The following is a 230,686-nucleotide window of genomic DNA, read 5'->3' on the forward strand; positions in this document are numbered from 1 at the left end:
TTAAAATAATTCCGAAAGGAACCACGGCATTAATGTCTTTTGTCAAAATGCGTTTTTGTAAAATTTCAATTGGATTTCCATCATATTTTACAGCAGCAGAGATGAATTTTGTGCCATCAATCACACTTCCTCCGCCTACTGCAAGAATAAAATCGATGTTTTGTTCTTTGATAATTTGAACAGCTTTCATTAATGTTTCAAATCTCGGATTGGGCTCAATACCGCCAAATTCTACAACATCATACCCTTGTAAAGCAGTTTTAACCTGATCGTAAATACCATTTTTAAAGATACTTCCGCCGCCATAGGTTAGTAAAATTTTAGTATTTGATGGAACAAGTTCAGGAAGTTTGGAAATCTGTCCTTTGCCAAAAACATAATTTACGGGATTGTATAATTCGAAGTTTGTCATAAGTTAAAAATTTAGAGGGTTAAATTTACTGAACAATTATTGAACATGTTTTAAAAGTATGTTAAATCAAAAACTATAAGAGTTCTTATATTTGTGTAAAATTCACACTAAAATCTGTTTCTTATGCAGAATATAAAAATAGCTGTCGATGCTGTAGTTTTCGGATATCAAAACAATACACTGCATGTGTTGTTGATACGGCAGAAGTTTGGAAGCGAGAATTCCTATTGGGCCCTGCCAGGAGGTTTGGTTAAGGAAGAGGAGTCTCTTATTGATGCTGTAAAACGTGAATTGAAAGAAGAGACCAATGTTGCGGTTAATTATCTGGAACAATTATACACTTTCGGAGATGATATTGCCAGAGATTCCCGTAACAGGGTAATTTCAGTGGCCTATATGGCATTGGTTGATCCGTCCAAATTATTTCTAAAAGCTGACACTGATGCTGATGAGGTAGCTTGGGTGCCGGTTTCTAAAATTCCAAATCTCGCTTTTGACCATAACCTGATGGTCGAGAAAGGACTTGAGCGGTTAAAAGCCAAACTGACTTATCAGCCTATAGGTTTTGATTTGCTTCCTCCTGAGTTTTTATTCTCGGAACTCGAAAATCTTTATGCTACGATTCTTCAAAAGGAAATTGACCGCCGGAATTTTCGAAAAAAAATGCTGAGCTTTGGTATTTTAGAAGAGACAGAAACTATAGTAATGCAAAAAGCCGGCCGTCCCGCCAAGTTATTCCGTTTCAATACAGCTGAATACAACCAACTGGTGAAGGAAGGATTTCACTTTGAAATCAAATTTGCGTAAAAAATACACTAAAAAATTTTGTAAGTAAATTTATTGTTTTTACATTTGTGTAACAAATACGCAAAATAATACATCATGATACTTAATTTAGACCCTCAGTTCCGTCCATTCTCAAACGAATCAGAAATTGCTTTCCAAAGTTTTACTTTTTCAGGAGGCGAACCCCATATTAAAATCCAATCTGGTTTTGACGTTGCAGAAAAAGTGACCGTTACGCACCGTGTGAACTCGTTTAATGATCTGGGATTGGTGTGTGTGACCATCGATGCATTGAAAAGAATGGGGGTAAAAGTAATTGATTTGTTTATCCCTTATTTTCCCGCAGCTAGACAGGACCGTGTGATGATTCCCGGAGAACCACTATCAGTAAAAGTATATGCTGATATTATAAATGGCTTGGGATTAAACAAAGTAATGGTCTTTGATGCCCATTCAGAAGTGACTCCGGCCTTGGTTAATAATTGTGAGGTAATCCCGAATTACACATTTATTGAGAAAGTTTTAAAAGAAATCGGAAATGAAGCCAAACTGATTTCCCCTGACGGCGGTGCCTTAAAAAAAATCTACAAAGTTTCCGAATTTTTGGGTGGCGTAGAAGTAGTGGAATGCAGCAAAAGCCGTGACGTTAAAACCGGAAAATTGTCTGGATTCAAAGTCTATGCCGATGATCTGGAAGGAATGGATTGTTTGATTGTGGATGACATCTGTGATGGTGGAGGAACTTTCATTGGCTTAGCGGATGAATTAAAAAAGAAAAATGCCGGAAAATTATATTTAGCAGTCAGCCACGGTATTTTTAATAAAGGATTTGAGAGCCTGACTGTTTTTGATAAAATTTTTACAACGAATTCATTTAAGGATTTTGATAATGAGTTCGTGAAACAAATTGCATTGGAATTATGAATTATTCATTAGAAATACTAAAAGAAGAATTTAAAAAAGGCAAAAAGAATAAATTTCTGTTTTTTTGGGGTCATCAGAAATCAAAAGACGGCAGTATTACCAAGACCTGTTTCAGTCAGTGGTGGGAAAGTTCGTTTACTGTTGACGGCGTGACTTATAAAACGGCTGAGCACTGGATGATGGCTAAAAAAGCCGAATTGTTTGGTGATAAGGAAATTTTAGAAAAGATACTGATTTGCAACTCTCCCGCAGAGGTGAAAAAGCTCGGCAGAGAAGTTCGAAATTATATGGATAAACTTTGGTTGTCCAATAGATATCAAATCGTGAAAGAAGGTAACTTTCATAAGTTTAACCAAAATGATGAACTTAAAGAATTTTTATTGAACACTAATGAAAGAGTTTTGGTTGAAGCCAGTCCGGTCGACTCAATCTGGGGAATTGGTCTGACAGCAGATCATGAGGATTCTGAATTTCCTGAAAAATGGAAAGGATTAAATCTTTTGGGCTTTGCATTGATGGAGGTTAGAGATCAGTTAAGAGATGAATAAAATTGTATATTTTGAAGATTTATTTGTAATCGATAATTTTTTATCAGATTCGGAATGTGATGCTTTAGTCAATCAGAGTGAGCAAATTGGTTATGAGGAAGCAATGGTGCAAACTGGCGAAAATACTCAGTCTCTGCTTAAAAGTGTAAGAAATAATGATAGAATTTTATTCAGAAATGAAGAACTGGCAGATAAATTATTTGAGTTGGCCAAACCTTTTTTAATTCACGAAGTTGAAGAATATTGCATTTTAGGATTAAATGAAATGTTTCGGTTTTATAAATACAGTCCAAAACAAAGATTTAAAATGCATAGGGACGGCAGTTTTAAAAGAAATGAAGATGAGAAGAGTTTTTTTACTTTTCTGATATATCTGAATGATGAATTTGAAGGCGGTGAGACAGAATTTAAAGACTTAATCACTATAAAGCCCAAAAAAGGGACATTAGTAGTATTTAACCATTCATACAGACATGAGGGAAAAGTGATTTCTGAAGGGGTAAAATATGCATTAAGAAGCGATGTGATGTACCGCAGCAACAATATTGATTTTTAATTATTTTAATTATGATTTTAGAAGCGGCAATAGGAGATGCTTATGGAGCAGGTTTTGAATTTCAAAAACAAGAATATATAGAACACTATAATAACCTTACTAAGTACCACCCCCACGGATTGTATCAAGAAATATACAAACGTTATACAGATGATACCCAAATGGCAATTGCTATAACTGAATTACTGTTGGAAGATCTGAACTGGACTGAAGAAAAAGTTGCAAGTAAGTTTGTAGAAGTTTTTCACAGAGACAAAAGACGTGGATATTCGGATCGGGTTTATAATGCTCTTGACCAAAGTAAGAATGGATTAGAATTCATTGCTAATTTAACTTTTCAAAGCAATGGTAACGGTTCTGCAATGCGGGCATATCCAATAGGTTATGTAAAAGATATACCCACACTTTTGCAATTATGTGAAATTCAGGCAAAAACCTCCCACAATACAATTGAAGGAATACAATGTGCAAAACGGATTGCTTTGGCTGTTCATTTTTACAGATATGGATTAGATAAAAAATACAATTTGATCGATTTTATCAATTCTACTTTAAATGAAAATGAAATATATGAAATTGCGGCTCCTATAGATATGCATGGCTATCCTACAACAAAGGCAGTTATTAAAATTGTTTCAGAAGCAACTTCTATGAAAGACTGCCTGAAAACAGGTATAGATTATGGTGGCGATACTGATACAGTAGCGGCTTTATGCATGGCGATACTCAGTCAAAAAGAAAATTGTCAAAAAGAACTGCCTGACTTTCTTTATGAAAACTTAGAAAACGGCAGGTATGGAAAAGATTATTTAATAAATTTAGATTTTCAACTAAACGAAAAATTTGAATAACCCATGAATGATGAACTAAAACCAAGATTCATTGATGCCTTAAGGAGGAACAATGACCAAATCAGAGAAGATAGAGCAAGAACTATCGGAGAAGATTCTGAATTAATCTATAGACGCAGAGTAGAAGATATAGATTTGAAAATTAAAAGATTAGAAAGAGAACAGGAAGGTCTTATTGATATCAGTCCCTTAGATAAAAACAGTTTGACTTTTGCTGACTTTGAACCGGATGCTTTTGTTCAGAAAGACATCGAATTGTCTTTAATTATTAGAAATCTGAATATACAGTTCGAAGTGGCGAAGAAAAGATATGAATATTTATTTGGCAAAACTTTTTAATTATGGGAGGTACAAGATATGACATGGGAGCTCGGGATGATAGAGCTAAAAAAGCCGGTTATGCTTCAAAATCGGTAAGTGAAATTTTTACGCAAAATTCTAAAAGGATGGCACATCCTTCAATGAATCCTAATGGTATTGTTTTTAGGGAGGCAAGAGATTCTGATGTGCATCCTAACTCGGTTCCTATTATTTTAGGACTAGATGTTACAGGAAGTATGGGACACATTCCTCACGAGTTAATCAAAGATGGATTGCCAAAATTAATGGGCGGCATAATTCAAGGAGGAGTTCCTGATCCGGCACTTTTATTTTTAGGTATTGGTGACCACGAATGTGACGGTTATCCTTTACAGGTCGGCCAGTTTGAGTCTGGAGACGAAGAGCTGGATATGTGGCTTACCCGGACTTATATTGAATCCGGTGGTGGCGGAAACGCAGGGGAAAGCTATCTTTTAGCATGGTATTTTGCTGCTTTTCACACCAGAACAGATGCTTTTGAAAAACGTAATCAGAAAGGATTGTTATTTACGGTAGGTGATGAGCCTACTTTAAAAATCCTTCCCGCATCTTCAATCAAAGAAATTATGGGTTCAGGACAACAGACATATACTCACCTGGATCTTTTAGATGAAGTTAAAAAAAGGTATGATGTTTACCATATAAGTGTTTTGCATTCTGATCAAGCCATTAATGCCGACAGAGGTTGGAAAGAATTATTGGGACAAAACTGTCTTTCAATTACTGACCACAAAGAAATACCTAACGTTATTAAAGATATTATTTGTGAACGGTTTAAAAATTCAGACTATTCAAAGAATGACAATCCGGATCTGGGAGGATTCGAAAACATTCAAATGCTTTAAATCATGAAACAAGCAAAAATAGTTATAGGATTAGGTTTTGGTGACGAGGGCAAAGGTATTACTACTGATTTTCTGGCCAGCCAAAACCCTGAATCTATAATTATTCGGTTTTCGGGAGGACAACAAGCTGCGCATACAGTAATGATTGATGAAAAAAAACACATTCATTCGAGTTTTGCCAGTGGAGCCTTACGTGGTTTGCCTTCCTATTTTAGCGAGCACTGTACTATTCATCCTGTTTTTTTATATAATGAACAAAAAGAATTGCAGTCTAAAGGAGGAAATGTACAATTGTGCATCCATCCTTTAGCCAAAGTAACAACTCCTTTCGACGTCTGGAAGAATCGGACCAATACAAAAAACCTCGAACACGGGACATGCGGAAAAGGAATTGGAGCCACGATGAAACGAAATGAATCGCAGTATAAGCTTTTTGCTGTCGATTTAATCGCTCCTAAATCAATGCTGATAGAAAAATTAAAAGCAATAGCTTATTATTACGGATTTCCGGAGGATAATGACTTAAAAGAAGAATTGGATTTTTTCCTGGATACTATAGAAAAAATAAATTGGAATATTCAGGATTACAGTTATCTGGCTGATTACAATAATTTAATTTTTGAAGGCAGTCAGGGAATTCTGCTTGATATGGATCATGGTGTCTTTCCTAATGTGACATATGCCAACACCACTTCAAAAAACGCAATGGAAATATGTCAGAAACTGGAAGTAAAAGATATAGAAATTTATTATGTCACCAGAAGCTATGCTACTCGGCACGGCAATGGTTGGATGGGAAAAGAGGAAGAACTTCCATTAGTAAATAATCATGAGGAAACGTGTATTTATAATGAATACCAAAAAGAATTGAGAATTGGAAATTTAGATTATACACTTTTGAATTATTCGCTTAAAATAGATGCATCTTACTCGTTATTTGCTAAAAAAAATTTGGTAATAACCTGTCTGGATCAGTTGGATATAGATTTTCAACTGAATAAAATAAATACGGAATTTCAAAAAGTATATGGTTCGTATTCTCCTTTTTCGAATAATATCAAGCCTTTAACCGATAACTCAAAGCAGACCGAATTATCAATCTCATAAGCAAAATACTTTTATTAAAAACATTTAGAAAACTATGAACCCATTATTATTAACCGACGGTTATAAAGTTGATCACCGCCGTCAATACCCAGACAACACCACTTTAGTATATTCCAACTGGACACCACGTAAATCAAGAATTGAGGGTGTGAACGAAGTAGTTTTTTTCGGTCTGCAGTATTTTATCAAGAAATATATTTTGGATGAATTCCAAACGCAATTTTTCGGTCAGCCAAAAGAAAAAGTGGTGGCGCGTTACGCACGCCGAATCAATACATACTTAGGCGAAAATCAAGTTGGGACAAAACACATCGAAGATTTACATGATTTAGGGTATATTCCAATGGTCTTCAAAGCACTACCAGAAGGTTCAACCGTGCCGTTGCGCGTCCCTATGTTTACGATGTACAACACGAAACCCGAATTTTTCTGGCTGACCAATTATTTTGAAACCTTATTGTCGGCTGTGGTTTGGATGCCTTGTACTTCGGCGACGATTGCCAGACAATACCGTTTGGTGCTGGATAAATTTGCTGAAGAGACTTCATCAATGCCTGAATTTGTGGACTGGCAGGGACATGATTTCTCGATGCGCGGTATGGCGGGAATCGAAGCGGCAGTAATTTCGGGCATGGGACATTTATTGAATTTCACAGGAACTGATACTATTCCGGCAATCGATGCATTGGAAACATATTATAATGCCAATTCTGAATTGGAATTAATCGGAGGCTCAGTAGCCGCAACCGAACATTCGGTAATGTGTATGGGGACTACGGAAGGTGAATATGAAACCTTCAAACGTTTAATTTGTGAAGTGTACCCAAAAGGAATCGTTTCTATCGTATCGGATACCTGGGATTTGTGGAAAGTACTGACGGATTATATGCCAAGACTGAAAGCGGAAATTGTTAACCGTGAAGGAAAAGTTGTCGTACGTCCTGACAGCGGTGATCCGGTATTGATTATTTGTGGTAACCCTGACGGAAAAACCGAACAGGAACGTAAAGGGGTTGTCGAATTGCTTTGGGATGTGTTCGGCGGATCGGTAAACGATAAAGGATATAAGGAGTTAGTGCCGCAAATCGGGGCTATTTACGGCGACAGTATCACCGTGGACAGAGCCACCAGAATATGCCAAAAACTGAAAGAAAAAGGATTCGCTTCAACGAATGTTGTTTTAGGAATTGGTTCGTATACCTATCAGTACAACACCAGAGATACTTTTGGCTTTGCCATGAAAGCGACATACGGGGAAGTAGACGGCATCGGACGTGAAATCTTCAAAGACCCGATTACTGACGACGGAACCAAGAAATCGGCTAAAGGTTTGATGAAAATCGAATTGAATGACGGATGCTATGAATTGAAAGACCAGGCTACTTGGGAAGAAGAGCAACAAGGCGAATTACAAGAAGTATTCCGAGATGGAAAATTATTGGTTGATGATTCATTGGTTGCAATTCGTGAGCGTATGAAAGAAAAGCAACTAAGCTTTGCCGAATAATTTATAAAGCTTTTTCAGGCTATTTAATACAAGCCCGCTTTTGCGGGCTTTTCGTTTTCTATGAAATTCTTCACAAAAACCTAACATTGACCTAACGATTACTTCATAAAACAGTGGCAACTTTAACCTGGAAATAGAGCTCAGATTTCTACAATGTAAAATGATAACAATGATACTGTATGACAGAAAAACAAAGAGCATTATGGGAAACCATCCGTAGGTTTTCCTTTGATGAAACCATCGAAGAGTATGGTTTCGAAACTAGATTGGCGTATGAAAATAAATGGACCCATTACGTCACCAAACAAGCCATCGAAGAGTATAAGAAGTTCGTGTTTTTAGCTTCAATCTCTAACCAAATGGTTTCTCCTTCCGAAATAGTTGATATAGTCTGGCACCAACATCTGATTTTCAGTAAATCCTACGAAAAACTCTGCCAGATACTCGGAAAAAAAATCGGACACATTCCTTCCACACACAATCCACATAATCATTCCGTTTTTAAAGAAGCAAAAGAACACACTACTACTTTATATGAATCCTGTTTCGGAAAACAAAATCCATACTTCTGGGACAACAATTATCTCGATGAAACCCAATTAATCACAAACGATACTGTTTTCCGTAAAAGAATCATAAATACACTTATAGTTTGTCTTTTTCTTTACTTCCCGCTTTATTTTTTCCTCAAACCATACATTATAGAAATTGATAATCCCGCTTTTATAATGTTAACGCTAATAATACAGTTTTTCCTGTTTCCGTTTCTTTATTTTCAAATGGATAGAATAGTAGAAAATATGACAAAGGAACTGTATGGAACCGACTTGCATGCGCAAAATTTGAATGGAGCCGAGATTCTGTGTCTCAGAAAAGGAAATAACAGCCGGTATGTGCATGCGGCAGTGGATAACATGATTAAGAAAAGAATACTTTCGGTGGAAGGAAAAACAGCGATACGGCTTGGTTTTAATTCCAAAGTTGAAACCATTGATGAGGTTGCTGTAGGCAATGCAATGTCTGTAAACGAAACAATGACCTATCCTGATTTATTCCACAAACTGCGGGTAAAAGAATTGTTCTTGATTCCGCAGCAGGCAATGAATAATCTCAGAGAAAAAATAGTCAATGAGAAGCAATTTGTGAAGCATTTCACAGTGCTGGCCTTGCTTTTGATGCCTGTCCTTTATATCTTATTAATCCGATTGCAGTTAGGTGTTCAAAGAGGCAAACCGGTTACTTTTTTACTGATTGAAATAGGAATTTATGTTTTGGTCGGTCGCTATTTGCTTAAGAAGGCCTATAATCGTTTGTTTGTTAAAGCCATTCCAGAGCTTTACAATATAAAAATTAAGAGCGGGGAAAGAATTGATTTGAAAGATAGTTGGGAGTGGCAATATTTACTTTTTGGAACTGCTTTTTACAGTCATGAATTTTTTCCTCTGGTACATCCTGTCCAGGCAAGCGTTGATTCGGCTCAATCCTCATGGAGCAGTTGTGGCTCAGGTTGCAGTAATAGTTGCGGAAGCAGCTGTGGTTCCAGCTGTGGAGGTGGGTGCGGCGGATGCGGCGGGGATTAACCTATTGTTTTTCTGTTTTATGTTTAATTCTGTAATGATACAGAGTTAAGCATTTTTTTATTTCCTATAAAATAAATTGTGATCAATGTATTCCCAAACTTTGTTAGGCAGCATAGGGATTACATTCTTTTTGTTTTTAATGCATTCACGGATAAAAGTAGAAGACAATTCAATTACTGGAGCGCCAACCCGATTAATTTTTGGGTGGTTTGCAAATTGACTGTCTATTTCACCCGAATTCATTCTCGGATACACATAAATTGCATGATTTTGAAGAATAACCTCATAGTTTTTCCATTTGTGAAGCGAATTCAGATTGTCTTCGCCCATGATTAATGAAAATTCATGAACCGGATACTTTTCCTGTAAATGTGCGAGTGTATTTACGGTGTAATTAGGCTGCGGTAATTTGAATTCGATGTCGGAAGGTTTGATTTTTGGGAAATCTTCGGTAGCCAGATGCACCATATGCAAACGGTGATAATCATCCAACAGTGAGTTTTTCTGCTTATGCGGATTATGGGGTGTGACCACCATCCAGATCTGATCCAAATCCGAATGCTCTGCCATATGGTTGGCAATAATCAAATGTCCTATATGAATAGGGTTAAATGTCCCGAAGTAAAGTCCGATTTTCATTTTTTAGGCATTAGGCATTAGGCAATAGGCATTAGGCATTAGCTATTTACTAGTGCCTGGTGGCTGTTGCCTTATTGAACAAAATTCCTTACCAATTCATACGCTTCCTGTTTAGCTACATCCAAATCATAATTTTTGATAATGGTATCAAATTGCGGCGCAGTAGCTAACTCAACGTGGGCTTTAGCAATACGCATGTTTATTTTGTCTTCGCTTTCTGTAGAGCGTTCTTTTAAACGGCGCTTTAATTCATCAACACTTGGCGGTTTTACAAATACAGCTAAAGTTTGTTCTGGAAATTTATGTTTAATACGTAATCCGCCTGCAACATCAATATCAAAAATCACATTTTTGCCTAAAGCCCAGATGCGTTCTACTTCTGTTTTTAATGTGCCGTAAAAATTATCACGGTATACTTCTTCCCATTCTACGAAATCTTCGGCTTTAATATGCTTTTTGAATTCCTCAATAGACATGAAGTAATAGTCTTTTCCTGAAACTTCTTCTCCTCGAGGTTCACGTGTTGCTGCCGAAATTGAAAATTCTAAGTTCAATTCTTCAATTCCTAATAAATGTCTTACTATAGTGGTTTTCCCGGATCCTGACGGCGCCGAGAATACGATTAATTTTCCTCCTTTTTCACTCATGGTGATTTGTCTTTTTTCTTTGCTCTATTTTTTTCTCTTAAAGAACATTCAATACCTGTTCTTTAATTTTCTCCAATTCATCCTTCATCATCACAACCAATTTCTGCATTTCAGAATGGTTGGATTTTGATCCCATGGTGTTTATTTCGCGGCCCATTTCCTGAGTGATAAAGCCTAATTTACGGCCATTGGCTTCTTGACCTTTTAAGGTTTCCAAGAAATAATCAAGATGATTTCCCAATCGGACTTTTTCTTCAGTGATATCGTATTTTTCCAAATAGAAAATCAATTCCTGTTCAAAACGGTTTTCATCTACATTTACCTGAAGTTCATCTAAAGCTGTACGTAACCTCGTTTTTACCGTTTCAACACGTTCAGCGTCGTAAGACACAGCTTCGTTCATCAAATTGTAAATGTTGGCAATACGTGTTTTGAATTCGGTTTCCAAAGATTGTCCTTCGTCTTTGCGGAATTGGTTGATGTTGACTAATGCTTCATTAATGACTTTTTGAATTTCCTTCCATTCATTTTCATCAATTTCCTCACGCTCTGTTTTTAAAGCATCAGGCATACGGACAGCCATTTTCATCAATTCGGTAGCATCAGCTTCAGGAAGTATTTCCTTCATTTGTGCTATGTAAGCTTTGACGATTGGTGCATTTATTTTTGAAGAGGTTTCTTCTCCGGTAACTTCTATGTATAAAGAAAAGTCAACTTTCCCACGTTCCAGTTGTTGTGAAATTTGGTTGCGTAACCCTAATTCCATCTCACGATAGGTAGAAGGCATACGCACGTTTAAATCCAGACCTTTGCTGTTTAATGATTTTAGTTCAACAGTAATCTTTTTTGTAGGTAATTGCAGAGACGCTTTCCCAAAACCTGTCATTGATTGTATCATAGGCGAAAAATAAGGTGTAAAGATAGTGTTTTTAGTGATTAGTGAAGAGTGATTAGTTATTAGTCCTTTATTAAAAGCTATTCACTAATCACTTTTTACTAATTACTTTTTTCTGTGTTACCAAATAAACTCCAATAAAAATCAACAAGGCTGATCCCGCTTTTACCCAACTCAATTCGTCTTTTCCTAGTCCAATAGCAAAAATCGAAGCAAAAAGTGGCTGCAGGTAAATAAAAACCGCTACTGTTGTAGGTTTAAGCTCTTTCATCGAAAGTAAATTCAGTAAATAGGTTAAGAATGTTGAAAAAACAACCACAAATCCAATTTTAATATAGGCAGATGTTGGGACAATAGCCCAGTCAACCGACTGAAATTCCCCCCAACCAAACGGAATTACCATTAAAAATCCGAAGAAATAAATCCATTTTACAAAGGAAAAGGCATTGTATTTGTCCATAAGTTTTTTAACAATGATGAGGTAAAAACCATACGACACTGCATTTACAAAAACCAGAAAATTACCCAACATAGCATTGGGTGCATTTACTTTTGCTTTCCCATAGAGAATTAAAGTTATAGTGCCGATTAATCCTAAAAGGATTCCTGCGATTTTTCGGTTTTCCATCCTTTCTTTGATCAAAATGGCTGAAAGAACCAATACAATCATAGGGGTCGTAACCATTAAAACGGCTCCCATAATAGGGGAAGTATAACTCAATCCTTTGAAAAAAGTAAGCATATTGAAGGCAATCCCAAAAAATGATGCAGCTATGATTCTTGGGAAATCGGTTTTGTCTATTTTTTCACTGCGAGCAGGACGAAGCAATCCAATTCCAATTGAAGAAAGCCAAAACAGCAACATAGATCCACCCACACGCAGAAAGATAAAACCATAGGCGTCAATATGTTTCGGCATCACATCTTTGGCAATGGTAAAAGTCACACCATAAATGATAGATACTAAAGTAGCGGCTACAAGTGCCCAATTTCTCTTACTCATTGCTCAAAAATTGAATCGCAGCGTCAACCGTTTTTGCACTGTTGCCTACAAAGATTTTTCCGTCAGCAATAATTACCGGACGTGATAAAAAAGTGTAATGTTCTAAAATGTATCTTTTGAAGTCGGCTTCCGTTAGTTTTTCATCTTTCAATCCCATTTCTTTGTATAGGGTTGCTCTTTTGCTGAAAAGTACTTCGTAGCTTCCGGCCATTTGCTGCATTTCCTCTACTTGCTTAACCGTCATGGGTTGGATTTTAATGTCCTGTAATTCGAAAGTATCAAGATTCGGTAACGATTTTAAAATACGTTGGCAGGTACTACAGGTTTTAAGGTAATATATTTTGCGCATATTTTTTTCTGCAAAAATAAAGAATGTCAAGGAGATAAATTCTTATTTTTGATTGTCAAAATTATATGCCACGTGGAAAATTTATCTAAAATCGCCCGTTTTACATTACAATTTGTAAATCAGACCAACAAATCTGTCTTTCTTACCGGAAAAGCCGGTACAGGAAAGACGACGCTGCTAAAAGAAATTATAGCAACTTCCCATAAAAACACAGCTGTTGTGGCTCCTACCGGTATTGCGGCTTTGAATGCTGGTGGAGTAACCATTCACTCGATGTTTCAACTGCCGTTCGCAGCTTTTATTCCTGAATATATAAAAGATGAAGTAACCAATGGGAATTACCGTTTTGAGAGTAAAAGCTCTTTGGGAAGAATGTTTAAGATGGGCGCTTCAAAAAAACAGGTTTTAAAAAATCTGGAACTGCTGATTATAGATGAAGTTTCAATGCTGCGTCCTGATGTTTTAGATGCCATTGATTTTGTCCTGCAAAGCGTACGAAAATCAACGCAGCCGTTTGGAGGGGTTCAGGTTATGTTGATTGGTGATTTATGGCAGCTGCCACCCGTTATCAAACCGGAAGAATGGATGCAGCTGCAAAAGTATTATCAGGGCATGTTTTTCTTCCATGCTAGAGTCATGCAGCAAAATCCGCCATTGTATGTCGAATTGGATAAGATTTACCGTCAGGATGATGTTGCTTTTATCTCAATTCTGAACAATCTTCGGAATAATGTCATAACACCTTCCGATGTTTCTGTGCTTAATAAATATGTCAATCCGCAATTTGATATCAGGAAAAATTCGGGAACTATAGTGGTTACGACGCATAATGCTAAAGCCGATGCAATTAATAGAGAAGCGCTTGATGCTTTAACGGCCGAAAGTATTTTTTACAAACCTGAAATTGTAGCAGATTTCCCTGAAAAAATGTATCCGTTGGAACCAGCGTTGGAACTGAAAGTTGGCGCACAGGTTATGTTTGTTAAAAATGATCCTTCCATTGAAAAGAAATATTACAATGGGAAAATAGGTGTTGTCAAATCTTTGTCCGGTCAGGAGATTTTAGTTGAATTTCCCGAAGAGGACAAGACAATTGAAGTTGATAAATACATTTGGGAAAATATAGTTTATGAAGTAGATTCCAATACCAATGAAATTGAAGAAAAAGTAATTGGGACTTTTAGTCAGTATCCTTTAAAATTAGCTTGGGCTATTACCGTTCATAAAAGTCAGGGCTTGACATTTGACAAGGCAGTTCTTGATGTGGCTCAGGTTTTTGCGCCGGGTCAGGCTTATGTGGCATTGTCGCGGTTACGGAGTTTGGACGGATTGACATTGTTGCGTCCCATTCAATTGAATGGTATTGAATCGGATAGATCGGTATTGCAGTATGCAGAGAATAAGGCAGATGAAGTGCTGCTGGAAACAACTTTGACTGCTGAGACAAAACAGTATTTGTTGTCAGAGATTTTAAAAGGATTCAACATCCAGCAATTAACGCAGTCATGGCGGAATCATCTGTTTTCGTTTAAAGATGAATTACCTAATTCTCCTAAGCAAAAATTTAAACCATGGGTTGAGAAACAATTGCAATTGCTGACAGGATTAGCCGATACTTCTCAGAAATTTCTTTCGCAGCTCCATAAAATTGGAAATAGTGAAACCGTTGATCTGAATTTCTTACAGGAGAGATGCGAGGCGGGTTATCAGTATTTTTTCAAAGATTTAGACACTCTTTTTTCGGAGCTTTTACTCAAAATTGTTGAAGTGAAACAATTGAAAAAAGTAAAAACTTTTGCCGATGAATTACTGGAATTGGAAGAAGCATTGTTGAAATGTATTTTAGGACTGAAAAAAATCCGACTGTTGATTAGAAATACAAGAGAAGGAAAAGAATTGTCTAAAAAAACGATGGAAGCGGATGAAATTAAGCTTTATAAGATTAATAAAATAGCATCCTTATCGGAGCAGTTCAAGCAAATAAGCGGGTTTATTGATGATGGGAATAATACAGATTTCAGTCGTCAGACCAAGGCTAAAAGAAAAACTCAGGAAAAGAAAGAACCAAAAAAATCAACAATTGCCGAGACGTTTGATTTGTGGAAGCAAAATAAAACGATTCATCAAATTGCCGAAATTCGTAAATTAACACCGCAAACCATTTATAATCATTTTTCGAAATTGATAGGTACGGGTGAAGTCCTGCTTTCTGATCTTTTGACAAAGGATAAAATAACAGCATTGGAAGCGGCTTTTTCTGATTATAATGATGAAAGTTTAGGAGAATTAAAAGATAAATTCGGCGAACAGTTTACCTGGGATGAACTGCGTTTGTTTAAGGCAAACTTGGAAGTGAATGCTAAATAATAATTTTGTATCTGTCAGGTTTTTAAAACCTGACAGGTGCAGGAACATAAATAAATTTAAAAATGGGAATATTTACTAAAGAAATTTCAATTCGCTGGTCTGACCTTGACCCGAATTTTCATATGCGTCATAGCGCTTATTATGATTTTGGTGCACAGCACCGTGTTGAGGTTTTAGAAAATGAAGGATTAACATTGAGGGTAATGCAGGAAAACCACATAGGCCCGATTTTATTCAGAGAGGAATGTATTTTCAGAAAAGAAATCCGTTTGGGAAATAAAATTACCATAAGTACCAAAATAGGGAAAATGAAGGCTGATGCTTCAAGATGGACAATTGTTCATGAGTTGAAAAATGAAAAAGACGAATTGTGTGCTGTCATTTCAGTTGATGGAGCCTGGATGGATACTAAATTGAGAAAACTGGCAAGCCCTACACCGCAAATTGTTCAGGATGTTATGAATGCATTTCCCAAAACTGATGATTTTGTTTTACTATAATCATAAAGCTATGGAATATACTTTTAGAATAAACACTTTGTCGCGAAATGTTTTCCTTAAATATCTTGAAGGGCATTCGTTGGATGAATTAAATAAAATTCCTGAGGGATTTAGTAATAATCTAATTTGGAACATTGGGCATGTCATAGTGGTACAACAAATGTTGGTCTATAAACTGTCTGGATTGCCTATGATGATTTCAGATGATATGGTAACTAAATATATGAAGGGAACAAAACCTGACGGAAATGTTACTCAAGAAGAGGTTGAGGAGCTTAAGATTCTCCTTTTTACTACTTTAGAAAAAACGCAAAAAGATTTTCAGGATAGTATATTTAAAGAATATAAGGAGTTTACGACTTCTGCTGGATATACGGTTACAAATGCTCATGATGCTATGGAATTCAGTAATTATCATGAAGGATTGCATACTGGTGTTGTGATGCAAATCAAGAAGTTTTTGTAGAGACTTTTTCCTGATAGAATCATTCTTAAAGAATAATAGTAAATTTGTATTCTAAAAAAATAAAATAATGAAATTCAATACAAAGGCAATACATGGTGGACAACACCATGAAAAAGTAACTGGAGCAGTAATGCCTCCGGTATTTCAAACATCCACTTTTGCTCAGGTATCTCCAGGGCAGCCGGTTGGCGAATATGAATACAGCCGCGCGGCAAATCCTACGCGCCAGGCGTTGGAAGATGCTTTGGCTTCAATAGAAAACGGAGCAAGGGGATTAGCTTTTGCATCAGGTTTGGCAGCAACCGATTGTTTGCTTCGTCTTTTTAAGGCAGGTGATGAAATCATTGCTATGGATGATTTGTATGGCGGAACGTACCGTTTGTTTACCCGTTTGTATAAGGACAGCGGCATCAAATTTCACTTCGTGGATATGAACGATTTGGACGGTTTTCAAAAATTGATTAATGAAAATACAAAGTTGGTTTGGGTTGAAACGCCTACAAATCCACTGATGAAATTAGCAGATATAGCTGCTATTGCGCAAATCACTAAAAAGCATAATATTTTATTTGCGGTTGATAATACATTTGCGACACCTTATCTTCAAAAGCCATTGGATTTAGGAGCTGATATCGTAATGCACTCGGCTACTAAATATTTAGGAGGACATAGTGATGTAATTGCTGGAGCATTAGTAATTAAGGATAAAACTCTTGGTGATGATTTACACTTTAAGCAATTTGCAACAGGGGGTACATTAGGGCCAATGGACAGCTTTTTGGTGTTACGCGGAATCAAAACACTTCACTTGCGTGTACAACGTCATTGCGAAAACGGTGTAAAAGTGGCTGAGTTTCTTCAGAATCACCCAAAAGTAGAAAAAGTGTATTATCCTGGTTTGGAAAATCATCCGTTTCATGAAATTGCCAAAAAGCAAATGATTGGTGGTTTTGGGGGTATGGTAACGTTTACTTTCAAATCTGGAACAAAACAAGATGCTGTTAGCTTCCTTGAAAAATTAAAAGTATTTACTCTTGCGGAATCACTAGGTGGTGTAGAATCATTAGCTAATCATCCTGCTTTAATGACACACGCTTCAATTCCAGAAGATAAAAGAAAAGAAGTAGGAATCACAGATGATTTGGTTCGTTTAAGTGTAGGTGTGGAAGATGCTGATGATTTAATCGAAGATTTGAAACAAGCATTAGCATAAAATAAAAACCCCCGAACGATTATTCAATTCATTCGGGGGTTTTTTCTTGTATCTTTTCTTATTTGATTAATCAAGGTAATAGATATATCCAAAGTTTAACCAGACATTCCAGTCGTTGGCCTTGTTTTCTTTGTACAAATCAGGATTAGGGTTTAAACCATCTACCCAGTTGTCAAAATAATACTGCCAGCGCAAGTCCACAACTAAGTCTGAAAGCGGGCTCAGTTTATATCTTGTGCCGATACTTGAAACAATAGACCAGGTGCTTCCTCTGTCATTTGAAAAACCATGGGGTTTTCCTTCAGAAGCATCCCAATACTTATAGTAAACGCTGTCTGGATTTAAAAGAGATCCATCGTTAAATGTTGTGTAAACTTCAGGTTTGTAAAAACTGTATTGGCCACCTAAACTTACATATGGCGCCCAGCTTCCTGTAGATGCAGTGAAATTTCGGATGCTGAAAGGATAGTATTCCAGCTGCATCCCAATGTTTGTAACAGCAGTTGAACCCTGCATGCCTCTCAATTGCTGGGCCTCGGTTGAAGTTTTGTCCGGATCTACCCAATGACCAAAATGATTGAGATTTGTCTTGTTGTAAGACAGCTCTGATCTCACTTTGAAATGATCATTAAAATAAGTTTCCGGTGTGTAACAGTTACAATCAGCACGATATGAGAAATTCATATAATGAACAAGACCGATACCTAAACCGGTATTTCCTTTATTAGTGTCAAAATCGTGACGTTCACCATAGTCTGACTGAAATGCGACAGGACCGGTAATTATACCAACCTCATGTGAAAATCCTAGCTGTGCAAAAGTAGAATTAGCCTGAGTTACTAAAAAAAGTATTAAAATTCTAAATAGTTTGGGCATAAAATGTTTGTTTAAACCTTTAAACAACAAATATATAAAAACATCATTCACTTGGAAAGAAAATATAAAAAAATAAAGTTTTATTAAATAATTTACATAAAGTTTGTTTAATAAACTATATGTAAATTATTTAGATAAATGTATATTTGCTCCTCCAAACGAAAACGTTTTCACAACGTATATAAAATTTAAAATTATGTCACCAAGTATTAATGCTTTTGTCGAAGCAGTTGCAAAAAACAATCCAAATGAGCCTGAGTTTTTGCAAGCAGTTATGGAAGTTGCAGAAACTGTAATTCCTTTCATTGAAAAAACCCCAAAATATCAAGGAAAAATGTTGCTTGAACGTATGGTAGAGCCAGAAAGAGTAATGATGTTCCGTGTAGCTTGGGTTGATGATAAAGGTCAAACACAAGTAAATAAAGGATACAGAATTCAAATGAACTCTGCAATTGGTCCTTATAAAGGAGGTTTACGTTTTCACCCTTCAGTTAACTTAAGTATTTTGAAATTCCTTGCATTCGAGCAGGTATTCAAAAATTCCTTGACTACATTGCCGATGGGTGGTGGTAAAGGAGGTTCCAACTTTGATCCAAAAGGTAAATCGGATACAGAAATTATGCGTTTCTGCCAGGCATTCATGACTGAATTAGCGCGTCATATTGGTGCTGATACTGACGTTCCAGCTGGTGATATCGGAGTTGGTGGCCGTGAAGTTGGTTATATGTATGGTCAATACAAAAAATTACGTAACGAGTTTACAGGAGTGTTAACTGGTAAAGGAATTACTTTTGGTGGTTCATTAATCCGTCCTGAAGCAACTGGTTACGGGGATGTATATTTCGCACAAAATATGTTGGCTACTAAAGGACAAAGCTTCAGCGGTAAAACGGTTGTGGTTTCAGGTTCTGGTAACGTAGCGCAATATGCTATCGAAAAAGCAACACAATTAGGAGCAAAAGTAGTTACTGCTTCTGACTCTTCTGGATATATTTATGATGCAGATGGAATTGATGCAGATAAATTAGCATACATCATGGAGATTAAAAACGTACGTTACGGAAGAATCAATGAGTATGTTGCAAAATATCCAAATGCTAAATTTGTTGAAGGGAAACGTCCATGGGAAGTGAAATGTGATATTGCATTGCCATGTGCTACTCAAAACGAATTAAACGGTGAAGAAGCTCAAGTGTTAGTAAATAACGGATGTATCTGTGTTGCTGAAGGAGCTAACATGCCTTCAACTCCGGAAGCAGTTGAGGTTTTCTTAAAAAATAAAATTTTATTTGCACCTGGTAAAGCATCAAATGCAGGTGGTGTAGCAACTTCAGGTCTTGAAATGTCTCAAAATTCATTACGTTTAAGCTGGACAAGAGAAGAAGTGGATCAAAGATTACAACGTATCATGAGTGATATTCATGAAGCTTGTGTTACTTACGGTAAAGACAGCAACGGATATGTTGATTATGTAAAAGGAGCAAATATTGCCGGTTTCGTTAAGGTTGCTGATGCAATGCTGGCGCAAGGTGTAGTATAATTCCAATACCAAAATATATACTATTTAAAAGCACCCGAAACGGGTGCTTTTTTATTTATGTAACAAAAATTTTGAAAACACGTTTTTAAACTATATTTGCTGAAGAAAATATATTTGTCATGAGAAAATTATTGCTTTTTCTTATTTGTTTCTGTTTTGTTAATACCATTGCTCAAAATAATGAGCAATGGCAAGGCTACTTTTCTTATAACAATGTAAAAGATATTGTAGCAGGTGATGGAAAAATTTTTGTGGCAGCAGATAATAGTTATTTTATAAAGGATATTTTGACAAATGAAGTTAGAAAAATAACTACTGTAGAAGGTCTTTCGGGGGATAGTATTACCCGAATGCACTATAGCGCTCAATATAAAAAAATTATTATCGGACATTCTAATGGATTGATAATTGTTGTGAATGAAACTGATGGCAGTATGTTTTCATTAATGGGGATTGTAGAGAAACCAACGATTCCGATTGATAAAAAAAGAATTAATCATTTTGAAGAGTTTAACGGGAAAATCTATATTTCAACCAATTATGGAATAACCGTTTTGGATTTAAATACATCACAATTCGGTGATACTTATTTTATTGGTCCTAACGGGAGTAGTATCGAAGTTTTTCAAACAGCAGTTTTTAATGATACGATTTATGCAATTACTAACAATTACGGTCTGTTGAAAGCTAATGTCAGCAACCCTTTTTTGATTGATTATAATCAGTGGACTATGGCTGCCTCAGGCTCATGGAAATTGATAGAAACAACTCCAAATAAAATATATTTGATTAATATAGAAGGCTCAATATTTGAAATAGATGCCGCAAACAACTTAATTGCTAAGTATTCTTTGCCTCAAAGCCCAAAAGACTTTAAAATTTCAGAAAACAATTTAATTGTTACAGAAAATAATTACATTCAGATTTTTGATGAGTTTTTAAACAAGACTTTTGAAATTGATAATTCTGTTTTACCGAATTTTATTTTTTCAACAGCAATTGTTTTGAGTGATCAAATTTATATAGGAACAGAAAATGATGGATTAAAAACCTGTATGAAGTCATCAAATATTGTTTATGAAGATCTAACTCCTGATGGTCCTGTATTGAATAAAATATTTAAAATTAATAAAACAAATTCTAATTTATGGGCTGTTTATGGAGGATATACTAAGCAATATAACCCATATACATATTGTTGCGGCAGACCAAGTGAATATGGAGTAAATAAATTTGATGTAAATAAGAAGTGGAATGTGATTTCTAATCAGGAAATTATGGGAATTAAAGCTGTAAGTAGTGTGGTTGAAAACCCAATAAATGAAAATGAAGTATACTTTGGTTCCTTTTTTTCAGGGTTGTTAAAAATGGAGAATGACTTACCTCAAGTTTTATACAATCAAACAAATAGCACACTGGATGACGATCTGATTCCAAACGTAACACTTGTAAATTCGTTGAATTTTGATTACGAGGGTAATTTATGGTTAACAAATAGCAGGGTAAACAATGCTGTAAATGTTTATAAAAAAAATGGGGAATGGGCCAGTTATTCTTTACAAAATATAACGAATAGACCTTCGGACGATAGTTATTCTTCATTAGTTGTAGATAGAAATGGAACAAAATGGATTGGTTCCTACAGGAATGGAGTCATAGCATTCAATGAAAAGCTGAATAAATTTATCGTTATTAATTCTAACCTGGATGGAGGCGGCTTGCCAGACAATGATGTAAGAAGTTTAGTAATAGATAATAATAATCAACTTTGGATTGGTACTTTTTCCGGGTTAAGGGTTTTGCCCAATATTAATAGTTTTTTAAATGAAACTAAGTTAAAAACAAAACCTATAATTATACTTCAGGATAATGTTGCGCAAGAACTCTTCTATAGATTTAATGTACTTGATATAGCTTTGGATGGTTCAAATTATAAATGGGTATCCGCTGAAAACTCCGGGGTATATTTAGTGTCTCCTGACGGTCAGAAAACAATTCATCATTTTACAAAAGACAATTCTCCATTACCAAGCGATAATGTATTGGATATAGATATTGATAACAAGACTGGTGAGGTTTTCTTCGCTACTGATAAAGGATTGGTTTCATTTAAAGGGGTGAGTACAGCAGGAACTTCTGATTATTCAAATACATACGTATACCCTAATCCATATAGGCCTGAACATAATAATGGAGTTAAAATTACAGGGTTGAAAGATAAAAGTAATGTAAAAATAACCGATATAGAAGGAAATTTGGTTTTTGAAACCATTTCTGAAGGAGGCACAGTCGAATGGGATACAAGATCATTTAATAAAAAATTAGTGTCTTCCGGTGTTTATATGGTAATGATTTCGGATGAAGAAGGGTTGGATACGGGAGTAAAAAAAATTATGATTATTAGATAAGAGTTTTGGAAAATAATAATAGTTTTAATTTTTTGCGTTTTATAATGGCCAATATTATTATGTTGGCACATTTATCCGAATTATCAGAGTCTGAAGAATTGGCTTTTTTATTAAGCTTCTGCAAATCTTCTTTAGGAGTTAGTGGTTTTTTTATTATCAGTGGTTTTCTAGTTGCTAAGAGTTATTCGAAATCGAATGATTTAAAAAAATATTTCATTAAGAGGACCAAAAGAATTTTTCCGGCATACATATTTGTTTTAATGTTTTTTGTTCTGGTTCTTTCTTTTTTCTCCGTTTTAGGTTTTACGGATTTCTTCCTGAATATCGAAACATATAAATATATTTTTTGGAATCTGCTTTTTTTAAACTTCATGCAGCCATGTTTACCAGGGGTTTTTGTGGATAACTTTAATTGTGCTGTGAACGGGTCATTATGGACCATGAAAATTGAAGAAGGTTTTTATATTGTACTTCCTTTGATTTTTTATTTAATGTATAAATTAAGGAAAAAAAATGCTGTTTTGGTATTTATATACATCATGTCGGTTTTATATACTTATGTAATGCTGGATGTATATAATAAGCCTTTGCTGGCAAAACAACTTCCGGGTAAATTGGCTTATTTTGTTGTTGGTATTTTTATTTATTTGAATTTTAATAAGTTTATTATTAAAAAATGGCTCTATTTAGTTCTTGCTTTAATTGTAATGATGCTTGAAATATCTTTTGTGTCTGTAAACGTGTTTTTTCCTTTGGTTTTTGGTACAATAATACTTTTTTTAGCGTATAGTGTTCCTTTTTTGAATAACTTCAGTAAAAAATCAGATTATACATATGGTATCTATTTATTTCATTATCCAATAATTCAAATTTTTGCTTATTTGAAATTATTTGATAAAATCAACCCTTTCGTTTCATCTGTAAGTATTATAATCTTGGTTTATTTTTTTGCGTACATTTCATGGCATTTAATTGAGAAGCGTTTTTTAAACCGTACTAATTAATTACCGGATGCTGGTCAAAACCAAAGCTATTGTCCTTAGTGCTCTGAAATATCAGGAAAAATCTTTGATAGTAAAATGTTTTACCCAGTCGGAAGGTTTAAAAAGTTATTTTGTACCTAGCGCTTTTTCAACTAAAAAATCGAGTCAGCGAATTGCTTATTTTCAGCCGTTAAATATTCTTGAAATTGAAGCCAATCATAAAAATAAAGGCTCGTTAGAACATTTTAAAGAAGTAAAGATTTCTGTGCCTTATCAAACATTAAACCTTGAAATTGTTAAAAGCACCATCGTTATTTTTCTTTCAGAAGTGCTGCATCATGCTATAAAAGAAGAAGAAAAAAATGAGCCGCTTTTCACGTTTTTGGAAACGGCCTTAATTTGGCTGGATACACACGATGAAATCGCTAATTTTCACATCATTTTACTGCTTGAAATCACAAAATTTTTAGGTTTTTATCCTGACGATTCCGAAATGGATTTGCCTTTTTTTGACATAGTTGAAGGTCATTTTGCGCTTCATCAATCCATGAACTGTATTAACATGCAGGAAACGCTTTTGTTTAAAAAATTATTGGAGTTAAAATTTGACAGTTCACAAAAGTTTTTTACAGCTTCAGAACGTCAAACATTGCTTAAAATCCTTTTAGATTACTATGTAATTCACTTGGTTGGATTCAAAAGACCAAAGTCGCTTGAAGTTTTAAAAGAGGTTTTCTCATAATATTTGGTTTTCTTTTAGAATACGCCTAGAATTTTAACCATTTTTTACCTTTCTTTCTTTGGCTATTGCCTTATAAATCACTACTTTCGCGGATTGATTTTATAAAACGACTCTAATAATATGAATTTCAACGAATACAAAGGACTTGACTTGCCTACAGTAGCATCTGAAGTGCTTGATTTTTGGAAAAAAAACAATGTCTTTGAACAATCTGTAACTTCTCGTGAAGGAGCTGCGCCGTATGTATTTTTTGAAGGACCTCCTTCAGCAAATGGATTACCGGGTATTCACCACGTGATGGCGCGAGCGATTAAAGATATTTTTTGTCGTTATAAAACTCAAAAAGGTTTTCAGGTAAAGCGTAAAGCAGGTTGGGATACGCACGGATTGCCTGTGGAATTAGGTACCGAAAAAGAATTAGGCATCACCAAAGAAGATATCGGGAAAACTATTTCCGTAACCGAATACAACGAAGCATGTAAGCGTACTGTTATGCGTTATACAGACGTATGGAATGACCTTACCGAAAAAATGGGGTATTGGGTAGATATGGAGGATCCGTATGTGACGTACAAATCTAAATACATGGAATCGGTTTGGTGGTTACTAAAACAGATTTATGACAAAGATTTATTGTATAAAGGATATACGATACAGCCATATTCGCCTAAAGCAGGAACCGGTTTATCATCACATGAGGTGAATCAGCCGGGTTCATACCGTGATGTGACGGATACGACAATCGTAGCCCAGTTTAAAGCCATCGAAAGTTCATTGCCTGATTTCTTAAAAGGTTTCGGAACGATCCATTTTATGGCTTGGACAACCACACCTTGGACGTTACCAAGTAATACCGCATTAACAGTTGGTCCAAAAATCGATTACGCATTGGTGAAAACCTTCAATCAATACACGTTTGAACCAATTAATGTGATTTTGGCAGAAAACCTGATCGGAAAACAGTTTGGGAGCAAATATTTCTTAGCTGAAACCGAAGAAGATTTCACTAATTATAAATCCGAAGATAAAAAGATACCGTATAGTATAGTAAAGGTAAGTAAAGGTGCCGATTTAGTAGGTATCAAATACGAACAATTATTGCCTTGGGCATTGCCATATCAAAATCCTGAGAATGCTTTCAGAGTAATTTCTGGTGATTTTGTTACTACCGAAGACGGTACGGGTATTGTTCACACAGCACCAACTTTTGGGGCTGATGATGCGAAAGTAGCTAAAGAAGCTACTCCAGAAGTGCCACCAATGTTAGTATTGGACGAAAACGGGAACCCAGTTCCTTTGGTTGATTTACAAGGAAAATTTGTAACACAATTAGGTGATTTTGGTGGGAAGTACGTTAAAAACGAATACTATAATGATGGCGAAGCGCCTGAAAAATCAGTAGATGTTGAAATCGCTATTCAGTTAAAAGAAGAAAACAAAGCCTTCAAGGTTGAAAAATATGTTCACAGTTATCCTCATTGTTGGAGAACTGACAAACCAATTTTATACTATCCATTAGATTCTTGGTTCATCAAAGTAACTGAGGTTAAGGATAGAATGTTCGATTTAAACGAAACGATCAATTGGAAGCCAAAAGCAACTGGTGAAGGACGTTTCGGTAATTGGTTAAAAAACGCAAATGACTGGAACTTATCTCGTTCACGTTATTGGGGTATTCCATTGCCGTTATGGAGAAATGATGAAGGAACAGAAACACTTTGTGTAGGCTCAGTAGAAGAATTATACAACGAAATCGAAAAAGCTGTTACAGCTGGTTTCATGATCGAAAATCCATATAAAGGATTCGTGATTGGTAATATGGAAGAAGCTAACTATGACTTGGTTGATTTACATAAAAACATAGTAGATAACATCGTTTTAGTGTCACCTTCAGGAAAGCCAATGAAACGTGAAAGCGATTTGATTGACGTTTGGTTCGATTCAGGAGCAATGCCGTATGCACAATGGCATTACCCTTTCGAAAACAGAGAGTTAATAGATCAGAATAAAGCATTCCCTGCTGATTTCATTGCAGAAGGAGTAGATCAAACTCGCGGTTGGTTCTATACGTTGCATGCTATCGGAACTTTGGTTTTCGATAAAATAGCGTATAAAAATGTGGTGTCAAACGGATTGGTATTAGATAAAAACGGACAAAAAATGTCGAAACGTTTGGGTAATGCTGTAGATCCTTTTGAAACATTGAAAGAATACGGACCCGATGCGACGCGTTGGTACATGATTTCAAACGCAAACCCTTGGGATAATTTGAAGTTTGATATCGAAGGAGTAGCTGAGGTTCGTCGTAAATTCTTTGGAACTTTATATAATACCTATTCGTTCTTTGCGTTGTATGCAAACATTGACGGATTTAAATATGCTGAAGCAGAAGTGCCTTTAGCAGAAAGACCTGAAATCGACCGTTGGATTCTATCAGAATTACATACATTAATCCAATTGGTTGATGAAGCCTATGCAGATTACGAACCAACAAAAGCAGCTCGTGCCATTTCTGATTTCGTTCAGGAAAACTTGAGTAACTGGTACGTTCGTTTGTGTAGAAGAAGATTCTGGAAAGGTGAGTACGGAACTGATAAAATTGCAGCATATCAAACGCTTTACACGTGCTTGATGACGGTTGCAAAACTATCGGCACCAATCGCTCCGTTTTTTATGGACAGACTTTATAAGGACTTAAATGAGGCTGCAAATGCCGAAAAATATGATAGTGTGCACTTAGCTGAGTTTCCAAAATTTGTTGAAAATTTTGTTGATAAATCACTGGAAAGCAAAATGTTGAAGGCGCAAACGGTTTCGTCATTGGTGTTGTCACTTCGTAAAAAGGAAATGATAAAAGTACGTCAGCCACTGCAAAAGGTAATGATTCCGGTACTTGACGAGGTACAGCGTGCTGAAATCGAGGCGGTCTCCGACCTTATAAAAGCGGAAGTAAACGTAAAAGAAATACAGCTTTTAGACGATGCTTCGGGCATATTAGTAAAGCAGATTAAGCCTAATTTTAAAGCTTTAGGGCCAAGATTTGGGAAGGATATGGGGTTGATTTCCAAAGAAATACAGGGTTTCACGCAGGAACAGATTGCAGAAATCGAGAGAAATGGTAAGATTTCTATTGTTATTTCAGGAAATAGTGTTAATTTAACATCTCAAGATGTGGAAATTTCTTCACAGGATATTGAAGGTTGGCTGGTAGCTAATTCAAACGGTATAACAGTAGCATTGGACATAACGATTTCCGATGAATTGAGAAAAGAAGGTATCGCTAGGGAATTAGTTAATCGAATCCAAAATATTCGTAAAGATTCAGGTTTTGAAGTGACGGATAAGATTAAAGTAACCATGCAGCATGATGGGGAAATTCAATCAGCTGTTGAAGCTAATCTGGATTACATTAAATCAGAAACCTTAACGGAAGAACTGGCTTTCACAGCAAGTATCGAAAATGGTACGGAAATTGAGTTTGATGAACTAAAAACTAAAATATTAATTTCAAAATAGAAATTATGGTGGAAGAACAAATTAGATATTCTGATGCAGATTTAGCAGAATTCAAGGAATTAATTCAAAGAAAGCTTGAAAAAGCCAAAACCGATTTAGACCTTATAAAAAGTGCTTATCTAAATGATTTGAATAACGGTACTGATGATACATCGCCTACATTCAAAGCATTTGAAGAAGGAAGCGAGACTATGTCAAAAGAGGCTAACTCGCAATTAGCTATCCGTCAGGAAAAATTTATCCGTGATTTAAAAAATGCATTAATCCGTATTGAAAATAAAACGTACGGAATATGTAAAGTTACCGGTAAATTAATAGCTAAAGAGCGATTGAAATTAGTTCCTCATGCGACTATGAGTATCGAAGCGAAAAACCTGCAAAAATAATTTTAGCGAAATATACTACTGAACGCTCCTTTTTGGGGCGTTTTTTATGCAATAATGTGTATTTTTGTCTTACAAAAGTGAAAAAATGAATCTGAAAAAAGCTTACCTGGTTGTAATCCTGGTCTTATTAATAGACCAAATTTCAAAAATTTATGTAAAAACTCATTTTATGCTGCACGAAGAAGTTGTGGTCACAAACTGGTTTAAATTTTTGTTTGTTGAAAATGAAGGTATGGCTTGGGGTGTTGAATTGCCGGGGATTTATGGGAAATTAATTCTGACTTCTTTCAGAATTTTAGCTGTGGGTGGAATTGGATACTGGTTGTGGCTTTCTGTTAAAGAGGAAGCTTCCGGATTGCTTATATTTGCTATATCTTTAATTCTGGCAGGTGCCTTCGGAAATATTTTGGATTCTGTTTTTTACGGAGTAATTTTTGACCATAGTGAAGGACAGGTGGCAACTTTGTTTACTGATAAACCTTATGGAAATTGGTTTTACGGTAAAGTGGTGGATATGTTTTATTTTCCTATTTGGCAGGGTAACCTACCTAATTGGATTCCTGTCTTTGGCGGAAAATATTTCACGTTCTTTAATGCCATCTTCAATGTAGCCGATGTGGCCATTTCAACAGGTGTTGGAATATTAATTGTGTTTAATAAAAAAGTTTTTGGAAAATAAGACTTTACTTTATAAAAATTAAAAAGACCTCATTTGAGGTCTTTTTTTAATTATGTCCGGGAGCATGATTTCTTGCGCTTCTTTCACCTGTTATTTTTTTAGCTTGTCCGGGCGGAAGCCTTTTTTGCTTTACCACCACAGTCCTTCTAGGGTGATGAACACTTACGCAGTTTGAAAATGAAACTGCCAACAGTAATAAAAATGTAAAACTTAAAGTCTTACTTAAAGTTATTTTTTTCATAAGTTAGGTTTTTTGGGTTTGGCTAATATAAATTAAAATTTATAAATAGCATAAGGAGTAACACAAAAATCTAACTTAATATCATTTTCAAATATATCTTCAATATTTTCTTCGGGATCAAAGTACGAAAGGCCTATTTTAATGGTTTCAGGCTTGCATTCACTTAAAAATTTATCATAAAACCCTTTTCCGTAGCCGGTACGGTGCCCTTTTTTATCGTATGCCAGAAGCGGTACAAATACCACTTCAATTTTATTTGCCGGAACTTCAATGCCGTCAACTGGTTCCGGAATACCATAATCATTGGTTTTTATTTTGGTGTTATCAGTCAATAGATAATGTGTCATTGAAGTATCTTCAAAATTGGATTTTGAAATTATAACTTCTTTATCTCTGCCTGCTAAAATCTGAAGGATAAATTCGGTGTTGATTTCTTTTTGATTTTCTATTGGTAAAAACAAATGAAAATACGTTTTATCCCAAATAGGCAAATCAATGCAAAAATTTGCGATAGCTAAACTATCGTTCATGATTTCATCAAATGTGAGTTGGTTTCTTAAGGTTTTGTATTTTTTACGTAAATCAGATTTTAACATGTAAGGTTTCCTTTAAATCGACTATAAAAGTACTCAAATCATCGACTTCTACATGATCCATAATCACAATTTTGTACCATTCATTTGTTTCGTCGTGTTTTTGAGGTACCAGATTGTATTTCTCTTCCAGATCTTTCGGTACGTTTTTAGCCTCTATGGTGACAATATTCATGTATGGCTCACGGTAATAACCCACATTAAGTCTGCTTAACTGCTCACATAGCCAGTTGGTACGCATCTGCAGCACGCTGATTTTTTCAAACCATCCAAAAGGACCATAGGTAAACAAAATCATCCAGACTGCAACCGCATTTGACCCGCTTCGGCTGCCGCAAAGGGTCAGATCCATTCCTTCAACATATTCGGCTTCTTTGGTCAATACATTTTCAATCAATCCTTTACGGCATACAAAAACGCCTGTTCCATAAGGAGCCTGCAGCATTTTATGTGCATCTATGGTTATGGAACTGATTTTAGGATTCTCAAAATTGATGGTATTTTTTTTATTGCTGAAAGGATATACAAAGCCACCATAAGCCGCGTCGATATGCAGTTTGTAGGTTAGTCCGTGTTTTTCTAAAACGGTGATGTAATCCTCAGGGTTGTCTACGGTTCCAAACATTGTTGTACCCATATTGGCAACTGCAATACAATATTTTTTGCCGTTTGCTTTAGCTTTAGCAACAATCTCCTCCAAATGTTGAAGGTTTATTTTTCTGGATACAGTATCCACCTTTACCGGATAACGGTTCAGTAGTAATAAATTGGCTCCTTTAGGGATAGAATAGTGGGTGTCTTCGGAAGCAAAAATGGCAATTTCATCCGGACGGGCGTTATATTCGTTTATAAATAAATTACGATACATCCACATAGCCTGAATATTGGCTTCGGTACCTCCGGAGGCAATATAGCCGTCATAGGAATCCGGAACGGCTTTAAAAATATCTACCGCAAGTACTTTTAGTACCTCACGTTCTATTTCCTGAGTACCGCTAAAAGCTTTTTCTGAAGAGCCAATGGTGTGGCAGCCAATGTTGTTTGGATTGGCTACATAGGCCTTAAGCGTAGGAGCGTCTTTTAAAAAGGGAGCATCACTGTTAAAAACCCTGTTGTCCAGCTTTGAGGCAGGATAGCCTAACGAGATGTCTTTTTCGAAATTCACATTATCTGATAAGGCACTTTCAATACGTTTCTGACGTTGTTCCTGCGTAAGTTTTTTCCAAGTAATCATAGCTGATAAATTTTATTAAAACTAAAACCTTCCTGTTTATTAAAAAATGATAATTGTTAGGTTTAGTTACTTTGGATACAATTTGTAAATTTGAAAAACAATCTGACACTATTCATGACTATTCCTTCTTTAGACCTTCAAATACAAACTTTGCCTGATAAACCGGGTGTTTATCAGTACTTTGATAAAGAAGGAAAGATATTGTATGTAGGTAAAGCCAAAAATTTAAAAAAAAGAGTTTCTTCTTATTTTAATAAGATTCATGACTCAGGAAAGACAAATGTCCTGGTCAAAAAAATTGTTGAGATTAAGCATATTGTTGTGCCAACAGAAACCGACGCGCTTTTACTGGAAAACAACCTGATAAAGAAACTGCAGCCCCGATATAACATCAATTTAAAAGACGATAAAACGTACCCGTGGATTTGTATTAAGAATGAACCTTTTCCCAGAATTTTTCCAACCCGGAGAATGGTTAAAGACGGATCGGAATATTTTGGGCCTTATACCAGTTTTAAAACGGTAAATACTATTTTGGATTTAGTGAAAGAGCTTTATCCACTGCGGACCTGCAACTACGATTTAAGTCAGGCAAATATTCGTTCCGGAAAGTTTAAAGTATGTCTTGAATATCATATAGGCAACTGTAAAGGTCCTTGCGAAGGATACGAAACCCAGGAAAATTATCACAATCAGGTCAATGCAATCCGTGAAATTCTCAAAGGAAATTTCAAAGAGAGTCTGAAAAATTTTAAAAAGCTGATGAACGATTTGGCGATGGATTTAAAATTTGAAGAAGCTCAAAAAATCAAAGACAAAATTGAAGTTCTGGAGAATTATCAGTCAAAATCAACCATCCTGAACCCGAAGATTACCAACTTGGATGTTTTTTCGATTGTTTCAGATGAAGCTATGGCATATGTAAATTTTTTACAGATTTCCCACGGAGCCATAGTACGCTCGCATACAATGGAAATCAAGAAAAAACTAGATGAAACAAATGAAGAAATTCTTGAGCTGGCCATTGTAGAATTACGGGAACGTTTTCATTTGAACGCAAGAGAGATTGTGGTTCCTTTTGAATTGGATCTGGGAGAAAAAATAACGGTTACCGTTCCTAAATTAGGCGATAAGAAGCAGATATTGGATTTATCGGAACGCAATGCGAAATACTATCGTCTGGATCAGTTGAAACAGATAAAAATTGTAGACCCTGATCGACATACCAACCGAATTATGGCGCAGATGCAAAAAGATTTGCGACTTTCTGTTGAGCCTAGGCATATAGAATGTTTTGATAACTCGAATATTCAGGGAACCAATCCTGTATCGGCTTGTGTAGTATTTAAAGACGGAAAACCAAGCAAGAAAGATTATCGCCACTATAATATAAAAACAGTTGAAGGACCTAATGATTTTGCTTCGATGGAAGAGGTTGTGTATCGCCGTTACAAACGCTTGTTGGACGAAAAGCAGTCTCTGCCGGATTTAATTATTATTGATGGAGGAAAAGGCCAATTGTCATCAGCTTTAAAAAGTCTTGAAGATTTAGGACTTCGTGGAAAAATAGCTATTATAGGTATTGCAAAACGATTGGAAGAAATCTATTATCCGGGTGATTCAGTACCGTTGTATTTGGATAAGAAATCGGAAACTTTAAAAATCATCCAGCATCTTCGTAATGAGGCACACCGTTTTGGGATTACTTTTCATCGTGATAAGCGGAGCAAAAATGCTATTCAGTCTGAACTTGAATTAATTGAAGGAATTGGAGAAAAAACAATAGAAATGTTATTAAAACATTTCAAAAGTGTTAAAAGAGTTAAAGAAGCGTCAGAAAAAGAAATTTCTGAGGTGGTAGGTCTTTCAAAAGCCAAAAAAATTTCCGAATTTTATAAGAAAATTTAGACATATGTATTTTAAGGCAAAAGCCAATAGTTTTAACCCAATAGCAAAAGTTAATATATTGCAGCGCAATTTTTTTTTACTTTTTCTAACTATTGCCTGTTGTCTGTTGCCTGATGATTTGTCAGCGCAGGATTCTAAAAAAAAGCCAAAAATCGGATTAGTGTTGAGTGGCGGCGGTGCTAAAGGTCTGGCTCATATAGGTGTGTTGAAAGAGATAGAACGTGCTGGCATTAAAATAGATTACATAGGTGGTACCAGTATGGGAGCCATCATAGGAGGCTTGTATGCCTGCGGCTATTCTGCAGATGAGCTTGATTCGATATTTAACTCGGCAGATGCTGATGCCATTCTTCAGGATAATATTCCCAGAGGAAATAAAACGTTTTATGAAAAATACAATGATGAGGTATATGCTTTGACATTGCCTTTTCAAAATTTAAAGGTTTCTTTTCCCAAAGGATTTTCAAAAGGGCTTTATAATTATAACCTGCTCAGTAAATTAACGCACAAGTATAGAAATGTCAATGATTTCAGTCAGTTGAAAATTCCTTTTTTGTGTATTGCTACTGATGTGGAAACAGGCGAAGAGATTGTGTTGAAAAAAGGCAGTCTTCCTTTGAGTCTTACGGCTAGTGGAGCCTTTCCCTCGCTGTATTCTCCTGTTGAAATCGATAACCGTTTTCTGATTGATGGCGGTGTGACCAATAATTTTCCTGTAGAGGAAGTAAAAAAAATGGGTGCCGACATAATTATTGGTGTTGATGTTCAGGATGATTTAAAGGATATTAATACGATATCCGGAGGTACCGGTGTATTGGCACAGATTTCAAATTTCAGGACTGTTGAGGCTATGAACCGGAAAAAGAAATTGGCAAACATTTATATAAAGCCTGATATTAAAGGTTTTTCGGTTATTTCTTTTGATCAGGGCAAGGAAATTATCCAAAACGGAGTGGATGCTTGCAAGCCCTTTGTGGAAGCATTTGAAAAATTGGGTTCAAACTATAAACCGGAAAAAAATTCTTTCTCTGAGGAAAAAATTTTAGTAAAAGGAATCCAGATAGAAGGTTATAAAAACTATACCAGACCCTATTTTTTAGGAAAAATTAGGGTTTTCCCAGGAAAAAAAATTACGTATTCTGATCTGCAGTCAGGATTAAACAATCTAAATGCGACACAAAACTTTTCATCCATAAATTACAGGCTTGTAGGGAATGAAGAAGGAGATGATTTATTTCTTAAAGTAGTTGAAAATCCTGTTAAAACATATTTGAAATTAGGACTGCATTATGATGAATTGTTCAAATCAAGTGCTTTGCTGAATATTACCAAAAAAAACCTTCTTTTTAAAAATGATTTAGCCTCCCTTGATTTTATTCTGGGAGATAACACCCGTTACAATATTGACTATTACATTGACAATGGTTTTAAATGGAGTTTTGGACTGAAATCCAATTTTGATCAGTTTTCCAAAAACAGTAAAACAGATTTCAAGGGGGGGCAGCTTTTAAATGCATTAAACAGGAATTCAATTAATCTGGATTATTTAGTGCTTTCAAACAGAGCGTATTTGCAGACACTTTTTGTTCAGAAGTTTTTAATGGGTGGCGGTTTGGAACATAAATTTGTTGATATTACTTCTGATGCGGCCGGTTCTATAGATAAATATATTGATAGGAGCAATTATTTTTCTGCTTTCGGTTTTTTGAGATTTGATTCTTTTGATAATAAATATTTTCCAAAAAAAGGCTGGTATTTTTTTGGCGACTTCAACAGTCATTTCTATTCCACGGATTATGCAGATGATTTTCAGAAAATTTCAATGTTTATGGCTGATATGGCCTACGTTAAAACTTTTTGGAACAAAGTATCTGTCAAAGTGCAGACCGAAGGAGGATTTACCGTAGGAGAAAATCAAAATCATATAAATGATTTTGTGTTAGGAGGTTATGGCTTTCACCGTTTTGGTTTTTTCAAACATTTTTACGGTTATGATTTTCTTTCATTAAGCGGCGACAGTTATGTAAAAGGAAGTATTACCGCAGATTATATTTTTTATAGAAAACATCATTTAAACTTTACTGCAAATTATTCAAACATAGGCCAGAAAATATTCGATAATAAGGAATGGATCACAAATCCTAATTATTCAGGGTATGGTTTTGGGTATGGTTTGGAAACACTTATAGGTCCTATTGAAATCAAACATACATGGTCTCCTGAAACCAGAAAACATTTTACCTGGTTCAGTATTGGTTTTTGGTTTTAAATTTCTAAAATTGTTAAACATTTAATATTAAGTGTTTTTTTGCTCTATTTATATATAAAAAACTCTATTTTTGGCAATCTATAAACCAAACTATAATTTTTTATGTCTATTTGGAAAAGAAAATCAATAACGCAACTTCTTTCAGAGGCCGACGAATCTGAAAAAGGGCTTAAAAGAACTTTATCCTCTAAAGCACTTGTGGCTTTAGGTATTGGTGCCATAATAGGTGCCGGATTATTTTCACTTACGGGTATTGCGGCGGCAGAAAATGCCGGCCCGGCGGTAACTTTATCATTTGTATTGGCAGCTGTAGGCTGTGCTTTTGCTGGATTATGTTATGCAGAATTCGCGTCTATGATTCCGGTTGCCGGTAGTGCTTATACCTATTCTTATGCTACCATGGGTGAGTTTATGGCTTGGATCATTGGTTGGGATTTGGTTTTAGAGTATGCTTTGGGTGCCGCGACAGTTGGCGTTAGTTGGTCAAGATATTTTTTAGAGCTTTTAAATAAATTCGGAATTCATTTACCGCACAATTTAATATGTTCTCCCTGGGAATCATTGAAATTAAGTGATGGTACAGTAATAGAGGGGGGAATCATAAATTTACCTGCGGTTGTAATTGTTTCTTTACTTTCATTACTGTTAATAAGAGGAACAAAGGAATCTGCGAATATGAATAACTTCCTGGTTATTTTAAAAGTTTCGGTAGTTATTTTGTTTATCGTTTTAGGATGGGGTTATATAGATGAGGCAAATTATTCGCCTTATATTCCTGAAAACACGGGTACTTTCGGACATTTTGGTTGGTCAGGTATTGCTCAGGGTGCGGCTACAGTATTCTTTGCTTTTATTGGTTTCGACGCGGTTTCTACTGCAGCTCAGGAAGCTAAAAATCCTCAAAAAGGTATGCCTATAGGTATTTTAGGTTCACTTGTTGTTTGTACAATTTTATATGTACTTTTTGCTCACGTAATGACCGGTTTAGTACCTTATCATGAATTTGCAGGTGATGCAAAACCTGCCGCTACAGCATTTGCTAAAACACCTTATGGGTTTTTACAAACAGGTTTAATTGTAGCTATTTTAGCAGGTTATACTTCTGTAATGCTGGTAATGTTAATGGGACAAAGCCGTGTTTTCTATACCATGAGTAATGATGGTTTACTGCCAAAATTCTTCGGAGCAATTCATCCAAAATTTAGAACTCCTTGGAAAACAAATTTATTTTTCATGGGATTTGTGAGTATTTTTGCAGGCTTCGTACCTGTGTCAGATCTGGGTCATATGGTTAGTATTGGTACTTTATTGGCATTTGTTCTGGTGTGTATAGGAGTGTTGGTGATGCGTAAAAAAATGCCGGAAATACCAAGAGCATTTAAAACACCACTAGTGCCTTTTGTACCTATTGCTGGTATTGTGGTTTGTTTAGTGTTAATGTATTCATTGCCGCTTGAGAGCTGGATGCGACTTTTTGTATGGATGGGATTAGGAGTTTTAGTCTATTTCATGTACGGTAAAAAGAATAGTAAACTTAATGATGAGTAATATAAAGGAAAGCGACTTTTAAAGTCGCTTTTTTTATTCTGTTTTTTTTACGAAATTTGTAGTCATGGAACCTATTTTTAGAGGCTTATTAGCGCATTTGAAATTTCTCATCAAGAGGAATCCTGAGTGATTAATGTTTTTTTGATTTAAAAAATACAGTTTATTGTTCGTAACTTTAAACTGATAAACACATAAACTTTTTAAACAAAAAGAAATGCCTATATATCATAAACTTGGAAAAATTCCACACAAGCGTCACATACAATTCCGTAAAGAAAACGGAGATTTGTATTATGAACAGCTTTTTGGAACTATTGGATTTGATGGAATGTCAACCAATATGTACCATGAGCACAGACCTACTATGGTCAAGGAAATAAAAGGACAATATTCTGTTGCGCCAAAAATTGCTAAATCCAATAATATTCAATCCTATCGCCTGAGAGGTTTTCAGGTGGATCCGCAGGACGATTTTTTAGAAAGCAGAAAAATTGTTTTGACCAATTCAGATTGTCATATTGTACTTGCAGCACCAAGAAAATCTACTACAGATTATTTTTATAAGAACACTGATTCCGATGAAGTTGTTTTTATTCACCGGGGAACAGGAAAATTAAGAACCATGCTTGGAAATCTTGATTTTAAATACGGTGACTATCTTGTTATTCCCCGCGGAATGATTTATAAAATTGATTTTGATACAGAAGATAACCGTTTGTTTATCGTAGAGTCGCACCGCCCTATCTATACTCCTAAAAGATACAGAAACTGGTTTGGCCAATTATTGGAACATGCTCCTTTTTGTGAAAGAGACATCCGTCGTCCGGAAGAATTGGAAACATATAATGAAAAAGGTGACTTTTTGATTAAGATTAAAAAGAAAGACGAAATTTTTGATATGGTCTACGCCTCACATCCTTTTGATGTGATAGGATATGACGGTTACAATTATCCGTATGCATTTTCAATACATGATTTCGAACCAATTACAGGCCGAATTCACCAACCGCCTCCGGTGCATCAAACTTTTGAAACTGATGCTTTTGTAATCTGTTCGTTTGTGCCAAGATTGTATGACTATCATCCTGAATCAATTCCTGCGCCATATAATCACAGCAATATAGACAGTGATGAAGTGTTGTATTATGTTGATGGTGACTTTATGAGCCGTAACGATATTGAAGCAGGGCATATTTCATTGCATCCTGCCGGGATACCTCACGGACCGCATCCAGGAGCAACCGAAAGAAGTATTGGTAAAGTGGATACACAGGAATTAGCAGTTATGGTGGATACCTTTAAGCCTTTGATGGTTACTGAAGAAGCTATGAAAATAGCCGACGATAAATACTATCAGTCTTGGTTAGAGTAATAAAAATAAGCACAACTTTAGGACATTTAATTGTCTGTTAAAATATAGAATATCATGTCACAGGAAATAAAATCAGTAGAATACGGATTAGAAAAAATTTTTGAAGGCGCACAGGATTTCCTTCCATTGTTAGGAACAGATTATGTTGAGTTATACGTAGGAAATGCAAAACAGGCGGCTCATTTTTACAAAACGGCTTTTGGTTTTCAGTCATTGGCATATGCCGGATTGGAAACAGGAGTGAAAGACAGAGCATCTTATGTTTTAAAGCAGGATAAAATCCGTTTAGTGTTAACAACGGCTTTAAACAGTGATTCACCTATTGGGGAACACGTAAAAAAACACGGTGATGGTGTAAAAGTCATTGCGCTTTGGGTGGAGGATGCCCGTTCGGCTTTTGAAGAAACTACAAAACGTGGTGCAAAACCGTTTTTTGAGCCAACAGTTGAAAAAGATGAAAACGGTGAAGTAGTACGTGCGGGTATTTATGGTGCGTACGGAGAAACTGTATTCATTTTTGTTGAGCGAAAAAATTATAATGGAATCTTTTTGCCAGGATACAGCGAATGGAAGTCTGATTATAATCCTCAATCTGTTGGATTGAAATACATTGACCACATGGTTGGTAATACAGGTTGGAACAGAATGAATGAAGCAGTAAAATGGTTTGAAGATGTGATGGGATTTGTAAATTTCCTTTCATTTGATGACAAGCAGATTACTACTGAATATTCGGCATTGATGTCTAAAGTAATGTCAAATGGTAACGGACGTATCAAATTCCCAATTAATGAACCGGCTGAAGGAAAAAAACGTTCTCAAATTGAAGAATATTTGGATTTTTACGAAGGAGAGGGTGTACAGCACATTGCTGTAGCGACTGATGACATCATCAAAACTGTTGCAGATATGCGTTCCCGCGGGGTTGAATTTTTGACGACACCACCGCAGGCGTATTATGATGCAATTCCGGAAAGATTAAAAGATCACATGTCTAAATTTAAAGAGGATATTAATGAGCTTCAAAAGTTGGGGATTATGATTGATGCGGATGAAGAAGGTTATTTACTGCAGATTTTTACTAAACCGGTTGAAGACAGGCCGACTCTTTTCTTTGAAATTATCCAAAGAATGGGAGCGCGTGGATTTGGAGCTGGAAACTTCAAAGCATTATTTGAATCAATTGAAAGAGAGCAGGCTTTGAGAGGAACTCTTTAATTTTAAGAATATTTTAATAAAAAAGCAGAATAGGTGTCTTATTCTGCTTTTTTTTATTTAAATCGGCCTCTAAATCAGTGATTTGGTAATTATGGCAATTGTTTTTTGTTAAGTATTTCTTAATAAAAATGAATTTATGTTGAATTATTTCTAAACGACAACGTTTAAGTCACCTATGTTTTGATAAAAATATGTTAAAGTTGGTTTTTTGTTATAAATAATTCAATTCTTGATATATCTTTGCATTGCAATTGAGAGGGGTGGTTCCCTTTAGATTGAATAAATTTTTCATAATTTATAGTTTTTTGGTTGGTTAATAGCATAAAAACTCAGTCAGTAATGACTGGGTTTTTTTGTTTTTTATTACTTTTGGAATGGAAATTGTATTCCTTGTGTTGAAAACATAAAATCAACAAAAATGAAAAAGTCTTTACTGCTAATTTTAGCCTTGGTTTTTCCACTGCTTTCTTTTAAACAAAAGCCCGAAGCTTATGGAGTGGGTGAATGGCTCAAATTTAGAATTCATTACGGACTGGTAACTGCCGGATACGCAACTTTAGAATTGAAGGAATCTACCCGAAACAACCGTAAATGTTTTTATGCTGTTGGTCATGGATATACTGTGGGTATGTCAAAATTCTTTTTTAAGGTTGAAGATCATTATCAAAGTATTTTTGATCTGGAAACCACTAAGCCCTACCAGTATTTAAGAAAAATTGATGAAGGCGGTTATACAAAAAATCAGGAAGGTTTTTTTAATCAGGAAAAGAACACAGTTTTAGTAAAAGACTATAAACATAAAAAAGAAAAGACTATTAATGTTACTGAAAACGTTCAGGATATTGTTTCTTCTTTTTATTATTTAAGAAATCATCCTAAAATTCAGAGTTTGGATGTGGGCGAGTCGATTACAATAGATATGTTTTTTGATGATGAGATTTATAAGTTTAAAATGCGTTTTTTAGGACGTGAAACGTTGGATACAAAATTCGGAAAGGTAAAAAGTTTGATTTTCAGACCTTTAGTGCAGTCCGGCCGGGTTTTTAAAGAAAAAGAAAGTCTTACTGTCTGGGTTTCAGACGATGAAAATAAAATTCCTTTACGTATTAAAGCCAGTTTGGCAGTTGGCTCTTTAAAAGCTGATTTAGATGCCTTTAAAGGACTTAAAAATCCGTTTATGCTAACAAAAAATTAAAAAATGAGTGATTATTCAGAACTAGTAAACGAAATTGATAAAAAGTATAAATCATTAGATCAAAAAACAGAAGCCTATCTTGAAGGTTTGCTTTGGTCGAAACCGATAACCTACTGGGATTATATACAAACCGATGCATTGCTTAATCTTCAGGTGCAAAGAACAGTGTTTCCTGATGAAAATGTATTTATAATGTACCACCAGATTAATGAATTGTTATTCAAAATGATTTTGTGGGAAATCAAACAAGTTTCTTATGCTGAAAATCTGACCACAGCGTTTTTTGCGGAACGCTTGATGCGTATCAGCCGTTATTTTGATATGCTTACAACTTCTTTCACAATTATGGGAGATGGAATGGAAATAGAGCAATACACAAAATTCAGGCATACGCTTACTCCGGCAAGTGGTTTTCAAAGTGCACAGTATAGATTGATTGAATTTTGCTCAACCGATTTAATTAACTTGATTGATTACAGATTCAGGTCAATTATTGATCGAAATACACCATATGAGCATGCTTTAGAGCATTTATACTGGCAGGCAGCCGGTAAAGATTATAAAACAGGTGAGAAATCATATTTCTTAAAACAATTTGAAGAAAAGTATAAAGATTTGTTCCTTCGTACTATGGAGGAATACAATACGATAAACCTTTGGCAGAAATTTAAGGAACTCCCTGAGGCGGATCAAAAAACTCCTGAATTGATCAAAGCTATGCGTCATTATGATTATACTGTAAATATCACCTGGGTTATGGGACATTACAATGCTGCTAAAAAGTATATTGACAGTGCAACGGGTGATGGTGAGGCAACCGGAGGAAGTGACTGGAAAAAATACATGCATCCCCGTTACCAGCGCCGCATTTTCTTCCCTGAATTATGGACAGAGCAAGAATTGGCTTCCTGGGGTGAAAATGTGTAATTTTTCCTATATTAGCTAACAGTTAAACTAATTTCTGTTATTCAGAAATCTCAAAAATTATTTTTTTTGAAAAAACTCGTTTACTTGTTAGCTTTTATTTTTGCTTTTTTTTCTTGTAAAAATGATTCTGATGTGGTTGTAAAACCCGTCAGGAATGCTGAGCCTATCCGTTATGGTTATGGATTCAGACTTAATGATTTCAGGGTAATTGAAGATTCAGTGCGTAAAGACGATACTTTTGGCAGTATTATTCAAAAAGAAAACCTGAATGGTAAACAGGTTTATGACATCATTGCACAGGTAAAAGATTCTTTTAACGTACGGATTATGCATTTGTATAAGCCTTATATGATGCTGCTGTCAAAAGATAAAACAAGAAAACTTCAGTATTTTATTTATAAGCCTGACAATAGGAGTTATTATGTGTTGGATTTTAATGATTCAATTGTAAAAGCTTCGAAAAAGATACTGCCTGTAACAATAAAAAGAAGGACAATAGCAGGTGAATTAAACGGCTCTTTGTCGGAAACGCTTAAAAATGAAGGAGCAGCGGCATCTTTATCCTCAAAATTGATTAATGTTTATAAATGGTCAATTGACTTTTTCAAATCCAAACAAGGAGATAAATTCGCAGTTACTTTTACCGAAAGATATATCAACGATACTATTTATGACGGAGTAGATTCTCTGGAATGTGCTTTTTTTGAATACAAAGGCAAAAGAATTTATGCTTTTCCTTTTAAACAAAATGCGAAAGATAAAATTGAGTATTATGATGAAGAAGGGAAAGTTCTGAAGAACTTCTTTTTAAAAGCGCCACTAAAATCAATAAATATAACTTCAAGATTTTCTAAAAGACGTTTTCATCCGGTACAGAAATTTTTCAAGGCTCATAAAGGTACCGATTATGCTGCTCCTCATGGAACATCCATTATGTCAACAGCGAACGGTGTTGTGGAATTGGCCGGATATACAGCCGGAAATGGCAATCATGTCAAAGTGAAGCACGATAAAACATATGCAACCCAATATTTACACATGTCGAGGATTTTGGTCAGAAGAGGCCAGAGAGTAAGACAAGGGCAAATAATTGGAAAAGTGGGAAGTACAGGACTGGCAACCGGTCCGCATGTCTGTTACCGCTTTTGGAAAAAAGGGAAACAGGTGGATCCGTTAAAAATCAAACTTCCTAATTCAACACCCATGGATCCAAAAAACAAGCCGGAATATTTGAACTTTATCGCACCGCTAAAAAAAGAACTGGATAGTATAGCGGGAGTGAAATAGATTTTTCAAACTACAACGTTTTCGTTTATAAATCTTTGTAATTACTTGATTTTATTGGTGTTTTTTCGATTTCAAAATTGTAAATTCGCTATATAAATCAAATGTTTATTGTATGGGACTTCCATCTATCAACCCATCTGGGACACAAGCTTGGCAGAATTTAAGAGAGCATTTTTTTGATATGCAATATGTTTCCATGCAGGAAATGTTTGCCCAGGATGAGCAAAGAGCAGAAAAATTTCATATCGAATGGGATAAGTTTTTGGTTGATTATTCTAAAAACAGAATCAATGAAAAGACTCTGCGGTTACTTTTGGATTTGGCTGCTGAAGTGAATTTAAAAGAAGCTATTCAGGCTCAATTTTCCGGAGAAAAAATAAATCAAACGGAAGACAGATCAGTATTGCATGTTGCATTGCGGGCTCTGGAGAATGATGTTTTTTTGGTTGATGGAAAAAATGTTATGCCTGAGATTTATGCAGTAAAAAACAAAATAAAAAATTTCGCAGGAGATATTGTTGAGGGAAAACGAAAAGGATTTACAGGGAAAAATTTTACCGATGTGGTTAATATTGGTATTGGAGGTTCCGATTTAGGTCCGGCAATGGTTCTGGAATCATTACGTTTTTATAAAAATCATCTCAATGTACATTTTGTTTCTAATGTTGATGGTGACCATGTTTATGAAAGTATTAAAAATCTGAATCCCGAAACAACCCTCTTTGTTGTAGTTTCCAAAACATTCACAACTCAGGAAACCCTTTCTAATGCCGAAACAATCCGTAATTGGTTTTTAAGATCTGCAAAACAGGAAGATATTGCAAAACATTTTGCGGCGGTGTCGACTAATATTCAAAAAGTAACCGAATTCGGTATTGATGCTGAAAATGTATTTCCTATGTGGGATTGGGTTGGAGGCCGTTTTTCTTTGTGGGGAGCTGTTGGATTAAGCATCGCTCTTGGAGTAGGCTATGATAATTATGAAAAATTATTGGAAGGTGCCCGTAAGATGGATGTCCATTTTAAAGAAAGTCCCTTTAATGAAAATATCCCGGTTGTATTGGCTTTACTGACCGTTTGGTATAATAATTTTTTTGGCGCGGAAACTGAAGCTGTTATTCCATATACCCAGTATTTGCAAAAATTAGCACCCTATTTACAGCAGGGAATAATGGAAAGCAACGGTAAGAGTATTGGACGCGATGGTTTTCCTGTTAATTATCAGACAGGGACTATTGTTTGGGGAGAACCTGGAACAAACTCCCAGCATGCATTTTTTCAGCTGATCCATCAGGGAACAAAATTAATCCCGGCGGACTTCATCGGTTTCAAAAAATCTTTATATGGTAATAAAGAGCATCACGATAAATTAATGTCCAATTTCTTTGCACAGACAGAGGCTCTTTTAAATGGTAAAACTGCTGAACAGGTAAAAGATGAGTTTGTTAAAGCAGGGATTGAAGAGGAGAAACTAAAATTCTTGCTTCCCTTTAAAGTCTTTGAAGGCAATAAACCCACAAATACGCTGCTGATAGAATCATTAACACCGGAAACTTTAGGTTCTCTTGTTGCGCTTTATGAGCATAAAATTTTTGCACAGGGAATTTTGTGGAATATATTCAGTTATGACCAATGGGGTGTAGAACTTGGAAAACAATTGGCTGATACGATTTTAAATGAAATTGGCAAGAATAAACTTACAAAACATGATGCGTCTACAAATTTGTTATTGCATAAATATTTGAAATAGGTAATTTTTTTTTAATAAAATTTATTTTAATGCGCTTTTGATAACGTTAAGTTGTCAAAAGTGCATTTTTATTTATATGCACGCATATTTTTTGTCATAATTCTTAACATTAACTTAACATTGAAAAGAATAAATAGTGTCAAATTTGTTGTGCAAATTTTAAATTCATACACAACAAATGAAAAACATGAAAAATTGGTTTTTGGTGTCTTTGTTTTTCTTGAGCATTTCTGTTTTTGCCCAAGTAACAAAATCCTCAATTTCAGGTACAGTAAAATCAAGCAAAGGAGAAACTTTGCCTGGAGTAAATGTTGAAATTAAGCATATACCATCTGGAACTAAGTACTATGCAAATACTGATTTTAATGGGGCTTATTCTGCTCCTGCAGTCAAACCAGGCGGTCCATATACTGTTAAAGCATCTTTTATTGGGTATAAACCTTCAATTGTTGAAGAAGTTAATGCTCCTTTGGGAAGCAGTATAACAGTTAATCTCATTTTGGTAGATGAACTGACAAAATTAGACGAGGTTGTTGTTACAACTACAAGGTCAAATAGAACTTTTTCTAAAAACCGCAATGGTGCATCGCAACAGTTTTCCAATAGAGAAATTAATGCTGTTCCGGTATTGGGCTCGCGATCAATTGCTGCAGTTACAAAATATAATGCAAATGCAGGAAGTGGCGGAACTTTTGGAGGACAGGATTCACGTTTGAATAATGTAACTATCGATGGTTCGGTTTTTAATAATGGTTTTGGATTAGGTTCTGAAGCTCAGGCAGGAGGTAGAACAGGATCGACAGCTATATCTTTAGATGCAATTGAACAGATTCAGGTTAATATTGCACCTTATGATGTAAGACAGACAGGATTTACTGGTTCAGGAATAAACGCAGTAACAAGAAGCGGTTCGAATGAAATTGAAGGTTCTGTTTATCATTCTTTTAGAAGTAATGATAAAACTTTTGTGGGAACAAAAGCTGGAGATGTAGAAATTGTGCCTGCTAAATTTGAAGAGAAAATATGGGGAGCTAGAATTGGAGCTCCTATAATTAAAGATAAATTGTTCTTTTTTGGAAGTTTTGAAACAGTTGATAAGTCATCTCCGGCAACAAACTGGACATCGACTGGTTCTCCGTTAGGAGGTGCACAGGTTTCTGCTCCTACTTATACAGAAATGCAAAGTTTATCTAATTATTTAGGAACCAACTTTAATTACCAAACGGGGCCTTGGGAAAATTTCGATGCCATATCAACTTCTAAAAAATTCTTAGGACGTTTAGATTGGAATATCAATAATGACCACAAATTAACTATGCGATATGTTCATCATGATTCAGGATCAGATGAGTTAATTTCTAATTCTACTTCTTTAGGGCAAGGGAATAGAAGAACTAATGCTAATTCAATGGCATATAAAAACAGCGGATATGTTATTGAGGATAATACAAGGTCTATTGTTTTGGAATTGGATAGCAAATTATCAGAAAAATGGTCAAATAATTTCATGGCTGGTTTTGATAAGCAAATTGAAGATAGAGGTTTGCAAGGAAGTTTTTTTCCAACAGTGGATGTTAAAAATGGTGCAAATAACTACATATCGTTTGGTTTAGATCCTTTTACGCCAGGAAATAAATTAAACTATTCTACTTTACACTTTACAAATAATATAACTGGTTTATTTGGCAAACATACTTTGTTGTTTGGTGCTAATTACGAAAGATTTAAGTCTGAAAACTTGTTTTTCCCAGGTTCTAATGGTGTATATATTTTTGATTCACTTCAAGATTTTTATGATGCTGCAGACGAATCTCTTGCCTTAGGAGGTTTGCCATCAGTTAATAATTTACCTAGTAGATTCCAATTCAGATATTCGGCTTTAAATGGTGGGGCTGAGCCAATGCAAATAATGAAATCTGATAAGATAGATTTATATGCACAGGATGAATATAAAGTATATGATAATTTTAAATTGACATTTGGTTTAAGAGTATCAAGAATTTCATTTGAAGATACTGCTCTTGAGAATCCAGCGGTTACAGGTATGACTTTTATGGATGGTCAGAAGTTTAATACTGGAGAAATGTCTAAAACCCAATATTTATTTGAACCTAGAATAGGATTTAATTTAGATGTTGATGGTAAATCAAACACACAGGTACGTGGTGGAACTGGTATTTTTACAGGTAGACCTCCATTTGTTTTCTTGTCGAATGCTATTGGTAATAATGGTGTTTTAACTGGATTTGTGGATGTTAGTGGTGCAAATGTTGGAACTGGTGGTTATAATGGAACTGGATATGGTTTTACAGCAAATCCTAACCAGTATTTTATACCTAGCACACCTACTCTGCCAACTACATTTGACCTGGCTTTTACAGATAGAAATTTTAAATTTCCTCAAGTATGGAAATCAAATGTTGCTTTAGATCAAAGATTGCCATTTGGTTTCATTGGTACTGTTGAAGGAATTTTTTCAAAAAATATTAATGCTGTTCATTATTACAATGCAAATCTTGATGCGCCAGTTGGAACTTTTTCAGGAGTTGATGATAGACCAAGATATGCTAGAAATGATAATGGGGTAAGAATCAATGATAATGTTTCCAATGCAATTGTTTTAACCAATACTGATGAAGGATATTTTTATTCAACAACCTTTAAGTTGGAGTATCCTTATAAAAATGGGTTGTGGGGGTCATTTGCTTACACTCATTCAAGTGCTTACGATTTATTATCTGCAGGCTCAATTGCTTCAGGTTCTTGGACAGGTGCGAGATCAGTATTAGGTAATAATGATTTATCTGTTTCTTTATCAAATAACAATACACCACACAGATTAGTAGGGGTGTTGGGATATAAAATTGATTATGGAAAGACTTATGGAGGTTCTACATCAATTAATTTAGGTTATATTGGAGAAAAAACTTCTCCGTTTACTTATAGCTATGGAGGTGATATGAATGGTGATAGAATTAACAATAATGATTTAATATTTGTGCCTTTAAGAGGTTCTGATATCAGATTCCAGCCTTTAACTGTTGGTTCAGTAGTTTATTCTGAAGCTGATCAACAAGCGGCTTATGATAGATATATAGAGCAAGATCCTTATCTTTCAACAAGAAGAGGTCAATATGCTGAGAGAAATGCAGTAGAATTACCAATGTTGCATAGAATTGACCTTTCAGTTACTCAAGATTTTTATATAAAAATTGCCGGGAAGAAAAATGCTTTTCAATTTAGAGCTGATATCTTGAACTTTACTAATTTGTTGAATAATGATTGGGGTATTTCTAAAAGAGCAACTAATACAAACGTATTGAATTATAGAACTACTAACGCAAGTAATGTTCCTTTCTTTCAGTTAGCTACACAAACTAATCCTGATGGTTCAAGAGAGTTAATTCGTCAAACATTCCAAAAAAATGCTTCTATTAATGACGTTTGGCAGGCACAATTTACTTTAAGATATACTTTTGGTAAATAATCATATCGTATCAAATACTTTAAAAACCGCTCGTTAAACGAGTGGTTTTTTTATTATATTTGTTTTAAACTAAATCTTACAAAATGTACGAATTATTACAAAAATTTCACTCAGGATGGGCGTATTTGGCCTTGATTTTATTAGTGTTTGCAGTAGCTAACAGTGCTTTAGGCAGTTCTTCAAAGAAGGAGTTTACTGCTAAAGACAGAAAAATTGCTCTTTTTGGTTTGATAGCTACCCATATTCAGTTTTTAGTGGGACTTATTTTATACTTCATATCACCTCTTGGGCTTTCAGGATTTAATATGAAAGATGCGGCATTGCGTTTAACGTCAATGGAGCATCCTTTGATTAATTTAATAGCTATTGCATTAATCACTGTAGGGTGGTCAAAACATAAAAAAATGGACACAGGTTCAGATAAATTCAAAAAAATTGCTATTTTCTACGGAATAGGTTTAGTGCTGATTCTGTCACGTATTCCATGGAGTACATGGTTAGCATAAAGAAATAAAAGCCCTTTTCAGGGCTTTCTTTTTCAATTGGGGTATGGTATTTGATAGTTGGATGTTGAATTTTAAAAATGTAATAGTATGATTAACAAATTAATATTGGGTGTTTCTACTATGGTTGCTGCTTTTTTGGCATCTAATTTCTCATTCCAAAAATTCGAATCAAATTCGTTTAATTCGAGTATTGTTCAGGATACAATCAAAAATGATACTGTAAAAGATTCATTGTTTATAGACAGCCTTTCTATTGAAGAAGGATTATACAATTATAAATTGTATAAGAGTAAAAGCTATGCAACACATTATGCTAATAAATTTAATGGCAGAAGAACTGCAAGCGGTGAACGTTTTGATAATAATAAGTTGACAGCTGCCCATAGAAGGCTTCCGTTTGGAACAAAAGTCAGAGTGACAAATATTACAAACGGCAGAAAAATTATTGTTAAAATAAACGACCGTGGCCCTCATGTAAAAGGAAGGGAAATTGACCTGTCAAACAAAGCTTTCAGATATTTGATGGCTGGAAGGCGCGGCGGTATAATGGCTGTTAAAATTGAATTGGCTGTCAAGAAATAATTACCAGGCTGTAAACGGATTGTTGCTTAAATAGGAGTTGTAATATCTTCTGTCTTTTGTGACTTCCTCTCCAAGCCAATCCGGTTTTTCAAACCATTCGTTTTCCGATTGAAGTTCAATTTCAGCAATAATCAATCCGTAATTATTTCCTGAAAAAACATCCACTTCGTAAAAATGATTGCCTACCGGTACTTCATAACGGATTTTATCAATCACGCCTGTTTCACATAAAGCTAAAAGTTGTTCCGCTTCGTTAAGCGGAATTTCTTTTTCCCATTCCAATCGGGTTGTGCCGGTATCATTGCTTTTTCCTTTAATCGTAATAAATCCTTTTTCTCCTTTTATACGGATACGGACAGTGCGTTCTGGGTTTGAATTTAAATACCCTTGAACAATTCTGTTATGTGATGTGGCTTGAGTTAAAAAAACTTCATTATTCACTAAAAATTTGCGTTCTATTTCAATCATATTTCCTTATTGGCTATTTGCTTTATCTGATGGGATTCTATGCGGTCAAAATTAAATTTTCTTTTGGTTAGTTGAAGCATTGCTTCTGCAATTTGTTCAGGAGTTATACTCTGATATTTTTTTAAAGAACCAACCAATAAAAAATTTAGAATGCGCATGAAATATACCGCAATTCTTTCTCCCAAACGTTCATTTCTTACATAATCAATCAGTGACGGCTGCAGTATATAGGTTTGCTCAATTTTTTGAGCCAAAACATCTCTTTCCATTTCTCCTTTGGTACGGTTGTAAAAGATACTGCTGTTGACATCTGCTCCAAGAGCGGAAATTACTATAAAAATCTTGATGTTGTTTTGTCTGGCTAATTTGGCGGCATTTACAGGAATTCCATAATCGATGGCTTTGTACTGATTTTCGTCGGGAGTTTGTTTTTTAGTAGTGCCAATGCAGCAATAAACCACGTCGCCTGTAAATTCATTTTTATAATTCTCCAGTTGAAGTAAATCAACCGGATATTCTTTGATTTTAGGATGGTTGATATTAACTGGTTTCCTGCTGAATACTTTAATGGTTTCAGATGTATCATCCCGCAACAGCTTTTGCAGCAAAATGTTTCCTGTCAGTCCCGTTGCCCCTATTATAATAGCAGTCTTTACCATAGATGAAAATTTGAATGAATATACATAAATTTACAAAATGGAATTCGTGCAACGAAAAATAATTCATGTCGATATGGATGCTTTTTATGCCTCTGTTGAGCAAATGGATAATCCTGAATTGAAAGGGAAACCATTGGCTGTGGGAGGCAGTGAAATACGTGGTGTGGTATCGGCGGCGAGTTATGAGGCACGTAAATTTGGTGTACGGAGTGCTATGAGCGGCGTGCAGGCGAAACGGTTATGTCCTGAACTTATATTTGTTCGTCCCCGTTTTGACCGTTATAAGGAGATTTCTAAAAAAATAAGGACTATTTTTAAGGATTATACTGATTTGGTTGAGCCGCTTTCTTTAGATGAAGCGTATTTGGATGTTACAGTCAATAAAAAAGGTAATCCAAGCGCCACTTTAATAGCTCAGGAAATCAGGAAAAGAATTTTTGAGGAAGTAGGACTTACGGCTTCTGCCGGAATTTCAATTAATAAGTTTGTGGCCAAAATTGCTTCGGATTATAATAAGCCTAACGGTCAAAAAACCATCAATCCCGATGAAGTGGAAACTTTTTTGGAAGGCTTGGATGTGAAAAAGTTTTATGGTATTGGTAAGGTAACCACTGAAAAAATGTATCAGTTGGGAATTTATACCGGAGCCGATTTAAAATCGAAATCGTTAGAATATTTAGATGAGCATTTTGGTAAAAGCGGCAGACATTATTATTATCTGGTAAGAGGAATTTCCAATAGTCAGGTAAAACCCAACAGGACAACTAAATCGGTAGCTGCAGAGCACACTTTTTATACGAATCTGACCTCAGAGATTTTTATGGAAGAAAAGTTAAACCGAATAGCTGAGGAACTTTCAAAACGATTGCAAAAACACAAAATATCAGGTAAAACGATTACTTTAAAAATAAAATATTCAGATTTTACCCAACAAACCCGAAGTAAAACCTTGCCTTATTTTGTTTCGGATAAAGGATTGTTGTTTGAAACAGTAAAAGAATTACTGTATCAGGAAAAAATGAAAGATTCAGTACGATTGCTGGGTATTTCACTTTCCAACTTAAATACTGAAATAAAAAAAACCGTAGTCGTGCAACTACGGTTTGAATTCTAATATTTTATTTTACTATTCTATTTCAGAAATTCTCAAAGTATTTACCATTCCTTTGGCAACTACCGGCATAGCAGCTAAGTTGACAAGGATGTCCCCTTTTTCAACGAATTTACTTTCTTTGGCAATAGCATTAATATCATCAATAGTATCGTCTGTACTTACAAATTTATCATAGTAAAAAGCATGAACGCCCCATAACAGGTTTAACTGCGTTAAAATACGTCGGTTTGAGGTGAAAACCAATACATGAGCATGAGGACGCCAGGCTGAAACCTGAAAAGCCGTATAGCCACTATTTGTTAAAGTGGTAATCGCTTTTGCTTCAATATCATCAGCCAGGATAGCAGCGTGGTAACAAATATGTTTTGTAATGTATCTGTTGGTTTTAACCTGAGGTTGTTTTTGCGGTACCTGAATAAGCGGAGAATCCTCAACTGCTTCAATAATCTGTGTCATTTTTTCAATAACCTGAACCGGGTAATTACCCACTGAAGTCTCACCGGAAAGCATTACCGCATCCGCCCCGTCCATTACAGAATTGGCAACATCGTTTACTTCCGCTCGTGTAGGTGTAAGACTTGTAATCATGGTTTCCATCATTTGGGTTGCCACAATTACTGGTATACGGGCCAATTTAGCACGGTTGATTAATTTTTTTTGAATCAACGGAACTTCGTGAGCCGGCATTTCTACACCAAGATCACCGCGGGCCACCATAAAACCATCACAATGTGCTACTAACTTGTCTAAGTTTTCAATAGCCTCAGGTTTTTCAATCTTAGCTATAATTGGAATTTTATGCTCTGAATTTTTATCGATCAGATCTTTTAAATCTTTTAAATCCTCCGGAGTTCTGACAAATGAAAGCGCAATCCAGTCAACCTGATTTTCAATAGCAAAAAGCGCGTCTCTGATGTCTTTTTCAGTTAATGCAGGAAGTGAAACTTTTGTATTAGGTAAGTTAACTCCCTTTTTCGATTTCAAAGGACCTCCCTGAATTACTTTACAAACAACTTTGTTTGCTTTTTTGTCGCTTGATACGGCTTCAAAAATTAATTTTCCGTCATCTAATAAAATTCTTTCGCCTGGATTTACATCCTGAGGAAAAGATTTGTAGGTCATGTAAACGTTGTCCGGTGTTCCCGGAACATCATCAGTGGTTTGAAAGGTTACTAAATCACCTTCATTAACCACTACGTCTTCTTTCATTACACCTACACGTAGCTTAGGTCCTTGTAAATCGGCAAGGATAGCAGTTGTATATCCGCATTCATCGTTCAGTTCTCTAATAATGCGGATTCTTTCGGCTACATCCGTATAGTCAGCGTGTGAGAAGTTAATTCGGAAAACATCCACACCGGCATCCATCATTTTTTTAATTACTTCTTTCGTACTGCATGCCGGACCAAGGGTAGCAACTATTTTAGTCTTTTTTCTTGTGCGCATTTTTAAAAAATTAAGTTGTTCTTCGATTTGATTTCATTGGGGTCAACCTCATATACAGTGGTTATAAAATCAATCTTTTTAAGTTTACTAATAATATCTTTTATGTCAATTTGTTCGTCGTGTTCTATTTTCAAAACAAAATCAGCTTTTTTTAAATCCGTAACCAAATTGATTTGTTTTACAGTGCTGGTTTCTTCAAAAAGAGATGTGTTTTGAGTAATAATAGGCAGTTCTATCTCCTGTTTGTTTTGAATTAAATCCCAAGTCATCATGGCTTCTTCATCATCAAATGTAAATCTCGAAAAAAAAGCGGGTTGTTTGTTGATTTCAAAAGTGATTTCATTCTCGTTTTTAGAAAGAAGAATTCCTAAATGCTGGTTTATTTTGAAGGCAATTCTATAATCTTCAAGTGTAGTGTGAATGGCAATAAGGTCATAATCAACCTGATCAAATTCTTCTAACTGGAGTTTATGAATAGCCATATTATTCAAAATAAAATGTAAATATACTATTAATAAACTATACTTGAACAGTTTAAAATGTTAGCTTTATGCTAACTTATTAACGAAAACGATTGAGGTTTGCAATTATTTTGAGTCAATTTGTGACTGAAAAACGAAATAGGCTCTTTTTGAAGCAATTTCTTCAGCTTTTTTCTTAGAAGTTGCTCTGGCTTTTGCAACTACTTTTTTGTCAATGTGAAGTTTTACAGCAAAATGTTTTAGATTTCCGGTTCCGTTGTCATCATATATTTCGTAATGAAATGATTTTTTTTCTTTTTGGCACCATTCAATAAGTAAGCTCTTGTAGCTTATTACTTTGCCTTCAAGACGGTCGATGTCTACATAAGGTTCAATGATTTTCTTCTGAATGAATTTTTCACAATATATGAATCCTTTATCTAAGTATATGGCACCAATGAAAGCTTCGAAAATATTACCATGTACATTTTCACCAAAATGCTGGGGAGAAACTTTGCTTTCCACAAATTGGATTAAATTAAAATCTTTTCCTAACTCGTTTAAGTGTTCCCTTGAAACAATTTTAGAGCGCATTTTGGTTAAATAACCCTCATCACCATTAGGAACTTTGCTGAAAAGATGTGAGGCAATCACAGAACCAAGCATGGCATCACCTAAAAATTCTAATCTTTCATAATTTATGGGATGGCCCTTTTCATCCAGTTTGTTCATAGAACGATGGGTGAAGGCTTTTCTGTAATGCTCAATATTGTTAGGCTTGAAACCTAAAATACTGGTAAGTTTTTCAAAAAAAATCCCGTCTTCAGACGAAAGAGGACGGGAAGTTTTAAATATTTTTTTGATAATTCTCATATAATGGAATTACTCTGCTTTTTTGAATAAAACACAAGCATTATGACCGCCAAAACCAAAAGTGTTACTCATGGCTACAGTGATTTCACGTTTTTGTGCTTTGTTTAATGTTAAATTTAAAGACGGATCAATGTTTTCGTCAACTACTTTATGATTGATCGTAGGAGGGATGATTCCGTTTTTAATGGCTAATATAGAAGCAATAGCTTCAATAGCTCCGGCAGCTCCCAATAAGTGACCGGTCATAGATTTAGTTGAATTGATGTTGATGTTTTTAGCATGTTCACCAAATACGGTACTGATTGCTTTCAACTCAGCAACATCTCCTAATGGAGTCGATGTTCCGTGAGTATTGATGTGATCCACATCTTCCGGTTTCAGGCCGGCATCCTGCAGACAGTTTTTCATAACCGCAATTACACCGATTCCTTCAGGGTGTGGTGCTGTTAAATGGTAAGCGTCAGATGACATACCGCAGCCACCTACTTCGCAATAGATTTTTGCGCCTCGGGCTTTTGCATGTTCATATTCTTCCAGAACCAATGCTCCTGCACCTTCGCCTAAGACAAATCCGTCACGGGTTGCGTCAAACGGTCTTGAAGCCGTTTCAGGGCTTTCGTTTCTGGTTGATAGAGCCTGCATAGAGTTGAATCCTCCCATTCCGGCAATAGTTACAGCGGCTTCTGAACCTCCTGAAACAATTACGTCACATATTCCCAGGCGGATGTAGTTGAAAGCATCCACTAAGGCATTTGCTGATGAAGCACAAGCCGAAACCGTAGTGTAGTTAGGTCCCATGAAGCCATTTCGCATAGAAATGTGTCCTGGTGCGATATCTGCAATCATTTTAGGGATGAAAAACGGATTGAAACGTGGTGTCCCATCTCCTTTTGCGTAGTTAAGCATCTCTTCCTGGAAAGTTTCCAGACCGCCAATTCCTGCGCCCCATATTACACCAACCCGATATTTGTTGATTTCTTCAGGATTTAAACCAGAGTCTTTAATGGCCTCATCGCTGGCAACAATTGCATATTGCGCAAATTTGTCCATTCTTCTGGCTTCTTTCTTATCGATAAAATCCTCAACGTTGAAGTTTTTGACTTCACATGCGAATTTGGTTTTGTGTTTTTCAGTGTCATAATAAGTGATAGGAGCGGCACCGCTTTTTCCGTTTATAAGCCCATCCCAATATTCCTGAAGAGTATTTCCAATGGGTGTTAATGCTCCTAATCCTGTTACTACTACTCGCTTTAATTGCATAGTTCAGCTGGTTATGTTAAATATAAAAAATCCCAAAGTACTTTTAATATTAACTAAAAGAAACAATGGGTATTACATGATATTTTATGATTGTAATACAATCAATGTTTGTACAAATCTAAGAAAAGATTTTGATAAAGACCGTAAAAAATAATAACATCTGTAAGTTTTCAGGCTTACAGATGTTTGGAATTTATTATTTTTTAGCTTCTTCGATGTAAGAGATAGCTTGACCTACAGTAGCAATGTTTTCAGCTTGGTCATCTGGAATTTGGATATCAAATTCTTTTTCGAATTCCATAATTAGCTCAACAGTGTCTAATGAATCAGCTCCTAAATCGTTAGTGAAGCTTGCTTCAGAAACTACTTCGTTCTCGTCAACACCTAATTTGTCTACGATAATCGCTTTTACTCTTGATGCAATGTCTGACATAATCTTTAAATTTTAAATTTTAATTAGTTGGCAAAAATAAAAAATTTATTTAAAACCAAGTTTTTTAGTTAATAAATGTTAGTACGAAATTAAAAAATTAATTTTACAAAGAGGGTCAATTTTAATTATTTGTCATTTATTATTCTTTTTTTTGCATAATAAAAATTACAGTTGCGTCTATAACCCAATCTAGATTAGGCTCAATAGCAACACGATTAAACACATACAACAAATGAACAAAATTGTAATATTTGCTTCCGGTTCAGGATCCAATGCCGAAAAAATTATATTACATTTTAAAAACAACTCTTCAGTGAACGTAGCTGGAATCTTTTCTAACAATCTGCGTGCCAAAGTTTTAGAGAGGGCTGCAGCTCATGATGTCCCGACTTTTGTTTTTAATAAAGAGGAATTAAATACCGGTGAAGTTTTACGGCAATTGAATGAAATTCAGCCTGATTTAATTGTATTAGCTGGTTTTTTATTAAAGTTCCCTGAGGATATTATTCATGCTTATCCTAATATGGTGATTAATATACATCCTGCTTTGCTGCCTAAGTATGGAGGAAAAGGTATGTATGGTATGCATGTGCATCAAGCTGTTTTGGATAATAACGAGAAGGAAACAGGTATAACTATTCATTATGTAAATGAACATTATGATGAAGGGGCAATTATCGCACAGCATTTTGTTAACATTGAAAATTGTACTTCGGCGGAAGAAATTGCTCAAAAGGTTCATGAATTGGAACATGTGTATTTTCCAATTACTATAGAGAAACTTATAACTCATAACTTATAATTTAAATTGTCACATCAGGTACATATATATACAGACGGTGCTGCAAAAGGAAATCCCGGTCCGGGAGGCTATGGAGTAGTCATGGAATTAGTGGGAACCAATTATAAAAAGGAATTTTATGAAGGGTTTCGGTTGACGACTAATAACCGGATGGAATTATTGGCGGTAATTATTGGCTTGGAGAAGCTTAAAAACCCGAATATGAAAGTTTTGGTGGTTTCTGATTCCAAATATGTGGTTGATGCTGTTGAAAAAAGATGGGTGTTTGGTTGGGAAAAAATTGATTTCAAAGCAAAAAAAAATCCTGATTTATGGATGCGTTTTTTGAAGATTTACCGCAAACATAAAGTCGACTTTAAATGGGTAAAAGGGCATAACAATCATCCTCAAAATGAACGTTGTGATGAATTGGCGGTTATGGCTTCGCAGCAGGCAAAACTTTCTGTAGACCTATATTATGAAAATCAAGAATAATTATTGGTGTAATGTACTGATAATAAATAAATTGTTAATTGAAACTTAATCAATTTGGTATTTACAAAAACTAAATTGTACATTTGCGCTCTAATTTTCAATTCGTTTTATGAATAAATTATTAATTGTAGGAACAGTAGCTTTTGATGCTATTGAAACGCCGTTTGGAAAAACAGATAAAATTTTAGGTGGTGCTGGTACTTTTATCGGGCTTTCAGCTTCACATTTTAACTTGCAGTCAGCTATTGTATCGGTTGTAGGCGAGGACTTTCCACAAGAATATATCGATTTATTAAAATCAAGAAATATTGATGTAACCGGACTTGAAGTTGTAAAAGGAGGAAAGACTTTCTTTTGGAGCGGAAAATACCACAATGATTTGAATTCACGTGATACATTGGTTACTGAATTAAATGTATTGGCAGATTTCAAACCTGTTGTACCGGAAAATTTTAAAAATGCCGATGTGGTAATGTTAGGAAACTTACACCCGTTAGTACAAAGCAACGTTTTGGATCAATTGACAGAGAAGCCTAAATTGGTAGTTTTAGATACTATGAATTTCTGGATGGATTGTGCATTACCTGAATTAAAAGAAGTAATGAAACGTGTTGATGTTATTACAATTAATGATGAGGAGGCACGTCAGTTGTCAGGTGAATATTCATTGGTAAAAGCAGCTGCTGAAATTCATAAAATGGGACCTGAGTATGTGGTTATCAAAAAAGGGGAACATGGTGCTTTGTTATTCCACGACAACCAAGTGTTTTTTGCACCAGCTTTACCATTAGAGGAAGTTTTTGATCCTACAGGTGCAGGTGATACTTTTGCAGGTGGTTTTTCTGGATTTATCACACAAAGCGAAAACATATCTTTCGAGAATATGAAAGCAGCTATTGTGCATGGATCGAATTTAGCCTCTTTCTGTGTTGAGAAATTCGGGACAGAAAGAATGGTTGGACTTACAAAAGAAGAAGTTCAAAGCCGTTTGAAGCAATTTAAAGCGCTAACACAGTTTGAAATAGAATTAACATAAATTTACGCCTCGAATTTTCGGGGCTTTTTTTATTTTTTGAAATGGATTTTTTTAAAAAAAGTATTGAAATTCAAGCAACTATAACAATACAACAACTTTTTTCTGGATTAATTTCAGAGACAACACAATTAAGATATGAGTGACGCAATTAAACACGAATGCGGAATTGCACTTTTGCGATTAAAAAAACCTTTAGAATACTACAAAGAAAAATACGGTACAGCTTTTTATGGTGTAGAAAAAATGTACCTGCTTCTTGAAAAACAACATAACCGCGGACAGGATGGTGCAGGTTTGGCAAGTATAAAACTGGATGTTGAACCGGGAGAAAGATATATAAGCCGGATCCGTTCAAATCAGGCACAACCTATTCAGGATATTTTTGGACAAATTAATGCCAGAATAAGTCAGGAATTGGAACTTCACCCGGAATATAAAGATAATGTGGCACTTCAAAAAGAACATATTCCTTATGTAGGTGAGGTTTTCTTAGGGCACGTACGTTACGGTACTTTTGGTAAGAACAGTATTGAAAATGTTCATCCCTTTTTACGTCAGAATAACTGGATGCACCGTAATTTGATTGTAGCCGGAAACTTTAATATGACCAATGTAAAAGAGTTGTTTCAGGATTTAGTGCGATTAGGTCAGCATCCTAAACAAATGGCAGATACGGTAACTGTGATGGAGAAGATAGGTCATTTTCTTGATGATGAAGTGACAGATTTGTATCAGGAGTGTAAAGAAAACGGTTTGTCAAAACGCGAAGCTTCTCCGGTTATTGCAGAAAAACTGAATATTGGCCGTATTTTAAGAAGAGCTTCTAAAAACTGGGACGGAGGTTATGCAATGGCTGGTTTAATAGGTCATGGTGATGCATTCGTAACCCGTGATCCTGCAGGTATCCGTCCTGCATATTACTATCAGGATGACGAGATAGTTGTAGTGGCTTCAGAAAGACCTGTGATTCAAACAGTTTTTAATGTTCCTTTTGATGCTATTCAGGAAATTACTCCTGGTCATGCTTTAATTATTAAAAAAGACGGAAGAGTAATCGATGAAAAAGTCAGAGAAGCTTCGGTTAAGAAAGCATGTTCTTTTGAACGTATTTATTTTTCCCGTGGAAGCGATGCGGAGATTTATCAGGAAAGAAAAGAGCTTGGGAAACTGATCATGCCGGCTGTATTGAAAGCTGTTGGCCATGATACAGAAAATACTGTTTTTTCATATATACCTAATACTGCCGAAACTTCTTTCTTCGGGATGGTTGAGGCTGCCAATGATTATTTGAACCAGCACAAGATTAATCTGATTCTTGAAAACAAAGACAATCTTTCGGCTGATAAATTAAAAGAGATTTTAGATGTTAAACTCCGTTCTGAAAAGATTGCCATAAAAGATGTGAAGCTTCGTACATTTATAACAGAAGACAGTTCGCGTGATGATATGGTGGCGCATGTTTACGATGTAACGTACGGTGTGATAAAACCAACAGATAATCTGGTAATCATTGATGATAGTATTGTTCGTGGTACTACATTGAAGAAAAGTATCATCAAAATGATGGATCGTTTGAATCCTAAAAAGATTGTTATTGTTTCTTCAGCGCCGCAGATCCGTTATCCGGATTGTTACGGAATTGATATGGCTAAGTTGGAAACGTTGGTAGCATTTCAGGCAATGCTGGAACTTCTAAAAGAAAATAATAAATATTATCTGGTAGATGAGGTTTATGCCAAATGTAAAGCGCAGGAACACCTGAATGATTCGGAAGTGGTAAACTATGTAAACGAATTGTATGAACAGTTTACTGATGAACAGATTTCAGATAAAATTGCGGTAATGCTTACAGAACCGTCGGTAAAAGCAGAAGTAAAAATTATTTTCCAATCGGTTGCCGATTTGCATAAGGCATGTCCTAAAAATTCAGGGGATTGGTATTTTACAGGTGATTACCCTACTGATGGCGGTAACCGTGTAGTGAACAGAGCTTTTATGAATTTCTATGAAGGGAAGGACGCCAGAGCGTACTAAAAGGATTGTTAAAATGTATTTTATCGAGTATTTTTACAATTCACCGACATAATTTTGAATACAATATTAATCAGTCTAGCTTTGCTTCACCATTACATAAGTAGGTTAAGTTTATGGTAGATTTGGGGCAAAAAGGGTAGAAAGGAATTTCTACCTTTTTTATTTTATATACTTTTCTTTTTTTGCCCTTCTTTTTTATTCTTCTTTATTTTTTCTGCCGAATAAGAACTTAATGTTAAAATTACATCACCAAATTTGGTGAGTAAAAAAAGACGTTTCATCTCGTTGTCGACTTTTTTATCTGTTTACCGATTTTGTTTGTTTTATTCAAATTCCGAACATACATTTGATTCACCATTACATAAGTAGGTTAAGTTATGGTAGATTTGGGGCAAAAAAGGCAGGAGCAATCCTGCCTTTTTTATTTTATATCGGTTGCGGTTTTTCAGATTGCCGGATGCGGTTCTCGAATTGTTGGCTGAGGCTCCCGAAGCCAAAAAAAGTCCCGGCAATGCGGGACTTCAATCATATTGTTTTTTTACTGAAATTATTTTGCTTCAGCATAACGTCTGGCTACTTCAGACCAGTTAATCACATTAAAGAAAGCTTCAATATAATCAGGACGGCGGTTTTGATAGTTTAAGTAGTAAGCATGTTCCCAAACATCCATTCCTAAAATTGGAGTTCCACCACAACCTACACCCGGCATCAAAGTATTATCCTGGTTTGGTGTGCCGCAAACTTCAAGTTTTCCGTCTTTAACACATAACCAAGCCCATCCTGAACCAAATTGCGTAGCGCCTGCTTTAGAAAAAGCTTCTTTGAAAGCAGCAAAACTTCCGAAAGATGAATTAATAGCATCAGATAATTCTCCGGTTGGTTCACCACCGCCATTTGGAGACATTACTGTCCAAAATAAATTGTGGTTGTAAAAACCACCGCCATTGTTGCGCACAGCAGCTTTGGTCATGTCAAGATTTTTAAGGATTTCCTCAATTGATTTTCCTTCTAAATCAGTTCCTGCTATAGCAGCATTTAAATTTGTTGTATAAGCATTGTGATGCTTTGTATGGTGGATTTCCATAGTTCTTGCATCAATATGTGGTTCCAATGCATCGTATGCATAAGGTAATTGCGGTAACTCAAAAGCCATATTATTTGTATTTTAAAGATTAAAAATTAAATTCAATCAAAATTAATCAATTAACTTTGGAATTAAAATTTTTTGAAGCTATTTCCCGCTATTAGCACAATCTTTTTATTTTTATACAAGACAGAACGAAGTCTAAAAATAAATGGATTTCCACAGTTGCAGTAGTTAAAATTATAAAAATGAAACACTTATTTTCCATAATCATATCGTTGCTTTTTGTACACCAAAATTATTCTCAAAACTTTTTGAATTACAAAGTAAGCAAGCTTTACTGTGTTTTAAATTTCATGCAGACAGCGTCCGGAGCGCAGGCAACATCACCTTCTTTTAAGGAATTTATCAATTTGAAAACGCAGCATAATTTGGAATTCAAAAAGCTGGTCGCAGATTTTTCAAAACTGAATCTGTATCATAACATCATCAAAACTGATTTTCCAAAGAACCGGGATCAAAATAATTCAACTTATGATTTGATAGCTATGCATGCCGTTAATTCAGTGGATTTTAATGAATTTAAAATGAAATGTCTGGGGCTGATTCCTATAGAAACAAATCAAAAAATGATTGCTCTGCTGAAATCGGCTGAACAAGTATATGATAAAATAATCTGGAACGAATACAAACCGAAAATTGAAAAACAACTAGCCGAATTGTCAAAATACGAAAATGCGAACATGCAGATTTTTAATAAGATAAAGGCATTCTATGATTCAACCTGGTCTGAAGATATTCCTTTTCAGATAGCAATTTACCCAATTCCCGGGGTAAATGGATTTTCTACCGCAACGCCCCACATCAATAGTTTGTGTGTAGGGGTTTTAACCGATGAAACCGACTATAACTCAAGGAATGGAGCAGTACTTCATGAAATATGCCACATGCTTTATAAGGAACAGCCACGGGACAAACAGTTTGAAGTTGATCAGTATTTTAAAGATAATAATACCATCTATTCGAAACATGCTTATTCGTATATGGATGAATCTGTGGCAACAGCTATAGGTAACGGCTGGGCTTATAAAAAAATAAGCGGTAAAATTGATGAAAATGACTGGTATGCCAATAAAACCATAAACGATTTTGCAAAGGTGTTGTATCCAAAAGTAGAGGAATATCTGGAAAAGGGTAAGACAATAGATAAAGAATTTGTTGACAATGCAATTGCGGTTTTTTCAAAGAAATTTCCAAAATCAATTTATGATTACTCGATTTTATTAAACAGTTGTTTTGTTTATGCCGATGATATGAGCGAAATGGAAGCGGTAAACAGCCTGAGTGATTTTTTTCAGATTTACAGTCTCAATTTTTCTGCCTCAATTTTGCATTCAAACAACTTTAATCTGACTGACGATTCGAAAGACACACGGGTTTTCATAATTCATAAAAATCAGCTGCAGACACTAAGCTCCTTAAAAAAAATCTTTCCGCAGATCCAGGATTATGAATTTAAAAAACAGCCAATGACTTTGAGTTTCTTCGATAATGACGGTAGAGCTGTAATTATTCTTGTTTTAAATAATAAAACAGAATTAGGCGGTGAATTGCTGAAAATGAGGAATAAGAATTTTTTTGATATAAAGAGTCCGCTTCAACAATAATAAATAGTTATAGTAAATGCATAAAACAGCATTTTCAATATATAATGCATCGGCAGGTTCAGGAAAGACCTATACTCTTGTAAAGGAATACTTGAAAATTATTCTGTTGTCACCTAAAGAAGATGCATATAAAAACATTCTTGCCATCACTTTTACCAACAAGGCGGTGCATGAAATGAAAAGCCGTATTGTGGACAGTCTGTTTGATTTTACAAAAGATAATCCCACTGATAAATCTCTTAATTTAATGAAAGATTTATCTCTAGAAACTGGCCTAAGTCTGAATGAAATTACAGCTAAGGCAAAATTGATCATTAAGAATATCATTCACAATTATGCTGCTTTTGATATTTCTACGATTGATAAGTTTACCCATAAAGTAATCCGTTCTTTTGCAATCGATTTAAATCTGCCTGTTACTTTTGATGTTTCTTTGGATACTGAAAGTTTATTGCAGGAAGCAGTGGATGCCATAGTAGCCGAAGCTGGTGAAAATGACGAATTGACAAAATTGCTGGTCGATTTCACCATGGAAAAAACGGATGATGATAAATCGTGGGATGTTTCGGGAGAGATTTTCAATACCGGAAAACTGATTTTGAATGAAAATAATCGTGAAGAGGTTCTTTCTTTACAGGATAAGTCCATTCAGGAGTTTGTTGTTTTGAAAAATAAACTGCAGGAATTGTGTAATAACATTGAAGCCGAAACAAGTGAGCAGGCTAAACTGGCTTTGGAATTGATCGAAAATAAAGGAATCGATTTGAAGTCTTTTTCGGGAGGATATTTCCCTAAGCATCTGCAAGGTATTGCAGAAGGAAAATTCAATCCGCAAAATAAAACCTATCACGAATTTGATGATATTAAAATCAATAAATCTGCAAAAGATAAAGAAATAATCGAAGGCTGTGTTCCTGAATTGCTGTCTGTTCTGGCTGTAGTCTATCAAAAGTTTCAAAAGAAGAATTTGTATGAAGCGTTCTTAAAAAACATAACACCTCTGTCACTTTTAAATACGGTTAATAACAAATTAAAAAACATACAAGAAGAACAGAATATCTTGTCCATAACTGAGTTTAATAAACTTATCAATGAACAAATTAAGCATCAGCCGGCTCCTTTTATTTATGAACGTTTGGGTGAGCGTTACAAACATTTTTTCATTGATGAGTTTCAGGACACTTCGCAAATGCAGTGGCAAAATCTCATTCCGCTGATTGATAATGCGCTTTCAAGTGAGGATTTACAGGGAAATCAAGGTTCATTGTTAATTGTAGGTGATCCTAAACAGTCTATTTACCGTTGGCGTGGTGGTAAAGCGGAGCAGTTTATCGATTTGGCAAAAACTGAAAATCCGTTCAGTAATAAAGATAAGCAGGTAATTAATTTAGAATCTAATTATCGGAGTTATGATGAGGTAATTCACTTTAATAACGATTTTTTTAAATTCTTATCTCAAAAATTTGAAAACGAAGATTATAAGGATTTATATGAAAACAAAAGTTTCCAGAAGTCAAATTCTAAAAAAGGAGGGTCTGTAAATATTTCTTTTTTGCCAAAAGCTGATGAGATTGAGACCGAAGAAGAAATCACCCAGGATGATTTGTATCTTCAAAAAACATTACAAACTATTTATGAAATCCAGCAAAAAGGATTTTCTTTAAGCGAAATAGTTATTTTAGTACGGAATAATAGTAAAGGAGTATTACTGGCTAATTATCTTACGGAACAAAAAATCCCTGTAATCTCTTCAGAGAGTTTGTTGCTTTCGACTTCTTCCGAAGTACAATTTCTTCTCAATATGCTTCGCTATTTAAGCGATAGAAAAAACAAAGAGGCATTAGTTCAGGTATTGTATTATTTGGTCAATAATTTTGAGACTCATTTACAAATTCACGATTTTATCTGGCAAGGATTGCAATTTGCTACAGAAGCTGAATTACAGCAATGGTTAGAAGACTTTGGTGTCCAAATTAATTTTGCTTCAATTCGGCGAAAACCATTATATGAAATTGTAGAAGATTTGATTTTGGCTGGAATACCTCCATCAAAAAACAATGCATATGTGCAGTATTTTTTGGATGCAGTATTAGAAAAGGATGTCAAATACCAATATTCAATGGCTGACTTTTTGGATTTTTGGGAAAAAAGCAGTCACAAATTAAGCGTTCCTACAGCCGAAGGTGCTGAGGCAATTCGTATTATGACTATTCATAAATCAAAAGGATTGGAATTTCCGGTAGTTATTTTTCCTTTTGCCGAAGAGAGTTATAGTGTAAATAAACGTGAAAAAATGTGGCTTGATGCTCCTGAAGAAGAAGCTTCGTTTGAAAAATATCTGATAGATAAGTCGAGTAAAGTAAAAGAGTATGGTGCCGAAGCATCAAAAGTTTATGATCAAAAGAGTCAGGAAGAATTATTGGACAATGTTAATGTGTTGTATGTGGCTCTAACGCGTGCGGAAGAACAATTATACATTATTTCTTCTTGGAAGGACAGAAACAAGCAAGGTAATTTACCTAATAATCTGGCTTCATTTTTTATTGAATTTATTGAAGATAGGGTAGATTTTGATCAAAATTCTTTGAAATATGATTGGGGACTTTCGGAAAGGGTTTCAATTAGACATTATTCAGAACGTAAAATAGACATTATTCAGCCAGTTACATCTTCATTGGTGTCTGAAAATATAAAAATTGCCCAGCGGGAAGCAATGATGTGGGGTAGTAAACAACAAGAGGCAATTGAGTTTGGTAATACCATGCATGAAGTGCTTTCGTTTGTAAAGAGTAAATATGATGTTGATTTGGCAATTATAAAAGCCATTGAGAACGGATTGATTACTGAAAATCAAAAAGAAGTAGTGCTTCAAATGCTGAATGATATAGTGTTTCATTCGGAATTAGCCGATTTTTTTGATGGAAAAGGGCAAGTATTTAATGAAAGAACCATATTAAAAAAAGGAACTAAGAATCATATACCAGACCGGATTGTAGTAAAGGAGAAAGAAGCCTATTTATTGGATTACAAAACCGGAACACATAATCAGAAATATGTAGTCCAAATTTTAGAGTATGAAAATGCTTTAAAAGAAATGGGTTTTTCAGTTCAAAAAAAATCACTCGTATATATAGGAGAAAAAATTGAAATACTAAATTTGTAATCGGTTTTATAAAACCAAATTTGTGAATCACCGAATTAACATCAATAAAAAATGTACGGAAAAATCAAACAACACTTACAACAGGAATTGGATACCATTACAGCTAATGGTTTGTATAAAAAAGAAAGAATTATCACTTCGCCACAAGGAGCAGAAATCACAGTAAACGGTAAAACAGTTTTGAATTTTTGTGCCAACAATTATTTAGGACTGTCTTCACATCCTGAAGTAGTGCAGGCAGCAAAAGACGCGTTGGATACACATGGTTTTGGAATGTCTTCAGTACGGTTCATTTGTGGTACGCAGGATATTCATAAAGAGTTGGAAGAAACCATTGCTAAATTCTATGGTACAGAAGACACTATATTATATGCCGCGGCATTTGACGCCAACGGAGGAGTTTTTGAGCCTTTGTTGGGTGAAGAAGACTGTATTATTTCAGATAGTCTGAACCATGCTTCAATTATTGACGGGGTCCGTTTGTGTAAGGCGGCTCGTTATCGTTATGAAAATAACAACATGGCCGATTTAGAGGAGCAATTGAAAAAAGCGACTGAAGCTGGTCACCGTTTTAAGTTGATTGTAACAGACGGTGTTTTCTCTATGGACGGTTTAGTAGCGCCTTTGGATAAAATTTGTGATTTGGCTGATAAATATGATGCTATGGTAATGGTGGATGAGTGTCATGCGGCTGGTTTTATAGGTAAAACCGGAAAAGGAACGCTTGAAGCTAAAGGAGTAATGGGGCGTGTGGATATTATTACAGGGACATTAGGTAAAGCTTTAGGCGGTGCAATGGGTGGTTACACAACGGCTAAAAAAGAAATAATTGAGATTCTGCGTCAGCGTTCAAGACCTTATTTATTTTCAAATTCATTGTCTCCGGCAATTGTGGGAGCTTCTTTGAAAGTTTTTGAACTATTGGAAAAAGATACATCTTTAAGAGATAAATTAGAATGGAATACTAATTATTTCAAAGAAGGAATGAAGAAAGCCGGATTGGATATTATTGATGGAGATTCGGCTATTGTGCCTGTAATGCTCTATGATGCCAAGTTGTCTCAAATCATGGCAGATAAGCTTTTGGAAAAAGGGATTTATGTAATAGGATTCTTTTTTCCGGTGGTTCCAAAAGAAAAAGCAAGAATTCGGGTACAGCTTTCCGCAGCGCATACTAAGGAGCATTTAGATAAAGCTATTCAGGCATTTACGGAAGTTGGACGTGAGCTAGGTATTGTAAAATAGTAGTTTTTTTGTTAAAAACATCATTTTTTTTAACAATTCATTTTGTAATTAACTCCTTATCACTTACTTTTGTCATAATAACGTATTGTAATCAAATAAAAATTAAGTATGAAACATCTTAACAAACTTTTTGTTTCTATGTTGATGGTTGCTGGTTTAGGTGCTAATGCACAAAGCAGTGATAATCCATGGGCAATATCATTTGGAGCAAATGCAATAGATACTAAAACTAGTGCATATAGTGAGGATGGTAAATTTACAGATCATTTTACTCAACCGTTTAAAGTTAAAGATCATTGGAATATTATTCCTTCGGTATCTTACTTGTCAGTTACAAGAAATGTAGGTGGAAACTGGTCGTTTGGTGTTGTAGGATCTGTAAACAAAATTTCCAAATATGTTGTTTGGCAAGGCCCTTCTGCAAATGCTACAACTGTAGTTAATCCAGGTGATTGGATGTACTATGGTGTTGATGGTAAAATTGCTTACAGCTTTAAAAGTTTATTCGGAACTAAGTGGTTTGATCCTTCTATCCATATTGGAGGAGGTTATACTTTCTTGGATGAAAAATCTGCTGGAAATGTTAATGCTGGTGCCGGTGTTACTTTTTGGTTGACTGAACAAGTTGGTTTATCATTGAGCTCTAGCTACAAAAAAGCATTTACTGATAGAGTTGAGTCAGACGGTTCTTTGGATGTTCCTTCTTTATTCCAACACATGGCTGGTTTAACTTTCCAATTTGGAGGTAAAGATACAGACGGTGACGGTATCTATGATAAAGAAGATGCTTGTCCGGATGTTGCTGGTTTAAAAGAATACCAAGGCTGTCCTGATACAGATGCTGACGGTATCCAAGATAAAGAAGATGCTTGCCCGGATGTTGCTGGTAAAAAAGAATTAAACGGTTGTCCTGACGGAGACGGAGACGGTATCGCTGATAAAGATGATGCTTGTCCAGAAGTTGCTGGTTTAACTGCTTTACAAGGTTGTCCAGATGCTGACGGTGACGGTGTAGCTGACAACAAAGATAAATGTCCTAACCAGGCAGGTCCTAGAGAAAATGCAGGTTGTCCTTGGCCAGATACAGACGGTGACTCAGTTCTTGATAAAGACGATAAGTGTCCGGATGTTAAAGGTACTGTAGCTAACAACGGTTGTCCTGAGGTAAGCGAAGAAGTTATGAAAAAATTAAACGACTACGCTAAAACTATCTTATTCGACACTAACAAAGCTACTTTCCAACAAAGAACTTACCCGGTATTAGAAGCTATGACAGCTATCTTAAAAGAGTACCCAGGTTCTAACTTCTCTATCGAAGGTCACACAGACGCTGATGGTAAAGACACTGCTAACCAAACTTTATCTGAAAATAGAGCTGCAGCTGTTAAAGATTATTTAATCTCTCAAGGAATTGATGCTGCTAGATTGACTTCAACTGGTTTTGGTGAGTCTAAACCAATTGCTTCTAACAAAACTAAAGCTGGTAAAGCTTTAAACAGAAGAGTAGAAGTGAAATTAGTAAAATAATTTCTTTAAAATATTTCTTTGAAAAGGCCCCGAAATTTCGGGGCTTTTTTTATTTTTATCCTATGATGAACGCTACTTTTCTTGATAAACTTGTTGGACATTTATTTCAAAAATATTCTGAAAATTTATCGGAAATTGTAATTGTACTTCCTAATAAAAGGGCTAGGGTATTCTTGCTGGATAAACTTAAATCTCATTTTGAAAATTATTTCTTTGCCCCTAAAATAATAAGTATTGAAGAATTTGTTGAGGAATTATCCGGAGTTCGTAGTATAGATAATATTGAACTGCTTTTTGAATTTTATCAGGTTTATCTACAATTAAGTAGTAAAGAAACTGCTCAAAATTTTGATCAGTTTTCTAATTGGGCAAAAACACTTCTACAGGATTTTAATGAAATTGACCGCTATCTAATCGAACCAAATTATGTTTTTTCCTATTTGAAAGACATTGAAGTTTTAAAACGCTGGGATTTATCTGTAGAGCAAAAAACAGAATTAATAGAAAAACAATTAATTTTTTGGGACAAACTTCCTGAATATTATCAAGAGTTCTATAATCATTTGCTGACAAAAGGATTAGGTTACCAAGGGTTAATTTATCGAGAAGCAGTTAATCATTTGGAGTTTTTTTCTTCACAATTACAATCCGAAAAAATAATCTTTGCTGGTTTTAACGCTTTAAATCAAGCCGAAGAAAGAATCATCCAACATTTATTAGCTGTAGATAAGGCTGAAATTCTGTGGGATATCGACAAGACTTTTTTAAATGATTTTTATCATGATGTTGGTTTATTTATACGTCGTTTTAAAGAAAAATGGATTTACTTTAAAAACAATCCTTTTGAATGGATAATTGATGAGTTTTCTCAACAAAAGAATATAGAAATTATTGGTACTTCAAGATCAATCGGACAAGCTAAAATAGTTTCTAATATAATTTCTGACCTAACAGAAAATAGTACATCTTTAGATAAAGTTGCTGTTGTTCTTGGCGACGAAAACTTATTAATTCCTACATTACATTCATTGCCTTCTACTGTTGGCAGTTTGAATATCACGATGGGTTATTCAGCAAAAAATAATCCTATCCAGGTTTTTATCAATAAGCTTTTTAAGATGCATGTTAATGCTGTTAAGAGAAATCAAAATAGCTATGTGTTTTATTACCGTGATGTGCTCGATGTTTTAAATAATCCTATCATTGAGTCTTATATTAATGTAACCAATTTGGTTGATGTCATAAAAAAGAACAATTATACTTTTATTACACATCATAAATTACTCAGTCTGCAAGAACAGAAAAGTAATCTATTCGATTTAATCTTTCAAAAATGGAATGAAAAACCCGATTTTATTTTAGAGAATATCAGTAAGATTCTTCTTGTTGTCAAGCAAAATTTGGATAATGAAAATAATGACGATAAAATTCTTAAAACGTTTTTATACGCAATTTTTAAGGTCATAAACAAGTTGATTTCGTATTGTTCAAAAAACAATTATGTAGAGAATTTAGATACATTATTTTCAATTTATAAGCAAGTTATTGATGTGGCCGAGGTTTCTTTTGAAGGAGAGCCACTCTCTGGTTTGCAAATCATGGGTGTTTTAGAAAGCCGTGTACTCGATTTTGAAACTGTTATCATAACTTCCATGAATGAAGGGAAATTTCCTGCTGGTAAATCAACTAATTCTTTTATCCCTTATGATGTGAAGAGGGAAATAGGTTTACCTACTTTTAAGGAAAAGGATGCTATTTATACCTATCATTTTTATCATTTGTTGCTAAGGGCAAAAAATATTTATTTGATATACAATACTGAAAATGATGGATTGGATGGTGGAGAAAAAAGTCGATTTATTACGCAATTGGAAGTTGAAAAACAGCCAAGTCATATTATTAGACACAAAATCTTACAGCCTGAAATTCCCAACATTGCATATGAAAAGCAAATCATACCTAAATCAGATGCAGTTTTAAAAAGATTGCATGAAATTGCTTCAGATAAAGGTTTTTCACCTTCAGCTTTAACAGCTTATATCAGAAACCCTATTCAGTTTTATTTCCAAAGACTTTTATCTATTCGTGAAACTGAAGAAGTAGAAGAAAATATCGCATTAAATACACTGGGAACAATTATTCATAAAACTCTGGAAGAATTGTATAAGCCCTATTTGAACAAATTTCTATCGGTTTCAGATATCGATTTTATGATTTCAATGGCTGATAATGAAGTTCTAAGGCAATTTAAAGAAGAATATAAAGAAGGTGAAGTAACTAAAGGTAAAAATCTTTTGGCTTTCGAAGTGGCAAAACGTAACATTTTCAATTTTTTAAAAGAAGAAAAGAGAGATATAGTTTCTGGAGATGTCGTGAAAGTTATTGCTGTTGAAACTTCATTAAAAGAAGTGATTCATGATGATAGATTGCCTTTTCCTATAACAATTTCAGGAAATGTTGACCGAATTGAAATTCGAAATAATTTCATAAGAATCATTGATTATAAGACAGGGAAAGTAGAGCAAACGTCTTTGAGAATTAAAGATTGGAACGGTTTAACGTTAGATATAAAAAACGAAAAAATAATTCAGTTGCTTTGTTATGCATTAATGTATCAAAATGAATTGGGTGGTAAAGAGATGGAGGTTGGAATTATTTCTTTTAAAAATATGAAAGCTGGATTCATGCCTTTTCAGTATCAGTTTGAAAAAGAAAAGTTTTCAATAATATCAAGTGAAATTATCGAAAACTTCAAATCTGAATTAATAAATTTAATAGTTGAAATTTTAGATTCTTCAATTCCTTTTGAAGAAAAAGTCTAACACTTTTCAAAAAAATCAAGTAAAATATCACCTAAAACATTTCTGTTTTCAATATGACTCATATGTCCGTCAGGTAAAGTTACAAGTTCTACCGAAGTACCTTCAATTTGAGAAACAGCGTCATCATAATTTAATACAGGGTCTTTTTTACCTAAAATTAAAAGGATAGGGAATGTAGCCTGGTGTAAAATAAATTCCCTGTCTTTTCTCACTTTCATACCTTCTAAAGCAGAAATTACGCCTTGAACACTTGTTGTAACAGCTTCCTGTTTTATTTTGTCAATTTCATGGACTAATGTTTCGCGGTTATTCTCGCTAAATAAATTAGCAATTGACATGCCTATAAATATATCCGGGTTTTGTTTAACAGCTTTAATGGCACGCATCCTGTTTATTTTACGTTCCTGACTGTCTTCTTTTGAGGTAGAATTTAGTAATACGATTCCTTTAGCCATTTCAGGGTATAATTCGGCAAAGGCTAAAGAAACATAACCTCCCATTGAGTGTCCAATAAATATGGCTTCAGAAATATTCAAATGGTGGAGCACAGCATGAACAGTATCTGCCATATCTTCCATGGTGTGCATATAGCTCAAGTTTTCAGTTTGACCATGACCTGGTAAATCAATAGTAATGACCTGATGATTTTGGGTAAAATCGTTAATATAGAACTCCCACATAGTGGAGTTTTCTAAAAAACCATGAAGTAATACGACGGCTTTTCCTTTTCCAATAGTGGAATAAGCTATTTTGATGTTTTTATAATTAATGGTATTCAATGCTTATTTTGTTGTGAGTGCAAAAATAGCAAAAGATGCGAGCCAATGTTCACCGCCATAGCCACTATCAAATAAAACCGTTAACGATTTACTTATAAATTGCTGAGCTGTAGTTTCAAATTTTGTTTTAATTGGATTTTTTTCAGAAAGATTTCTAGCTATATTTTTCATATTCCACGCTCTGCTGAATGATAAACCGTCTAAATGTACAATTTGATAGTCATTTCTGTCGCTGACAGTTGGGGTTTGGCAAATTCTTTCAAGTCCTTTTTTAGTGTAAAAGTTTTTGAACCATTTTTCAAACTCTTTTTGAGGTAAAATCCGCGTCATTAAATCAGCCGATTGTAAACTAGGAGAGAAAAAGTCGCTTCCGTCTGGTTCCAAATGGGCTGGGATTTCTTTATTTGACAGATAGAAAGTTTTACTTTTTTGAATAATGAGGTTTAAAAAGTCAGTTTCATTTTTGGTTTTTGCCCAATCATACGCAAAACATAATCCAAAGGCAGTGTTTGGGTGTACACCAGTTCGGTTTGGGTAGGTTTGCTTAGGTAAAAATTCTTTCCATAGGGTTACTATCTTTTGAGTTAAAGGTTGAAGCGATTGATGCCATTTTTTACCTAAATCAGAATCCCAGGTATATAATTCTTCATCAAGTTTTAGTAACCATGCCCATCCATACGTTCTTTCAAATCCTTTTGATGCGGTGTATTTTCCAAAATATTCGGCTTCCAGGATCATTTTTTCTTTTTGAAAAGATTCGTTTAAGACTTTTATGATCTCTTCTTTGTTTTCGATATTCGGAAAACTCTTTAATAACTTTACCAGCATCCAGTGACCATGCACACTGCTGTGCCAGTCCAGACAGCCGTAAAATGCAGGATGTAATTCACTAGGTAACATGCGGGCATCTTTTTCAGTATCTGATAAATGTGAGGTTTTGTTTGGAAATTCGGTATTAATACAATGCAACGGCATTTTACTTAGTTTTAATGCTGTTTCTAAATTTAATTCCTGAGCATTGATTCCTGTTGAAATTAGTAGTAAGAATAAAAAAAAGACTCTCATGATTGTAGTTTAACTAAGTAAATGTATAAAAAAAGCCTCACATTTGTGAGGCTTTTAAATTGTATGAAAAATAGATTTATTCTTTAATTAATTTTCTAGTGAATAAAATATCCTGTTGTGTTTTTACTTTTAAGAAATAAACCCCCTTATCCAGATTACTGATATCGAAAGAAGAATTAAGTCCATTAAAAACCTTAACTGTTTTACCACTGATGTCGAAGATTTCAACTGCTTTTACAGATTCTGAAAAATTTATTGTTGAGAGTGCCGGATTAGGGTGTAAAACTATGTTGTCAGTATTAAATTCATTTTCCGGATTGCTCAAAGTGCCTTTTTGGGTTACTAAAATAGTTTTTGTGACTACTCCGTTTCCACTTAATGTGACATTTGCTGATCTTTCATTTGAACTGCTGTTAGTTTCTGCTGTCAATGTAATTTTAGCATCACCTGAACCAGAAATAGAAGTGCTTAACGAATTTCTGCCGGTTAAATTTAAATGAGACAAGTTTAACCACGACTGATCGCTGGTTGCTGTCCAGTTTACATTATTAATAAGATCAAATGAAAAAGTATTAGCATTGTTTTCATTGTTTGAAATTGTAATAGCACTTAATTCAGCATAATTTTTTTCCGGAGTTAAATAGGCCATATCTAAAATTCCAAATGTAGCAACATAAGCATTTGAACTTGATAAATTATTTACAGGGTAATTTAAGATGTTGTTCTCTGTGGTAAAGCTTGTAACATTAATTTTATCCTCACCAAATACATCAATTGAAGCATGTTGATTTCCATAATCAACCGATTTTACATAAGATTGATTTCCGTTAGTGTCAAATTTAATTAATGCTTTTTCTCCTTTTACAGTATTAAAATTATACTCAGTACCGTTAATTTTTAATTTATCTTTTATTCCGGAATAATAAACATAGAAATTATTGTTTTCATCAAGATCCAAATTGGTATAAGAACTAAAAGCTGTATTGTTTGTGCCTAAAGATCTTTGCCATAGAACATTTCCGGAGGTATCGATTTTTGCAAAAAATCCTTCGTATGAATTTCCAGTATAACTTCTAGGTATTGTTACTAAGTCCAGACCTACGAAGTCTGAAGTACTATTGGCTAATAATGTTCCATTAAGGATGAAGTTGGTACCGTCAAAAGCTACGTCATTAGGCCAGGAATAGAAATAATTAGATGAATTCGCATAAAAATCTTTTCCGAAAACCACATCTCCTACATTGTTGAATTTTAACATTAGATGACTTGAGCCTTGTGTGCTTCCAGGGAAGGAAATTGAGTCAAAAATATAAGAGCTGTTTGCTGACATAGGCTCTGTAAAAGCATATAAGTTATTATTGGAATCAAAAACAGGAATAAACATGTAGCATCTGTAATTATAGTTTTTACTGTAAATAATACTGCCGTCATTTGCGTTTAATTTAATAATAGATAAGGTTGGAGAAGTAGAGCCAATAATTGTATTATCTATAGTGAGTGTTGTTCCTGAGGCTCCTGGAAATGAAAGAATAAGATACACATCTCCATTACCGTCTGTTGTAATCGCTCCTTCAAATTGAACGGATGAAGCCGGAATTATTTTTTTTGACCAAAGATAATTGCCGTTTTTATCAACTTTAATGAGCGCTTTAGTTGTACCGGTGGTTTGTGGAAAATTTATTAAATTACCTGAGGCATCTGTAAACACTGAATTACTTCCTGAAACATTGCTTAAAAATAAAAAATTATCGTCTTTATCGACACAGGCAAAATCATCAGATATGTTGAGTTCATTAACTCCCTGGTCCGGATAGAATTGGGCATACCATTTTGGAAGTCCATCTTGACCCAATCGGGTTATATGTCTTGATTTAACACCACTATCGTTGTTTACCTGCGTGCCAAAGAAATTGTTTTTTCCTTCAACCAAAGAGGTAAAAAACAAATCGTTTTTTTGAGAATGTAAATGTTTGACATAGCTTTTTGATAAAGAACCAGCTATCGAATTGTTTTTTTGTTTAATCCATAAGGATGTTCCTGAAAAATCAAAAGCTTGGGTAGTAAAACGACTCTTGTTTATATTACTTGAAATATAAAAATAATTTGAGTTCGCAGTTTGTATTGTGTTTATATTGGTTGGCTGGGAGCCAGAGATAATGTTTCCTGAATTATCAAAATTTCCCAATAGATTAATAGTATCTCCATATAAAGTTGTACTTAAAGAAGCAGTAGATGCGTTCGCTTGGGTTAAAGTGTAAGACGAAGTTGCTGTGGTATTCCACTTTAATAAGATTTTAAAATCATTAGCAGTTGGATTTGGAACTATTTTTAAACCGGAACTGATACCTAAGTCAGAAAGATAAGTTCTTTGAGTTGTTATTTTTGAAGAAGTCCTGTGAAAAGAAATAGTGTTTAACGTGGGGTCAATTTTTGAAACAAAATGATAAGTTCCATCAGAGAATAATGCTGTGGGGGTATAAGTGTAATTGTAATTACTGCCGGACTCAGCAATCAAATAAGAGTCTCTAAATGTAAATCCAGAAAAAACTAAATTACCATCATTGGTAAAAGCTAAATCTACAACAGCGTTGCCGTATCCGCTATAAACTTGATTTGGGTAAACTTTTACAGAGGAATCGAAATTAGCATTTTTATCACTTTTTAAAACGAATCCTGATCCATAATATAACATGGTTTCAGTTCCTAAAGTAACATTTGCGGCTGAAGTTCCGCCTGCTAAATATATGTCAGTGTTTTTGAGTGCAATGGAATTTAAAACAACATTAGGGTATGAATTATTGTAAATTAAACTTCCGTCTGTATTGTTTAATCGAGCCAATTGATTTTTACCATAAACGATGAAAACATCACTGCTGTCAGAAGCAATTTTTGTTTTGAATGAAAAATTGGTGTCAGGGTTTGAAAAAGATGATACCCATAAAGGATTTCCGTTGGCATCAATTTTTAGCAGGAATGAGTTAACTGATGCAGATGAAGTGATACTGTTACTTTGAGTTGTTATAGTTCCGGTAAATTGGCCAAAAACAAAAACGTTTTCATTGTTGTCTATGTAAACATATTTAGGGCTGATTATTCCTGAGTTTCCGGCATGAAAAGTTTTCATCCAAATATTGTTGCCATCACTGACATTGGATTTTAAAATATACATGTCTGTAAGGCCAACATTAGTATAAGAATTATAGTTGTCAAATCCTATTTCTGAATTACTGGCAGTACCTACATGGTATACGAAATTCTCACTGGCTTCGGTAATGTCTAAAGAACTCCCTTTAGAAGTGTTTAATTGCAAGAATCTAGTGTTTTCAGGAGCAGTTTGTGCTTTTAAAGCTGAAAAGAAAAGCCAAAAACACACAATTAAAAGCAAATTATGATTTGCCTTTGTAAAAGTAGTTTTGATCATTTAGTTAAAATTTGTTTTAAAAATTAAAATGCAAATATATATTAATTGTGAATTGACACGTTGCCTTTTTATTATATAATTGTAAAAAACGCCCCACAATTGTGAGGCGTCTTTCATCTATCAGTCTTTTATCTGACTGTCTCTTTAGCTATTCATTAAGCTTTCAATTTCGTCAGCTTCAATAGGGATGTTTTTCATTAAGTTGAAAGGTTCACCGTTTGGTTGGATTACAACATCATCTTCTAAGCGAATTCCAAATCCTTCAGCAGGGATATAAATACCCGGTTCTACAGTGAATACCATATTGGCTTGCATTGGTTCGTGTAATAAACCATAATCATGTGTGTCCAAACCTAAATGGTGTGACGTACCATGCATGAAATATTTTTTATAGGCTGGCCAGTCAGGGTTTTCATTCTGTACATCAGCTTTATCAATTAAACCTAAACCTAATAATTCAGATGTCATTATTTTTCCTACTTCTACATGGTACTGTTTCCAAAGTGCTCCTGGAACTAACATTTTTGTAGCTTCATTTTTCACATTTAAAACGGCATTGTAAACTGCACGTTGTCTGTCAGTAAAACGCCCAGAAACCGGAATAGTACGAGATAAGTCACTTGAATAGTTTGCATATTCGGCTCCTACGTCTAATAATAATAGATCTCCGGCATTACAAACTTGGTTATTTTCAATATAATGCAAAACATTGGCATTATTTCCAGAAGCAATAATTGGTGTGTAAGCGAATCCTTTCGAACGGTTACGTAAAAATTCGTGAGCAAATTCTGCTTCAATTTCATATTCAGTCACTCCTGGTTTTACGAATTTCAGAATTCTGCGAATTCCTTTTTCTGTAATGTTACAAGCAGTTTGCATTAAATCGATTTCTATTTGGTCTTTTACAGAGCGTAAACGTTGTAAAATAGGATTTGATTTTTCTACTTTATGCGCAGGATAGTTTTCTTTCCACCATTTAATAAAACGATCTTCACGAGTTTCGGTTTCTACAGAAGAACGGTAATGTTCGTTTGTGTTGATATACATAGTGTCTGCATACATCATCACTTCTTTTAATACTTTGTGAAAATCTTGTAACCAATACACAGATTTGATCCCAGAAACTTCAAAAGCTCTTTCTTTAGTTAATTTTTCACCTTCCCAAACAGCGATATGCTCATTGGTTTCTCTTAAGAAAAGTATTTCTTTTAAATGTTCATAAGGTGCGTTAGGGAATAATAATAAGATACTTTCTTCTTGGTCAACTCCTGATAAATAAAAAATATCTCTGTGTTGGGCAAAAGGTAATGTACTATCAGCACTTACTGGATAAATATCGTTACTGTTAAATACCGCAACTCCGTTTGGCTTCATTTGTGCCATGAAATTCCTGCGGTTTTTTATGAATAATTCTCGGTTTATTGGTAAATATTTCATTTTAATTATTTTTTAGATAACCAAAATTACTCAAACCTTTTTATTTATATGTAGCCAAAAGGCGCGAATTTTAGATTAGATAAAAGCTAAGCAAAAAAATTACAGAGTATTATTCTTTCTAATTCTGCTCATATGTCTTGTTGAAATACCTAAAAATGAAGCTAAATAATGTAGCGGTACTTCTTGCAGTAATTTGGGTTCAGAGGCTAAAAGCTTTTTATAACGTTCTTCGGGTGTTAAAGCCAATAAGTCAATACGATAATCATCTATCAGGCAGATCTGGCTTTCGATCAAGTCGTAATAAAACTGATGAAATTCCGGATTATGATTTCTAAGGCTTGTGAAATCTTCTAATGAAATTACTAATAATTCGGTATTTACTAACGCTTTGATTTGTTTTCGGGATGGTGTTTGGGTTAAAAAACTTTTTAAGGATGAAGTGAAAGTGTTTTTTAAAGATAAGTAAGTGGTCTTTTCTTCATCATCAATTGAAATGGCATGCTGTAAAATCCCTGAAACTACGAAACAAAAGTGATTGCAGACATCGTTTTGTACAACCAAAAAATCATTTTTCTTTAGAGACAAAGGTCTGAAATGGTCTTTGAAATTTTTAATTACATCACTAAAATCGATGCTGTTTTCTAAAACCATATTTTTTATTTTAACCATAAACCTGAGAAAAGTTAAACTTACTGATGTCGTAAATTTATGAAGGAATATTGTATTATTTTTATGGCTTAATCAAAACTTTGACTTAATGAAAAGTTATTACGCAATTCTTTTTTTCTTTTCTATAATGCAGTTTTCGGCTCAGACAGCATCTTCGGAGGTTCAAAGGGCTTTAAATAAAAAACAGGAACTTGAGCAGACATCATGGTTTAATCAGTACGATTTTAAAAATATTGGACCTGTAATTATGAGTGGGCGTGTGGTTGATTTAGCTGTTAATCCTGTAAATCCAACAGAATTTTATGTGGCTTATGCATCTGGAGGTTTGTGGTATACAAATAATAATGGCAACTCATTTATTTCTGTTTCTGATACAGCACCAACACAAAATTGTGGTTCTTTAGCTGTGGACTGGAAATCAGGAACAATTTGGTTAGGTACCGGCGAAGTAAATTCTTCCCGTTCATCTTATGCTGGTGTTGGATTGTTGAAATCTACCGATAAAGGCAAGACATGGGTGAATATAGGATTGCATGATTCGCACCATATCAGCAAGATAGTGGTAAATCCAAATGACAGTAATGAAATTGTTGTTGGTGTTATTGGTCACTTGTATACCAAAAATGAAGAAAGGGGAGTTTTTAAAACCACAGATGGTGGTAAGACATGGAAAAAAACTTTGTATGTAGATGATGAATCCGGTGTCATTGACGTTGCTGTTGTTTCTGATAGTTTTAAAATTCAGTATGCTTCTGTATGGCAGCGTAACCGCAAAGCATGGCATTTTGAAGGAAGCGGAAAATCTTCAGGGATTTACAAGAGTCTTGACGGCGGGAATACATGGGTTTGTGTAACGAATGGGGATAACGGTTTTCCGCATAATGAAGGTGTTGGAAGGATAGGCATTTCGGCTTATGATGAACATACCGTTTATGCTGTTTTAGATAATCAAAATAAAAGACCTGGCACGGTTAAAGATAATGCGTCAAAAGATGCTGATAAGGCAATGGTAGAAACAGATGTTATAGGGGCTGAAGTTTATAAATCTATTGATGGCGGAATTTCATGGGTACGGACACATGATAAATTTTTGGATGACTTGTATTACAGTTATGGGTATTATTTTGGAAATATTTCTGTAGATGCTAAAAATAAAGACAGATTAATAATAGGAGGTGTGCCTTTGCTGTTGTCTGAAGACGGCGGAAAATCATTTATAAATATTGATAAAGAAAATGTTCATGCAGATCATCATGTAACTTGGATAAACCGAAATAATCCCAACCATATTATAAACGGGAATGATGGAGGTGTTAATATTTCTTTTGACTCAGGCAAATTCTGGAATAAGTGCAATAACTCTGTTGTAGGGCAGTTTTATGCCATAAATGTTGACGAACAGGAACCATATAATGTTTATGGAGGTTTGCAGGATAATGGGATTTGGGTAGGGCCTTCAAATTATGAGCCAAGCCTGGAATGGCATCAAAGCGGTAAATATCAATATGAGCAATTGGGTGGCGGCGACGGTATGCAGATTCAAATAGATAAGAGAAACCCGGCTATCGTGTATGCGGGTTCCCAGCATGGCTATTATTCCAGAATAGACCGGTTGAAAAATAAGCGGACTCAAATTACACCTAAGGCTGATAAAAACGAAAAGCCATTTCGCTTTAATTGGCAAACGCCTGTTTTGCTGTCGCATCATAATCAGGATATTGTTTATTTAGGATCTAATTTTTTACACCGTTCTATGAATCAAGGAGATTCCTGGGAAATAATATCTCCCGATTTGACAAAAGGTGCAAAAGAAGGAAATGTACCTTATGGGACATTGACAACAATAGCTGAAAGTCCATTGAAATTTGGACTAATCTATGCAGGAAGTGATGATGGATTGGTTCATGTAACCCGAGACGGAGGGGCTAACTGGATTAAGATTTCGGATAATTTGCCACAAAATTTCTGGATTTCCAGAGTAGTGGCTTCGGTATATAAAGCTGAAAGAGTCTATGTTACGCTTAACGGGTATAGGAATGATGATTTTAAAACAATGATCTATGTATCTGATGATTATGGGCAAAACTGGAAATCAATTGCATCGAATTTGCCTGACAGCCCTGTGAATGTTATTGTTGAGGATCCTAAAAATGAAAATTTATTGTTTGCAGGAACTGATAATGGTTTGTATGTTACTTTGGACAGAGGTTTAAGCTGGCAGGATTTTTCGGAAGGTATTCCAAACGTGGCTGTTCATGATTTAAAAATTCAGAAGAAAGCAAATGATATAGTGGTAGGAACACACGGACGGTCAATTTATAAAATCAATATTGAACATCTACAATTGTTGAATAGTGATATTGTAAAAAAAGACATCCATTTGTTTGCAGTTACTCCCATTCAAAAGCAAAAGTATTGGGGTAATTCCTATAATGTCTGGTCAAAAGCTTTTGAGCCTAAATTGGAAATATGTTTTTTCTCGAAAGAAAACAAAAAAATAATTTTAGAAGTTTTTAATCCTTTTAATCAAAAGATTTTGTCCAAAGAAGTGAATGCTGTGCAGGGCTTGAACAAAATTGAATATGATTTAACTGTGACGGAAGATGCTGCGAAAGAATGGAGAAAGAAGGATTCTAAAGCAGAATTAAAATCAGCAAAAAACGGTAAAACCTATCTGCCGGTTTCAAAAAATAGGATTGTAATAAATTCTTTGGGAGATAAATGTGAAACTAATCTTTTGATTACTAAGGAAGACCTTCGCTAGTCAGCTGTGGGAAATTGTTAAAATTGAGGCTTTTTAAATTCATTATAAATAACAATTGTTTAGTTGTATATGCGTCTATTTTAATTTATTTTTGCTTGATTTTTTAAAACTATACAATCAATCTAAATACTATGGCAAAATCTGCACTTCTAAAGTCATCGCTTGCAAAAAAATACTGGATGGCTCTTACAGGTTTATTTTTATGCTTGTTTTTGGTAGGCCACTTAGCTGGTAACTTACAGTTAATTTTCGGCGATGCATTACAGTTCAACAAGTATGCATTGTTCATGACTACCAATCCAGCGGTAAAATTACTTTCTTACTTAACGTACATTTCAATTATTTTCCACGCTGTTGACGGGATTATGTTGACTATCGAGAACAAAAAAGCACGTCCGATAGGTTATGCAATGAACAGTCCGCAAAACAGCAGTTCTTTAGCATCGAGAAATATGGCGGTTTTAGGAACTGTGATTTTGATATTCATCGCAACACACATGACTAACTTCTGGGCAAAAATGCACTTCGATAAAAATATGCCTTTGCAAAAAATTACTATCGAAATGCAGCCGGGTATGAAGAATGATTTTTATGTTACTACTGACGGTGGTTATGTGCCTGCTAACGATCCGTCTTACGTAATTAAAAACAAAACGGAAATCTATGATGCTAATGTAAATGTAAAGATCAAAGATGCTTACAAAGATTTACATAAAATCACTTTTGCTTTCTTTAAAGATGAAAAATTAGGATTGGCGTTCACAATATTTTACGTATTATCAATGGCTGTGCTGGCTTTCCATTTATTGCATGGTTTCCAGAGTGCATTTCAGTCATTAGGAGTTAACAATAAATTCACACCGGCAATTAAATTGTTCGGAACAGCATTCGCAATCATTGTGCCTTTATTGTTTGCAATCATTCCTCTTTTCATTCACTTTACAAAATAATCAACATCAGAATATATTATGAAGTTAGATTCTAAAATACCAGAAGGTTCTATTTCAGAGAAATGGACTAATCATAAAAATCATTTAAAACTTGTTGCGCCTAATAACCGTCCAAAAATTGATGTAATCGTTGTTGGTACCGGATTAGCCGGAGCTTCGGCTGCTGCTTCATTAGGTGAAATGGGGTATAATGTAAAAGCATTCTGTTTTCAGGATTCTCCCCGCCGTGCGCACTCAATTGCTGCACAAGGTGGTGTGAATGCTGCAAAAAATTACCAAAATGATGGTGACTCAGTTTACCGTTTATTTTACGATACAATTAAAGGTGGTGACTACCGTGCCCGTGAGGCAAACGTTCACCGTTTAGCTGAAGTTTCAGGAAACATCATCGACCAGTGTGTGGCACAAGGAGTCCCTTTTGCACGTGAATATGGTGGGATGTTGGATAACCGTTCATTTGGTGGTACACAGGTACAACGTACATTTTATGCTGCTGGTCAGACAGGGCAACAGTTGTTGTTAGGAGCTTATTCGGCTTTATCCCGTCAAATTGGTTTAGGACGTGTGAAAATGTACAACCGTCACGAGATGCTGGATATCGTTAAAGTTGATGGTAAAGCCCGTGGTATTATTGCCCGTGATTTAATCACAGGTGAAATTCAACGTCATTCTGCTCATGCGGTAATCATTGCTTCAGGTGGATACGGAAATGTTTATTTCTTATCAACAAATGCAATGGGTTCTAACGTAACAGCTGGATGGAAAATTCACAAGCAGGGAGCTTTATTCGCTAACCCTTGTTATGTACAGATTCACCCAACATGTATTCCTGTACACGGAACAAATCAGTCAAAATTAACTTTGATGTCTGAATCGTTACGTAACTCAGGACGTATTTGGGTACCAAAGAAAAAAGAAGATGCAGAAGCAATCCGTGCAGGTAAATTAAAACCGACACAAATTGCTGAAGAAGATAGAGATTATTATTTAGAAAGAAGATATCCTGCTTTTGGTAACTTAGTACCGCGTGACGTAGCGTCCCGTGCAGCAAAAGAGCGTTGTGATGCAGGTTACGGTATCGAGGCTAATGATACTAATGAAGGGGTTTATTTAGATTTCTCTTCAGAGATTATAGCTAAAGGTAAGCAAGCAGCTTACGCAAAAGGAAACCATAATCCTTCTGATGCAGAAGTTACTGCTTTAGGAAAACAATGGTTGGAAGAAAAATATGGTAACTTATTTACCATGTACCAAAAAATTACGGATGAAAATCCATACGAAACACCAATGAAAATTTACCCTGCGGTTCACTATACTATGGGTGGTGTTTGGGTTGATTATAATTTACAGTCTTCAATTCCAGGATGTTTCGTAGCTGGTGAAGCTAACTTCTCTGATCACGGTGCAAACCGTTTAGGAGCATCTGCTTTGATGCAAGGTTTAGCTGATGGATACTTCGTATTGCCTTACACAGTTTCAAATTATTTAGCTGATGAAATCCGTACAGGTAAAATCTCTACTGATTCTGCAGAATTTGCTGAAGCAGAAAAAAGAGTACAAGACCAAATCAATTTCTTCCTTAATAATAATGGAAACAAGTCAGTAGATCATTTCCACAAAGCTTTAGGAAACATTATGTGGAATAAAGTTGGTATGGGAAGGAATGCACAAGGTTTAAATGAAGCTATTGCAGAGATTGATGCTTTACGCAAAGAATTCTACAAAGATGTTTTTGTTCCTGGTTCTGCAGATGAAATGAATCCAGAATTAGAGAAAGCTATTCGTGTGGCTGACTTTATGGAATTAGGTCAATTGATGGCTATGGATGCATTACAGCGTGAGGAATCTTGTGGAGGTCACTTCCGTGAAGAACATCAGGATGCTGAAGGAGAAACGTTGCGTGATGATGAAAACTTCTCTTTTGTTGGAGCTTGGGAATACCAAGGTGAAGACATTAATAAAGAAGTGTTGCACAAAGAAGAGTTGAAATACGAGTTTATCAAAATCGCTGCTCGTAACTATAAATAATAGTTAACAGCTTAAAAAGTAAAGATTATGGCATCAAAAAAAACCATCAATATAAAATTAAAAGTTTGGCGTCAGAAAAAAGCTTCTGACAAAGGACAAATGGTAGATTATTCATTAAATGATGTTTCTACAGACAGTTCATTCTTAGAAATGATGGACCAGTTAAACGAACAATTGGTTGCTGAAAAGAAAGAACCTATCGCTTTCGACCACGATTGCCGCGAAGGTATTTGTGGTATGTGTTCAATGTTTATCAATGGTCGTGCACATGGTCCGGATACAGGTATCACTACTTGTCAATTACACATGCGTATGTTTAATGACGGTGATACTATTTATGTTGAACCATGGAGAAGTAAAGCTTTCCCTGTAATTAAAGACTTAGTTGTTGATAGAAGTTCTTTTGACAGAATTCAGCAGGCTGGTGGTTTCGTATCTGTAAACACTTCAGGTAATACTATCGATGCTAACACTATTCCTGTTCCAAAACCTGATGCTGATAAAGCTTTTGAAGCTGCAGCTTGTATTGGTTGCGGTGCTTGTGTGGCAACTTGTAAAAACGGTTCGGCAATGTTATTCGTTGGGGCAAAAGTTTCTCAATATGCGTTGTTGCCTCAAGGTAAAGTTGAAGCTACAGACCGTGTATTAAACATGGTTCGTCAAATGGATGAAGAAGGATTCGGTAACTGTACTAATACAGGAGCTTGTGAAATTGAATGTCCAAAAGGAATTTCTTTAGAGAATATCGCCCGTATGAACAGAGAGTTTCTTAAAGCAAGTCTGGTAAAATAATTCAAAAGCGTCTTCGGGAGCTTTTAACCCTGAAAGAGTTACCAACTCTTTCAGGGTTGTTTTTTTAAAATGGCCTGCTTTTTGTATATTCACAAAAAAATAGAATCATGAAGAAAATATATTTATTCTGTTTGTTGTTAGTTACAGCTTTGAGTTTCTCACAAACAGCAGAAGAAAAAGAAGAAAAGAAAAAGAAAATCGAAGCCGAAAAAGCTTCGTTGTCTAAGCCGTATCATGAAATGGAAGATGCTGATGCCAAAGTAAAAGAACTTCTTGTTCAGGCAAAAGCGGAAAATAAAAATATTATCCTTCAGGTAGGAGGTAACTGGTGTATCTGGTGTTTGCGGTTAAATGATTTTATCCAGAAATCAGATGAATTAAAAAGTGCAATAGATAAGGATTATATTTTTTACCATTTGAATTGGTCACCAAAAAATAAAAACGAAAAATTCTTTGCTCAATATGGTAACCCGGGTGAAAAACAAGGCTACCCTATTTTTATGGTCTTAAATAAAAAAGGAAAATTAATTCATGTTCAGGAAACAGGTTCTTTAGAAGAAGGAAAAGGGTACAGTGCTGAAAAAATTAAAGCATTCTTTGATACCTGGAAATCAAAAAGCTGATACTTTGTTATATAATCATATTTAAACGCATTCAAATTACTGAATGCGTTTTTTGTTTATGCCGGCTTAAAAATTATATTTGTAAGAAAATTCTAAAAATGAAGTCAATAAACAAACTATTTTCACTCTTCTTGTTTTTAATTGTTTCCCAAGCATTTTATGCGCAGTCATCAAAAGAAATTTTAGTTCTGAGTGCTGTTGTTAAAGATAAAGCGATTCCTGATGCTCAGGTGATTTTTCAAAAAAACGGAGAACAATCCATTCCATTGTACACTGATGGAAGAGGTAAAGTTCAAATCCCTAATGAATTTCAGGACGGGACAGATTTAACAATCATAATTAAAAAAGAAGGTTATTCTACTTTAGTGTCTAAATGTTCTTGCGGGGGACTGACTTACGCAATAAGCCCGGTAATGGAAGAATTAGACGGTATGCGTATTGTTTTAAGCTGGGGAAGTGCTCCAAATGATTTGGATTCACATCTTTCGTATCAGGGAGGCTATGTTTGCTATCATCAGAAAGATGCTTCTCAGGCAAACCTGGATGTTGATGATACAGATAGTTATGGCCCGGAAACAATTACGATTACCAATAAAATTCAAGGAAAAAAATACGTTTACGCCGTACATAACTTTTCAGATAAGGATAATTCAAATAATAATAGACTATCTACGATTAGCAGAGCTAAAGTGTACGTTTATATAGGTAATACGTTAATAAGAACTTATTCACCGCCTGCTAATGTAAAAGGAACGGTTTGGATACCGTTTATTATTGATGAAAATGGAAACCTGGTGGATGTAGGCGATTTCAAAAATGCGACTTCATGGGAAGGTGTGCGTTCAATATTAAGAGATTATAGATTTGATGCCGGTAATGCAGTAGTTGATGCAGATGCGGTTCAGGAATCAGCAGACTTAAACAAACAGGGAGAAAGAGCGTATCACAGTGGTAATCTGGAAGAATCTGTAAATTATTATCAGGAAGCAATAGAACTAAACCCAAGAAACGGTCAGGCATATAGTAATTTAGGTTTGTCATTCCAAAAAATGAACCGTGAGGCTGAGGCATTATGGGCAAATAGAAAAGCAATTGATTTGGCTGCGGGTAATAAAGCAAATGTTGTGAGAGCAAGTTCGTATTACAATATCGCCAAGATTTACGAGAAAAAAGGACAATGGAATAATGCATTGCAAAACTATAAACTGGCAAAACAAAATAATGCAAATCCGGTTTATGATAAAGCAATTGTAAGAGTTGCAGCAAAAGTAAGAGCATAGTCATGAAAATTAAATTTTTGGGTCTACTCTTATTTGTTTCTTTTAATTCTTTCAGTCAAAGAGATTTTGCAAAAATCGACCGTTCCGTATGGCCGTTTCCAATCAATTCAGCAACTGATTTTGATGCAGCGTCAAAAATGGAAATGCTTGTATTTTTAGAAGTATTTAATGAATACGCAGGTTTAAACCAAACTGAATTATCTCAAAAAACCGGAGTGAAAAATGTAAATATTACATCGGTTAAAAAATGGGAAAGCAAAACCAAAAACATACTGTTGGATAATTTTAAAAGCCTTTCTTCTGAATCATTGTCAACTTTTGTTTCTGTGAAAAAAAATAGTGACTGGAATACTTTGACTGCTTTTCAGTTGGGAAAAAGTATTCCGGCCAATCTAAAAAACTGGTATTATTCCTCAAAAATTTTCTATGAGGATTATTTGGCTGAATTATATCGCTTAGCAGCATTGAACCCAAGAATTACAAGTGAAATTGCTGTAATAGACAACACCGAAATTACCGGAGATAATTTTAATCAAAAACATTTTCTGCTGACTTTTGATGATGGGCCTACACCGCAAAACGGAAATACAGACAAACTTTTAAAAGTATTGGATGAATATAATTTAAAAGGGATATTTTTTGTTCTGGGTGATAATTTCAAACAAAGATCAGATGTGTCTTCGGCTAAATCGATTGAAGGATTATACGTTGAAAATGTAGTAGGTTCTCATGCAAAAATCCATAAATCCCATCAGAATTTTGCAGGCTGGCAGTCTTCTCTGGATTTCACACAAAATACAATCAAAGCAACCATAAAACAAGAAAGCCCTGTTTATTTCCGACCTCCTTACGGACAACGAAATAAGACTTTGGTGGATTACGTTAACAGTCATCAGTCAAAAGTAGTGTTGTGGAATATGGATTCACAGGACTGGAATAATAACATGACGGCAAAGCAGGTTGCAGACAGACAGATTACTTTGATGCTCCTCTGGCGGAAAGGAATACTGCTTTTCCACGATATTCACCCAAAAGCACAAAAGGCAGTTCCTGTAATTCATGACTATTTTAAAAAAGCAGCTATAAATTGGATTGATCCAAATGTAATCCAATTGTAGTTTTTCAGATATTTTAAAAAACGCATTCATTGATTTGGATGCGTTTTTTTATCTTTGGAATAATCAAAACAGACTAATGAGTACTTTTCGTTTCCAGCTTTTAATTCTATTTTTTACTAATTGTGTTTTTTCACAGGATTTTGCAAAACACGTTAATCCTTTTATAGGTACCGATGGACACGGACATACATTTCCCGGAGCGACATTGCCTTACGGAATGGTGCAGCTGTCACCGGATACCCGTGTTGACGGCAGTTGGGACGGATGTTCAGGTTATCATTATTCGGATAAGATTATTTATGGATTTTCTCACACTCACTTAAATGGAACAGGGTGTTCTGATTATGGGGATATTATGTTGATGCCATCAATGGGTGAGCCATCATTTGATAATAAAGTATACTCTTCAACTTTTTTGCATGCTAATGAAAAAGCATCCGCTGGATTTTATGGTGTAAAGTTGGATAAAAATAATATTGATGTTCGATTAACTTCTTCAACTCGTGTTGGTTTTCACGAATATACGTTCAATAAAGAAGGGCAAGCCAACATCATTTTAGATTTGAATCATCGCGATAAACTTCTGGAAGGAAGAATCAGAGTAATCGATAATAAAACCGTAGAGGTTTTAAGAAGGAGCGAAGCTTGGGCAAAAGATCAATATGTTTATGCTCGTATCGAATTTAATGTGCCTCTGAAAGTTAATCTGGTAAAAGGAGAAAATACCAAGTTGGAGGGGCTGTATAAAGGTACTCAATTGGCCATTAGTTTTTCAAAACAAGTCAAAAAAGGAGAGAAAATTTCTGTCAAAGTTGCACTTTCACCAACAGGTCATGATGGGGCAAAATTGAACATGTCTGAAATCAAGCATTGGGATTTTGAAAAAGTAAAAAAAGATGCAGAAATAGTCTGGAATAAAGAATTATCCAAAATCGAGGTAACTTCAAACGATAAAGATAAGCTGACTGTTTTTTATACAGCATTATACCATACGATGATGCAGCCTAATATCGCGGAAGACTTGGACGGCAAATACCGTGGCCGTGACAACAAAATCCATGTGGCTGATACGTTTGATTATTACTCGGTGTTTTCATTGTGGGATACATTCCGCGGTGCACATCCTTTGTATACGTTAATTGATAAAAAAAGAACATCGGATTATATCAATACTTTTATAAAACAATACGAACAGGGCGGACGATTACCGGTTTGGGAATTGGCATCTAACGAAACCGATTGTATGATTGGGTATCATTCTGTTTCCGTTATTGCCGATGCCATGGCTAAAGGAATCAAAGGATTCGATTATAAAAAAGCTTTTGAAGCCTCAAAACATTCGGCTATGCTGGATCATTTAGGTTTGGAAGCCTATAAAAAGAACGGTTTTATTTCGATGGACGATGAACATGAAAGCGTTTCCAAAACTTTAGAATATGCTTACGATGATTGGTGTATTGCTCAAATGGCAAAAATCTTGAACAAAAAAGAGGATTATGCTTACTTCATGAAGCGTTCCCAAAACTGGAAAAACGTCTTCAACTGGGAAACGGGTTTTATGCAGCCAAAGAAAAACGGTGGTTGGGACAAGCCTTTTGATCCGCGTGAAGTAAATAATAATTTTACCGAAGGCAATTCATGGCAGTATTCTTTTTTTGTGCCTCAGGATATCCAAGGCTTGATAAAAGCACATGGTGGAAAAGGAAAATTTGAAGCCAAGCTGGACGAAATGTTTAACAGTGAAAGTAAAACTACCGGCCGGGAACAGGTTGATGTTACCGGATTGATTGGTCAATATGCTCACGGGAATGAACCAAGCCATCACATGGCCTATTTATATAATTATATAGGCAAGCCAGAAAAAACGACAGCAAAAGTACATTACATCTTAAATAATTTTTACAAAAATACGCCTGACGGACTCATAGGTAATGAAGACTGCGGTCAAATGAGTGCCTGGTACGTATTGAGCAGTATGGGGATTTATAATGTTACTCCTGGAGAATACAGCTGGGATTCTGTAATCCCTTCATTCGAAAAAGTTATCATCAAAACAGAGAATGGCGTTAAAACATTAGACGCTAAAACGCCAAAAAGCTATTTCAGATATTTAGATACGGATTTTGAAAAGTATGCTAAAACAGATGATTTCAATGTTTGGCATGCTGAAATAGGAGAGAACATTATAAAAGATATTACACCTGTGCCAGTAATCAAAGCTTCAGGTAAATCTTTTAAGGATAAAATGAATATCTCGTTTGATACTTATGGTAAAGATGCAGAGTGTTTTTATAGTATTAATGATTCTGAATTTAAAAAATTTGACAGGGAATTAATTTTAAATGAATCGGCAAAAATTAAATTCTTTTCAACCGATGGTTCTAAAAAGAGAAGCGACACTATTTCTGCTGAATTCTTCAAAAAACCAAATAACTATACCATTAGCCTCAAATCAAAATACAATCCGCAATACCATGCCGGAGGCGTTGAAGGTTTGATTGACGGTATTTTTGGTTCTGAAAATTGGAGAAAAGGGGATTGGCAAGGGTATCAGAGTCAGGATTTTGAATGTGTTATCGATAGACAAACTAGTTCGCCTATCAATAGCATTAGTGCCAATTTTTTGCAGGATCAGCGTTCGTGGATTTTAATGCCAAGTCAGGTAGAATTTTATGTGTCAAATGATAATATCAATTTTGAACTTATCGAAAAAATAAATAACGACATTGATCCTAAAATGGATAAGAATATTTTAAAATCATTCGACAGTAATAAAAAAATGTCTTCAGCCAGATATGTAAAATTAATAGCTAAAAACTTTGGTAAATTGCCTGAATGGCATCAAGGCTTTGGAGGAGATGCTTTTATTTTTATTGATGAAATTACAATTAAATAATTTATATGAAATTCTTTTTTTTAATTAAGATTTTATTGCTGCTTTTCTTATTCCAAGAAGAAAACTTTGTAGGTGTTTACCATAGTGAAAACCAAGGAGATTTTATCTTTAGCGTAAAAATAAAAAATGATAAAATTTTTATTAAACAGGGGGACAAGATAGAAAATTGCAAAATTTATAAGAAAGCTAGTGAAAGTTATTTTTTTGATGATAACCGTGAGAAGATAATAATTATAAAAGAAAAAAATAATTTGGTTCTAATACCTACAAAGTCTGGAAGTGAAAAAAGTATTAGGTTGATTTATTTAATTAGTTTTGAAAAAAAATGAAAATAGCCATAATCCAATCAGATATAACTTGGGAGAACCCAAGTATCAACCGAATAAATTTCGAAGAAAAAATCAAGTCGATAGATGAAACTGTCGATTTAATTGTTTTGCCTGAAATGTTTTCAACAGGTTTTACAATGAATCCTTCTGTAGTTGCAGAAACGATGGATGGAGAAACGGTTTCATGGATGGTTTCTGTAGCGAAAAATAAAAATACAGCCATAACAGGAAGCTTAGTAATCACTGAAAACGGAAATTACTATAACCGTATGCTGTTTGTTTTTCCAAATGGTGAAATTCAAAAGTATGATAAAAGGCATTTATTTTCTTTAGCAAAAGAAGAGGCTGTTTTTACGCGTGGAAATGACAAAGTAATTGTGGAGTATAACAATTGGAAAATATGCCTGCAAATTTGCTATGATTTGCGTTTTCCTGTATTTGCACGAAATGTAGAGAATTATGATATGCTGATCTACGTAGCGAGTTGGCCAAAACCGCGTATTAATGCTTGGGATATTTTGCTACGTGCGCGAGCTGTCGAGAATCTTTCGTACGTTATAGGTGTAAATCGAGTAGGGACTGATGGGAGCCAACTCGAATATGTGGGGCATTCGCAGGCCGTTGATCATTTAGGGAATTATGTCCTAGAACCTTTTGAGAATGAAACCATCAAAATCTTTTCGTTTGATAAAAATGAAATGCTGGAAACCCGTTCAAAGTTGAATTTTTTGAATGACAGGGATGTTTTTACTATTGTAGACTAAAGAATAAAAATTAACGATTTTTGATCGCGTAAGTAGTGAAAATTCTAAAATTAAAAATCGTTAATCATCAATCAAAAACATTACTTCCCTAAATCCACATCCTGATTGACATCCCAATTCGCTCTTACATCAATTTCCGTAGGGTAATGGTATACTTCTTCGGGCTGGCGGTTTTCTAAAAAAGAGCCGGTATCCCATTGCTGGTTGTTATTGGCGTCGTAAATGATACGGACAGAATATTTTTGAGGCTCAATAAGGAAAAATTCAACTTCCGGTTCTTTGGAGACAAATCGGGTGTATAAAACTTTTCCTTTATCATCTGTTAAATCTACAATTACAGGATATGATTTTACATTTTTTAAAACTAATTTCAGATTCCCGTAATCCGTCATTGCTTTTGTTGAAAATGTAAATTTAATGCTGTCATTTTTTTGGCCCAAGTAATCCTCAACGGCATCAGGCAATAAATTGAAAGTGTATTTTTCGTTTTCTTCTTTTTTAAAAAGCACGTCCATGGTTTGATTAAAGCCGTCATAGGTTGTTTTGAAATTTACTTTTGAAGAATCTTTTTTGGTTAAACTCATTTTAGACCCGTCAAACTTTTCAAGCGGTGTTGCCGAAATAACCTTCAAATTGCCATTTAATGCAAGCACATTGTCTTTAGAGCTTAATTTTAAAGTGTCATTTTTCTGATTTTTGAATTGAACAGTAAAATCCTTGTTGAATTTTGGATGATTAACTGTCAGACTGATAGAATCGTTCTTTAAAGGATTTACCCAAACCTGTAATGAGTCTTTTTCAGGGAATTTAGTAACCCGGTTAAGTAAGGGATTTCCTTTATAAGTTGTTTTTACTGCTGCATCTTTTGGATTGCCTTCGTAACCCACAATAATCCTGTTTCCGGAAGCCTGGGCAGGTTTTTTTGCGGTAAATCCGACTTCTTCTTTGAATAATTCCAGTTCAAAAATCGATTTGTCTGGTACAGTAATGGTTTGGTTGTAAAAGCCTATTTTGTCCTTTTTAGAATCAAATTTGTAATTGCTTGAAGTTTCTTTTAAAGCAACCAATTTGTATTTTCCGGCTTTAATATTTTCCAGTTTGAAAGTAGTCAAGCTGTCAGATGTGTTGGTGATATATCTCGGTGATTCTTTGTAAATGATGGAATCTTTATAGTTTTCATCTACTTCGTACAGCATTACATTAACAAAAGGAGGCGTCTTTTTTTCGAATGCATCTTTAATAGATCCTTCAACAGTTAATGAATCCAGTTCTTTTCCTGTAGAGAAAACATATTTAAAATTTTTCAGAACATTTCCTTCATTGTTGTCGATGATACTTTCGCCAAAATTGAAACTGTAAGTAGTGTTGGGTTTTAAGGTATCTGCGATTTTAATAATCATGTGTTTGCTTACACCGCCTTGAGGTAAAACAGTTAAGGAGTGTTTTAAAAGCGGGGAAACAATCAGGTTTTTTTGAAGGTCCTTTATTTTGATATATTCGTCAAATGTTATCTTGATGGTTTTCTCATTAAAATCTGTCGATAGGTTTTTAGGATAACTGCTGATAATTTTCGGAGCAGCAACATCCTTATCTCCTCCGGTAATAGAACCACGTTTAGCGCAGCCAGCCAAAGCAATCACAAATAAAAAAATATAACCAAAGTGTTTGTTTTTCATAAGAGCATTATTCTTCTGCAAAATAACAATATTTATTTAAGATTGCGAAAACCCAATAGTCACGATGCTTATTTTTGCCCCGGAAAATTTTAAAAGTGCTTTGCCGCAGGTTTCAAGTGTGGCTCCTGTTGTGAGTACATCATCAACCAAAAGAAAATGCTTGTTGCTGTAATCTTCATTAGTATGGCAGTCAAAAGTGGTTATTGATACTTTATTTCTTTCTGTGAGTCCTTTTTTAGATTGGGTTACCGCATATTCGCTTCGGTAGAGAATATCATTCTTTAACGGAATTTTAAGTTCGTTTGACAATGCCTGACAAAAGGTGTCAATTTGATTATAGCCTCTTTCTTTGAGTCTTTTTTTGTGTAATGGTACAGGAATGATGTAATCGATGGTTTTGATTATTTCCAAAGCAGAAAAATCCTGCGAATACCAATTACCTAAAACTGTTCCGATTTCCTGTTTGTCCTTATATTTTAAATTGTGTATCAAATGCTGCCCGATTCCTTTTTTATGATAATACATCATTGCGGAGGCATGCTCAATCGGTATTTTCCCTTCAAATTTTTTATAAGCTTCGTTTCTTGAATCATTTAAATGATTGGTTAAGGGAATGTTATGACGGCATTCCAGACAGATTATATTCTCACGCTCCAAAAGTAAATTCTGACAGCCTTCGCATACTTTCGGGAAAAATAAATTTAACAGTTTTTTAAGCATTTCATCGATTTTATTTTTTAGAATAAAACTAATAAAATATTTTAGCAAAAAATAATGACCCTAAACAATGTCGGTAAAATCCTCACTAACAATATTTAAAATTGCTTCTGTTGCTTTTTTGTCAGCAACTTTTGCAATCGGGGTCAAGTATTATGACACTGTAGAAAGATACAGAAAACTTCAGGAAGAAACGAAGATTGATAAAGAAGCGTACGCTAACGATTTAAAGGAAATTCTGAACCGTTATGATGCGGAACTGCAAAAAAACAGAGAATTTCTGGCATCAAACGGGATGGCAATAAAAGAGGAAGTTGTAAGGATGAATAATCTGTACACTGTTGAAAAGAAAATAGTTCCGGTACAAAATGTCGCAAATTCCTATTTGAAAAAAATTGACTCTTTTCAAAGTCAGCTGAAAAAACAAAACGACGAAAATAGCGACTTGGTCTCGCAGGTTTCTGTGCTGAGGGAGAAAAATAAAGAGCTGAACAAAAAAAACTCTGAAAATGAGACTATCATCGCAACTTCAAAAAATCTTACCGCTACTAACGTTGCTGCAAACGGAATAAAAATTGTTGCAAACAACATTATTGAAACCAAACGTTTTAATGCAACACAGCAAATAAAAGTTTGTTTTACATTACTTGAAAACAAAGCGGCGGTAAAAGGCAACAAGGATATTTATATTCAAATAGTAAACCCTGATGGTAAAGTAGTTACCAAAAACGGAGAGGTTTTAGAAACTAAAGATAAATTATTGAGTTACAGTGCAAGGACAAACGTGTACTATGATAATGAGGAACTTGATGTGTGTGTGTTTGTTGATCCAAACAGACAGGATATTACAAAAGGAGATTATGAACTTAATATTTATTCAGGAATTAATTTAATAGGAAACACTGTTTTTACACTTAAATAACAATTTTCAACTAATAATTATGAAGGTAAACGGATTTTTTAAGTCCGTTTTTTTATTTTTGCAACACTATGGCAAAACAAGAAGATTTATTTAAAAATGTTATTTCGCATGCTAAAGAATACGGATTTATATTTCCGTCAAGCGAAATTTATGATGGTTTGAGCGCTGTATATGATTACGCTCAAAACGGGGTAGAGTTAAAAAAGAATATCAGAGACTATTGGTGGAAATCAATGGTGCAGATGCATGAGAATATTGTGGGTATTGATGCTGCGATTTTTATGCATCCAACCACGTGGAAAGCATCGGGTCACGTTGATGCATTTAATGACCCATTGATTGATAACAAAGATTCTAAAAAAAGATACCGTGCCGATGTTTTAATTGAGGATTATGCCGAAAAATTAAATCAAAAAGCACAAAAAGAAATCGAGAAAGCTAAGGGGCGTTTTGGTGATGCTTTTGATGAAGCACAATTTGTTGCAACTAATGAAAGAGTAAAAGGGTATTTAGACCAAAAGAATGCTATTCTTCAAAGAATGGCTAAAGGTTTGGATTCCGGTGATTTGGCTGATGTAAAAGCATTAATTGAAGAATTGGAAATTGCCTGCCCGGATTCAGGTTCTAAAAACTGGACAGAAGTGCGTCAATTTAATTTGATGTTTGGTACTAAGCTTGGAGCTTCTGCTGATACGGCGATGGATTTATACCTTCGTCCGGAAACTGCTCAGGGTATTTTTGTAAACTTCCTGAATGTTCAAAAAACAGGACGTATGAAAGTGCCTTTTGGTATTGCGCAGACAGGTAAAGCTTTCCGTAATGAAATTGTGGCGCGCCAGTTTATTTTCCGTATGCGTGAATTTGAACAAATGGAAATGCAGTTTTTTGTAAAACCGGGTGAAGAAATGAAGTACTACGAGTATTGGAAAAATACACGTTTGAACTGGCATTTGTCGTTAGGATTAGGACGTGAGAACTATCGTTTCCATGACCATGAAAAATTAGCACATTATGCTAATGCGGCGGCTGATATCGAATTCAACTTCCCATTCGGATTCAAAGAATTGGAAGGGATTCATTCACGTACCGATTTCGATTTAAAAGCACACGAACAATTTTCAGGTAAAAAACTGCAATATTTCGATACCGAGGAAAACAGAAACTATGTTCCATATGTAGTAGAAACTTCGGTAGGTTTAGACCGCATGTTTTTGGCAGTTTTCTCAAAAGCATTACAGGAAGAAACATTGGAAGATGGTTCTACAAGAACTGTTTTGCGTTTGCCTTCAGTATTAGCACCGACAAAAGCTGCTGTTTTGCCATTGGTGAAAAAAGATGGTTTGCCTGAATTGGCAAAAGAAATCATTGAAGACTTAAAATGGGATTTCAATGTGGCGTATGATGAAAAGGATGCGGTTGGCCGTCGTTACCGTCGTCAGGATGCACTAGGAACACCTTTCTGTATTACAGTTGACCATCAAACGCTGGAAGATAAAACAGTTACTATCCGCCACCGTGATTCAATGCAGCAGGATAGAGTTGCTATTTCTGAATTGAGAGGAATTATCAGTAATGAGGTTTCGATGCGTAACTGGTTGATGAAGATGTAAAATGTCTCACTGAGCTTGTCGAAGTGTAAATTCCAAATAACAAAAATAAAATCCCAAACGGTCACTGAGCTAGTCGAAGTGGAGTTTGGGATTTTTTTATTTCTTATCTGCAATTGGAATTTGTTGTTTATGCCTGTAGTTCATGCAATCGTTTTACATATTTCCCAATCACATCAAACTCTAAGTTTACTTTTGTTCCTATTTTAAAAGAATTAAAATTGGTGTGTTCGTAAGTATATGGGATAATCGCGACGCTAAACTCGTTGATTTTTGAATTTACTACAGTTAGGCTCGTTCCGTTTACGGTGATGGATCCTTTTTCAATGGTGATGTTGTTTAGGCTTCTGTCGTATTCGAAAGTGAAATACCAGCTTCCATCTGCTTCTTCTATATTTTTGCAGATTGCTGTTTGATCCACATGACCTTGAACGATGTGTCCGTCCAGACGGTCTCCCAGCTTCATGGCGCGTTCTAAATTAACTGCATCGCCAACCTGCCAGTCACCTAAATTGGTTTTGTCGATCGTTTCTTTAATGGCAGTAACCGTATAAATATCATCTTTAATTGAAACCACGGTCAGACAAACGCCATTATGAGCTACACTTTGGTCGATTTTTAACTCATTTGTGATGTCTGCCCGTACAGATACGTGTATGTTTTCGCCCTCTTTTTCAAGTCCCGTGATGGTACCAAGAGTTTCTATGATTCCTGTAAACATTAACTGATTAATTTTAGTAAATTTGCATTCAAAATTAGCATAAATACATTAAAGCGATGACAAAAAAAGCAGAAAATATAATCGTAGGAATCTCGATTGGTGATTTGAACGGCATAGGAAGCGAGGTAATACTGAAGTCGTTTGAAGACAACCGTATGCTGGAAATGTGTACGCCTGTAATTTTTGCTAATGTGAAAATTCTTTCATTCTTAAAAAAACAATTGAATTTAAATATCAATCTGCATGGGATTGATAAAATCGATCAGGCTGTCACAGGTAAGATAAATGTGCTTAATGTGTGGCGTGAAGGAGTGAATCTGGAATGGGGTGTGGAAGATCAGAATGTTGGGAAATACGCCGTTAAATCTTTTGTTACGGCTGTTCAGGCATTAAAAGAAGATAAAATAGATGTTTTGGTTACTGCTCCTATCAGTAAGGCTAATATACAGAGTGAAGAATTTTCATTTCCCGGTCATACTGATTATCTGAATAAGGAATTAGAAGGTGACGCATTAATGTTTATGGTTCAGGATTCACTTCGTGTAGGTTTGCTGACAGATCATGTGCCAATTAATGAAGTGGCTAAACATTTGACGGAAGATTTGATAAGAAGAAAAATCAAAACGATAAATAAGTCTTTGATTCAGGATTTCGGAATCAATAAGCCAAGAATTGCTGTTTTGGGGTTGAATCCTCATTCAGGTGATAATGGGGTGATAGGTGATGAGGAGGAAAAAATATTAAAACCTGCTTTAAAGAAAATTTTTGAGGAGGGAGTTTTGGTTTTCGGGCCGTTTTCAGCCGATGGATTTTTTGGCAGCGGACAATATGAAAAATACGATGCGGTTATTGCAGTATACCATGACCAGGGATTAATTCCGTTTAAGACTTTGTCTTTTGGGAAAGGAGTGAATTATACAGCTGGTTTGAATAAAGTGCGTACTTCTCCGGATCATGGAACCGGCTATGATATTGCCGGAAAAGGATTGGCAGATCACAGTTCGTTTACGGAAGCAATTTATACAGCGATAGATATTTTTAAATCGCGTAATGAGTATTTGGAAATGTCTGAAAATCCTTTAAAAGTTAAAGAAAAGTAGTTATAAACAAAAAAATGTTTATAACCCTTTTGATTTTATAAATAATTTATATCTTTGCACACCCTAATTAGGGAGCAAATTGTTGTTAAGATGAAAGTTACGAATGATTATTTAATTCCTTATGTGGGATTAAAGCTTGGGAAACATCAGTTTGAATACCAGATTAGTAAATCGTTCTTTGATTACTTTGAGTATGATGAGTTTGAATCGTCAGATATTAAAGTAAGCCTGGTGTTGGATAAACAAAGTAGTATGCTTGAATTAAATTTTAAGCATAAAGGTACTGTAAATGTACTTTGCGATGTTACGGGTGAGCCTTTTGATATGCCTGTTAAAGGAAAATTAAAACTTATTGTTCGTTTTGGTGATGAATACAATGACGACAATGAGGAGTTGCTGATCCTTCCTTACGGGGAACATCAAATTGATATAGCGCAATACATTTATGAAATGATTGCTTTATCTATACCATTAAAAAGAGTTGGTCCAAATGCAGAGGAATTTGAATTGGAAGAACTTAATGACATAGAAGTTAAAGAAGAACAAGAAATTAAAGAAGAAGAAATTGACCCGCGTTGGGCAGCATTAAAGAAACTATTAACGGATAAATAATTTTGTAAAATGGCACATCCTAAGAGAAGACAATCGTCGACAAGAAGAGACAAAAGAAGAACTCACTATAAAGCAACTGTTGCTCAAATCGCTACATGTCCAGTGACTGGAGAGGCGCATTTATACCACAGAGCTTACTGGCATGAAGGTAAAATGTATTACAGAGGTCAGGTAGTTATTGATAAATCAGTAGCTGTTGCTTAATACGTTTTAGTAAAAGATGAACTAACTCTCACCATGTGAGAGTTTTTTTGTTGGAGTTAATTCAACTTTTCAAAAAATTGAAAATATTTGGTTTCTAATTTGAAGAATTTTTGTAATTTCATCGTCTTTTAGACGAAAGATTAGAAAGTCATAATTTTTAGACTTTATGAATAAAATGACTGCTGCAATAACTGCTATAGGTTCCTATGTTCCTGACTTTGTTTTATCAAATGAAGTTTTGGAAACAATGATTGATACTACTGATGAATGGATTACCACCCGTACAGGTATCAAAGAAAGAAGAATCCTTAAAGAAAAAGGAGCCGGGACTTCTTATATGGCCATAAGAGCCGCGAAAAATCTATTTGAAAAACATGGTGTAAATCCTGAAGAGATTGATTTGGTAATCATGGCAACTGCTACTCCGGATATGCCGGTAGCCTCTACAGGTGTATATGTGGCTACGCAAATTGGAGCGGTAAATGCTTTTGCTTTTGATTTACAGGCTGCCTGTTCTAGCTTCCTTTATGGAATGTCGACCGCTGCAGCTTACATTCAATCAGGGCGATATAAAAAGGTACTTTTAATTGGGGCAGATAAAATGTCGTCAATTATTGATTATACAGACAGAGCAACCTGCATTATCTTTGGAGATGGTGCAGGTGCTGTTCTTTTTGAGCCTAACGAAGAAGGATTTGGTTTACAGGATGAAATTTTAAGAAGCGACGGTATAGGCCGTGAATATCTTAAAATTGATGCCGGAGGGTCAATCCTGCCAGCTTCAAAAGATACTGTAGAGAATGGACAGCATACTGTTTTTCAGGATGGTAAAACGGTTTTCAAATACGCTGTATCAGGAATGGCTGACGTGAGTGAAAAAATCATGCAGCGCAACCATTTGTCGCATGATGATGTAAACTGGTTGGTGGCGCATCAGGCGAATAAGCGTATTATTGATGCTACAGCTGAACGTATGGGATTAGACGAATCAAAAGTACTGATCAATATTCATCGTTATGGAAATACTACTTCGGCTACTTTGCCATTAGTATTATGTGACTTTGAAAAGCAATTGAAAAAAGGAGATAACATTGTTTTTGCCGCATTTGGGGGTGGCTTCACTTGGGGAGCTATTTACTTAAAATGGGCGTACGATACTAAATAATAAACCAAAATCGAAATATCATGGATATTAGAGAAATTCAAAACCTAATCAAATTTGTAGCAAAATCAGGTGCTACTGAAGTAAAATTAGAGATGGATGATTTCAAAATCACTATCAAAACTATAGCGGAAGGTGCTGAAACAACTTATGTGCAACACGTTCCTATGCAGGCTGCTATGCCGCAAATGCCGGTAGCTGCTGCTCCTGTGGTTGCTGCTCCTGCTCAGGCTGCTCCTGTTGCTGAAGTTGCTGTTGAGGAGACATCTAAATACATTACAGTGAAGTCACCTATGATTGGGACATTTTACCGTAAGCCATCTCCGGATAAACCAATGTTTGTTGAGGTAGGTTCTACAATTTCTAACGGAGATACTTTATGTGTTATCGAAGCAATGAAATTATTCAACGAAATTGAAAGTGAAGTTTCAGGAAAAATCGTTAAAATTTTAGTTGATGATGCATCTCCGGTTGAATTCGATCAACCATTATTCTTAGTAGATCCATCTTAATTTTAGACTTTTAGATTTTTTAGATTTTTAGACCTGTAAAATGTTTATCAATCTAAAAATCCAATAATCCAATTGTCTAATAATCTAATTTGAAAAAGGATGTTTAAAAAAATATTAATAGCAAACAGGGGAGAAATTGCACTTCGTGTAATTAGAACCTGTAGAGAAATGGGAATCAAAACCGTTGCGGTTTATTCTACAGCAGATGCAGACAGCTTGCATGTTAAGTTTGCTGATGAAGCAGTTTGTATTGGTCCGGCGCCTAGTAATCAATCGTATTTGAAAATGTCAAATATCATTGCGGCGGCTGAAATTACTAATGCAGATGCAATACACCCGGGTTACGGATTCTTATCAGAGAATGCTAAATTCTCTAAAATCTGTCAGGAGCACAATATTAAATTCATTGGTGCTTCTCCTGAAATGATTGAAAAAATGGGAGACAAAGCTACTGCAAAAGCTACTATGAAAGCTGCAGGAGTTCCTTGTGTTCCAGGTTCAGATGGTATTTTAGAATCATTTGAAGAAGCAAAAAGAGTAGCTAAAGAAACTGGTTATCCAGTAATGATGAAAGCTACTGCAGGTGGTGGTGGTAAAGGTATGCGTGCTATCTGGAAAGAAGAAGAGCTTGAAAAAGCTTGGGAAAGTGCGCGTATGGAAGCTGCGGCTGCTTTTGGAAATGACGGTATGTACATGGAAAAACTTATTGAAGAGCCACGTCATATTGAAATCCAGATTGTAGGTGATTCTTACGGAAAAGCTTGTCACTTATCAGAAAGAGACTGTTCGGTACAACGCCGTCACCAAAAATTAACGGAAGAAACCCCGTCACCTTTCATGACTGACGAATTACGTCACAAAATGGGTGAGGCTGCGGTAAAAGCGGCTGAATTTATCAGCTACGAAGGAGCTGGTACAGTGGAATTCTTAGTTGATAAGCACCGTAATTTCTACTTCATGGAAATGAATACCCGTATCCAGGTAGAACATCCAATTACTGAACAAGTAATTGATTACGATTTAATCCGCGAGCAAATTTTAGTTGCAGCTGGTGTGCCTATTTCAGGTAAAAACTATCTGCCGCAACTGCATTCAATTGAATGCCGTATCAATGCTGAGGATCCATACAATGATTTTCGTCCGTCGCCAGGTAAAATTACTGTTTTACATGCGCCGGGAGGTCATGGAGTGCGTTTAGATACTCACGTATATGCTGGTTATACAATTCCGCCTAATTATGACTCTATGATTGCGAAATTGATCACAACAGCTCAAACCCGTGAAGAAGCAATTTCGAAAATGAAACGTGCTTTGGATGAATTCGTGATTGAAGGTATCAAAACAACTATTCCGTTCCACAGACAGTTAATGGATGAGCCGGATTATGTTGCTGGTAATTATACGACTAAGTTTATGGAAACTTTCAAAATGAAAGAGCCTAAAAATTAATAAAAAAATAGCCCTGAAATTCAGGGCTTTTTTGTTTAATGATTTTAGATGTGAATTCCTCCAGAGGCTTCAATGCGTTGCCCATTAACCCATTTGGATTCATCAGAACATAAAAAAGCAACGACGCTCCCAATGTCATCTGGTTTTCCAACTCTTCCCAGCGGAGTCATATTACTTATCATGTCGTTCAATTCTTTATTGTCACGAACAGTTCCGCCTCCAAAATCAGTTTCTATAGCACCCGGTGCAACAGAGTTAACTCTTATTTTTCTGTTTCCAAATTCTACTGCCTGATAACGTGTTAATCCATCTATACCAGCTTTCATAATTGCATAAGCGGCATAACCTGAATAACTAAAACGTGCTAAACCTGAAGAAGTATTTACAATACTTCCGCCATCATTTAATAATGGTAATAGTTTTTGAGTTAAGAAAAAAGGGGCCTTCAAATGAATGTCTGACATAGCATCAAAACCTGCTTCCGTTGTTTCGCTAATTGTTGCATGATAACCAGATCCTGCATTATTTACTAAAGCATCAAATTTATTAGTGCCGAAATCATTTTTAAGGATGTTTTCGAGCTCTTTTGCGAAATTATCGAATGATGAAGTGTTTGATAAATCTAATTGAAGAAAAGAAGCCTTTTTTCCTTCTGCAACTATTTCATTTGCTGTTTTTTCTGCTTCTTCTTTTTGAGATTGGAAAGTGATGATAATATCAAATCCTTTTTTAGCTAATTGTAATGCTGAATTCTTGCCTAAACCACGGCTGCCTCCTGTAACTAATGCAATTTTATTTATACTGTTTGTCATTTTGATATGTTTTAAAATTATATGACAAAGTTGCGATGATTTTGAAAGTTAGAGGTTGCTTGAAACAATCTATCTTTTGTAAAAATCAAATAATCAATTGCGAAATGCTAACGGAGAGAAACCAGATTGCTTTTTGAAAAAATTAGAAAAATGAGCGACTTCTTCAAATCCTAAACTATTTGAAATTTCGGAAATATTCCATGCAGTGTTTTTTAAAAGAATTTTAGATTCTTGTAAAATTCTAGACGTAATTATTTCTGTTGTTGTTTTTCCGGTTCTTTCTTTTAATGTTTTGTTCAAATGATTTACATGCACGTTTAATGTATCGGCATAGTCTTTTGGATTACGAAGTAATAGGGTTTGAGTGCTCGATTCTATTGGGAATTGTCTTTCAAGAAGTTCAAGAAAAAGAGATGTAATTCGGGAAGAAGCATTCATAGTGTCAATAAGAGAATCCATTGGTTTTAGTTTTTGACCATAGTGGATAAGCTCAACTAGATAATTACGAAGCAAATCATATTTGAATTTATAGTCTGATTCTATTTCGTTATGCATTTTATTGAAAATAGACTGAATTTCTTCATATTGTTTCTCTGTTAATTGAAAAATAAAATCGGTATTAGGCTGATAAATTGGTAATTCATCTATGACTAATCCTGTTTTTGATTTGGTCATAAAGTCACTTGTGAAAACACAAAAGTGTCCTTTTTGATTATTGTCTAGTGGTGTATAGCGATAAGGTATTTTGGGAGTAGCAAAAAGAATGGCGAAATCTTTAATTTCTATTGTTTTATCTGTGTATTCGACTGTATTTTTTCCATTAATTAGGCTGATTTTATAATAAGCTCTTCTATTATATGGCATCGCTGGTTTTGCTTTACACACATTGTACATATCAGCAATATTAAAAACATTAAAATGACCAACATCTTTTTTGTCCATTTCCTCAATGTATTTTATTACTTCAGGACAATAGTCGCCAAACATTTCATTGTAAAACTCTTTTATGGTTGTTGTTGTCATTTTTTATTTTTTGTAAAATTCAAATTTACAAAAAAAATGAACCCTAAAGTTAGTCTTTAGGGTTTGGAGTCTTACTTGATGAGGAAATCATATTTTATTTGTGTTTGTCACTCATTGTGAATTCTAATAATCCACCTCTAACTATATCATCATAGTTAATGGAATAGTTGTCAAAGCTTTTTCCGTTTAAGGTCATTTTTTGGATGTAGATATTTTTATCGGAAGCATTATTAACTTTTATTTCAAAAGTTTTGCCGTTTTCAAGATTGATTTTTGCATTCTTGATTGTTGGACTTCCTATTGAGTATTCATTCCCACCAGGTGCAACAGGATAAAATCCTAATGAAGAAAAAATATACCAAGCACTCATTTGTCCGCAATCGTCGTTACCGCCTAAACCATCAGGAGTTGGTTTGTATTGCATTTTAAGTGTTTTTCTAATAATTTCTTGTGTTTTCCAAGGTTGGTTCGTCCAATTATATAAATAGGCAACATGATGTGCAGGCTCGTTACCATGTACGTAACCACCAATGATTCCATCGCGTGTGATGTCTTCAGTATCCGCAAAAAAAGTGTCAGGTAGATGCATAGAGAATAATTGATCTAGTTTTTTAGTAAAGGTTTTTTTGCCACCCATAGCTTCGACTAATGCATTTGGATTTTGAGGTACGAAAAATGTATAATTCCAACTATTGCCTTCTATGAATCCTTGTCCATGCGTGTTTAATGGGTCAAATTCTTTTTTGAACGTTCCATCAGTTGATTTAGGTCGCATAAAGCCACTGGTTTTGTCAAAATTGTTTTTCCAGTTTTCGGAGCGTTTTAAAAATTGTTCATATACTTCATTTCGGTTTAGTTTTTTAGCTAATTGCGCGATTGTCCAATCATCATAGGCATATTCCAATGTGTTTGAAACTGAAATGCCGCTTTTTTCGGCTGGAATAAAGCCATTGTCTATATAATGTCCAATTCCTTCGTAATCTCTTTTGTTGGCTGTAGTAATACAAGCGTCTAGCGCTTCGTTTTTGTCTCCGGTATATATGTCTTTCATAATGGCATCAGCTATAACTGATACACTGTGATAACCGCTCATACACCAATTGTCATTAGCATGATGACTCCAGATGGGTAGCATTTTATGAGGACTTTGCTCAAAATGTTTCATCATAGAATGGATCATGTCATTGTTTCTTTTGGGCTGTATGATATTGAATAAAGGGTGTAACGCACGATAGGTGTCCCATAAGGAAAAAGTAGTGTAGTTTGTAAAACCTTGGGCTTGATGAACGTTTTGATCTAAGCCTTTGTATTTGCCGTCAAGATCCATATAGGTTGTTGGTGCTAAAAAAGAATGATACATCGCGGTGTAGAAGTTAGTTTTTAAGTCTTCATCACCTTCTATTTCAATTTTTTGTAATTCCCTTTCCCAATTGTTTTGGGCTTTGTTTTTTACTTTTTCAAAATCCCAATGAGTAATCTCTGATAGGTTCAAAAGTGCTCCATCCATACTAACAGATGAAAGAGCCATTTTTACCTTTATTTTTTCATTGTCTGATGTTTTGAAATTAAAGTACATTCTAATTTGTTTGCCTGCTATTTCCGGGAGGTTTTTATCTTGATTAAATTTTCTCCAAAATCCTCTATAAACTTGCTTTTCTTCAAAGTTTTTACTGCCATATTCTATGAAAGGTTTTGAGAAACTCATTGCGAAGTATTGTGTTCGTGTTCTTGCCCATCCGTTCGTTTGGCGGTATCCTGTAATTAAGGTATCGTTTACTACACGTACATAGGTCCATACATTTTTTTCAGGATAATTATAAATGCCGCTCATTAAATCCAAAATGATATGTGCTTCCTCTGATTTTGGGAAGGTGTATTGATGAAAACCTACTCTAGTGGACGCCGAAAGTTCTGCTAAGATGTTATCATCGTCTAATTTTACTTTGTAATAGCCAGCTTCTGCAATTTCATTGGAATGAGAAAATGCGGAGCGAAACCCAGATTGTGGTTTATCAGCTGTTCCAGGATTTAATTGTAATTTACCTACGGTGGGCATTACTAAAAAATCTCCCAAATCGGAATGGCCTGTCCCACTAAAGTGGGTGTGGCTAAAGCCTACTATTGTTTTGTCGTCATATTGATATCCTCCACAATATTTGTAAACATCGGGATTGTATTTGCTATTTGTGGCATAAGGGATTGTATCTGTATCTGGACTTAGTTGTACCATCCCAAAAGGAACTGTAGCACCAGGATAGACATGTCCCATTCTTTGAGTTCCTATTATAGGTTTTACATATTTTATGTATTTGTTTTGGCTGAAACTTAGAGAAGCAATAAAAAGGAATAACAGACAGGTGGTTTTTTTATGCATAATTAGATTTTTTAGTTGTGTTGTTAGTGCAGTTTTTTTCGAAGGTATTTAAAAAAAAATCGATAACTAAAAAGTTATCGATTTTTAAAAAAAGTATGATGAAAAGTTATATTTTCAATTTAGTAGCTATAGCATTTGGTACCGCTTTTTTGTGAAGCATAATTGCGGTAGCTTTGTATTTTGCAAACTCTTTAGACATATATAAATAGCCTTTGTAGTCGTTTGTAGTTCCCCAAGAGTTTTTAACGATGTAATATTCTTTACCGTTCTGGTCTTTTGAAATTCCTACAATATGCATTCCGTGGTCATCAGTTGTAGTGTAGTTGTCAAATGCTTTTTGACGCATTTCTTCTGTTACTACAGCTTCTTTTTTAGGCCCGTTAAACATGTCTGCTTTTTCTTCGGCAGTCATGTCTTCTACTTTTTTCTCAGGAACAAAAGCTACGCCATTTTTCCAAGAGAAACTTTTCTCACTTACATCTCCAGCCCAAGCTACTGTATACCCATTTTTAAGTGCGCTGTCAATGATTTCTGTTAGTTCGTTCATTTTAACGTTGTATACTTGGTCATAGTTCCAGTTGTCCGGTACCATAAGTACAAACTTTGTGTAATATGGGTATTCCTGTAATGAGGAAATTTCTACATAATCGTCTGCATTAATACCTACGACTTCTTTGGCAAAAGTCTCCGGAGTATATTTTTTGCCGTTATAGTCGAAAGTTTTTGGGATTGTTCCTAAATAAGAATCGATGATAGCGGCGTATGCTTTTTCCCAGTTAGGGGTTAACTCTCCGTTAGGATTTGTTACAACTGCTTTTAAGAAAGCTTCTGTTAAGGCAGCCATTTCTGAAAATTTATTTTTGTCAGTTCCGTAATTCAAACCTGTATAAACAGATTGTGGTACAGCGCCATATTTACGGTACATATTGATTACATCGTGAAATGCTCCGCCGTCTCCTAATGCTACAGAGCCGTGCATGCGTACATAGTTTCTCCCTTTTTCTACATACGCATTGCGCGCAGAATAAATTTGAGATAATTCAACAGGTTTTTTGCCCATACGGATCATTTCAGACTCTAAAAATGAGTTGGCAGAATAACTCCAGCAAGTACCTGATGAACCTTGATTTTTTACAGAAGTATTTTCAATATTGATTACATCAGAAAATTTGAATGATTCTTTACTCTTTTCACTTGCGTTGATTTTCAAAGAGTTTACTAAATTGTCTTGAGCAAAGCTGGTAACGCCCACAAATAGTGAGACAGCAATAATGAAAGGTTTGGTAATTGTATACATGTGTTTTATAGTTTTTTCTAATATATGTCGGTAAAAATAAAAATAGGTTACAATTGTACCTAGTATTTAACAGTAAATTATATTATTGTTAAAGAAAATTCCCAAGCATGCTTGGGAATTGATTTATATTATAAAGTTTCTTTCAGCCATTTGAAAAACTCACGCTGCCAAACCAGAGCATTTTGTGGTTTTAACACCCAGTGGTTCTCTTCCGGGAATAATAGGAATCTGCTTTTTATTCCTTTTAACTGAGCTGCCTGGAAAGCTTCCTGTCCCTGACCAATAGGCACGCGGTAATCTTTTCCTCCCTGGATAATCATTATAGGAGTGTTCCAGTTATTAACTAAATTGATTGGATTAAACTCGTTGTATGTTTTTTGAGCTGTTTTATTATCTTTTTCCCAATAAGCACCTCCGGAGTCCCAGTTAGTAAAGAAAACTTCTTCGGTTGTCCCATACATACTTTGAGTATTGAAAATCCCGCAATGTGAAATAAATGTTTTGAAACGGTTTTTGTGAATTCCCGCCAATTGAAATACTGAATAACCTCCGTAACTGGCACCTACAGCACCCAAACGGCCTTTGTCCACATACGATTCTTTTGCTACATCATCAATTGCAGCTAAATAGTCATCCATTACTTGTCCTCCCCAGTCGCCTGAAATCTGTTCGTTCCATTTAACTCCATGACCCGGCATACCGCGGCGGTTAGGTGCTACTACGATATAACCTTGTGAAGCAATGGTTTGAAAATTCCAACGGTATGAATAGTATTGAGACAATGGGCTTTGTGGGCCACCCTGACAATATAATAGTGCCGGGTATTTTTTGTTAGCATCAAAATTTGGAGGAAGAATTACCCAAACCAGCATTTTTTTGCCATCCGTTGTGGTTACATATCTTTTTTCAGTTTTACATAAAGCTAATTTATTATAAGTTTCTGTGTTCACATTAGTGATTTGCTTCCACGATTTCTTTTTCAAATCATAAGAGAAAATTTCCGAAGCATGGTTCATGTCGTTTCTGGCAACAATTACCTTGTCCAGGTTGAAGCCAATAATTTCAGTAACATCAAATGTCCCGTTGGTAATTTGTTTTACAGTGATTGCAATTCTGGTTAAACCAGGAAAATTAACTTCGAAAAGCTGTTTTGTCCCGTCAACCGGTGCAATGAAATACACTTTTTTTCCATCAGAACTCCATTTAAAACTTTCAACGGTTCCATCCCAAGCTGATGTAAGATTCATATCCATTCCTTTAAAACGGACAATGATATCGTTTTTGTCGGCTTCATAACCATCACGCTTCATTTGTAACCATGTTAAATCGCCTTTAGGTGAAAACATTGGGTGAGTGTCATAACCTAAGTTGCTTTCGGTAAGGTTTTTGGTTTCTTTGGTTTCAATGTTATATTGATACAAATCGGTGTTTGTACTGGTTGCATACGCAGTACCTGCTTTCTTTTTGCAAACATAGATGATGTTTTTACTGTCAGGTGACCAAACGTAATCTTCATCACCACCGAAAGGTTTTTGCGGCGCGTCAAATAGCTCACCTTCCATAATATCGATAGGAGGTGCCAGGCGAACATTAGGAGCTGGAATACCACCATAAAAAACATGGTTGTAAGTTCCGTCTCTCCAAGTATCCCAATGGCGGTAATCTAATCCATCATATACTTGTGCATTAGCTTTGTCAAGTTCCGGGTAAACATCTTTACCAAGTACATTGCTGACTTTAACTTCCTGATGTGAAAGTAAGAAAGTCCCATCGGGCGAAATATTTTTGTCTTTAATTAATTCTTTGTACTCTTTAATTTCAGTTGGATTTCCTCCTGTAATTGGGATAGAGTAAAACTTAGAGTTTGACTTGTTATCCTCAATTGATGGTGTAGCAACTTTATAAACGATGTTTTTACCGTCTTTTGAAATGCCTAAAGGGGAAACACGACCGAGTTTCCAAAGCAATTCCGGAGTCATAACTTCTTGGGCAACTGCTGAATTTATTCCCATAAGCGTTAAACTTAATAATGCCAGTTTTTTCATTTTATTTGTAAAATTTATGCCTGCTAAAAGTACAATTTTATTTATAAAAAAAGCTGCCTCATTGAGACAGCTTTTAAGGTTAGGTTGGGTTAATTATCAAATTACTCTTTGATAAAGCGTTTTGTAACAGTTGTTTCATTATCAGAAACTTCTAAAATATAGTTTCCGGCTTTGAAGTTTGTTACATTGATTGTTCCGTTATTAATTTTTCCTTCAGCAACTACCTGACCTAATAAATTATAAGCTCTGTAGGTTGCTTTTTCAGAAATAGAAGTAATAGTTAAGAAATCTCTGGTTGGGTTAGGGTATAAACCAATTTCAACTCTTGAAGCATTTGAAGTTTCTTCTCCTCTTGCTGTTGATGTGATGTTGATTGTATAATCCTCAACCTGCCCGTATGAGAATGCCTCACATGATGTAGGTACAGCGTTATATTTCATAGACACTCTCATTCTTGTAGTTCCTAAAACGGCAGTTGCAGGAATTGTGAAAGTTCCGGAAACCGGAGTAGTTGTAGAAGCTGTTTTTGTCCAAACAGTTTCACCGGCATCAGTAAATACACCATTTTGGTTGTAGTCAATAAACACTGCATAGCCTTCACTGTAAACAGTGCCAGTCCATGTTGGAGTTATAGTAATAGTTTGTGATGATCCTCTGGCAGCTGAAGTTGATTGTGCAGTAAAGTTTTCATAACCAGCAGTACCAGTTGATGCATTGTTGATTGAGCCAATAGTTACACGTCCAATTCTTTCGTCAGCTGTGTTGTTGCCTTGAGATGTACAATACGTAATTGAAACTGATGAAGTAGTTACACTTACAGTATTACTTGCTGCAGAAACGTTTCCGGCAGCGTCTTTAGCTCTTACCGAGAAAGAATATGTTGTAGAAGCCGTTAAACCTGAAACTGCATATGAAGTAGAAGCTGTTGAACCTAATAAAGTTGCTCCCTGGTAAACATCATAACCGGTAACACCTACGTTATCAGTAGCAGCTGACCAAGATAAGTTAGTTGAGCTAGAAGTAGTTCCAGAAGCAGTTAAACTAGTTGGAGCAGTTGGTGCTGTCGTATCAGCTGTGCCAGCAGTAATGTTGATTGTATAATCTTCAACTTGTCCGTAAGAGAAAGCCTCACAAGAAGTTGGGATTGCATTATATTTCATAGAAACTCTCATTCTTGTTGCTCCTAATGCAGCAGTAGCAGGAATTGTGAAAGATCCAGAAACCGGAGTTGTTGTAGAAGCTGCTTTTGTCCATACTGTTTCACCAGCATCAGCAAAATCACCATCTTTGTTATAGTCAATAAATACTGCATATCCTTCAGCATAAGTGCTTGAAGTCCATGACGGCGTAATTGTAATACTCTGTGAAGCATTTTGAGCAGCAGAAGTTGATTGCGCTGTAAAATCTTCATAACCGGCAGTGCCCGTTGAAGCATTGTTGATAGAGCCAATTGCTACGCGTCCGATTTTTTCGTCAGCAGTACTGTTCCCTTGTGAAGCACAGTAAGTGATCGTTACAGCAGAAGTTGTTACGCTTACAGTGTTGCTAGCAGCAGAAATATTTCCAGCAGCGTCTTTCGCTCTAACTGTGAATGAATAGGTAGTTGATGCTGCCAAACCAGTAACAGCAAAAGATGTAGAAGCTGTAGTTCCTAATAAAGTTGCACCTTGATATACATCATAACCTGTAACACCTACGTTATCAGTTGAAGCTGTCCAAGATAAGTTAGTTGAGCTAGAAGTAGTTCCAGAAGCAGCTAAATTAGTTGGGACTGTCGGAGCTGTTGTGTCTACAATAGGTGCTGAAGTAGTTACACTTACAGTATTACTTGCAGCAGAAATGTTTCCAGCAGCATCTTTAGCTTTAACAGAGAAAGTATACGTCGTAGAAGCTGTTAATCCAGAAACTGCGTATGATGTAGAAGCTGTTGTTCCTAATAAAGTAGCTCCTTGGTAAACGTCATAACCAGTAACACCTACATTGTCAGTTGAAGCTGTCCAAGATAAGTTTGTTGTTGTTTGAGTAGTTCCAGAAGCTGCTAAACTTGTTGGAGCAGAAGGCGCTACTGTGTCGCTTGATCCTGCAGTTACAGTAATATTAGCATTGTTTACGTCAAAGAAAATATGGCTTGTACCTTTTACCATGATCCTGCCTGTTGAAGTAGAAGCATTAGGAATAGTCACATTTTCAGTACCGTCATTAGGAGTTCCTGCAACTAGAGTTGTCCAAGAAGCTCCGTTATTTGTAGTCCATAAAATATCTACGTTAGCACAGTTTACGCCGTTTGCAGTAGTACCGGCAACATTCCAGGTAACTGCCTGTGAAGTGCCTCCGGTATATGAACTTGCAGTACCTTGTGATGTGATTGCAAATGGACCGGCAGTTCCATTTACAGTTACAATCATGTCATCAGAATTGTTGGCAGAACCACCAGCTCTGTTATCACGCACTGTAAAACGGAAATTCATTGTTCTTGCAACTGAAGGTACAGCCTCAACAGCGATTTCAGTTCCTTGAGTTGTAGTTGCACCATTTAAAACAGAAGACATTTGAGGGAAATATCTTGTTGGTGTTGTTGCAGGGTTGTAGGATCTGAAAGTCGGGCCCGAAGTTTTTGTCGCACTTGCAGCAGAACTTGCGCCAGTTTGTGAGCTTGATGCATTGTCAAATTGTTCCCAGATATAAGTTAAGGCATCGCCATTAGCATCAGTTCCTGTACCTGTCAGCATGAACGGAGTGCTCTTAGGTATAGTAAAATCTGAACCTGCATTTGCAGTTGGTATCGCATTACCTGTTGCAGTGTTTACTGAACAAGTTTTAGCTTTAATGTTGTTAGTAACCTGTTGCACACTAAATGCATGGAAATACGCATCAGAATGCGGTTGTACGTCCTGAGAAGTAATACCGGCATATCCCATGATTGTTGATCCAGATCCTGGTTCCATATTTGCTCCAGTGCCTTCATTGCTCATAGAAAATGTGTGGTTTGCACCAAATTGGTGTCCTAATTCATGGGCTACATAGTCAATGTCAAAATTGTCTCCCGAAGGTATACCGTCACCAGGAGAGGTGTAGCCGGATCCTTTATTCTTGTCAGATGTACTTGAAGTGTCATCAACACAAATACAACCAATACAACCTGCATTACCACCACCGCCTGAAGCACCAAATAAGTGACCTACATCGTAAGCGGCATTACCTATTGTATTCGTTAAATTGTTTTGTAACTCAGTGTTCCATGCACCTCCTGCACCTGTAGATGCGGCAGAATAAGGGTCGGTTGATGCGTTAGTGTAAATTAGAACGTCATTGTTTGCAATTAAATTCATTTTAACACTAAAGTCTTTTTCGAAAACACCATTCACACGAGTCATAGTTGCGTTCATAGCTGCCAAAGCCTGGGCTTTAGTTCCGCCAAAATAAGCAGTATACTCACCAGTAACAGACAATGCTAAACGGAATGTTCTTAGAGTAGCATCATCAGCATTTGGACGCAGGTTAGCTCCATTTGCTAGTTTTGGTTCAATTTTGTCAATTACTTTACACTCAAAAGGAGTCAGGTTTTCTTTTTTGTCTGATTTTTTATAAACAGAATATGTTTTTAAATCTTTTGAGAATGGCTCAATGAATGAGGCTGATTTGTCTGCATTCAAAGTCATTGATTTGAATCCTAATGGAGACATACTGAAATAAGCTGTAGAAGTTGGATTGTCAACGCCAATTCCAATGTATGATCTGATTTCAGGGTATTTTGCCTGTAAAGCCGGATCCATGTTAGAGTTTTCATATACTCTGAAACGCTCGGTTTTTCCTTCAGCATTTGGCAGGGAAATGATAGTTGCTGAAGTTGTTCTGCTGAATCTGCTTGGTGATTTGGCTAATTCAGTTTTGATTAAGTTAACATCCAGATCGTAAAGATTCTTCTCTGGAAGCTGCGATTTGCTTTCCAATTGGGTTTTATTAGAAGCCCCCGTTCGCTTCCATAAACCATCTTGAGCAAATGCCAAACTGGTAGCCATGAAAGCTACTGAAAGTAATTTCAATTTCATTGTTTGGTTTTTTTAGTTGGTTAATAATGGCTGCGAATTTATTCATAATTTTTTAAACTTTTCATAACAATTTTAATAAAATCGATAAAAAACATCAACAAAATACACTGTTTAGGGGATGCTAAAATGCGATTTTATCAATAAAAACGAGGGTTTTAAGAGTTTTTTAACAAAAAAACCACTTCTTTTGAAGTGGTTCATTTTCAGTTGTTTATCGATTTATTTGATTTTTACGACAAAATAATTTTTTTTGCCTCGTTGTAAAAGTATAAATTGATTATTGATTAAATCTTTACTGGAAATTTGATATTCTTCTGTAATTTTTTCTTTGTTTACTGATATTGAATTTTCTGACAAGGCTCTTCTCGCTTCTCCGTTTGATTTTAAGAAACCTGTTTTAGAGTTTAAGACATCCACGATGTTGATTCCTTCTTCAATTTCGCTTAAAGAAATTTCAGCCTGCGGTACACCTTCAAAAATTTCAAGGAATGTTTCCCCATCCAATCCTTTTAAATCGTCAGAAGTTGAGTTTCCAAATAAAATATTAGAAGCCGAAATAGCTTTCTCCAATGCTTCTGCACTATGAACAAAAGTAGTTACCTCTTCTGCTAATTTACGTTGTAAAACTCTTAAGTGCGGAGCTTGATGGTGTTCTTCAATTAATGTATTGATAGTTTCTTCATCTAAGAAAGTAAAGATTTTGATGTATTTTTCAGCATCAGCATCAGTACTGTTTAACCAAAATTGATAAAATTTATATACAGAAGTTTTATCAGCAGTCAACCATACATTGCCGCCTTCTGATTTTCCAAATTTAGAACCATCCGCTTTTGTAATTAACGGACAGGTTAAAGCGTATGCTTTTGCGCCTTCACTGTCAGTATCTACATTCATGCGGCGGATTAATTCGGTTCCAGTGGTAATGTTGCCCCACTGGTCACTTCCCCCCATCTGCAGTTTGCAGTTGTATTCTTTGTTCAAATGGTAAAAGTCGTATCCTTGAATTAATTGGTAGGTAAACTCTGTGAATGACATTCCGTCTCCGGCTTCTCCGGATAAACGTTTTTTAACAGAATCCTTAGCCATCATGTAGTTTACAGTTAGTCGCTTTCCTACATTACGGGCAAAATCGATGAAAGTGAAATTTTTCATCCAGTCGTAGTTGTTAACTAAAACCGGTGCGTTTGCTTCTGTAGAATTAAAATCTAAAAATTTAGATAAAACCGTTTTAATTCCTTCAACGTTTTTAGTTAAAGTAGCTTCGTCCAATAAATTTCTTTCGTCAGATTTTCCAGATGGATCACCTATCATTCCGGTTGCTCCTCCAACAAGGGCAAATGGCTTGTGTCCAAAATTCTTTAAGTGAACCAATAAAATGATAGGAACTAAGCTTCCTATATGTAAAGAGTCGGAAGTTGGGTCGAATCCTATATATGTTGCAGTGCTTTCTTTTAACAATTGTTCTTCAGTTCCCGGCATCATATCGTGTACCAGTCCACGCCATTGTAATTCAGCAATTAAATTTTTCATTTTTATTAAAATTTTTGCAAAGATAAGAATTCAATGACAATGTCAATAATCAATTACAATAACAAAATGGTAAGTAAGTTGCAAAGTTTGTTTTTTTGAATCTTTAAATTTTTTAATCATTAATCATTCAATATATTTGAAACATGATTTTAGTAACAGGAGCAACAGGACTTGTGGGTTCACATTTGGTTTTGCGTTTACTTGAGCGGGGTAAGGCGGTAAAGGCAATTTATAGGTCTGAAAATAATAAAGACCGTGTTCAACGAGTTTTTGAGTATTATCAAAAAGCAGATTTGTTCGCTAAGATAAATTGGTTTAAAGCAGATATAACTGATGTTCCTGAATTGGAAACCGCGTTTCAAAACATTGAGTTTGTTTATCATTGTGCCGCTTTGGTTTCTTTTGATCCAAGTGAAGAGGAAAATCTCAGAAAGATTAATATTGAAGGAACAGCCAATGTAGTTAATCTTTGCATTGCCTACAACATAAAAAAGCTCTGCTATGTGAGTTCTATAGCGGCACTGGGTGATTTAAAAGACTTCGAGACTATGGTGACTGAAGAGACTGAATGGAATCCTGAAGCTTTGCATAGTGACTATGGAATTTCAAAGTATGGTGCCGAAATGGAAGTTTGGCGGGGCTATCAGGAAGGACTGGCTGTTGTTATTGTTAATCCTGGAGTGATTCTTGGACCATTGTTCTGGAGGGAAGGCAGCGGTGATATTTATGAAAAAGTGAAAGCAGAAGTGCCTTTCTATACTAATGGCGGTACAGGTTTCGTGTCGGTAATTGATGTTGTTGCTGTAATGTTGCTGTTAATGGATTCTGAAATTACAGGAGAAAGATTTATTCTGGTGGCAGAAACCAAAGCCTATCGTGAGATGGCTGATTTAATAGCTGAAAAAACAGGTGTCAGAAAGCCTGAATATGAGGCAAAAAAATGGATGACTTCCATAGCCTGGCGTATAGATTGGTTTTTGGGGCTTTTTGGCAAGAATCGTATTTTGTCTAAGGACATTGCCCGGACATTGCACACTACCAAATATTTTGATGTATCGAAAGTCAGGAATGCAGTTTCCTATGAGTTTGAACCAATTTCAAAATATATAGAAAAATTATCCCGTAGTTAGTGTTTTACTGTTTTTTCGGGCTTTTGAAACTGAATCTTTTATTTTTTTCAGTTTGGCGTCAGATTCTTTTTTTAATATTTTTTCTGCTTTAAGCCTGTTGTTTTTTACTCTTTCCAGAACTCTTTCATAAAGGCTTTTGTAGTTCTCAATATCAGCTGAATAGTATTTGTTGCTGTTTACAAATTGCAGACTGTCAATTTTGTACTTCTGATAGATGTATTTCTTAGGATCGATATTGTTTTTAGGAAGCAGTTTGGCATCGTTTCCTTTAATGGCTTGCAGTAAAGCAAGATCGTACAGAATATTCTCCATTTTAGCTTCATCAATCAAATTGTCCGGCTTTTCAATTGCTTTGTCAGAACAAGAGAAAAGTGTAAAAATCAAAAAGAAGCCAATTATTTTTTTCATTTTATTATCTGTTAAATTCTAAACGTTTGCCGTTACGGATGTCTTTTACCTGTTCATTTTCATAAACCAAAGCACCGTTGACAAAAGTATGGGTAATTTTTGAATTGAAGGTATAGTCTTCAAACGGAGACCAGCCGCATTTGTATAAAATGTTTTCTTTTGCAACAGTCCAGGAAGAATTTGGATTTACAATGGCTAAATCAGCATAGAATCCTTTTTTGATAAATCCGCGGCGGTCGATCTGGAATAATTTGGCAGGATTGTGCGCCATTTTTTCCACTATTTTCTCTACGGAAATTTTCCCTTGTTTGTTTGCTTCAAACATAGCCACAACAGAATGCTGTACTAATGGTCCTCCGGAAGGAGCCGATGTGTATGGGTTTTGTTTTTCTTCAATAGTATGAGGAGCATGGTCGGTAGCAATTACATCTATACGGTCGTCTAAAAGAGCTTTCCAAAGCGCATCTTTGTCTTTTTGGGTTTTTACAGCAGGATTCCATTTGATTAATGTTCCTTTTTGGTCGTAATCTTTATCTGTAAACCATAGATGGTGAACACAAACTTCTGCGGTGATTTTCTTTTCCTCTAAAGGGATGTCATTTTGAAACAAAGACATTTCTTTGGCGGTGGAAAGATGGAAAATGTGCAGTCTGGCACCTGTTTTTTTAGCTAATTCAATTGCTTTTGAAGAAGAAATATAACATGCTTCGTCGCTTCGGATTAAATGATGGCAGTTCATAGGGATGTCGTCACCATATTTTTCTTTGTAAGCAGCCAGATTGTTTTTGATGGTTGCCTCATCCTCACAATGAACGCAGATCAGCATTTTTGTATTGGAGAAGATTTTCTCCAACACTTCTTCGCGGTCAACCAGCATGTTTCCTGTTGATGAACCAAGGAAAATTTTTATTGCTGCAACATTTTTAGGGTTGGTTTTTAAAACTTCTTCTAAATTGTCATTGGTTGCACCCATCATAAACGAATAATTTGCAAATGATGTTTGTGAGGCAATAGTGTATTTTTGTTCCAGTAATTCCTGTGTTACCGTGTTAGGAACTGTGTTGGGTTGTTCCATAAAGGTAGTGACACCACCAGCAACAGCAGCTCTTGATTCTGATTCGATATTGCCTTTGTGGGTTAGCCCCGGTTCGCGGAAATGCACCTGATCATCAATAGCTCCGGGAATTAAATAGTTTTCCTGGGCATCTATGATTTGAAAGTTTTCTTCCGCTGAAATATTTTCGGCAACTTCAACTATAAATTCATTTTCAATTAAAACATCACCTTTAATGATTTTTCCTTCGTTAACAATTTGGGCGTTTTTAATTAAAATGGGTTGCATAGCTGTGTTTATAATAAGTTGAACATTTTTCTGATTCGGAGCATGACCACACCTAAGATAGCTTCTTTGATGATGGCGCCGCTCATTTTTGACTCCCCTTTAGTTCTGTCAGTAAAAATAATAGGGACTTCAATAATTTTGAAATGATTTACAAAGGTTCTGTATTTCATTTCTATCTGAAACGCATAACCTGTAAATTTTAGTTTGTCAAGATTGATTTTTTCCAGAACCTGCCTTTGATAGCAGATAAAACCTGCGGTTGCATCCTGAATTTGCATTCCGGTAATCATGCGGACATATACTGAGGCAAAATAAGAAAGCAATACTCTGTTAAGAGGCCAGTTAACCACATTTACACCTGTGATATACCTGGAGCCAATCGCCATTGCTGCTCCTTCTGCTTTACAGGCATTGTACAGTTTTTCCAGATCGTTGGGGTTGTGTGAAAAGTCGGCATCCATTTCAAAGATATATTCATAATGATGCTGAATGGCCCATTTGAATCCATGAACATAAGCTGTTCCCAAACCGGCTTTGCCTTGGCGTTTTTCAAGGTGAAGTGCTTCGGAAAATTCTTTCTGAAGTTCAATGACTTTACCGGCAGTTCCATCGGGTGAATTGTCGTCAACGATAAGAACATCAAATTTTTTAGGTAATGACATTACTGCCCGAATGATAGCTTCGATGTTTTCGATTTCGTTATACGTTGGGATAATTACTAGGGAATCCTGCATATTTTTTTAAAATTCTGGTGCAAAAATAAACTTTTTAAGTTATGTGTTTCTTAAATTATTTATAATTAAACAATCAGAATGAAAAATTTGTAATTTTGCGCAATGAACAACTACGAGCTCATACCGCGGATAGTGGAAAACAAAAACTGGATAACAATATTGTTTATTGTTACCATAGGAGTTGTAACTATAGCAAAAGCCGGATTTGAAAACAGGTTCAATGACTTTGTAAACCTGTTATTCAATAATAAATATTTAAAGATTTATAAAGATCCCAGTAATTTAATGAGCTGGTTCACAATCCTGCTTTTTTTTGTACAGCTTATTTCTTTTGCATTTTTCCTGCAGCTGGTTTTGGCAAGTTGGGGTTATACGACAAAAACGAATTGGGTTTCTTTTATACAGATTATAACTTTTTTGAGTTTCTTCGTTTTGTCAAAATACCTGATAGAAAAAATTATAGCGACTTCTTTTAATGCAGAAAGCTTTGTTGAGCAGTTTAATTTGTTTAAAGTAAGCTATAGAACCTATATTGGATTGTTTTTGCTTCCTGTGAATTTGGTACTGTATTACACAAATTTTGTAAATGATAATATTATTTTTACTGTTTTAGGTATAATTTTGATAATAAACTCAGTTACTTACCTGTTGTCATTGCGAAATTATCAAAATTTACTTTTCAATAAGTTGTTTTATTTTATTTTATATATTTGCGCTCTTGAAATTGCACCGTATTTTTTTATGTACTACTACATTTCAAACAGGTAATATGTAAATAAAATACCACAGAACATTTTTGACTATGAAAGTGAAAACGATTTTAGTTTCGCAACCTGAACCAAAAGTTGATAACTCGCCTTATTTTGATTTGCAAAATAAGCACAAGATTAAAGTTGACTTTAGGCCTTTTATCCACGTTGAAGGAGTACCGGCTAAAGAGGTTCGAGCTCAAAAAATTGATTTGAACAACTTCACCGCGATTATTCTAACGAGTAAAAACTCGGTTGATCATTTCTTTAGAGTAGCTGAAGAGATGCGCTACAAAGTTCCGGAAGATTTACGTTATTTTTGTCAGTCAGAAGCAATTGCTTACTACCTGCAGAAATATGTAGTCTATAGAAAACGTAAGATTTATGTAGGGCAAAAAGATTTTGCTGATATGGCTACGTTATTCAAAAAATACAAAGACGAGAAGTTTTTGCTTCCTGCATCAGACAAATTAAATGCCGATGTGCCTCAAACATTAAACAATCTTAAATTAGACTGGACTCCAGGTACTTTTTATCGAACGGTTATGAGTGACTTGTCTGATTTGAAAGATGTGTATTATGATGTTCTGGCATTTTTCAGTCCAACAGGAATTCAGTCGTTGTTTAAAAACTTCCCTGATTTCAAACAGAATAATACACGTATAGCTGTTTTTGGCAGTACTACACAAAAAGAAGCTTTGGAACACGGCCTGCGTGTGGATATTATGGCGCCAACGCCTGAAGCACCTTCAATGACAATGGCTCTTGAGAAGTATGTTGCTGAAGTAAACAAAGGAAAATAATTTAATTTTACTATATGAATCCCGATTGTATCGGGATTTTTTATTTTGAAACTAACAACTAAACTGCTATGAATGCAAACGGAAGCATCCAGACTGTAATAAATAATAAAATTGCTGTAATTACCTTCAGCCATCCGGCGAGTAATTCTTTTCCAAGTAATCAGTTAAAAGCCTTGACTGAAGAAATCAATTCGTTGAGTGATAATGATGAGGTAACTATTGTTGTATTGCAAAGCGAAGGTACAGGTGCTTTTTGTGCTGGAGCTTCTTTTGATGAATTATTAGCAGTTAGTGATCTGGAAACCGGTAAGCAATTTTTCAGCGGGTTTGCCAACGTTATTAATGCTATGAGAACCTGTAAAAAGATAATTGTAGGCAGAATTCATGGGAAAGCAGTTGGTGGAGGCGTAGGATTGGCTTCAGCCTGTGATTATGCTTTTGCAACTGAAACGGCTTCAATAAAATTATCTGAAATTGCTATTGGTATAGGACCCTTTGTGATTGAGCCGGCAGTTTCAAGAAAAATGGGTAAATCAGCTACAGCAGAAATGTCTCTGTTGCCTACAGAATGGAAAAGTGCACAGTGGGCGTTTGAACATAAGCTGTATGCGCAATTATTTGCCAATGATGCGGAAATGGATACTGCTTTAGATAAATTTACTGCGCAGTTGGCAGGTTATAACCCGGAAGCGTTGTATGAAATGAAAAAAGTGCTGTGGGAAGGAACTGAGAATTGGGGACAACTGTTATACGAACGCGCAGGTATTTCCGGTAAATTAGTATTGTCAGATTTTACTAGGGAAGCTTTAAATGCTTTCAAGAAAAGTTAAAACTCAGGTTTTCTTCTTGAGTTTTTTGTTTCGGAAGTTGATTTTTTCTGTTTAAGACGTTTTTCAATCGCGCTTTTGGGTGTTTTGGTGGCCTTTCTGACTTTAGGTTTTACTAAGGCTTTTTCTAAAATTTCAAAAAAACGTTTTGTTGCTATTTCCTTGTTTTTGAGTTGGCTTCGGTCTTCGTCAGAGTTTAAAATTAATGTAAATTCATTAGTGAGTTTGCTTGAGAGTTTCTTTTTAATCCGCTCTTTTTCTTCTTCGTTTAATCCTGAGGAATTTTCAATAGAAAAAGATAAAATCACTTTGCTGGAAACTTTATTTACGTTTTGCCCTCCGGGACCGCTGCTGCGCACGGCTTTAAACTGCAGTTCGTTTAAAATGATTTCTTTTTCCACAATTAATTAGGCTGATGTGCTGGTTTTAATAAATCATTGACCGTTTTTACCGGATTAAATGTTTCCAGCGGAACTTCAACAAAAAGTGTAATCCAGTTAGCCATGCTTCCGTTCCATAAACCGGGTAACTCATAGGCTTTGTAAGAAGCTCCGTTTCTGCTTTTCTCAACAATAAATCCTGCTTCGGGGTTGGTGAATTCAAGCAGGTTGAATTTTTCTCCTTTATAGTTTTTTATACCGCAGACTAAGTCAACAGGGTTGAAATGAGTAGACGTGTTAAAAATACTTTTTTGGTTTGGATTGTTTAAATCAATCTGAGCTGATTCAACTATTTGTAAAGTCACGTTGCCCTTACTGTCTTTTACCCAAAATGGTCCGCCGCCAGGTTCATTTTCGTTTTTCACCATACCGCAAACCCGGATAGGGCGATCTAAAAACTGCTGTAAAATTTTTATCTGGCTTTGTTCTTTAAATTCATCAAAATCAGAATTAATTTTAATGTTAAGTTCTGTTATGATGAATTTTTTGATTTCTTCAATTTTTTCGATACCAATGGTTTGGTTATCCAGAATATTCAAATATCCGAAAACCTTTTCCTGAATGCTCAATAAGTTGCCGGCTAAGGCTTTTTTATAAAAAGAAATGGTTTCTATATTGTTGTGGCTTACATTGTCAATGTTTTTTATAAAGATAATGTCAGCGTTTCTGTTATTTAAGTTGTAAAGCAGCGCACCGTGACCACCGGGTCTGAAAATAATCTGACCGGCATTATTTTTAAGAAGCGTTTCTTTTTTACCTATTGCAACAGAATCAGTTATGGAATCCTGAAACGAATAGGAATAGTTGATTTGTACGTTTTGCTTTTTATTTATTAAGCCAATTTCATTTTCGAAAAGCGGTAAATGTTCTTCCGAAATTGTAAAATGTATAGATGCTTCTTTTTTGTTTGCAATGTAGGTTTCGGCTTCTTTAAAATGCTCTGTAATAGGCGTTGCAATTTCGTCTTTGTAGGCATGAAACGGTAGAACTGCCTTTGGCTTGTTTAAATAATCGAAGTTGCTGTCTTCCAATATGGTTTTTATAAACCAATAGTTTTTTTTATCCCTAGAAAACTTTTTGAAATTATCAAATTTTAATTTCAAATAACGGTCTACATCGTTGAAGAATGGGAATTTATCCATTGCAATAATGAAAGTTTCCAACGAACGGTTTTTAGAGCGGTTAATGTAGGCGTTAATGGTTTCGTTTTCCAGGTCAAAATCTGTTAGAAAATCAGATAAAAACTTAAACATTCTGGTGGCTGCCCCTGATGCAGGAACGAATTTTTCAAGAGTCAGTTTGTTTAATTTGTCTTCAAATTTTGATATATAAGTTTCAAATTCTGCTGTTGAGTATTTAAGAATACCATTGTCGATTGAGGCATGCTCTTCTATATGAATCTTTTCAATTCCTTTTTTTACCGAATTAATCTGATGGATAACAGCGTCAATATCCTTGTTTTGATTGTAAAGCTCAACAAATTCCAGACTGGTCAATCCTGCTTTTAAGGCTTTTTCCAAATTGATTACAATCCTGGCTGCTTTTTCCAGACGTTGCTGTTTGCTGCCGCTGATTTGAATGAAAGGTTTGTTGTAATCAATTAAGTTTTGTTTGAAAACTTCGAAGGAAGAATCTCTGTATTCCTTACTGTCACGTAAACCGTCATCCTCCCAGGGAACGTCTTTATCTGTTAGAAAATATAAATCATAATGGTGTGATCTTGCAGCTTCTTCAAGTTCAAAAGTACAGTGATTGTAATAAATATCAGAATACACCTTGGTGACTAAAGCATTAGTGTCACAAAACAAATATTTATTGGCTTCGTTTAATGCTTCATTTTCTATGGCTGTTTGTCCAATAGCAATGGGAAGCAAATCTTTTTCTTCACAAATACGCCCTTCTTTCTCTAGTATTTCCTGAAGAAAATCACGTGCAAACTCAACAATCCAAACGGTATTGAAATAATTGGCCAGATCACGTGCTAAAGTGGTTTTTCCTGTACTTTCCGGCCCGTAAGTGGTTATTTTAAGGATGCTGGTTGGTTTTTGTCTAAGATTTTCTTCCATTCTAAATAGGCTAATATGGCTAATATTGTGAAAACAACATATTGGAGAGCAAATATATAAAGTTCTCTTGACCAAAGGATAGGAACAATTAGAAAATCACCAATTATCCAAAGCGTCCAGTTTTCAATTTTTTTCAGGGCCATGTACCACATCGCGGTAAAGAAAACGGATGTTGTGAAAATATCCAGCCAATTGCTGGGATGTATTTCCACACCAAAAAGGTTGTAAATAAAGAAACATACTATTCCGGTAAATACAAACATTCCGAAACCAATAAATTTTTCCCTTGTGCTGGTTCTTGTAATTTGTAAATCATCTTCTTTTGTATCGGTAAATTTTGTCCATTTATACCATCCAAAAATACTCATAACGGTATAATAAATATTAATACTCATATCGGCAAGATATTGTGCTTTGAACATTACATATACCGTAATAATTGTTGCTATAATCCCGGTTGGAAAAACAAGATAGCTTTCTTTTTTTGCATACCAGACACTTAAAATGCCAAAAATAAATGCGATGGATTCCAGCCAGATTTGCCAGTCTGGAACATTTTGATATTGTGAAAAAATCTGTTCAATCATTTTAATTAAAAAAATTTGGATCGTTCTCAAAAGCAGTGCCAATGACTACCAAGTCAGCCCCGGCTTTGAAAGCTTCCTCAATTCCCTGTTTTGAACGGATACCGCCGCCAACAATTAGAGGAATATTTAAGTTTTCGGATATTTTTTGAATCATTTCAGTTGGTACCGTTTTTTCGGCACCGCTTCCTGCCTCGAGATAGATTAACTTTTTACCTAAATACTCGCCGGCTTTTGCAGTTTTAAAAGCTAAGTCAATATTGTTGCTTTCTATCGGTTGGGTCTGGCTTACCCTTTGTACTGCGGTTTCTTTTCCGCCGTCAATCAAAATATAACCGGTTGGAATAATTTCAAGACTGGAGTTTTGCAGCATTTCTATTGAATTGATATGATGTTCAATTAAATACTCCGGATTTCTGCCGGAAAGTAAGCTTAAAAATAAAAGTCCGTCTGCTTTATGTGAAATTTGGGAAGGATGTCCGGGAAAAATCAATACAGGAAGTTGAATATGCTTTTTCAGTCCCATTATCAGTTCATCCATTATATCTTTCTCTACAATGCTGCCACCAACAAAAATGTGTGTGGCGGGTGATTGTTTTATTTTTTCTGATAATGATTTTATTGCAGCTAAATCAACTTTGTCCGGATCGATTAATATCGCCAGTTGCTTTTTCTTTTCTTTTTTAGCCGATACGATTTGCTGATAAAACATGTGCTCTTCTTAATGCAATGTAAAAGTAATTCTTTTAAAGAATATGCATTTGAATTTATGAATTATATAGCGAAAATAGTTTTTTAAAAATGATTTTTATCATGCAACTATCTGATTATCTGATGTAAATTTGTAGTATAAAATAATAAGAATCATGACATTATATCAAAAAACATTTCAAAACTTTGAAGAAGGATATTTAGGTTTTGTTACCCTGGCAATTATTGGGCAAAGTTGTTTGGGAGGTGCCGCAGCCATGTATATTTTAGAAAATGGTGTTTCGTTTTTGCAAATGTTTCAACTGACTTTAGTGGTGTTGATCTGCAGTTGTGTTAATGGAGCAATCCTGTCGCAGCAAAAGCATAAATTAGTTTTTAATCTGATAATTATCAGTGCAGTAGTAAGTATATTGACTATAATTATGAATACGATAATTCTATAATTTTTACTAAGATAATTTTCTTTGTTGTCTCTATGACTGAAAAGCACAAACCAACATATAATTGTTTGCTTCTTCAAAGAAAATATCGAAATTTTCTATACAGGAATTAAAATGCAATTCGGCTTTACATTTTTTATCCGATAGTGTAAAAGGTTTTTCGAAGATATGATCCGGAAAACTGATGCCAACCTCATTTTTAACTTTAAAAATAGCCTCCTTGGTTCCCCAAATCACGGTGGCTTTTTTCATTTGATCAGCTTCTGACAGATTTTCCAAATGCCACATTTCCATAAAACGGGGAGCAATGCGAAGTACTTTTTCTTTAACCTGTTCGATGTCAATACCAATATTTTGATTGCTTAAAGCTATTGCTGCAAAATCGAATGAATGAGAAATGGAGATATGTTTTTCATCCTGTTCTGAAGTATCGGGATGTTGAAAAGTATCTTTTAAATGTGGTTTGCCAAATTCGTCATAAATCAAATCAAAATCGGTGTAGCCGCAATACTGAAGTAACATTCGAACGCTTAAAAAAGCTTTTTGATGACTTTCTGATTTCATGCCTTCAAGCCGCGCAAGAGAAGAATCTTTTAGTAAAACCTGACGGAACAGTTCGTTGTAATCTTCAGTTATTTTCCAAAGAAAAACTGTTGTATCGTTATTGATAAAAATTGTTTTGAATAAAGGCATTACCAGAAAAAAATAAATGCACTGAAAATTAACAGGTTATATTTATTAAACAAATATTAAATATCGATTATTAATTGGGAAATCGAAAACTAATCTGTAATTTTGCAGTCCAAATTTTGTTAAACAAATATACTAAAATAGATGAGTACAACAACAATTCCATTTGTAGCGTATAAGGTTAAAGATATTAATCTTGCGGCTTGGGGAAGAAAAGAAATTGAATTGGCAGAAGCTGAAATGCCAGGTTTAATGGCGCTTCGTGCTGAATATGGTGCAAGTCAGCCGTTAAAAGGAGCGCGTATTGCAGGATGTTTACACATGACAATTCAAACTGCAGTTTTAATTGAAACATTAATTGCTTTAGGAGCTGAGGTTACTTGGTCTTCTTGTAATATTTTTTCTACTCAGGATCAGGCTGCCGCTGCAATTGCTGCTGCTGGAATTCAGGTGTATGCTTGGAAAGGTCTTGATGAAGAATCTTTTGACTGGTGTATCGAGCAAACGTTATTCTTTGGTGAAGACAGAAAACCATTGAACATGATCTTGGATGACGGTGGAGATTTAACGAATATGGTTTTTGACCGTTACCCGGAATTAATTCCTGGTATCAAAGGTTTATCTGAAGAGACTACAACTGGTGTTCACCGTTTGTATGAAAGAATGAAAAACGGTACATTGTTCATGCCGGCTATCAACGTAAATGATTCTGTTACTAAATCGAAATTCGATAACAAATACGGATGTAAAGAATCTGCAGTAGATGCTATCCGTCGTGCGACTGACGTTATGTTGGCAGGTAAAAGAGTTGTGGTTTGCGGATACGGTGATGTAGGTAAAGGTACTGCAGCTTCTTTCCGTGGTGCTGGTTCTATTGTTACAGTAACTGAAATCGATCCAATTTGTGCTTTACAGGCAGCTATGGACGGTTTTGAAGTTAAAAAACTGGATACTGTTGTTGGTAACGCTGATATCGTAATCACTACTACAGGTAACAAGGATATCGTTGTTGGAAGACATTTCGAAGCAATGAAAGACAAAACTATCGTTTGTAACATTGGTCACTTCGATAACGAAATCGACATGGCTTGGTTAAACAAAAACCATGGTGCTTCAAAAATCGAAATTAAACCACAGGTGGATAAGTACAATGTAAACGGAAATGATATTCTAATTTTGGCTGAAGGACGTTTAGTGAACTTAGGTTGTGCTACAGGTCATCCGTCATTTGTAATGTCAAATTCATTCACGAACCAAACATTAGCTCAGTTAGAGTTGTGGAATAATTCTGCAAACTATAAAAATGAAGTGTATATGTTACCGAAACATTTAGATGAAAAAGTAGCAGCTTTACACTTGGCTAAATTAGGTGTTGAATTAGAAACATTAAATGCTGAGCAGGCTGCCTATATTGGTGTTGAGGTTCAAGGTCCGTTCAAGCCTGAATACTACAGATATTAATCTTCATTTTGTCATTCCGACGAAGGAGGAATCTCATAAAATTAAAAACCCTTGTATTTGCAAGGGTTTTTGTTTTTTATGAGTTGTGATTAAAATGCTTTTTCAAAAAAGATAGTTGCGCTAAAAGCATAAATGATGTAATGCTAATGCTTAAAGTGCTTATTTTTGAAAAAGAAAATATTTTAGGCGTGTTGAATTTTAACAAAGTACTAAAGTCAAGCGGTACTGCAAATCGGCTTGATTGTGATTTGTCAGAAAGTAAAAGGGCAGTAACTATCAGAACTGCCAATACTAAAATTAAAAGCGCGGTTTGTTTTGAAATCAGTGGTTTGTATTCGAAAGCTTTGTTTTTTTGGCTTACAGCTACTTTATTCATGACTTTTGAGGTGAAATCAAACGAAGGAGTTTCCAAAGTCTGATTTTTCATCATTTGGTCAATCAAATTTTCGATATGTTTATCTTCTTTCATATTCATAATAATCCAACATTTCGGGTTCTAATCTTTTTTTTAAAATGGAAGCCAGTTTTTTTCTGGCCCTGAAAAGTTTTACTTTGATGTTTGCTTCACTGTTGTTCATTACTTTAGCAATTTCTTCAACAGATTGGTCATCAAAATAATATAGTGTCAGTAAAAAAGCATCTTCGCCGGGCAGTTCTTCCAAACATTCCTGTATGGCCTGATTTCTTTCTTTTTCATCTATGCTGTCTAAAATCCCTTCCAGTGCTTTTGTTTGATGTTCACTGAAATCTTCTATATAAGACACATTGTTTGCCTTCTTTTTTTTCTTTAAGGCATCCAGACAGGTGTTGTAAGTCACTTTATATACCCAGGTCGAAAATTTGGATTCTCCTTTGAACTTATTCAGTGCATTATAAATTTTAATGAATGTATCCTGGGAAATTTCTTCAGCCTCCTCTTTATTGTTGAGCATTTTGACCGAAAGCGTATATACCATATCCTTATAACGGTCTACTAAAGCGGCAAAACTGTTCGTATTGCCATTTAGGACTAAATTGATATAATGCTGATCTTCTAAATGCGTCATATATACATAAGACGATAAAAGATACAATATGGTTACAAGATTATTAAAAAAAATATTTTTCTTTTTTGTGTAACCAAAATGTAACTCTTGTCGTCATAGCTTATGAACAATCATTAATTATTAATTTTTTAAATCAATCAATCATGTTAGGAGACATTTTTATTCCGATTAGTTTTTTCTTAGCCGTTTTCGGTATTTTTTATCTTTATCTGTCAACACGTAACAGAGAACGTTTGGCTCTAATAGAAAAAGGGGTAGACGCCAGTATTTTTATGTCGGGGGCTAAATCCAAATCCCCTTTTTACAAAGTAATTTTATTAAACCTTGCTTTATTGTTAATGGGTATTGGAGTGGGAACTTTTATTGCACTTTTATTAACCACATACACTTCTTTAAATGAGGATGGTATTTACCCGGCAACTATATTTACTATGGCAGGAGTTTCTTTGTTTATTGGATTCAATATGACAAAAAAGTTAGAAGAATAATACTAAATTTTATCATCAATTAAAAAACTAAAACATCAATCAAATCATGAACAAACAAATCATTACTATGGTTTCCCTTTTGACTTTGTCATTGGGAACCACAAAAATGCAGGCTCAATCACAGCCTGCAAATCCTGCTTCAAATTACAATTATCATGACGCTTTTGGTCCCGGGTTTTATACTAAAAATGGAACAGGAACAAGATCGGTAAGCGGTCAGCCTGGTGCTGAATATTGGCAAAACAGAGCTGATTATAAATTGACAGCAGTTTTAAATGAACAGAAAAAAGAGATAACAGGTACAGAAATTCTGACATACACAAACAATAGTCCGGATAAGATTTCTTTTTTATGGATGAATGTTGACCAGAATTTATTTAAAAATGACTCAAGGGGCGAATTAATCACTCCGGTATCAGGAAGCCGTAATGGAGATAAGGGGCAGGTTTTTGATGGCGGACATAAAATAAAATCGGTAAAAATAGTTTCAAGTCTCAACGGAAAATCTATTGAAAAGGATGTTAAGTTTGAAATTATTGATACAAGAATGCAGATTTTTCTTCCGGAAGAATTGAAAGCTAAAGGTGGAAAAGTAACGCTTAAAATTGATTTCTCATTTATTTCACCTGATTATGGTTCAGACAGAATGGGGGTTTTGGAAACCAAGAACGGAAAAATTTTTTCAGTGGCACAATGGTATCCAAGAATGTGTGTCTATGATGATATTAAAGGCTGGAATTCATTACCTTATTTGGGAGCCGGTGAGTTTTATTTGGAATATGGTGATTTTGATGTAAGTATTACTGCGCCTTCAAACCATATTGTTGTTTGCTCGGGCGAATTGGTTAATCCTGGTGAAGTTTATACTGCAGAACAGCAGCAAAGATGGAAAACAGCCTCCCTGAGTGATAAAACAATTACGATTCGTTCTGCCGAAGAAGTTTTGAAAGCCAATTCAAGACCTGCCGGTAAATCAACATTGACTTGGCGTTTTAAAATGAAAAATTCACGTGATGTTTCTTGGGCTTCATCAGCTGCTTTTGTAATTGATGCTTCTAAAATTAATTTGCCAAGCGGTAAAAAATCACTGGCGATTTCTGCTTATCCTGTTGAAAGTGCAGGACAGGAAGCTTGGGGAAGAGCAACCGAATATACTAAATATTCAATAGAGAATTATTCTAAACGCTGGTTTGAATATCCTTATACCGCTGCTGTGAATGTAGCTGGTATTCCCGGCGGAATGGAGTATCCGGGGATTGTTTTTTGTGATTGGAAAGCTGGCGGTGACTCGTTATGGGAAGTGACTGATCATGAATTCGGACATACATGGTTTCCTATGATTGTGGGTTCTAATGAGCGTGTTTTTGCCTGGATGGATGAAGGTTTTAATACGTTTATCAATGGTTTGAGCTCAATTGATTTCAACAACGGGGAGTATAAGATGCGAAAAAGAGACATGCAAAGAGGTGCTGAATTTCTTACGGGTAAAGATTTAGATCCTGTTATGACTACCCCTGATGGAATGAAAGAGCAAAGTTTAGGAACCCTTGCCTATACGAAGCCTTCTTTAGGGTTAAGAATGCTGCGTGAACAAATTTTAGGTCCTGATCGGTTTGATAGAGCTTTTAGAGTTTATGTTGAGCGTTGGGCTTTTAAACATCCTGCTCCGGATGATTTTTTCAGAACAATAGAAAATGTTTCAGGAGAAGATTTAAATTGGTTCTGGAGAGGTTGGTTTGTCAATAACTGGAGATTGGATCAGGGTGTGACTAAAATTAAATACGTAAAAAACGACCCTAAAAATGGTGCTTTGGTTTCTTTGATTAATCTAGAAAAAATGGCAATGCCGGTTGTTTTGGAAGTTAAAACCAAGTCTGGCCAAACAAGCCGTGTACAGCTTCCTGTTGAAATCTGGCAGCGTAATACCGACTGGAAATTCAAACTGAATACTGCCGAAGAAATTGCTTCAATTACCATTGATCCTGATCATGCTTTTCCAGATGTGAATCCAGCCAATAATGTTTGGGAAAACGGTAAAGGGGAAATGGAACAAGAACCGTCTTTAACAGCTTATTTGGGTAAGTTTTCGAGCAAACAGGTTCCGGTAAAGATCAGTTTTACTAATGAAGACGGAGTTCTTGTGGGGACGCCTGAAGAAGGACAGGGGCCGGCATTGTCTTTTGAGTCTGTTGCAAAAGATAAATTTAAAGCTGAACAGGCAGGTGTTGAAATTCAGTTCAATGAATCAAAAAATGAATTTACTTTAAATGCAGGAGGACAGAGCTTTTTGTTTACCAGAAGTTAAACACTGTTTGCCTATTCTAAAAGAATAACATGGAATTTGTATAAACCCTTGCTCTTTTGTGAGGGTTTTGGTTTTTGAAAAACGTTAAGGCTTCCTTTTTAATTCAGGTATATTTCGATTTTTTCAGAAATGTAATGCTCCTCGAGAAAATTGGGATTTTGAATAATAGTTTTCTCTTCTTCTTTAGTTAAATATTTTTCAAAAGGCTTTTTTAATAAATAAATGGAAAAATCTAAATAGTATTTTGATTTCTCGTCCAGATAATATTCATTGTCAAAGTAAGAAATTGTCCGTAGCTTATTCCAAGTCAAATTGTGTTTCATAGTGATGACTTCGTTTGGCTGTAAAGTTGTTTTTTGAGACTGCAGGAGTTTTCTTTTGTAATTTAAATGGTATTCTGCCGGGGTTTTATATGAATTGACCAGCTGCATTACAGAATCAATCTTTTTCTTCATTTCTGCATCATACTTTTCTTTTTCAATTGGGCTAAGTTCTTTTGGTTTGTTAAAAACAGGGGCGTTAATTGTGTTTTCATCTTGATAAAGTCTGTATATAACAGCATTTGACATAGATCCGGTAGCATTACTTTCAATTTTGTTTTTATCGAGGTAAAATGATATTTCTTTTGAAGAAATGTTTTTTACAGAATAGCTTATTTCGTAGATATATTCAGTTTTGTACTTATTTTCTATTCTGTTTATTGAATTGATTTTGAATTCTAATTTATTCTGACCAAAACAAAATGTAACTAAGAAGCAAAATGTAACTACAAAAAATACTCTCATTACATTACCATTAAATTACATCCTCTTATATCAGAATTGTCAAACCTTCCAAGAACTTCAAATGAATTATTGCCTGTAATCTTGCCTAAATCCTGTGTCGCTATAAAAGAGCAGGAGTTAATGTTTGCTAAGTCGATTACATTAATTCCGCCTGTTTTACCTTCTTTTACATAGGTTAAAGCATCTTCAGGGTCACGGATTAATATTTTCATCCAGGCCGGACATTCAAAAACCCCATCGCCAAGGGAATACGCCTGGGATAGTAATTCGGTCATGCCATATTCCGAATGAATTTCAGATACACCAAATCCTTTGCATAAAATATCATGCAGTTCTTCTCGGATTATCTCTTTCCGACGGCCTTTCATGCCTCCGGTTTCCATTATGATGGTGTTTTTGAGAGTGAAGGATTGTTTTTCGATTAAATCAAGTAGAGCGTAGGTAACACCTATAAGAATTATGTTTTGACCTTCATTGTCCAATCGGATTAATTTTTCAATCAATTCGTCGTAATTGTTGAGATAAAATCCGCTTTCAGGATTGTTAGAAAGCTGAATCAGATCATCTGCCATATAAATCAATGACGAGCCATCTCTTTCCAAATAGGAGGGAAGAAGGGCCAAAACGACATAATCCTCTATATTGCCATAAAACTGCCGGAAGGCTAAGCGGTAACTTTCTTCGTAAAATTCTAAATTGGTTACATGGTGCTTGCTGGTGCTCATGCCGGTAGTGCCACTGCTTGTAAAAGTCGTCTGAATTTTTTCTTCCGAGCTTAAAACATCATGACTTTTGAAAAACTGGATTGGAAGGAAAGGTATTGCTTCAATGGTTTTTACATTGCTTTTATCCTTTTTGAGCAAGGTGCAAAAATCTCTGTAAACGGTATTGTTGTCGTATTGAAAACGAAAAACCTTTAATGTCAGTTTTTCGAATTCTTTTTTAGAGCCGATTTGAAATATGTCTGAAGTAGAAAACATTTTTCAAATGTAATTAAAAAAAAAGTCCTGCAAAAGCAGGACCAACCTAACCCAAAAAAAACCTAGTCAACTTTGTATTCAATAATTTGTATATTGTTGTTTTCAGTAACTTTTACATAGTAAATGCCTGATTCTATTTTTTCTAATTTTATAGGAGAACCTACTGTTTTAGTTGAATAGATAACTTTACCGTTTTGATTTATAAATTGTACTTTCTTTTTAGTGTAATGATCAGAAACAACATAAATATGTTTTCCTAATTTTTTTGTTTCATACGTAACAATATTAAGTCCTGAAATTCTTTTTTCCGGTTGATTATCAAATGAAACTTTTGCAAATAGACTTGTAGTGAAGAATAAAGCAATCAATAATGTTCTCATAATTATATTGTTTGTGTTTGATTATGAGCCAAAAATAGAATGCCGGCTGTTGCTGTGGTAATTTTATCGATGCAATGATTACATATTCGATATAATGTAATCAAAACAGGAATAAGGTGAAATGCGTATCACTAAATTTGGTGATTGTCTTACAGTTAAAAGCCCCGGCAATGCCGGGGCTTTTATAGTAGTATTTTTAGGTGTTGATTATTCAACAATTATTTTTCGTGTAGCTGTTTTACCTTCTTCAGTAATTTTAGCAATGTAAACACCTTTTGATAAAGAAGAAATATCAACAGCTTGATTGGAAACATTGGTTGTCAAAGCTATTTTTCCTAAAGTATCGTATAATGTTAGTTGTTTTTCAGAAAAATTGTCTGAAGTAATACTTAAATATGACTTTGCAGGAGAAGGGTAAATTTTTAAACCGGCAATTTCGTTTTGTTGATTTCCTAATGTGTTGTATGAGAAAGTTACACCGTCAATTAACCATTTTCCGTTATTCCCATTGTAACCGCCTCCCTGAATCGATTCATAAGCTGAATTTGTAGGTTGAGCAAAAATTGATACTATTCTAAATGCCAAATTTGAAACATTGTCACAAGCTGCAGGCAGATTAAATGACTTTTGTGCAAATGTTGTAGTTAAATCTCCATTGTTATTTCCTAAAATTGACCATGAAGTACCTCCGTCAATGGAATATTCATATTGCTGCCATCTTGAAGATTGATTAGTGCCTGATACATAAAATGAAACGGTGATGCTATTGTATCCTGTCGTGCTTGTGTTGAATTGATATCCAGCAGTTCCTGAAGCCGCGGTATCGCCGGGGAAGTTGCTGATACTATAGGCTAACCCTGTTTGTCCGGTAGGGTATGCAGTTGAAGCCTCGGCTGTACCGCCGATTAATGTTAAAGTACCAGTACCTGAAGATGGATTGGTAGTGTTTTCAAAAGTCCATTGCGTAAAAGCAGTTTGTGCCTGCGACGTAGTAAATGATAAAGCCATTATCATTAATGAGTAAATTTTTTTCATAGTGCTTGTGTTAAAATTGTGAAATTCAGTTTTCTTATTATAAAAATAAGTACAAATTTTCTTATAATTCAAAATGCCGGATAAAATGCATAAAAATCGGATGAAAGGTGTTTTAAGCAAAAAAGTCCTGACTATTTTAGTCAGGACTTTTTGTAAAAATTAAATTATGCGTGTGTTATTCAATAACCACTTTTCTTGTAGCAATTTTTCCTTCTTCTGTAATTTTAGCTACATAAACACCCTTAGGTAACGAAGCAACGTTTAAAGGTTGGTTAGTAACTTTTGCAGTTAAAGCAATTTTTCCTAAAACATCATATAAAACTACTTGTTTTTCAGCAAAACTAGCTGATGTGATGTTTAAGAATTGTTTTGCTGGGTTAGGGTATACTTGTAATCCAGAAATGTTGTCAAAATTGTCTTTTTTTAGGACTACATTTGTTGTTGCATCATTCCAATTATTTGCAATTCTCAATTCGTCAATTTCTAAAGATGTTGGAGTGTCACTAGCTGAACCTTGTCTGATAAGCATTCTGTCAATGCTGGTTAAGTCTGTTAAAGTATTTGTTGTTTCACTAAAACCTGAAGGTTCTGTGCCTCCTCCGATAGTCGGGTTTACCCAAATTCTTACTTTATCATTGGTTGTAGATGAAACTATCTCGTTTGCAACAACTATTAAATAGGTTTCCCCGACATTAAGAGCGGTAGGGGTCGTGTTGTCTGGGAAAAATAATGTGTTGGCAGTTGTTGTTCTCGGATTTACACCAATATAATAAGTTGTTCCTCCTCCTGTTGGAGTAGCGTTTTTGAGCCATAAAGTTGCTCCATAAGTTGTAGATGCTCCCTGTACTAAACCAGCTATGTAGCTTCCTGCAGCAAAAGTCGTACTTGTTAAATCGTTGACTTTTAGTAGAAAAGAATAGTATACAGTTCCTGAAATTTGTGATGCAAATTGTTTTGATGCGTCAATTCCAGCACCACCAAAGGTAAGTTTGTTTCCTAAAGAAGAAGGGTATCCGGATAAAGTTGCTGTTGGTGTGAGGCTTCCTGAAATTATACTTAAGTCATCTCCAGAATTGATAGAAGTCCAAGAGTTTTGTCCTTGCAAGGCACTTGGGGCGTTGTAATCGAATGGTTCGTAAAAAGGAACGGGAGCCTGTCCGAAAGATATAGAAGCTGTTAATAGTGCCCCAAATAAGTAAATCTTTTTCATTTTTTATAAGTTTTTTTTTTAAAATAAGTTGGAAAACAAATATAGAAAGTATTTTTTCTTTTTGATGAGAATACTTGTAAATTTTAGGTTAAAAAAATAAAGTTATGCAGAAAATTAAACTACTTAATTATAAATTTTCTGGTAGCTCGTTGTTCTGCTTCTTTAATTTTAATAATATAAACGCCAGGAGTAAGATTGCTTATGTTTAGCTCTTTTGAAGTTAAATTGTGTTGCATGACTCTTTTTCCTAGAACATCAAAAATTTCAATTTCTTTTGGGTTGTTTGATTTTGATGATATATATAACTTTCCTGTAGTTACAGGGTTGGGATATATGTTTAAATTGTCAAGAGGTTGTTCCTGAGTTTTTCCAATCAATGAAGAATCCTTATTCTCCTGAGCTGTTACAGCCAAAGAAAATAATAAAAAGAAAAAAGTAGTATAAATGTAATTTTTCTTCATTGTTTGAATTTGAATTGTAAATTTAATAAAAATATTTTAAAAAAAGAGATAAAAAAGCCGCTTAAATTTAAGCGGCTTATAATATTTATGAACAAAATTTATTTTATCAGGTTCATGTTGTCAACAGTACTCCATGCACCGGCTGAAAGATTTGCACCGGTTGTCTCGTTTGAAGTCTTGAAATTCTCTGCCGGGAATGAAACTACAACTGAAGCGTCTTTGTAGCCATAGTTTGTAGTACCGTCATTGATTTTAATATTTAACAATTTTATTTTACCTGTATTTACCTGGTTAGTATTTGTACCAGCGTCCTGTATACGGACAGCCACTGCATTAGGAGTTGTGTATCCTGAAATTAATACATTGTTGTAAATACCGTTTCCTTCTTTTTTGAATTGGATAGCGTCATATTCTACAGCTGATGAACCTCCTTCTGTTACTGTGCCGGGAGCTCTTTTTAAAGTGATTCTGGATACAGTAGGGTAAAAGCTGTTATTTACGTTTTTAGCTTCGATTTCCATGCCATAGTTACCGGTTCCTTCCTGATAAGCATACCAGTCAGTGTTTAAATCACCTTTCCAACCATCCTGCCAGTCAAAAGAGTCGTCAAAGTTTCCGTATGAAATCAGGTTCTTTGCGCTTACAGTCCCACCGTAGAATTCGAAACCGTCATCTGCTCCTTTGTAAGCTACCAGATTTTCAAGAATTGTTCCATTGCCTACAGAGTAGAATGAAAAGCCATTCATTTCACTTGTATTGTCTGATAATTTTTTACCTGCAAATTGTACTTGTACAAATTTCAATACACCTGCATTGTGAGAAGGGTTGGTTCCGCCGTAAGCAGTGTTTGTTCCGTCTTCAGAGTTAGCTGTTGTAATAGGATTTCCATTTGCATCTTTTCCACTTACGATAGGTGCATCACCAAATACTACAATTCCACCCCAAGAACCAGGAGTTTTGGATTTTTCTGTAAAAACAATCGGTTCTGCTGCAGTACCTGTAAAGTTTACTTTACCGCCATTTTCAACTAATAGAAGGTCTAAACCATCTGCGACATCAGCTGTTACAGTTGAACCTGCTGCAATTGTTAAAGTTGCACCGCTTTTTACTCTAACTGTTCCTTTAAGGGTATAAGTTCCTTTTTCAAAAACTTTATTTGCAGAAATATCTCCGGTAATTTCTCCTACAACAATAGGTTTTGGAGTAGTGTTAGCTTCTTCTTCTTCTTCTGAACAGGAAGCTAATAACAATGCTAATGCTGAAAAGCTAAAAATTAATTTTTTCATTGAGTTGTTTGTTATTTTTTACAAATGTAAATTCTAGTGATTTTACAGAGGTTAAGTGATTATTATTGAATTATTAGCAACTAATAAAGTTTGTGTTAATTTATTGCAAACAAAAAAGACGGTATGAAATACCGTCTTTTTATTAGAAATTATAAGTTATATTTAAATTAAACCCGGTTCCTCGTTTGTAGCTCTCCATAAGAAGTGATGATTCATTGATGGTGTTTGTGCTTTCGTTTCCTAATTCAACTTTGTACAAAGGATTTAGAATATTGTCTATTGACAGTTTTGCCTCGATGTTTTCGGTGAACTTACTTGTCCATACAAAATCTAATTTATGAAAAGGCTTTTCGAATCTGTGATCAATACCTTGTGAGCCTACAGCTTGAATTCTGTCTCCATAAACTCCATAAACTAAGGTCATAGTATTTTTCATTTCTTCATTGAATTCAAACTCATATTTGAAATCTGAATTAATTAACCATTCTGATGCTCCTTGAAGTCTTCTCGAAGATTTATTCTCTAATGGGTTTTGAGCAAAATCAACATTTACTTTGGTTTTCATTAATGAAGTGTTGAAGCCTAATGAAAAATTATCTAGATGTTTAGATATTTTGCTTAAAGGTAAAACCGTTTCAATTTCTGCACCATAAATAGTTGCGTTTTTCGAATTTTGGTAGGTGATTAATTGTCCACTTCCACCTGCACTAGGAATAAAAACGGTTTCTATAGGATTTACGATTTTCTTTCCAAAAACACCTACTGCGATCATTTGATTGTCTGCCGGGAAAATTTCATATTTAAAATCAGCATTAAAGTTTTTACTATCTTCTAAATCTTGATTTCCTTTTACCGATGTTCCGTCAGGGTTAATATAAACTATTGGTAAAACCTCCATGGTAACTGGTCTGGTAATTGTTTGAGAAGTGCTGAAACGAAGGTTGCTTTTCTCGTTCAATTCATATTTGGCATTTATTGATGGTAAAAAGTAATTTTTATTGTTTATTGATTTGGTATATGGATCATCAAAGGCACCGTTAGGCGAACGATAACTGATTGTACGTTGTGATCTTTCAAATCGAACACCACCGTTGATTTCGAATTTATCTCCAAAGTTTAAAAACATATTGGCATATCCTGAATTTACTAACTGTTTGAATTTTGATTTGTAATCAGGGTTGGATTCTTCTCTTACGGTTAAAATACCATTATTGATATCCTCTGTAATATTACTGTCAATCGTAGAAAGTACCGCAGTATAGTTTTTGTTGAATGTTCTTAAACCAGAGAAAATTCTGTATTTTGAAAATAAATTGTTGTTGTAAAAGTTGTGGCCTATAACCAATTTATTTGCTTTGCCATTGTCTTTTTCTTTGAATTTATAAGTGTATTCAAGTAGGCTTGAAGCATAGTAATTTCCTTTAATCTCTAAATCCTGTCTGTTTAGGTTGTTACCCCCGTAGGAAACATTAATTAAATCCTTGTCAATTTTTTCGCCAATAATGAATTTACGGTCAGGCTGCTGATATTGTGTTTTAACATAAGAAGTACCCCCCTTTAAAGAGTGCTTCCCATCAGCTGTAAGTTTGATATTGGTTGTTAACTGGCCGTTTAAATAATCAGATTGATCAAATTGATTGGAACGGATTAAAATGTTAGGATTAGATGATTGATTGTTGGTGTATCCTAATTGGTCTTTTATTTCACTATCGGTAGAGCGCAGGTAAAACGCAGTTCCTGAAATGTCAAAACGGTCTCTTTTGTATTTTAAACCTGCTAAAGTTGAGGTGTTTGTGCTATAGCTGAAAGTAGATTTGTTGAAATTATTATCATAATCTCCTGAACCCAGCAAGAAAGTTCTTTCCACACCTTTACGGATAGTATATTTATTATCACCATTAATTGAGATAATGTAATTTAAACTTGAGTTGTCAAAAGTTACTTTGTCAGAATGTAAAAAGCTGATGCTGTTATTTATCGGGCTTGTGGTTTCCACAACATTCCAAGAGTTGTTTTTGTATGCTTCTTTGTATTGTTCCGGAGTTAATCTTGTTGCAGACGGAACACTGCCGAAGTAACTCGATAATTGTCTGTCTTGACCGTTTAGTCCGAAAAAGCCTTCATTATTGTTCGCGTTTTCGTGTATTAAAAATGGTTGATTATTGTTCTGGGTTGTGAATCCAAAGCCCACACTTAGTTTAGTAATTTTTTTAGGCTGGGTTGTTTCAATATTCATCGTAGCTCCGGCAAAATCACCAGGGATATTTGGATTGAAAGTTTTGTAAACATTCAAAACGCCTACAATGTCTGTTGGGAAAATATCAAGAGGGATGATTTTTGTAAAAGGAGTATTTGAAGGTGCCTGCAAATCGTTAATCAATAAATTGTTGTATCTGTCTTCAAGTCCGCGAACAAATAATCCGCGTCCGTCAACTTTAGTGATTCCTGTAATTTTTGTCAGTCCTTCTTCAACATCACTTACCCCTTTACGGGCCATTTCCTGAGCACCAATACTTTGTTTGATTTCTACAGCTTTCTTTTGTTCCAATAATAATGCAGTTTCTTTTTCGCGGCTCACAGTTGCTTTTACGACAACATCTTCCATTGTAACACTTCCGGAACCTAATATTTCATTTATTTCTTTAGTTTCACCAGCATTAATCGTGAATTTTACTTCTTTAGTTTCGTAGCCAAGAAAGCTGAATACTATTGTATGGTCACCCGCAGGGACTTCAATAGTATACTTACCCTGCATGTCTGTCGTTGCACCAAAGGTTTTTCCTTTAATGTTTACATTTGCAAAAGGGAGTGGTTCATTGTTTAAGTCTTTGTCGGAAATCACTCCGGTAACTGTTGTTTTTTGGGCAAATCCAACAAGGCTTAAAAAAAGTAATAAAAATGATAACTTGAGTTTCATTATGTTGTGTGTTTAATTTTGGTGCAAAGGAATTTATCCAATGTAAAAATGGTGTTAGTTGGATATTATTAATTTGTTTACCTAATGTTAGCAAATTGTTACTATATTAAATTTCTGTTAGCCCAATGTATTTCAATCAAATAATGACTAATTTTACAGCAAACAAACGCTTAACTCTTATATGAAAAAAAAGGATATAAAAATTCTTTTAGTTGATGACGAAGTGGATATCTTAGAAATTGTAGGGTATAACTTAAGTCAGGAAGGCTATCAGATTTTTACTGCAGAAAACGGTAAAAAAGCTGTGGAAAAGGCTAAAAGACATCAGCCGCACCTAATTATTATGGATGTGATGATGCCCGAAATGGATGGAATGGAAGCTTGCGAAATAATAAGAAAAATACCTGAGTTAAGTAATACTGTAATAACCTTTCTAACGGCAAGAAATGAAGATTATTCCCAGGTAGCAGGTTTTGATGCAGGTGCAGACGATTATATTGCCAAGCCTATTAAGCCAAAAGTGCTTGTGAGTAAAGTTAAAGCTTTGCTCAGACGATTTAAAGAGGAGAACGCAACGACCGAAACGCTGAATCTGGGGGGGATTGAAATTAACAGGGAAGAGTATAAAATCCATAAAGAAGGTGAAGAAATAATTTTACCGCGTAAAGAATTTGAGTTGTTCTATTTGCTGGCTTCTAAACCCGGTAAAGTTTTTAAAAGGGAAGAAATCCTTGATAAAGTATGGGGTAATGAAGTAGTTGTCGGAGGAAGAACAATTGATGTTCATATCCGTAAACTTCGCGAAAAAATAGGTGAGGATTTATTCAAAACTATAAAAGGAGTAGGATATAAATTTGAAATATAATTAATGGGTTTGAAGATTAAAAAGACTTACAAATTTGCTGTAAAATCATCATTATATATTGCACTATTTTCAACTGGGTTAGTAGTTATACTAACCTATTTGTTTTTTAGTATTTCTTTTTGGTTTACATTGTTTTTTGCACTTTCTGTTTTAGTTTTTTCTTTTTTTGTTCTGCAATACAGAGTAGAGCGGTTTATATACAGAAGGGTAAAAAAGATATATGATGAAATTTCTTTTTTGGATGCCGCCGACTTTAAGAATCAGTCCATTACTACTGATATGGCTACTTTGACCAAACAGGTTAAGAAATTTGCTACGGATAAAAAACTGGAAATTGAAATGCTTAAAGACCGCGAAGAGTACCGACGTGAGTTTTTAGGCAATGTTTCACATGAGTTAAAAACACCTTTGTTTACAGTTCAGGGATACATTTCAACTTTGTTGGATGGTGCCCATAAAGACAAAGATCTTCGTAAAAAATATCTTGAGCGCGCTGAAAAAGGGGTTGAGCGATTAGTATATATAGTTCAGGATCTCGATATGATCTCTAAATTGGAAATGGGCAACGAAAGTGTGGAAATGACCCAGTTTGACATTGTTCAAATGGCTCAGGAAGTGATGGATCTGCTTGAAATAAAAGCCAACAAAAAAGATATATCACTAACTTTTGATGAAAAGTATTACAAACCCATAATGGTATTTGCTGATTACGAAAAGATTCAGCAGGTTATGCTTAATCTTGTTGTTAACTCTATAAAATACGGAAAGCAGGGCGGATCCACTGAAATAGGAATTGAGGATCTGGCTAAAAATAAAGTATTGGTTCGTGTTATAGATAATGGTGAAGGTATCGAAGCACATAATATACCCCGTTTGTTTGAGCGGTTTTTCAGAGTTGATAAAAGTGGAGCCCGTTCAGAAGGAGGCTCAGGATTGGGACTTTCAATTGTTAAACATATAATTGAGGCTCATGATGAGAAAATTTTTGTCAAAAGCAAGTTCAAAAAAGGTTCGGAATTCTCATTTACTCTCGAAAAAGGAAGCTGAAAACATTTTCTTAACAAAAGAAACATTAGCTTAAATTTTTCATAAGCTCACGTAAACTCTGAATTTACATATATGTGGGAAATTTGATAGTAAATATCAGATTATGAAAAATTATGTTTTTTTGGCAGTGTCTTTTTTATTCTTTAGTTGTTCTGACGATTCAAAAGATAGTCATGTCAGCAGGTTTGTTTTTGAAAACAGAACTGATCAATTGCTCGACAGTGTTTTGATAACAAATGATTTTAATGCGGAGAAAGTAGTTATAAGGAAAATTCAGCACGATAATCAGTTTGAAGGGATCCTGAAATGCGAGAATGATTTAACTAAAGATGGAAAATACACTATAAAAGTTTACAAACTTAACCAGATGGTTGCAGGTAAGGATTTTGGAACAATCAGTACAAACAGAAGTTCCGTTTCCTATTTTATTTCTCTTGATGAGGCTTTTAATCTTGAAATTGAGGAAAATTAACATTAAATGTATTCAGAATTTATAAATGCCAGTTTTGGCATTTTTTTTATTTTCAAATTCTCAATGTTATGAAATTGTTAAATAAAAGTTTTGTTATTGTAAAATAATTAATTATATTTGGTATATATATTTATGAACCTTAAATCTGTGACACCATGAAAAAAATGTTGATTTTATGTGCTTTAATTGTTGGAGGAACTACAATTGCACAAGATGTTGAGCCTAAATATGAAATTCAAGGTAATTTAGTTAAGGCTACTTACTATTATAGTAACGGTAAAATTAAACAGGAAGGATTTTATAAAGATGGAAAGGTTCATGGTAAATGGATTTCTTATTCAGAAGCCGGTGAGAAAATTTCCTTAGGGGAGTTTGATAATGGACAAAAGGCCGGAAAATGGTTTTTTTGGGATAAAGGTGCATTAAATGAAGTTGACTATGCTGATAGTAGAATTGCATCTGTAAGTAAATGGGAAAAAGAGACTATTGCTTATAGAAAGTAAGCACTACTTATTTATACTGGTTAAAGAACCGATTCTTGCGATAATTAAGAATCGGTTTTTTTATTGAATATATTGAACAGTTCTGTCCAGTCTATGTTTTGTTCAAAATTTAAGAACCCTTTATAAACATCCAACTTCAGTAATTTATTGAGCGTAAAAGTTTCTTGTTTTGATTTAGGTGCAATGCCTTCTTCTTTAAATTTTTTTGCAAGGTATTCCTGTTCGTACTGACCCGGAGTAGGAATGAAAAATGCTTTTTTTCCTAAAAAAGCCAAATCCATTACGGTTGTATATCCGGAACGGCACAAAATAGCCTTACTTTCATTAAAAGCAATTTCAAGTTCGTCGGAATTCATGAAGTTGTAAAAGGTGAATTGGTTTTGGTTTGTAATGGTTTGCTTTTCTTCTATTTTACCTTTTATAAAAATAATTTTGCCTTCATAATCAGTTAGTTCGCCAATTAATTTTTCTTCCAATAATGTTCTTTGAGGCTCGGGACCGGAAAGAATTACCATCAAATCATATTTTAAAGGAATGTCTTTTTTTCTTAACCGGCTTAAAGGCCCAATATATTTTGTGTTTTTGGGAGTTTTCTTAGGGTGTCCTAAAACTCCCGATAAATTAATCGCCCCGTCAACATCAGGTACCCAGCATTCATTAAATTTATTGATAATTTTTTCATGCATTTTTGTTGAAAGCCATGTCGTATTGCCTGTTAGTACCTTTAATTGGTGGGTTATGAAAACAGAAGGGACTTTTTTATTTTGAACACCTAAACGGTTGTCTGATATTATTCCTTCTATTTTATAATTTTTTATAATTTGTTTTGTTTTACTTTTCTCAAGTAAAATAGCTTTAATAATCTTATGTCCGTTTAAGACTAATTTAAGTTTGAAATATCTGCCTTTCTTGGGATATTCTATTTTGTAGGAAGGTAATTCTATAAAAGTCAGAGCTGGAAATTCCTTTTTTAATAATTCCAATGCTACACCATCAGATGCAATTACCGGATTAAAACCATTTTCTGACAGCGCATTGATTATTGGTATGCATCTGGCAGCATGACCTAATCCCCAATTTAAGGGAGCAACTAAAATATTTTTCTTTGTTTTCAAAAAATAATGATTATCTAAAATTAAGGTAAAGATAAAAGACTTTCTAATATGGTATATTTATTTAATTTTGCCAAAAGTTTAAGAAATTGTGGGAAGTAAAAATAAATTAAAGCGTTTTAAAGAAAACGAAACATTTGATAATGTGATTCAGCCAACGCGTGAGGAGGTTGTTAATGGTGAGTTTCCGTATAAAGGAAAGTGGAGATCTGACTTTTTTAAAAATGATAATCCTGTCATAGTTGAATTAGGTTGTGGAAAGGGAGAATATACTATTGGTCTTGCAGAGCGCAATCCAAATGTGAATTATGTGGGGATAGACGTAAAAGGTGCCCGTTTTTGGCGCGGTGCAAAAACTGCCGTTGAAGGAGGTATGAATAATGTAGGTTTTGTAAGAACTCAAATTGAACTGATTGAAGGTGTTTTTGATGCTCATGAAATTGATGAAATCTGGATTACTTTTCCAGATCCGCAAATCAAATACAAGCGTACCAAGCACCGTATGACGAATAGTGAATTCTTAAAAATGTATAAAAGAATTCTAAAACCTGAAGGTATCGTAAACTTAAAAACCGACAGCGAATTCATGCACGGATATACTCTTGGTCTTTTGCATGGCGAAGGGCATGAAGTGTTATATGCAAATCATAATGTATATAAAAATGAAGGTGCTCCAAGTGAAGTTTTAGAAATACAGACTTTCTACGAACAACAATATTTGGAAATTAATAAAGCAATTACTTATATTAGATTTAAAATAAAGTAAATGTCATTTCTTTTAGCCTTTTTACTGGCCACTTTTTTTTCCGGGATGGGCGTATTGCCTCCAGGTATGCTTAATATGCGGACTGCAACAATAAGTATAAAAAAATCTATTAAAAAGGCTAAAGAATTTGTGTATGGAGTTTCTTTGGTTGTAGGCGGACAAAGCTTTTTCGGTTTTTATTTTGCAACTTTTTTAGAAAGCCATCCGCAGATTACTCAAAATTTAAAGCTTGTAGGGTGTATTATATTTATAGCACTCACCGTTTTTTTTATAGGGAAAGGAATTCAAAACGTTATTCAGTCCGGAAATAATATAGATACAACTTCTACAGAAAGCCGGTTTTCTCCTTTTTATCAGGGAATTACACTTTCAGCCCTTAATGTATTTCCAATTCCTTATTACGCTTTTTTAAGTCTGTATTTTTCAGCATTTATACCTGATTTTTTTACTATTGAAGTTGGATTGGCTTTTATACTAGGAAGCATGCTGGGGTCAGGGATTGTCTATCTTTTGTATGCGTACCTTTTCAAAAAGTGGGAAGATAAGGTGGCATTCTTTGTTAAAAACGTTAATTTTATTATTGCCTTTATCACAGGAATGGTTGTGGTTTTTACAATATATAATTGGTAATGATGAAAAAAGATAACGATAATTTCTTTGAACGTGTTTACGATATAGCCCGGCAGATACCCTATGGCAGGGTAACATCCTATGGTGCAATTGCAAAAGCTTTAGGTACGGCGCGTTCAGCAAGAATGGTAGGTTGGGCTATGAATGCAAGTCACTTGATGGATGATCTTCCTGCACACCGTGTAGTCAACAGAAAAGGAGTCTTAACCGGGAAGCATCATTTTGACGGAACCAGTCTAATGCAACAACTTTTGGAAAGTGAAGGTATTGAAGTGATTGACAACCAAATTGTAGATTTTGAAAAACATTTTTGGGAACCTGAAATTAATTCATGATTTCTGATTGAAAATTTTTAAATTACACATAAGTATTTGAAAAACAATATTTTAAATCATTTATGTGTTGTTGGTTTGAAATTTAATTACTAACTTTGGCATCGAAGATTACTCAATTTTAATGATCTCTAACTGGTTGTTTCTATTTTCAAACAACCTAGTAATCTTGCTCTCCTTCTATTATTTTAATTTAAGATTTGTTGTTATTAATTTCAATTGCATTTAGCTGTTTGTTTTACGATTAAGAACAAACGGAGAAAGCCGAAAATCCAACTAAAGAGTAGGCAAATCAAATAAATAACAAAAAACTTTTTTATGTCTAGTAAACTTTCAGCACAGATTAGATTCTTAATGTCTATTCATGCAATAGACCCTAAGGCGTGGGATGCAATTATACCACACGGACCCAAATACTCAATAGCTATCAGAGAATACATGATTGCTGGTGTAGTAAGAGATATAGCTAAAAAAATCACAAATCATGATATTCAAAGTAAATTATTGTCAGTAGGTAAAGAAATGGTGTCCTATTCTTCTAGAGGTCTTGTCAATGGTTGGGAAGAAGGAGATGATATATGTCCTCCTATTTTTAAATGGCCACGCCCTTTGCCTGATCCGTTTCCTGATTTAACTGGTCCACAACCAGATCCTTGGAATAGTTATGTAGGATCTAATGGTGATTTTCTTGATTATTCTTCTCATCAAAAGCAACTTGTGGCTTCACTTAAAGTGCTTTCAACGTTAACTACTCAAAGAAAATTAGGTGAACACCTTGCCAAACTTGCAGATGAACTAGATGCAGATTTTAAAGAAAATGCCTTAATTAAGGCATATGTTATGTAATTTCTTGTTTTGACAATAGCATTAATAACAAATGGCTCTTGTCAAAATGTTAAACAAAATAAATTATGTACAAAATCTAATGTTATGATTATTGGAGATTGAGGAAAAGGTAAAAGCGATTAACTCTGAGATTTTTTGGTAATAACAATTACCTTTTGATTATGCCTATAAACTCTTCAGCCAGTTTATTCTCATAATCAAAAAACACCTTTTCTTCATCTTCAATTATATATCGGCCTTCTATCTTGTGGTTGTATAATTTCCAGCGTTTATTATTGTATTCAAGAGCGGTAAGGTTCTCAATCCAGTCTCCCGAATTTAAATAGGTCGTTTTGCCTTTATGGTTTACGATTTCTTCAATTTTAGGTTCGTGAATATGTCCGCAGATTACGTAATCATATTTTTTTTCAATAGCTAATTCAGTGCAGACTTCTTCATAATCATTGATGAATTTCACAGCCTTCTTGACACTGCTCTTGATCTTTTTAGATAATGAATAAGGCTCTTTTCCTATTTTAACCAATATAAAATTGATAAACCGATTGATTAAAATAAGCATATCGTAACCCCAGCCACCAAGTTTTGCCAGCCATTTTGTGTGGGTTATTGAAGCGTCAAAAACATCACCATGAAAAATCCACGCTTTTTTATCATCAATTTCTAAAACTAATTTATCGACTAATGAGAAATTGCCTATATGTATATCACTGAATTTTCGTAAAAATTCGTCATGATTCCCAGTAATGTAATGCACTCTGGTTCCTTTGGTCGAAAGAGATATGATTTTTTTCAATACCCTTAAATGGCTGTTCGGAAAATAGGATTTCCTGAACTGCCAGATATCTATTATATCTCCGTTAAGAATTAAAATTTTAGGCTTTATTGTTGATAAATATTGCAACAGCTCTTTGGCATGACAGCCAAAAGTGCCTAAATGAATGTCTGATAAAACAACAATCTCTAATTTTCTCTTTTTCAACTTCTTGTAGTTTTTTCAAATTAAAAAAATCATTGTTGAATTAAAGTTACTGGAATGTTATTTCAATATCAACTTTGCTTATAACATTATAAAAACTTTGAGACTTTCTTACTTTGTCACTTTGTAACTTCTTCACTATCTTTGCAATCTAAAATCAGTTTAAATAAATATAACTGAATAGGAAATTAGTAGAGAAATGAAATTAGATAGAAAAGAAATATTAAAAGCATTAGAAAACATTTCTATTGCGGGTGAAGGAAAAAACATGGTTGAAAGTGGCGCGGTAACAAACGTATTGACTTTTGGCGATGAGGTGGTTGTTGATTTAGTGTTGACAACGCCAGCAATGCACATTAAAAAACGTGCCGAAGATGATATCCGTAAGTTGATTCACGAAACATTTTCGCCTGAAATTAAGGTGAAAGTAAACATCAAAGTGGAAGTTCCTGAAAAAGCAAACGAGATTAAAGGAAAAGCAATTCCGGGAATTTCAAACATAATTGCGGTGGCTTCCGGAAAAGGAGGAGTAGGTAAATCTACTGTTACGGCTAATTTGGCGGTGACTCTGGGTAAAATGGGTTTCAAAGTGGGAGTGTTGGATGCTGATATCTACGGACCTTCAATGCCAATTATGTTTGATGTCGAAAATGAAAAACCTATCTCAATAGAAGTTGATGGAAAATCAAAAATGAAGCCTATCGAAAGCTATGAAATCAAGTTGCTTTCTATCGGGTTTTTTACAGCACCAAGCCAAGCCGTAATCTGGCGTGGACCAATGGCTGCAAAAGCATTAAACCAAATGATTTTTGATGCGGCATGGGGTGAACTGGATTTCTTATTAATCGATTTGCCTCCGGGAACAGGTGATATTCATTTGTCAATCATGCAGTCACTGCCAATTACAGGTGCGGTTGTGGTAAGTACACCGCAAGCAGTTGCCTTGGCTGATGCAAAAAAAGGAGTATCAATGTTCTTGTCAGACAGTATCAATGTGCCTGTTTTAGGAATTATAGAAAACATGGCGTATTTCACACCGGAAGAATTGCCGGATAATAAATATTACATTTTTGGCAAAGAAGGAGCAAAAAACCTTGCGGCAGATTTACAGGTGCCGTTTTTAGGAGAAGTGCCATTAGTGCAAAGTATCCGTGAGGCGGGTGATTACGGTCGCCCTGCAGCATTGCAGACTGCTTCGCCTTTAGAAAAAGTGTTCGAGGAAATTGCCAGAAATACTGTTCAGGAAGTAGTAAGCCGTAATGAAAGCCTTCCGCCTACAGAAGCGATAAAAATAACAACAATGGCTGGTTGCTCGGCTGTTAAAAAATAGACTGTTTAGACTGCTTGGATTATCAGACTATTTCTCTAAGAAGTCTGATAATTAAAGAAATCTAACAATCTAATAATCTAAAATGTCTAAAAAATGACAAATCAAGAATTAGAACAAAATATTTTAAAAGCTTTAGAAGAAATCCGTCCGTTTTTAAATTCTGATGGGGGAGATATTACTCTTATCAGTATTGAAGATGATAAGCATGTGAAAGTTCGTTTAGAGGGTGCCTGTACCAGTTGCAGTTTAAGTATCAGTACTCTTAAAGCTGGTGTGGAAACCACTATAAAAAAATATGCACCGCAAATTGAAACTGTGGTAAATGTAGCTTAATGTTATCCTGAGCGTGTCGAAGGATGGGCGTGACCCTTCGGGTCGGGTCTTTTGCTATATCTTTTTATTTGGTCATTTCGAGGGTCACTGAGCCTGTCGAAGTGCGAAATGACTAAATAAAAAGGATGTCGCTTCAACCCCTCACGCAGATGACTTATATCATAAAAATTAAGTTCAAAACGAATTAATTTTGGACTTATAAAAAAATTTCAAAATGATCGAAACCGATATACTTATTATAGGAGCTGGTCCTACGGGACTTTTTGCTGTTTTTGAAGCAGGTCTTTTAAAATTAAAATGCCATTTAATTGACGGATTACCGCAACCCGGCGGACAATTAACAGAGTTGTATCCTAAAAAACCAATTTTTGATATTCCTGGTTTTCCTTCTGTAAATGCCGGAGACTTAGTGGACAATTTAATGGAACAGATAAAACAGTTCCAGCCAGGGTTTACATTAAATGAAGTTGCAGAAAAAATCCAAAAACTTGAAGACGGAACTTTTATTGTTACCACTAATAAAGGAACTGAGCACCATGCAAAAGCTGTGGCAATTGCCGGAGGATTAGGAATTTTCGAGCCTCGTAAACCTCTTTTGAAAGATATTGAATTCTATGAGCAGGAAGACCGCGGTGTAGAATATTTTGTAAAAGACCCTGAAAAATTCCGTGATAAGAAAATTGTGATTTCCGGTGGTGGTGACTCAGCATTGGATTGGACCATTTTCCTTTCAAATGTTGCTTCAGAAGTAACTTTGGTTCACAGGAGAAATGAATTCCGCGGTGCTTTGGATTCTGTGGAAAAAGTGCAGGAACTTAAAAAGCAGGGTAAAATCAAATTGATTACAGAGGCTGAAGTTATTGGCTTTAATGGTTCAGAACGTATTACCGCTGTAGATATACAAGTGGGCACGGCTCGTCAAAATGTAGAGTGTGATTATTTTATTCCGTTGTTTGGTCTTACGCCTAAATTAGGTCCTATTGCCAACTGGGGATTGGAAATTGAAAAGAATGCCATCAAAGTGAATAATGCTTTGGATTACCAAACTAATGTTGAGGGTATTTATGCTATTGGTGACGTGAATACGTATCCTGGAAAATTAAAACTGATTTTATGCGGTTTCCATGAAGCGACTTTAATGTGCCAAAGTGTTTACAACCGAATTAATCCCGGAAAAAAATATGTGTTGAAATACACCACAGTTTCAGGAATAGACGGGTTTGACGGGTCGCGTAAAGAAGCTGAAAAAGCTGTTGTTAAGGCAATTGAATAAAGTTGAAATAAATTTTTAATTATAGTATAAAGCGGGAAATTCCCGCTTTTATTTTTTGCTGGCTATATAAACGCCGCTTAAAATTACTCCTGCCCCTGCGAGCTGCATAAAGTTCAGGCTTTCACCGTCTAACATTCCCCAACTCATAGCTACAATTGGGATAAAATAGGTCACAGAGGAAGCAAAAAGGGGTGAGGTAATCTGAATAAGCTGGTAGTATAGAATGTTGGCAATTCCGGTTCCAATCATACCCAGTACCATAATAAATAATGTCGAATGGATTACTTCGGGCTGTGTCATTACCTCCGCATAGCCGTTGGCAAAAAGAATAATCAATGCAGGAATTAAAAGCGTTAAAAAATTACCGGTTGTAATGGCTAACGGACTCACATCCGATAAATATTTCTTGATTAAATTTACATTCAGTGCATAACACATGGTTGCAATAACTACTAGAAAGGCACAAAAGTAGTCGGTTTCACCAGTGGCCGACTTTCCAAAGAACACTAAAAGCAAACAGCCTGTCAAACCTAAAACTACCCCGAAAACCTGATTTCTTACAAATCCTAACCCAAAAGCTAAAACACCAATCAATAATGTATACAGCGGCGTAAGTGAATTTAAAATACCGCTGACAGAGCTTTTAATACCGGTTTGTGCATAGGCAAACAAAAATACTGGCAATCCGTTTCCAAAGAGAGAAGTAATGGCCACATATTTCCATTTGTAAAGCGGTATTTTGGGAATGCTCTTAAATCCTACGATCACCATAAACAGGCAGGCAAAAATTATTCGTAAAGCACCTAATTGAAAAGGATTTAGTCCAACTAATCCTCTTTTTATAAGTATAAATGAACTACCCCAGATTAAAGAAAGTAATACCAATAATAACCATTTATTGTTTTTTGATAACATAGTATTGATTTAATGTGTCAAAATTCTGTTATTTTTTTCAAACAGAAGTGCTAATTGCATATTTTTGTTTTGCAAAACTTAAAAATATAGTTATGAGGAAATTACTATTTGTTGCTATGGCGTCTATAGCTATTGTAAGCTGTAAAAAAGAAGGAGAGACAGCTCAAGCTTCTCCGGAAGTTGCAACCCAAGTTAAGAAAGAAAATAAACCTGTTGCCGATACTAAAAAAGCAACAATGAAAATAGAGGGAATGACTTGTGCAATGGGCTGTGCAAAAACCATTGAGAATAAACTGGCAGGTCTTGACGGCGTTCAGAAAGCTACTGTTGATTTTGATGCTGAAACAGCTTCAATTGAATATGACGGTGCAGTTCAGTCAATAGAATCTTTGTCAAAAACGATAGAAGGTGTGGCTGACGGTAAAACCTACAAAGTTTCCGATGCCAAAAACATGTAAAATTTTCAAAAAAAAACAGCCGTTACTTTAAAACAACGGCTGTTTTTTTATTTCAGTAAGTGTTATTGATATTCCAATTACCATTGTAAATTTTCTCTATGTTGCCAGAGTTCGTAGATGAACAATCCCAAGAAAATCATACAAATCACAAATTTCATGAAAGTAGAAGCTATAAAGCCTAAAAATGAGCCTGTAGCTGCTTTTAATGCTTTTTGATGGTCTTGTCTGTCGTGATACAATTCGCCTATTAATGCTCCAGCAAAAGCGCCAATAACAAATCCGAAAGGAATAGGTAAAAACAAACCAACGATTAATCCAATATTAGTTCCCCATACTCCGTATTTACTGCCTCCAAAACGTTTGGTGCCTTTGGCAGGTATAATATAATCGAGGATTAAGACTATTATTGTGACCACTAATGTTATGCCTAAAACCCAATAATTGTTTGGAATGGATTTAGTAAGATAAAGAAACAGCAAGCCTACCCAGCTTAAACCCGGACCCGGTAAAGCAGGCAGGAAACTGCCAAAAATTCCTATTACTATACAAAGAAAACCCAAGATGATTAAAATAGAATCCATAAGAATATTTTTTACTATTTTTGAAAATTAAAAATAAGCAATAAAAACTATTGGTATAACTGACAAAATGAAAAAGGGAATATTTATTTTTTTGACTTCACTATTATTTTTTGGATGCCAGTATTTTGAAAAAAATGTTCCTTCAAAAGATGTATTGCTTAAAAAAGAACTTGAAAAAATCAATTGGCAGACAGTTGATGAATATCCCACTTTAGCTGATTGTGATTCTGTTACCCGGGAAGACGCAAAAAAACAATGCTTTTTTAATGCCCTGACAATTGCTTTGTATCAAAAAATAGGAACCGATTCAGTAAGAATGCTGTTGCCTAAACTTGATTCACTTCAGGTAAAAATCTCAATTTATCCGGATAAAAAAACAACGTTTGAAACTATCCTGCCGTCAAGCGCAATTAATCCTGAATTTACTGACAGTATTATTCAGTCTAAACTTATTGATTTCCCTGTAATAGAACCTGCGATTAAAAGAGGCGTGAAAGTGAAATCGGAATTTATTATTCCTTTAGTTTTAAAAGGCGAATAATTATTCTTTTTCTTTCTGTTTTTTCACCGCTACCATGGCAGTTTTTGCATTCAAATAAATAGAAGCCAGTAAAGTAATAATACTTGTTATCAGCAGTATCATTTTAGGAGTGTTGTTTTCTCTGAAAACGGTTAATCCTAATATTAATGATGCCATTCCAATGAACAATAATGCACGTCCTTTTCTTGTAGGTTGTTTTTTCATGTTTAAAATTTTTACTATTAGTAGTAAACAAGTGTAAGAAGTTACATTTTAAATGAACGTCCTTTCCATGTGTAATTGCCAAAAAAAGAATAGAACACTACTGTACAACTGAAAATGGAGTATAGTGCGCTTGAAAGCATCAAATATCGTAATGGTTTTTTAAAGAAATCAGCAGTTATTCGAAACAATACATAATCTATTAAAAACTTGAGTGCAAAAATATATAAAGCTAATTTCCAGTCAGTCGTTAACACAAGTATGAGTAATAACAGATTTAAAGTAAAAACCGACAGGCCAAGTTGCTTACTATATATGCTTTTATAATTGGCCGATTTACTTGCCCATCGTACTCTTTGAAAAAAAAGTGACTTCCATGTTTGTTCAGGTAAAGTAGTAACAACGGAAGAAGGATTTTTTAAAAACTGAACCGAAGAAGCTTCTTTAAGGATCGCTTTTTGCAATAAGAAGACATCGTCTCCGCTGGCAATATTTTCGTTTCCTTCAAAGCCGTTTAACTCTTTAAAAAAAGATTTTTTATAGCAGAAATTGGCTCCATTACACATAAAAGCCTGCTCATTTCCAAAACTACCAATTGTAGTGCCTTGTAAACTCATCAAATCCAGTTGCTGAAAGTTTCCTAAAAAGCTATTTTGAGAACTGTAAATTACTCCCGAAGCAATCATTTTAACCGAATTGTGCTGTATAAAAGCATCATAAGCCTGTAGCCAATTTTCGTTAACAATACAATCCGCATCAGTGGTGATAATCCATTCATTATTTGCTATTCCAATAGCAGTATTAATCGCATCTTTTTTAGGAGAATTTGTTTTTCGTTCATTATCAACGACCGTAATTTTGTATTTTGTATTTTGTATTTTGTATTTTTCGACTGATTCATCATCTACTAAAATAACCTCATAAAGTGCAGTCGGGTAATTCAGTTTTTCAAAAGATTGTAAAAGTTTCGGGAGATTATCAGCTTCGTTTCTAAAAGGAACAATGATGGAAAACTTCGTTTTGGGAATCCCCGAGTGATAATGGAAAGATTTTATTTTAGTGAATCCTATACAAAGCCAAAGTATATTGATGATATACCACAACAACACAATATAAGTTACTAAAATTAAAAGTTCCATCAGGTTGTAGTTTTAGTGTTATTGATTTTAAAACGTAATACATAGTAACTTCCTATCACAACGGGAATAACAGTATTTAAGAACCACATTAAGGTAGTAATAAAAAGCACAACCCATTCATTGACTTGTAATAACCCAAAGAAATATACCGCGACACTTCCTTTAACAGCAAAATCCAAAAATTGGAAAGAGGGTAAGGAGGAAGCTAAGAAATACACCGAAGTGATTGCAGAGAGTAACAACCAATATGGCAAATCAACCCCAAACATCAAGAACAAGAAATAGTATTGGTGAGAAAATGTGAGATAACGCAATAGTCCTAACGCAATATTTTTTTGATGAATGCTTCTAGGGATTTTAGTAATCTTTTTAATTATTTTTTCAATAGAATATCCTTTAATGTCTATTTTTTTTAAGAAAAGGAAAAAAAGAAAAAATAGAGAAGCACTACCAATGATGACTACTATAGTTTTTGCAGGAACAACATTAAATACTGAATTGAAATATAATAGCCCTAAAGTTCCAAAAATAATAGTCAATATCAGCTGAATACCATTACAAATCAGGTTCAAAAAAATAATTTTTTTTGCTTTTTCTTTTTCAAAAAATAATGCTTTTCCTGCGTATTCACCAATGCCATTTGGCGTAAACAATGCTAATGTCAAAGCACCTAAAACTTGTTTGCTGGCTTCACTAACAGTTATTTTTTTGATTGTTTGCACTAAATTCTGCCATTTTAGTATCTCTAAAAACCGATTCAAAAATGACAGGAATAAGATGAAAAGGATATTGTAAAAAGGTTGTTTTTCCAGTACTACCGACTTGAATTTTTCGAACTCTAAAGTCGAATCGTTAGAAAGCCTGTCGTAAATAAAATAAAAGGCTCCCGCTATAATTATTATTTTAAGCAGAAGTACTAAGAATTGCTTAGTTTTGTGTGAAAGTTTATTCATTAAGACAAAGAAACAAAACTTTGAACTTCATCCCGAAGAATTGGGGTAAAACTTGAGACAAAAAATTGGCAAACGAAAGAATCATATTAGGCATTGACCCCGGAACGACCATCATGGGTTTCGGACTGATTAAAGTGGTTAATAAAAAAATGGAGTTTATCCAGTTAAACGAATTACTGCTGGGTAAATATGACGACCATTATTTAAAACTGCAAAAAATATTCGAGCGTACTATTGAATTAATCGATACTTATCATCCTGACGAAATCGCTATTGAGGCACCGTTTTTTGGTAAGAATGTACAATCAATGTTAAAATTAGGTAGAGCACAAGGAGTTGCAATGGCAGCAGGATTGTCGCGTCAAATTCCCATCACAGAATACGAACCTAAAAAAATAAAAATGGCAATTACCGGAAACGGAAATGCCAGTAAAGAGCAAGTGGCTAAAATGCTCCAACAGTTATTAGGGTTAAAAGAATTACCCAAAAACCTTGACTCTACCGATGGATTGGCGGCAGCAGTTTGCCATTTCTTTAACTCAGGAAAAGTGTTTGTTGGTAAGAGTTATTCAGGTTGGGATGCTTTTGTGAAACAAAATGAAGATAGAGTAAAAAAATAGTGTTCAGTGTTCACCTTGATTAACCGATGTGTAAATAAACACTTTATAAGCAAGTCTTTATATTTAAGTTTTTTCCGATTAAACAAAATAGATTAATTCGTCTATTATGAATATTTACGAAATTTTTGAACACATCTATAGTATTGAGCAAGAAACTAAATCTGTTGTGCATGAAGAGGTTTCGAAAACTAATTTTGAAACCTTTTTAGTTAAAAAAAATGAAGGATTGAGTTTTCGAGTTAGTTATCCTAATTTTAATATTCTATATAAAACTAAAAAAAGGTTTGTTATAACTTGTAACTCATTAGAAATTGAAATAAATCACTTTTGTGTTAAATCTGTTAAAAATAATTTTTTAGAGAGAGAATGTGAAACATATAACTTTCAATCAATAACTTTCGATAAAGAAAAAAAGTGTTTTAATACATATTTTTCTAAAATTGAAAGTGTTTTTTACATTAAAAATATTTTATCTGAAAACAAGAATGAATTTGATTATCAATGCAATGGCGTGATATTTGAAATTTCTGTTTCTATTCTCTCTGAGAGTATTAATGATGTTTATTTGATAATAAATTCAAAAAATAAAATTTCACATAATGAATTTAAGCATAGTATAAATTCTATAATCTTAGCATTGGGATTTTTAAGCGGTTATTTGTACAAAAAAGAAGAATATTTTTTTCAATCTAATGATTTAAATTTTACCGAAACAGATTTTTTTTATAGAGCTCAAGGTAAACGCTTAGATGTTTACGAACCATTTTCAAAGTATCCTCAAAGCTATTCATTCCCTCAAAACCATAAGCAAAGAAACTTCGAGCCAAAAGTATTTTCTTCGACAATTTCAATCGAGCAAATTCAAAAGTTGGTTGATATGGTTAAAGATAACCCTAAATATTATGTTTCTCTTCGAATGTTATTTGAAGTAATGCCAAGTACTTTTATTTCGAAACATTCGATTTTGTTTATTGCTTTAGAGACAATAGTGCTAGAAATAAGAAATAAACATTACAGTAAACAGATAGAAAAAATAAAAATCAGAGACAATGCAGTTAAAGTATTGAAAAATATAAAAGGGAAGATTTCGGAAGCTGAATATGATAATTTGTTAGATGCCTTGGATAATATAAATGAGAAAAATATTGAAAATATTGTCGATTATGAGCAAGCATTTAATTCTTTGAGTATTCAAATTCGTAAAAGTGATAAAAATGTATTTAAAAGAAGGAATAATCTGTTTCACGGGAGAACAATTAAATCAGATATAGAATTAATTTTTGAAGATCAATATCATGAATTGGAAGTGGAATATAGTTACTATAGTTATAAATTGTACTTGTTAATTTGTAAGTTAATTTTGAAGCAAATTGAATTTCAAGGTTATTTGTTAAATCATTCAAAAATTATTTTACACGATTCTCCTTTAACTTTGAAAGAAAATTTTTTTGAAAAAATTTAATATGTCAGGAATCTACATACATATCCCTTTTTGCAAGCAAGCTTGTCATTATTGCGATTTTCATTTTTCAACTTCAATCAAGAAGAAAGAGGAAATGGTACAGGCATTGGCAAAGGAAATTGCTATGCGTAAAAATGAATTCCAAGATGAAATTGTAGAAACTATCTACTTTGGCGGAGGAACTCCCAGTATTTTAGAGACGTCAGATATTAGATTTTTGATTGATGAGGTTTATAAAAATTATAAAGTTGCTGATAATCCCGAAATTACACTCGAAGCGAATCCTGACGATTTATCTAAAGATCGAATTATAGAATTATCAAAAAATCGAATCAACCGTTTATCCATAGGAATCCAGTCTTTTTTCGAAGAAGATTTAAAACTCATGAACCGCGCACATAATGCTAATGAAGCATTGGAATGTCTTAAAGTTGCAACGCAATATTTTGACAATATCACAGCCGATTTAATTTATGGAATACCAGGATTGACAAACAAGAAGTGGAAACAAAACATTGAGACCTTATTAGATTTGGGTATTCCGCATATTTCGAGTTATGCACTTACTGTGGAACCTAAAACCGCGTTGGAAAAATTCATCCAAAAAGGAAGTATATCCGCGCCTGACGATTCGGTTGCTCATGAGCAATTTTTAATGTTGGTAGATATTTTAGAGCAAAATGGTTTTGTACATTATGAATTGTCTAATTTTGGAAAACCTGATTATTTTTCAAAAAACAATTCGGCGTATTGGTTAGGAAAAAAATATATTGGAATTGGTCCATCGGCACATAGTTATGATGGGATAAACCGTTCGTGGAATATTGCTAACAATACGTTGTATATAAAATCTATTCAGGAGGATAAATTGCCTCATGAGATTGAGCAACTTTCAATTACAGACCGCTATAATGAATATGTGATGACAGGTTTACGAACAGTTTGGGGTGTTTCTTTGGAACGGATTGAAAAAGAATTTGGTAAAAATTATTTGGATTATCTACTTCAAAATGCTGACAAATATCTAAAAGAAGAAAAGCTTCAATTAAAAGACAATGTTTTGAAAACTACCCGAAAAGGTAAATTCTTTTGTGATGGAATTGCGAGTGATTTATTTTTTTTAACTTAGTGTCGAGGGTTTTAACCGCAAAGTTCGCAAAGAATTACGCAAAGTCCGCAATTTGTTTTTTTGCGTTCATCGCGATAACCTAGCGCTCTTTGCGGTTAAAAAAATATAAACGCCACGAAAAATTTAGATTATGTCAGAAAACGAATTGTCAAAAATTGCTTTTGATTGTGCTTTAAAAGTACATCAAAAATTAGGTCCCGGATTATTAGAAAGTGCTTATGAAGAGTGTTTGTTTTATGAATTGAAAAAAACAAGACTTAAGGTTGAGAAACAAAAGCCTTTGCCTTTAATTTATGAAGAAGTTAAAATGGATGTTGGATATAGAGTAGATTTAATTATTGAAAACAAATTAATTTTGGAAATAAAATCGGTTGAAGCTTTAAATGATATTCATTTTGCACAACTTCTTACTTATTTAAAATTGACTGATTGTAAATTAGGAATGTTGATGAATTTCAATGTTACATTAATAAAAAACGGGATAAAACGAGTAGTTAATAATTTGTAAACTTAACCGCAAAGTTCATAAAGAATTACGCAAAGCCCGCAAGTTACTTTATTTTCGTTCATCTTTGCGTCTATTGCGATAACCTAGCGCTCTTTGCGGTTAAATAGAATATAAAATGAAAGCAACTATAAACAACCTAACCTTCGACTTATCAAAACCTATTGATATTTCCATTCCCTTAGCAAATACTGATAAAAATCCTATTGCATGGTATATTGAAAAACCGGTTATAGAGCCGGTTCGTTTTGGAGATTGGGTAGGGAAAGTTTCGGAAGGAAGTTCGACTAACTTCAATAACATTTTTTTTAATCCGCATGGACACGGTACGCATACCGAATGTCTGGGGCATATTACAAAGGACTTTTACAGTATTAATCAATGCCTGAAGCAGTTTTTCTTTATTGCCGAATTGATTTCAATTCAACCGAAAGCTATAGGAGAAGATTTAGTAATTATTAAAGAACAAGTAGAAGAAGCTTTAAAAGGGAAATCTCCGGAAGCAGTTATTTTACGTACTTTACCCAATACAGAAGAAAAAAAATCAAAAAATTACTCACATACAAATCCGCCGTATTTGAGCGAAGACACAGCTATTTTTTTACGTGAAATAGGGGTTAAGCATCTTTTAATTGATTTGCCAAGTGTAGACAGGGAAGAAGATGAAGGTAAACTGTTGGCCCATAAAGCATTTTGGAGTGTAAAAGATGTGCAGAATTTAAATGTTGATGCCAGAATGGATTGTACAATTACTGAAATGATTTTTGTTGACGATGCTGTTGCTGACGGAATTTATTTGTTAAATTTACAAATAGCTTCGTTTGAAAATGATGCAAGTCCGAGCAAACCCATTTTGTACAAAATATGATTACAGTATCAACAGATAAAAACAAATTAGATCTGCCCTTCATTCAAAATTTTTTGAAGAATACCTATTGGGCAAAAGACAGAACAATGGAAGCTCTTAAAATTTCTATTGATAATTCGCTATGCTTTGGGATTTACCTTAATGATGAACAGATAGGTTTTGCCAGGGTGATTACTGATTTGGTTTCATTTGCCTATCCTATGGATGTCTTTATTACTGAAGAACATCAAGGGAATGGATATGTAACTATTCTTTTGAACGCAGTAATGACCGAGCCGCAATTCAGCAAATTAAAATATGTGGACTGGCGACTTTAGACGCCCATCCTTTGTACAGGAAATTTGGTTTTACAGCTGTTGAAACCATGAAAAATTAATGGAAAGAATATTATGAAAGCAACAATCAAGTTAGAAGAATTAGGACTATTTGTATTTGGAATCTATTTGTTTAGTCTTCTGAATTATCAATGGTGGTGGTTTTTGATACTTATTTTAGTTCCTGATTTTTCAATGATTGGTTATGCTTTTGGAGATAAAATGGGAGCGTATGTTTACAATATTTTTCACCACAGAGGCATTGCTGTTTTATTGTATTTGATAGGGGTTTATTTTTCGGACAATATTATTCAATTAATTGGAATTATTTTATTTTCCCATGCTTCGATGGATCGTATTTTTGGATACGGATTGAAATATGAAAAAGGATTTAAGTTTACGCATTTGGGAGAAATCGGTAAAAATTAAAGTATGAACCTAGAAGATTATTATTCGTATTGTCTGTCAAAAAAAGGCGTAACGGAGCATTTTCCTTTCGATGAAGATACATTGGTATTTAAAGTCGGCGGAAAGATGTTTTGTCTGACTTCTTTAAAAGAATGGGAAAAAGGAACACCTTCACTTAATTTGAAATGCGATCCTGAAAGAGCCTTAGAACTTCGTGCAGAGTATGAAGCAGTGAGTCCTGGGTATCACATGAGCAAAGTGCATTGGAATACTGTCGATTTTCATAAAGATGTTTCTGATAAAATGATGATTGATTTGATCAATCATTCGTATGAGTTGGTGTTTAAAAGTTTAACTAAAAAAATGCAGAGCGAAGTTTTGAATGAATAATCTGAAATTAAGTAAAAAAGATCTCTTTCAAATCATTGAAAATGCTTTAGTGTGGATTGTTACTTTGGCAATGTCTATTTATGGGATAGGTAAGGTTGTGCAATTTAAAGGAGCTGCTGAAATTAACAAAACAGTGAATGAAATGACTGGAATGGAGCTTATGTGGGCTTTTTACGGTTATTCTGAAAACTATGTTTTGATTCTGGGCTTTTTAGAAGTTTTAGGAGGTCTGTTGTTGTTTTTTAGAAAGACGAGAATCATTGGTTGTGTCTTAATTTCGACAATACTCATTAATATAATACTTCAGGATATTTTCTATAAAGTAAATGCAGGAGCATTACGGGCTGCTATACTATATCAAATGTGTATTGTTGCGATTTTATGGTTTAATAAAGAAAAAGTCTTAACCATAATCAATTCTTTTTATATCAATTCCGTAGAGTTTGGCTTGAACAAGCGTACAATGTTTATATACTTTTTAACGTTTATTCTTTTTGTTATTTTGCGTTATGCTGAATGGTTGATTTGTTCGATATAATTTTTATCTTAGTCAAAATTTGGCTTCAAATTTGAGGTAATAATAAACTTTTAAAACTAATTTACTTATAAAGATGATTGATAATTTAAAGAAAATACTAAACGAAGACCAAGACCCAAAAGCTATTGAAAAAATTACGGCTAAATTGTCTAATTTGCTTATGTCTAACGAAGAAGTAGGTTACATTGCGGTTCAAAAAAAACCAGCCGTGACTATTCTGCCGGACAGCGTGGTAGTGACAAACAAACGTATCATTTTATGCAAACCAAAGAATTTAGGACTTTCAATGGAATTTGTGGATTTCAATTGGGATGAAATAGCAGGAACGTTTGTGAAAGAAGGAATTTTAGGATCTGATTTTACTTTTTCCACGAAATCTGAATTAACACATACCATTGATTATTTACCAAAAAACCAGGCAAGAAAATTATATACGTTTGCTAAAGAGCAACTGGATTTATTAAAGAATCCTGCTGTGACAACCAGTTTTACAGAAGAAGCGCCTTCAGTAGAGATGACATTGCCTGAACCGGAAATTGAAGAAATAGCAACGGAAGAAGTAACGTCTTTTGCTGAAATTTTGCCGTCTACACAATTCGTTTCTGATACAGAAATTGAAACTCCAATTCCTCATGGTGAAAAAATGCTTAAGGATTTGTCCAAAGATGAATTGTTTGACAAACTTCAGAATTACAAAAGACTTCTGGATAACGGCTTAATTCTTCAAGGTGAATACGACCGGTTGAAAGCTGAGGTTTTACAATATTTATAAAAAAAAAAGCCCTGTCAGAGTCCAAGCTCTGACAGGGTTAAAACTACATTACACTTTTTTGTTTTTCCATATAACTGTCGGCCTGCATTCTCAAAATTTCAATGGCCGATTTTTTCTTATAGTCATTTAAACCGTTATCAGCTCTGATGTCTTCATAAATTTTATTGTAAATTAAGGCGTCAGTATCCTTTTGTAACGCGCGCTGGAAATTGTTTTGCTCTATATGAACTTTCAATGCCATTTCGTTGTCTTCCAGCTTGAAGTCGTATTCTCCTTTTGGAGAAAGCATTTTTGCAATAATCGGGGATGTTTCAATTGCTAAAAACAAAAGCATGATAAATAATGATGGTAATAATGGGAGTTTTCCTAATGCGTTTATTCGGGCCATTAAACCATCAAAATTGTCTATAATAGGTTTTGAATCAGATACTTTTTTATCTAAATCAGCTTGTAGCGCTTTAGCTCTAGCTTCTTTATCAGCAATAATTTTAGTAGAAGAAGCTTTTAAGGAATCCAATTGACGTTGGGCTAAATCATGCGCCTCTCTTTTTTCTTTGTAAATAGGTCCTTTACCCATTTTTTTGGTTCCGGTGGTTCCTTCAGCTTCGGTAATATACGATTGATACAAATCGGCTACTTGTTTTTCTTTAGCTTTTATGTTCGATTTTATGCTGTCAATTTCTGCCTGATTCTTAGTGACATCTCCTTTGAAGAAATTGGTAACCTGATTTTTATTTGCAATAGCCATGGCATTCTTTTCTTTCAGCAGCACCGTGTTGATTTCTTTTTCAAATATTTTGATTTCCAAAGGTTTTGAAATTACTATAGCAATAATCATTGCCAGAATAATTCGGGGTGATGCTTGTAAAAATTCTGCTTTAAGGTTGTCTCTTTTTCTGATTGTGGAAACAATAAAACGATCCAGATTAAAAATAAGCATCGCCCAAACGGTACCAAAAGCTATGGCATAATAGGTATTGTCAAACACTGTAAATAAAGCATACGCACTGGCCAGAAAAGCCATAACAGCGGTAAAAAAAACGGTGGCGCCTATTCCCACGTACTTGGTTTGCTCACCTTCACTGCAAGAGTCGAGTAACTCCCTATCTGCACCGGAGCACAGAATAAAAAAACGTTTTAACATGATGATTGATTTTTCTCCGCAACGCTTCAAATAATTCTGCAGCGTTTTGAATTGATTGATGATGCAACAAATTTAAAGCCAAAAATTGATTTTTTTTTCTTTTTAACTTATTAATTTTCAAATAAGTAATTATTCTTATTTTTTAGTTTTAAATGAAGTGGTTTGCATGAGGTTATAATATTTATATCTTTACGTAAAGTCCATAAAAAATAATAAAAGTAGTATGAAATTTTTGTTAAACACATCAATTTGTTTCTTTTTCGCATTCAGTTATTCGCAAACGAATACAACTGTGAATGATTCATTGCTTAAAAAAGCAACTCAATTAAGAAGTCAGGAAAAATATCAGGAAAGTATGGAGGTGCTTAATAAAATAAGCAGCTATAGTCCTGAAAAAAATAAAGCAGTTCTGGAAAAATCCAGGGTTATGTATTATGACAAAAAGTATGACGATGCTATAGAATTGTTAACCAAAATTGATAAATCATCATTTGAAAAAGAAAATCTGCACGATTATTATTTGATTTTAGGGAACGTTTATGATGATGCAGGTAAAGAAGATAAGGCCCTTGAACTGTATAAAGAAGCATTGCAGCTATTTCCTGAATCCTATCTTATACATTACAATAAAGGAGTGACAAATTCAAGATTGAATCATAATGAAGAAGCTTATAAGGACTTAATCAATTCGATTACTATTTACCCTAATTTTTACCGGTCTCATTATTTATTAGGGGTATTGGCTTTTAATAACGGAAACCAGTCGGAAGGGATTTTGGCTATGACAACCAGTATTTTACTGGATTTTGGCGGACAAATAACCGAAAACGCTGTAAAAAAATTAAACTATGAACTGTCAAAAAAATATGAAGATCCCAAACAGCCTTTTCAGATTTTAGGGCATGAATTATTTGAATCTGCTGAAAATATAATCAAGAAACAATATGCGTTAAATTCTTCTTACAAGCTTAACAGTGATTTTGATATTGTTTATATCAGACAACTTCAGGCTTTATTGTCAGAACTACCGAAAATAAAAACCAAAAATGGTTTTTTTGCCGAGCGATATAATGATTTTTATGCAAAAGTATGGCAGGATAAACAGTTTGAAACATTGACTTACAGACTGTTTCTTAACTTTAATACAGAGGCGGTTCAAAAATTGGTTGCAAAAAAAGCAAATGATATTACTAAGTTTAATAGCTGGATGTTTACTAATATCACAAAAACTATCTGTTCCAGAAAAGTTGATTTTTTCGGGAAAGAAGATTTTGTGTCAGTAATTGATGAAGATGGATATATTGGTTATGGAAAATTAATCAATGATAAAAAAGACGGTCTTTGGAGGTTTAATTATTCAGACGGAAACAGATTCCTTGAAGGTAAAATGACCGAAAATAAGTTTGACGGTGAAGTAAACGCTTATTATCAGGATGGAAAGAAAAACAATACAGTCAATTATTTGTCAGGTATTGAAAACGGTAAAGCCGAATTTTATTATTTGAATGGAAATTTGATCAGCAACAGGGAATTTTTGAATGAAAAGGAAAATAACAAGCAAACTTTTTACCATCGTTTTGGAGGTTTGAAATCTTATTATAATGTCAAAAATGAAAAGGCTGAAGGAAAAGAAGAGGTTTTTTATAAAAACGGGAAATTAAAGAGTGCTGCAGATTATGTAAATGGAAACATAAATGGGGATTACAAAGAATATTTTGTAAATGGTACATTGAAGACTACAGCAAAATATGAAGCAGGGAAAATAAACGGCGATAAGATAGAATACTTTCCTAATTCTGTTGTTTTTACAAAAGAGAGTTACTTGAATGGAAATACAGTAGGTGAATATGTGAAGAATTATCCTAATGGTGATTTGTATAATTCGTTTAAATTAGAAAATGGAAAAATAGTATACTTTAAAGAAATGCTGGCTGATAAAATCTCAGAAGAACGTTTTTTTAACGGGGATAGATTGAGCAGACAAAAAATATATCTTAAAGGCAAACCAATTGTTGAGTATATCTTTGAAGGTAAAGAAGGTTATGAGCACCTTATGGCGTATAAGACTTTTGATGCTAACGGTAATCCGCAAAAAGAAGTAAAGCTTAAACTTAATACGCCGTTTATTGTTAAACTGGCAAATAATAATACTTATTTAGAAGGAGCTTATAATTCAAAGGGGCAGAAACATGGCGAATGGAAATATTACGATCCTGTTACCGGTTTGTTGGATTCCCATACATATTACGATAAAAATGTTCAGGTAAATAAATATGAAGATTTCTATCCGAATGGAAAGTTGAAAACAGTTTACGAAATTAAAGAAGGACAAAAAAACGGCTCTTATATTACTTATTATAAAAACGGGACAAAAGAAAGTGAAAGCTATTATATAAAAGATGTTCAAAACGGAGAGTCAAAAAGATATCATAAAAATGGAAAGCTGAAAAACATTTATTTCCTGAGCAATGGTATGGTTGACGGTGAATTGGAAAGATTCAATAATTTGGGAGAAATGTATGAAAGATCAATTTTTATTAAAGATGAATTAGTTAAAACCTCTTTTTATAATAAAGGAACTTTAATAAGTGCTGTTGATTATGAAAAAAACGGACCGGCTAAATCTTTCCAAAAAAATACAACTGAAATTTCAGAAGGTATTTTGAAAAATGGAGAATACAATGGTGATTATTTCATCAAAAACAATAAAAATCAAAAAATATTTGAAGCCAAGCTTGAAAACGGGGAGAAGTTTGGTACTTCAATCTCATATAACCCTAACCATACAGTTTCGGTTAAATCAAATTATACAAGTAATATATTATTTGGTGAGTATACAAAGAATAATCTTGATGGTAAATTATACTGGAAAGCAAACTATTTTAATGATGTTGAATTTGGTTTGACAGAAAAATATTTTCACGAAGGATTCAAATTTCTTGCTACAAACTATTTTAATGGTAAAAAGAATGGAGAGGAAATTTATTATGGCAATAACGGAGAGGAATTAATAACCTTGAATTACGAAAACGGTATGCTGATTTCTTATAAAAAACAAACTGAAAATGAAGTTTTAACTGATAAAGGGAATGCGGTAATTACGGCTAATTATAAAAATGGTAAACCGGCTCTCGAAATAAACTATAAAAATGGCGAATTAAACGGAACCTATAAATTTTATGCTGAAAACGGAAATCTTCTTATAAATTCTGAGTATAATGAAGGTGATTTAACGAAACGGGCAATGAATTATATGAATGGAAAGCCTTATTTTATTGAAAATTTAAAGGATAATGATTATGAAGGAGTTACTACATATTTTTATCCGAATGGGAAAGTTAAAATAGAGGCAAACTATTCAAATGATGAATTAAACGGGATGTATAAAGAATATGATGAATCCGGGAAAGTAATAGTTGAGAAAAAATACGAGGACGACATACTTGTTGAAAACAAATAATGCTGTCATAACTGTAAAAAACAAACTGAAATGAGAGCTGTAATACTGTTCGTTTTTATATTAATAAAAAGCTTCGGATGGGGACAAAATGACTTGGATTATTACAAGCAAAAATACCCCAATGCAAATGAAGTGATAGTCAGGCAAATGAATCAAATGGAGATCCGTTTGGATAAAAATAATATTAATATTATTTCCCAGCGGTTCGATGAATCTGTAGTAATCACAAATGATGTAAATAAAATTGACGCAAAAGGAAGGGTGTCTTTTTCTACTTTTTCACAAATTGAAAATTTAGAAGCTTCAACTGTTCTGAATAATAAAAAATATGATGTTAAAAATTTTAGAATAGTTCCTGATAAAAACTCCAGGAATTTTCATGATGATATAAAAATCAAAGAGTTTGATTATTCCCAGTTGACATTAGGTGCTAAAAAGATTCTAAAATACACAACACATTACCTGGATCCTAAATTACTGTCAGGAGAAATTTTTATCGAAAACTATCCGATTGAATATAAAGAGTACAAGCTTATAGTTGATAAAGACATTGAATTGGGATACAAAGTTTTTAACGACCCAAATCAATCCATTCTTTTTAACAAAGAAGAAAAAGGCGGTAAAATTATATATAAATGGACTGCAAAAAACATTCCGCAGTATAAATACGAGGAAGGGATGCCCAGTGTGCTTTATTTTGTGCCGATCGTGGAGGTTTATATAAAAAGTTATACAAACAGCAAAGGAGAAAAAGTAGCTCTATTGAGTTCCATAGGAGATCTGCATAAACTATATCAGGAATATACTAAGGACATCTACGAAACTCCCAGTGAAGAACTGGTTAAAAAAGCCCGGGAGTTAAAAGCTTTGCATGAAAATGAACTGGATCAGGTAAAGGAAATTTATTACTGGGTTAAGGATAATGTTAAATACATAGCATTTGAAGATGGATACGGAGGCTTTATTCCAAGAAAACCAAATGACGTTTTTGTCAAACGTTACGGCGATTGTAAAGATATGGCTGTTATTATTTACACAATGCTCAGATCTGTTGGAATAAATGATGTTTATCTCACCTGGATTGGCTCGAGACAAAAGCCGTTTACGTATGATGATCTGCCTACTCAAATGGTCGATGACCATATGATAGCAACGTATCAGAACAATGGAGTTGATTATTTTCTTGACGGAACCAGTAAAGAAACACCTTTTGGTTACCCTACAAGTTTTATACAGGGAAAACAGGCCTTGCTTCACAAATCAAAAGATGAATATGAGGTGGTTATGGTTCCTGTTGTTCCGTTTGAGAAAAACAGAGTTGCAGGAGATATTCTTCTTCAAATCGAAGGTGATAAACTCATAGGGAAATCCAAGGTAGCTTATTCAGGGTTTTTAAGAGAAAATTTTTTGACCAGTTTAAAAGATTTGTCAGGATTTGATAAAACCAGTTTTTTGAAAAATGAATTACAGCTTGGAAATAATAAGTTCTTTTTGGGGAAATATGATATAAAGAATCAGGAAAACAGAGATAAAGAGTTAGAGGTGGAATACGAATTCAATATTGAAAATTACATTGTCTCCGCTGATAACGAAATTTATATCAATCTTTTTTTGAACAAATTTGACGAATTAAAAACGTTAAACATAAAAAGGGAAATGGATTATCATATTGAAAACAAATCAAATTATAGTCAGACAATTATGCTTTCAGTTCCAAAAGGATATAAAGTCAGCTATCTGCCTAAAGGAGATACTTTCCAGAATGAGAATTTCAGTTTCTCCATTGCATACGATGAGAAAAAAGATGCAGTGGAATTAAAAATAGATGTTAAAATTAATTTCCTGGCGCTTAAAAAAGAAAAGGTGCAGCTGTGGAATGATTTTATCAATAGATTAAAAGAAAATACAAACGAAACAATTGCCATCATTAAAATTCATTAATAGTTCTTTATGAAGAAAATAATAGTATCAATAACGGTCATTTTTTGTAATTTTTTAACAGCACAGGAATATAAAAATTACGATTGGGGAAAAGCTGAACCTTATGCTCCTTTGAAAGCTGAAGAAGAATTAGGCGAAATAAATATTCTTAATAAAAGAATTAAAGAGTTTGTGGTCGATAAAAAAGAGAATTATGATTTTACCATAGCCCATACGAAAACATTTGTAAATTCTGATGAAGCAATAGAGCGTAATAATAAAGTCTACATTCCTTTTAAAAGTGAAGGAGAAGAAATTATAATGCAAAAAGTAAGGGTTATAAAACCTGACGGTAAAGTTATTGAACTTAATTCTTCTGATATAAAAGAGAGTGAAGACCAGGAAAGAAATGTTAAGTACAAATATTTCGCACTTACCGGATTGGAAAAAAGATGTGTTGTTGAACAATTAATAATTGGGAAATACATCCCTAAATTAAACGGCAGCAATATAGTTATGCAGGACGAATACCTGAATAAAAATATCAGTTACGAAATAATTTACCCAAATCATTTAATCTTTACGGTTAAACCGTATAATGGACTGCCGGAATTCGTTGAAAATGAAAAGATGTATACCGGTAAAATCAGTAAAAAAATTGAAGTTGAATCAATACCTTTTTTGAAAAATGAAGATTATAGTAATTATGCAGTAAATGCTAAAAGATTCACTTATAAGCTTTCAGGGAATTTGTATATTCAAAAATATGATTTATACAACTATAAAAGCTATACATCAGACGTTCTTGGATTTGTTTCCGGAGAACTTGATTCCAAAGAGAAAAGTGCATTAAATAAATTTGTGAAGCAAATCCCGGCGGGTCAAACAAATGTGGATCAGATTTTGAAAATTGAGGAATACGTTAAAAAGAATATAGGGTATTATGAAAAAAGCAACGAAGCTGTCGGTTTATTGACTACACTCAATAATAAATTTGCAAGCTCTTACGGTTTATTGAAACTGTATAAGAGCATTTTTGATTTATATAAAATTGAATCTGAAGTTGTCATTACATCAGATAGATTCAAAAATCCTATGGATCCAAAATTAGAAACATATTCCAACCTTGATGATTTTGTTCTTTACTTTCCTGAGTTAAAAGGATATTTATGCCCGACAGAAATAGAATACAGATATCCCAACATTCCTTTCAAATGGACAAATTCGTATGCGATTTTTACAAAGTATACCGAATTTGGCGGCGCAAAAATTCCGGATTATGAAATAAAAAAAATTGAAACTCCCGGAATTGATTTTACCCACGACGAAATGAATATTACAGTAGATTTTTCAGCAAGTAATACCAAGCCAGCGGTTAGCTCGGAAATTCAGTTTAATGGTTATTCGGCTTTTAGTATCCAGCCATTTTATGATTTTATTCCTGAAGACAAACACGGGGATTTTGAAAAAGAACTGGCTGAAAATTATGCTGGCAAAAAAGAAGATGTTACAATAATCACCGAAAATAAAGGAACGCAATTTCTTGGGGTTAAGCCATTTGTTTTTAAAGCAAATTATTCGGGTGAGAATCTGATTGAAAAAGTAGGAGATAAAATTTTATTTAAAGTAGGGCTTGTTATTGGAAAGCAGGCTGAGTTATATCAGAAAGATAAAAGACAAATGCCTGTAGAAATTCAATATCCCCACGGCTACCTTCGTAAGGTTAAAGTAATTTTGCCTAAAGGATATGCTTTAGTTAATCCGGAAAAAATAAATTCAAACTATATAACTAATTACAAGAATAACGAGTCGTGTAAATTTTCGACCAGTTATAAAATGACAGGGCAGGAGTTGATAATTGAAAATATTGAATTTTACAAGGATGTGGAATTGCCGTTGGATTCATATGAGAGTTATATCAAAGTGATAAATGCAGCGGCTGATTTTAATAAATTAGTATTGGTTTTGCAAAAAGTCTAACCGTTTTTAAAATATATAGCGTAAATTTTCAATTTCCGCAGATGCATTATTTTAGTTTAAAAGAGAGACGTATACTTATGGTATGCGTCTTTTTTGTGTTAATGATTGTTTTTTTTGTGATTTCTTAGCTGTAATTTTTTTTTAAATAACTGATATTGTTATGGTTGTATGTAAAATGTTGTAAATTTGTAAAAATAATCCGAGTTCTTTAAATCCACATATTTCAAATTTCAAAAACAGTTTACACCAGTTTTTTTAACTAAAACTTTTGGAATTATGAAAGCAATTCAATGCAAAACCATTTTCTTGTTTTTGAACTTAATCTGTATTGGTTACAGTGTTTTTGCACAAGAAGAAAAAACTCCAGCTTACATTACAGTAACAACTTTACATGTAAACACAGCAAACCCCGATTTAAAAAGAGATGACTGGGCTAAGATTGAAAAAGAATATTTTGAAAAAGTGGTTATGAAAAATCCATACATCATGAGATCAAATATTCTGACACATTATTTCACTGCAGATAATACCGAAATCATTTCTGTGTATGTATATGAAAATTGGGATGCAATTGATAAAGCCTGGCAAAAAAGCCAGGAACTTATAAAAGAAGCCTGGCCCGATGAAAAAGTACGTAAGGCGTTTTATGAAAAACGTTCGTCATTTTACACAGGCGAGCATTCAGATGAGATTTATGCTGTACTTCCTGATAGAAAATTGCTTGGTAAAGCTCCTGATAAACAAATGATTTATTATGTGAGAAAGAGCAAAATTGTCAATCCAAAAGATGGAAGCGCAAAAGAATTTGAAGCCCTGAACAAAGAGTATATGGACAACATCATGTATAAAAACGATGTAATTAAGGCGTATTACACCTATCAGCATGCCTGGGGTTCAAAAGCAAATGAGTTTATTGAGGTTTTTGTATATGATAATTTTGCAGATATCGAAAAGGCATGGGATAAAGAAGATGAATTAGCCAAAGCACATTGGAAAGACGATGCCAAAATGAAAGAATTTGGAAAGAAATACAGTAAATATTTTTCCACCACACACGGAGATTACATTTACAGAAATGAAGTAGGCTTGCAGAAATAAAAACAACATATAATTTTGAATATTTTATCTAAATACTCGCAAACAAGACTGTTTTTGTTGTTAACCAGATAATCTTCAGGACAGGAGTCAGCAAAGTAGCTTTATATTTTGTCTGGAAGGCTTGTGTTTTTTATATATGTAAAACTAAAAGCACGATTGTTATAATTGTGCTTTTAGTTTTTTTGTCTCTCTTTGCGGGCACAGAATGCGCACGAGGCTTTAGCCGAACTGACGAAGTAATTCTGCGCTAACGATACGGCTTAGACTTTGTTTGCGTATATCCGAGCGATCGGGTTAACGATACTGCTTAGACTTTGTTTGCACATATCCGAGTGATCGGGGTACATTACCCCATTTGATACATTACCCAGTTTTCCATAATTTACTTATAGATTTTCCCATCACATTCAAAATTAAAACTCAAAATTGTGTCTTTCTTATGAATATTAAATAATAATTCCCCTTTTTTCTTTATGATTGTATCACCAATTTCTATAAAAGTTTTATAGTTTGCCCACCACATATCACTAGTATATGAATTACAATCGCATTTCTCTTTTGTTACTGGATTAATTCCTCTATAGTCAAATCTGTCATCAGTTTTAGATGGTATTTTTTGTACAATTAACAAACATTTATCTTCTCTATAATACTCAACTGTTGAATCGCAGTCTCTAACTGGGCCGCAAGAAATCAAACTAAAAACAATACATAATAATAATCTCATATTTATCTAATCTTCTTGAAAACGTAAACCCCCCTCTGCTGGCGCGAGCTTCCAGCTTGTACACTTAATCAAAATCAATTGACATAATTTCCAGAATGATGTTGCTAACTTTTTGATTGCTATATTTCCAGTTAATTGGGTTAGTGATTAGTTATAAAATACATAACGTTTATCTCAACACAATCGGCTAGCGCGGAAATGCTTTCCGTGCCCGCTCCAATCAGCATTTAAAACAAATCTAACAAAATCACTTCAATTTCATTTTCTAACGCAGCATAATTTCTGGCGGAACTAAAATATTAATCTTCAGGTAATGAAACTATTTTGTCTTTTACTGGATTAAAATGAATATAATCTATTTTTTGCCTAATAAATTTATTGCTGAAAATATGTTCTGCGTGATATCCGTTTTGCCAGACTTTATATTGTTGTTCTTTTTTGAAATGCTCACAGGATTTTTTGAAGTAATCCAACATCCATTGGCTTCGCCGAACCACTTCGTTAGGTTTCACGTCTGCTCTCTGGTTCGTTGATAATTGTTTGGATAATTTTTTTCGAAGTATATTTTTTAAAATCACGTATTACATCGCTAAGAATAAATCCATCTGTGGCTTTGCACAACATGTGTATATGACTTGTCATGATGCAATAAGCATAAATTTCGAGTCCTTTATGTGACTGACAATATTGTATGTAGTGCGCTGATGATGTTTTGCTTTTGATTTAATCTTGTAAACACATCTATCCAGCCTACGGTTGTAATGGTAATGAAATAGCAGTCTTCAGTAGTGGTGGCTTTGTATTTTGTTGACATGGCTTGTATTTTTTATAAAAGTAAAACAAAAAGCACAATTATAACAATTGTGCTTTTTGTTTTTTGTCTCTCTTTGCGGGCACAGAATGTAATTCTGCGCTAACGATACCGCTTAGACTTTGTTTGCGCATATCCGAGCGATCGGGTTTTATTAAGAGATGCTAAAACCAGACAAGCTTACTAAAAATAATATTTTCAACTTACTTTATAAAACAACAAAACCACTTCAGTTTACGAAGTGGTTTTGCTTTTTTTACTTGTCCTCAAAGTCAGAGACGTTTGCGGAGCTTATTAATCTTAAAATTACAGCTCAAACTTAGGAGAGCTGGTCTGGCGAGACTCTCTTTGTGTCATTTCTGAGACATCGGGGTGTTGTGAACGCTGGGCGGTCAAAACATTCTACAAGTAAATCAACAATGTCTTTATCGTTTGTTGCATTCAAAGCTTTTGCATATTGGATAAGTTCAGTTGGTGAGTCGGGAAATTGCTCACCCATTACGAACCGTCTTATAAGTTCAGGTGTCTCTTTACGAAGCTTTTCTTCAAACTCTACACCAGTCCACACGGTTATTTTATTTATTCCTTTTGTAGTGGAGTAGTCCTTAATTTGTGTTCTGATTCCCGATGTGACTTTACCACCACAAGCAACTATTAAAAAATCTGGAATTGTTTTGTGCTTAACAAGTTTATTGATGTCGTCTTTGGCTTTTTTTAATGTAAGGTTTTGATAATTTGCACATAAGTAACAATACGTTTTCCCATTAACTTCTCCCCAAATGTCACGACCTCCATCTTTGCCAGTTTGACCTAGCCATTCGATTAAATCCCAATCTTTTTCTCTTATAGCGTAAGCAAAAACTAATCGTTCAAATTCAGTTCCGCTTTTGTCTTCAAAATGTATTGGTGATACTGATATTTCCATAAATAAAATATTAAACATAACAAGATAATGAATTCCCCGACATTAAAAAACGTATTTATACTGGTTTTTGATTATGGTGGGGTGGGTGTATAAAAAAAGAGATGAGCGTGTGATGCCCATCTCCTTTAGGTGCGTTTAAATGCCGAATGCCATTGCTGGAAACGGATTTATGAATTATAGTAGAAATACCAAGCTCCAACGATATACATCAAAATATTAATCAACATATATCCTGTATTTAGACTTTGACTAAACCATTTTTTATATATTATTCGAATTATTAAAAAATGTACCAATACGGTAACTACATACAACATCCATATTTCTCTTTGATGATTCTCTGAATTACTTGCATATCCTAATAAAAAGCAAGAAAAAAACCATACAATAAGTAATATGATAAGTATAACTATACTTATACCAAAAAATTTAAATTTTCCCATTATTCCTTAACTGTTACTGTTACACCATACTTTTCTTTCATCATTTTGATGAAATTATTTGTTACATCTTTACTTGTTCCGCCTTTTAAAAATGCTGAAGTAAATGCTTTTAAATCTTTACCAAAAGATGTTATTGAATGTGCACCAAAAGCCCCACTTGATTTTTCACCTGATGTAAATGCACCTTCTAATCCACCCATATCATTATCAGATAATTTATCTCTGCTATGGTCCATCGAATAACTGTCAACACCATCTGGAGCAGTTAAGAAATCTGATTGATGTGGTGCCATATTGAATACATAATCTATCACATTGTCAGCATCAGCAAATTGGCTTGAATTCTCCTTAATAAGTTTTAACAATTCTTCGGTATAACCAACCCCAAATGCAGCACCTCTACTATGAGTATAAATTTGAATTTTCTCAATAATTTTTCCAGTTTTCGGGTCTCTAGCCAACTTTGATAAAATTGTTTGCCAATCACCTCTTGCTGCTAATCTACCACCCATTGCTCTATCACTTGGGAATGATGGATTTTCTTTCGAAGCCCATGATTTTCCATTATAATGATTCCAACCTCTATTGCCATCAACATAATGCAATTCTCCGCCTGGATTAGCAATACCAGAATTTTTGATAGTATTTACAATTCCTTGAGTCCAATAGCTAACATCAGCTCGCTCTGAATCAGACATTGTTTTACCATTAATCAAAATTGGCAATTCTCCATCTTTGTCAACATATATAAGCGGACAATTTAAAGCATACATATAAGGAGAAGACATTTCTAATAACTCACCTTTAGGGTCCATGTTCATCCATCTGCCAATTGCTGGCTCATAATTTCTCATCCCAAAGTCATACATGTTAAGCCCTAACTCGTCTTGGAACTCTTTACCGTTGTACTTATACTTATAATTTGCCTGGTAATTATTTGTATTGTACCCTTCATGTTTCAGTCCAAAGGGATAGTAATTGCTTTCCTCTAAAATTTCATTGTTGCTTTTATCTACAATACCATTTTTGTTGGTGTCGCTGTAGCTTACTCGTACATTGCCTAGGTGGTCCGTATAGTTAAATACATAACTGTATACACCTGCAGTGTTTTTTACATGGCCTTCAGCCTGCGGGAAGAATTCCAATGCATTTGCCTTATACTGGTACCCTCCCAGATACTCGCTTGTGGTTACAACGGCGTTATTTGTCACTTTCTTTTGTACTTTTTGCCCTGTGGCATTATAAAGGTATTCAATTTTGTTGGTTCCAAAATCGATTTTAACAGGCAGGTTCAAATGGTTGTAGCTTATGGCGGTGATGCCTTTGTTTTTGTCCAGGGTCATGTTACCGTTGGCATCGTAGGCAAAGTCATCATCGGTGTTCGATCCGTTTTTAAATCCTGCTGTATTGCCGGTACTGTCTCCTACTTTACGCAACTCGTTCTTGTTTGTGGTACCATAGGTATACGTTAAGTTGTCAATAGTTGTGTTAAAAGGTGATGAAGATATGTAATTTTTACGGTTCAATGTCAGGATGTTTCCGTTTTTATCATACGTCAGAGTCTCATTGTAGGAATTAGTCACTACAGTGTTATTAGGATCCTGAAATATGGCATTGGTCAATCGGTTCAGGTTGTCGTACTGGTAGCCGTATTTTCTGGTTTTGTTGTCTGCAGCGGTTCTCCAGAACGTCTCGGAGATGTTTCCGTTGAACAATTGGGTTACTGCGGTTTGATTTGCCGGTAATCCCGTGGTTACGTTGTCGTTGTAATTGATCTTGAAGGCAAACAAATCCTGCGGGTTGGTGCCTATGGTCAGATTATTGACGTCATTGATTTCTTTTAACCAACCACGGATGTTGTATTTGTAATCTACTTTTTGCAGTGACGAGGTTCCTGTGACATCAGTCCCTCCCACATTTTTGCCTAATAACTGCCCTAACTCGTCATAGGTGTTTTTAACCAAAAGCTGTTTGGCGCCTCCGTTGATCTGGTGGGTGTGGGTTACCAGTCGATCCTGCGCCGAGTAGGTAAACTCCTCAAGGGTTAAAAGTTCTATATCTCCACTCAAACGCTTGTGGCGTGTTTCGGTTGCCAGTACTTTGCCTATAAAATCCAGCTGGCTGTCCACCTGGGTATACCCACCTAAATGATTAATGGTTTTGGTACGGATAGGGCGTGCTTTGTAGTCGTAATATGTGATGCTTTTCTCGGCTCTATACAGCGAAGTAGTTTCAGGGACACGTACCCATGAACCTGTAGGAAGTCCTTTTGGTTTTTGGGTATTGTTGTAGTATACGATTTGTCCCAATGCCGTTGAAGGTATTGTTTCGGCATGCGGAAAAACATAATCATCATAATAATTTACCGTTAGGACATGATACCCGCTTTCAGGCCATGCATTTGTAGTATAATTAAACCCTACACCGTTTACTGTAGAGGCGGTTGTACTTTTGGTTTCGCTTATGATGATTTTCCCGTTTACGGAATTTTGCAGTACACCACGCTGGGTTGCGTTTACTGTAAGATTATACCACGCGGTAAGTACCGGTCGGTTAAATGCATCGTATTTGGTGATTAACCATCCGTTTGCTCCGGCGGTATCTGTAAAAGGCGACAGGGCAGGGCCTGTAGCCAGCACACGGTCCAGTTTGTCGTAAATTATGTATTCCCATTGTTTGCCGGGCAGTTTCTTTTCAGCCAGACGGTTGCGGTGGTCGTATTTGTACTGGTAGCACAATCCGTCCAATGTTTGCTGGTCGAAGGCACCATTGGCCAGTGGCGGAATGACATAGGTTAGATTTCCGTAGTTGTCATAGACATAATACGTATCGTGTGCAACGGCATTATTATAGGTTCTTTTCAATACCACACGGCCTTCTTTGTCTTTGAATTCCTCAGTGGTGTTATTGTTGCCGCTGGTCCAGTTTTCATCTTTGGTGATTGTTTTGTAGAGCTCGTTGGCAGGGTAATTCCCTGTAGAATTTATGCTGATGTCATAGACCCCGTTAGTACCATTCCAGGTAGTGGTTACTTTGAAGAGTTTAACGGCATCCGAATCGCTGTTGGCTTGGTAATCCAGGCGAATGGTGTGTTTTACAGGAGCGGACAATGCCCAGGCATTTCCGGGAGCGGCCTGTTCGAAAACACGGTTGAGCGGCGAGGCTTCGAATAGTTTTTCGCTGTAGGGATTAGAAGTGTTCTCGTATTCGGGTTTATTATAAAAAGTCAACACCTCTGTAGAAGCGGTTGTTTTAATTAACATGTCTGCCGTGGCAGCAACATAAGGCAAAAACTCCTTCGGCTGACGTCCATAGGCATTGTATTCAATATGGGTCACAATATCTTTTCCGGTATTGGACTGGGCATTGTCTATTTTTTGGATGGGTCTTCCCAGTCCGTCGAAATAGGTAACTACAGCAGACGGATTAGTGGCTCCGGGGCCTTTGTAAGTTGTGGTTTTGACAAAATTCTGATCCGTACTCTGTGCTAAAGCAAGTGCAGGGAAAAATAAAGCTATAATTAGTTTTTTCATCTTGCTTAGCAGTTTATTGCGGACGGTAATTGTATTGGTTTTCATTCAGGATATTGCCGTTATGGTCTACGACTTGTTTTAATCGGTTGAATTCGTCGTATTGATACGTTACTTTTTCGCCTTTGGGATCGGTAATGGTGTTAACTCCTACAAGTGGTTTGTGTGTAAAGGTGGTTACCATGGCGTTAGGGAAATTACTACGCAGGGTATTTAGTGCCAGAAGCAGCGCATTTTCATCGGTGCCATTTGATAGCGTTTGCAGGTTGGCTTCGTATTGTTGTACGTCTGCATACTTTGCATTTTCTAACTTGGCAATGGGTTGGGTTTTATTGTAGCCCCAAAGAATGGTAACCGTTATACCGCTTTCTATAGTATATTGGGTTAGATTTCCTTTGTCATCGTAGCTGTTGTAGGTGATTTTTGTTTCCTTGTTTTGAGTTCCTTTTGCCGCTAGCACCGTTTTGGGTAGTGGTAAATTTGCTGTGGTTGCATCTTTCACAAATATTGTTTCCTGCTCTGAAAGTTTATCAGAATTTCTGAAAGTTTGGGTTACTAATGGAACCGCTTTGATATGTGCGTCGTTCAAGATTTGATTGCCCAAATCTGAAGCATAAAAGTATTTCGACTCAACTGTTTCACCAATAGAAGTGGTTGAAGTCTTTCTTGATAATTGGTAATGGTTTTGGGTGTTGTAAAAATGCTCTGTAATAGTGTTTATTCCATAGTCACTTAAATAATCCGTTTCGGTCACTGACTTAATAGGAGCAAAACCACCAGTTAAGTAATACGTTTTGTAGTAAAGATATTCTGAACAAGAATAACCAAATTGAGTCCAACAATTAGGTATATTTTGGTTAGGTGGGGACATATAAATGAACAAAGGCAACCTGAAAGAATCTTTGTCTTTTAGATAAATCTTGTGACTCTCAGCGGTATTTTCACTAATACCTTTATAGACAGGTTCTGGCTTTAGTGTAAAAACAGTTGGATCTTCATGTATAAAATTAAACATGGAATCCTGATTGTAATACTCATATTCTACTGATTTTTGTAAAACATAATCAAAGTTGTTGAACTTGTAATAGTTTGTAATGAAAGGTTTGCCTCTTAGCCATTCATTGTCTGTAGGAGGATGGACAGGAAATTGCCAATATTTACCTGTATCCTGCGTGTTTGTAAAATAATATTGTATTTTTCCGTTATTTTCATTTGTATCACCAAAAAACTCCTCTATAATAAGATATCCTGTAGCATTTGATTGATAGGTGCTTAAGGGACTGCCTGGTAAACCACCATAAGTTGACAAGATGGGAATTTGATTGTTGATTTTGAAAAGGATAGGTGCGAAATTTGGCATGCCATATAGACTTCCAGCGGAAAGATATTTATATTCTTTTGTTTTAATTAAAGAGTCGTCAAAATTGTATTGTTTGATTGATTTGATTCTTTTTCCTCCTGAATATAATACGTAAGATTCACCGGATATTTTTTCTTTCCAAGATAAGCCTAAAATAAATCCATTTTCCATATCAAACGGATCGTGTTGAAGTGGATTAGCTACTTTAACAAATAATTGATATTGACCAGGTTCAAGAGAAATATTATAGTTTCCGCAGTTTACTTTGAAAAAATTACCGGTTTTAAGATTTTTTACTCCTGCCTGATAAGGACAAGACATTTCTAGTCCAGTAATACAACCTTCACTAAATATATCAAAATGTACCGAGACTGTTTTCGCTGAATTATTATTGTCATTAATTATTTCAAAATTTTTTATGTATTGAGAACCATTAAAGCAAGTTTCGTACTCAAAAGGTGATAATATTGCTGAAACATTTTTTTCAGGAGTGGTTTCGTAAGTGACTATATCCTCAAACCGTTTGTCATAACCAGCTTGGTTGTCTTCATACTCAAAGATTGTATATCCCTTGGTAGGGAAAGTGATCTTTTTGAGTAGTCCTGCTGTAGAAGAAGTAGAGTTGACTCTTCTGTCTACAGTGTTAGTCCCGTTTGTGAAAAAAGTTAGATAATGGCCGTTATTTGCACTATTATAGTAGCCCCAACCATCTTGTGATGTAGAAAACCTATTGGGTAGGATAGCACTGTTGTATTCTAATTTGTATGAAACATAAGTAGGGTTAGTAATTGATGAAGAAAATTCTTTTACCTCATTTAAAAATAGTCTTTTTGCTGAAGTAGGATCTAGTGTAAGTAAAGAAGGTAGTATATTCCCATCACTACTGGCTGTTGAATAGTAGTGTTCTAATTTAAATCTTTTTATTAGTTCATTTTTAAAGTTGTACAACTGGACTTCATTAAGTTTTTGACTGCCGTCTAAATCGGCTCTTGGATTGGTATCTCTTACAAAAAGGATTTTTCCTTCATTATATCGTATTTCAGCCAATTGGTATTGATAACTTCTTATTTTGGTAAAATATGATGTGTACACAGGAGGGATATAATTTCCACCAGATCCTTCTGATTGTTTATGTTCGTCATACGATTTTCGGATAAAATTGGATATTTCAAGCTCATAAAAAAATTCGATTTTATTTCCCTTAGGGGTTTCAATTTCCATTAATTGCCAAGCGTTGGGTGAGCTTTGTCCGCCTAAATTGGTTTGTACAAAACTATTAAGGTTGTTAAAACTGTAGGCCACTAATGATTGATCGTAGTTTAAAGCTTTACGTGATCCATCTTTTGATTTTCCGTAATAAAATTTATTACCAAACTCGTCAGTGATTATAAAGCTTGAAGTGTCTTGTATAGATGGGGGATTATTGTTTAGTGTATAATCAATTTTTATGTCTTTAAAATCCTGTATCAGTGGTTTACCATCCATATAATCAAAAATGAATTTTCCACTTTGTGTAGGAGTGGAAAAATAAAATTGATCTGGAATAAAATCGATGTTTATATTTTCATATGAACCTTGTGTTATTCTCTCTGCGATTTGTCTTCTAACAGTTTCACTGCTTTGAAATAACTTAAAATCGGTCATGGGTACCAGTTCATCTACTTTATCTCGTATTTGTCTGGTAATGATTCCTCCATAATTTAATGACCAACCAATACCAACCCTAGAAGCTATTTCATCAACCTGTATACCCTTAGAATGATAACTTAATTGAATAGGAATTTCGATATTATCAGTCTTAATGGTGGTTAGCGGTATATTGATGTTGGCTAATCCATAAAAATGGTTAACCGGAGTTTCAATTGCCTTTGTCATTTGTGTCGCTTCAGGAGAAGGAGGGAAAATTTTAGGAACTTCTTGGGCAAATGTAGTAAAGCATATCCCTAAAAAGATTATGATGTTTTTTCTCATCTCTATTTCTTTATAATTTTAATCGATTCTTCTTTGTTGTTGGTTTTGATATTGACGATGTATACACCTTGTGGGATGTTGCCCAAAGCCACGGGAATGGTGTGTTCTCCGTTGATTTTTTCAGCCCTGATGACTCTTCCCGCTAAATCGTAAAGGGTGATGGTTCCTTCTTTGTACTCAAAATTTATAATGACATTGGTGTAGCTGCTGGCTGGGTTAGGGTAGGCTTCAAATTCCAGTTTTTCTTTTTCCGGTTTCTGGATGTCTTTGAGCTTGACTACCCAGAAATCATGTTCTCCCTGTGCGCTCGATTTGTCTCTGGAAGCACCCCCGTTTGAGGTGCCCACAAGCACATAGCCACCGTCTCTGGTTTCGAAAAGTTTGCGCAGGACTTCGTTGCCTTTACTGCCTACTGTTTTGCTCCATAATTTTTCTCCCTTGGAATTTATTTTTATTCCTATGTAATCGTTTATGCCTTCTTTGTCGGTCGCTGAGGCTCTCGAAGCGACCCTTGAAGCACCCGAAGTCTCGCTTTGTGCATAGCCGCCTATCATAAAGGTTCCGTCAGGATTTTCAATGATTGAGGTTAGGATATCCAGTTTGCCGTAATCGTAGGTTTCCTGCCATTCAATAGTTCCGGCTTCATCGAGTTTTAGCACCCAAAAATCAGTTCCTTTACCATTGGCTTTGTTTTTGCTGTTGTCTGCACCGGAATTGCTGTTGCCTCCTGCCAGATAACCGCCGTCTTTGGTTGGGATTAAAGCAAATAAGTTGTCGTCCTGACTGCCACCTATGGTTTTTTCCCAGTCAATGTCTCCGTTGTGGTTGAGTTTTAGCACCCAGAAGTCGCCTTCGCCAAAGTTGTCTTTTGATTTATCTTCTGATTTCGGGGAATTGGAATAACTGCCCACAATGTAGCCGCCGTCTTTGGTTTGCGTAATGGCTTTGAGCTCATCGGCATACTGTCCGCCGTAGGTTTTTTGCCAAACCACCTCACCATTAGCATTTAACTTGATAATCCATAAATCCAAGTTGCCTTTTGAAGGGTCTTTTTTACCAAATTTATCTTCTTTTCCTCCTTCATTCAAAGGGGATTTGTCTGAACTTGAGGTACCACCAATAATGTAACCGCCATCGGCTGTTTTGTTGATGCTGTGCAGTTTCTCCTGTCCGTTGCTGCCAATGGTACGCTGCCATAGTTCATTGCCCTTTGGATCCAATTTGATAATCCAAAAATCAAAGTTGCCCTTGGTATCTTCTTTTTTGTCTGCACTTTTATTGGAATCAGAAATTCCACCTAAAATATATCCGCCTTCATTAGTGATTTGTATGCTTTGCAGATAGTCAAAGCCCTCTCCACCGTAAGATTTCTGCCATTCCATGCCTCCTTTTTCATTCATTTTCCAAAGCCAGTAGTCGTAGTTGCCTCGGCCGTCTTCGGCTTTGGTACCGTCTTTGCCCGAAATAGAACTTCCGGCCAGGATAAAACCATAATCAGGTGTGGCAACAGCATCGAATAAATATTCCGATTGTTTGCCGCCTAAGGTTTTTTCCCATAAAATATCCTGTGAATAGGTACTAATAGTGCTTAGCGAAGTGAATAGAAGCCATAGGAGGTTTCTTTTTGAAAATTCCAGCATGTGGTGTGTTTGTTTTATTTGTAAAAAATTTATTGCAAAAGTAGTGTTAAAAACAAACGCCAGTCAATCACCGAATTTGGTGATATTTTACTGTTTTTTCACTGTACTTAAAAAAGTATTTTCTTAAAATAAGCACAAATACTGTGCTCAAATTTTATTTTTTATAAAAAAGGCACAGGAATTGAGCTTAATAATTTTGAATTATAAATAAAGCACAAGGGATAAAGAGAGCTGGCTTTAAACATCAAGGTAGGATTAATGAAAGAGTTGTGAAAAAAACAATTTGTATAAATTTGAATAATTACAGTAAGAAAAAGGAAAGTTTTAAAAATCCTTAAAAATGAACCAGAGAAAAAAGTATTCCGTATAACAAACAAAAAACCTCAAAGTTTTAAGCTGTGAGGTTTATTTTTTAATTTGCTGATGTACTATCAGTTTTCATGGCGACTCCATACATATAATGCACTGTTTTTGTCTGCTTTCCGGTTTTGTCAAAAAAAATCCAGGGACCGTCGTAAAACCAATGTGATTCTTTTTCAGAAATTTGAGTCTTGGTTTTTCCTTTCTTTTCAACTTTACCGTTTTCGTAATAATGTGTTACGATAGCTGTGGAATCTTTTTTATATTTTTCTTTACGGGTTAATTTGCCGTCTATATAGTATTTCCAGGTTCTTACCGGAACGTCCATTTTATATACTTCCCTGTTTTTATAAATAAGTTTATTGTTCACACTGTCTAAAGTAACTATAGTTGTCCAAATTCCGTGTCTTTTCCCGTCAATTGTCCGGTTTGTTTTACAGCTCAAAAGAATTAAAAAAAAGACTAATAACAGGAGTTTATTTTTTACAGACATAAACAAAAGCAGGTGGGAGGTTTAGAAGAGTAAAATTGATGGTAACTTCGCTGAAATATCCTTCCAGTTTCTTTTTAGCATTCAAGGAATATTGAAATTGAATGTATTTTCCGTTTTCTGATAGTGCATTATCTGAATTGGTTAAAATACTATGGACTACATCATCCGGGATCATCGCAAAAGGCAATGAAGAAACAATATAATCAGCAGAGGTGTAACCGTTTTTATTCAAGTAATATTCTATTTTTTCGGCGCTGTCATTAATCAAAATTAATCGACTGTCATTTATCTGTTTTAATTCCTCTATGAAAGTCGGGTTGATTTCAAAGGCTAAAAGCTTTGCGTCAGGGCGCATATTTTCAAGAAGTTTTTTTGTAAAAACGCCTGTTCCCGGTCCAAATTCTACAATGCATTCCGACTGGCTGAAATTGATGGGTTCCAGCATTTTTTTAGCCAAAAAAGAGGAACTAGGCGACAATGCGCCTATAGTTCCTGTAGATTTTAAAACTTCTGAAATAAATTTTTTCTTACTCACAGAAGCTTATTTATTCATTTCTGTAAAATACTTGTAGAATAAAGGAATGGTTTCAATTCCTTTCAAGTAGTTGAAAATTCCATAATGTTCGTTTGGTGAGTGAATAGCATCGCTGTCCAGTCCAAATCCCATCATGATTGTTTTGGATTTTAATTCTTTTTCAAATAATGCTACAATAGGAATACTTCCGCCTGAACGTACCGGTATAGGTTCTACGCCAAAAGAGTCTTGGTATGCTTTGGCTGCCGCCTGATAACCAATACTGTCAATAGGGGTAACATAACCTTGACCTCCGTGGTGAGGTGTAACTTTTACTTTAACTGCTTTTGGAGCAATACTTTCAAAATGTTTTTGGAATAATTCGGTGATTTCCTCCCAGTCCTGATTAGGTACTAAACGCATTGAAATTTTAGCGAAGGCTTTACTTGCAATTACTGTTTTTGCACCTTCGCCTGTATAACCGCCCCAAATTCCGTTTACATCCAGTGTCGGACGGATTGAGTTTCTTTCGTTGGTTGTATAACCTGTCTCACCATATTCTTCAGCAATATCCAATGCTTTGTTATATGCTTCCTGACTGAACGGGCGTTTTGCCATTTGAGCTCTTTCTTCTTTTGAAAGTTCTGCTACTTTGTCGTAAAAACCCGGGATGGTAATGTGATTGTTTTCATCATGTAATGAAGCAATCATTTTAGTCAGTACATTAATAGGGTTGGCAACCGCACCTCCGTATAAGCCTGAGTGTAAATCACGGTTTGGACCGGTAACTTCAACTTCTACATAACTTAAACCGCGTAAACCTGTTGTTATCGATGGTTGTTGGTTTGAAATCATTCCTGTGTCTGAAATCAAAATTACGTCATTGGCTAATTTGTGTTGGTTTCTTTCTACAAACCAACCTAAACTTTTTGAACCAACTTCCTCTTCACCTTCAATCATGAATTTTACGTTACAAGGCAGGCAGTTGTTTTGAATCATGTATTCAAATGCTTTTACATGCATATACATCTGTCCTTTGTCGTCGCAGGCACCGCGTGCAAATATTGCACCTTCAGGGTGTAAATCTGTTTTTTTGATTACAGGTTCAAAAGGAGGGGAATCCCATAATTCAATTGGATCTGCCGGTTGTACATCGTAATGTCCGTACACTAAAACCGTTGGCAGATTTTTATCAATTATTTTTTCTCCGTAAACAATAGGGTAGCCGGGAGTTTCACATAATTCAACAACATCGCATCCTGCTTTTTCCAGACTTGCTTTAACGGCATTTGCTGTGTCTATTACATCTTGAGCATAAGCACTGTCAGCACTTACTGAAGGTATTTTTAATAAATCGATTAATTCATTTAAAAAACGTTCTTTGTTTTCCTGAACGTACTGTTTTATATTTTCCATTTTTAGTTTATATAGTAAAAGTCAAAGATAGGAAAATGAAAGTCCAATTTCTAAATTCCAAAACCCAATTTTGCTTTTCTGAAAAAATAAATTGGAAATTTATGATTTGCTGTTTGGAATTTAAAAAATATGTCTATATTTGCACTCACAATTTCTGCGGGTGTGGCGAAATTGGTAGACGTGCCAGACTTAGGATCTGGTGCCGCAAGGCGTGTAGGTTCGAGTCCTATCACCCGCACAAGAAGCTCAAACGAAAGTTTGGGCTTTTTTATTTTAAGGAATCTATGATGATGAGAATTTTACTTATTTTACTTTTCTTTCAGTTTTTCAACAATGTTTTTGCTCAAAATGAGCCTTTGGATAAAGGGAAGATAACCGTGTTGTCAGGTCAAAGAATGGATTTTAGAAAGCTTCATTATGAAGGGAATGAAGTAGTTTTTATTAATATCTCAACTAATTCGGAGTTTAGATATATGAAAAGTTCGATTAAACTTATCGAAAATGAGAAGGGTGAAATTGTTTATGGGAACCAAAATCTGATTGCCAAAGATATTGAAGCAAAAAAACGAGAACTTGAGAAAGAAAAAAACGACACACTTTTTAAACCTCGTTATCCAGAGGGTATCTACCTGACAAAAGAAGAGTTTATAAATAAAAAACCATCAAAAAGAGCTAGAGTAAGTCCTCGAGGTTTGTATGGTTTTGATAAGCCTTTGTTAACAACTATTGAGCACAATTGTTTCTTTTTTTATGCTGATTCTATTGATAAAGTGAAAAATGTATTTGCTGTTTCCTATAAAGGTCATCTGTATTTTCAAATAAAAGCTATTTTAGACAATCGAAACAAGACAGATAGAGCACAAACAAACGATTTTCCTAATAGTTTCGTTCGGGTATTAATAGGAGGAGAAAATTATTTTTACACTGAAGTAAATTTGGCAAACCAATGGGCTCAGGGATTGGCTTATGGTGCTGTTGGCGGTGCTTCTGGAGGTGCTCTTGCCCAAACCTTGATTTATGGTAAAGGTGTTGTCTGGGATTTTAAAAATTCAGAATTCAATATTTTTAAAAACTGTGAAGATTTTAATGATTTTATAAAAAACCTTTATCCCGAAGGTGTTCAAAAATGTGAAAATAAGCATCCTAATGCAATGGAGCAAAGAAAGGCTATTGAAAAGATAAAGTAAAGATTGTAGCGTAGTTATGATAATTAAAAAAAACGCCCAAACTTATGTTTGGGCGTTTTTAGTTTATTTTACTACAGAATCAAGAAGTCTTGTTAATTCTGGTGAAGAAGGTCTTGGAGCATCAGCATTGACGATTTTCCCATCAGGACCAATTAATATGAATCTTGGAATTCCTGTAATTCCGTAGCTTTTGGCAAAGTCTGAATTCCAATCTTTATCTGCCATTAATTGTACCCCGCCCAATTGTTTCTCGGTTACAAATTTTTTCCATTTCTCATGATCTTTTTGCTGATCAATAGAAATACTTACAAATTCAATGTTTTTGCCATGGTAGGCTTCTTCAGTCTTTTTTAAAGACGGAATTTCAGCTCTACAGGGACCGCACCAAGTTGCCCATACGTCAATATAAACATATTTTCCTTTAAAATCTTCTAGTTTGGTTGTGCCGCCTTTGTGATTTTCATAATTGAAACTTGGAGAATTCGTTCCGTTTAATTTTTTTAGCCCAAAAGATTGTTTGATATATTTTTCAAGTCCGGCTAACTCGGCTTCAGTGCTTTTTTTGAAAAGGTTTGTGAAATTTTCGTCTAAACCTTTCGGGATTGAACTAAATGTTTTTTCTTTTATTTTGTTTATTTCGGCAGTAAGCTGCGCTTCATCACCTGCATTCATTGCTGCGTCATAATCTTTGTCGTTTTGTGATGCCAGTCGTTTTGCTATAAAATTATTTTCTTTGGCTCCTTTACCTGTATAAACCAATGAAGCGTCAAAATTGTTATAGTCTAAAGTTGCTTTTAAATCGTTTCCGTTTTTTAAATATAAATTAGTGACTTGTTCACCCAATTTAAGTTGGTAAAAACCATCGGTTACATCTAATTTGGATTTGAATTCACCGTTTTTATCGGCAACAATCAATTTAGAGAAAGTACGACTTCTAATCAACAATGAATCACTGGGTTTATTTGCTGCATTCATTGTGAAATCTACTTGTGCAGTCAATGAAAGACTGGTTATAGTGAGTAATCCAAGAACAATTTTTTTCATGTTTTTTTAGTTGATGTATATTATGGACGTAAAAATAAAAGTAATTGAAACGTCTTATTGAAAAAATATGTTAATTTCTGTGTTTATATAAAAAGAAATTAGCTTTTAAAATAGTATTTTTGCATTCAAATTTTTAGAAAATGTACAGAAGTCATACTTGTGGCGAATTGAACGCTTCACATATCAATACAGAAGTTACCCTTGCCGGATGGGTTCAAAAATCACGTGATAAAGGTTTTATGATTTGGGTCGATTTACGCGACCGTTACGGAATTACCCAATTGATTTTCGACGAAAGCCGCACTGATAAAGCTGTTTTTGAATTAGCTAAAACATTAGGGCGTGAATTTGTTATTCAGGTAAAAGGTAAAGTGATTGAACGTGAATCTAAAAATCCAAATATGGCTACCGGTGATATTGAGATTTTGGTTTCTGAATTGACAATTTTAAATCAAGCGATAACACCTCCTTTTACAATTGAAGATGAAACGGATGGGGGAGAAGATATCCGTATGAAATATCGTTATCTTGATATTCGTCGTAATCCTGTTAAAAATAGTTTGTTGTTCCGCCATAAAGTAGCACAGGAAGTACGTAATTATCTTTCTAATCAAGGTTTTTGTGAGGTTGAAACACCTTATTTAATTAAATCAACGCCGGAAGGAGCCCGTGATTTCGTTGTGCCATCACGAATGAATCCTGGGCAGTTTTATGCCTTGCCACAATCTCCGCAAACATTCAAGCAATTGTTGATGGTAGGGGGTATGGATAAATATTTCCAAATTGTGAAATGTTTCCGTGATGAAGATTTACGTGCTGACCGCCAACCGGAGTTTACTCAAATTGACTGTGAAATGGCTTTTGTGGAGCAGGAAGATATAATTAATATGTTTGAAGGCTTAACGCGTCATTTGTTAAAAGAATTAAAAGGGATAGAAGTAGCTGAATTTCCAAGAATTACCTATGATTATGCCATGAAAACCTATGGTAATGACAAACCAGATATCCGTTTTGGAATGGAATTCGGGGAGTTGAACGCAGTAGCACAACATAAAGATTTTGGTGTTTTTAATGCAGCAGAATTGGTTGTTGGTATTGCTGTTCCAGGCGGGGCTTCTTATACCCGTAAAGAAATAGATGCTTTAATTGATTGGGTAAAACGTCCTCAGGTTGGAGCTTCGGGAATGGTGTACTGTAAGTATGAGGCTGATGGAAGTTTGAAATCTTCGGTAGATAAGTTTTATGATCAGGAAGATTTAAAAAAATGGGCAGAGGCTACAGGTGCTAAGCAAGGAGATATAATTTTTGTATTGTCAGGTCCTGCAAACAAAACCCGCACACAATTAAGTGCACTTCGTATGGAAGTGGCAACTCGTTTAGGATTACGTAAACCGGATGAGTTTGCACCGCTTTGGGTTGTGGATTTTCCATTGTTGGAATGGGATGAAGAAAGCGAAAGATACCATGCAATGCACCATCCGTTTACATCGCCAAAGCCGGAAGATATTCATTTAATTACTACGGAGCCAGGGAAAATCAGAGCAAATGCTTATGATATGGTGTTGAATGGTAATGAAATTGGCGGAGGTTCAATCCGTATTCATGATAAGGATTTACAGGCTAGAATGTTTGAACTTCTTGGATTCACTAAAGAAGAGGCTGAAAACCAATTTGGTTTCTTAATGAATGCGTTTCAATATGGTGCGCCGCCACATGGAGGTTTGGCATTTGGTTTAGATCGTTTGGTGGCAATTTTAGGAGGTCAGGAAACAATTAGGGATTTTATCGCTTTCCCTAAAAACAATTCGGGTCGTGATGTCATGATTGATGCGCCTTCAACGATTGATAATAAGCAATTAGATGAATTGTTTATCCAATTGAATTTGCAATAAATGAATTTTGAGGAGCAGCTCTATAAACTTTTTTCTGAACATGATTTGTTCGAGAAAGCCATAAAGCTCAAACGTAATGAGTTGCTTAAAGAAGAAAATTCTATAGATACTAATATTTATTATATAAAAGACGGAAGCCTTAAGGTTTCCGTTTTTATTAATGATGATGAGCAAATCATACGATTTGGCTACCAAAATAATTTTGTAGTAGCCTTAGACTCATTTTTAACTCATAAGCCTTCTAAGTTATATATTCAGGCGATTAAACAGTGTGAAGTTTTAGTTATTCCTAAACTATTATTTACCCAGTTCATTGAAAAAGATGTTACCCATCTGAAGCTTTGGAATGCTATTTTAGAGAATCTCATTACACAGCAGATGGAACGTGAAATTGATTTATTGACGGCTTCTTCAAAAGAACGTTATTTACGTGTTTTAAACAGAAGTCCAAAAGTGTTTCAGAAAATTCCGCATGGATTAATAGCGAGTTACTTAAGAATGTCGCCTGAGACTCTTTCCCGACTTAAAAAATCTTGATTTATATCAAAGGTTTTCAGATTTTATGTTTTTTACTTTGTAATAAAAACGTACTCATGAAAATAGAATCTGATAAGCTCATTCAAGACTTAGAAAAACTTACTAAGGAAAATATAAAATTTGCTGAGGAACTGAAGTTTTTAGACGAGAATACACTTCGGTACCGCAAAGACAATAATTCATGGAATGTTCTGGAATGTTTGGAACATTTAAACCGTTACGGGGATTATTATCTTCCTGAAATTAAAATGCAACTCAATAAATCCAATTTTCCATCAGAAAGGTTTTTCAAATCAGGCTGGTTGGGCAATTATTTTGCTAACAGCATGCTTCCCGGTGCCAAGATGAAACCGATGAAAACTTTTAAAGACAAAAACCCGCTTGGAACTTCATTGTCTGTTCAGGTAATAGATGTTTTTATTGGGCAACAGATGAAAATTCTGGATTTATTGGAGCAAAGCCATAAACATAATTTAAATAAAATCCATATAAAAATCAGCATAGCACGATGGCTGCGTATTAAACTGGGAGATACTTTCCGGTTTGTGATTAATCATAACTTGAGGCATATCAGTCAGATAAAAAATATTTTGAAAAATCGGCAGTCCTAAAATATTTTCTTGAAAATCAATGATAAAAACTTTTAAGTCTCAACAAAAAGATTATCTTTGGGATATTATTAACATTTATTTTTTTAAAATGCTAACAGGCAAAGTGAAATTTTTTGTAGAGTCTAAAGGTTTTGGATTCATTACAAACGACGAAACAGGAGCAGACATCTTTGTTCACATTACTGCAACAGGCGGTAAAGAACTTAAAGAAGGACAAAAAGTTTCGTACAACGAAGAAGATGGACGTAAAGGTAAAGTAGCTACTGATGTAGTTGTTATCGGATAATATATAATTATTTAAGATTACCGGAATGTTACACCGCTCCTTTTAGGAGCGGTTTTTTTATATCTAATTTGTTCGAATGTTGAGCGGTTTTGATTGTTGAAATTTATGATTTGAAATTTTAACGGTTTATCTTCTTTTCTTAAAAAAATCTTTCATTAAAGAAGCACATTCATTTTCCATAATCCCGGAAACTACTTCGGTTTTTGGATGCAATTTTCCACCCATGGATTTGTAACCTCTGCTTTCGTCAGTGGCGCCATATACGATTTTAGAAATCTGACTCCAGTACAAAGCTCCGGCACACATCTGGCAGGGCTCGAGTGTAACATAAAGTGTACAGCCTTTAAGATATTTTCCGCCCAGAAAATTTGCTGAAGCAGTAATGGCCTGCATTTCGGCATGAGCGGTAACATCATTGAGCATTTCGGTAAGATTATGGCTTCGGGCAATTATTCGGTTGTCAACAACTATTACCGCTCCTACAGGTATTTCGCCTTTTTCAAAAGCAGTTTCGGCTTCCTGAAGCGCCTTCTTCATGAAATATTCGTCAGTGAAAATGTTTTCCATAAGAACAAAAGTACAATATTGGAACAATTTTTGTGCATTTTGGAAAACTAAACACCATTCTATGAAAAGCAATGTTAAATTCTCTATTCCAAAGCCCTGTCACGAAGATTGGAACAGAATGAGTCAAGAAGAAAAGGACGTTTCTGTTCAGTCTGTTCAAAAACAGTAGTCGATTTTACGTCATCCTGCAACGAAAAAATTAACGAGTATTTGAGCCAAAATAAAGATCAAAGAGTTTGCGGGCGCTTTAGAGATGATCAACTGATGAAACAACAAGTTTTTACAGTTCCTCAATCGATACTGTACAAAAAAAGAAGTTTTAATAAAACGTTCTTATTGATGCTTTTTGTGGTAATGGGAACAACGTTATTTAGTTGTAAAAACCATAATGGGCAGACAGTGGGAGAAATCGCGATTGAGGATGATTCAAGTAATAGGGAAAGCGATACGTTAGCAACAGATGTTTTGGTGGGGAAAGCGAAAAACAATCAGTCTGATTCAGGTAAAGTACATTTGCCTCCTCCTCCGCCTAAAAAAGTAGAATCTAAATTTGTTAAACCAGAAGATTGGAAAGAAATTGAACTTAATGGTGTTACAGTGGGAATGATATTGCCTGAAATTCATGATGAGCAGATAGATTCTATTCATGGTAACATAAAGAGTAATAATTGATTTAAATGGATTAAATTTGTCTTTCATGAAAGGCAAATTATTACATTCCATAGATTCTCCTTCCGATTTAAAAAAATTGGAACTATCCCAACTTCCTGACTTAGCTCAGGAACTGCGTAATTTTATTATCGAAGTTATTTCTCAGAAAGAAGGGCATTTAGGAGCAAGTTTGGGTGTGGTGGAATTGACAATTGCACTGCATTACGTTTTTAATACACCCAATGATTTGCTGGTTTGGGATGTTGGACATCAGGCTTACGGACATAAAATTCTAACGGGCAGGAGAGATGTCTTTCATACCAACAGAGATTTTAATGGAATTTCAGGATTTCCTAAACGGAGTGAGAGTGTTTATGATACTTTTGGGGTGGGACATTCTTCAACTTCTATTTCTGCAGTGCTGGGAATGGCTATGGCTTCCAAGTTAAAAGGGGAAAATGAAAAACAGCATATTGCCGTAATTGGTGATGCTTCCATTGCATCGGGAATGGCGTTTGAAGCTTTAAATCATGCCGGTGATACTGATGCCAATGTGTTGGTTATCCTGAATGATAATGCTATAGGTATCGATCCAAGTGTTGGCGCATTAAAAGAATATTTAACATCTTTTAAGGAAGGGAATCTTCACGAAGAAAATAATATTTTCAAAGCTTTGAATTTTGATTATTCAGGGCCTATTGACGGACATGATTTAAACGGATTAATTACCGAATTGAATCGCCTTAAAAATGTAAAAGGCCCTAAATTTCTTCATGTTATTACCACAAAAGGGAAAGGGCTTACATTGGCTGAAGAAAATCAGGTTAAGTATCATGCCCCGGGAAAGTTTGATCCCGAAACAGGGAAGATTTACCCTAAAGAAGAGGATGGTTTACCTCCAAAATTTCAGGATGTTTTTGGGCATGCTTTAGTTGAATTGGCTGAAAAAAATGATAAAATAATAGGAGTGACTCCAGCAATGCCTTCAGGGTCTTCGATGAAGTTTATGATGGAAGCATTTCCGGACAGAGCTTTTGATGTTGGAATTGCAGAGCAACATGCTGTTACATTTTCTGCAGGAATGGCAACACAAGGGATGACAGTTTTTTGTAATGTGTATTCTACCTTTTTGCAAAGAGCTTACGATCAGGTTATTCATGATGTGGTTTTGCAGGATTTACCTGTAGTTTTTTGTTTGGATCGTGCAGGATTTGTGGGTGAAGACGGTGCCACTCACCATGGAGTATTTGATTTGGCTTATTTAAGTTGTATTCCAAATTTAATTATAACTGCCCCTTTAAATGAAATTGAGCTCAGAAATTTGATGTATACGGCTCAGTTGGGCTTGGAGCATCCAATATCAATTCGTTACCCCCGCGGAAGAGGTTTTGTTAAAGATTGGCAAAAACCATTTGAAAAAATTGAAATTGGAAAAGCAGTGTGTTTGAAGGAAGGCGATGATACAGCAGTTTTGTCAACAGGGACTATTGGCAACAATGTAATCAAAGCATTGGGAAGTATAAGCGAAAATAAACCAGCCCATTATCATTTTCCGTTTGTAAAGCCATTAGATGAAAAGGCACTTCATGAAATTGGCAGAAAATACAAAAAAATAATTACCATTGAAGAAGGTGTTGTGAATGGCGGTTTTGGCAGTTTGATAAGCAGTTTTTTTCTAGAACACGATTATTCGTTATCGATTAAAAAACTGGGAATTCCGGATGAATTTATAGAGCAGGGTACAGTGAATCAATTGCAGCAACTTTGTAAAATTGACGCCGATAATTTAATAGAATACTTTAAGACTTTATAAAAGAAAAACTCCGCTGAAAAGCGGAGTTTTTTGTGGTTTTCAATATGAAATTATCGAATGATTAGTTTTTGTGTTCCCTGAAATCCTTTCCCTGAAACTTTTAAAATGTAGTTTCCGGTGCTAAGTTTGCCAAAGTTGATTTCCTGTGAATTACCACTGATATTGATAATACTGTTATATATATTTTTACCCGAAATGTCAAATAGTTCAACCTTAGTGTCTCCATAGGTTTTTTCTGATGTAATGGTTACGTTTCCATTGCTTATTGTAGGGTAAACTTTAATATGATTGTCAGCAATTTCGTTTTTAGGATTTGATAAAGTCGCTGATAAAGCTCCGGAGAAAACGCCTCTTCCATAAGTTGCTGCAAAAACGTTGTATGCAGTTGGTGCAGTTGGTGAATTTGGCTGTAAATCTAAATCAGTAACTTTTACATTGCTCATTCCGTTGTAAGATTGTTTCCAGTCTAAATTTTGATCAGATGTCCCACTTGGGTTGAATGTATTGGCATACCATACACCTAAATCAGTTCCAATCATAATTTCAGCAGAGTTTAAGGGATTCTGTAAAATACATTTTACTGGTAAATCGGGTAGATTACCATCTAATTTGTACCAATTGGTTCCTCCATTTGATGTATACCAAATATTATTAACACCATAGTTGTGCATAGTCACAAAAATTTGGTTGTCATTTAAGCCAAATTCTATGTCTGAAACACTTCCTATGAATCCAGAACCTGTAATGTTTGTAGGTGTAAAAGGACTTGTTGCTGTGTTTGCGTTATCAAGTTTTAATAACCTGCCACTCATTGTTCCGATATAAAGTGTGTTTGGATTTGATTTTCCATTTGATAGGGTAGTTGCATAAGTTGTCAGGGAAGTACTTGTTAATGCTGTAACTGTAGCAGTTGAACTTAAATAATTAGTATATCTTCTTATTTGAAATGTTGTGGGACTTGTATTTGTATCCGTTGCCTCAGAATATACTATATCGTTTGTAGAATCTAAACTCATGGCAGGGTAAAATAAACCTAAACTGCTATTTTCATTAGATAGAGTACTTTTTATACTGCCGTCAAGATTTCTTGCATACATTCTGTTGTTGTTGGTGTAATTTGTAATGTAGTAAGTATTGCTGACAGTTGTTCCGTTTTGTTTGAATAAAGGTTTACCTCCGTCACCACCTTGAATCTCATAACTTCCGGTTAATCCGGTTGCTCCGGCTGATGTGCTTAATGTTGAAGGGAAATACTGAGAGCCGTTATCTTGGGATCCGGCAACAAAAAAATCATTTGTTGTGGAAGCGATGCCTCTTGGAGCAACTGCAACTCCAACAAATTGAGTTACGTTGAAACCATTATTTCTGCTTGTTATTGCGGTCGTAGAAGTTCCTGAAGCCGTAGACAGACTGCCACAATAATATATGCCTCCATCATTGCCAAAAACTCCGATATTTGGTGAGCCAGGTTTGAAAGTTAAAGCATGTTGGTCTGAATGAACGTTTTCTTGCCAACGAGAAATTTGTGTCCATGTACCTCCGCTATTTGTAGATCTGAAAAGATCTATACCTCCAATGAAAATCGTTGCGTCATTAGTTGGACTTGATTCTATCATCAGATCATAAAAAGCTTGGTACCCTGTAAATCCAGCAATATATTCCCTTGATGGATTATTAGGACCGCTTGAGTAAACACTTGTTGGGAGTGTTATTACACTCGGTGTGGTAGCGAATTTATCAGTTGTTTTTTCAAGTTTGATTTCCCATGCTGCTTCTGTTGTAGCATTAGGTGTCATGTTTTTTAGTTGTGATAAAACATAAACCGTGTTTGCATTAGTATTTGAAGTTTCTATTTCGACTCTGGATCCAGTTCCGCCTGTTCCTTTTGTACCACTTGTGTATCCAACTACAGAATGTTTCAATTGGAATGTAGTGCCATTGTCCTGAGAAGAAAATACTCTTCCTCCTCCATCTCCAAAGGTCCAGCTGTCAGTAGAAGAAACCCAAATGTTGCCGTCAATTCCTATTTCAATGTCATTTGGGCAGGTTGGACGATTTGCCGGACTATTTGGTAAGTTTAATTTAGTCCATGTTGAGCCACCGTTTGTAGATTTGTATAATCCAAATTTAGTTGCGTCAAATAATGCTCCGTCTCTGGATTCTGAATAATAACCATCACCAACAGCTGCGTAAATTTCTGAGTTTCCTGAATTGTTCTTCACAACAATATCATTAATGAAATTGATACCGCTTATTTCCAGACCTGAAAAGTCGTTTGGAGCGGCTGTTTTGAATTTTCCTGTTAGGTTGGATAAGTTGTTGATAAGTAAATCACCATCTTCTTTGGATATCATTATGGTAGGTACAGTTCCTGTTACCGCAGCGTCTTCAGCCATATTGAATACACCTCCGCCGGCAACATTATTAATTATAATGACCCCTAAGGCGCCTTTTGTTTGTGCATTTACAGATTTTGACTCAAATGAGCAAGTACCTCTTCTTATCAAAACTATTTTGCCTGAGTAATTTTCAGAAGAAACGGTACAGCCGTCATCTGTAGGAGCTGTTCCGTCGTTAACTAATACTATAGGTGCAGTAATTTCAGAGTTAATTGCGCCACCAGGCCATGTTGCTAATCCTGTTGTATAAGTGTTAATTACATTCGTGTTAGAAGGTGATGTGATTTCTAATTTGTAAAGTTTTTTTATTTCGCTGGTCACGGCTCCACCTCCAAAAACTCTTGCCCAGGTGTTTCCATTATCAGTTGTTTTCCATATACCATTACCGTTTACATCGCCAGCAACATAAGATTCTCCTGTTCCTACATACCATGTGTTGGTGTTGTTAGGGTCTATTGCTATATTTTGCACATTTATATGTTCAGGGAAAGATGTAATTCGACTCCATGTAGAATTTGAATTCGAAATGTTCGTATTTTTCCATAATCCGCCACTTACACCGCCTGCAATTACTGTATTGTAATTGGTGTCGCTCGGATCGAAAATTATTGCTCTGGTTCGTCCACCTACGTTGTTTGGGCCCCTTTCTATCCAATTGTTGTCAGTAGCGTCTCCAGGAATTCTTTGAGAAGGACTCTCAGTTCTTTTATTTTTTAGTTCTTCACGTATTTTGTTAAGATTTTCCGGTGTAGGATACCCTTTTTCAGGATTCATTGTAAGTAACCATTCCTGCTCAAAATATTGATTAGGAGGAAGGCCGGCAGCTTTTCTCTCAGACCTTGAAATGTTGAAATATTTATTGATTTTGTTGTTTGCAAGATGAAATTCATGTTTTTTTCGAATTTCTTTGATTTGCTTTTTAGTATATGTTTTCTTTTGTTTACTCTCAACTTTATTGTTTTGTTGTGAATAAGCAGGGCTGAAAACTACTAAAATTGTAAGGGTTAAAAGTAGTTTTTTCATCATAAATTATAGTTTTGTTTTTAAATTGGGAAGCAAAAATATGAAAGGTTTTTAAAATATCAGGATTTTAACAAAATAAATCAATTTTTTGTAGAAATCATCTTACTGAACAATAGGGCATTACCATCAGTCAGCATCGAGACAAAATGTGAAATATGCAATAATCTTTCGTAAAGCGTTTCTTTTTCCAGACTGTGTTTTTCAGGCAGGATTTTCAATAAAAGCTTGTCCAGATTGGTTTCTTTACCTTCAAATTTGTTGTTGTAGGCAGTAATAAATTTGTCCAGTAGGTTATTGATTATCTGATAGCCGTTAATTTCTTTTTCAATTACTTCGCGGCTTTGGTAGATGTTTTTGACGCTCAAATTGATAATATCATTCATTTGAGCATTGTATTTTGATTTATCGGTTAAAGCATAAGGAAACTTTCCTTGTAAAATTAATTCCTCATTTTCAATAAATACATTTACAGCATCATTAATCAAACTTCCTATTGCCAGGGCACGCAGGTAACTGATTCGGTCTTCTTTTGTGGTCAGAGCATTGTATTTTGAGGTGTCAATGGAATCTTTAACCAATTTTATTAGATATTCCAGGGCATAATCTTCAGAAACCAAGCCTAAATTGATTCCGTCTTCAAAATCTATTATTGTATAACAAATGTCATCAGCGGCTTCAACAAGGTAAGCAAGCGGATGACGTTCGTAACCAATGTCATTTCCTGATTTATTAACTATCAAACCTAATTCTTCGGCAACTTCTTTGAAGAAATTTTTGTCCTGTTGGAAGAAGCCGTATTTTTTATCTGCAATATTTGAAGTTGGTTTTTTAGGCAGACTTTCTTTCGGGTATTTCATAAAAGCTCCTAAAGTGGCGTAAGTCAAACGTAAACCGCCTTCCACGCCAGGTCGTGAGCTTGTTAAAACCGAAAATCCATTGGCATTTCCTTCAAAATCGATTAAATCCTGCCATTCTTTTTCTGTTAACTGGTCTTTGAATTTCAGTCCGTTGCCAATCGAGAAATATTCACCGATGGCTTTTTCTCCTGAATGGCCAAAAGGAGGATTTCCTATATCATGCGCTAGTGCCGCGGCTGCAACAATTGCTCCGAAATCATTGGCTTGGTAACCGTGGATTTCCTGCAGATATGGGTATTTCTCCAAAATTTTTTTTCCTACTAAGCGTCCTAACGAACGTCCCACAACCGAAACCTCCAGACTGTGGGTTAACCGTGTATGCACGAAATCGGTTTTAGAAAGAGGGATAACCTGAGTTTTATCCTGTAAACTTCTAAAGGCAGCCGAAAATATTACTCGGTCATAATCGACTTCAAAGCCTAATCTTGTATCGTCTTGTTCTTTGCGTAAACGTTTACTGGTGTCGCCTTGGCGTTTTAAAGATAGAAGTTGTTCCCAGTTCATCATAGGGTTTTAGTTTGTTGATTTTGAAGTTTTCGCTTAGGTTTTCTTGAGCGAAACATTTTTTGAAGTTTCGAAGATAGGAAATTTACTTTTCTTTCTTCATGCAGATGCTGTTTTCTACCCCAATGTATTGGCCATAATTTGGTATTAAGTGATAACCCGATTTTTTGTATAGTACAATGGCACTTTCTAATTTTGGAGAGGTTTCAAGTATAAAATTATGATAGCCGCATTCTTTAGCCCAGTTTTCTATTTCGTTTAAAATTAATGTTGCCACGCCTTTTCCTCTTTGGTCAGGATGTACAAACATCCGTTTGATTTCGGCTGTTTCCTGATCGTATTCTTTGAACCCTCCGCAAGCTATGGCCTGTCCGTTTTCATATACCACTACAACATGTTCCAGAAATTTATTGTTATAATGTGCAAAGAAATCTCTTTGTTCGCCATCAATGTCCACTAAATATTCATCAAATAAACCTGAAAGGCATTTGAAGTCTGGATTATCAGAGTTGGTGCGGAACAGTTTCATTATTTGTTGTTTGATAGAAAGAAATTTCTTGATTTTTTTGGATATTTATCGTAACTTTTATCACTTGGATTTTCAATAACAGTTTTGATATTGATTTCATCTCCCACTTTGAAGTTCGCTTCGGTATATTTGTAATCCAAAAGATATTCACCGCAGAAATAATTCCCGTCGCTGTCTTTTTCAATAATTCCAGTATAAACTCCTTTTTCTTTTTCTTTTGACATGATTATTTGCTTTAATCCTCAAAGGTACAAATTGCTTTGCAATGTTATTAAAATCCAACTTGGTTAAAATGTATGGTATTATCTTTTATTGTTACGTGTTTTTATTTTCTTTCAAATAAAAGTCTAATTTATTTTTTTTAACAACAAATGTTGATGAGTATTCATCATGTAGTCCTAATTTTCTACCTCTTAAAAAAGTTAAATATTCAAAAGGTATAATCCTTAAGGTACTCCTCGCCAGAATTTCAATTTTTGCAGGTTTTTCTCCATTGGAATTAACTACTATGGTTTTCGTGATAAATTTAGAAATACTTCTTTGAAGTATAGTTTCTGTTGTTGAGTAATAAATAAAAATGAAAATCGAATTTGCTAAAAATAATTCATAAACATCTAATGTGTAATACCAATTTGTTACTCTATTGCCGTTTGAAACTAATTCTGTTAAATGAAAAAAAATTGTGAGTAGAATTTTCACGCAAAAAAGATCAATTAAAAAATTAACAATTCTGATGTTTTTACTTGCTAATAGAAATTTTGGAAAGTTTATTTTATTCATACTTTAAATTAAAACAGCCATCCGAAGATAGCTGTTTCTGTTTTTAAATTCTAAAATTCTTATGATCCGCACATTTCGCAGTCTTCCGGGCCTGCGTTGCGGGAACGTTCTATCATTGCTCTGAACTCATCAGCAGTCAATTCTCCTTCAGGAGCTACTACTTCAACTTCAGTGGGTTCAATCTTAGTGGGTTCTGCTTTTTTCTCATTGTTTAATGTGAACTTAATTGCGTCTACCGCTGCTTTGGTTCTTAAATAATACATGCCTGTTTTTAAACCTGATTTCCAGGCATAGAAATGCATTGATGTAAGTTTTGCAAACGTTGCACCTTCCATGAAAAGGTTTAACGATTGTGACTGGTCAATAAAATAACCACGGTGACGGGACATATCAATGATGTCTTTCATCGACATTTCCCATACAGTTTTGTATAGCTCTTTTAAATCGTGCGGAATACGTTCGATGTTTTGTACTGAACCGTTGTGGCGCATGATTTCCTGTTTTAATTCTTCATTCCAAAGGCCACGTTTTACAAGGTCTTCCAATAGGTGCTTGTTTACTACAATAAACTCACCTGAAAGTACTCTTCGTGTATAGATGTTTGAAGTATATGGTTCAAAAGCTTCGTTGTTTCCAAGAATCTGTGAAGTAGAAGCCGTAGGCATAGGTGCCATCAATAACGAGTTACGTACTCCGTGCTCCATAACTTCCTTGCGTAATGATGCCCAGTCCCAACGTCCTGATAATTCTTCATCTTTTACTCCCCAAAGGTTGTGTTGGAATTCCCCTTGTGAAATGGGAGAACCTGCAAATGTTGAGTAAGCGCCTTCTTCTTTTGCCATTTCCATCGAAGCTGTTACTGCAGCAAAATACATGGTTTCGAAGATTTCCTGGTTTAATTTTTTTGCTTCATCACTTGTAAACGGCATGCGTAATAAAATGAAAGCATCCGCCAAACCTTGTACACCAAGACCTATAGGGCGGTGACGCATATTAGAGTTTTCGGCTTCTTTTACAGGATAGTAATTTCTGTCGATAACCTTGTTCAGGTTGCGTGTTACACGTTTGGTAACTTTGTATAATAATTCGTGATTGAACTCATTATTTTCAACAAACATAGGTAATGATAATGAAGCTAAATTACATACAGCAATCTCATCTGCTGATGTGTACTCCATAATTTCAGTACATAAATTTGAAGAACGGATAGTTCCTAAATTCTTTTGATTTGATTTACGGTTAGCCGCATCTTTGTAAAGCATGTAAGGAGTTCCGGTTTCGATTTGCGATTCCAGAATTTTTTCCCATAACTCACGTGCTTTGATGGTCTTGCGTCCACGGCCTTCGTTTTCGTATTTGGCATACAAAGCTTCAAATTCGTCACCATAAACATCATATAATCCCGGACATTCATTAGGACACATTAAAGTCCATTTGTCATCAGTTTCAACACGTTTCATGAACAAGTCAGATGTCCACATTGCGTAAAATAAATCACGTGCACGCATTTCTTCTTTACCGTGATTCTTTTTTAAGTCAAGGAAATCCATGATATCAGCATGCCATGTTTCAATGTAAACAGCGAAACTTCCTTTACGTTTTCCTCCACCTTGATCTACATAACGGGCAGTGTCGTTAAATACACGTAACATTGGTACGATCCCGTTTGAAGTTCCGTTTGTGCCGCGGATGTAAGATCCTGTAGCACGGACATTATGAATTGATAAGCCGATTCCTCCTGCTGATTGTGAAATTTTAGCAGTTGATTTTAAAGTATCATAAATTCCGTCAATACTGTCATCCTGCATTGCTAAAAGGAAACAAGAGGACATTTGCGGTTTTGGTGTTCCGGAATTGAAAAGTGTAGGTGTAGCGTGAGTAAAGAATTTTTTAGACATCAACTCATACGTTTCAATAACCGCTTCAAGGTTGTCTAAATGTATTCCTACAGAAACACGCATCAGCATATGTTGAGGACGTTCTACAATTTTACCATTGATTTTTAGTAAATAAGAACGTTCCAGTGTTTTAAATCCGAAGTAATCGTAGTTAAAGTCACGATTGTAAATCACATGCGAGTCTAAAAACTCTGCATTTTCCATAATCACTTTGTGAACTTCTTCCGAAAGAAGAGGTGCTTCCTGACCTGTTCTTGGGTTCACATAGTGAAACATATCGTTCATGGTTTCTGAGAACGATTTTTTTGTGTTTTTGTGCAGGTTTGAAATAGCAATTCTTGCCGCAAGCTGCGCATAATCTGGATGCGTTACCGTCATTGCCGCTGCAGTTTCAGCTGCAAGGTTGTCAAGTTCTGATGTGGTAACACCATCGTATAATCCTTCAATTACACGCATAGCCACTTTTACAGCGTCTACCATATCGTTTAAACCATAACACAGTTTCTTGATTCTGTCTGTGATTTTGTCGAACATTACAGGCTCTTTGTGCCCGTCTCTTTTTACTACGTACATAGTTTGTTAGTTTGTGAAAACAGACAATCCCTTCTCTGTTTTCGAGTTAATAATTAATGAATAAACACCAGTCTCCCGACTATTACTAATGGGTGTTTTTTTTGATTGCCGGTTTCGAGAGCCTCAACCAGCAATTATAATCTTGAAATGAATAAACATTGGTTTAAGTCTTTAAAACCAATAGTTGTTTTATTTGAATAGTCTGAAATAATTTCAAATTAAAAATCAGCGTCGAAACTGATTTTGTTTGAATCAGTGTCATTGTTCATTACACCCGCTTTTTGATATTCTGCTACACGTTTTTCAAAAAAGTTGGTTTTTCCCTGTAATGATATCATGTCCATAAAATCGAATGGATTATTAGCGTTGAATACTTTTGCACAGCCTAATTCTACCAATAATCTGTCGGCTACGAATTCTAAATACTGAGTCATTAAAGTAGAATTCATACCTATTAAACTTACTGGAAGTGATTCGGTGATGAACTCGCGTTCAATATTTAAAGCATCTACAATAATTTCTGAAATTCTGGTTTTAGAAACTTTGTTTACTAAATGGTGATTGTGCAAGTGGACTGCAAAATCACAGTGAACGCCTTCATCGCGGGAAATCAATTCGTTAGAGAAGGTTAGTCCCGGCATCAAACCACGTTTCTTTAACCAGTAAATTGAACAAAACGCACCGGAGAAGAAAATTCCTTCTACAGCGGCAAAAGCAATTAAACGTTCAGCAAAAGAATCTGATTCAATCCATTTTAAAGCCCATTCCGCTTTTTTTCTGATGGCAGGAAACACCTCTATAGCGTGGAATAGCTCGTTTTTCTCAGCATCATCCTTAACATAAGTGTCAATCAATAAAGAATAGGTTTCGCTATGGATGTTTTCCATCATGATCTGGAAACCGTAAAAGAATTTAGCTTCCGGATATTGTACCTCATTTACGAAGTTTTCAGCCAAGTTTTCGTTTACAATTCCGTCAGAAGCGGCAAAAAACGCTAAAATATGTTTGATGAAGTATTTTTCGTCATCATTTAGCTTTGAGTTCCAATCAGTAAGGTCTTGGTGCAAGTCAATCTCTTCTGCAGTCCAGAAGCTTGCTTCCATTTTTTTGTACCATTCCCAGATATCATGATGCTTGATAGGGAAGATTACAAAACGATCTTTGTTTTCTTGTAAAATGGGTTCAATAGTAGCCATAGCTATATGAGGAATTATAGTTTAAAAATTATTTGATTGTTTATGCAATTGGGAACTACAAAGATTCAAATTTGTACGCAAAAAAGAAAGATTTAGTTATTCACAATTACCCTGAGTTTTTAACATTCCTTTAAAATCAAAGCTTTCGGAATGATTTATTTATACCTCTGAAAATCAATAACTTAAAAAGTGAATTTTTTGTTAAGCATTGAAAAATAAGGCCTTTTCAAAAAAAAGAAACGGGCTATTTTTTAAGTTCTTTTGCAACTTGTTCCAGTTCTTCATACCACTCATTTCCAAAACGTCTGATGAGGGCTTCTTTTACAAATTTATAGACCGGAACCTGAAGTTCTTTGCCTAACGAACAGGCATCGCTGCAAATGTCCCATCGGTCATAATTTACAGCCTGAAAACTGCTGAATTCTTTTATACGGATTGGGTATAAATGACAGGATACCGGTTTTTTCCAGTCAATTAAACCTTGGTTGTAGGCTTGCTCAATTCCGCAAAGTGCGGTTTGGCCGTCAAAAATAACATAGGCGCAGTCTTTGTTGTCAATTAAAGGAGTGCCTAATTCGTTGTCTTTGTCAACAACCCAAGTACCCTGCTCCTCAATAGCTGCAATACCTTCCGGTCGTAAAAACGGTTTTACTTTAGGGTAGATTTCTTCAAGAATTGAAGTTTCTTCCTTCAATAACGGAGCTCCGGCATCACCATCTATACAACAAGCCCCTTTACAAGCGGTTAGATTGCATACAAATTCTTTTTCGAGAATATCTTCGGATACTATGGTTTTGCCTAATTGAAACATTTTTTATTTTTTTGCAAAGGTACTTCTTTTGTTACGAAATCTGAAATCAGGACTACAAGAATCTATCGGAATTCCTTAATCTGTCCTTAAGAATAAAAAAATCCTTACATTTGTTAAAAGCGTAATTATGAATTTTGATTGGAAAGAAGTCTTTACTGTTGGTATGGTTTTATTTGCGGTAATAGATATTGTAGGTACTATTCCTATTATTGTTGACCTGCGAAATAAAATAGGGCATATTCATGCCGAAAGAGCCAGTGTGGTTTCCGGTCTGATTATGATTACCTTTTTGTTTGTAGGAGAAGAGATGCTTAAATTTATTGGTGTTGACGTGAAATCTTTTGCTGTTGCGGGTTCAATTGTGCTTTTCTTTTTGTCGCTCGAAATGATACTGGGAATTAGTATTTATAAAGATGAGGAACCAAAAACGGCCAGTATTGTACCGCTTGCTTTTCCTTTAATTGCCGGTGCCGGGACAATGACTACGCTGCTTTCGCTCCGTTCAGAATACCAGTCGATTAATATAGTGGTTGCCATACTTTTAAATATTATTATTGTATATGCTGTTTTAAAACTATCCGGGAGAATTGAAAAATTATTGGGACCAACAGGTTTAGGTGTGGTTCGTAAAGTTTTTGGAGTTGTTTTACTGGCTATTGCTGTTAAATTATTTGCTGCTAATGTTAAAGGGTTGTTTGTTTAGGGGTAAAAAATGTAACTTTGTCCAATAAATCCCATAAAAATGAAAATTTTTACATACATAATCGTAGCACTTTCAGTAGTATTGATAGGTATCAATGTGTTTATGCTTGATTTTAAAAACTTATTTGAAGGTGATAGTTTGATTGCGTTGATTGGTATATTGGCTATTTTGTGCGCAATTGTAATCTTGCTTATATTCAACATCTCAAAATCAATTGATAACAAATTAAAAAAGCATTCGTAAATGTATGATGTTCTTGTCATAGGCGGAGGTGTTTCCGGAACATCCTGTGCTATGGTTTTAGGTTCGGCTCATAAAAAGTCCTTTGTTAAGGATAAAAAAATTGGTATCATTACCCATCAAAAAGCATCTTCATTACAAGATGCTGTTTTTTATAATGCTTATGGCATTCCTGCAGGTACATTAGGAGCCGATTTGCTTGTCGAATCTATTAAACAATTAAAGGATTCTTATCCGCATGTTGACCAGATAGCAGGTGAAAAAGTTCTTGAGGTTTTATCGCTTGAGAATGGTTTTAATATTGTTACAAACAAGAATGATTATCAAGCCAGAAATATAGTTGTTGGTATAGGTTCTTCCAATCTGTTTAATATTGAAGGGCTTAATCAATATGTAGAGCCGCATAAAAAATCACTTCCTGAAAAACAAAGAATACAGCTCAAAAACAATGACCATAAAGTAGCTGAAGGCATTTATGTATGTGGAACTTTGGCCGGTCACAGAAGCCAGTTGGCAATTGCCTCAGGAAGCGGTGCTGCAGTGGCAACAGATATTTTAGTACTGTGGAACAACGGTATAGAGACCCACAGCCATGACAGTACTAGAGTTTAACTAGTTTACCTGTAGATTTGTTTTCTTTTTTTATTTCAGACTGAAGTTTGTATAGATACACGCCGGTTTGTAGGTCATTGAGATGTATGTTGTCATTTACAGAAGATAAAATCCTGCTTTTTATCATTTGTCCTGACGTGTTGTAAATCTGTACTGAAACAGGCAAAGCCTGTTCGTCTTTGGTGATGATATTTACTGAATCAGATTGGAATACAGTTGGATAGACCAAATAGTTGTTCTGTCCCATAAAAAATGTATTTACTATATCGGATTCATAAGTTTTGCCATCATGTAATGTGATTTTTATCTGATAGTAATTCTCTCCTATATCTGGATTCAAATCATTAATCAGGAATAATTTTTCAAAATTGGTTTCGATTGCATTTAAAATTGTCTTTTGATTTTTTTCTATTTTGAAAATTTCGATTTTCTCAATGTTCAGAATGCTGAATAAACTGGCTTCGATTTGTATGTTTTGATTTGATGTCTCAGATCTGATATATTCGAAATAGCATTTGGAATCGGGCTCTGTTGGTAAAGTTGATTCGCTTTTTATTCCCTCAAAAGCGTCTATGACTGGGGTTACTGTATGAATATTATATCCTGTAAAAGTGTAATAGTTTTGACTGACAGTTTCTTTGTACTTCATTTCATTGTCTGCTAACTCGTATATTTTAAATCCGTTTTTTGTGTTGTTTTCCCATGTCATTTCTGTCATATTATTGCAGGCCAGGGTTGTGTTTAGGTTAAGGTCGTAGGAGATTATGAATGAAGGGGAAGTATATTCAGTATTGTTGATTTTCATTTTTAGTTTAGCAATACCGCATATTTTGTTTTCAGGAATAAAAGCATACTGTCCGGTGTTTATGTTGATTGTATTGTTGATCAGCTGCCAGTTCAGGCCGTTATCATACGAAATGTATAGTTCACCTGTTTGGTTTGTGATATTGGAATACCATTTAAAAGGAGAATAGGTTTTACCGTCATAAGGAAAATTATCATTTGCGGTTGGATAGTTCCATTCAAAGAGGTTTTTGGATTCGGTAAGATAAGCAATTGAAAATTCCTGATTGTTTTCCATGATATCTTTGCCTGTTACTTCAATAGTGTAATTGCCGGGCTGAAGATTTTCTATCTCAATTTGTTTAATGTTGTTTAAGTATTCTGTTCCTGTGGTTGCCGGCTGTTCCGGATTATTCGGGTTTAATGTATAAGGCAGGAATTTATTGTTGTTTTCATCTGTTACTGTAATTTCCAGATTGTTTATCAAAGCCAATGAAGAACCGGGTACAGCCGGCAGATCATCCCAAACTATAGTGAATTTGGTTTTTTTAGTATCTTCAGATATAGTAATGGGAAAGATTTTGATTTCATTTTGTATAACAGATGATTCAATTACAGTGTTGTTGTTTATGGTCTGCAAACTTTTATAAGCATCTATGTTTCCGAATCCGTATGTGTAATCAGGTCCTTTGTTTCCTAAATCTTTGGCAGCATTAATTAGAATTGCTTTTAGAGTGGCGTTTTTTAAAAGTCTGTTGTTTTTATTTTGGAATTCTTCCTGTAAAAGTACGCTAAGACCGGAAACTATAACAGTGGCATTTGAAGTGCCGGTTTCGCTGTAAGCAACCAATTCGGGTTTGATTCTTCCGTCGTATGCCGGTCCTTTGGAAGAAAAAGAGGTAATGGTTTCGGTTAGATTTACTGCTCCTATTGTAAGAATGTTTTTTGCCTGTTTGAAATTTCCGGTTATTGTTTTAAAGCCTTTTGTTCCTTCGTTTCCAACAGAGAATATGTGGGTGCTGTATTTTGAAGCGTGAATTTTTTCGTCATATGATTGTGCAAGAGAGCCATAAAATTCCTCAATAACCGTTCCGTATGAGTGGTTTTGAGTCTGGAAATTCTGAGGGTTGCTGTCTTCTGCATATAAATCTGTAACATTCGAGAATTGGACTGATGCCTGATTGGCAACTCCTTTTCCTTGTATCCCTGAATTCCCTGTACCGCACATTATGGTGGCCATGTCTGTCCCGTGAACCGAACTGTTTTCACCTTGATTTGTGAAATGAACTTTGTTCAGTAAATCAATGTCCTTTGGGTTGATATTGTTGTCCTTTAAACCTATTTTTCTGTTATTTCCCGAAAGATGAGAAAAGTTTTTAATCGCTTTATTGATATTGTTGACTGTAAAGTTTTGGTCTCTGATTTTTGATTCCGGTGCTGATTTTTGAGTTTCTTCGAGTATGTTGTAAACGTCTTCAAAATCAATCAGTTTTTTCACGTAATTGTAGTCACAGGTTATAATGATACAGGATTGATTTTTTACTGTGTGCTGGATTTTATCTTGCTTAAGCAGTTTGACAATATTTTCGTTTTTTAATGTATGTAATGTATAGTTTTTTGTTTTTCCGCTCTTTTTTAAATAGTGGATTTTCCATTTGTTGTCCAAGCCTGTTAAACCTTCAGTTTTGTTTACAGCGGTACCAGTATGGACAACACAGCTGTTTTTGTCTACCCTATTGATGATCTGGTATTTGTTAAGTTTCGCCGTTGTGTAGCTGCAGATAAAATAATCGCTTTTTACATCACTTTTTTTGACAACATACTGCCTGTAAGAATTTGTTTCCTGTGAATATATAATTTGAAGCCATAAAAAAAGTAGTATCTGCAAGGGTTTCATATTGGTTCTTGGTTACAATTTTTCCAAATATATGATTTTTAATGAATTGTAAGAAAAAACTCTAAATTATAACACTTTCAATTTCATTTGTTAAAAAGAATTTCGTTTTTGAAATAATTTAATTTTGTAAGAAAAATTTTATTTAATTCGTATGATTTTATGAAAATTACAAACTAAAAAACAAATTTTACAATGAAATTTTTAAAACCAAACATCGCTATTCTTTTAATAGCAGCAACATTATTTTCTTGTCAAAAAGACGATGAAACACAGGTAGAAACAAAAAGTGAAGTAAGTAAAGAAGTTTTGTCAAAAATTTCATCTTTATCACTGAATACTTATGGAGTGACTCCTTTTTCAAAAACTAATTTAGATGGATCTAAAGAAGACGGTTACCTTGTTGAAGGTTGTATCGCTATGTCTAAAGAGCATTTGAATAACATGGAAATGTACGGAGGTATAACTTCAGAACAATACAGAACAACAAACTTGGTGGCGGCGCCAAGAACTATCAGCGTTATTGGTTACACAGGAGGTTCTAATGCATTAACTACTAATATGCGTAACGGACTTCAGTCGGCTATTAACAGATACAATAACCTAGGGCTTTCAATCCGTTTTACTTTATCATTTGCTACAAGTACAAATGCTGATATAGTTGTATACAGAGAGCCTAGTCAAACGGGTGCCGGAGGACAGGCAGGTTTCCCTTCGGGAGGTGCGCCTTACAAATGGGTACAGATTTTTGCCGGTTTGGATAACTATTCATCTGCTTTAAATTCACACGTAATTGCTCATGAAATTGGTCACTGTATTGGTTTCAGACATACTGACTGGTTCAGCCGTCAAAGCTGTGGGCAAAATACAAATGAAGGTACTGCAGGTATAGGAGCTGTTCATATTCCGGGAACTCCTACAGGATACGACAGTACTTCATATATGAGAGCTTGTTTTAACGGAAGCGAAACAGGTGCTTTCAATTCTAATGACGTGACTGCTCTTAATTATTTATATTAATAAAAAAACTAGATTTTCATAAAATTACTAATGCTGTCTGAAAGACAGCATTTTTTATTGGGATAAGGCTTCCCTGATCATAGGGTCGTCTTTTAATGTAACTAGATAATAATAGTTTTCATCTAAAAGCTGGCGGGAAAATTCTGCGGTTAAGTACTTTTTAACATAGCCTTTGTTGTTTTCCAAATCAATGAAGGCATCTGATTCATGAACATGTTTTTTGAAAAGCTCAAAATAAATATCTGAGGTATGTATTTTTTGAAATAATTGACTGAAATTTAATTTCTCAAAAGTTTTACGGTCTTTGTCGATTGTTTTAAAAACAAAATTCATTACTATTCCAGACTGCATTAAAAGCGGTACAACTTCATTTCCTTTTGTAGATTCTATAGGAACAAAAACATCTGGTACAATACCTCCGCCACCATATACAATCCGCCCTTTAGGTGTCTTGAATTTTAAGGTGTCTGCAATTTTAATGCTGTCTTTTGCATATAATTCTCCATTGTGATAACGCTGCATGAAATCATTCATATAATCGTCAACGCCGTTTTTATAGGATTTTTGTATAGATCTCCCTGTTGGAGTATAATATCTTGCAACAGTCAGGCGTACACTGGATCCGTCTTTAAAATTCATTTCGCGCTGCACCAGTCCCTTGCCGAAAGATCGACGGCCGATAATAAGTCCTCTGTCGTTATCCTGTATGGCTCCGGCTATTATTTCACTGGCAGAAGCTGAGTTTTCATTTATTAGAACTTCAATTTTGCCTTTTTCAAAAACCCCGTTTGCAGTGGCAAATGTTTTTTCGATTTTGCCTTTTTTGTTTTTGGTAAAAACGATTAGTTTCTTTTCAGGTAAAAACTCGTCTATAATTTTTATGGCTTCTTCCATGTAACCGCCGCTGTTGTCACGTAAGTCCAATATTAAACTGTTTGCATCTTTTTTTATTAATTGCACTAAACCTTTCTGAAATTCGCGGTAAGTGGTTTCAGCAAACCTGTTTATTTTAATATATCCGGTTTTTTTATTGAGCATGACAGCTATGTCAACACTTTTAACCGGTATTGTGTTTCGGATTATGTCGAATTGATATTTTTTATTTTCGGATTTTCTAAAGACAGTAAGCTTTACTTTTGATTCAGGCTCGCCTTTTATAACTTTATAAAGTTTGTCCGAGTTGATTTTTTTTCCAAAAAGCTTATTGCTGTCAGCGTATAATAATCTGTCACCGGCTTTAATTCCGGCTTTTTCCGATGGACTTCCGGCTATTGGATTGATGATGATAACAGTGTCTTTTTCGATGAAAAAATTAACGCCTATGCCTACAAAATTACCCTGCATTAATTCAGATTCGTGCTGGGCTTCGTTTCTGGCAATATATATTGAATGGGGGTCGAGTTTTTCTAAAATTCCGGTAACCGTTTGGTCAACAATTGAATCGGTATTTACATTGTCTACATATTCACTGTCAATGAAATCAATAAGTCTGTTGAGCTTTTGCTTGGTTTCATTTTTCTCATTTACAACAGTTGCAGCTGGTGCTTTGATAAATATTCCTCCCAAAAAAAATCCTATTGCCAGAGTGGCAAACATGATAACAGGTAGATATATTTTATCAATTTTCATTTTATTCTAATTCCTCAATGTGTTGCACTATAACGCCTGCTTTTTCTAAAAATTGTAACCCGGAATCGTCTTTATATCCTTCATGATACACTACTCTTTTTATGCCGGCCTGATGAATCAGTTTTGAGCATTCTTTACAGGGTGACAGTGTTATGTATAATGTTGCGTCTTTACATGACTGGGTTGAATTTGCTACTTTCAAAATAGCATTGGCTTCCGCATGTAAAACGTACCAATGGGTTAAATTGTCTTCGTCTTCACAGCAATTTTCAAAACCGGAAGGGGTACCGTTGTATCCGTCGGAAATAATCATCCTATCTCTCACAATAATCGCGCCAACCTGCTTGCGTTTGCAGTAAGATAATTTACTCCATTCTTTGGCCAGTCTTAAATAAGCAGTGTCGTATTTGTTTAATTTTGTTTCGTTCATTTTTTATCTGTGCCAAATAGGGCTTTGTATGATAAGCGGTATTACTACACCTATTATAAAAGATGACATTACTAATGTCCAGTCTCTCTTTGAAAATCTAAAAACGGATTGTACAACAAATGATAAAATGAGTACAACTAAAACTACTATTATTTGGGCACATTCTATACCTAAGGCAAATTCACCTAATGGTAAAAGTTTGTCAGTTGTATTTCCGGGTAATATAGTTTTAAAATAATTCGAAAATCCTAAACCATGTATAATACCAAATAACAAAGTTACTATTGCTATTAATGTAATGCTTTCGGATTTTGAACTTTTTCCGGCTGTAAATAAATTGAATAGAGCAACAATTAATATTGTGATGGGGATTAAAAATTCAACCAGGTTTTCTCTTATATATACAACTCCGAAAACTGATAAGATAAGCGCGATTGAATGCCCTAAGGTGAACAAGCTCACTAATGTCAGCCATTTTTTCCAGTCGTTAAAAGTGTAAGGAATGGTCATTCCAATTAAGAATAAAACATGGTCATAAGCTTTGATGTTTAAAACGTGTCGAAGACCTATTTCAAAATACAGCCAGAATTCTTGCATAGCGATAGATTTAGGATTTTCAAACTTACAAATTTTATTGATACCCACATTTCTTTGAAAAGATTTTTAGTTTGAGTACATTTGTAAGAAATTAAAAACAACAAACTATGTCAATTTCTGATTTATTTGATAGTGAATTTAAAGCTAGGAACAAGGGGCATTTTTCGGCTATTGTGCGTGTGGCAATTGCTGATGGGGATTTAAGTGTTGAAGAAAAACAATTCTTGGACAAACTGAAAAGCCGTTTGGAAATTTCTGATGAAGAATATGAGGAGATTTTAGAAAATCCTACGAAATACCCTATTAATCCTCCTGCCTTATATGTACAACGTTTGGAGCGTTTGTATGATTTGTCAAGAATGGTATACGCTGATCAGGTTTTAGGACCTAAACAAAAAGAAATATTAACTAAGTTCTGTCTGGCTTTAGGGTTTACGCCCGGTAATGTGAGTTATATTGTTGACAAAGCGTTTTCGTTATTAATGCTGAATGTGGATCTGGATACTTTTGTATACGAAATGCAGCATATGAATAAATAAAAAACTCCGCTTTAGCGGAGTTTTAGGTTTTATATCTTAAAGGTCATGACTGGTCTTTGTGCATGATTGACAAGGCTTTCACTTATACTGCCGTTTAAGAAATGTGCCAAACCTTTTCTTCCGTGGGTGCACATTCCTATTAAATCTGCTTTAATATCATTAGATAAATGCAATACACCGGCTTCTATATTGACATCATTATAAATGTGAGTCTGGTATTTGTCTACTTTGAATTCACTGATAAAATTATCCATTAGGCTCTGGGCAGTTCTCGTAGAACGGAAATTATTCGGGGTGTTTACATTGACCAAATGTAATGTTGCTCCAAATTCGTTTGCAAACCGTGCCACGCTTTCAAATGGTTTTTTGATTTCATCAGAAAAATCAGAAGCAAAGACAAAATTGTCAATTTTAAAATCCTGCTTTTCATCTTTTATTACCAGTACAGGTACATTAGCGTTGCGGACTACTTTTTCTGCATTTGAGCCTACAAACATTTCTTTAACCCCGCTTGCGCCGTGTGACCCCATGATTATTAAATCGATTTCATGTGAATTTATCACTTTCATTATGCCTTCAAAGGCATGTTCTAATTTGACAATCTGAAAAACTTCAATGTCATCCAGATAATCTTTGTTCATTAATTCGTCCATTTTTGCTGTCATTGCGTTCTTGAAAAACATGATTTCCGGAATTTCATGACCATGCGAAACTGCATCATTTCCCTGATGCGGTAATTCGAGCATATGGACCAAATAAATTTCGGCATTGTATTTTTTGGCAAATTGGGAAGCTACTTTTAATGCGTATTCAGCATGTTTGGAAAAGTCGGTAGGAACTAATATTCTTTTCATACTTATGTAATGTTTAAGGGATTGTAAAATATTTACTATCAAATTTGTACATTAAAGGTAAGAAAAATTTTAACATCAATCAATAATTTCTGTATATGAAAAAAAGTTGTATATTTGCACCGTTATTTAGAAGTTGAATTAAATAATGAGGCACGCACAGCGTGCCTCTTTTTATACAAAATGGGGTTTAAGGAAAAAGTAGAGCAATTATTAAATCAGGCAATCGGGGAAAATCCGCATTTGTTTTTGATTGATTTAACGATCACTGACAGTAATAAAATTATCGTAACTTTAGACGGTGATAATGGTGTACAGTTGCAGGATTGTGTGAATGTAAGCCGTGTTATCGAAAATAATTTGGATAGAGAAGAGCAGGATTTTGCTCTTGAAGTTGCTTCTGCCGGAGTTGCTGCGCCTTTAAAATTAGTTCGTCAGTACAAGAAAAATATTGGCAGGACTTTAAAGATAAAAACAAAAGAAAAAACTTTTGAAGCGGAACTGATTGATGCTTCAGAGAAAAATATTACAGTTGAGTGGAGTTCCCGTGAACCCAAAAAAATAGGAAAAGGAAAGGAAACAGTTCTTCACAATGAAAAAATTCCTTACGGGGATATTGTGGAAGCGGTAGTTACAATTATATTTTAAAATTAAAGAGTTGGTATGGAGAATTTAGCATTAATCGATTCGTTTTCAGAGTTTAAAGACGATAAATCTATCGATCGCGTAACGCTAATGGCTATTTTAGAGGATGTGTTCAGAAATGCATTGAAGAAAAAATACGGTTCAGATGATAATTTTGATATCATTATCAATCCTGATAAAGGGGATATGGAAATCTGGAGACGTAGAGTTATTGTAGCAGACGAGGATTTGGATTTTGAAAATGAAGAGATTTCTCTTTCAGAGGCTCGTAAAATTGAGCCGGATTTTGAAATAGGTGAAGAAGTTTCAGAAGAGGTGAAGTTGATTGATTTAGGAAGAAGAGCTATTTTGGCATTGCGTCAAAACCTGATTTCTAAAATCCATGAGCATGACAATACTAATCTGTATAAGCAATTTAAAGATCTAATAGGAGATATTTATACAGCTGAGGTACACCATGTGCGTCCAAAAGCGGTAATTTTGGTTGATGACGAAGGGAATGAGATTGTATTGCCGAAAGAAAAGCAGATTCCATCAGATTTTTTCCGTAAAGGAGACAATGTTCGTGGAATTATAGAAAATGTTGAGTTAAAAGGCAACAAGCCTCAAATTATTATGTCAAGAACTTCCGAGAAATTCTTGGAAAAATTATTTGAGCAGGAAATTCCTGAGGTTTTCGACGGATTGATTACGATTAAAAAAGTAGTTCGTATTCCGGGCGAAAAAGCAAAAGTGGCTGTAGATTCGTATGATGACCGTATTGACCCGGTTGGAGCATGTGTGGGTATGAAAGGTTCCCGTATTCACGGTATCGTTCGTGAATTAGGAAATGAGAATATCGATGTTATCAATTATACTAACAATACGCAGTTATACATTACCAGAGCATTGAGCCCTGCAAAAGTTTCTTCTATCAAAATCGATGAAGAAAAGAAAACTGCGGAAGTGTATTTGAAATTGGAAGAAGTTTCAAAAGCAATTGGCCGTGGCGGTCATAATATTAAATTAGCAGGTCAGTTGACAGGTTATGAGTTAGATGTAATCCGTGAAGGTAACACGATTGCAGATGAAGATGATGTTGAATTGACTGAATTCTCTGATGAAATTGATGGATGGATCATAGATGAGTTTGCAAAAATTGGTTTGGATACAGCCCGCAGCATACTTAACCAGGATGTAAACGATTTAGTTCGCCGTACTGATTTGGAAGAAGAAACCATTCTTGAGGTTATCAAGATTTTAAAAGAAGAATTTGAAGATTAATTAGTTCCCTTTTTAATCCACAAAAAATAAAAAACCATAAATAAAATTTATGTCTGAAGGAACAATAAGAATAAACAAAGTATTAAGAGAATTTAATATATCTCTTGAAAGAGCTGTTGATTTTTTAAAGGAAAAAGGTTTTACAATAGAATCGAACCCTAATACAAAAATCACAGAAGAGATATATGGAGTTCTATCCAATCAATTTGCTGGAGATAAAGGAAACAAAGATGCTTCTAAAGAGGTAAGCGAAGAGAAAAGAAAAGAAAAAGAAGCTCTTCGTTTAGAACGCGAACATGAACTGGAACAAAAACGTCTGGAAGAAGAACGTGCGCGTCAGGAAATCATCAAGGCAAAGGCAGCTTCTTTATCAGGACCAAAACAGGTAGGGAAAATTGATTTAGACCCTAAACCTGCTCAAAAACCTGTTGAGGCGCCTAAAGAAGAGGAAAAACCACAGCCTGTTGTAAAGGAAGAAGTAAAAGAAGAAATAAAAGAAGAGGTGAAGCCGGAAGTTAAACCGGAAGTTAAGCCTGAAATCAAACCGGAAGAGGTTAAAGCTAATCCAGAGCCAAAACCTGTTGTAAAAGAAGAGAAACCTGCGGTAGTTGAACCTAAAATAGTAAAACCTGTTTCTAGTCCTTCAGTTGAAGCAGAAAAACCTGTTGAGGAAAAATACAAAACGCAGTATCAAAAACTTTCCGGAGCCACTTTTACCGGACAAAAAATTGACCTGTCTCAGTTTGAAAAGGCTAAAAAGAAACCGGAAGATAAAAATCAAAACCAAAACAGACCCGGCAATAATAACCAAAATGCAGGGGATAAGAAAAAACGTAACCGAATTCCTTCCAAGCCTGGACAAAATCCTCAAGGAGGTCAGTCTAACCAAGGCGGCGGTCAAGGCGGTCAAAACAGACCAGGCGGTCAAGGCGGCTTTAATAAAAGCGGTGGTGGAAATAAGTTTACTAAAAAACCACCTATTGTTAAGGTAGAGCCAACAGAAGAAGAGGTTAAAAATCAAATTAAAGAAACGCTTGAAAGACTTCAAGGTAAAGGGAATAAGTCTAAAGCAGCTAAATACCGTCGTGACAAACGTGATTCACACCGTGAGCGTACAGAAGCTGAATTAGCGGCACAGGAAGAAGGAAGTAAAACACTTAAAGTAACAGAATTCGTTACTGTGGGTGAAATTGCAACGATGATGGATGTGCCTATTACTAAAGTTATCGGAACTTGTATGTCTTTAGGTATCATGGTTACCATGAACCAGCGTTTAGATGCTGAAACTTTGACAATCGTTGCTGATGAATTTGGTTATGAAGTAGAATTTATCACTACAGATATCGAAGAAAATATCGAAGTGGTTGAAGATAGACCGGAAGATTTAAAACCTCGTGCTCCAATTGTAACTGTAATGGGTCACGTTGACCACGGTAAAACCTCGTTACTGGATTATATCCGTAAAACGAATGTAATCGCGGGTGAGTCAGGAGGAATTACACAGCACATTGGTGCCTACGGAGTAGAGTTGGATAACGGTCAGGAAATTGCTTTCCTTGATACACCGGGTCACGAAGCGTTTACGGCGATGCGTGCGCGTGGTGCTCAGGTTACCGATATTGCTATTATCGTGGTAGCTGCCGATGATGATATCATGCCACAGACAAAAGAAGCTATCAGTCACGCACAGGCTGCCGGTGTTCCTATCGTATTTGCAATCAATAAGGTTGATAAACCAACTGCAAATCCTGAAAAAATTAAAGAAAAATTAGCTGCCATGAATTTCTTGGTAGAGGATTGGGGAGGAAAATACCAATCACACGATATTTCTGCAAAAACAGGATTAGGAGTAAAAGAATTATTAGAAAAAGTATTATTGGAAGCTGAAGTTTTAGAACTAAAAGCTAATCCTAATAAACCAGGGGTTGGTACTGTTGTTGAAGCGTTCCTTGATAAAGGACGTGGATATGTTTCAACAGTATTAGTTCAGGCTGGTACAGTAAAAGTTGGAGATTATATCTTGGCAGGTAAAAACCATGGTAAGATTAAGGCAATGCAGGATGAACGTGGTAAAAACGTTAAAGAAGCAGGTCCATCTACACCAATCTCGATTTTAGGTCTTGATGGTGCGCCAACTGCGGGTGATAAGTTCACAATTTATGAAGATGAGCGTGAAGCGAAACAAATTGCGGCTAAACGTACTCAATTAATGCGTGAGCAGTCAGTTAGAGTTCAACGTCACATTACGTTAGACGAAATTGGACGCCGTATTGCTTTAGGTCAGTTCAAAGAATTGAACATTATCCTTAAAGGAGACGTGGACGGATCGGTTGAAGCATTGTCAGATTCATTCTCTAAATTATCAACTGAAGAAATCCAAATCAATATCATTCATAAAGGAGTTGGAGCAATTACTGAATCTGACGTTATGTTGGCTTCTGCTTCAGATGCGATTATTATCGGATTTAACGTTCGTCCTGCTGGAAATGCTAAACAATTAGCAGAAAAAGAAGAAATTGACATCCGTCACTATTCTATTATCTATGCGGCGATTGACGATTTACGTGATGCAATGGAAGGAATGCTTTCTCCGGAAATGAAAGAAGAAATTACCGGTACTGCAGAAATCCGTGAATTATTCAAAATTTCTAAAGTGGGTACTATTGCCGGATGTATGGTTACTGACGGTAAAATCTACAGAGCAAATAAAATCCGCTTGATCCGTGAAGGTGTGGTTATTTACACAGGTGAATTAATTGCCTTGAAACGTTTCAAAGATGACGTGAAAGAAGTATCTAAAGGATATGACTGCGGTATGCAGATTAAAGGCTATAATGATATTCAGGAATACGATATCATTGAAGGATTTACTGAAGTAGCAGTTAAAAAGAAACTGAAATAATATTAAATTTATTCCAATATAAAAACCCGATAATTATATAATTATCGGGTTTTCTTTTTTTGTGGTTGAATGCTTATTCTTATTTCCCTTTTGTTAAATAATATATCGGAATTCCTGCAAGCATAATTAATACCCCCCAGCCACAGGTACTTGTTCTGTCAATAAGCAGCATCACACAAATTGCAGTAGCCACTAAAATGTATAGGGCTGGTAAAAACGGATATGCAAAAGCTTTGTAAGGTCTTGCAGCGTCAGGCATTTTTTTACGTAAAATGAAGATTCCGTAAATTGTAAGGATGTAAAATATGATTACGATAATCATTACGAAGTCTAATAAATCACCGTATTTTCCAGTCAAACATAGTGTTGATGCCCAGATACATTGGATCCATAAACCCCATCCCGGTACTGATGCGTTATTTAAATTGGCGGCTTTTTTGAAAAACAAACCGTCTTTTGCCATAGTGTAATATACTCTTGAACCGGCCATAATCAATCCGTTATTGCAACCAAAAGTTGAAATCATAATCATAACTGCAATAATCATGGTTCCCGATGTGCCAAAAATATGTTCAGAAGCTACTACAGCTACTCTGTCTGAAGGAGCAAAGGCAATTTCTGATAAAGGCATAACCGCCAAATACATTACATTGGCTAAAACATAAATAATACTTACAATTAAAGTTCCTAAAAACAAACTCAGTCCTACATTACGTTCCGGGTTTTTAATTTCACCAGAGATAAACGTTACTCCGTTCCAGGCATCACTTGAGAATAATGAGCCTACCATTGATGCTGCTATTGCTGAAACTAATGCAAAGTCGCCAATTTGAGTCCATGTATTTGTGTCTTTGCTGAATGACTGAGCGGTCCAGGCATTTGACCAGTTGGCATCCCAAATATCTCCTTTGGCAGCCAGTAATAATCCAAAGATTATTAGTCCGAATAATGAAGCAATCTTGGTTATGGTAAAAATCTTTTGTATGATTTTTCCGTTTTTGACACCTCTGCTATTTATGTATGTCAGTAAAATGATAGTGACAATTGATACAATCTGTGCAACGCTTAATTTGAATGAAGGTGTATCTATAATAAAATTATTTTCACTGAATGCCGGAATTAAATAAGCAGCAAATTTAGAAAATGCCACACCTACAGCGGCTATTGTCCCGGTTTGTATTACCGCAAAAAAGCTCCATCCGTACAAAAATGCAACCAGCTTGTTGTAAGCTTCTTTTAAGTAAACATACTGTCCGCCAGCCTGCGGAAACATGGCACTCAATTCGCCGTAACTTATTGCGGCAGTGATGGTAATTAATGCCGAAATAATCCATATAAGTACTAACCACCCGGCACTTCCTATATTTCGGGTAATGTCTGCACTTACGATAAAAATACCGGAGCCTATCATTGAGCCTACAACAAGCAACGTTGCATCCAATAATCCCAACTCGCGTTTAAAATTTTGTTTTTGTTCTTCCATAGTTTTTGGTTTGAAGGGCTAATATAAGTTATTTGTTTTAAAATACTCAATACTGAAAACAGTGACTGCTCTCTAAATTTTTATCTTTGTAAAATGAACGAAAATTTAGATCCTAATAAAGAACGTTACACGCCACAGGAGATGGATATAGAACGTGCTTTGCGTCCATTGAGTTTTGAAGACTTTGCAGGACAAGATCAGGTGCTGGAAAATCTAAGAATATTTGTAAAGGCGGCAAATTTACGTGGCGATGCGTTAGATCATACGCTTTTTCATGGTCCGCCCGGTTTAGGTAAAACGACTTTGGCAAATATTTTAGCCAATGAACTTGGTGTTGGGATAAAAATCACTTCCGGTCCGGTGCTGGATAAACCAGGCGATTTGGCAGGTTTATTGACTAATCTGGATGAACGTGATATTTTATTTATTGATGAAATCCACAGGTTGAGCCCGGTTGTTGAAGAGTATTTGTATTCGGCAATGGAAGATTATAAAATTGATATTATGATCGAAAGCGGCCCTAATGCCAGAAGCGTTCAGATAAATTTGAATCCGTTTACCTTAGTTGGAGCTACAACACGTTCGGGTTTGCTTACAGCACCTATGCGTGCCCGTTTTGGTATTCAGTCCCGTTTACAATATTATAATACAGAATTGTTGACCACAATTGTGCAGCGTAGTTCATCAATTTTAAATATGCCTATTTCAATGGAAGCTGCCATCGAAATTGCCGGCCGCAGCCGTGGCACACCGCGTATTGCAAATGCATTACTTCGTCGTGTCCGGGATTTTGCACAGATAAAAGGAAATGGTACCATAGATGTTGAAATTGCGAAATATGCTTTAAAAGCCCTGCATGTTGATGCTCATGGTCTGGATGAAATGGACAATAAAATCCTGACGACCATAATTGATAAGTTTAAAGGCGGTCCGGTAGGTATAACTACTTTGGCAACAGCTGTTTCTGATAGTGCGGAAACCATTGAAGAAGTTTATGAACCATTTTTGATTCAGGAAGGTTTTATTATCCGTACGCCCAGAGGCCGTGAAGTTACTGAAAAAGCCTATAAGCACCTGGGAAGAGTACGATTAGGGAATCAGGGAGAGCTTTTTTAATTTAGAAGTTAGAAATAAGAATTTAGAAATCAATGCCGCATCAGGATAAGGATTTAAAAAAGAGAACTAAACAATTTGCTGTAAGAATATTAAATTTTGTCGAGAATTTAGAATATTCAGTTGTGAAAAAGTTAATTGTTAATCAAATCGCAAAATCAGGATCTTCAGTTGGCGCAAATTATCGTTCTGCTTGTAGAGGAAGGAGTGATGCTGAATTTTTATCAAAGATGAATATAGTACTTGAAGAAGCTGATGAAGCTTTATTTTGGTTGGAAGTTGTTGAAGAAATGAATTGGAAAAATAATGATGAATTAAAATTTCTTTTAGATGAAGCAAATGAACTAACTGCAATTTTTGTGTCAATTATAAAAAATACAAAAAGTAGAATCAACAATAAATAGGTAGTGCTCAATTTTCTAAATTCAAAATTCTGAATTCTAAATTATTAAATACAAATAAAATAAAAGCTGAGGCACTTCGTCTCGGTTTTCTTTCCTGTGGAATTTCCAAAGCAAATTTTCTTGAACAGGAAGCGCCTAGATTGGAATCTTGGTTGAAAAAAGGCATGCATGGGCAAATGTCATATATGGAAAATCATTTTGACAAACGGCTTGATCCAAGATTATTGGTGGATAATGCTAAAAGTGTGGTTTCCTTATTGCTGAATTATTATCCGTCAGAGGTACAGAATGAAGATTCCTATAAAATTTCCAAATATGCTTACGGGCAGGATTACCACTTCGTGATTAAAGACAAACTCAAGGATCTATTGAAATTTATTCAGGCCGAAATAGGTGAGGTAAATGGTAGGGTCTTTGTGGATTCAGCCCCGGTTTTAGATAAAGCATGGGCAGCAAAAAGCGGTTTGGGATGGATTGGTAAAAATTCCAATTTACTGACAAAACAGGTTGGCTCTTTCTATTTTATTGCCGAACTAATCATCGATTTAGAGTTGGAATATGATAATCCAACGACCGATCATTGCGGTTCGTGTACTGCCTGTATTGATGCCTGTCCCACACAGGCAATAGTACAGCCTTATGTGGTTGACGGAAGCAAATGTATTTCCTATTTTACTATCGAATTGAGGGATCAGATTCCAACTGAAATGAAAGGGAAATTCGATGACTGGATGTTTGGTTGCGATGTGTGTCAGGACGTGTGTCCCTGGAATAGATTCTCTAAACCGCACAACGAGCCCTTGTTTAATCCTAATCCTGAGATTTTATCCTTTTCTAAAAAAGATTGGGAGGAAATAACCGAAGACGTCTTTAAAAAAGTATTTAAAAACTCGGCTGTAAAGCGAACAAAGGTTGAAGGTCTTGTTCGTAACCTTGAATTTCTGAAGTAAAATCAGTACCTTTAATGGAGGCTTTTTTGTTTGATTCTTCAACTAATCTAATGGGAATCTATGAACTGCAAAAAGATTCTTTTCAGTTTGATTGTTTTGTTAATGCCAATGGGTTTCATTGCGCAATTTCATGTCGATGTCGTTCATTTTAATTTTCAGACACGATCCTCTTCTTATAAAAATCACCCTGATTGGAATACTCAAATTGATAATTATAATTGCAGTATTTTTTTAGGGAAGGAATTTAAAAACAAAAACGTATTATTTGTTTCGGTTGCCGGGGAAAAAATTCTCGGAAATATATCTCAGGAAATAAATTACAAAGTTGATTTGTCAGGTTTGGCGTTAGCTTCAGGTTTTCAAAAAGTGTCAAAAAATGAAAAATGGGCAACAACTTTTGGAAGTATTTTAAAAAGGGTTTCCAGTTATAATGATGTTGATAAGGTGAATGGTTTTCAGTTTGGAGGTTATCTGCTGGAAAGCTGGAAAGTAAATGATAATGTAAAACTGAAAGCCGGCATGTATTATAACAGAGAAGCTTTTGGTGATTTTTTTATTCCGTTGCTGGGTATTGACTGGAGGGTTAATGACAAATTCAAATTATACGGGACATTGCCTTCTTTTTACAAAATAGAATATAATCCTGTGAAAGATAAGTTATATACAGGTCTGCATTTTAAAACAACGACCAGTTCTTATTTTTTAGGGGAAGCCTATGGTAATAGTTATGTGAGGTATGATGAAATTCAGCTTAAGCTCTTTCTGGACTGTTTTATTTATAAAAAAATAATTTTATATGCAGAGTTAGGAACTTCTTTAGGGAATTATCAGCTAAGATACAATGCAGGTAACTCTCAACTCGATGTTCCTGCTGATGCTGTCCAAAAAATGACTCCGGTATTTAGTGCAGGACTGGCATACCGCATAAGGTTTGATTTACAAAGCAATAAATAAATAACCGGTAAAATTTATAAACTTTATGGTTAAAGCTTTCATTCTTAAACTGCATATCTTACCTTTGCAAGTCCAATATATTTCAAAAAAATATGGCAGACGATAAAAAAAGAAGAGAAGCTCTTTTATACCACGCAAAACCACAGCCTGGAAAAATCAAGGTTGTTCCCACTAAAAAATATGCAACACAAAGAGATCTGTCTTTAGCTTATTCACCTGGAGTAGCTGAACCATGTATAGAGATCGCAAAAGATGTTGATAAAGTCTATAAATATACAGCTAAGGGAAATCTTGTGGCTGTAATTTCGAATGGTACAGCGGTTTTAGGTTTGGGTGATATAGGACCTGAAGCGTCAAAACCTGTAATGGAAGGTAAAGCCTTGCTTTTTAAGATTTTCTCTGATATTGATGTTTTTGATATTGAAGTTGATGCAACTGATATAGATAAATTTGTTGATACAGTTAAAGCTATTGCACCTACATTCGGAGGAATTAATCTTGAGGATATCAAAGCACCTGAATCTTTTGAAATTGAAAGAAGATTAGTAGAGGAACTGGATATTCCTGTTATGCACGATGACCAGCACGGTACTGCAATTATATCTTCTGCGGCATTGTTAAATGCATTGGAACTGGCAGGAAAAGAAATTGATAAAATAAAACTGGTTGTTTCCGGTGCGGGTTCAGCCGCTTTGGCTTGTGCTAATCTATATGTTGCTCTTGGAGTCAAATCGGAAAACGTTTATATGTTTGATGTAAACGGAATGCTTACATTGGACAGAGATGATTTATCAGAACTTCAAAAAAGATATGCTAAAAACGGTCCTTCAAAAACGTTAGCTGAAGTTTTAGTAGGTGCTGATATGTTTTTAGGACTTTCAGCAGGAAATATCCTTAAGCCTGAAATGCTATTAACAATGGCTGATGATCCAATCGTGTTTGCTATGGCAAATCCAATTCCTGAGATTGATTACCATGCGGCAGTTAACACACGTGAGGATATTATTATGGCGACTGGCCGTTCTGATTATCCTAACCAGGTAAACAATGTATTAGGCTTTCCTTATATTTTCCGTGGGGCCTTAGATGTGCGCGCTACAAAAATTAACGAAGCTATGAAAATGGCAGCTGTTAAAGCATTGGCGTGTCTGGCAAAACAGCCTGTTCCTGAGCAGGTTAATATTGCGTACGGAGAGACTAAATTGGTTTTTGGCCGTGATTATATTATTCCAAAACCATTTGATCCGCGTTTAATTGCTGAAGTTGCTCCAGCTGTAGCTAAGGCTGCTATTGAAAGCGGAGTTGCGCAACAGCCTATCACAGATTGGGATAGATATAAAGATGAATTGCTGGAGCGTTTGGGTTCTGATAATAAAATGGTCCGAATGCTGGCTAACCGTGCAAAAACAAACCCTAAACGGATTGTTTTTGCAGAGGCTGATCATTTGGATGTATTGAAAGCTGCACAGATTGTACATGAAGAAGGAATTGGAGTGCCTATTTTATTAGGAAACCGCGAAATCATTTTAGAGCTTAAAGAAGAATTGGGTTTTGATGCTGATGTTGAGATTCTTGATCCTAAAACAAAAGAAGAGGAGGAAAGACGTTTGCGCTTTGCAAATACATACTGGGAATCACGCCGCCGCCGCGGAATTACTTTATTGGATGCGCAAAAATGGATGCGTGAACGTAATTACTTTGCCGCAATGATGGTTAATGAAGGAGAGGCGGATGCATTGGTTACAGGTTATTCCCGCAGTTATCCGTCAGTAGTAAAACCAATGATGGAATTAATTGGTAAAGCTCCGGGTGTAAGCAGAATTGCAACAACCAACCTGATGATGACCTCACGTGGTCCAATGTTTTTGGCTGATACTGCCATCAATCCTAATCCATCGGCTGATGATCTGGCTAAAATTGCTTTAATGACAGCAAAAACAGTTAAATTATTCGGTATGGAACCGGTGATGGCTATGGTGTCTTTCTCAAACTTTGGATCTTCAAAAGATGCAAGTGCTTCAAAAGTACGTGAGGCAGTTGCGTATCTTCATAATTATTACCCGGATTTAATCGTTGACGGAGAAATTCAAACGGATTTTGCCTTGAATTCCGATATGTTAAAAAGTAAATTCCCTTTTTCCAAACTGGCGGGACATAAAGTAAATACTTTGATTTTCCCTAATCTGGAATCGGCCAATATTACCTATAAAATGCTGAAAGAGTTGTATAAGGTTGATTCTATTGGTCCTATAATGTTAGGAATGGATAAACCAATACATATTTTTCAGTTGGGGGCAAGTGTGGAAGAAATGGTAAATATGGCTACTGTTGCAGTTATAGATGCACAGGAAAAAGAAAAACGCCAACGCATGCAAACCAAAAAATAAGTTGGTCGGGAATAAGGGTAGTTAGTCTATTAATAGTAAAGTAATTACAGAAAATTACTATATTTGACGGCTAACGAAAGTGTTATGATTGCGCATATACAAGGAAAATTAGTTGAAAAAAACCCTACTGAAGTTGTAATTGACTGTAATGGAGTGGGTTATCATGTAAATATATCATTGCATACCTTTGGTTTATTACCGTCAACTGATTTTTTGAAACTTTATACTTACTTATTGATTAAAGAAGACAGTCACTCTCTTTTTGGTTTTGTTGAAAAATCAGAAAGAGAGATTTTTAAATTATTGCTTTCAGTGTCAGGAATTGGGGCCAACACTGCAAGAACCATGCTGTCTTCCATAGAGCCTAAACAGATTATCAATGCAATTGCTTCAGGGGATGTTGCTGTTATTCAATCCATCAAAGGTATTGGTGCAAAAACAGCGCAAAGAGCAATTATTGAGCTGAAAGACAAAGTGTTAAAATTGTATGATATTGAAGAAGTTTCTTTAACTGCAAACAATACAAACAAAGATGAAGCGTTATCTGCATTAGAGGTTTTAGGTTTTGTGCGTAAAACAGCTGAAAAAGTAGTAGATAAAATCGTTTCCTCAGCCCCGGATGCTTCAGTTGAAAACATCATCAAACAAGCTTTAAAAAACTTATAAACGTTGAAAAATTTTTTTTCTTATACTTCGGACTTTTCTCTCAAAAGCAGTTTTTTAACACTGTTTTTCTTCGTTTTCAGTAATTCTTATGCTCAGGAAGTTAACGATACTGTAAAAGGATATAACAAAGGAAGTATTGAACTTGCTAATCCGCAGAGTATTCTTGAGGCATATACGTACGATCCCGTATCTGATAAATATATCTATACAAAATCTTTTGAAGGGTTTAATATAGATTATCCCATAGTTTTATCGCCGGAAGAGTATCATAATCTGATTCAAAAAGAAGCAATAAAAAAGTATTTCAAAGAGAAAGCCGATGCTGTTGCCGGACAAAAGAAAAAAGCGGAAGATAAGAAGAAGGATTTACTGCCCAGATATTATATCAAATCAGGTTTGTTTGAATCCATTTTCGGAAGCAACACGATTGATATAAAACCTACCGGTACCGTTGAGATTGATTTGGGAATCCGTTACACAAAGCAGGATAATCCGGCTTTCTCACCCCGTAACCGCCGGATGTTTAATTTTGACTTCGATCAAAGGGTAAGTTTGAGTTTGTTGGGGCAGGTTGGAACCAGATTAAAAATAAACACCAATTACGATACTGAATCTACTTTTGCATTCCAAAATCTAATAAAACTGGAATATACCCCAACGGAGGATGATATTTTACAAAAGATTGAAGTAGGTAACGTTAGTATGCCTTTAAACAGCAGTCTGATCCGCGGATCACAAAGTTTATTTGGTTTTAAAACCCAGCTGCAGTTTGGTAAAACGACTTTTACAGGAGTTTTTGCAGAGCAAAAATCTCAAACAAGAACAGTAACTTCACAAGGCGGTGGTCTGGTTCAGGATTTTGATATGTTTGCTTTGGATTACGATGCAGACCGACATTTCTTTTTATCACAATATTTTAGAAACAATTATGACAAGGCACTGGAAACTTACCCGGTAATCAATTCGAGAGTGCAGATTACACGTTTGGAAGTTTGGGTGACCAACCGCCAGAACAGGGTTACAGCCTCACAGGACGGAAATAACCTGAGAAATATTGTGGCATTGCAGGATTTAGGTGAGGCGCAGCAAAGTGCTTATCCGGATGATTCAGAAATAATAGGATTGGATGTAATTCCAGCTGGTTTTTTTGGGTCTACACCACCTGATTCACCGGTTGATAACGGCAATAATAATTTTGATCCTGATAAAATTGGGAATGGAGGCAATCTGACAGACAAAATCAGAGAGGTTTCCGCTTCTGCTTCCGATGCATTTACAGGGGTAAATCCAATACCAAAAGAAGGTGTTGATTATTCAAAACTAGAAAATGCAAGGAAATTAAATCCAAACGAATATACCTATCATCCTCAGTTAGGATATATCTCATTAAACCAGCGTTTGACAAACGATGAGGTATTGGCAGTCGCTTATCAATATACGATAGGCGGCGAGGTTTATCAGGTTGGAGAATTTGGTAACGACGGTGTTGAGTCAACTACAATTGACAATACAGATACGCCTGTTACTAAAGCTTTGGTTTTAAAATTACTTAAAGCCAATCTGACAAATGTTGATAAACCTATCTGGAATTTAATGATGAAAAATATTTATCAGATTCCGGGAGCTTATCAGTTGGATCAATCCGATTTTAAATTTAATATCCTTTATACTGATCCGTCACCGGTTAATTATATTACGCTTTCAGCACCACTTCCAACAAATGGTGACTTAACACGTATGCCTTTGCTGAAAGTGTTCAGTCTGGATAAATTGAATGTGAATAATGATCCTCAAGCCGGCGGAGATGGTTTTTTTGATTTTATTCCGGGTATAACTGTTGATACTCAAAATGCAAGAATTGTGTTTACAAAAGTCGAACCTTTTGGTAAATACCTATTTGAGAAGTTAAAATCTGATTCAGATCCAGTTGATCAAGATTATGATGGTGATCCGGCAA

At 35.0% G+C, this 230,686-nt stretch carries 202 protein-coding genes, 1 tRNA gene and 2 pseudogenes (2 of these 205 only partly in view); 119 read left to right on the forward strand and 86 right to left on the reverse strand.

The genetic code is table 11. The features are described 5' to 3' along the window. A protein-coding gene (locus EZM65_RS04045; RefSeq protein ID WP_136667260.1) for an iron-containing alcohol dehydrogenase crosses the window boundary here: on the reverse strand, positions 1–412 show its 5' end (the start). 755 nt of this gene lie to the left of the window's left edge; only the first 412 of its 1,167 coding nucleotides appear in the window; the start codon lies at positions 410–412; its stop codon lies off the left edge, out of view. A 123-nt stretch (positions 413–535) separates the two neighbouring features. Between EZM65_RS04045 and EZM65_RS04050 the strand changes: the two genes are divergently transcribed. From EZM65_RS04050 to EZM65_RS04095, 10 genes are all read left to right on the forward strand, one after another. Beyond that, positions 536–1,219 (forward strand): NUDIX domain-containing protein, encoded by a 684-nt coding sequence (locus tag EZM65_RS04050; protein WP_371682984.1) that lies wholly within the window; start codon positions 536–538, stop codon positions 1,217–1,219. A gap of 75 nt (positions 1,220–1,294) precedes the next feature. Further along, positions 1,295–2,122: a ribose-phosphate diphosphokinase gene (prs, locus tag EZM65_RS04055; protein WP_136667262.1), complete on the forward strand. Its 828-nt coding sequence runs from the start codon at positions 1,295–1,297 to the stop codon at positions 2,120–2,122. Further along, positions 2,119–2,670, forward strand: coding sequence for an NADAR family protein (locus tag EZM65_RS04060; RefSeq protein ID WP_136667263.1), 552 nt, complete (start codon positions 2,119–2,121; stop codon positions 2,668–2,670). Before prs ends, EZM65_RS04060 begins: the two co-directional genes overlap by 4 nt. Beyond that, positions 2,663–3,226: a 2OG-Fe(II) oxygenase gene (locus EZM65_RS04065; protein WP_136667264.1), complete on the forward strand. Its 564-nt coding sequence runs from the start codon at positions 2,663–2,665 to the stop codon at positions 3,224–3,226. Before EZM65_RS04060 ends, EZM65_RS04065 begins: the two co-directional genes overlap by 8 nt. Before the next feature lie 11 nt (positions 3,227–3,237). Beyond that, positions 3,238–4,077 (forward strand): ADP-ribosylglycohydrolase family protein, encoded by an 840-nt coding sequence (locus tag EZM65_RS04070; RefSeq protein WP_136667265.1) that lies wholly within the window; start codon positions 3,238–3,240, stop codon positions 4,075–4,077. Positions 4,078–4,080: 3 nt separating this feature from the next. Continuing rightward, positions 4,081–4,416, forward strand: coding sequence for a hypothetical protein (locus EZM65_RS04075; protein ID WP_136667266.1), 336 nt, complete (start codon positions 4,081–4,083; stop codon positions 4,414–4,416). Between the two features lie 2 nt (positions 4,417–4,418). Next, the gene (locus EZM65_RS04080; RefSeq protein ID WP_136667267.1) at positions 4,419–5,282 is read left to right on the forward strand and encodes a hypothetical protein; all 864 of its coding nucleotides are present in this window, start codon (positions 4,419–4,421) and stop codon (positions 5,280–5,282) included. A gap of 3 nt (positions 5,283–5,285) precedes the next feature. Next, a complete protein-coding gene (locus EZM65_RS04085) occupies positions 5,286–6,389 on the forward strand; it encodes an adenylosuccinate synthetase (RefSeq protein ID WP_136667268.1) in 1,104 nt (367 codons plus the stop codon). A gap of 34 nt (positions 6,390–6,423) precedes the next feature. Further along, a complete protein-coding gene (locus EZM65_RS04090) occupies positions 6,424–7,896 on the forward strand; it encodes a nicotinate phosphoribosyltransferase (protein WP_136667269.1) in 1,473 nt (490 codons plus the stop codon). Between the two features lie 179 nt (positions 7,897–8,075). Then, a complete protein-coding gene (locus EZM65_RS04095) occupies positions 8,076–9,476 on the forward strand; it encodes a hypothetical protein (RefSeq protein ID WP_136667270.1) in 1,401 nt (466 codons plus the stop codon). Positions 9,477–9,533: 57 nt separating this feature from the next. Here EZM65_RS04095 and nadD read toward each other — a convergent pair whose 3' ends face one another. The 5 genes from nadD to EZM65_RS04120 all read right to left on the reverse strand — a co-directional run bounded on the left by nadD (position 9,534) and on the right by EZM65_RS04120 (position 13,009). After that, positions 9,534–10,115: a nicotinate (nicotinamide) nucleotide adenylyltransferase gene (gene nadD / locus EZM65_RS04100; protein ID WP_136667271.1), complete on the reverse strand. Its 582-nt coding sequence runs from the start codon at positions 10,113–10,115 to the stop codon at positions 9,534–9,536. Positions 10,116–10,186: 71 nt separating this feature from the next. Continuing rightward, positions 10,187–10,762: a guanylate kinase gene (gmk, locus tag EZM65_RS04105; protein WP_136667272.1), complete on the reverse strand. Its 576-nt coding sequence runs from the start codon at positions 10,760–10,762 to the stop codon at positions 10,187–10,189. Between the two features lie 37 nt (positions 10,763–10,799). Next, positions 10,800–11,660 carry a YicC/YloC family endoribonuclease gene (locus EZM65_RS04110; RefSeq protein WP_136667273.1) on the reverse strand — a complete coding sequence of 287 codons (861 nt, stop codon included), beginning with the start codon at positions 11,658–11,660 and terminating at the stop codon, positions 10,800–10,802. Positions 11,661–11,748: 88 nt separating this feature from the next. Further along, positions 11,749–12,660, reverse strand: a complete 912-nt coding sequence (locus EZM65_RS04115; protein WP_136667274.1) for a DMT family transporter — start codon at positions 12,658–12,660, stop codon at positions 11,749–11,751. Then, positions 12,653–13,009, reverse strand: coding sequence for an arsenate reductase family protein (locus EZM65_RS04120; RefSeq protein ID WP_136667275.1), 357 nt, complete (start codon positions 13,007–13,009; stop codon positions 12,653–12,655). Before EZM65_RS04120 ends, EZM65_RS04115 begins: the two co-directional genes overlap by 8 nt. Before the next feature lie 72 nt (positions 13,010–13,081). On the opposite strand from EZM65_RS04120, the gene EZM65_RS04125 reads away from it, so the two are divergent. The 4 genes from EZM65_RS04125 (at position 13,082) to EZM65_RS04140 (ending at position 17,555) form a co-directional block, all read left to right on the forward strand. Further along, positions 13,082–15,376, forward strand: coding sequence for a helix-turn-helix domain-containing protein (locus EZM65_RS04125; RefSeq protein ID WP_136667276.1), 2,295 nt, complete (start codon positions 13,082–13,084; stop codon positions 15,374–15,376). Positions 15,377–15,438: 62 nt separating this feature from the next. After that, positions 15,439–15,876 (forward strand): thioesterase family protein, encoded by a 438-nt coding sequence (locus EZM65_RS04130; RefSeq protein ID WP_136667277.1) that lies wholly within the window; start codon positions 15,439–15,441, stop codon positions 15,874–15,876. Continuing rightward, entirely contained in the window at positions 15,857–16,342 is a 486-nt protein-coding gene (locus tag EZM65_RS04135; RefSeq protein ID WP_248574821.1) for a DinB family protein, read from the forward strand. The genes EZM65_RS04130 and EZM65_RS04135 overlap by 20 nt, the downstream gene beginning before the upstream one ends. 67 nt (positions 16,343–16,409) lie before the next feature. Beyond that, entirely contained in the window at positions 16,410–17,555 is a 1,146-nt protein-coding gene (locus tag EZM65_RS04140; RefSeq protein WP_136667278.1) for a cystathionine gamma-synthase, read from the forward strand. Between the two features lie 66 nt (positions 17,556–17,621). Here EZM65_RS04140 and EZM65_RS04145 read toward each other — a convergent pair whose 3' ends face one another. Beyond that, the gene (locus EZM65_RS04145; RefSeq protein WP_136667279.1) at positions 17,622–18,431 is read right to left on the reverse strand and encodes a glutamate dehydrogenase; all 810 of its coding nucleotides are present in this window, start codon (positions 18,429–18,431) and stop codon (positions 17,622–17,624) included. A gap of 196 nt (positions 18,432–18,627) precedes the next feature. Here EZM65_RS04145 and gdhA point away from each other — a divergent pair, with 196 nt between their 5' ends. The 7 genes from gdhA to EZM65_RS04180 all read left to right on the forward strand — a co-directional run bounded on the left by gdhA (position 18,628) and on the right by EZM65_RS04180 (position 28,685). Then, positions 18,628–19,971 (forward strand): NADP-specific glutamate dehydrogenase, encoded by a 1,344-nt coding sequence (gene gdhA / locus EZM65_RS04150; RefSeq protein WP_136667280.1) that lies wholly within the window; start codon positions 18,628–18,630, stop codon positions 19,969–19,971. Positions 19,972–20,090: 119 nt separating this feature from the next. Next, positions 20,091–22,379: a two-component regulator propeller domain-containing protein gene (locus EZM65_RS04155; RefSeq protein WP_136667281.1), complete on the forward strand. Its 2,289-nt coding sequence runs from the start codon at positions 20,091–20,093 to the stop codon at positions 22,377–22,379. Positions 22,380–22,384: 5 nt separating this feature from the next. After that, on the forward strand, positions 22,385–23,383 hold the full coding sequence (locus EZM65_RS04160) for an acyltransferase family protein (RefSeq protein WP_371682985.1): 999 nt from the start codon (positions 22,385–22,387) through the stop codon (positions 23,381–23,383). A gap of 7 nt (positions 23,384–23,390) precedes the next feature. After that, positions 23,391–24,104: a DNA repair protein RecO gene (gene recO, locus EZM65_RS04165; RefSeq protein ID WP_136667283.1), complete on the forward strand. Its 714-nt coding sequence runs from the start codon at positions 23,391–23,393 to the stop codon at positions 24,102–24,104. Between the two features lie 120 nt (positions 24,105–24,224). Then, positions 24,225–27,620 carry an isoleucine--tRNA ligase gene (gene ileS, locus EZM65_RS04170; protein ID WP_136667284.1) on the forward strand — a complete coding sequence of 1,132 codons (3,396 nt, stop codon included), beginning with the start codon at positions 24,225–24,227 and terminating at the stop codon, positions 27,618–27,620. Between the two features lie 5 nt (positions 27,621–27,625). Next, a complete protein-coding gene (locus EZM65_RS04175) occupies positions 27,626–28,006 on the forward strand; it encodes a TraR/DksA C4-type zinc finger protein (protein ID WP_136667285.1) in 381 nt (126 codons plus the stop codon). Positions 28,007–28,091: 85 nt separating this feature from the next. Continuing rightward, on the forward strand, positions 28,092–28,685 hold the full coding sequence (locus EZM65_RS04180; RefSeq protein WP_136667286.1) for a lipoprotein signal peptidase: 594 nt from the start codon (positions 28,092–28,094) through the stop codon (positions 28,683–28,685). Positions 28,686–28,731: 46 nt separating this feature from the next. Here EZM65_RS04180 and EZM65_RS04185 read toward each other — a convergent pair whose 3' ends face one another. From EZM65_RS04185 to EZM65_RS04195, 3 genes are read right to left on the reverse strand one after another with little or no spacing between them, the layout of a single operon-like run. After that, complete coding sequence (locus EZM65_RS04185) at positions 28,732–28,926, reverse strand: hypothetical protein (RefSeq protein WP_136667287.1); 195 nt, start codon at positions 28,924–28,926, stop codon at positions 28,732–28,734. Positions 28,927–28,958: 32 nt separating this feature from the next. Then, positions 28,959–29,522 carry a 5-formyltetrahydrofolate cyclo-ligase gene (locus EZM65_RS04190; RefSeq protein WP_136667288.1) on the reverse strand — a complete coding sequence of 188 codons (564 nt, stop codon included), beginning with the start codon at positions 29,520–29,522 and terminating at the stop codon, positions 28,959–28,961. Beyond that, on the reverse strand, positions 29,509–30,753 hold the full coding sequence (locus EZM65_RS04195) for a pyridoxal-dependent decarboxylase (protein WP_136667289.1): 1,245 nt from the start codon (positions 30,751–30,753) through the stop codon (positions 29,509–29,511). Before EZM65_RS04195 ends, EZM65_RS04190 begins: the two co-directional genes overlap by 14 nt. A gap of 114 nt (positions 30,754–30,867) precedes the next feature. Here EZM65_RS04195 and uvrC point away from each other — a divergent pair, with 114 nt between their 5' ends. The 12 genes from uvrC to EZM65_RS04255 all read left to right on the forward strand — a co-directional run bounded on the left by uvrC (position 30,868) and on the right by EZM65_RS04255 (position 48,802). Further along, positions 30,868–32,661 (forward strand): excinuclease ABC subunit UvrC, encoded by a 1,794-nt coding sequence (gene uvrC / locus EZM65_RS04200; RefSeq protein WP_136667520.1) that lies wholly within the window; start codon positions 30,868–30,870, stop codon positions 32,659–32,661. 4 nt (positions 32,662–32,665) lie between these two features. Further along, the gene (locus EZM65_RS04205) at positions 32,666–34,930 is read left to right on the forward strand and encodes a patatin-like phospholipase family protein (protein WP_136667290.1); all 2,265 of its coding nucleotides are present in this window, start codon (positions 32,666–32,668) and stop codon (positions 34,928–34,930) included. 102 nt (positions 34,931–35,032) lie between these two features. Beyond that, complete coding sequence (locus EZM65_RS04210; protein ID WP_211196192.1) at positions 35,033–36,478, forward strand: amino acid permease; 1,446 nt, start codon at positions 35,033–35,035, stop codon at positions 36,476–36,478. A 214-nt stretch (positions 36,479–36,692) separates the two neighbouring features. Beyond that, positions 36,693–37,850, forward strand: a complete 1,158-nt coding sequence (locus EZM65_RS04215) for a homogentisate 1,2-dioxygenase (protein ID WP_136667291.1) — start codon at positions 36,693–36,695, stop codon at positions 37,848–37,850. Positions 37,851–37,904: 54 nt separating this feature from the next. Next, positions 37,905–39,068 (forward strand): 4-hydroxyphenylpyruvate dioxygenase, encoded by a 1,164-nt coding sequence (gene hppD, locus EZM65_RS04220; RefSeq protein WP_136667292.1) that lies wholly within the window; start codon positions 37,905–37,907, stop codon positions 39,066–39,068. 418 nt (positions 39,069–39,486) lie between these two features. Beyond that, positions 39,487–40,263, forward strand: a complete 777-nt coding sequence (locus tag EZM65_RS04225) for a DUF3108 domain-containing protein (protein WP_136667293.1) — start codon at positions 39,487–39,489, stop codon at positions 40,261–40,263. A 3-nt stretch (positions 40,264–40,266) separates the two neighbouring features. Continuing rightward, entirely contained in the window at positions 40,267–41,190 is a 924-nt protein-coding gene (locus EZM65_RS04230; RefSeq protein ID WP_136667294.1) for a tryptophan 2,3-dioxygenase family protein, read from the forward strand. 66 nt (positions 41,191–41,256) lie between these two features. After that, positions 41,257–42,477, forward strand: a complete 1,221-nt coding sequence (locus EZM65_RS04235) for a peptidoglycan DD-metalloendopeptidase family protein (protein ID WP_136667295.1) — start codon at positions 41,257–41,259, stop codon at positions 42,475–42,477. Between the two features lie 112 nt (positions 42,478–42,589). Continuing rightward, positions 42,590–44,227 carry a glucose-6-phosphate isomerase gene (gene pgi, locus EZM65_RS04240; RefSeq protein ID WP_136667296.1) on the forward strand — a complete coding sequence of 546 codons (1,638 nt, stop codon included), beginning with the start codon at positions 42,590–42,592 and terminating at the stop codon, positions 44,225–44,227. A gap of 187 nt (positions 44,228–44,414) precedes the next feature. After that, positions 44,415–47,714 (forward strand): TonB-dependent receptor, encoded by a 3,300-nt coding sequence (locus tag EZM65_RS04245; protein ID WP_136667298.1) that lies wholly within the window; start codon positions 44,415–44,417, stop codon positions 47,712–47,714. A gap of 83 nt (positions 47,715–47,797) precedes the next feature. Continuing rightward, positions 47,798–48,220, forward strand: a complete 423-nt coding sequence (locus tag EZM65_RS04250) for a hypothetical protein (protein WP_136667299.1) — start codon at positions 47,798–47,800, stop codon at positions 48,218–48,220. Positions 48,221–48,307: 87 nt separating this feature from the next. Next, a complete protein-coding gene (locus EZM65_RS04255; RefSeq protein ID WP_136667300.1) occupies positions 48,308–48,802 on the forward strand; it encodes a septal ring lytic transglycosylase RlpA family protein in 495 nt (164 codons plus the stop codon). Here EZM65_RS04255 and EZM65_RS04260 read toward each other — a convergent pair whose 3' ends face one another. Both EZM65_RS04260 and EZM65_RS04265 read right to left on the reverse strand, forming a co-directional pair. Beyond that, a complete protein-coding gene (locus EZM65_RS04260) occupies positions 48,803–49,270 on the reverse strand; it encodes a CYTH domain-containing protein (protein ID WP_136667302.1) in 468 nt (155 codons plus the stop codon). Beyond that, entirely contained in the window at positions 49,267–49,929 is a 663-nt protein-coding gene (locus EZM65_RS04265) for an NAD(P)H-binding protein (RefSeq protein ID WP_136667303.1), read from the reverse strand. Before EZM65_RS04265 ends, EZM65_RS04260 begins: the two co-directional genes overlap by 4 nt. A gap of 37 nt (positions 49,930–49,966) precedes the next feature. On the opposite strand from EZM65_RS04265, the gene dinB reads away from it, so the two are divergent. After that, entirely contained in the window at positions 49,967–51,043 is a 1,077-nt protein-coding gene (gene dinB, locus EZM65_RS04270; protein WP_136667304.1) for a DNA polymerase IV, read from the forward strand. Between the two features lie 12 nt (positions 51,044–51,055). Here the strand turns inward: dinB and pyk are convergent, their stop codons facing one another. The 5 genes from pyk to EZM65_RS04295 all read right to left on the reverse strand — a co-directional run bounded on the left by pyk (position 51,056) and on the right by EZM65_RS04295 (position 55,516). Then, complete coding sequence (gene pyk / locus EZM65_RS04275; RefSeq protein WP_136667306.1) at positions 51,056–52,489, reverse strand: pyruvate kinase; 1,434 nt, start codon at positions 52,487–52,489, stop codon at positions 51,056–51,058. 2 nt (positions 52,490–52,491) lie between these two features. Beyond that, positions 52,492–52,971: an IPExxxVDY family protein gene (locus EZM65_RS04280; protein ID WP_136667308.1), complete on the reverse strand. Its 480-nt coding sequence runs from the start codon at positions 52,969–52,971 to the stop codon at positions 52,492–52,494. Positions 52,972–53,076: 105 nt separating this feature from the next. Next, complete coding sequence (gene rnc / locus EZM65_RS04285) at positions 53,077–53,823, reverse strand: ribonuclease III (RefSeq protein WP_136667310.1); 747 nt, start codon at positions 53,821–53,823, stop codon at positions 53,077–53,079. Positions 53,824–53,832: 9 nt separating this feature from the next. Continuing rightward, a complete protein-coding gene (fabF, locus tag EZM65_RS04290; protein ID WP_136667312.1) occupies positions 53,833–55,083 on the reverse strand; it encodes a beta-ketoacyl-ACP synthase II in 1,251 nt (416 codons plus the stop codon). 196 nt (positions 55,084–55,279) lie between these two features. Further along, the gene (locus tag EZM65_RS04295; RefSeq protein WP_014166687.1) at positions 55,280–55,516 is read right to left on the reverse strand and encodes an acyl carrier protein; all 237 of its coding nucleotides are present in this window, start codon (positions 55,514–55,516) and stop codon (positions 55,280–55,282) included. Between the two features lie 232 nt (positions 55,517–55,748). Here EZM65_RS04295 and EZM65_RS04300 point away from each other — a divergent pair, with 232 nt between their 5' ends. The 4 genes from EZM65_RS04300 (at position 55,749) to EZM65_RS04315 (ending at position 59,862) form a co-directional block, all read left to right on the forward strand. Next, positions 55,749–56,318 carry a phosphoribosylglycinamide formyltransferase gene (locus EZM65_RS04300; protein WP_136667314.1) on the forward strand — a complete coding sequence of 190 codons (570 nt, stop codon included), beginning with the start codon at positions 55,749–55,751 and terminating at the stop codon, positions 56,316–56,318. 6 nt (positions 56,319–56,324) lie between these two features. Next, positions 56,325–56,792: a ribonuclease HI gene (rnhA, locus tag EZM65_RS04305; protein ID WP_136667316.1), complete on the forward strand. Its 468-nt coding sequence runs from the start codon at positions 56,325–56,327 to the stop codon at positions 56,790–56,792. Positions 56,793–56,901: 109 nt separating this feature from the next. Continuing rightward, a complete protein-coding gene (locus tag EZM65_RS04310) occupies positions 56,902–57,828 on the forward strand; it encodes a PfkB family carbohydrate kinase (RefSeq protein WP_136667318.1) in 927 nt (308 codons plus the stop codon). A 135-nt stretch (positions 57,829–57,963) separates the two neighbouring features. Continuing rightward, entirely contained in the window at positions 57,964–59,862 is a 1,899-nt protein-coding gene (locus EZM65_RS04315) for an amidophosphoribosyltransferase (protein ID WP_136667319.1), read from the forward strand. Positions 59,863–60,409: 547 nt separating this feature from the next. Here EZM65_RS04315 and EZM65_RS04320 read toward each other — a convergent pair. After that, on the reverse strand, positions 60,410–61,015 hold the full coding sequence (locus tag EZM65_RS04320) for a superoxide dismutase (protein ID WP_136667320.1): 606 nt from the start codon (positions 61,013–61,015) through the stop codon (positions 60,410–60,412). Positions 61,016–61,194: 179 nt separating this feature from the next. Here EZM65_RS04320 and EZM65_RS04325 point away from each other — a divergent pair, with 179 nt between their 5' ends. The 5 genes from EZM65_RS04325 (at position 61,195) to EZM65_RS04345 (ending at position 71,370) form a co-directional block, all read left to right on the forward strand. After that, positions 61,195–62,613 carry a hypothetical protein gene (locus EZM65_RS04325; protein ID WP_136667321.1) on the forward strand — a complete coding sequence of 473 codons (1,419 nt, stop codon included), beginning with the start codon at positions 61,195–61,197 and terminating at the stop codon, positions 62,611–62,613. A 16-nt stretch (positions 62,614–62,629) separates the two neighbouring features. Continuing rightward, positions 62,630–65,776: an exodeoxyribonuclease V subunit beta gene (locus EZM65_RS04330; RefSeq protein WP_136667322.1), complete on the forward strand. Its 3,147-nt coding sequence runs from the start codon at positions 62,630–62,632 to the stop codon at positions 65,774–65,776. A gap of 51 nt (positions 65,777–65,827) precedes the next feature. After that, positions 65,828–67,021 carry a glycine C-acetyltransferase gene (gene kbl / locus EZM65_RS04335; RefSeq protein WP_136667323.1) on the forward strand — a complete coding sequence of 398 codons (1,194 nt, stop codon included), beginning with the start codon at positions 65,828–65,830 and terminating at the stop codon, positions 67,019–67,021. Positions 67,022–67,129: 108 nt separating this feature from the next. Continuing rightward, positions 67,130–68,548, forward strand: coding sequence for an OmpA family protein (locus EZM65_RS04340; protein ID WP_136667324.1), 1,419 nt, complete (start codon positions 67,130–67,132; stop codon positions 68,546–68,548). A gap of 62 nt (positions 68,549–68,610) precedes the next feature. Continuing rightward, on the forward strand, positions 68,611–71,370 hold the full coding sequence (locus EZM65_RS04345; RefSeq protein WP_136667325.1) for a PD-(D/E)XK nuclease family protein: 2,760 nt from the start codon (positions 68,611–68,613) through the stop codon (positions 71,368–71,370). On the opposite strand, the gene EZM65_RS04350 is transcribed toward EZM65_RS04345, so the two are convergent. The 5 genes from EZM65_RS04350 to EZM65_RS04370 all read right to left on the reverse strand — a co-directional run bounded on the left by EZM65_RS04350 (position 71,367) and on the right by EZM65_RS04370 (position 78,723). Continuing rightward, entirely contained in the window at positions 71,367–72,149 is a 783-nt protein-coding gene (locus EZM65_RS04350; protein WP_136667326.1) for an alpha/beta fold hydrolase, read from the reverse strand. The two genes, EZM65_RS04345 and EZM65_RS04350, sit on opposite strands and share 4 nt — an antisense overlap. A gap of 3 nt (positions 72,150–72,152) precedes the next feature. Next, the gene (locus tag EZM65_RS04355) at positions 72,153–73,214 is read right to left on the reverse strand and encodes a DUF2891 domain-containing protein (RefSeq protein ID WP_136667327.1); all 1,062 of its coding nucleotides are present in this window, start codon (positions 73,212–73,214) and stop codon (positions 72,153–72,155) included. 76 nt (positions 73,215–73,290) lie between these two features. Further along, complete coding sequence (locus tag EZM65_RS04360; protein ID WP_136667328.1) at positions 73,291–76,635, reverse strand: T9SS type A sorting domain-containing protein; 3,345 nt, start codon at positions 76,633–76,635, stop codon at positions 73,291–73,293. Positions 76,636–76,779: 144 nt separating this feature from the next. Continuing rightward, positions 76,780–78,072, reverse strand: coding sequence for an aminopeptidase P family protein (locus EZM65_RS04365; RefSeq protein WP_136667329.1), 1,293 nt, complete (start codon positions 78,070–78,072; stop codon positions 76,780–76,782). A gap of 99 nt (positions 78,073–78,171) precedes the next feature. Further along, on the reverse strand, positions 78,172–78,723 hold the full coding sequence (locus EZM65_RS04370; RefSeq protein ID WP_248574822.1) for a Crp/Fnr family transcriptional regulator: 552 nt from the start codon (positions 78,721–78,723) through the stop codon (positions 78,172–78,174). A gap of 106 nt (positions 78,724–78,829) precedes the next feature. Between EZM65_RS04370 and EZM65_RS04375 the strand changes: the two genes are divergently transcribed. The 10 genes from EZM65_RS04375 (at position 78,830) to EZM65_RS04420 (ending at position 92,285) form a co-directional block, all read left to right on the forward strand. Continuing rightward, entirely contained in the window at positions 78,830–81,505 is a 2,676-nt protein-coding gene (locus EZM65_RS04375; RefSeq protein WP_136667331.1) for an exo-alpha-sialidase, read from the forward strand. A 131-nt stretch (positions 81,506–81,636) separates the two neighbouring features. Then, entirely contained in the window at positions 81,637–82,455 is an 819-nt protein-coding gene (locus tag EZM65_RS04380; protein WP_136667332.1) for a succinate dehydrogenase cytochrome b subunit, read from the forward strand. 18 nt (positions 82,456–82,473) lie between these two features. Next, complete coding sequence (locus EZM65_RS04385) at positions 82,474–84,483, forward strand: fumarate reductase/succinate dehydrogenase flavoprotein subunit (protein WP_136667333.1); 2,010 nt, start codon at positions 82,474–82,476, stop codon at positions 84,481–84,483. 27 nt (positions 84,484–84,510) lie between these two features. Continuing rightward, positions 84,511–85,275 (forward strand): succinate dehydrogenase/fumarate reductase iron-sulfur subunit, encoded by a 765-nt coding sequence (locus tag EZM65_RS04390; RefSeq protein ID WP_136667334.1) that lies wholly within the window; start codon positions 84,511–84,513, stop codon positions 85,273–85,275. A gap of 107 nt (positions 85,276–85,382) precedes the next feature. Beyond that, entirely contained in the window at positions 85,383–85,898 is a 516-nt protein-coding gene (locus tag EZM65_RS04395) for a thioredoxin family protein (protein ID WP_136667335.1), read from the forward strand. 98 nt (positions 85,899–85,996) lie between these two features. Next, a complete protein-coding gene (locus EZM65_RS04400; protein ID WP_169051633.1) occupies positions 85,997–87,178 on the forward strand; it encodes a YfaP family protein in 1,182 nt (393 codons plus the stop codon). Between the two features lie 2 nt (positions 87,179–87,180). Beyond that, positions 87,181–88,296 carry a polysaccharide deacetylase family protein gene (locus EZM65_RS04405; RefSeq protein ID WP_136667336.1) on the forward strand — a complete coding sequence of 372 codons (1,116 nt, stop codon included), beginning with the start codon at positions 87,181–87,183 and terminating at the stop codon, positions 88,294–88,296. Between the two features lie 76 nt (positions 88,297–88,372). Beyond that, entirely contained in the window at positions 88,373–91,192 is a 2,820-nt protein-coding gene (locus EZM65_RS04410) for a GH92 family glycosyl hydrolase (RefSeq protein ID WP_136667337.1), read from the forward strand. Positions 91,193–91,197: 5 nt separating this feature from the next. Continuing rightward, positions 91,198–91,521 (forward strand): hypothetical protein, encoded by a 324-nt coding sequence (locus EZM65_RS04415; protein WP_136667338.1) that lies wholly within the window; start codon positions 91,198–91,200, stop codon positions 91,519–91,521. Next, the gene (locus tag EZM65_RS04420) at positions 91,518–92,285 is read left to right on the forward strand and encodes a nitrilase family protein (protein WP_136667339.1); all 768 of its coding nucleotides are present in this window, start codon (positions 91,518–91,520) and stop codon (positions 92,283–92,285) included. Before EZM65_RS04415 ends, EZM65_RS04420 begins: the two co-directional genes overlap by 4 nt. An 80-nt stretch (positions 92,286–92,365) precedes the next feature. Here EZM65_RS04420 and EZM65_RS04425 read toward each other — a convergent pair whose 3' ends face one another. Next, positions 92,366–93,961 carry an Ig-like domain-containing protein gene (locus EZM65_RS04425; protein ID WP_136667340.1) on the reverse strand — a complete coding sequence of 532 codons (1,596 nt, stop codon included), beginning with the start codon at positions 93,959–93,961 and terminating at the stop codon, positions 92,366–92,368. A gap of 36 nt (positions 93,962–93,997) precedes the next feature. Next, positions 93,998–94,681, reverse strand: coding sequence for a ComF family protein (locus EZM65_RS04430; protein ID WP_136667341.1), 684 nt, complete (start codon positions 94,679–94,681; stop codon positions 93,998–94,000). A gap of 67 nt (positions 94,682–94,748) precedes the next feature. On the opposite strand from EZM65_RS04430, the gene EZM65_RS04435 reads away from it, so the two are divergent. Both EZM65_RS04435 and EZM65_RS04440 read left to right on the forward strand, forming a co-directional pair. Continuing rightward, positions 94,749–95,600, forward strand: coding sequence for a hypothetical protein (locus tag EZM65_RS04435; protein WP_136667342.1), 852 nt, complete (start codon positions 94,749–94,751; stop codon positions 95,598–95,600). A 68-nt stretch (positions 95,601–95,668) separates the two neighbouring features. After that, entirely contained in the window at positions 95,669–97,210 is a 1,542-nt protein-coding gene (locus tag EZM65_RS04440) for a glycine--tRNA ligase (protein WP_136667343.1), read from the forward strand. A 127-nt stretch (positions 97,211–97,337) separates the two neighbouring features. On the opposite strand, the gene EZM65_RS04445 is transcribed toward EZM65_RS04440, so the two are convergent. Then, on the reverse strand, positions 97,338–97,928 hold the full coding sequence (locus EZM65_RS04445) for a riboflavin synthase (RefSeq protein WP_136667344.1): 591 nt from the start codon (positions 97,926–97,928) through the stop codon (positions 97,338–97,340). 56 nt (positions 97,929–97,984) lie between these two features. On the opposite strand from EZM65_RS04445, the gene pdxA reads away from it, so the two are divergent. From pdxA to accC, 6 genes are all read left to right on the forward strand, one after another. After that, positions 97,985–99,028 carry a 4-hydroxythreonine-4-phosphate dehydrogenase PdxA gene (gene pdxA / locus EZM65_RS04450; RefSeq protein WP_136667345.1) on the forward strand — a complete coding sequence of 348 codons (1,044 nt, stop codon included), beginning with the start codon at positions 97,985–97,987 and terminating at the stop codon, positions 99,026–99,028. A gap of 90 nt (positions 99,029–99,118) precedes the next feature. Then, on the forward strand, positions 99,119–99,640 hold the full coding sequence (locus tag EZM65_RS04455) for a DUF177 domain-containing protein (RefSeq protein WP_136667346.1): 522 nt from the start codon (positions 99,119–99,121) through the stop codon (positions 99,638–99,640). A gap of 9 nt (positions 99,641–99,649) precedes the next feature. Continuing rightward, a complete protein-coding gene (gene rpmF / locus EZM65_RS04460) occupies positions 99,650–99,844 on the forward strand; it encodes a 50S ribosomal protein L32 (RefSeq protein ID WP_014165712.1) in 195 nt (64 codons plus the stop codon). A gap of 166 nt (positions 99,845–100,010) precedes the next feature. Continuing rightward, positions 100,011–101,009, forward strand: coding sequence for a beta-ketoacyl-ACP synthase III (locus tag EZM65_RS04465; protein WP_136667347.1), 999 nt, complete (start codon positions 100,011–100,013; stop codon positions 101,007–101,009). Positions 101,010–101,029: 20 nt separating this feature from the next. Continuing rightward, positions 101,030–101,518, forward strand: a complete 489-nt coding sequence (gene accB / locus EZM65_RS04470) for an acetyl-CoA carboxylase biotin carboxyl carrier protein (RefSeq protein WP_136667348.1) — start codon at positions 101,030–101,032, stop codon at positions 101,516–101,518. 99 nt (positions 101,519–101,617) lie between these two features. Then, entirely contained in the window at positions 101,618–102,967 is a 1,350-nt protein-coding gene (gene accC, locus EZM65_RS04475) for an acetyl-CoA carboxylase biotin carboxylase subunit (RefSeq protein WP_136667349.1), read from the forward strand. Positions 102,968–103,011: 44 nt separating this feature from the next. Here accC and EZM65_RS04480 read toward each other — a convergent pair whose 3' ends face one another. From EZM65_RS04480 to tyrS, 8 genes and pseudogenes are all read right to left on the reverse strand, one after another. Then, positions 103,012–103,779 (reverse strand): SDR family NAD(P)-dependent oxidoreductase, encoded by a 768-nt coding sequence (locus tag EZM65_RS04480; RefSeq protein WP_136667350.1) that lies wholly within the window; start codon positions 103,777–103,779, stop codon positions 103,012–103,014. 93 nt (positions 103,780–103,872) lie between these two features. Next, the gene (locus tag EZM65_RS04485) at positions 103,873–104,802 is read right to left on the reverse strand and encodes a helix-turn-helix transcriptional regulator (protein ID WP_136667351.1); all 930 of its coding nucleotides are present in this window, start codon (positions 104,800–104,802) and stop codon (positions 103,873–103,875) included. Positions 104,803–104,896: 94 nt separating this feature from the next. Next, positions 104,897–107,176 carry a GH92 family glycosyl hydrolase gene (locus EZM65_RS04490; RefSeq protein WP_136667352.1) on the reverse strand — a complete coding sequence of 760 codons (2,280 nt, stop codon included), beginning with the start codon at positions 107,174–107,176 and terminating at the stop codon, positions 104,897–104,899. 106 nt (positions 107,177–107,282) lie between these two features. Next, a complete protein-coding gene (locus tag EZM65_RS04495) occupies positions 107,283–108,473 on the reverse strand; it encodes an aminopeptidase C (RefSeq protein ID WP_136667353.1) in 1,191 nt (396 codons plus the stop codon). 128 nt (positions 108,474–108,601) lie between these two features. Continuing rightward, positions 108,602–110,518 carry a S9 family peptidase gene (locus EZM65_RS04500; RefSeq protein ID WP_136667354.1) on the reverse strand — a complete coding sequence of 639 codons (1,917 nt, stop codon included), beginning with the start codon at positions 110,516–110,518 and terminating at the stop codon, positions 108,602–108,604. A gap of 101 nt (positions 110,519–110,619) precedes the next feature. Continuing rightward, positions 110,620–111,612 carry a GEVED domain-containing protein gene (locus EZM65_RS15845; RefSeq protein ID WP_371682988.1) on the reverse strand — a complete coding sequence of 331 codons (993 nt, stop codon included), beginning with the start codon at positions 111,610–111,612 and terminating at the stop codon, positions 110,620–110,622. After that, a pseudogene (locus EZM65_RS04505) lies at positions 111,598–114,567 on the reverse strand (reprolysin-like metallopeptidase); the annotation flags it as partial. The gene EZM65_RS15845 and the pseudogene EZM65_RS04505, both read right to left, overlap by 15 nt. Before the next feature lie 219 nt (positions 114,568–114,786). Continuing rightward, complete coding sequence (gene tyrS, locus EZM65_RS04510) at positions 114,787–116,097, reverse strand: tyrosine--tRNA ligase (RefSeq protein ID WP_136667355.1); 1,311 nt, start codon at positions 116,095–116,097, stop codon at positions 114,787–114,789. A gap of 143 nt (positions 116,098–116,240) precedes the next feature. Here tyrS and EZM65_RS04515 point away from each other — a divergent pair, with 143 nt between their 5' ends. Then, on the forward strand, positions 116,241–117,227 hold the full coding sequence (locus EZM65_RS04515) for an NAD-dependent epimerase/dehydratase family protein (protein WP_136667356.1): 987 nt from the start codon (positions 116,241–116,243) through the stop codon (positions 117,225–117,227). Here the strand turns inward: EZM65_RS04515 and EZM65_RS04520 are convergent. From EZM65_RS04520 to EZM65_RS04530, 3 genes are read right to left on the reverse strand one after another with little or no spacing between them, the layout of a single operon-like run. Further along, positions 117,213–117,635 carry a DUF4296 domain-containing protein gene (locus EZM65_RS04520; protein ID WP_136667357.1) on the reverse strand — a complete coding sequence of 141 codons (423 nt, stop codon included), beginning with the start codon at positions 117,633–117,635 and terminating at the stop codon, positions 117,213–117,215. The genes EZM65_RS04515 and EZM65_RS04520 overlap by 15 nt on opposite strands. Before the next feature lie 4 nt (positions 117,636–117,639). Beyond that, positions 117,640–118,977 carry a dihydroorotase gene (locus EZM65_RS04525; protein WP_136667358.1) on the reverse strand — a complete coding sequence of 446 codons (1,338 nt, stop codon included), beginning with the start codon at positions 118,975–118,977 and terminating at the stop codon, positions 117,640–117,642. Between the two features lie 8 nt (positions 118,978–118,985). Then, positions 118,986–119,711, reverse strand: a complete 726-nt coding sequence (locus EZM65_RS04530; protein WP_136667359.1) for a polyprenol monophosphomannose synthase — start codon at positions 119,709–119,711, stop codon at positions 118,986–118,988. 102 nt (positions 119,712–119,813) lie between these two features. On the opposite strand from EZM65_RS04530, the gene EZM65_RS04535 reads away from it, so the two are divergent. From EZM65_RS04535 to EZM65_RS04545, 3 genes are all read left to right on the forward strand, one after another. Continuing rightward, entirely contained in the window at positions 119,814–120,479 is a 666-nt protein-coding gene (locus tag EZM65_RS04535) for a DUF4271 domain-containing protein (RefSeq protein ID WP_136667360.1), read from the forward strand. Positions 120,480–120,513: 34 nt separating this feature from the next. Beyond that, the gene (locus EZM65_RS04540; RefSeq protein ID WP_136667361.1) at positions 120,514–121,263 is read left to right on the forward strand and encodes a uroporphyrinogen-III synthase; all 750 of its coding nucleotides are present in this window, start codon (positions 120,514–120,516) and stop codon (positions 121,261–121,263) included. 68 nt (positions 121,264–121,331) lie between these two features. Then, complete coding sequence (locus tag EZM65_RS04545; RefSeq protein ID WP_136667362.1) at positions 121,332–122,093, forward strand: enoyl-CoA hydratase/isomerase family protein; 762 nt, start codon at positions 121,332–121,334, stop codon at positions 122,091–122,093. On the opposite strand, the gene arfB is transcribed toward EZM65_RS04545, so the two are convergent. From arfB to EZM65_RS04565, 4 genes are read right to left on the reverse strand one after another with little or no spacing between them, the layout of a single operon-like run. Next, a complete protein-coding gene (gene arfB, locus EZM65_RS04550) occupies positions 122,090–122,491 on the reverse strand; it encodes an alternative ribosome rescue aminoacyl-tRNA hydrolase ArfB (RefSeq protein WP_136667363.1) in 402 nt (133 codons plus the stop codon). The genes EZM65_RS04545 and arfB overlap by 4 nt on opposite strands. Before the next feature lie 2 nt (positions 122,492–122,493). Then, the gene (locus EZM65_RS04555) at positions 122,494–124,596 is read right to left on the reverse strand and encodes a DUF4301 family protein (protein WP_136667364.1); all 2,103 of its coding nucleotides are present in this window, start codon (positions 124,594–124,596) and stop codon (positions 122,494–122,496) included. After that, the gene (gene pnuC, locus EZM65_RS04560; RefSeq protein WP_136667365.1) at positions 124,551–125,183 is read right to left on the reverse strand and encodes a nicotinamide riboside transporter PnuC; all 633 of its coding nucleotides are present in this window, start codon (positions 125,181–125,183) and stop codon (positions 124,551–124,553) included. Before pnuC ends, EZM65_RS04555 begins: the two co-directional genes overlap by 46 nt. A 1-nt stretch (position 125,184) precedes the next feature. Then, positions 125,185–125,892, reverse strand: a complete 708-nt coding sequence (locus EZM65_RS04565) for a geranylgeranylglyceryl/heptaprenylglyceryl phosphate synthase (protein ID WP_136667366.1) — start codon at positions 125,890–125,892, stop codon at positions 125,185–125,187. Positions 125,893–126,046: 154 nt separating this feature from the next. Here EZM65_RS04565 and EZM65_RS04570 point away from each other — a divergent pair, with 154 nt between their 5' ends. Further along, positions 126,047–126,334, forward strand: a complete 288-nt coding sequence (locus EZM65_RS04570) for a hypothetical protein (protein ID WP_136667367.1) — start codon at positions 126,047–126,049, stop codon at positions 126,332–126,334. A gap of 30 nt (positions 126,335–126,364) precedes the next feature. Here the strand turns inward: EZM65_RS04570 and EZM65_RS04575 are convergent, their stop codons facing one another. Then, positions 126,365–127,024 (reverse strand): 4'-phosphopantetheinyl transferase superfamily protein, encoded by a 660-nt coding sequence (locus EZM65_RS04575; protein ID WP_136667368.1) that lies wholly within the window; start codon positions 127,022–127,024, stop codon positions 126,365–126,367. 141 nt (positions 127,025–127,165) lie between these two features. Here EZM65_RS04575 and ahcY point away from each other — a divergent pair, with 141 nt between their 5' ends. Next, positions 127,166–128,482, forward strand: coding sequence for an adenosylhomocysteinase (ahcY, locus tag EZM65_RS04580; protein ID WP_136667369.1), 1,317 nt, complete (start codon positions 127,166–127,168; stop codon positions 128,480–128,482). A gap of 76 nt (positions 128,483–128,558) precedes the next feature. Here ahcY and EZM65_RS04585 read toward each other — a convergent pair whose 3' ends face one another. Both EZM65_RS04585 and EZM65_RS04590 read right to left on the reverse strand, forming a co-directional pair. After that, complete coding sequence (locus EZM65_RS04585; RefSeq protein ID WP_169051634.1) at positions 128,559–128,957, reverse strand: hypothetical protein; 399 nt, start codon at positions 128,955–128,957, stop codon at positions 128,559–128,561. Next, positions 128,938–129,528, reverse strand: coding sequence for an RNA polymerase sigma factor (locus tag EZM65_RS04590; protein ID WP_136667371.1), 591 nt, complete (start codon positions 129,526–129,528; stop codon positions 128,938–128,940). Before EZM65_RS04590 ends, EZM65_RS04585 begins: the two co-directional genes overlap by 20 nt. Before the next feature lie 143 nt (positions 129,529–129,671). On the opposite strand from EZM65_RS04590, the gene EZM65_RS04595 reads away from it, so the two are divergent. After that, positions 129,672–130,016 carry a DUF6249 domain-containing protein gene (locus tag EZM65_RS04595; RefSeq protein WP_136667372.1) on the forward strand — a complete coding sequence of 115 codons (345 nt, stop codon included), beginning with the start codon at positions 129,672–129,674 and terminating at the stop codon, positions 130,014–130,016. Between the two features lie 46 nt (positions 130,017–130,062). Further along, the gene (locus tag EZM65_RS04600) at positions 130,063–132,321 is read left to right on the forward strand and encodes a M1 family metallopeptidase (RefSeq protein ID WP_136667373.1); all 2,259 of its coding nucleotides are present in this window, start codon (positions 130,063–130,065) and stop codon (positions 132,319–132,321) included. A 98-nt stretch (positions 132,322–132,419) separates the two neighbouring features. On the opposite strand, the gene EZM65_RS04605 is transcribed toward EZM65_RS04600, so the two are convergent. The 8 genes from EZM65_RS04605 to EZM65_RS04640 form a co-directional block, all read right to left on the reverse strand. After that, a complete protein-coding gene (locus EZM65_RS04605) occupies positions 132,420–133,106 on the reverse strand; it encodes a hypothetical protein (RefSeq protein ID WP_136667374.1) in 687 nt (228 codons plus the stop codon). Continuing rightward, complete coding sequence (locus EZM65_RS04610) at positions 133,106–134,086, reverse strand: acyl transferase (RefSeq protein ID WP_136667375.1); 981 nt, start codon at positions 134,084–134,086, stop codon at positions 133,106–133,108. The genes EZM65_RS04605 and EZM65_RS04610 overlap by 1 nt, the downstream gene beginning before the upstream one ends. Before the next feature lie 62 nt (positions 134,087–134,148). Further along, positions 134,149–134,466 carry a hypothetical protein gene (locus tag EZM65_RS04615; RefSeq protein WP_136667376.1) on the reverse strand — a complete coding sequence of 106 codons (318 nt, stop codon included), beginning with the start codon at positions 134,464–134,466 and terminating at the stop codon, positions 134,149–134,151. 207 nt (positions 134,467–134,673) lie between these two features. Next, complete coding sequence (locus EZM65_RS04620; protein ID WP_136667377.1) at positions 134,674–135,501, reverse strand: T9SS type A sorting domain-containing protein; 828 nt, start codon at positions 135,499–135,501, stop codon at positions 134,674–134,676. A gap of 175 nt (positions 135,502–135,676) precedes the next feature. Further along, positions 135,677–136,711, reverse strand: a complete 1,035-nt coding sequence (locus tag EZM65_RS04625) for a T9SS type A sorting domain-containing protein (protein ID WP_136667378.1) — start codon at positions 136,709–136,711, stop codon at positions 135,677–135,679. Between the two features lie 119 nt (positions 136,712–136,830). Next, the gene (locus tag EZM65_RS04630; protein WP_136667379.1) at positions 136,831–137,172 is read right to left on the reverse strand and encodes a T9SS type A sorting domain-containing protein; all 342 of its coding nucleotides are present in this window, start codon (positions 137,170–137,172) and stop codon (positions 136,831–136,833) included. Positions 137,173–137,270: 98 nt separating this feature from the next. Then, the gene (locus EZM65_RS04635; protein WP_136667380.1) at positions 137,271–138,458 is read right to left on the reverse strand and encodes a hypothetical protein; all 1,188 of its coding nucleotides are present in this window, start codon (positions 138,456–138,458) and stop codon (positions 137,271–137,273) included. Between the two features lie 142 nt (positions 138,459–138,600). Further along, positions 138,601–141,375: a TonB-dependent receptor gene (locus EZM65_RS04640; protein WP_136667381.1), complete on the reverse strand. Its 2,775-nt coding sequence runs from the start codon at positions 141,373–141,375 to the stop codon at positions 138,601–138,603. Positions 141,376–141,556: 181 nt separating this feature from the next. Between EZM65_RS04640 and EZM65_RS04645 the strand changes: the two genes are divergently transcribed. The 4 genes from EZM65_RS04645 to EZM65_RS04660 all read left to right on the forward strand — a co-directional run bounded on the left by EZM65_RS04645 (position 141,557) and on the right by EZM65_RS04660 (position 144,262). Beyond that, positions 141,557–142,240: a response regulator transcription factor gene (locus EZM65_RS04645; protein ID WP_136667382.1), complete on the forward strand. Its 684-nt coding sequence runs from the start codon at positions 141,557–141,559 to the stop codon at positions 142,238–142,240. A 3-nt stretch (positions 142,241–142,243) separates the two neighbouring features. Beyond that, positions 142,244–143,287 (forward strand): cell wall metabolism sensor histidine kinase WalK, encoded by a 1,044-nt coding sequence (locus EZM65_RS04650; RefSeq protein WP_136667383.1) that lies wholly within the window; start codon positions 142,244–142,246, stop codon positions 143,285–143,287. Positions 143,288–143,390: 103 nt separating this feature from the next. After that, entirely contained in the window at positions 143,391–143,759 is a 369-nt protein-coding gene (locus EZM65_RS04655) for a hypothetical protein (protein ID WP_136667384.1), read from the forward strand. 155 nt (positions 143,760–143,914) lie between these two features. Further along, positions 143,915–144,262, forward strand: a complete 348-nt coding sequence (locus EZM65_RS04660) for a toxin-antitoxin system YwqK family antitoxin (RefSeq protein ID WP_136667385.1) — start codon at positions 143,915–143,917, stop codon at positions 144,260–144,262. A gap of 44 nt (positions 144,263–144,306) precedes the next feature. Here the strand turns inward: EZM65_RS04660 and EZM65_RS04665 are convergent, their stop codons facing one another. Further along, complete coding sequence (locus EZM65_RS04665; RefSeq protein ID WP_136667386.1) at positions 144,307–145,377, reverse strand: glycosyltransferase; 1,071 nt, start codon at positions 145,375–145,377, stop codon at positions 144,307–144,309. Between the two features lie 88 nt (positions 145,378–145,465). Between EZM65_RS04665 and trmB the strand changes: the two genes are divergently transcribed. From trmB to EZM65_RS04685, 4 genes are all read left to right on the forward strand, one after another. Next, entirely contained in the window at positions 145,466–146,140 is a 675-nt protein-coding gene (trmB, locus tag EZM65_RS04670; protein WP_136667387.1) for a tRNA (guanosine(46)-N7)-methyltransferase TrmB, read from the forward strand. Further along, the gene (locus tag EZM65_RS04675; RefSeq protein ID WP_136667388.1) at positions 146,141–146,770 is read left to right on the forward strand and encodes a hypothetical protein; all 630 of its coding nucleotides are present in this window, start codon (positions 146,141–146,143) and stop codon (positions 146,768–146,770) included. It abuts the gene before it with no gap. 2 nt (positions 146,771–146,772) lie between these two features. Continuing rightward, positions 146,773–147,105 carry an MGMT family protein gene (locus EZM65_RS04680; protein ID WP_136667389.1) on the forward strand — a complete coding sequence of 111 codons (333 nt, stop codon included), beginning with the start codon at positions 146,773–146,775 and terminating at the stop codon, positions 147,103–147,105. Positions 147,106–147,420: 315 nt separating this feature from the next. Further along, complete coding sequence (locus tag EZM65_RS04685; protein ID WP_136667390.1) at positions 147,421–147,948, forward strand: hypothetical protein; 528 nt, start codon at positions 147,421–147,423, stop codon at positions 147,946–147,948. A 148-nt stretch (positions 147,949–148,096) separates the two neighbouring features. On the opposite strand, the gene EZM65_RS04690 is transcribed toward EZM65_RS04685, so the two are convergent. Further along, entirely contained in the window at positions 148,097–148,927 is an 831-nt protein-coding gene (locus EZM65_RS04690; protein WP_136667391.1) for a UDP-2,3-diacylglucosamine diphosphatase, read from the reverse strand. Between the two features lie 196 nt (positions 148,928–149,123). On the opposite strand from EZM65_RS04690, the gene EZM65_RS04695 reads away from it, so the two are divergent. The 3 genes from EZM65_RS04695 (at position 149,124) to EZM65_RS04705 (ending at position 151,860) form a co-directional block, all read left to right on the forward strand. Then, on the forward strand, positions 149,124–150,254 hold the full coding sequence (locus EZM65_RS04695; RefSeq protein WP_136667392.1) for an Mrp/NBP35 family ATP-binding protein: 1,131 nt from the start codon (positions 149,124–149,126) through the stop codon (positions 150,252–150,254). Between the two features lie 93 nt (positions 150,255–150,347). Further along, the gene (locus EZM65_RS04700) at positions 150,348–150,587 is read left to right on the forward strand and encodes a NifU family protein (RefSeq protein WP_136667393.1); all 240 of its coding nucleotides are present in this window, start codon (positions 150,348–150,350) and stop codon (positions 150,585–150,587) included. Positions 150,588–150,801: 214 nt separating this feature from the next. Next, the gene (locus EZM65_RS04705) at positions 150,802–151,860 is read left to right on the forward strand and encodes an NAD(P)/FAD-dependent oxidoreductase (protein ID WP_136667394.1); all 1,059 of its coding nucleotides are present in this window, start codon (positions 150,802–150,804) and stop codon (positions 151,858–151,860) included. A 48-nt stretch (positions 151,861–151,908) separates the two neighbouring features. Here the strand turns inward: EZM65_RS04705 and EZM65_RS04710 are convergent, their stop codons facing one another. Further along, positions 151,909–152,775: a DMT family transporter gene (locus tag EZM65_RS04710; RefSeq protein WP_136667395.1), complete on the reverse strand. Its 867-nt coding sequence runs from the start codon at positions 152,773–152,775 to the stop codon at positions 151,909–151,911. 92 nt (positions 152,776–152,867) lie between these two features. Here EZM65_RS04710 and EZM65_RS04715 point away from each other — a divergent pair, with 92 nt between their 5' ends. Next, positions 152,868–153,233 carry a heavy-metal-associated domain-containing protein gene (locus tag EZM65_RS04715; RefSeq protein ID WP_136667396.1) on the forward strand — a complete coding sequence of 122 codons (366 nt, stop codon included), beginning with the start codon at positions 152,868–152,870 and terminating at the stop codon, positions 153,231–153,233. A 77-nt stretch (positions 153,234–153,310) separates the two neighbouring features. Here EZM65_RS04715 and EZM65_RS04720 read toward each other — a convergent pair whose 3' ends face one another. Further along, entirely contained in the window at positions 153,311–153,814 is a 504-nt protein-coding gene (locus EZM65_RS04720) for a DUF456 domain-containing protein (RefSeq protein WP_136667397.1), read from the reverse strand. Positions 153,815–153,881: 67 nt separating this feature from the next. On the opposite strand from EZM65_RS04720, the gene EZM65_RS04725 reads away from it, so the two are divergent. Next, positions 153,882–154,355: a hypothetical protein gene (locus EZM65_RS04725; RefSeq protein ID WP_136667398.1), complete on the forward strand. Its 474-nt coding sequence runs from the start codon at positions 153,882–153,884 to the stop codon at positions 154,353–154,355. Here EZM65_RS04725 and EZM65_RS04730 read toward each other — a convergent pair whose 3' ends face one another. Genes EZM65_RS04730 through EZM65_RS04740 form a run of 3 tightly spaced genes read right to left on the reverse strand, consistent with a single transcriptional unit; the run spans position 154,356 to position 156,648 of the window. Further along, complete coding sequence (locus EZM65_RS04730) at positions 154,356–154,559, reverse strand: hypothetical protein (RefSeq protein ID WP_136667399.1); 204 nt, start codon at positions 154,557–154,559, stop codon at positions 154,356–154,358. It lies immediately after the preceding gene. 41 nt (positions 154,560–154,600) lie between these two features. Next, positions 154,601–155,695: a glycosyltransferase gene (locus tag EZM65_RS04735; RefSeq protein ID WP_136667400.1), complete on the reverse strand. Its 1,095-nt coding sequence runs from the start codon at positions 155,693–155,695 to the stop codon at positions 154,601–154,603. Then, entirely contained in the window at positions 155,695–156,648 is a 954-nt protein-coding gene (locus tag EZM65_RS04740) for a lysylphosphatidylglycerol synthase domain-containing protein (protein WP_136667401.1), read from the reverse strand. The genes EZM65_RS04735 and EZM65_RS04740 overlap by 1 nt, the downstream gene beginning before the upstream one ends. A 65-nt stretch (positions 156,649–156,713) precedes the next feature. On the opposite strand from EZM65_RS04740, the gene ruvC reads away from it, so the two are divergent. From ruvC to EZM65_RS04765, 5 genes are all read left to right on the forward strand, one after another. Further along, positions 156,714–157,268, forward strand: a complete 555-nt coding sequence (gene ruvC, locus EZM65_RS04745) for a crossover junction endodeoxyribonuclease RuvC (RefSeq protein ID WP_136667402.1) — start codon at positions 156,714–156,716, stop codon at positions 157,266–157,268. Positions 157,269–157,374: 106 nt separating this feature from the next. After that, complete coding sequence (locus EZM65_RS04750) at positions 157,375–158,730, forward strand: hypothetical protein (protein ID WP_136667403.1); 1,356 nt, start codon at positions 157,375–157,377, stop codon at positions 158,728–158,730. Position 158,731: 1 nt separating this feature from the next. After that, positions 158,732–159,859 carry a radical SAM family heme chaperone HemW gene (hemW, locus tag EZM65_RS04755; RefSeq protein WP_136667404.1) on the forward strand — a complete coding sequence of 376 codons (1,128 nt, stop codon included), beginning with the start codon at positions 158,732–158,734 and terminating at the stop codon, positions 159,857–159,859. A 130-nt stretch (positions 159,860–159,989) separates the two neighbouring features. Then, positions 159,990–160,367: a GxxExxY protein gene (locus EZM65_RS04760; RefSeq protein ID WP_136667405.1), complete on the forward strand. Its 378-nt coding sequence runs from the start codon at positions 159,990–159,992 to the stop codon at positions 160,365–160,367. 115 nt (positions 160,368–160,482) lie between these two features. Further along, the gene (locus tag EZM65_RS04765) at positions 160,483–161,232 is read left to right on the forward strand and encodes a cyclase family protein (protein ID WP_136667406.1); all 750 of its coding nucleotides are present in this window, start codon (positions 160,483–160,485) and stop codon (positions 161,230–161,232) included. Positions 161,233–161,258: 26 nt separating this feature from the next. On the opposite strand, the gene EZM65_RS15850 is transcribed toward EZM65_RS04765, so the two are convergent. Then, positions 161,259–161,348, reverse strand: a complete 90-nt coding sequence (locus EZM65_RS15850; RefSeq protein WP_371682989.1) for a 4Fe-4S binding protein — start codon at positions 161,346–161,348, stop codon at positions 161,259–161,261. On the opposite strand from EZM65_RS15850, the gene EZM65_RS04770 reads away from it, so the two are divergent. From EZM65_RS04770 to EZM65_RS04790, 5 genes are all read left to right on the forward strand, one after another. Then, positions 161,319–161,549 carry a GNAT family N-acetyltransferase gene (locus tag EZM65_RS04770; RefSeq protein WP_371682990.1) on the forward strand — a complete coding sequence of 77 codons (231 nt, stop codon included), beginning with the start codon at positions 161,319–161,321 and terminating at the stop codon, positions 161,547–161,549. The genes EZM65_RS15850 and EZM65_RS04770 overlap by 30 nt on opposite strands. Positions 161,550–161,621: 72 nt before the next feature. Continuing rightward, a complete protein-coding gene (locus tag EZM65_RS04775; protein ID WP_136667407.1) occupies positions 161,622–161,975 on the forward strand; it encodes a DUF4260 domain-containing protein in 354 nt (117 codons plus the stop codon). Between the two features lie 3 nt (positions 161,976–161,978). Further along, positions 161,979–162,344, forward strand: a complete 366-nt coding sequence (locus EZM65_RS04780) for an MmcQ/YjbR family DNA-binding protein (RefSeq protein WP_136667408.1) — start codon at positions 161,979–161,981, stop codon at positions 162,342–162,344. Continuing rightward, positions 162,337–162,882, forward strand: a complete 546-nt coding sequence (locus tag EZM65_RS04785) for a hypothetical protein (RefSeq protein WP_248574825.1) — start codon at positions 162,337–162,339, stop codon at positions 162,880–162,882. The genes EZM65_RS04780 and EZM65_RS04785 overlap by 8 nt, the downstream gene beginning before the upstream one ends. Positions 162,883–162,955: 73 nt before the next feature. Continuing rightward, positions 162,956–163,654, forward strand: coding sequence for a PH domain-containing protein (locus EZM65_RS04790; protein WP_136667409.1), 699 nt, complete (start codon positions 162,956–162,958; stop codon positions 163,652–163,654). Positions 163,655–163,697: 43 nt separating this feature from the next. Here the strand turns inward: EZM65_RS04790 and EZM65_RS04795 are convergent, their stop codons facing one another. Further along, complete coding sequence (locus EZM65_RS04795; RefSeq protein ID WP_136667410.1) at positions 163,698–164,798, reverse strand: DUF4407 domain-containing protein; 1,101 nt, start codon at positions 164,796–164,798, stop codon at positions 163,698–163,700. 223 nt (positions 164,799–165,021) lie between these two features. Between EZM65_RS04795 and EZM65_RS04800 the strand changes: the two genes are divergently transcribed. The 4 genes from EZM65_RS04800 to EZM65_RS04815 all read left to right on the forward strand — a co-directional run bounded on the left by EZM65_RS04800 (position 165,022) and on the right by EZM65_RS04815 (position 173,256). Then, positions 165,022–168,258, forward strand: a complete 3,237-nt coding sequence (locus EZM65_RS04800; protein WP_136667411.1) for a tetratricopeptide repeat protein — start codon at positions 165,022–165,024, stop codon at positions 168,256–168,258. 30 nt (positions 168,259–168,288) lie between these two features. After that, positions 168,289–170,199 carry a transglutaminase family protein gene (locus tag EZM65_RS04805; RefSeq protein ID WP_136667412.1) on the forward strand — a complete coding sequence of 637 codons (1,911 nt, stop codon included), beginning with the start codon at positions 168,289–168,291 and terminating at the stop codon, positions 170,197–170,199. A 9-nt stretch (positions 170,200–170,208) separates the two neighbouring features. Further along, positions 170,209–172,158 (forward strand): DUF3857 domain-containing protein, encoded by a 1,950-nt coding sequence (locus EZM65_RS04810; RefSeq protein ID WP_136667413.1) that lies wholly within the window; start codon positions 170,209–170,211, stop codon positions 172,156–172,158. Between the two features lie 276 nt (positions 172,159–172,434). After that, positions 172,435–173,256, forward strand: coding sequence for a hypothetical protein (locus EZM65_RS04815; RefSeq protein ID WP_136667414.1), 822 nt, complete (start codon positions 172,435–172,437; stop codon positions 173,254–173,256). Positions 173,257–173,638: 382 nt separating this feature from the next. Here EZM65_RS04815 and EZM65_RS04820 read toward each other — a convergent pair whose 3' ends face one another. The 9 genes and pseudogenes from EZM65_RS04820 to EZM65_RS04860 all read right to left on the reverse strand — a co-directional run bounded on the left by EZM65_RS04820 (position 173,639) and on the right by EZM65_RS04860 (position 187,446). Next, positions 173,639–173,983 carry a hypothetical protein gene (locus EZM65_RS04820; protein ID WP_136667415.1) on the reverse strand — a complete coding sequence of 115 codons (345 nt, stop codon included), beginning with the start codon at positions 173,981–173,983 and terminating at the stop codon, positions 173,639–173,641. 227 nt (positions 173,984–174,210) lie between these two features. Further along, a pseudogene (locus tag EZM65_RS04825) lies at positions 174,211–174,797 on the reverse strand (transposase). Between the two features lie 316 nt (positions 174,798–175,113). Beyond that, complete coding sequence (locus EZM65_RS04830; protein ID WP_136667416.1) at positions 175,114–175,719, reverse strand: hypothetical protein; 606 nt, start codon at positions 175,717–175,719, stop codon at positions 175,114–175,116. Between the two features lie 442 nt (positions 175,720–176,161). Continuing rightward, positions 176,162–179,695 (reverse strand): DUF6443 domain-containing protein, encoded by a 3,534-nt coding sequence (locus EZM65_RS04835; RefSeq protein ID WP_169051635.1) that lies wholly within the window; start codon positions 179,693–179,695, stop codon positions 176,162–176,164. Between the two features lie 13 nt (positions 179,696–179,708). Continuing rightward, positions 179,709–183,023 (reverse strand): RHS repeat domain-containing protein, encoded by a 3,315-nt coding sequence (locus tag EZM65_RS04840; protein ID WP_136667418.1) that lies wholly within the window; start codon positions 183,021–183,023, stop codon positions 179,709–179,711. 2 nt (positions 183,024–183,025) lie between these two features. After that, positions 183,026–184,663: a T9SS type A sorting domain-containing protein gene (locus tag EZM65_RS04845; protein WP_136667419.1), complete on the reverse strand. Its 1,638-nt coding sequence runs from the start codon at positions 184,661–184,663 to the stop codon at positions 183,026–183,028. Positions 184,664–185,075: 412 nt separating this feature from the next. After that, a complete protein-coding gene (locus EZM65_RS04850; protein ID WP_136667420.1) occupies positions 185,076–185,468 on the reverse strand; it encodes a hypothetical protein in 393 nt (130 codons plus the stop codon). Positions 185,469–185,499: 31 nt separating this feature from the next. Further along, positions 185,500–186,051, reverse strand: a complete 552-nt coding sequence (locus EZM65_RS04855; RefSeq protein ID WP_136667421.1) for a class I SAM-dependent methyltransferase — start codon at positions 186,049–186,051, stop codon at positions 185,500–185,502. A 6-nt stretch (positions 186,052–186,057) separates the two neighbouring features. Continuing rightward, complete coding sequence (locus EZM65_RS04860; protein WP_136667422.1) at positions 186,058–187,446, reverse strand: dipeptidase; 1,389 nt, start codon at positions 187,444–187,446, stop codon at positions 186,058–186,060. A gap of 156 nt (positions 187,447–187,602) precedes the next feature. Between EZM65_RS04860 and EZM65_RS04865 the strand changes: the two genes are divergently transcribed. After that, positions 187,603–187,684: transfer RNA gene (locus tag EZM65_RS04865), tRNA-Leu, on the forward strand. A 52-nt stretch (positions 187,685–187,736) separates the two neighbouring features. Next, entirely contained in the window at positions 187,737–188,633 is an 897-nt protein-coding gene (locus tag EZM65_RS04870) for a hypothetical protein (RefSeq protein ID WP_136667423.1), read from the forward strand. Between the two features lie 63 nt (positions 188,634–188,696). On the opposite strand, the gene EZM65_RS04875 is transcribed toward EZM65_RS04870, so the two are convergent. Further along, positions 188,697–189,677 (reverse strand): TlpA disulfide reductase family protein, encoded by a 981-nt coding sequence (locus EZM65_RS04875; RefSeq protein ID WP_136667424.1) that lies wholly within the window; start codon positions 189,675–189,677, stop codon positions 188,697–188,699. Between the two features lie 140 nt (positions 189,678–189,817). Between EZM65_RS04875 and aspS the strand changes: the two genes are divergently transcribed. The 4 genes from aspS (at position 189,818) to EZM65_RS04895 (ending at position 193,003) form a co-directional block, all read left to right on the forward strand. Further along, a complete protein-coding gene (gene aspS / locus EZM65_RS04880; RefSeq protein WP_136667425.1) occupies positions 189,818–191,569 on the forward strand; it encodes an aspartate--tRNA ligase in 1,752 nt (583 codons plus the stop codon). Next, the gene (locus EZM65_RS04885; RefSeq protein ID WP_136667426.1) at positions 191,570–192,106 is read left to right on the forward strand and encodes a Crp/Fnr family transcriptional regulator; all 537 of its coding nucleotides are present in this window, start codon (positions 191,570–191,572) and stop codon (positions 192,104–192,106) included. It begins immediately after the preceding gene. A gap of 56 nt (positions 192,107–192,162) precedes the next feature. Then, the gene (locus EZM65_RS04890) at positions 192,163–192,717 is read left to right on the forward strand and encodes a DinB family protein (RefSeq protein ID WP_136667427.1); all 555 of its coding nucleotides are present in this window, start codon (positions 192,163–192,165) and stop codon (positions 192,715–192,717) included. Positions 192,718–192,805: 88 nt separating this feature from the next. Then, on the forward strand, positions 192,806–193,003 hold the full coding sequence (locus EZM65_RS04895) for a cold-shock protein (RefSeq protein ID WP_136667428.1): 198 nt from the start codon (positions 192,806–192,808) through the stop codon (positions 193,001–193,003). Between the two features lie 126 nt (positions 193,004–193,129). On the opposite strand, the gene EZM65_RS04900 is transcribed toward EZM65_RS04895, so the two are convergent. Continuing rightward, positions 193,130–193,570 (reverse strand): nucleoside deaminase, encoded by a 441-nt coding sequence (locus tag EZM65_RS04900; protein ID WP_136667429.1) that lies wholly within the window; start codon positions 193,568–193,570, stop codon positions 193,130–193,132. 264 nt (positions 193,571–193,834) lie between these two features. Here EZM65_RS04900 and EZM65_RS04905 point away from each other — a divergent pair, with 264 nt between their 5' ends. Both EZM65_RS04905 and EZM65_RS04910 read left to right on the forward strand, forming a co-directional pair. After that, positions 193,835–194,242: a hypothetical protein gene (locus EZM65_RS04905; RefSeq protein WP_136667430.1), complete on the forward strand. Its 408-nt coding sequence runs from the start codon at positions 193,835–193,837 to the stop codon at positions 194,240–194,242. A gap of 25 nt (positions 194,243–194,267) precedes the next feature. Further along, on the forward strand, positions 194,268–196,034 hold the full coding sequence (locus tag EZM65_RS04910) for a 1-deoxy-D-xylulose-5-phosphate synthase (protein ID WP_136667431.1): 1,767 nt from the start codon (positions 194,268–194,270) through the stop codon (positions 196,032–196,034). Positions 196,035–196,084: 50 nt separating this feature from the next. On the opposite strand, the gene EZM65_RS04915 is transcribed toward EZM65_RS04910, so the two are convergent. The 8 genes from EZM65_RS04915 to EZM65_RS04950 all read right to left on the reverse strand — a co-directional run bounded on the left by EZM65_RS04915 (position 196,085) and on the right by EZM65_RS04950 (position 206,664). Then, the gene (locus EZM65_RS04915) at positions 196,085–199,459 is read right to left on the reverse strand and encodes a PA domain-containing protein (protein ID WP_136667432.1); all 3,375 of its coding nucleotides are present in this window, start codon (positions 199,457–199,459) and stop codon (positions 196,085–196,087) included. Positions 199,460–199,536: 77 nt separating this feature from the next. Beyond that, positions 199,537–200,877, reverse strand: a complete 1,341-nt coding sequence (locus EZM65_RS04920) for a deoxyguanosinetriphosphate triphosphohydrolase (RefSeq protein ID WP_136667524.1) — start codon at positions 200,875–200,877, stop codon at positions 199,537–199,539. 85 nt (positions 200,878–200,962) lie between these two features. After that, entirely contained in the window at positions 200,963–201,406 is a 444-nt protein-coding gene (locus EZM65_RS04925; protein WP_371682986.1) for a GNAT family N-acetyltransferase, read from the reverse strand. Beyond that, entirely contained in the window at positions 201,406–201,630 is a 225-nt protein-coding gene (locus tag EZM65_RS04930; RefSeq protein ID WP_136667434.1) for a hypothetical protein, read from the reverse strand. Before EZM65_RS04930 ends, EZM65_RS04925 begins: the two co-directional genes overlap by 1 nt. Positions 201,631–201,721: 91 nt before the next feature. Continuing rightward, complete coding sequence (locus tag EZM65_RS04935) at positions 201,722–202,186, reverse strand: RDD family protein (RefSeq protein WP_136667435.1); 465 nt, start codon at positions 202,184–202,186, stop codon at positions 201,722–201,724. 59 nt (positions 202,187–202,245) lie between these two features. Further along, positions 202,246–204,657, reverse strand: coding sequence for a ribonucleoside-diphosphate reductase subunit alpha (locus EZM65_RS04940; protein WP_136667436.1), 2,412 nt, complete (start codon positions 204,655–204,657; stop codon positions 202,246–202,248). A 218-nt stretch (positions 204,658–204,875) separates the two neighbouring features. Further along, a complete protein-coding gene (locus EZM65_RS04945) occupies positions 204,876–205,853 on the reverse strand; it encodes a ribonucleotide-diphosphate reductase subunit beta (protein ID WP_136667437.1) in 978 nt (325 codons plus the stop codon). Positions 205,854–206,097: 244 nt separating this feature from the next. Beyond that, a complete protein-coding gene (locus EZM65_RS04950; RefSeq protein ID WP_136667438.1) occupies positions 206,098–206,664 on the reverse strand; it encodes a DUF3109 family protein in 567 nt (188 codons plus the stop codon). A 127-nt stretch (positions 206,665–206,791) separates the two neighbouring features. On the opposite strand from EZM65_RS04950, the gene EZM65_RS04955 reads away from it, so the two are divergent. The 3 genes from EZM65_RS04955 to EZM65_RS04965 are packed head-to-tail and all read left to right on the forward strand — an operon-like array spanning position 206,792 to position 208,219. Further along, positions 206,792–207,367 (forward strand): MarC family protein, encoded by a 576-nt coding sequence (locus EZM65_RS04955; protein ID WP_211196193.1) that lies wholly within the window; start codon positions 206,792–206,794, stop codon positions 207,365–207,367. A 39-nt stretch (positions 207,368–207,406) separates the two neighbouring features. Then, positions 207,407–207,610, forward strand: a complete 204-nt coding sequence (locus tag EZM65_RS04960; RefSeq protein WP_136667440.1) for a hypothetical protein — start codon at positions 207,407–207,409, stop codon at positions 207,608–207,610. Beyond that, positions 207,611–208,219 carry an FAD-dependent oxidoreductase gene (locus EZM65_RS04965; protein ID WP_136667441.1) on the forward strand — a complete coding sequence of 203 codons (609 nt, stop codon included), beginning with the start codon at positions 207,611–207,613 and terminating at the stop codon, positions 208,217–208,219. Here EZM65_RS04965 and EZM65_RS04970 read toward each other — a convergent pair. Further along, positions 208,209–210,890, reverse strand: coding sequence for a S8 family peptidase (locus tag EZM65_RS04970; RefSeq protein ID WP_169051636.1), 2,682 nt, complete (start codon positions 210,888–210,890; stop codon positions 208,209–208,211). The genes EZM65_RS04965 and EZM65_RS04970 overlap by 11 nt on opposite strands. 201 nt (positions 210,891–211,091) lie before the next feature. Here EZM65_RS04970 and EZM65_RS04975 point away from each other — a divergent pair, with 201 nt between their 5' ends. Next, a complete protein-coding gene (locus tag EZM65_RS04975; protein ID WP_136667443.1) occupies positions 211,092–211,916 on the forward strand; it encodes a M57 family metalloprotease in 825 nt (274 codons plus the stop codon). A gap of 54 nt (positions 211,917–211,970) precedes the next feature. Here EZM65_RS04975 and EZM65_RS04980 read toward each other — a convergent pair whose 3' ends face one another. From EZM65_RS04980 to EZM65_RS04990, 3 genes are read right to left on the reverse strand one after another with little or no spacing between them, the layout of a single operon-like run. Then, positions 211,971–213,545, reverse strand: coding sequence for a S41 family peptidase (locus EZM65_RS04980; RefSeq protein WP_136667444.1), 1,575 nt, complete (start codon positions 213,543–213,545; stop codon positions 211,971–211,973). 1 nt (position 213,546) lies between these two features. Beyond that, positions 213,547–213,975 carry a dCMP deaminase family protein gene (locus EZM65_RS04985; RefSeq protein ID WP_136667445.1) on the reverse strand — a complete coding sequence of 143 codons (429 nt, stop codon included), beginning with the start codon at positions 213,973–213,975 and terminating at the stop codon, positions 213,547–213,549. Between the two features lie 3 nt (positions 213,976–213,978). Continuing rightward, entirely contained in the window at positions 213,979–214,572 is a 594-nt protein-coding gene (locus EZM65_RS04990; protein ID WP_136667446.1) for a HupE/UreJ family protein, read from the reverse strand. Positions 214,573–214,679: 107 nt separating this feature from the next. Here EZM65_RS04990 and EZM65_RS04995 point away from each other — a divergent pair, with 107 nt between their 5' ends. Beyond that, on the forward strand, positions 214,680–215,111 hold the full coding sequence (locus EZM65_RS04995) for a TerB family tellurite resistance protein (RefSeq protein WP_136667447.1): 432 nt from the start codon (positions 214,680–214,682) through the stop codon (positions 215,109–215,111). A gap of 29 nt (positions 215,112–215,140) precedes the next feature. Here EZM65_RS04995 and EZM65_RS05000 read toward each other — a convergent pair whose 3' ends face one another. Then, complete coding sequence (locus EZM65_RS05000) at positions 215,141–215,965, reverse strand: universal stress protein (protein WP_136667448.1); 825 nt, start codon at positions 215,963–215,965, stop codon at positions 215,141–215,143. Positions 215,966–216,145: 180 nt separating this feature from the next. Here EZM65_RS05000 and rimP point away from each other — a divergent pair, with 180 nt between their 5' ends. Genes rimP through infB form a run of 3 tightly spaced genes read left to right on the forward strand, consistent with a single transcriptional unit; the run spans position 216,146 to position 220,772 of the window. Next, on the forward strand, positions 216,146–216,610 hold the full coding sequence (gene rimP / locus EZM65_RS05005; protein WP_136667525.1) for a ribosome assembly cofactor RimP: 465 nt from the start codon (positions 216,146–216,148) through the stop codon (positions 216,608–216,610). A 15-nt stretch (positions 216,611–216,625) separates the two neighbouring features. Beyond that, positions 216,626–217,870: a transcription termination factor NusA gene (gene nusA / locus EZM65_RS05010; RefSeq protein ID WP_136667449.1), complete on the forward strand. Its 1,245-nt coding sequence runs from the start codon at positions 216,626–216,628 to the stop codon at positions 217,868–217,870. Between the two features lie 49 nt (positions 217,871–217,919). Continuing rightward, positions 217,920–220,772 (forward strand): translation initiation factor IF-2, encoded by a 2,853-nt coding sequence (gene infB / locus EZM65_RS05015; RefSeq protein ID WP_136667450.1) that lies wholly within the window; start codon positions 217,920–217,922, stop codon positions 220,770–220,772. Between the two features lie 79 nt (positions 220,773–220,851). Here infB and EZM65_RS05020 read toward each other — a convergent pair whose 3' ends face one another. Then, entirely contained in the window at positions 220,852–222,255 is a 1,404-nt protein-coding gene (locus tag EZM65_RS05020) for an APC family permease (RefSeq protein ID WP_136667451.1), read from the reverse strand. Positions 222,256–222,348: 93 nt separating this feature from the next. Between EZM65_RS05020 and ruvB the strand changes: the two genes are divergently transcribed. From ruvB to sprA, 7 genes are all read left to right on the forward strand, one after another. Beyond that, positions 222,349–223,371 carry a Holliday junction branch migration DNA helicase RuvB gene (gene ruvB / locus EZM65_RS05025; protein WP_136667452.1) on the forward strand — a complete coding sequence of 341 codons (1,023 nt, stop codon included), beginning with the start codon at positions 222,349–222,351 and terminating at the stop codon, positions 223,369–223,371. Positions 223,372–223,403: 32 nt separating this feature from the next. Continuing rightward, positions 223,404–223,772, forward strand: a complete 369-nt coding sequence (locus tag EZM65_RS05030; RefSeq protein ID WP_136667453.1) for a four helix bundle protein — start codon at positions 223,404–223,406, stop codon at positions 223,770–223,772. Positions 223,773–223,801: 29 nt separating this feature from the next. Next, positions 223,802–224,722, forward strand: coding sequence for a tRNA epoxyqueuosine(34) reductase QueG (gene queG / locus EZM65_RS05035; RefSeq protein ID WP_371682991.1), 921 nt, complete (start codon positions 223,802–223,804; stop codon positions 224,720–224,722). 60 nt (positions 224,723–224,782) lie between these two features. Continuing rightward, positions 224,783–225,676, forward strand: a complete 894-nt coding sequence (locus EZM65_RS05040) for a DUF6268 family outer membrane beta-barrel protein (RefSeq protein ID WP_136667455.1) — start codon at positions 224,783–224,785, stop codon at positions 225,674–225,676. A gap of 92 nt (positions 225,677–225,768) precedes the next feature. Beyond that, a complete protein-coding gene (locus EZM65_RS05045) occupies positions 225,769–228,063 on the forward strand; it encodes an NADP-dependent malic enzyme (protein ID WP_136667456.1) in 2,295 nt (764 codons plus the stop codon). An 84-nt stretch (positions 228,064–228,147) separates the two neighbouring features. Continuing rightward, the gene (ruvA, locus tag EZM65_RS05050; protein WP_136667457.1) at positions 228,148–228,729 is read left to right on the forward strand and encodes a Holliday junction branch migration protein RuvA; all 582 of its coding nucleotides are present in this window, start codon (positions 228,148–228,150) and stop codon (positions 228,727–228,729) included. 3 nt (positions 228,730–228,732) lie between these two features. Continuing rightward, positions 228,733–230,686: the beginning of a cell surface protein SprA gene (gene sprA, locus EZM65_RS05055; RefSeq protein ID WP_136667458.1), read on the forward strand. 5,294 nt of this gene lie beyond the right edge of the window; only the first 1,954 of its 7,248 coding nucleotides appear in the window; its start codon is at positions 228,733–228,735; its stop codon lies beyond the right edge, outside the window.

Origin of the sequence: Flavobacterium sp. H122, assembly GCF_004959765.1 — a bacterium.
GTDB lineage: Bacteria > Bacteroidota > Bacteroidia > Flavobacteriales > Flavobacteriaceae > Flavobacterium.

What these genes read in the sequence shown, in the direction of transcription:
- EZM65_RS04650 (WP_136667383.1), top strand. Translation starts at nt 142,244, where the DNA reads ATGGGTTTGAAGATTAAAAAGACTTACAAATTTGCTGTAAAATCATCA.
- EZM65_RS04490 (WP_136667352.1), bottom strand. Translation starts at nt 107,176, where the DNA reads ATGCATAAAAAAACCACCTGTCTGTTATTCCTTTTTATTGCTTCTCTA.
- EZM65_RS04900 (WP_136667429.1), bottom strand. Translation starts at nt 193,570, where the DNA reads ATGGAAAACATTTTCACTGACGAATATTTCATGAAGAAGGCGCTTCAG.
- aspS (WP_136667425.1), top strand. Translation starts at nt 189,818, where the DNA reads ATGTACAGAAGTCATACTTGTGGCGAATTGAACGCTTCACATATCAAT.
- EZM65_RS04185 (WP_136667287.1), bottom strand. Translation starts at nt 28,926, where the DNA reads ATGAAAAAAATAACTTTAAGTAAGACTTTAAGTTTTACATTTTTATTA.
- EZM65_RS04620 (WP_136667377.1), bottom strand. Translation starts at nt 135,501, where the DNA reads ATGAAAAAAATTTACTCATTAATGATAATGGCTTTATCATTTACTACG.
- EZM65_RS04955 (WP_211196193.1), top strand. Translation starts at nt 206,792, where the DNA reads ATGAATTTTGATTGGAAAGAAGTCTTTACTGTTGGTATGGTTTTATTT.
- EZM65_RS04405 (WP_136667336.1), top strand. Translation starts at nt 87,181, where the DNA reads ATGAAAATTAAATTTTTGGGTCTACTCTTATTTGTTTCTTTTAATTCT.
- EZM65_RS04720 (WP_136667397.1), bottom strand. Translation starts at nt 153,814, where the DNA reads ATGGATTCTATTTTAATCATCTTGGGTTTTCTTTGTATAGTAATAGGA.
- EZM65_RS04120 (WP_136667275.1), bottom strand. Translation starts at nt 13,009, where the DNA reads ATGCGCAAAATATATTACCTTAAAACCTGTAGTACCTGCCAACGTATT.
- EZM65_RS04190 (WP_136667288.1), bottom strand. Translation starts at nt 29,522, where the DNA reads ATGTTAAAATCTGATTTACGTAAAAAATACAAAACCTTAAGAAACCAA.
- nusA (WP_136667449.1), top strand. Translation starts at nt 216,626, where the DNA reads ATGGAGAATTTAGCATTAATCGATTCGTTTTCAGAGTTTAAAGACGAT.
- hemW (WP_136667404.1), top strand. Translation starts at nt 158,732, where the DNA reads ATGTCAGGAATCTACATACATATCCCTTTTTGCAAGCAAGCTTGTCAT.
- EZM65_RS04565 (WP_136667366.1), bottom strand. Translation starts at nt 125,892, where the DNA reads ATGTTTTATCAGCAAATCGTATCGGCTAAAAAAGAAAAGAAAAAGCAA.
- EZM65_RS04775 (WP_136667407.1), top strand. Translation starts at nt 161,622, where the DNA reads ATGAAAGCAACAATCAAGTTAGAAGAATTAGGACTATTTGTATTTGGA.
- EZM65_RS04400 (WP_169051633.1), top strand. Translation starts at nt 85,997, where the DNA reads ATGAAGTCAATAAACAAACTATTTTCACTCTTCTTGTTTTTAATTGTT.
- EZM65_RS04380 (WP_136667332.1), top strand. Translation starts at nt 81,637, where the DNA reads ATGGCAAAATCTGCACTTCTAAAGTCATCGCTTGCAAAAAAATACTGG.
- EZM65_RS04545 (WP_136667362.1), top strand. Translation starts at nt 121,332, where the DNA reads ATGAATGCAAACGGAAGCATCCAGACTGTAATAAATAATAAAATTGCT.
- EZM65_RS04370 (WP_248574822.1), bottom strand. Translation starts at nt 78,723, where the DNA reads ATGGTTTTAGAAAACAGCATCGATTTTAGTGATGTAATTAAAAATTTC.
- uvrC (WP_136667520.1), top strand. Translation starts at nt 30,868, where the DNA reads ATGACTATTCCTTCTTTAGACCTTCAAATACAAACTTTGCCTGATAAA.
- EZM65_RS04130 (WP_136667277.1), top strand. Translation starts at nt 15,439, where the DNA reads ATGGGAATATTTACTAAAGAAATTTCAATTCGCTGGTCTGACCTTGAC.
- EZM65_RS04080 (WP_136667267.1), top strand. Translation starts at nt 4,419, where the DNA reads ATGGGAGGTACAAGATATGACATGGGAGCTCGGGATGATAGAGCTAAA.
- EZM65_RS04065 (WP_136667264.1), top strand. Translation starts at nt 2,663, where the DNA reads ATGAATAAAATTGTATATTTTGAAGATTTATTTGTAATCGATAATTTT.
- EZM65_RS04710 (WP_136667395.1), bottom strand. Translation starts at nt 152,775, where the DNA reads ATGTTATCAAAAAACAATAAATGGTTATTATTGGTATTACTTTCTTTA.
- EZM65_RS04495 (WP_136667353.1), bottom strand. Translation starts at nt 108,473, where the DNA reads ATGTATACAATTACCAAACCTTTCATTATTGCTGTCTCACTATTTGTG.
- EZM65_RS04135 (WP_248574821.1), top strand. Translation starts at nt 15,857, where the DNA reads ATGATTTTGTTTTACTATAATCATAAAGCTATGGAATATACTTTTAGA.
- ruvA (WP_136667457.1), top strand. Translation starts at nt 228,148, where the DNA reads ATGATTGCGCATATACAAGGAAAATTAGTTGAAAAAAACCCTACTGAA.
- hppD (WP_136667292.1), top strand. Translation starts at nt 37,905, where the DNA reads ATGTCACAGGAAATAAAATCAGTAGAATACGGATTAGAAAAAATTTTT.
- EZM65_RS04195 (WP_136667289.1), bottom strand. Translation starts at nt 30,753, where the DNA reads ATGATTACTTGGAAAAAACTTACGCAGGAACAACGTCAGAAACGTATT.
- EZM65_RS04925 (WP_371682986.1), bottom strand. Translation starts at nt 201,406, where the DNA reads ATGAAACTGTTCCGCACCAACTCTGATAATCCAGACTTCAAATGCCTT.
- ileS (WP_136667284.1), top strand. Translation starts at nt 24,225, where the DNA reads ATGAATTTCAACGAATACAAAGGACTTGACTTGCCTACAGTAGCATCT.
- EZM65_RS04905 (WP_136667430.1), top strand. Translation starts at nt 193,835, where the DNA reads ATGAAACAACAAGTTTTTACAGTTCCTCAATCGATACTGTACAAAAAA.
- EZM65_RS04175 (WP_136667285.1), top strand. Translation starts at nt 27,626, where the DNA reads ATGGTGGAAGAACAAATTAGATATTCTGATGCAGATTTAGCAGAATTC.
- EZM65_RS04875 (WP_136667424.1), bottom strand. Translation starts at nt 189,677, where the DNA reads ATGAAAAAAATTGTTCTTGGATTACTCACTATAACCAGTCTTTCATTG.
- EZM65_RS04655 (WP_136667384.1), top strand. Translation starts at nt 143,391, where the DNA reads ATGAAAAATTATGTTTTTTTGGCAGTGTCTTTTTTATTCTTTAGTTGT.
- EZM65_RS04265 (WP_136667303.1), bottom strand. Translation starts at nt 49,929, where the DNA reads ATGGTAAAGACTGCTATTATAATAGGGGCAACGGGACTGACAGGAAAC.
- gdhA (WP_136667280.1), top strand. Translation starts at nt 18,628, where the DNA reads ATGTCACCAAGTATTAATGCTTTTGTCGAAGCAGTTGCAAAAAACAAT.
- EZM65_RS04920 (WP_136667524.1), bottom strand. Translation starts at nt 200,877, where the DNA reads ATGAACTGGGAACAACTTCTATCTTTAAAACGCCAAGGCGACACCAGT.
- EZM65_RS04680 (WP_136667389.1), top strand. Translation starts at nt 146,773, where the DNA reads ATGAAAAAAGATAACGATAATTTCTTTGAACGTGTTTACGATATAGCC.
- EZM65_RS04990 (WP_136667446.1), bottom strand. Translation starts at nt 214,572, where the DNA reads ATGCAAGAATTCTGGCTGTATTTTGAAATAGGTCTTCGACACGTTTTA.
- EZM65_RS04870 (WP_136667423.1), top strand. Translation starts at nt 187,737, where the DNA reads ATGAGAATTTTACTTATTTTACTTTTCTTTCAGTTTTTCAACAATGTT.
- EZM65_RS04095 (WP_136667270.1), top strand. Translation starts at nt 8,076, where the DNA reads ATGACAGAAAAACAAAGAGCATTATGGGAAACCATCCGTAGGTTTTCC.
- rimP (WP_136667525.1), top strand. Translation starts at nt 216,146, where the DNA reads ATGGGGTTTAAGGAAAAAGTAGAGCAATTATTAAATCAGGCAATCGGG.
- EZM65_RS04360 (WP_136667328.1), bottom strand. Translation starts at nt 76,635, where the DNA reads ATGATCAAAACTACTTTTACAAAGGCAAATCATAATTTGCTTTTAATT.
- EZM65_RS04500 (WP_136667354.1), bottom strand. Translation starts at nt 110,518, where the DNA reads ATGAAAAAACTGGCATTATTAAGTTTAACGCTTATGGGAATAAATTCA.
- EZM65_RS04435 (WP_136667342.1), top strand. Translation starts at nt 94,749, where the DNA reads ATGTCGGTAAAATCCTCACTAACAATATTTAAAATTGCTTCTGTTGCT.
- EZM65_RS04830 (WP_136667416.1), bottom strand. Translation starts at nt 175,719, where the DNA reads ATGGAAATATCAGTATCACCAATACATTTTGAAGACAAAAGCGGAACT.
- ruvB (WP_136667452.1), top strand. Translation starts at nt 222,349, where the DNA reads ATGAACGAAAATTTAGATCCTAATAAAGAACGTTACACGCCACAGGAG.
- EZM65_RS04625 (WP_136667378.1), bottom strand. Translation starts at nt 136,711, where the DNA reads ATGAAAAAGATTTACTTATTTGGGGCACTATTAACAGCTTCTATATCT.
- EZM65_RS04430 (WP_136667341.1), bottom strand. Translation starts at nt 94,681, where the DNA reads ATGCTTAAAAAACTGTTAAATTTATTTTTCCCGAAAGTATGCGAAGGC.
- EZM65_RS04705 (WP_136667394.1), top strand. Translation starts at nt 150,802, where the DNA reads ATGATCGAAACCGATATACTTATTATAGGAGCTGGTCCTACGGGACTT.
- pdxA (WP_136667345.1), top strand. Translation starts at nt 97,985, where the DNA reads ATGACAAAAAAAGCAGAAAATATAATCGTAGGAATCTCGATTGGTGAT.
- EZM65_RS04615 (WP_136667376.1), bottom strand. Translation starts at nt 134,466, where the DNA reads ATGAGAACATTATTGATTGCTTTATTCTTCACTACAAGTCTATTTGCA.
- EZM65_RS04205 (WP_136667290.1), top strand. Translation starts at nt 32,666, where the DNA reads ATGTATTTTAAGGCAAAAGCCAATAGTTTTAACCCAATAGCAAAAGTT.
- EZM65_RS04260 (WP_136667302.1), bottom strand. Translation starts at nt 49,270, where the DNA reads ATGATTGAAATAGAACGCAAATTTTTAGTGAATAATGAAGTTTTTTTA.
- EZM65_RS04815 (WP_136667414.1), top strand. Translation starts at nt 172,435, where the DNA reads ATGAAAGCAATTCAATGCAAAACCATTTTCTTGTTTTTGAACTTAATC.
- tyrS (WP_136667355.1), bottom strand. Translation starts at nt 116,097, where the DNA reads ATGAAAAATTTAATTGCTGAATTACAATGGCGTGGACTGGTACACGAT.
- EZM65_RS04730 (WP_136667399.1), bottom strand. Translation starts at nt 154,559, where the DNA reads ATGAAAAAACAACCTACAAGAAAAGGACGTGCATTATTGTTCATTGGA.
- EZM65_RS04800 (WP_136667411.1), top strand. Translation starts at nt 165,022, where the DNA reads ATGAAATTTTTGTTAAACACATCAATTTGTTTCTTTTTCGCATTCAGT.
- EZM65_RS04975 (WP_136667443.1), top strand. Translation starts at nt 211,092, where the DNA reads ATGAAATTTTTAAAACCAAACATCGCTATTCTTTTAATAGCAGCAACA.
- EZM65_RS04295 (WP_014166687.1), bottom strand. Translation starts at nt 55,516, where the DNA reads ATGTCAGACATTGCATCAAGAGTAAAAGCGATTATCGTAGACAAATTA.
- EZM65_RS04935 (WP_136667435.1), bottom strand. Translation starts at nt 202,186, where the DNA reads ATGAATAAAATAAACTTTCCAAAATTTCTATTAGCAAGTAAAAACATC.
- pgi (WP_136667296.1), top strand. Translation starts at nt 42,590, where the DNA reads ATGGGACTTCCATCTATCAACCCATCTGGGACACAAGCTTGGCAGAAT.
- EZM65_RS04555 (WP_136667364.1), bottom strand. Translation starts at nt 124,596, where the DNA reads ATGGAAGAAAATCTTAGACAAAAACCAACCAGCATCCTTAAAATAACC.
- EZM65_RS04980 (WP_136667444.1), bottom strand. Translation starts at nt 213,545, where the DNA reads ATGAAAATTGATAAAATATATCTACCTGTTATCATGTTTGCCACTCTG.
- EZM65_RS04845 (WP_136667419.1), bottom strand. Translation starts at nt 184,663, where the DNA reads ATGCTGGAATTTTCAAAAAGAAACCTCCTATGGCTTCTATTCACTTCG.
- EZM65_RS04415 (WP_136667338.1), top strand. Translation starts at nt 91,198, where the DNA reads ATGAAATTCTTTTTTTTAATTAAGATTTTATTGCTGCTTTTCTTATTC.
- EZM65_RS05030 (WP_136667453.1), top strand. Translation starts at nt 223,404, where the DNA reads ATGCCGCATCAGGATAAGGATTTAAAAAAGAGAACTAAACAATTTGCT.
- EZM65_RS04330 (WP_136667322.1), top strand. Translation starts at nt 62,630, where the DNA reads ATGCATAAAACAGCATTTTCAATATATAATGCATCGGCAGGTTCAGGA.
- EZM65_RS04420 (WP_136667339.1), top strand. Translation starts at nt 91,518, where the DNA reads ATGAAAATAGCCATAATCCAATCAGATATAACTTGGGAGAACCCAAGT.
- EZM65_RS04410 (WP_136667337.1), top strand. Translation starts at nt 88,373, where the DNA reads ATGAGTACTTTTCGTTTCCAGCTTTTAATTCTATTTTTTACTAATTGT.
- EZM65_RS04750 (WP_136667403.1), top strand. Translation starts at nt 157,375, where the DNA reads ATGAATATTTACGAAATTTTTGAACACATCTATAGTATTGAGCAAGAA.
- EZM65_RS04060 (WP_136667263.1), top strand. Translation starts at nt 2,119, where the DNA reads ATGAATTATTCATTAGAAATACTAAAAGAAGAATTTAAAAAAGGCAAA.
- EZM65_RS04945 (WP_136667437.1), bottom strand. Translation starts at nt 205,853, where the DNA reads ATGGCTACTATTGAACCCATTTTACAAGAAAACAAAGATCGTTTTGTA.
- EZM65_RS04790 (WP_136667409.1), top strand. Translation starts at nt 162,956, where the DNA reads ATGATTGATAATTTAAAGAAAATACTAAACGAAGACCAAGACCCAAAA.
- EZM65_RS04300 (WP_136667314.1), top strand. Translation starts at nt 55,749, where the DNA reads ATGAACAAAATTGTAATATTTGCTTCCGGTTCAGGATCCAATGCCGAA.
- EZM65_RS04445 (WP_136667344.1), bottom strand. Translation starts at nt 97,928, where the DNA reads ATGTTTACAGGAATCATAGAAACTCTTGGTACCATCACGGGACTTGAA.
- EZM65_RS04890 (WP_136667427.1), top strand. Translation starts at nt 192,163, where the DNA reads ATGAAAATAGAATCTGATAAGCTCATTCAAGACTTAGAAAAACTTACT.
- EZM65_RS04795 (WP_136667410.1), bottom strand. Translation starts at nt 164,798, where the DNA reads ATGTTAAAACGTTTTTTTATTCTGTGCTCCGGTGCAGATAGGGAGTTA.
- EZM65_RS04635 (WP_136667380.1), bottom strand. Translation starts at nt 138,458, where the DNA reads ATGAAAAAATTAATTTTTAGCTTTTCAGCATTAGCATTGTTATTAGCT.
- EZM65_RS04700 (WP_136667393.1), top strand. Translation starts at nt 150,348, where the DNA reads ATGACAAATCAAGAATTAGAACAAAATATTTTAAAAGCTTTAGAAGAA.
- accC (WP_136667349.1), top strand. Translation starts at nt 101,618, where the DNA reads ATGTTTAAAAAAATATTAATAGCAAACAGGGGAGAAATTGCACTTCGT.
- EZM65_RS04310 (WP_136667318.1), top strand. Translation starts at nt 56,902, where the DNA reads ATGAATAAATTATTAATTGTAGGAACAGTAGCTTTTGATGCTATTGAA.
- EZM65_RS04585 (WP_169051634.1), bottom strand. Translation starts at nt 128,957, where the DNA reads ATGAATATGAAAGAAGATAAACATATCGAAAATTTGATTGACCAAATG.
- EZM65_RS04805 (WP_136667412.1), top strand. Translation starts at nt 168,289, where the DNA reads ATGAGAGCTGTAATACTGTTCGTTTTTATATTAATAAAAAGCTTCGGA.
- infB (WP_136667450.1), top strand. Translation starts at nt 217,920, where the DNA reads ATGTCTGAAGGAACAATAAGAATAAACAAAGTATTAAGAGAATTTAAT.
- EZM65_RS04520 (WP_136667357.1), bottom strand. Translation starts at nt 117,635, where the DNA reads ATGAAAAAAATAATTGGCTTCTTTTTGATTTTTACACTTTTCTCTTGT.
- EZM65_RS04455 (WP_136667346.1), top strand. Translation starts at nt 99,119, where the DNA reads ATGAAAGTTACGAATGATTATTTAATTCCTTATGTGGGATTAAAGCTT.
- EZM65_RS04785 (WP_248574825.1), top strand. Translation starts at nt 162,337, where the DNA reads ATGAATAATCTGAAATTAAGTAAAAAAGATCTCTTTCAAATCATTGAA.
- EZM65_RS04780 (WP_136667408.1), top strand. Translation starts at nt 161,979, where the DNA reads ATGAACCTAGAAGATTATTATTCGTATTGTCTGTCAAAAAAAGGCGTA.
- pnuC (WP_136667365.1), bottom strand. Translation starts at nt 125,183, where the DNA reads ATGATTGAACAGATTTTTTCACAATATCAAAATGTTCCAGACTGGCAA.
- EZM65_RS04960 (WP_136667440.1), top strand. Translation starts at nt 207,407, where the DNA reads ATGAAAATTTTTACATACATAATCGTAGCACTTTCAGTAGTATTGATA.
- dinB (WP_136667304.1), top strand. Translation starts at nt 49,967, where the DNA reads ATGGAATTCGTGCAACGAAAAATAATTCATGTCGATATGGATGCTTTT.
- EZM65_RS04050 (WP_371682984.1), top strand. Translation starts at nt 536, where the DNA reads ATGCAGAATATAAAAATAGCTGTCGATGCTGTAGTTTTCGGATATCAA.
- EZM65_RS04425 (WP_136667340.1), bottom strand. Translation starts at nt 93,961, where the DNA reads ATGAAAAACAAACACTTTGGTTATATTTTTTTATTTGTGATTGCTTTG.
- EZM65_RS04075 (WP_136667266.1), top strand. Translation starts at nt 4,081, where the DNA reads ATGAATGATGAACTAAAACCAAGATTCATTGATGCCTTAAGGAGGAAC.
- EZM65_RS04485 (WP_136667351.1), bottom strand. Translation starts at nt 104,802, where the DNA reads ATGACAACAACAACCATAAAAGAGTTTTACAATGAAATGTTTGGCGAC.
- EZM65_RS04915 (WP_136667432.1), bottom strand. Translation starts at nt 199,459, where the DNA reads ATGATGAAAAAACTACTTTTAACCCTTACAATTTTAGTAGTTTTCAGC.
- rpmF (WP_014165712.1), top strand. Translation starts at nt 99,650, where the DNA reads ATGGCACATCCTAAGAGAAGACAATCGTCGACAAGAAGAGACAAAAGA.
- EZM65_RS04810 (WP_136667413.1), top strand. Translation starts at nt 170,209, where the DNA reads ATGAAGAAAATAATAGTATCAATAACGGTCATTTTTTGTAATTTTTTA.
- EZM65_RS04940 (WP_136667436.1), bottom strand. Translation starts at nt 204,657, where the DNA reads ATGTACGTAGTAAAAAGAGACGGGCACAAAGAGCCTGTAATGTTCGAC.
- EZM65_RS04375 (WP_136667331.1), top strand. Translation starts at nt 78,830, where the DNA reads ATGAAAAGTTATTACGCAATTCTTTTTTTCTTTTCTATAATGCAGTTT.
- gmk (WP_136667272.1), bottom strand. Translation starts at nt 10,762, where the DNA reads ATGAGTGAAAAAGGAGGAAAATTAATCGTATTCTCGGCGCCGTCAGGA.
- EZM65_RS04110 (WP_136667273.1), bottom strand. Translation starts at nt 11,660, where the DNA reads ATGATACAATCAATGACAGGTTTTGGGAAAGCGTCTCTGCAATTACCT.
- EZM65_RS04930 (WP_136667434.1), bottom strand. Translation starts at nt 201,630, where the DNA reads ATGTCAAAAGAAAAAGAAAAAGGAGTTTATACTGGAATTATTGAAAAA.
- EZM65_RS04155 (WP_136667281.1), top strand. Translation starts at nt 20,091, where the DNA reads ATGAGAAAATTATTGCTTTTTCTTATTTGTTTCTGTTTTGTTAATACC.
- EZM65_RS04280 (WP_136667308.1), bottom strand. Translation starts at nt 52,971, where the DNA reads ATGGCTATTCATAAACTCCAGTTAGAAGAATTTGATCAGGTTGATTAT.
- EZM65_RS04390 (WP_136667334.1), top strand. Translation starts at nt 84,511, where the DNA reads ATGGCATCAAAAAAAACCATCAATATAAAATTAAAAGTTTGGCGTCAG.
- EZM65_RS05020 (WP_136667451.1), bottom strand. Translation starts at nt 222,255, where the DNA reads ATGGAAGAACAAAAACAAAATTTTAAACGCGAGTTGGGATTATTGGAT.
- EZM65_RS04525 (WP_136667358.1), bottom strand. Translation starts at nt 118,977, where the DNA reads ATGCAACCCATTTTAATTAAAAACGCCCAAATTGTTAACGAAGGAAAA.
- EZM65_RS04215 (WP_136667291.1), top strand. Translation starts at nt 36,693, where the DNA reads ATGCCTATATATCATAAACTTGGAAAAATTCCACACAAGCGTCACATA.
- EZM65_RS04115 (WP_136667274.1), bottom strand. Translation starts at nt 12,660, where the DNA reads ATGAGTAAGAGAAATTGGGCACTTGTAGCCGCTACTTTAGTATCTATC.
- EZM65_RS04675 (WP_136667388.1), top strand. Translation starts at nt 146,141, where the DNA reads ATGTCATTTCTTTTAGCCTTTTTACTGGCCACTTTTTTTTCCGGGATG.
- EZM65_RS04395 (WP_136667335.1), top strand. Translation starts at nt 85,383, where the DNA reads ATGAAGAAAATATATTTATTCTGTTTGTTGTTAGTTACAGCTTTGAGT.
- EZM65_RS04950 (WP_136667438.1), bottom strand. Translation starts at nt 206,664, where the DNA reads ATGTTTCAATTAGGCAAAACCATAGTATCCGAAGATATTCTCGAAAAA.
- EZM65_RS05045 (WP_136667456.1), top strand. Translation starts at nt 225,769, where the DNA reads ATGGCAGACGATAAAAAAAGAAGAGAAGCTCTTTTATACCACGCAAAA.
- EZM65_RS04570 (WP_136667367.1), top strand. Translation starts at nt 126,047, where the DNA reads ATGACATTATATCAAAAAACATTTCAAAACTTTGAAGAAGGATATTTA.
- EZM65_RS04090 (WP_136667269.1), top strand. Translation starts at nt 6,424, where the DNA reads ATGAACCCATTATTATTAACCGACGGTTATAAAGTTGATCACCGCCGT.
- EZM65_RS04070 (WP_136667265.1), top strand. Translation starts at nt 3,238, where the DNA reads ATGATTTTAGAAGCGGCAATAGGAGATGCTTATGGAGCAGGTTTTGAA.
- EZM65_RS04910 (WP_136667431.1), top strand. Translation starts at nt 194,268, where the DNA reads ATGAAAGGCAAATTATTACATTCCATAGATTCTCCTTCCGATTTAAAA.
- accB (WP_136667348.1), top strand. Translation starts at nt 101,030, where the DNA reads ATGGATATTAGAGAAATTCAAAACCTAATCAAATTTGTAGCAAAATCA.
- nadD (WP_136667271.1), bottom strand. Translation starts at nt 10,115, where the DNA reads ATGAAAATCGGACTTTACTTCGGGACATTTAACCCTATTCATATAGGA.
- EZM65_RS04340 (WP_136667324.1), top strand. Translation starts at nt 67,130, where the DNA reads ATGAAACATCTTAACAAACTTTTTGTTTCTATGTTGATGGTTGCTGGT.
- EZM65_RS04770 (WP_371682990.1), top strand. Translation starts at nt 161,319, where the DNA reads ATGGAAGCTCTTAAAATTTCTATTGATAATTCGCTATGCTTTGGGATT.
- EZM65_RS04515 (WP_136667356.1), top strand. Translation starts at nt 116,241, where the DNA reads ATGATTTTAGTAACAGGAGCAACAGGACTTGTGGGTTCACATTTGGTT.
- EZM65_RS04640 (WP_136667381.1), bottom strand. Translation starts at nt 141,375, where the DNA reads ATGAAACTCAAGTTATCATTTTTATTACTTTTTTTAAGCCTTGTTGGA.
- EZM65_RS04140 (WP_136667278.1), top strand. Translation starts at nt 16,410, where the DNA reads ATGAAATTCAATACAAAGGCAATACATGGTGGACAACACCATGAAAAA.
- EZM65_RS04820 (WP_136667415.1), bottom strand. Translation starts at nt 173,983, where the DNA reads ATGAGATTATTATTATGTATTGTTTTTAGTTTGATTTCTTGCGGCCCA.
- EZM65_RS04145 (WP_136667279.1), bottom strand. Translation starts at nt 18,431, where the DNA reads ATGCCCAAACTATTTAGAATTTTAATACTTTTTTTAGTAACTCAGGCT.
- EZM65_RS04180 (WP_136667286.1), top strand. Translation starts at nt 28,092, where the DNA reads ATGAATCTGAAAAAAGCTTACCTGGTTGTAATCCTGGTCTTATTAATA.
- rnc (WP_136667310.1), bottom strand. Translation starts at nt 53,823, where the DNA reads ATGAGAATTATCAAAAAAATATTTAAAACTTCCCGTCCTCTTTCGTCT.
- recO (WP_136667283.1), top strand. Translation starts at nt 23,391, where the DNA reads ATGCTGGTCAAAACCAAAGCTATTGTCCTTAGTGCTCTGAAATATCAG.
- EZM65_RS04245 (WP_136667298.1), top strand. Translation starts at nt 44,415, where the DNA reads ATGAAAAATTGGTTTTTGGTGTCTTTGTTTTTCTTGAGCATTTCTGTT.
- EZM65_RS04895 (WP_136667428.1), top strand. Translation starts at nt 192,806, where the DNA reads ATGCTAACAGGCAAAGTGAAATTTTTTGTAGAGTCTAAAGGTTTTGGA.
- EZM65_RS04630 (WP_136667379.1), bottom strand. Translation starts at nt 137,172, where the DNA reads ATGAAGAAAAATTACATTTATACTACTTTTTTCTTTTTATTATTTTCT.
- EZM65_RS04210 (WP_211196192.1), top strand. Translation starts at nt 35,033, where the DNA reads ATGTCTATTTGGAAAAGAAAATCAATAACGCAACTTCTTTCAGAGGCC.
- EZM65_RS04465 (WP_136667347.1), top strand. Translation starts at nt 100,011, where the DNA reads ATGAATAAAATGACTGCTGCAATAACTGCTATAGGTTCCTATGTTCCT.
- EZM65_RS04645 (WP_136667382.1), top strand. Translation starts at nt 141,557, where the DNA reads ATGAAAAAAAAGGATATAAAAATTCTTTTAGTTGATGACGAAGTGGAT.
- EZM65_RS04530 (WP_136667359.1), bottom strand. Translation starts at nt 119,711, where the DNA reads ATGCAGGATTCCCTAGTAATTATCCCAACGTATAACGAAATCGAAAAC.
- EZM65_RS04600 (WP_136667373.1), top strand. Translation starts at nt 130,063, where the DNA reads ATGAACAAACAAATCATTACTATGGTTTCCCTTTTGACTTTGTCATTG.
- pyk (WP_136667306.1), bottom strand. Translation starts at nt 52,489, where the DNA reads ATGCGCACAAGAAAAAAGACTAAAATAGTTGCTACCCTTGGTCCGGCA.
- EZM65_RS04255 (WP_136667300.1), top strand. Translation starts at nt 48,308, where the DNA reads ATGATTAACAAATTAATATTGGGTGTTTCTACTATGGTTGCTGCTTTT.
- EZM65_RS04610 (WP_136667375.1), bottom strand. Translation starts at nt 134,086, where the DNA reads ATGTTTTCTACTTCAGACATATTTCAAATCGGCTCTAAAAAAGAATTC.
- EZM65_RS04440 (WP_136667343.1), top strand. Translation starts at nt 95,669, where the DNA reads ATGGCAAAACAAGAAGATTTATTTAAAAATGTTATTTCGCATGCTAAA.
- EZM65_RS04740 (WP_136667401.1), bottom strand. Translation starts at nt 156,648, where the DNA reads ATGAATAAACTTTCACACAAAACTAAGCAATTCTTAGTACTTCTGCTT.
- EZM65_RS04230 (WP_136667294.1), top strand. Translation starts at nt 40,267, where the DNA reads ATGAGTGATTATTCAGAACTAGTAAACGAAATTGATAAAAAGTATAAA.
- EZM65_RS04355 (WP_136667327.1), bottom strand. Translation starts at nt 73,214, where the DNA reads ATGAGAGTCTTTTTTTTATTCTTACTACTAATTTCAACAGGAATCAAT.
- EZM65_RS04085 (WP_136667268.1), top strand. Translation starts at nt 5,286, where the DNA reads ATGAAACAAGCAAAAATAGTTATAGGATTAGGTTTTGGTGACGAGGGC.
- EZM65_RS04840 (WP_136667418.1), bottom strand. Translation starts at nt 183,023, where the DNA reads ATGAGAAAAAACATCATAATCTTTTTAGGGATATGCTTTACTACATTT.
- EZM65_RS04715 (WP_136667396.1), top strand. Translation starts at nt 152,868, where the DNA reads ATGAGGAAATTACTATTTGTTGCTATGGCGTCTATAGCTATTGTAAGC.
- EZM65_RS04345 (WP_136667325.1), top strand. Translation starts at nt 68,611, where the DNA reads ATGATGAACGCTACTTTTCTTGATAAACTTGTTGGACATTTATTTCAA.
- EZM65_RS04540 (WP_136667361.1), top strand. Translation starts at nt 120,514, where the DNA reads ATGAAAGTGAAAACGATTTTAGTTTCGCAACCTGAACCAAAAGTTGAT.
- EZM65_RS04995 (WP_136667447.1), top strand. Translation starts at nt 214,680, where the DNA reads ATGTCAATTTCTGATTTATTTGATAGTGAATTTAAAGCTAGGAACAAG.
- EZM65_RS04685 (WP_136667390.1), top strand. Translation starts at nt 147,421, where the DNA reads ATGTCTAGTAAACTTTCAGCACAGATTAGATTCTTAATGTCTATTCAT.
- kbl (WP_136667323.1), top strand. Translation starts at nt 65,828, where the DNA reads ATGTACGGAAAAATCAAACAACACTTACAACAGGAATTGGATACCATT.
- EZM65_RS04885 (WP_136667426.1), top strand. Translation starts at nt 191,570, where the DNA reads ATGAATTTTGAGGAGCAGCTCTATAAACTTTTTTCTGAACATGATTTG.
- fabF (WP_136667312.1), bottom strand. Translation starts at nt 55,083, where the DNA reads ATGCAATTAAAGCGAGTAGTAGTAACAGGATTAGGAGCATTAACACCC.
- EZM65_RS04225 (WP_136667293.1), top strand. Translation starts at nt 39,487, where the DNA reads ATGAAAAAGTCTTTACTGCTAATTTTAGCCTTGGTTTTTCCACTGCTT.
- EZM65_RS04575 (WP_136667368.1), bottom strand. Translation starts at nt 127,024, where the DNA reads ATGCCTTTATTCAAAACAATTTTTATCAATAACGATACAACAGTTTTT.
- EZM65_RS04480 (WP_136667350.1), bottom strand. Translation starts at nt 103,779, where the DNA reads ATGACAAACAGTATAAATAAAATTGCATTAGTTACAGGAGGCAGCCGT.
- ahcY (WP_136667369.1), top strand. Translation starts at nt 127,166, where the DNA reads ATGAGTACAACAACAATTCCATTTGTAGCGTATAAGGTTAAAGATATT.
- EZM65_RS04320 (WP_136667320.1), bottom strand. Translation starts at nt 61,015, where the DNA reads ATGGCTTTTGAGTTACCGCAATTACCTTATGCATACGATGCATTGGAA.
- prs (WP_136667262.1), top strand. Translation starts at nt 1,295, where the DNA reads ATGATACTTAATTTAGACCCTCAGTTCCGTCCATTCTCAAACGAATCA.
- EZM65_RS04860 (WP_136667422.1), bottom strand. Translation starts at nt 187,446, where the DNA reads ATGGAAAATATAAAACAGTACGTTCAGGAAAACAAAGAACGTTTTTTA.
- EZM65_RS04735 (WP_136667400.1), bottom strand. Translation starts at nt 155,695, where the DNA reads ATGGAACTTTTAATTTTAGTAACTTATATTGTGTTGTTGTGGTATATC.
- EZM65_RS04760 (WP_136667405.1), top strand. Translation starts at nt 159,990, where the DNA reads ATGTCAGAAAACGAATTGTCAAAAATTGCTTTTGATTGTGCTTTAAAA.
- EZM65_RS04660 (WP_136667385.1), top strand. Translation starts at nt 143,915, where the DNA reads ATGAAAAAAATGTTGATTTTATGTGCTTTAATTGTTGGAGGAACTACA.
- EZM65_RS04695 (WP_136667392.1), top strand. Translation starts at nt 149,124, where the DNA reads ATGAAATTAGATAGAAAAGAAATATTAAAAGCATTAGAAAACATTTCT.
- EZM65_RS04725 (WP_136667398.1), top strand. Translation starts at nt 153,882, where the DNA reads ATGAAAAAGGGAATATTTATTTTTTTGACTTCACTATTATTTTTTGGA.
- EZM65_RS04595 (WP_136667372.1), top strand. Translation starts at nt 129,672, where the DNA reads ATGTTAGGAGACATTTTTATTCCGATTAGTTTTTTCTTAGCCGTTTTC.
- EZM65_RS04765 (WP_136667406.1), top strand. Translation starts at nt 160,483, where the DNA reads ATGAAAGCAACTATAAACAACCTAACCTTCGACTTATCAAAACCTATT.
- EZM65_RS04590 (WP_136667371.1), bottom strand. Translation starts at nt 129,528, where the DNA reads ATGACGCATTTAGAAGATCAGCATTATATCAATTTAGTCCTAAATGGC.
- EZM65_RS04365 (WP_136667329.1), bottom strand. Translation starts at nt 78,072, where the DNA reads ATGAAATATTTACCAATAAACCGAGAATTATTCATAAAAAACCGCAGG.
- EZM65_RS05040 (WP_136667455.1), top strand. Translation starts at nt 224,783, where the DNA reads ATGAACTGCAAAAAGATTCTTTTCAGTTTGATTGTTTTGTTAATGCCA.
- EZM65_RS05000 (WP_136667448.1), bottom strand. Translation starts at nt 215,965, where the DNA reads ATGAAAAGAATATTAGTTCCTACCGACTTTTCCAAACATGCTGAATAC.
- EZM65_RS04835 (WP_169051635.1), bottom strand. Translation starts at nt 179,695, where the DNA reads ATGAAAAAACTAATTATAGCTTTATTTTTCCCTGCACTTGCTTTAGCA.
- EZM65_RS04605 (WP_136667374.1), bottom strand. Translation starts at nt 133,106, where the DNA reads ATGAGAGTATTTTTTGTAGTTACATTTTGCTTCTTAGTTACATTTTGT.
- EZM65_RS04315 (WP_136667319.1), top strand. Translation starts at nt 57,964, where the DNA reads ATGAGTGACGCAATTAAACACGAATGCGGAATTGCACTTTTGCGATTA.
- EZM65_RS04535 (WP_136667360.1), top strand. Translation starts at nt 119,814, where the DNA reads ATGAACAACTACGAGCTCATACCGCGGATAGTGGAAAACAAAAACTGG.
- EZM65_RS04965 (WP_136667441.1), top strand. Translation starts at nt 207,611, where the DNA reads ATGTATGATGTTCTTGTCATAGGCGGAGGTGTTTCCGGAACATCCTGT.
- EZM65_RS04250 (WP_136667299.1), top strand. Translation starts at nt 47,798, where the DNA reads ATGTACGAATTATTACAAAAATTTCACTCAGGATGGGCGTATTTGGCC.
- EZM65_RS04385 (WP_136667333.1), top strand. Translation starts at nt 82,474, where the DNA reads ATGAAGTTAGATTCTAAAATACCAGAAGGTTCTATTTCAGAGAAATGG.
- EZM65_RS04985 (WP_136667445.1), bottom strand. Translation starts at nt 213,975, where the DNA reads ATGAACGAAACAAAATTAAACAAATACGACACTGCTTATTTAAGACTG.
- EZM65_RS04325 (WP_136667321.1), top strand. Translation starts at nt 61,195, where the DNA reads ATGAAACACTTATTTTCCATAATCATATCGTTGCTTTTTGTACACCAA.